Origin of the sequence: Acinetobacter sp. C13 (assembly GCF_016809775.1) — a bacterium.
Taxonomy (GTDB): domain Bacteria; phylum Pseudomonadota; class Gammaproteobacteria; order Pseudomonadales; family Moraxellaceae; genus Acinetobacter; species Acinetobacter pittii.
Genome location: NZ_JAFBJL010000003.1, coordinates 115344 through 346029 on the forward strand (window position 1 = coordinate 115344; position 230686 = coordinate 346029).

Consider the following 230686-nt stretch of genomic DNA (forward strand, 5'->3'; position numbering starts at 1 on the left):
ACAGAGATAACCCAATAATCGTGATGACACATCCCGTCACAACAGGTGGAAAAAAACGAATAATTTTTGAAAAGTAAGGTGCAAGGCATAGTCCAATTAAAGATGCGGCAATAACCGCGCCGTAGACAGCAGGTAAACCACCGCCTGTAGTGATAATAGCAACCATGGTTGCCACACCAGCAAAAGACACACCTTGCACCAGAGGTAATTTTGCCCCTAGATATTTGGTTCCGATGGTTTGTATGAGAGTTGCCAACCCGCCTACAAATAAGGCTGCTGCAATGAGCATTCCGACTTGTGCTGCGCTTAAGCCAGCTGCCGTTCCAATAATTAAGGGCGGGGCTACAATACCCCCATACATGGTGAGTACATGCTGTAAGCCGTAAGCAAAACTTTTGGAAATTCCTAAATATTCATGCTCTGGAGAAATCGCATTCTTTTGCTGATAATTCATATTTTTCTCCTATTTATATTTGAGTTAGCTGCCGCGATAAGTGGAGTAAGCAAATGGACTAATGAGTAATGGAATGTGGTAATGCTGATTGGTGTCTTCTATAAAAAATTGGATACAAACACGTGGGAAAAAAGTCTTAATTTGCTGCGATGAAAAATAAGGAGCAATTTCAAATTCAAGCTGATAAGCACCTTTTGCAAAGTCTGTTATTCCAAAATCACTCACTCGACCATCTTGATTGGTGGTGGCTGTCGCTATCAGCTCATGGGTTGCTGCATGAAACAACTTCACTTCTACGTCTGCAGCTGGTTTACCTAAATTCGTATCTAAAATATGAGTGCTGATCATGCTTGTATTTCCTGATATAGACGTAATAGAGCAATCGCTGCAAGTTGCTCATGTACAATTGTTTTTTCGATAGCTAAGTCGTTTTGTAGTCGTTTATGTAGCTTTTTTAAAATTTCATCGCTACTGAGGCCTGCCGCTTTAATTAAAAAAATAAAGCCAAACTTTTGTTCATAATCAAGATTACCTTGAAGCAGAGCTTGTTGTGTTAGTTCATCTAAAGAAATGCCAGCTTGTTCTTTAGATGAAAAATCTTGCTCTTTTGCATTGAGTTGTTTTTTAGCTTGGCGTTCACCAATTTTTGGATGGGTTGCTAATGCTGCCAGTATCTCTTGCCATGACCACATTTGACTTAACTGTTCTGCATATTCCAAAAGAGATGCTTTTGTTGAATAGGGACGATTTGAGATGATTTTTTCGGCCCATGCTTGAATGTGGACACAGTTTTTTAACAAAGTCTTGAGTTGTTCTGGTGGGGCTTGATTAAACTCGGCTAAAAACACTGTTATTCCTAAACTCGTTGTCTTGATATAGAGTTTTAGCAATAACAGTGCCAATAGCGAGTTTTAATTCGTTTAAGGATTTTGAAAATTAAAAATCAATTATTTAGTTATGTGATTTTTATACCAATGTTCAGCAATTTCCTGGCGACGACATATCCAGACCCGATCGTGCATTTGAATATAGTCGAGAAATTTCTGTAGTGCTTTAAAACGGCCCGGACGCCCTAAAATGCGGCAATGCATTCCAATCGACATCATTTTTGGTGCAGTTTCTCCCTCTGCATACAACACATCAAAACTATCTTTCAAATATTGAAAAAACTGTTCTGAACTATTAAAGCCGCCCGGTGAACAGAACTTCATGTCGTTACATTCTAAAGTATAAGGAATAATCAGATGAGGGCGTGATGCACCTGTAGCATCGGTAAGCGTTGTCCAAAAAGGTAGGTCATCACCATAATAATCTGAGTCATATTGTAATTGTGGAAACTCTGCGAGTAACTGACGTGTATTGGGGCTGTCACGTCCGGTGTACCAACCTATCACTTTATTTTCAAAAAGGTTTTCTAAGACAGTTAAAGCCTGCTCCATATGCTGTTTTTCGACTTCAATATTAGTATCTTGATAGTGAAGCCAGCGGTAACCATGAGAAACCACATCATAATCAGCTTGCTTAATTGCTTCTACAATATAAGGGTTGCGGGCCAGTGCCATTGCAACCCCAAAAATGGTCATTGGAAGTTTGCGCTTTTGGAACTCATTATGAATGCGCCAAAAACCAGCACGTGAACCATATTCGTACATAGAGTCCATCGACATATGTTTGGCTGGGTAACTTGCAGCGCCAATAATCTCTGATAAAAACTGTTCTGAGCCCTCATCGCCATGCTCTATATGTTTTTCGCCACCTTCTTCATAATTAAGAACAAATTGCACAGCAACCTTGGCATTATTAGGCCATTTAACCTGTGGTGGTTGCCCGTGATATCCGATTAAATCACGTGAATAAGGAGACTTCTGGATTTGCTCAATAAGCTCTGCTCCAGATAGATAAGATTTGGACACGATTGCTCTCCTTTTGTTCAATTTTTCATAAAAATTTAAAAAATCAGCTTGCATATTTTTATAGATGGACTGATATTGAAGGTATGAAGATCTTCAAAATAAATTAAAAGCAGTACGTTTAAGTCAGGAGATAACAAACCATTACACCATCAAAATGTACAATTGAAGTCAGTTCATGCATGCTTAAAACATGCCAACATAAAAAAGTTTTGCATAGAAAAGATCCACAGTAAGAAAGAGAGGATGGTATTTATGAATATTGAAATCCGCACAGATAAAAACATCCATAACAGCGAACGTTTAATTACTTATGTACGTGCAGAACTTACTCAAGAATTCCAACGTCATAGCGAACGTATTACGCATTTTTCGGTTCATTTTAGTGATGAAAATGGGGACAAAGGTGGTGACAAAGATATCCACTGTATGATTGAAGCGCGTCCTTCAGGTTTGAAACCAGTTGCAGTACATCATAAAGCAGGAAATATTGACGCCTCGATTCATGGCGCGATTGAAAAATTAAAACGTAGCCTTGAACATACTTTTGAGAAAAAAGAACACCCGAGAGGTGGTCAACCAGAATTCATTGATGATGAAGTTTAATTTAAAATGCTAAAAAGCCCTTCGGGGCTTTTTTTATATTTAATGAAAATAAAACTATTCACAACATTAGGTTTGCAATGCGATGCAATCAACCTCTAAAATCTTCAGAAGAGATTAGGCATAATAGTCCTAATATATTTTTGAGAGATGGTCATGTTAACCACCCAGCAGCAAGCTTTAATTAAAGCCATAGAAGAATTAGAACTCGCGCAAGTGCAAAAATTACTTGCTGAAGGACTTGATCCGAACTTTATTGATCCGGAACAAGGGCCACCTGTATCAATCATTTGTGATGGAATTTTTAAATGGTGGGAAGATGTATCAGAAGCTTATGAAGCGGGTACACCACTATCAAAAGAAGAAAAGCAACAATCATTACAAGTTTACCTCGATATTCTCGAAGCTTTGATTCAAGCCAAAGCGAATGTACACCTTTGGGATGCAGAAGAGTTTTATGGTCCTTTATGGGATGCGGCAAGCTCGGCATGTGCGCCAGCTGTCCAACGTTTATTAAATGAAAAAGTTGATCCAAACACACGCGATGAAGAGGGACTCACTATTTTATCGTCAATCAGTCAGTTGTTCTTTGATTGTGACTTTGATGAAATAGATTGGTCAGAAGCGCTTCAAGAAGAGCGTGAAACATTAGAGTTATTGCGCCAACATGGGGCAAAAATGTCAAAAGAACTAACTACTTGATTGGATAATAGAATGAGAACATTTCAAATTTTAACTTTTGCTCTGACCACTGTTGCTGCTGGAAGTACTTTCGCTGCGGAGTTTTCTTTTGACCGCCCAGGTGCAGGCTTTGGAACAGGGATTACTCCAGTTGGTAAATTGGCTTGGGAACAAGGTTTGCCAAGTGCAACTTATACAGAGTCAACGGTTGATGGCGTTAAAGAAAAGACCGTAACTGTAAATGAGGATATGTTATTCCGTACCGGTTTAGCCGAGGGCTTGGAATTACAATTAGGTTGGCAAGGTCCAGCATGGACTCAAACCAAACGGGCTGGTAAAAAACATGACACTTCAGGCTTTGGTGATGTCAGCATTGGTTTGAAAAAAGCAATTGATCTAAAAGATGAAAACTTATCAATGGCTGTGTTAGCTGAAGCGATCATTGCCACTGGAAATGATGAATTTACTGCACATGACGATATTTATAGCCTAAGTTCAGCAGTCGCTTATAAATATAATGACTTAGTAGGCACATCAATTACCATGCGCTACGAAGTACAAAATAGTAACTGGGCAGTAACTGCAATCCCGACGATTGATTATAAAATCGCAGGTAAGCTGTCAGGTTATTCTGAGTTTATTTACCGTAAAGCTGAAAGCCAAGACTACGAATATGGTTTAGGGACAGGTTTAGTCTACGCCGTAAATGATCGTACTCAGCTCGATGCAAGTATCGGGGTTGATTTAGAAGGTCAAGACAAGAGCTACAACGGTGGCTTAGGCGTGGCATTCTTGTTCTAATCGAAGCAATTTAAATTTATGTTAATGAAAAAGCTTATTCATCAGGGAATTCTTTATTTTCTAGCAGTTGCTGTTTGTGTGTTTAGCCAGTTGGTTTCTGCGCAAGATAAGCTACTCTCACCCGAACAAGCTTTTTCATTTTCGGTTGAATCTTCTGAGCCGCATACTGCGAGTTTGTCTTGGCAGATTCAGCCAAATTATTATCTTTATCAGCATAAATTTTCCGTACAACAAGGTACTCAACCTTTAACTTTAAAGTTACCTAAAGCGGTTGCCCAATATGATGAAAATTATGGGCAAAGTCAGGTTTACTATCATCAAGTTAATTTCCAAATTAAGACTAAGCCTTCAGAGCACTATAGTGTGACTTGGCAAGGCTGTGCCAAAGACCGTATTTGTTATCCACCTCAAACCATTGAGTTTCAAACCGATGCAGATGGCTTGGTGGGTGTGCAAAACCAAGCAGGAACAGCGCCAAAACGATTACTAGATTTAGCGAATACGCAATCCGACACTTCCTCGGGTTCAGAATCTTTAGAAAAAGAGCAGAGTACAGAGACGGCAGCTGATACAACTACACCTCAAATTGCGCAAGATCAGATTTGGTCAGCCAAGTTAATTGAACACTCGCTTTGGTATGGAGTTTTATTATTTTTAGGTTTAGGCATGTTGCTCGCATTTACGCCATGTTCTTTACCGATGCTTCCTATTTTAACTTCACTGATCATTCGCGAACATAAAGGTTTAAAGGCTTGGACCATTGCGCTTACTTTTGTGTGTAGCATGGCATTGGTTTATGCAGGCTTGGGTTTAATTGCTTCTTCGGCAGGCTTAAATTTCCAACGTTGGCTACAACAGCCAGCGACTTTAATTGCTTTTAGTTTGCTGTTTATTGTTTTTGCTCTGAACTTATTTGGTTTGTTTGAGCTTCGTTTACCTCAGACATGGTTAAACCGACTTGACCGTATTCAGTCGATGCAACAAGGCGGCACTTTAGTAGGTGCTGGGGTTATGGGTGTCGTTTCTGCGCTTTTGGTGGGGCCTTGTATGACCGCACCTCTCGCTGGAACTTTATTATTTATTTCTCAAACGCAAAATCAGTGGCAAGGTGCTTTGCTTTTATTCTGCCTAGGCTTTGGAATGGGAATTCCGCTATTGCTGGCAAGTATTTTAGGGGCAAAATTCTTGCCTAAAGCGGGCGACTGGATGCATCAGATTAAAGTAATTTTTGCTTTTCTGATGTTGGGATTAAGTCTTTATTTTATTCGTCCTTTGCTGCCAGATTTGGGCATGCAAGTGCTTAGCCTCGTATTAGGCCTTGCTTTTATAACCTATGCTGTTTATCAGTTTTTCTGGAAAAAAGGGCAGCTACAGTGGCTCTATGCGATTTTATTATTAATCGTTACCCCTTTTGTAGCCTATAACCAATATCAACATATTCAAAATCGAACTTTGCAAAGTTCTGCCCACATGGCCGAGTGGCATATTGCAACAACAGCAGCGGACTTTGAAAAATTTCTAGCGGCAGCGCCTACTGATCGGGCTATTGTGGTTGATGTCTATGCAGATTGGTGTGTTGCTTGCCAACCGATTGAGCACCGTATTTTAAAAGCACCTGAGGTTCAATCTGCTCTTGCACCTTATTATTTAATTAAGCTTGATTTGAGCCATTATGACCAGTCGCATGAAGCACTACTCAAGCAGTGGAATATTTTAGGACCACCGACCTATTTATTTTTAAGTCCAGAGCAAAAAGAGATTCGTGCTTTACGTTTAACGGGCGCTTTTAGTCAGCAAGAGCTTTTGCAGCAACTTGCGAGTTTGGCAAAATTCAAAGAATCATAAGGTATCGATAGCTTCTGTCTGATGAAATGTACGTACCTGATTACGTCCTGAAGCTTTTACTGCATAGAGTGCTTGGTCAGCCTGCCGAATAACCAGATAAGGATCTTGTGCAAAAGCTGAACTGCTTATTCCAAAACTCGCACTAATGTGAATAGGATTATTTTGAGCGGTAAAAACAGGTAATTCTTGCAAGGCTTGGCGACAACGCTCAGCAATTTTTTCTGCTTGAATAATATCTGTATGGGGGAGTAGTAAAATAAATTCTTCTCCACCAAATCGACCAATAATATCCTCGTTACGCAAATTCTCAGAAAGACATTGAGCAATTTCAATTAAGACCTGATCACCTTGATGGTGGCCGTATATATCATTAATTTTTTTAAAATGATCGATATCAAGAAGTACCACTGCATAATCAAATTGTTGTTGGTGTAGCGACTCTAAATGTGTGTTTAAACTACGTCTATTTAATACATTGGTTAAAGGGTCGATTTGGCTTAGACGTTGAATATAAGTTTCTCGCTGACGCCATTGGGTGAGTAATATTTCAAATAAAATAAAACAGGCCAATAAAATAGGCATAATAAAAAAAGCCATACTTCCTAACCAAAACGGATTAGTTTGGGCTCGTTGCATAGCAATAAGATTAAATAATGGCGCATAAGGCAAAACACCTTTCATGCTTAGATACGTACATATTGTTAAAATAATCGTCGCAGGTATAAGGGCGCTATAAACAATTTTTCGCTCGAATAACACCAAACCCACACCGATGGTACCTACATAACCGACCATAGTGGCTGGACTGATACTGCCAATTAAATATCCATCGTGGCATAGCATGAGTGCAAAGAACTGTACACTAATCAAAGGAATAACTTTTTGAGCCCATTCATCATTTTTGTACCGATAACAGGGGATTATCAAAGCGCCTAATAAAAATAAAGTAAATAAATTGAGCAAGATTTGTGATTCAACTAAAGGCAGATTTGCCCATTGCCAAACGCTTGGCGTAATTAAAATATAGCCTTTCCATAAAATCCAACTGAAATTCATTGCACAGGCAAGTGTGAGCATCAGTGCACTTTTTTGTAATGGAGTCCAGTTGATAATGTGATTATTGTGGATGAAATCGATTATCACCTGTTTTGTTCTATGTATTGGATGAGTGATTAAACGATTTTTCATAGTAAGTAAGGGCTCCTAAATATAGATGCCTCTTTGTTAGACCATCCTAAAATTGGATTGTATAAATAATTTATATTTTAAACATAACATGATTTTCAATTTATACATGATGTCTTTTATAAAGAAAATGATGTGAAAAGTTTTGGGACTATTCACATCATTCATCAGTAAATTAAGTTTTATCAAGCTCATGGGCAAATTCAGCAATATCTGCCAATGCTTGTTTAGCTTCATCAAACCAAGCATTAAACATCTGGAAGTTATGCCACATGCCCGTATAAAGTTTGAATTGAACGTTAACACCAGCATCTTCAGCTTTTTCTCTAAAACGCTTGGCATCGTCTAATAATATTTCTTTAGAGCCCACTTGAACCAAAGTTGGTGGAAGACCATGCAAATCGTCGAAAATAGGTGAAACACGCGGGTCATCGGCTGCGATGTGATTGCCTATATAGTACTGAGTGCCTGTTTGTAGGGCTTCAATAGATAATAAAGCATCATGTTTTTTGTTAAACCGAAGAGACTCACTCGTGAGTGTTAAATCCAAAAATGGAGACAATAAAATCAGGCCACTCGGCATGAGTTCGGGTTGTTCTTTTAAACGCAAGCAAAGTGCTAGCGCTAAATTTGCCCCGCATGAGTCACCCGATAAAATAATATCTTTTGGTTGGATGCCTTGGACCACTAAAGACTGATAGATGTCGTATAGAGCTTCGGTTGCCTCAGGGTATGGATGCTCTGGTGCAAGAGGATAATCCACATGGATAATCTGCATTTGAGTACGGGCAGCTAAATCCGTCATAAAAGCATGATGTGTTTTGACACTACCAAGGAAAAAAGCACCGCCGTGAATGTGAAAAATTAGTTGAGTCGCAGAATCTTGCGGCTTGATTTCTTCACCTTTAATACCTGCTAGTCGAATCGGGCGCACGGATACATTTTTTTGTCGTGGGAAAGCACGACACATCTGATCCAGCACAGGGCGTAAGGCAGTAGCCGGCAAATTTAGCTGGCTTGGCTTGCGAATTGTTGTTTTAAGAAAAGTTTCTGTAAAATAATATTTCCAAACATTTGATATATTCATATAGCATCCATTTTTATGCTAGTTTCTTGTTTTCTTGTAAATTTTATTTTGCAAGATTACAAGGTTACACGAAACAGTCACATTCAAAAATTGCAATATCTTTGCGACTTCTGAATACTAAAAATCTTGAAAGACCCAAGGATATTACAAAAATGAAAAAGATTGCTTTAGCTTTAGGACTCATTGGTATGGCTGCATTTGCCAATGCGGCTGATTCACTCAATGGAACGGTATGGAAAACGATTGATGATCAGACCAACAAGCCAAAAGCCGTAGTGAAATTTACGGAACAGAAGGACGGAACCTTAACAGCAACCATCCAAAACATTTTGACACCAGGTGAAGAAAACGCTTGTACAAAATGTGAAGGTCCGTACAAAAACAAACCGCTTAAAGGTGTCACCATTGTACATAATTTAAAAAATGTAGGTGGTAACAGTTATGAAAACGGTACGATTTTAGACCCAAAATCAGGTAAAACTTACAAACTGAAAGGTGAGTTAACCGATGGCGGCAAAAAGCTTAAATTACGTGGTTATATTGGCGTTTCTGCACTTGGTCGTAACCAAACGTGGATTCGCGCGAACTAAAAGTTTTAATAAAAAAACGAGCCAAAGGGCTCGTTTTTTTAGGCTTGAATATTTTGATAGGCGGTTTCATCGAAACCTACAATAAAGCCTTGTGAAGTTTTTAAAACAGGTCTTTTAATCAAACTTGGTTGAGCAATGAGTGCTTCAATGAGGTTTTCTTCACTGCTTAGAGCACGATTTTGTTCTTCTTCTGAAAGCTTGCGCCAAGTCGTTCCTTTTTTGTTGAGAACGGTATCTTTTCCAATTTCTTTTAACCAGATTTTTAAAGTATCTGCATCAATGCCTTGTTTTTTATAATCATGAAAATCGTAGTCAAGCCCTTTAGCCTGTAAGGCATCAAATGCTTTTTTCATTGAGTTACAGTTTTTAATTCCATAAATTTTTAACATTTTATCGGACCATGTCAAAAAGAGAGAGCACACAGCCTAACCCAAAATGCTTTTAATCACTACTTTATACCGATACTTTTAAAACAAATGAAAATTAATGATTAATCGAAAGAGAAATGTCATGTTATTGTCATAAGACAAGGTAATAATGAGCTTAATAAGAAGAAGTTAAAACTAAAAGAACTTAGCGCGAAATAAGAGACAGAAAAGAGAAAACCCGCATTTAATCATCCTGATCATGCGGGTCTCATTTCAACGTCCAATGTCACATCCTTGCAAATAAACTTATCATAAGTTTATTTTATCTTCCTACGGCGTCCTATCCTTTTGCGTCATCCTGACTGCTTCCCTGTGCCGTGGGGCTATAATGCCGTTAAAGCTGTGTAAGAAAAATACTCAAAAACGACATATGCTGTAAGCGAAAACGACAATGTAAGTGAACGAGTGTTCACTTATTCTTGAATTTTATAGTCGATAATAACGGGTGCATGGTCGCTAAACCATTGATCTTTATAAACCCAAGCATTAATTGTACGTGCTTTCCAGTCTGGCGAGCATGCATGGTAATCAATACGCCAACCTACATTTTTTGCACGAGCTTGACCGCGATTTGACCACCATGAATAAAGTTCTGCTTCTGTACGAACTACACGGAAAGTATCGACATAGCCAAGTTCATCATAAATATGGTCAAGCCAAGCACGTTCATGTGGCAAACAACCAGATGATTTCTGGTTACCTGACCAGTTTTTGATATCAATGCGTTTATGAACAATGTTGTAGTCACCACAAATGATGACTGACTTGTTTTCATCACGCCATTGTTTCAAGATTTTTGCGTATTCACCTAAAAATAAATCTTTACGTGCTTGCGCTTCTTCACCACTTGAGCCCGAAGGTAAGTATAATGATGCAATATGTACCGGATGTGACAAACCTAAATCGAATTCCGCGGAAATAAAGCGGCCTTGACTGTCAGCCAACTCAAACCCTAAACCATCTTTAACAGAGACGAAGGGTAGGCGGCTATATATCGCAGTCCCCGCGTAACCTGCACGTTCTGCTGGAAAGAGATGGGTATGCCATCCTTCGGGTCTGAATTTTTCAGTCCATTGTTCATGGGTAATGCGGCTTTCCTGCATGCATACGACATCGGCATCTGATTGTTCTAACCATTCAAGTAAGCCTTTCGTTACTGAAGAACGTAAGCCATTTACGTTAATGGAAACGACTCGAAGAATTTTTACATCACTTGGATACTGATCCTTTGGTATCATGCGAAAATTTAACCTCAATTGTGAATTTGGAGCACCTCATGACAACGCCTGTGTCATTTCACCCGCAAGCATTTATCGAACTCGCATTATCACGCGGTGTGCTTAAATTTGGTGAGTTTACTTTAAAATCTGGACGCGTGAGTCCTTATTTTTTTAATGCAGGCCTACTCAACGATGGTGAAGCTTTATCTCTTTTAGCGCAAGGCTATGCTGATAAATTAACACAATGTGAAAATGTTGATGTGATTTTTGGACCAGCTTATAAAGGTATTCCATTTGTAGCGGCGACTGCTGTTGCTTTGTCTCAAGTCCATAACAAAAGCGTGCCATGGGGCTTTAACCGTAAAGAAGCGAAAGATCATGGTGAAGGCGGTGTATTAGTTGGTGCTGCGGTTGAAGGTAAAAAGGTCTGGATTATTGACGACGTAATTACCGCAGGTACAGCGATTCGCGAAGTGGTAACAATTTTGAAAAATGCTGGTGCAACTATTGCGGGTGTGTTGGTTGCGCTAGATCGTCAAGAACGTGGTCAAGGTGAGCTTTCTGCAATTCAAGAAGTTCAAAAAGAATTAGAAATACCTGTGCATGCCCTCATTACCATGAAGGACTTAATGGATTATTTAGAAGCAAAAGGTGAAAAAGAAGCGCTAGCCAATATGCAAGCTTATCGTGAAAAATATGGAATTTAATAATTAGCTATTAAAAAAGGAAGCAGTGGCTTCCTTTTTCATTTATCAGAGGATTAAATGGTTGAGTAGATTTCATTAAATTTGTAAAAAATGGGTTGAATCATAGTCGTGGAACGTGAAAAATCATGAAAAAGCCCGATCGAGTGTGACTGGGTTTTAGTAAGTGAAATAAGAAATTGATTTAAAAAGAATTTCGTATGACTGCATTATGTTAACTCTAGAATTTCTTAAATTAAAAGAAATCAAGTTTTTATTTTTGAGGACTCTTAAATTTTATATATTCCATCTCAATACTAATATAACTGAATTATTTAAATATCTTTATAAACCATTCAATTTTAGCGTTAATCTTGTAAAATATAAACATGATAAAAAAAGAGCAGCTATCACATTGGCAAGGTCAGATGGCTATTGGTTTGGGTTACGGTTATTTTTGTGGACAAGCAGGAGATAACAGACCACATCGACATCTTGCGCACCAGATCACTTTTCCCCTCGATCCACTAGAATCTATGCAGATTATTGGATACGAGCAGTTATATACGGGTAGGGGTTTTTTTATTCCAGCAAATACCGTGCATCAGTTACAGAAAGGCAAGTATTGCTCGATTTATTTGGATGGAAATTATTATTTAGGGCAGGCTATACATCAATTTTTTGCCTCAACTTCTCAGATACAAATACTGCCAACAACGCTTCTGGAGCAATTGCAGCTTTATTTTTTGCATACTAATAATATTACCAAAGCCTTTGCTCAATTACAGTGCTATTTTGATTGTATGGTAGCTAGTGAACGTGCTCAATTAATGAATGGTTATATCTATCAACATCTATTATATAATTATGTTCCTTCACGTCAGGAGCTGGCAGCGTTACATCACTTATCTGAAAGTCGTCTAGCACATTGGTTCAATTCCCATTTTGGTATTTCATTACGTAGTTATCGCAAGTGGTTACGCTTGATTATTGCACTTAAAAATCTACATGAAGAAAATAATTTAACTGCAGCAGCGTATCAGAGTGGCTTTACCGATCAAGCACATTTTTCTAGAACCTGTATGCAAATGTTTGGCATACAACCTTCGGCTATCAAAAACATTCAAAACAAGATGATCTTGTTGCCTGAATCTTAAGTAAATTCACTTTTTAAATAAAATATAGCCGTTTTATTCAATTTAAACATCAAACAATCCTGCATGGTAGTGATCAATCTAAATAGAGGACATCATCATGCTAAAGTATAGTCATTTTTTAATACGTTATTTGAGTTATCCGATTTTATCTGTTACGACCTTAGCAATAGTATTATTGATGGCTTATCAAAAAATACCCTATTGGCCATCCGCACTAGTATGCATTGTATCCATTAGCGCTATGGTTGCAATGTTAGAGCGCTTTTTGCCATATCAACAAAAATGGTTACATGATCAAGAGGATACATTCACTGACATTTTTCATGCGATTTTTAATGTAATACTTATTCTAATAACCGCAACAATTTTACAATTTATCCTTAAATTCGAGTTTTTTTCTAAATTATGGCCTATTCAATGGCCAATATGGGTACAATTTTTACTGGTGGGGATAATTATCGATTTTGGTTTATGGTATATGCATAAACTGAGTCATCGTCGGCGCTGGTTGTGGAAATTACATGCCATTCATCATCAACCTAAACGCTTATATTGGTTAAATGGTGAAAAACGTCATCCATTAAGTGCGATTGCACTAGCAACACCTAGTTTATTGGTGTTAACGATATTAGGGGCACCAACCTTGCTGATAGGTTGTTGGCTAACCTTTACTGCGGTACATTTAAGTTTTCAACATGCCAACTTAGACTATCGGGCAGGGCCATTAAAACATGTATTTGCTGTTGCTGAAGTACATCGTTGGCACCATAAACAGGGCTTTGGCAGTAAAAATTTTGCCGAGGTTTTTGTGATTTGGGATCATATTTTTGGCACTTTTCACTACGAAGAAAAAGCAGTTTCCGCAGATAGTTTGGGCATTCGTACCCCTATATCGAATCGATATTTCAAGCAGTTGTTGTGGCCATTTAAAAAATAGCTGTAATCATAGTTCTTGGACTATGAAATGGTCTAATTAAATCATCAATAACTTTAGAATTATCAGGTATTGATGATTTAAATTTTCATGGGTAGAAGTTGAAGTAACTAAACGACAAACTGAAGGGTTGGTGAGAAATCACAGCAAATGCCAATTGGTATATGACTTTTAATTTTAAAAAGTACCGTGCTGAGCTATCTAGAGTTTAGCCTTATTTAATAGTTCATTTAACATAATGGCGAATCTACGAAATCTTTCTCATCACACTTTTTACACTCTAGCATCATGCCTAATTTCTCTTTGTATCCTTGTTCAGTCATCCCAAAGGTGAAAAAGAAGCGCTAGCAAACATGCAAGCTTATCGCGAAAAATACGGTATCTAAAAAGAAAAAGGCATACCTCTAAATAGGAGTATGCCTTTTTAATATTTTTTTTAGAACTGATAATTCAAACGCAATAACACATTACGTGGTGTGCCTGGCATACTGTCTGAACGCCAGTACTCTTTATTGGTTAGATTATTCACCGCAAGTGTGACATTCCACGGATCTGCACTATAGCCAATCGCCGCATCGACACGGTTGAACCCTTCCATTTTTACTTGATTATTAATATTTGGATAATAAGAGCCCACATAGGTCACACCCACTTCGGTATACCACTGTTCAGTTGGTAAATAGCGAATAAATAAATTACCCGTGTTTTTAGATGTGTTGGCTAAATAGTTGCCTTCTTGTTCAGGTTTTTGTTTATCTTCTTTTACTTTTGCATCTGTGTAGCCATAACCACCGCGCACAAAGACATTATCAAGTACGCGGCCAATAAAGCTAAATTCAAGACCACGAGATTGATGCTGACCCGCAGTTGCCCATACTTCTGGTTGCTCATTAGGATTTGGTTTATAGCGGATATTATTTTTACGAATATCAAAGATAGAAAATTGAGTATTTAAACGATTATCTAACCATTCACTTTTTACACCCACTTCATATTGCTCGTTATATTGAGGCTCTTTATCCATTTTTGTGACATCGGTGCTTCCAGTGACTTGGTTAACACCCATTTGTCCACCAAACGGTGCAAAGCTCTTAGAGTAAGACGTATAAAAGCTATGTTCAGGAAGCGGTTGCCATACCAAACCAACATTTGGGCTAAAGCTGCCATCTTTTACATTACGGTGTTCTTTTGTCAGCTTGTTGGTGGTTGAAAAGTCAAAGTAATCGTAGCGCACACCCAGCATGAGTTTAAGTTGGTCATTTAGACCAATTAAATCTTGAATAAATACGCCGTAAGTTGTGCCTTCATTATAGTTGTGCTGTTTCATCACTAATGGGCCACTGCCACGACTGTACTCGCGGTCCCCTGTGATCGGATTGACGTAGCCGTAAATAGATCCATCTTTGGTAGCGTTCGCTAGACGTGGCTCTCGTTGCTCATAAGTCCAGTCTGTACCCACCATAATTTGGTGTTCAAGCGAGCCTGTTTTGAACTTGCCCTTAATATCAAAGGTATTGGTGGTGGTCTTATTGCTGGTTTGTTGCCAGTAGTAAATTTGGTCGACGTAACCTTTTTTAGTACAAGACTCATTCTTTGAGTTTTTACCATCTAAACCACAATAAGTTCCAAAATAAAAGTGGTCAAAGTTCTGTTCTGCTTGTCGGTAACTTGCTGCCCAGTGAAAGTTCCAATCAGGCGCATATTGATAATTCACATCGGTGCGGACCACTTGCAAAATATCATCCACATAATCGCCGTCTTGGGCAAATCCCATTTTAATTGAAGTCCCTGCAGGCAGAATGTCACGTGATGGTCCGCGATCAGGTACACGACCTAATTTGTCATAGGTGTATTGTGTGGTCCAAGTGAGTGTTCCATCGTCATTTTTATAAGTAAAACTTGGTGAAAACATTTCAATTTTATTTTCAATACCAGAGCGGAAGCTGCCTGACTCACCATATTCTCCAGTTAAACGTACTGCTAAATTGTCATTAATGACTTGGTTAATGTCAGCCGTTGTTCCGTAGTTATCATATGAACCAGCGTACGCACCAACTGAACTTTTAGAGTCAAAATTGGCGAATTTACTCACCATATTCACAACCCCGCCGCCAGCACTACGGCCATATAAAACAGAGGCGGGGCCTTTTAAAATTTCAATACGTTCGATATTTGCTGTACTACGACGTACTTGTCCGCTTTCACGTATGCCATCACGGTAAATATCACCTGTATCAGCACCAAAACCACGAATCGTGATCCCATCACCGCGCATATCATAACTGGTTGATACCCCTGGGGTGCCTTGCAGCATCACGCTTAAATCATTCGATCCATAAATTTTATATTTCTGAACATCAATTGTATCAACGGTTTGAGGAATATCTTTTTTGTCTAAACCATTGCGTGTGACATTGGCTTTATCATAGTCGATATAACTTTTAATTGGGTCGAGTTCACTCATGGCCTCAATTTTTATGGTAGGCATGGTGGCTGCCACTTTTGCGGCTGAATCAGTCGGTTCCTCTGCGTAGGCACCTTGAATATTCAAGATCATTAAACTAAGTAAGCTCAGTGGGAAAAGACGCTTCATTTGGGGAGATGGTATAGAAATTCTTAACATAAAAATAAAATCAATTAACAAAAATAAAAGTATAAATGATAATTATAATCATTTAATTGTTTAGAATAAAAGAACTATTATCTTAAAAAATGACATATTTATTTTTTAATAACTGATTTTTAATAAGTTAATTAGCAAATTAAACGAATTGTATGAGTTGACGCATTAGTTTTTCTTGTTAATTGGGTTTTAAAGGGGACTTTTTATCGATTAAAAGCACCCTTCTGGAATTACGCGTTATTTTTGAGAACATCTAAAATATCCATTTCTGGATCATAATTTTCATCAATTGTTTTGCAAATTGCTTGTCCCACAATGACATGCGTGCCATTAAAGGTCATAGTGGGTGCTTCATATAACTCCCAACCATGATTCAGAGCTTTAGTTACTCGCGCACAAAAAGCAGAGTCATCAGGACCAGTTAAATAGCGATAAAGTTTCATGTTTAGCCTTTAAAAATAATATTTTATGATCATAGTTTAACTGAATTTACCTTAATTCAAGATAAAGAAATAACCGATAAGGTTTTACTGAAATTAAGAAAAACCAGTGAAAAATCTCAGTTATACTCATGCTAATTTAAATTTTAAGAAGAGCTTGAGCATGCGTGTACTTGTCGTCATGGATCCGATTGAAACCGTAAACCTTAAAAAGGATTCAACCATGGCAATGTTGTGGGCGGCGAGCCGTCGTGGACATGAATTAGGTTATGCATTACAACAAGATTTATATATCGATCAAGGCAAAGCTTACGGCCTCATTTCACCGTTAAAGGTGTTCGAAGATTACAATCACTACTATGAGTTAGGCGAAAAGAAAAAAGAATCTATCGCGGCTTACGATGTTGTGCTCATGCGTAAAGATCCGCCGTTTGACATGAATTTTGTCTACACGACTTATGTGCTTGAGCAAGCTGAGCGCGAAGGTTCATGGATTATTAACAAGCCTCAATCACTGCGTGATTGCAATGAAAAACTTTTTGCAACGCAATTTCCAGAGCTACAAGTGCCTACACTTGTAACATCGCAACAAAGTTTAATTCGTGAATTTATTAAAGAACATGGCGATGTAATTGTTAAGCCACTTGATGGTATGGGTGGTATGGGTATTTTCCGTTTATACCAAGACGGTGTAAATATTGGTTCTACCCTAGAAATGCTTACAGAGCTAGGTACTCGTCCAATTATGGCTCAACGCTACATTCCTGAAATTGTAGAAGGGGATAAGCGTATTTTAATGGTAAATGGCGAACCTATTCCTTACTGCCTAGCTCGTATTCCACAAAATGGTGAGGTGCGTGGCAACTTGGCGGCAGGTGGTCTAGGCCAAGCGCGTCCGCTTACTGAAAATGATAAGTTGATCGCAGCTAAAATTGGCCCTTTCTTGCGCGAAAAAGGTTTAGTTTTTGTAGGCTTAGATGTGATTGGTAATTATGTCACTGAAATTAATGTCACTAGTCCAACCTGCATCCGCGAAATTGATGCTCAATTTGGTACATCAATTGCCGATGATCTATTTGATGTATTAGAAGCTGGCAGTACAGCTTAATTATTTATTTCAGGTGATTTTCAGCGGTATTTATTGGAAATCACCTGAAAATATATGAATTAATAAAATAACAATACTAAATACACCACAGCTTTGTAGGCATATTTTCAAAAAAGCACATCTTTCTGTTATAAACGAGTGAAATTAGCTTTTCGTTAATGAAGCTTTAGGATTAAAATAAACGGCTACAAAAATAGATGACAATTTCCATTGTTTTTTGAGTTGAAGAATTAGACCGTGACCGATTCACAGCAAAGCAAACCCAAACATGTCATGATGATGGCTGCCGGTACAGGTGGACATGTTTTTCCAGCCCTCGCCGTAGCCAAACAACTTCAACAACAAGGTTGTCAGGTTTCATGGTTAGCCACGCCAACTGGTATGGAAAATCGGTTATTAAAAGATCAAAATATTCCAATATATCAAATTGATATCCAAGGTGTTCGTGGCAACGGATTAGTCCGTAAAGTTGCTGCACCTTTTAAAATTTTAAAAGCCACTTTTAGTGCAATGCGCTATATGAAACAACTTAAAGTTGATGCGGTTGCAGGCTTTGGTGGTTATGTCGCTGGTCCAGGTGGTTTAGCCGCACGTTTGTTAGGCATTCCTGTACTTATTCACGAGCAAAATGCAGTTGCAGGTTTTACCAATGCGCAGTTGTCTCGTGTTGCTAAAGTCGTATGTGAAGCATTTCCAAATACCTTTCCTGCTGGTGGAAAAGTCGTTACAACAGGAAATCCTGTACGTCATGAAATCACAGATATTTTAAGCCCAAAGTGGCGTTATGATGAGCGTGCGCAAGCAGGACAGCCTCTAAATATTCTAATTGTTGGTGGTTCTTTAGGTGCCAAAGCACTCAATGAACGCTTACCTCCAGCATTAAAACAATTACAAGTTCCACTCAATATTTTTCACCAGTGTGGTCAGCAACAAGTTGAGGCAACTCAAGCACTTTATGCAGATGCACCAGCTAATTTAACTGTACACGTTTTGCCGTTTATTGAAGATATGGCAAAAGCTTATAGTGAAGCGGATTTAATTATTTGCCGAGCTGGAGCACTCACAGTAACAGAAGTTGCAACAGCAGGTGTGGCCGCAGTTTTTGTACCACTCCCTATAGCAGTTGATGACCATCAAACTGCAAATGCCAAATTTCTGGCGGATGTCGGTGCTGCGAAAATTTGCCAGCAATCGACCATGACGCCAGATGTTTTAAATGAATTGTTCACTTCGCTGATGAACCGCCAATTACTTACTGAAATGGCAGTGAAAGCGCGTCAACATGCCCAACCAAATGCGACTCAGCAAGTGGTTGATCTTATCCAAAAAATGTAATCGGATTTACTATGTCTCCATCAACAGCTGCGAACCAAGCAAAAAAACTGATTAAAGTGCCTGAAATGCGCCGTATTAAACACATTCATTTTGTGGGGATCGGTGGCGCTGGGATGTGTGGCATTGCAGAGGTTTTGGGTAACCAAGGCTATAAAATTTCCGGTTCGGACATTAAGGCGTCTAAAACTACAGAACAATTAGAGAAAAATGGCATCAAAGTTTATATTGGCCATCAACCAGATAATATTAAAAATGCCAATGTGCTTGTAGTTTCTACAGCAATTGATCCGGAAAATCCGGAAATTAAAGCTGCAATTGAACAGCGTATTCCAATTGTACGTCGTGCAGAAATGCTAGGTGAGCTTATGCGTTACCGTCACGGTATTGCTGTGGCTGGTACACATGGTAAAACCACAACTACAAGTCTTTTGACGACGATGTTGGCGGAAGAAAACCTTGATCCAACTTATGTTATTGGCGGCTTACTTAACAGTACAGGCGTAAATGCAGCGTTAGGTGAAAGCCGTTTCATCGTGGCTGAAGCTGATGAATCAGATGCATCTTTCCTTTATTTGCAACCAATGGCAGCGATTGTAACCAATATCGATGCTGACCATATGGATACCTATGAAGGAAGCTTTGATAAATTAAAAGATACGTTTGTACAGTTCCTTCATAACTTACCATTTTATGGCTTGGCTGTAGTTTGTGGTGATGATGCAAATATTCGTGAAATTCTGCCGCGTGTAGGCCGTCCGGTCATTACTTATGGTTTTAATGAAGATAATGACATTCGTGCAGTTGATATTGAACAAGATGGTATGCAATCGCACTTCACTGTGTTACGTAAAGGTCGTGAACCATTGCGTTTAACAATTAATCAACCAGGCTTACATAATGTTTTAAATGCCTTGGCAGCAATTGGTGTTGCCACAGATGAAGGTGTTTCTGATGATGCAATTAGCCGTGCATTAGAGGGATTTAGTGGTGTTGGCCGCCGTTTCCAAGTGCAAGGTGAATTTGAACTTGCTGATGGCAACGTTAAATTAGTTGATGACTATGGACATCATCCAAAAGAAGTAGAAGCAACAATTAAAGCTGCTCGTCAAAGTCATCCGGACCGTCGTTTGGTTATGTTGTTCCAACCACATCGTTATTCTCGTACCCGCGATTGTTTTGATGACTTCATTGAAGTGCTCTCTCAAGTCGATCAATTATTATTGTTGGAAGTTTACCCTGCTGGTGAAAAGCCTATTGTGGGTGCAGACAGCCGTACTTTAGCGCGTAGTATTCGTTTACGCGGACAAGTAGAACCAATTTTGGTTGATCCGGTGGAAGGTAATTTGCAAAACATCATGCAAAATGTGTTACAACCAAATGACTTGTTATTAACGCAAGGTGCGGGTAACGTGGGAGCAATTTCAGTAGAACTTGCGCAACACCATTTGTATGTGAAATAAACAAAAAGTATTGAATTATCGGGTTAAGGATTTAAACGTGTCAAATGCTACAAAATTCGGCAAAGTTGCCGTGTTATTTGGTGGGAAATCGGCTGAGCGTGCTGTGTCTTTGGATAGTGGTCAGGCAGTTTTGGACGCTTTGTTACGTTCAGGTGTTCAGGCTGAAGCATTTGATCCACAAGACCGCAGTGTGACTGAACTTGTAAATTATGATCGTGCATTTATTGTATTGCATGGTCGCGGGGGTGAAGATGGCCAGATTCAAGGTGTACTTGAATGGTTAAATCTGCCTTATACAGGAACAGGTGTGCAAGGTTCTGCTATTGGCATGGATAAAGTTAAAACCAAGCAAATCTGGCAAGGTAGCGATTTACCTACAGCGCCATATCGCATTATTACTAAAGAAACAGATTTAGATGCGGTGATTGCTGAGTTAGGCTTACCTGTCATTATCAAACCTGTACATGAAGGCTCAAGTGTCGGCATGAGTAAGGTTGAGAAAGCAGAAGACTTTGCTGCAGCAATTGAAAAGGCGACTCAGCACGATGCTGTGGTTATGGCAGAAAAATGGATCACCGGTCGTGAGTTCACAATTTCATTCCTAAATGGACAACCTTTGCCTGTCATTCGTTTGCAACCACCAGCAGATGTTGCTTTCTATGACTATGAAGCGAAATATCAACGTAATGATGTAGAGTATGGTATTCCTTGTGGTCTTAGTGAGACTGAAGAGAAAAACCTACAAGCATTGTGTTTACGTGCTTTTCAGGCCGTTGGTGCAGAAGGCTGGGGTCGTATTGATGCGATGCAGGATGAGCAAGGCAATTTCTGGCTTTTAGAGGTAAATACTGTGCCAGGTATGACCAGTCACTCTTTAGTTCCAAAAGCTGCTAAAGCTGTTGGTTATAGCTTTGATGAATTGTGCGTTGCAATTCTTGAGCAAACATTGGAAGGTACGGCTTAAATATGGCACAACTTCCGGCTTCCATGCGCCGTAAACGTGCGGCTATCACCTCTATTCATGATAAACCGCCTACGCGTAAGCAGAAGCTTGCGAATGCTGGTGGATGGGTGCTGTTGGTTATTGCTTTTGTAGTGCTGGCAGTCGGAATTTATGGGCTATATAAAGTTATTACAGATGCAACAGTTGCAAAACTAGAAGTTGTAGGTTCGGCGTCTTCGGTTGAAACGCAACAAGTGATGCAACATGTTGCTCCAATTATAAAAGCAAATTATTTCACATCTGATTTAGAACAGATTCGTGACAAAACATTAGAAATTTCATGGGTAGACCGAGTTGTCGTATCTCGTGCTTGGCCCAATGGTATTCGTGTCCGTGTCATGCCTCGCCATGCTATCGCCCGTTGGGGAACAGGTCGCTTATTAAGCGATGGTGGCGATGTATTTAGTGAGGCAGAGCCGACGAATCATCCTGAACTTCCGTTGCTTCATGGGCCGGTAAGTCAGTCAAAAATGATGATGCGACGCTATAATGAAATTAATCAATTATTCCATCCTGTTAATTTACGCTTAAAAGAGTTATATCTGACTGAGCGAATGACTTGGTTTATGCAATTTGATTCTGGTTTACGCATTATTGTTGACCAAGATCAAACAATGAATAAGTTGCAACGTTTAAGTCATCTGGCACAATCTGACTTAAAACCGGTGTGGTCGAAAATCTCAGCCATTGATTTACGATATCGTAATGGATTATCTATTCAATGGAAGAACGCAACACCACCTAAAATTGTGAATGGTCAGTTTGTTGTAACGAGTGATGACACAAGCATTGCAGGTGGAACAAAAGCAAAGCCATAATACGTGGCTTTAAAATAGGCAATTTGCCTGGTATTAAACAACAAAGAAATGGTATGAGTGATGAGTGAAGCTGTTCCCTCAGTTGTTGCGATTGACATTGGGACGCATAAAGTTTCAGTTTTGATTGGAAAAATTCATGCGCCGGATAACATTCAAGTTATCGGTATGGCAACTGCTCGCAATCGAGGCATGAATAAAGGAAAAATTGTAAGCCTCGATAAAGTCATTGCTGCGATTAAAAATGCTGTTGCTGAAGCGGAAAATATGGCCGAATGTCGCATTCATAGCGCATGGGTATCTATTCCGAGTACCGAGTTGCAAAGTTTTTATGCCTCTGGTCGCACACCAGTATCTAATCCGGCACATGTGATTACAACAAATGAAGTCGTGCGCGCGTTAGAATTGGCAAAAGCAAGTCATGTGACTTCTGATTACTATTTAGCAAGTGCAGTGCCGTTAGGCTTTGAATTAGGTGATTCTGCTGAATGGGTGCAGAATCCAATTAATATGACTGCCCATAGTATGACTGGACATTATCAGTTAATGATGATGCCTATAGCGACTATGCAAAACCTTGATCGTGCCATGAAAGGTGCAAATATCGGGGTTGAAAAAATGGTGGTGTCTTGTCTGGCAACCGCTGAGGCAAGCTTACTGAAAGATGAAAAAGAGTATGGTGTTTGTCTAGTTGATATTGGTGCAGGCATTACCAATCTTGCTGTTTATCTAGATGGCCGTTTGGCTCTAGCGCGTACGTTGCAGCGTGGTGGTGAACACGTTACACGTGATATTGCTGCTGTATTGCAAACCACGACAGAAGAAGCTGAACGAATTAAAATTCTGCATGGTTGTGTCGATTTAAGTGCTGTTAAGCCAGATCACATGATTCAGGTAGAAGGAATTGATGGCCCTCAAACAATTAGCCGGATTGAGTTGTCAGAAATTATTATTGCCCGTTATGAAGAGATCTTTAGCCAGATTCGCGATGAACTCGAACAAAGCGGTGCAATTCATGGTTTATACCATGGTGTAGTATTGACAGGGGATGCTTGTCAAATAGAAGGTATGGTGAGTTTAGCTCGTCGTATGTTGGGTGTATCTGCACATTTGGGTAATCCGCCGTTACAGGTTTATGCTGATGATCAACATCAAGCAGCCTTACGTCGTTCTATGTATGCAACAGCAGCTGGTTTGCTCATGTTTAGCCAAAGTGAGTTGCAAGATGCTGTTGAAGAGCCTGAAGAGGCAAATGACCGTTCGGTATGGGAACGAATGGTAAATGGCTGGAATGCGTTTAATAGCAAATTAAAAGCCATTTTTTAGGATGTATGTATTTATTGGTAGAATTGTTAGGAAGTTGTAAGAGAAAACCGCTGTACTTGACAAGGTTGGTATTGCACAGCATTCTTAAAATTAGTTATTTTTGAAAATCAAGGCAGTATACGGGCTGAAGTGACTGCCATAATGTATTAGGAACCCTAAAGGTCATGGCCTCATTTGAATTTATAGAAGATGAACTAAACGATGGCAACGGTCAAGCCCGTTTCACTGTATTTGGTGTAGGTGGTGGTGGCGGTAATGCCGTTCAACATATGGTGCAGTCTGATATTCAAGGTGTTAAATTCGTTTGTGCCAATACAGACAAACAAGCACTGGACTGTATGAATGCACCTTTCAAAATTCAGTTAGGCGAGCAAAGTACACGTGGTCTAGGTGCTGGTGCTAACCCTGAAGTAGGGCAAGTTGCAGCAGAAGAAAGCCGTGAAATCATTCGTCACCACCTTGAAGGTACCGATATGGTTTTCGTTACCGCTGGTATGGGTGGTGGTACGGGTACTGGCGCAGCGCCTGTTGTGGCTGAAGTTGCCAAAGAAATGGGTATTTTGACTGTTGGTGTAGTTACAACACCATTTAACTTTGAAGGCCGTCGCCGTTTAAAGTCTGCTGAGCGTGGTATTGAAGCACTTGAAGCACATGTTGATTCATTGATTATTATCCCTAATCAACGCTTATTAAGCGTATATGGTGATATTTCAATGAAGGATGCTTATAAAAAAGCTGATGACGTGTTGTTAAACGCTGTACGTAGTATCTTTGACCTGGTGGTTAACCGTGGTCACATTAACCTTGACTTCGCCGATTTGAAAACTGCAATGAGTACTCGCGGTTACGCAATGATGGGTGCTGGTTTAGGTCGTGGTGAAGATCGTGCGCGTCAAGCTGCTGAACAAGCGATCCGTAGTCCATTACTTGATAACGTAAATATTATTAATGCCAAAGGCGTGTTAATTAATATTACGGGTGGTGATGACATTACGTTACGTGAGACTGAAATCATTACTGATGTTGTGAACCAGATTGTTGACCTTGATGAAGGTGAAATCTTCTACGGTACAGTATTTGATCCAGATGCACGTGATGAATTACGCGTAACAGTGATTGCAACTGGTTTAACTCGTAATGCAGCAGATGCTGAACCGAGAAAACGTAATACGGTAAGTCATGCATCGTCTCAATCAGCTCAATCTGTTGATGAAGATGACGTTCCTGCAATCAATAAGCGTCAAAACGCTGATAATGAAGTCAGTAGCACAGCAAGTTCTACTCCGCGTTCTTCTCCAATGAGTATTCAAGATTACTTGAAAAATCAGCAACGTAAGTAAATAATCGTTAGATTTAATGAAAGGCAGTGTTTAAACACTGCCTTTTTTTATTTTTGATCAATGACTAAATATGCTAACGTATAGCGGTTTTAAAAAAGAAGTTACAAAGCATGGTGAAACAACGTACTCTCAATCGTGTGGTAAAAGCGAGTGGAATAGGTCTTCATAGCGGTCAAAAAGTGATGATCAATTTCATTCCACATACCGTGGATGGAGGTATTGTATTTCGCCGTATCGATTTGGATCCACCTGTCGATATCCCTGCCAATGCTTTATTGATTCAAGAAGCTTTTATGTGTTCCAACTTGGTAACGGGAGATATAAAAGTAGGAACAATTGAGCATGTAATGAGTGCAATTGCAGGTTTAGGAATTGATAACCTGATTGTTGAGGTGTCAGCTTCTGAAGTTCCAATTATGGATGGAAGTGCTGGTCCATTTATTTACCTTTTAATGCAAGGTGGATTACGTGAACTGGATGCACCGAAAAAATTCATTAGAATATTAAAACCAGTTGAAGCACTTATCGATGATAAAAAAGCAATTTTCAGCCCTCACAATGGTTTTCAATTAAATTTCACGATTGATTTTGACCATCCGGCATTTGCTAAAGAATATCAATCTGCCACGATCGACTTTTCGACCGAAACTTTTGTTTATGAAGTCAGTGAAGCACGTACTTTTGGTTTCATGAAAGATCTGGACTACTTGAAAGCAAACAATTTAGCACTAGGCGCAAGCTTAGATAATGCAATTGGTGTAGATGATACAGGTGTGGTCAACGAAGAAGGTTTACGTTTCGCTGATGAATTCGTTAGACATAAAATTTTAGATGCAGTAGGTGATTTGTATTTGCTTGGTCATCAAATTATTGCCAAGTTCGATGGCTATAAATCAGGACATGCTTTAAATAATCAGTTGTTACGCAATGTTCAAAGTGATCCCAGTAATTATGAAATTGTAACATTTGATGACGAGAATCAATGTCCAATTCCATATGTGAGCGTGACATAAGTCATTGTCTTTACTTGGCTATGTTATAATGTAACATTAAAAAGTGTGATTATTATCACATAATAATAATGATTCTAATTAAGAAATATAAAGCTCATCATTTTTTATTGCTTGCCAAACGTAGTAAAGCTTGGCTAAGCTTAGGGTCGCTCACAAAGTCGGCTGCACTACGTAACATTTCTTGTGTTTCCGGGGGGATGGGTTTAGATGGCTCAGATGAAGGTGCGTTTGGAATATTTTTATTTCTTAATCGAACCTGAATTCTTTGTAGGTCTTTTAGCCCTTCGAGCTGAGATAATTTAGATACATATTGGTTCTGTAAATAACTGAGTTGACTAATCATCGCTTGATTTTCACCAGTAATGATTAAAGAGCCATTTTGATAACACACAACCTGCCATTGTTCCGGTTGGGGCAATAAGGGTTGGATAATTTTCGTAAGTCTTTGCCATTGCGCGACTTGCGTTGTTAGAAACGTAAGGTTTCCTGTTTTTATGTGTTTTCCGGTTTGTTGAAAAACGTTATCGGGTTTGGACATGGTCATTCTCGGATAGATTCTTGTCTTAATCTTAAGCGTTCATTTCAATTGATATCAAGGAAGAGATCATAAGGAACTTGAGTAAGAACAGTTTCAAGAGGTTTTTATGCACACGCGTCGTATTTTATTAGCGTTTTCACTTGCCGCTTCGGCAGCATCAGTTGCTTTTGCAGATTATCAAACAATTAACCAATCTACTGATTCAGATCGATTGGAACAGCTATCAAAAACATTATCTCAAGGTTCATATACTCATCCCGATGATTTAGATCTTCCGGCGAGTGCGAAAGTTTCAGTGACCTTACGCCAAAAAACAGTTGAACTCAACAATGAGTCGCTCGCAAAGAAGTACGGTAATACAACCGCAAAAAATTCTTTTAATGCCTCTTCTTCAAATTCTTACTCTTGGTTAGTTTCTCATCCTCTTCCTGATACTGTACGAGTTTCTTCAAACTTTGGTGGTCGTACCATGGGTGGCCGTGCAGAACATCATGGTGGTTTGGATATGGCTGCTCCGAGTGGCACGCCAATCTATGCTACAGGCCCAGGTATTGTAACCAAATCTGGCTGGGGCACTGGTTATGGTCAATATGTTGAAATTAACCATGGTAATGGCTATTTAACGCGTTATGCTCATGCTTCACGTTTAATGGTGCGTGTAGGCGACCAAGTATCTGCAGGCGAACATATTGCTAATGTAGGGTGTACAGGTCGCTGTACAGGTCCGCATTTGCATTATGAAGTTGTAAAAGATGGGCAACGTAAAAACCCAACTACTTACTTGGCGATGCTTCCATAAAAGCATAGTTAAAAAAGCAAGGTTATTAAATTTATGAATCTAAAACTAAGCTAAACCTTTTTTAACGCAAAGATTGTATAAAAAAACGCCATTATTGGCGTTTTTTTGTTATTTTGTTTACTGCTCGGTCAATGACTATTCATTCAGAAAATAATAGGGCCCCCTCACATTCACCCGAGGCAATAACTTGAAAGGGGTAAAACGTGGTAAAAATACAAAGTAGATTAGAGAACAAGGAACAGGTGAATTATGGCGTTTTACGGTGACTCCGACGCACAAGAAACCCAAGAATGGCAAGATGCATTCGATTCAGTTTTACAACACATGGGAACTGAACGAGCGGCATTCTTGTTGGAAAAACTTTACCAACAAGCAATTGCTAAGCATGTTCCAATTCAACGTCTCAATACACCTTACTTAAATACAATTTCTGTTGAAGAACAACCTGCAATGCCAGGCGACCAAGATATGGAACGCCGTATTCGTGCATTGATTCGTTGGAATGCCTTAGCAATGGTACTTCGTGCGAATAAAACAGGTGATGATTTAGGTGGACACTTGGCGAGTTTCGCATCAAGTGCAACATTATATGACGTAGGTTTTAACCATTTCTTCCGCGCAAACAGCAATAGCTTTGGCGGAGATATGATTTATTACCAAGGGCACTGTGCTCCTGGTATTTATGCACGTTCATTCCTTGAAGGACGTTTAACTGAAGAACAGTTAAGTAATTTCCGCCGTGAAGTTGGCGGTAACGGTTTACCAAGCTATCCGCATCCATATTTAATGCCTGACTATTGGCAATTCCCAACTGTATCAATGGGTCTTGGTCCAATCATGTCGATTTATCAAGCACATATTCAAAAATATTTGATGAACCGTGGCTTGATCAAAGAAGAAGATCGTAAAGTTTGGGCTTATCTTGGCGATGGTGAGATGGATGAGCCAGAAAGTACTGGTGCAATTTCACTTGCTGGTCGTGAAAAGCTTGATAATCTTATTTGGGTTGTTAACTGTAACTTACAGCGTCTAGATGGTCCTGTACGTGGTAACGGTAAAATCATTCAAGAGTTAGAATCTTTATTCCGTGGCGCAGGCTGGCGTGTAATTAAAGTGGTATGGGGCCGTCATTGGGACCCACTTCTTGCAAAAGACACCTCAGGCGCTTTGAAAGCGGTAATGGAAGAGACAGTTGATGGTGAATACCAACGCTATCAAGTGAAAGGTGGTGCATACACGCGTGAGAAGTTCTTTGGCAAGTACCCAGAAGCTGCGGAACTTGTAAAAGACCTAAGCGATGAAGACATTGATAATCTCAACCGTGGTGGTCATGACCCTTACAAAGTGTTTGCTGCATATGCAGAAGCAATGAAAGCTAAAGGTCAACCAACAGTTATTCTTGCGAAAACTGTTAAAGGTTACGGTTTGTCTGAAGAAATTGAAGCGGTGAACAAAACTCACCAAATCAAAAAAATGCAGATTGACTCTTTGAAATATGTACGTGACCGTTTCAATCTTCCATTTACAGACGATAAGTTAGAAGAGCTTCCATTCTACCGCCCAAGTGAAAACTCTCCAGAAATGAAGTATATGAAGGCGCGTCGTGAAGCGTTAGGTGGTTACCTACCTGCACGTCGTAAAGAGAGTGAAATCTTAGCGATTCCTGAATTATCTGTATTTGATGCTGTATTAAATGGTTCAGGTGGTAAAGAACAATCTACCACTATGGTGATGGTTCGTTTAATTGCTTCTTTACTCAAAGAAAAGGCAATTAAAGACCGCGTAGTACCAATTGTTCCAGATGAAGCACGTACTTTTGGTCTGGAAGGTATGTTCCGTCAGCTCGGTATCTATGCTGCTCACGGTCAAAAATATACCCCAGAAGACCAAGAACAATTAATGCATTACCGTGAAGCAAGTGACGGTCACATGCTACAAGAAGGGATTAACGAAGCTGGTGCGATGAGTGCATGGGCTGCGTTGGCAACAAGTTATTCAACGAATAACTTGCCAATGATTCCAATGTATATGTACTACTCAATGTTTGGTTTCCAACGTATTGGTGACATTGCGTGGGCTGCGGGCGATGCACAAGCTCAAGGTTTCTTGTTGGGTGCAACTGCTGGTCGTACAACGTTGAACGGTGAAGGTCTACAGCACCAAGATGGTCATTCACATATCTTGGCGAACACTATTCCAAACTGTGTATCTTATGATCCATGTTTTGGTTATGAGTTAGCTGTAATCGTGCATGACGGTTTAAAACGTATGTATGTGAACCAAGAGCGTGTGTTCTATTACTTAACAGTGATGAACGAAAACTACGAGCATCCTGCAATGCCTGAAGGCGCTGAGGAAGGCATTAAACGTGGTATGTACTTGTTCGAAAAAGATGAAAAAGCAACTGTCCAATTACTTGGTTCAGGTGTAATTCTTCGTGAAGTGATCAAAGCTGCGAAAATCTTACGTGATGAATACCAAATCCATTCAAACGTTTGGAGTGTAACAAGCTTCAATGAGTTGTCGCGTGATGGTATGGCATGTGAAGAATACAACCGTTTACACCCACTTTCTGAAGAAGTGAAAGAATCTTGGGTATCTAAACAGTTACGTGGTACAGAAGGTATCGTTGTTTCAGCAACAGACCATATGCGTGCTTATAGCGAACAAATCCGTGCGTATCTTCCAGATGGTCGCCCATTTGTTGCATTAGGTACAGATGGATACGGTCGTTCAGATACACGTGCTAACTTACGTAGTTTCTTTGGTGTTGATGCTGCACATATCGTTGTTGCTACTTTGAAAAAATTAGCTGACGAAGGTGAAGTGGACGCACGTTTAGTTAAAGACGCGATTTCTAACTTTGAGTTAGATACTGACCGTCCAGTGGCATGGGCTCCTCAAGCGCATCCAGAAGTTCAGGCAGTTGCTGAATATAATGAAACGCAAACAGGTGAGGGGAACTAAGCATGCAAATTAAGACCCCTGATATTGGTGTAGACAAAGCAGTTGTTGCTGAAATTTTAGTAAAAGTTGGCGACAGCATTGCAGAAAATGACAGCCTTGTTTTGCTTGAGTCAGATAAAGCCTCTGTTGAAGTGCCTAGCACTTCAGCAGGTGTTGTAAAAAGCATCTTAATCAAAGAAGGTGATAGCGTAACTGAAGGTACGGTATTGCTTGAACTTGAAGCTGAGGGTGCTGCACCAGTAGCTCAAGCAGAAGAAGCTCCAAAAGCTGCACCAGCAGCTGAACAAACAGCAGCACCGGCAGCGGCTCAACAGCCCTCAACTGCTGCTCAACCAGCAACGGCAACAACTAGCCAAGTGGTTGAAGTTCAAGTTCCCGATATTGGTGTTGAAAAAGCACTAGTTGGTGAGATTTTAGTAAAAGTTGGCGAACAAATCGATGTTGAACAAAGCATCGTTGTGGTTGAGTCTGACAAAGCAACTGTAGAAGTACCAAGCAGTGTTGCAGGTACTGTAGAAAGCATTCAAGTTAAAGAAGGCGATACAGTTAAAGAAGGTGTTGTTCTTATTCAAGTAAAAACAACATCTGCATCAAGTGCGCCAGCTGAGGCACCTGCTTCTACAACAGCAGCTCCGGCAGCAGCAGCTACACCAGCTCAACAAGAAACTGTAGCATCGACTGCTACTCAATCTGGACCGGTTGATATTAACGTTCCTGATTTGGGTGTAGATAAAGCAGTTGTTGCTGAAATCTTGGTTCAGGTTGGCGACAAAGTTGATGTAGACCAAAGCCTTGTTGTGGTTGAGTCAGATAAAGCGACTGTGGAAGTTCCAAGTACTGTTGCTGGTGTTGTGAAAGCAATTCACTTGCAAGCAGGCCAACAAGTTTCACAAGGTGTATTGCTGGCAACAATTGAAGCTGAAGGCCAAGCACCTGCTGCTGCACCAGCACCAAAAGCAGAATCAGCTCCAGCTCCACAGGCAGCAGCGCCTAAAGCGGCAACTCCTGCTCCGACTCAAGCAGTATCTGCTCCAGCCTCTTCTGGTAATGATAAATTAACTAAAGAACAAGAAGCCGAAAACGCTAAAGTTTATGCAGGCCCTGCTGTGCGTAAGCTTGCTCGTGAGCTTGGTGTAGTTTTATCTCAAGTTAAGACTTCTGGTGAGCATGGCCGTGTTGTTAAAGAAGATATCTTTGCGTATGTGAAGACTCGTTTAACTGCACCGCAAGCGGCACCAGTTGCTGCGGCTGCACCAGCGGTTTCGGGTTTGCCAAAGCTTCCTGACTTCACTGCGTTTGGTGGCGTAGAAGAAAAAGTATTGACGCGTTTGCAGCAAGTATCAATTCCGCAATTGTCGTTGAACAACTTTATTCCGCAAGTCACCCAGTTTGATTTGGCTGACATTACTGAATTAGAAGATTGGCGTAATGAGCTAAAAGGCAACTTCAAAAAAGAAGGTATCAGCCTGACGATTATGGCATTCATTATCAAAGCGGTTGCGTATTTGTTGAAAGAAGAGCGTGAATTCGCAGGTCATCTATCTGATGATGGTAAATCAGTGCTCTTGCGCAATGAAATCCATATGGGAATTGCGGTAGCAACACCTGATGGTTTAACTGTGCCAGTACTTCGTAATCCAGACCAAAAATCAATTAAGCAAATTGCAGTTGAATTGGGTGTGTTAGGTCAAAAAGCGCGTGATAAGAAATTAACACCGAAAGATTTGCAAGGTGCGAATTTCACCATTTCAAGTTTGGGCGCAATTGGTGGTACAGCATTTACACCACTAGTGAACTGGCCGCAAGTTGCAATTTTGGGTATTTCACCTGCAACGATGCAGCCTGTTTGGAATGGTAAGGACTTTGATCCACGCTTGATGTTGCCATTGTCATTATCTTATGACCACCGTGTAATTAATGGTGCAGATGCGGCTCGCTTTACTAATAAGCTTACGAAACTTCTTAAAGATATTCGTACTTTATTAATCTAATATTTTTAAATGAATCATTAAAACCTCGCTTCGGCGGGGTTTTATTTTGATATTTAATTTAATTGGTTTTAAGTTAATCTAAAGACGAAAAAAGAAGTGTCGAGAGAGGAGAAATTTCTCGTTAGTCGGTAAAGGAGAAAGAATAAATGGTAGGATTTTTAAAAATCATGGTGCCGATTCTATTAATTGTATTTTTATTAATGGGGTTGTGGGTGAGTATTTTACACTTTCCTTGGGAATGGATGACCTACGTTGCAATGGGCTTGGAAGTATTTGTAGCAATGCTTATTTTGCCATTTGAATTTCAGTCTCAGCACGTAACTGGCATTAATAATTTTGGATTTATTAACTTAAGTATTTGTTTAGCTTTATTATTGGGTCTAGGACGATTGTTAGTTTGGGCGTGGATAAAATTTTTCGCCTGAATGTTTGAAAAATAGAAGTACTCGAATATAATAAACGCATACTTCATTGGGGAGTAGCCGCTATTCATTTCTAAATGAATAGGTGATGATCAACATAATTGTTCAACAGAACATGGTCATCATAGCTTAAACGTCTCATCGTTTCCGAGTTGGCAAGACCTTTGATTTACCACTCTGCAGATATTTGGCTAGCAGGAGGGGTAGGTCATGGGCATTTATGCTAGCCAGAGAAACGACATGCAAGAATTTCTGATTTCTACTTCAATTGTTGCCCTCGCTGAAATGGGCGATAAAACCCAATTATTGGCCCTTTTACTGTCTGCACGTTTCCGTAAGCCAATCCCTATTCTTATTGCGATTCTTTTAGCTACTCTAATTAATCATGGTATTTCTGCTGTACTTGGACAGTGGATTACGACCGTCCTGAGCCCCGAAATTTTAGTCTGGGTTCTTGCAGCTGGTTTCATTGGTATGGCGTTCTGGATGCTTATTCCAGATAAGCTCGATGATGAAACGGATAATATTAATAGATGGCAAAAGTTTGGTGTTTTTGGCGCAACCTTTATTTTATTTTTCTTGGCTGAAATTGGCGATAAAACCCAAATAGCAACAGTCGCTTTAGCTGCACGTTACGACAGCATCTTTTGGGTGATGTTAGGTACAACCTTAGGAATGATGATTGCTAATGCACCTGCTGTATTTATTGGTAATAAATTGGCTGAACGTTTATCTATCTCGCTCATTCATAAAATTGGTGCTGCTATTTTCTTAATTGTAGGTATCTCTACTTTAGTACAGTATTACTTCTTCTAACACATTTAAAGCTGCCAAAAAAACGCACTCAATTCGAGTGCGTTTTTTATAGGTAATTTTAATAATTAAATTTCACAGTAAAGTTAATTTGACGTGGATTACCTAAAGTCACCAAATTTTCATTTAAGGCACCTGCATAGTAATCTTTATCAAATAAATTACGGATCGCAAGTTGAGCACCCCAATGTCCTGCATCATAGCCAGCTTCTGTATCAAATACGGTATAGCCTGGAATATGGACATCTAACTTATCCATAGTTTTATAGGTTTCACCTCGGAATCCACCGCCGACATACCAACCAAGTTTTGAGGCAGGGTCAAATTTATAACGAGCCGATAGGCTGTAAGCATGCTCAGGAATATTGTCGAGTGCTTTTCCTACATTGCTTGTGTTTGCATCTTTACTAATTTCAGCATCAATTGTGTAGGTATAGGCAGCTGTTAATTTTAAACCTTCTAAAATTTCTGCGCTGAGTTCAGTTTCAATACCACGTGTTAACTGTTCGCCACGTTGTACTTTCTCACTCGTATTGATTGAATCATTGACTACAACATTTTGACGTTTTAAATCATACCAAGCGATAGCGCCTTGAATTCTTTGATCAGGACTTTGTAATTTCATCCCCACTTCAACCTGTTTCCCCTCTTCAGGTTTGAACGGATTGTTATTTACATCTGTACCACTGTTAGGAGTAAATGAAGTGGCATAGCTGACATAAGGAGCAACAATGTCATTAAGGGTATACATGACAGAGGCGCTGCCTGTAAATGCATTGTCTGTTTGTTTACTTGTACTGCCAGTCACCAAACTTGTGGTTTGAGTTTGCGCCCAGTCTTGACGACCAGATAAGCTTAAAAGTAATTGGTCATTAAGCTGAATACGGTCACGTAAATAAAGCCCTAAATATTTTAGGCGGTTGATATCACGAACATGTTGTTTCAATTCGAGGTTTTGATCATAGATAGGGTTATAAATATTTAAACCACCATCACTATTTTTATCGTAACCATATTTATCATTAGTATAGTCACTTTTTTCTTGGAAGGCATCGAACCCAATATTGATGTCATGTTGCATGCCATATAGATCAAACTGTTTATTTAAACGGTTATCGATGGCGAAACTTAAATTATCAATAATTTGGTGGCGGCTATTATTTTTACGGTTAATGGTTGTGTAATCGATTTTACCTTGTTTGTTTTTTGCCCAAAAATTATTGCCCGTTTGAGCAAAGACAGCAGTACCATCCATTTCAGTTTTTTGTACAGCAAAATTCTGGTTCAAGTTCCAACCATTATTAAAAGCGTGTTTAAAGGTATAACCAGTGCGGTAAACATCTGCTTCATATTTACCAAAATTAGGATCGCCAATATATAAACTTCGGTCTATAGCACCGTTAGGGTTATCTTTTAAGGTGCCAATGACAGGTAAACCTTGTTGACGAATGTATTCGCGATGCTGATAGCTTGCGATGACAGAGAGATCAGTATTATCCCCCAAGTCAAAGTTATAAGAGGGGGAGATGTAGTAATTTTTAAAATATACATAATCGGTTGGGTCATCTTGATCTGAGATACGACCATTTAAACGGAAAGCACCTTTTTCACTATTATTAGGACTATAGTTTAAATCGAACGTACCTTCTTTAAGGTTGTAGCTGCCATATGTCATAGTGGCCCGCGCAAAGCTTTCAGCTTGAGGGCGTTTAGTCACTAAGTTGACCATACCTCCTGGAGCAACCAAACCAAAATTAATAGATGCAGGCCCTTTTAAAACTTGGACCTGATCCATGCCTGATAACTCAGTAGCAACATACGTATTTTGGCCTACTCTTAAACCATCTACATAAACTGAATCAGAAGAAGTTTGTCCTCGAATAATGAAATCATCCCAACCACGACGACCAAGTTTCCCAGCTCCAACACCCGCAACACCTTCAAGTGCCTCTGTAAGTGTCTTTGCTTGTTTTTGGTCAAGTTGCTCACGGGTCACCACCGAAACCGACTGAGCAGTTGTAAATAAGGGTGCATCTGATTTTAAGGCAGAGTTTGCTTTCGTTGCGACGTAAGGTGAAGTGCTTTCTTTTTGCGCTTGAACAGAAATCGTGGGGAGAACATTGGTCGAATTTTGTTGTTCTGTTATTTCTTCAGCGTGACTTGCTGTCATCGAAGTAAAAATAGCAACTGCTAACAATGTTTTTGATGTTGAAAAACGGAAGGGTTGATTCATGGGAGGCCTAAGCAGCACAAAAAGTAAATTTGATAATGAGAATTATTTTAATTTATTGTGGGTTAATTTTAAATAACATTATGATTCATTTATAAAATAAGAAAAGCAAAATCAATTTTAAAATATTATTAGAAAAATAAAGTAGTTTATTGCAAGAGTTACTGAATCCCTTTATTTTATTATGGATATAAAAATATCTAATATTTAAAGTTTTTTTGGGGAATTGTATGGGGTTTGAAAAAACAACATCGCAGATATTATTTGATAATGGCGTACATAAATGTATTAGTTTTACCAGCTTGGTTAAAGGGGAAGGCATCCAAGCCAATCAATTTTTAATTATTGATCATGAACGCGCTGCTGTAATAGACCCAGGTGGCGATTTGACCTATGTTCCATTAACGATGGAATTAAATAAATATACACGTTTGAAAAATCTAGACTATGTGATGGCCTCGCATCAAGATCCGGACATTATTACTTCAATGCCACGCTGGCTGGTTTATACCGATGCTAAAGTCGTTGCATCAAAATTATGGGCACGTTTTTTACCGCACCTAAATTCCTCATTTATGAGTGAGCGTATGAAAGGGAATTGGGAAGATCGTCTTATTGAATTACCTGACCGCGGCCAAGTGATTACTCTAGGAGAATCCAAGCTTGTGGTAGTTCCCGCTCACTTCTTACATTCGGTGGGTAATTTTCAGTTTTATGATCCAGTTGCTAAGATTCTGTTTTCTGGCGATATGGGGGCCTCGATTGTTGAAGATGCTAATCAGCCTTTAAAAGATTTCGATACGCACGTCATGAAAATGAAGGCTTTTCACCAACGCTATATGTGTTCCAATAAAGTTATCCGTTTGTGGGTCAATATGGTGCGCCAGATGGATATTGAAATGATTGTGCCTCAGCATGGTAGTCCATTTATTGGTAAAGAAATGGTCAATCAGTTTTTGGACTGGATTGAGACCTTGCCATGCGGCGTAGATTTAATGACTGAGCAAATATTTAGCTGCCCTAGCTAAATATTATGCCTAATGATCAACCCAGATAAAATTCTGGGTTGCAAAAACCTCGATTAAAAAATAACGTTAAAACTATAATAAGTGGGAATTATTTGGAGAAGCTCTATATCTATTGCTGAAAAAGGCAAAGATAATATGAAAATTGCATTGAAATTTGTTTATAATAGCTCACGGAATTTACCAGTGAGATTGTTATGCTGACCATCGTTCAAGAAGCGCTAACCTTCGATGATGTCTTATTACTTCCTGCCTACTCTACTGTTCTCCCAAAAGATGTCTCTTTAAAGACACGTTTAACTCGCGGCATTCATTTAAATATCCCATTAGTTTCAGCTGCAATGGATACAGTGACTGAGTCACGTATGGCGATTGCTATGTCACAAAATGGTGGTATCGGGATTTTGCACAAAAACATGGATATTGCTGCTCAAGCTGCAGAAGTACGCCGTGTGAAAAAATTCGAAGCGGGTATGGTGAAAGACCCTATCACTGTAACGCCTGAAACTACAGTACGTGAACTCATCGCAATCACCAGCGCTAATAACATTAGCGGTGTACCTGTTGTTAAAGACGGCAAGGTTGTTGGTATTGTGACAGGCCGTGATACGCGTTTTGAAACCAATTTAGAACAACCTGTTAGCAACATCATGACAGGCCAAGATCGTTTAGTAACTGTACGTGAAGGCGAGTCTAAAGAAAATATTCAAGCATTATTGCAAAAACACCGTATTGAAAAAGTCTTAGTCGTTGGTGAGAGCAACGAACTTAAAGGCTTAATTACAGTAACTGACTTCCGCAAAGCTGAGAGCTATCCAAACAGTTGTAAAGATGATCTTGGTCGTTTACGTGTTGGTGCTGCGGTAGGTACTGGTGCTGATACACCAAGTCGTGTGGAAGCATTGGTTGAAGCTGGTGTTGACGTAATTGTTGTTGATACAGCACATGGTCACTCTGCTGGTGTAATTGAACGTGTACGTTGGGTGAAACAAAACTTCCCTCAAGTACAAGTGATTGGTGGCAACATTGCAACTGGTGATGCTGCATTAGCATTATTAGATGCAGGTGCAGATGCTGTAAAAGTAGGTATTGGTCCTGGTTCTATCTGTACAACACGTATTGTGGCAGGTATTGGTATGCCACAAATTTCTGCGATTGACAGCGTTGCTAGCGCACTAAAAGATCAAATTCCTTTAATTGCAGATGGCGGTATCCGCTTCTCTGGCGATATGGCAAAAGCGATCGGTGCGGGTGCAAGTACGATCATGGTTGGTTCATTACTTGCAGGTACTGAAGAAGCGCCGGGCGAAGTTGAGTTTTTCCAAGGTCGTTACTACAAAGCATATCGTGGTATGGGTTCATTAGGTGCAATGGCGGGAGCAACTGGTTCTGCTGACCGTTATTTCCAAGATTCAAAAGCGGGTGCTGAGAAGTTAGTACCAGAAGGAATCGAAGGCCGTGTTCCATATAAAGGCCCAATGGGTAACATCGTTCATCAAATGATGGGTGGTTTACGTTCATCGATGGGTTATACAGGTTCAGCTGTGATTGAAGATCTTCGCCAAAATGCGAAATTTGTGAAAATTACTTCAGCAGGCATGTCTGAGTCACATGTTCATGATGTAACGATTACTAAAGAAGCTCCAAACTATCGTGTTGGTTAGATTTTCGTAACCAAAACAATGAAGAAAGCCGTCATTACACTGACGGCTTTTTGTTTTTGGTGTAAAGTAAATCTGACGAAAAGAGATATGGCGGAATTGCCATATATGAAGTAAGCCACGGCTGAAGTGGCGTAAAAATGAGATAAGCTATGAGTTATTTTGGAACGGATGGTATTCGTGGAAAATTTGGGCAAATGCCTATTACTCCAGAGTTTGCTTTAAAACTCGGTTTTGCTGCAGGGAAGGTATTAAAACGAACGAGTCCAAAAAATAAGCCACTTGTTGTATTAGGAAAAGATACTCGTTTATCTGGTTATATTTTAGAGTCTGCTTTGCAGGCGGGGTTAAACGCTGCTGGCGTATATGTTCATTTACTTGGCCCATTACCAACCCCAGCAATTGCGCACCTTACTCGTGCTTTACATGCTCATGCAGGTATCGTGATTTCTGCATCACATAACCCATATTTTGATAATGGGATTAAATTTTTCTCAAGCGAAGGTAAAAAATTACCAGATGCTCTACAAGAAGAAATTAACCTCGAATTAGAAAAAGATTTGTTTATTGAGGACACAGCAAACTTAGGTAAAAGTGTTCGTGTAAATGATGCGAATGGTCGCTATATCGAATTTTGTAAATCTACTTTCCCTTACCACTTTGACTTAAATAATTTAAAGATTGTGTTGGACTGTGCTCATGGTGCGGCGTATAGCGTTGGTCCTTCGGTTTTCCGTGAGTTAGGGGCAAAAGTAGTTGCTTTATATAATGAGCCGGATGGTTTAAATATTAATGAAGGTTGTGGTTCAACACATCCTGAAAAACTACAAAAAGCTGTAGTTGAGCACGAAGCAGATTTAGGGATTGCCTTTGATGGTGATGCTGACCGTGTCGTGATGGTGGATAAGTTTGGTAACTTAATTGATGGTGACCATATCTTATATATTTTAGCGACTCAGGCTCAAAATAAGCCAGCAGGCGTAGTGGGTACTGTCATGAGTAACATGGCACTCGAAGTCGCACTTGAAAAAGCGAATGTTGGTTTTGTTCGGGCTAAGGTTGGTGACCGTTATGTATTACAAGCCCTAGAAGAAAATGGTTGGGTTACTGGTGGGGAACCATCTGGCCATATTCTAACTTTAGACAAGAGTACGACAGGTGATGCGATTATTGCAGCACTTCAAGTTTTAACCGTGATGGTCGAGCAGAACAAAGCGCTGCATGAGTTGGTTCAAGACTTTAAACTATTCCCACAAATTCTTGTGAATGTACGTTTAGAACAAATGCTTGATCCGTATTCTATCCCGGCATTGGTTTCTGAATTTGATAAAGCAGAAGCACAGCTCAAAGGGCGTGGACGAATCTTGATTCGTAAATCAGGAACAGAGCCTGTGATCCGAGTTATGGTCGAAGGTGATGATGAGCAAGAAGTGAATGCTTTAGCTCAGCATTTAGCAGATTCAGTTCGTTCACAAGCACAAGTCGCATAAGGTGCATGACATGAGTGATGTCATTAAAGATTTAAGTGAATTACGCTTAAGCTACGAGCAAGGAGAATTGCATGAGGGGCAAGTTGAATCTAGTCCTCATCAGCAGTTTCTTGGTTGGTTTAACCATGCTCTAGCAGCCAATTTGCATGAACCCTATGCAATGTCATTAGCGACAGCAAGTGCGAATGGCAGACCTCATGTTCGAACAGTTTTGTTACGTGGGGCTACAGAAGCTGGGTATGATTTTTATACTAACTACGACAGTCAGAAAGGTATCGATTTGGCAGAAAACCCATATGCCGAATTATTATTTTACTGGCCAAGTCTAGAGCGTCAGGTGCGAGTTGGTGGTCATGTAGTCAAAATTGCTGAGCAAGAGTCTACAGATTACTATCGTAAACGACCACGTGATAGCCAGATTGCAGCGCATATCAGTACGCCGCAAAGTGGTAAGATTGAAAGCCGAGAGCTGTTACAGCAACGTTTTCAAGACTTACAACAGCAAGTTACAAGTCGTGAAGTGCTTGATAAACCAGAGTTCTGGGGAGGCTATCGTTTGCAGCCAGATTATTATGAATTCTGGCAAGGGCGACCAAATCGTTTACATGACCGCTTGAGTTATGAAAAAATCGACGGTCAATGGACGCTGCACCGACTGATGCCTTAAATGACAAAAATACAAATCAAACAAAGACCTTTATTGACACGCCCTGAACAATTTCAGGGCGTGCCTCCGTTTATTGCCGAAATTTTGGCAAGGCGTGGAGTACAATCTGAACAGGAATTAGAGTTAAAGCTTAAGAATTTATTAGCTCCGCAGCTCAAGGGATTAGAAACTGCTGTGGCATTAATAGATCAAGCTATTGATGAGCAGAAAAAAATTGTTATTGTCGGTGACTACGATGCCGATGGCGCAACCAGCACAGCTTTAATGGTATTGGTGCTTCGCGATATGGGAGCACAAGTCGACTATTTGGTTCCAGACCGATTTAAATACGGTTATGGACTTACCCCCGCAATTGCAGAGCTTGCACATCAAACTTATCAACCCGATTTATTAATTACTGTCGATAATGGGATTTCCAGCCATGCTGGTGTTGAAGCGGCACATGCACTGGGCATGCAAGTGGTTATTACAGATCATCATTTAACGACCAAAGAAACACCACTTGCAGAAGCAGTTGTAAACCCAAATCAGTTAGGTTGTGAGTTCCCAAGTAAGGCGCTTGCAGGTGTTGGCGTTGCATTTTATGTGCTGGCCAATTTGGCAAGTTTACGTAACAAGCAAGGTAAAAGTACAAGTAAAGTCACTCAATATCTAGACTTGGTTGCTTTAGGAACATATGCGGATGTTGCTGTTCTAGATTATAACAACCGTATTTTGGTCGACGCAGGCGTAAAACGTATTCAACAACATCAATGCCGAGTAGGAATATTGGCGTTGCTAGATATTGCTGGCCGTGAGGCTTCATCTTTGCGTGCACAAGATTTAGGTTTTGTTTTAGGTCCGCGTATTAACGCTGCTGGACGCATGGAGAGCATGCGTATAGGCATTGAATGTTTATTAGCTGACACAATGGAATCTGCCTATCCAATCGCGAGACAGTTAAATCAATTAAATATAGAGCGTCGTCAAATCGAAGGGGAAATGAAGCAACAAGCCTTATCTGCTTTAGATGGCTTGCAGCTCTCAAAAGAAGACGTTCCTCCGGCTCTTGTACTTTTTGAAGAAAACTGGCATCAAGGCGTGATCGGGATTGTGGCAGGGCGTTTAAAAGAACAGTTTCATCGTCCCACTATTGTGTTTGCACCTGATGAAGATGGTATTCATATAAAAGGATCTGCACGTTCAATTGATGGAGTGCATATTCGAGATACGATTGAACAGGTTGCTGAACAACATCCAGAATTGGTGAGCCATTTTGGTGGGCATGCAGCAGCAGCGGGTTTAACCATACGTAAAGAAAACTTCGAAGCTTTTAAAACAGCGTTTACCAATTGTATTGCAGCAATGGAAGAATCTTTGTTTCAAGCAACGCTATGGACGGATGGAGAACTCCCTGCTTCGGCTTTGCAACTAAATACATTAGATTGGATAGAACAGTTGGGGCCTTGGGGACAAAAATTCCCTTTTCCTCAGTTTGAGGGGCATTTTAAAGTTGTTGATTATCGCTGGCTTAAAGAAACGCATTTGAAGCTTAAATTAGCACTCGACCAATACAGTTTTGATGCAATTGCTTTTAATGCAGCAGGCCGTTTTGAATTTGACCCAATGCGAGATTATGTACATTTAGTCTATGAAATAGATCGTAATGCATTTAATGGCAATGTGAATTTACAATTACGCATCGTACATTTAAACCAATAAAAAAATCCGCTCAATTGAGCGGATTTTTTTATGACTTTAGGCTTGATTAGAAGCGGTATGCTGCACGAACACCATAAGTGTTGTCGTTATCACCAAATCCAACACGGCCTTCAACACTTACTTGCTGATTTAAGAATTTTTTAGCATTGATACCAAATTCATCTTTATCAGTTAAGTCGTTGTTGTAGTAATCAGCACCAACACTTAAAGTTTTGTCGATGTAGTAGTCACCACGAACTTTATATTCGTCTAGGTCACCGAACGCACCGAACGCTTCAAGGTTTACGTCATGTTGACCTACTTGAGTTACGTATTTAGCACGAACTGTTGGATCAGCGCCGTCTTTACCGTCTTTTTCGTCGTAGCCTTTAACACCTAGAGCAAGTAATAAACCTGGAGCTGGTAAATAACCTACTTCAGCTGCATAAGTAGTTACTTTGCTGTCAATATTGGTGTTGTCGACTTCACGCTCATTTCGACCTACATCACCGCTAAGGTAGAAATCTGAGTTAGGAACGTAATATTCAACACCTACGCCATATTGAGTATCTTTTGTACCGCTGTTATCGCCATAGTTGATAAGGGCGTTAACGTTACTTGCACGGCTTAAGAAAGCTGCTTCAGCAAGTGGAGCGTTACGAGTTTGAACAGGATTAAAGTAATAAGTCCCGTCAACACCGAATTTACTTACGCTGCTACCGTTGTCTGGATCAAGATAATTGTAAGAACCACCAACTTCAGCTTGGTAAGCGTTTGCTGCGCCACTCACTGCGAGTGCAGATAAAAGAGCTGATGCAATTGCTAGTTTTTTCATGGAATCTCTCCCCTCTAAAAAGCGATTTTATAAATGTTTTGTTACAACTTTTAGTCTAGACGAAAAAGCTTTGTCGTCAATCTTGCGCAAGTAACCGTACTGTAACCGTGTGATATTTATGTAAAGTAATTTAATTTAAGATATTGATTTTAAAATATAAAAACATAATGTTTTATTTTATTAAAATTGAGGAGATTTTGTGTAGATCATAAAAAATGCTGTAAAAGTACCCAATTTTGTATGAGGATGTTACTAATTAATCTTAAAATGAACTAAAGGAAGTTTGGTAATTAAATGTGTGAAATATGAGGAGAAATACAAAGCAGGTTCGTAGATAACTGCAGCTATGCTAAAATAATTGACTGTTTATCTGCTCTTATGGGAACACTCGCGTGGAAATTAATCCTTATCTAAACCAATTGAAAGACTTAACTGATCGTAGCCAAACACTACGGGGGTATCTTTGACTACGATCTGAAAAAAGAACGTTTAGAAGAAGTTTTACGTGAGTTAGAAGATCCTGCAATCTGGAATGATCAAAGCCGTGCTCAGGCAATGGCGAAAGAAAAAGGCGAACTAGAAAACGTTATTAATGTATTGGATGGCTTATCTACACAGCTTGAAGATGCAAAAGCGATGTTAGATTTGGCTGTAGAAGCCGACGATGAAAGCCTGCTTGAAGATGTTCAGTCTGAGCTTGGGGCTGCCGAAGATGAACTGGCTAAACTTGAATTCCGTCGTATGTTTAGTAACCCAATGGACCCGAATCCTTGCTATGTAGAGATTCAATCAGGTTCAGGTGGTACGGAAGCACAAGATTGGGCGTCTATGCTTTTACGTATGTATATGCGCTGGATTGAACGTCATGGCTTTAAAGCAGAACTTATGGAAGTATCTGATGGTGACGTAGCTGGTATTAAATCAGCAACGATTCGTGTTGAAGGTGAATATGCCTACGGTTGGTTACGCACAGAGTCAGGTGTACACCGTTTAGTTCGTAAATCACCATTTGACAGTGGCAACCGCCGTCACACTTCATTCTCTGCGGTATTTATTTCACCAGAGGTTGATGACAATATTGAAATTGATATTAACCCTTCTGATGTTCGTACTGATACTTACCGTGCATCTGGTGCTGGTGGTCAGCATATTAACAAAACCGACTCGGCTGTGCGTTTGACTCACATCCCAACAGGTATTGTAGTAGCGTGTCAGAACCAGCGTTCGCAACATGCTAACCGTGACCACGCATGGAAACAGTTACGTGCACGTTTGTACGAATTGGAAATGCAAAAACGTAATGAAGCAGCGCAAGCTCTAGAAGACTCAAAGTCTGATATTGGTTGGGGAAGCCAAATTCGTTCATATGTATTAGATGATTCGCGTATTAAAGACTTACGTACGGGTGTTGAAAACTCTAATACAGGTGCTGTTCTTGATGGTGACCTTGATCGTTTTATCGAAGCGAGTTTAAAACAAGGTTTATAAGAGTCTGCTGAACTTTTAGTTTAAATACAGTTCATCTATGAATATGTAGAACTCTTGGATTTTTAGCGATTAAAACGGCAAAGCAGTTCAGCCTTCGAATGTTAATCGAAAAAATGCGATATGAATATCGAAAAAAATAGATATGAATATCGAAAAAATGCGATATTATGTTTTCGAAATGCTGAACAAAGCTTTGTTTGTTTAAAAGACGTGTTGAGCCTATGGATATTGATGCAATTAGCAAAGCCCTTTCCAACCCTCTACGTCGGCAAATTTTGCAATGGTTAAAAGAACCTGCACATTATTTACCGGTGGAAGAATGTGGTGGTAGTTTTGAGAAGGGTGTTTGTGCAGGTCATATTGAACGTTTGGGTAAAGTAGCTCAGTCTACAATGTCTAATCATTTGTCTGTGTTACAACAGGCGGGGCTTATTCAGGTCCAAAAATATGGTCAATGGTCTTATTTTTCACGTAACGAAGCTTTGATTCAGCAATATATCGAACATTTAAAACAAACACTTTAAATTATTAAAAGTGTAAGTCGAGGCGATTATGGCTGAACTCAATACTCCTTTAACGGTTGGTGATTTTGAAATCAAAAATCGATTGGTAATGGCTCCATTAACGCGTGCGCGTAGTGGTGAAAGCCGAGTGCCTAATGATTTAATGGTTGAATACTATCAACAACGTGCAAATGCCGGTCTAATTTTGACTGAAGCAACAGTAATTGGTTCAAAAACTGTGGGTTATGCAGACACCCCAGGGTTATGGTCACAAGAGCAGGCACAAGCTTGGAATAAAATTATTGAGGCAGTTCATGCTCAAGGTTCAAAAATTGTAGCTCAACTTTGGCATGTAGGCCGTATTTCGCATCCTGAACTTTTAGACGGTGATATTCCTGTTGCACCAAGTGCAATTCAACCTGCGGGTGAAGTGAGTTTATTACGTCCTAAACGTCCTTATGTAACACCGCGTGCACTTTCAATTGAAGAGATTCAAGAAGTTATTGCTCAATACAAACATTCAGCAGAACTGGCTAAAGCAGCAGGTTTTGATGGTGTTGAATTACACGCAGCAAATGGTTATTTAATTGACCAGTTCCTTCAAAGTAATACCAACCAACGTGATGATGAATACGGTGGTCCTGTTGAGAATCGTGCACGTTTATTATTAGAAGTCGTTGATGCATTTATTGAAGTATGGGGCGCTGGCCGAGTAGGTGTTCATATTGCACCGCGTGGTGATTCACACGATATGGGTGATGAAAACCCATTAGCAACTTTTGGTTATGTAGTTGAACAACTTAACCAACGTAATGTTGCTTTCATTTTCTCTCGTGAATATGAAGCTGCTGATAGTATTAGTCCTAAACTTCGCGAAAAATTTAATGGTGTATGGATTGCCAATGAGAACCTAACACCAGAATCAGCAAAACGTATCTTGCGTGAAGGTCAGGCAGATGCTGTATCTTTTGGTAAAGCATATATTGCTAACCCAGATCTTTTACAGCGTTTAGAAAAAGACTTGCCATTAAATGAACTTCAACCAACAACTTTATATGCTAAAGGCGCTGAAGGTTATACAGACTATCCAGCACTAGAAGCTTCATAATATCTTTGAAATTATGATTTGCTGAATTTAGTAAATCGCTTTTCTTGTAATGGTAGAGTTTAGGTATCGAAACTCTGCCATTTTTTCTATCTATGTTATATTTTCCCCAGTTTTAAACTTTGACTATTTGAGGCAAACCGCTTGGCGACCCCTTTTTGGTACAACACCGCACTCCATTTATTAAAACCTTTTTACCAATGGCGGATAAAAAGACGTGCAGAAAGCCAGGAATTATATAATCAGGAATGTCTTGAAAGATTTGGGCCGTTTGAGTCTCCGAAAAATGTAAGAGCAATTTGGTTCCACGCTGTTTCGGTTGGAGAAACCAATGCTGCGCAGCCTTTAATCGAGCATTATCTTAAACTCGGTCAACCTGTATTAGTTACTAATACAACAAAGACGGGGCAGGCGCGTGCCAAATCATTATTTTTAAAAGCACCTTATTTAGATCTATTTCAAGCAGTTTATTTGCCTGTTGATCAAAAGCATCTTTTAAAACAATTTTTTGAGTTATATCAGCCAAAGCTTTTAGCATTGGTTGAGACTGAGCTTTGGCCAAATTTAATTGATCAAGCCAAGCTAGAACAGGTTCCTTGTTTATTATTAAATGCGCGATTATCAGAAAAATCAGCAAAAGGTTATAGCCGCGTTTCAGGGCTAACTGCAGGAATGCTGAAACAAATTGACTGGGTGCTGGCACAAGATAATGCGACTCGACAACGTTATGTAGAACTTGGTTTAGATCAACAAAGAAGTCAGGTGGTTGGAAATATTAAATTTGATATTCACGCACCAGAAGCATTTATAAATCAGGCAGCAAAGCTATACCAGCTATGGTATTTGGGCCAACGAAAAGTACTGACAATTGCCAGTACACATGCACCCGAAGAACTACAAATTTTGCAAGCACTTCAGCCTTATTTAAGGTCAGATCCAGAGTTAGTTTGTATTGTGGTACCTCGACATCCTGAACGTTTCGACGAAGTCTTTGAAATTTGCCAAAACCTAGATTTAATTACTCATCGTAGAAGCTTGAACCAAAGTATTCATACGAGTACACAGGTTTATCTAGCCGATAGTATGGGGGAGCTTTGGTTATGGTACGCCCTAAGTCAGGTGTGTTTTGTGGGTGGATCACTTAATGAACCGGGCGGTGGGCATAATATTTTGGAGCCTATGGTTTTAAATGTACCGACCGTAATTGGACCTCGTTACTTTAATTTCCAAACCATTGTTGATGAATTTATTGATGAAAATGGGGTGCTCATTGCTCAAGACGCTGAGCAAGTTGTAGCAATCTGGAGGGCATGTTTAGCCGAGCCTGAAGAAGCAAAGCAGGTGGTAGAGCAGGCGCATAAAGTCTTACAACGTAACCAAGGTTCATTACAAAAGCATATTGGTGTAATTAACCGGTATTTGGCCGAAAAACCATGAATATCGTTTTACTAGAACCTGACGATGTTCAGTCAGATTTATGGTTAATCCGTTCAAAACGCCAATTGCAGCATTTACGTGAACATCTTGATATTACGGTGGGCCAAAATCTAAAAGTTGGTGTTCGTAATGGTGCACGCTATATCACTGAAATTGTTTCGATGAATGAGCAAGAAGTTTGTATACGGCCTATTACTGAAGAAGTTGTACCTGCAAAACTTCCAGTACATTTAATCGTAGCGTTACCAAGGCCCAAAGTTTTACGCCGTTTAATTATGGATAGTGTGACTCTAGGTGTTGAAAGAATTAGTTTGATTCACAGTTACCGCGTAGATAAAAGCTATTGGCAAACTCCATTTTTGCAACAACTTGATAACTATGTGGCTTTAGGACTTGAGCAAGCAGGCGACACCATTGCTCCTGAAATTCAATTATATAAACGCTTTAAACCTTTTGTTGAAGATGTTCTACCAAACTTAATTTCAAAGGAAAGGCCCGCTTATGTGGCACATCCTTATGCAGAGCAGAGCATGCCAGTTAATATTCCGCATGCGTGCAGTGTAGTCGTTGGACCCGAAGGTGGTTTCATTCCCTATGAAATTGATTTGCTCACAAAAAACGGCTGCCAAGCTGTGAGCTTAGGCAACCGTATTTTAAGAACTGAAACGTCTATTTCTTATATTTTAGGTCGTCTGTTTAGTTGATGCTTCTGGATTTAAAAGTGGCTGATTTGAAGCCATTTTTAATTCCTGAATTGGGTAAGGAATATTAATTCCGTTCTCATTGAAAGCTTGTTTTACTTGAGCTTGAATTGTGCTTGTAGATGAGGACATATCAGTTTCAGTGGTATCAACCCACCAACGTACAGTCAGGTTAACCGAGAAATCTGCTAAAGCTGTAACGTTAACCGAGAAAGCTGGCTGACTGAGTACATTTCGGTCATTATTAAGAATATCTAAAATAATCTGTTTAGCTTTTTGTTCATCGTCGTCATAGCCAATGCCGACTACAAACTCACAACGTCGTTGCTGATAAGCCGTATTTACAGTTAAAGCACTCGTATAAACAGTGGCATTTGGAATAACAATACGACGGCCATCTGGTGAACGTAAGAATGTTGCACGAATTTGAATATCTTCAACAGTTCCTTCAAGTGAATTGACCACGATGGAATCGCCAATACGGAACGGTTCGCTCAATAAAATCAAAATACCTGACAGCAAGTTTTGGAAAATATCTTTAAATGCGAAACCAATTGCGACCGAACCGATCCCTAATGCGCTCATAAGTTGTCCTGGGGTAAAACCCGGGATCATGATGACAAGTGCAATTAAGAATCCAAAAAATAAAATTGTCGTACTTCCTACACGGTTTAGAACCAACACTAGGTTTTGGCGCGTATAAGAGCGATTTTCTAAGGTTTTACGAACAAAGAACTTAAATAATTTGGTAAGTAGCCAAAAAATAATAAAAACGATAATCGCAATACAAATATAAGGCACACGTTCCCAGAAGCTATCCACGATTTTATCAATGGTGGTATAGGCATCATGATACTTTTCGGTATGGGCTAAAACCGTTTGAGTGGTTTTAGTACCTGCTTCTTGCAAAAGTTCGCCTGTATTTTTTGCAACATCCGTTAAGGATTTTTGTTCATCAGCCACAACAAGTCTCTATTTTAAAAAATTATGAAAGCGATGATCGGCCTTCATTATAGTAGGAGATAAAATGTGCGCCTACTATAATGAGTTCATCTAAATAATAAAGTGTTTTTTAATTAAAAGTATTCCGTTCCTTTTTGTAAGATTTGTGACGGGGTTTGAATAGTATCGGTGCCAGAGAAGTAGTAAAAAAAGCCTGCGGTAGAAATAAGGCTAATTAAAATAGCCAATAAAATAAACCAAGCCATTAACTTTTCTATGAACGTTGATGGTCGAGCTGGACCATATTGATTTGGACCTGCTGTACCTGAGGCAAGTAGTAAATAAATCATAAAAAAGAACTGAACAACTGGAATGAATAGTAGTAATCCCATCCAACCACTTTTATTTAGATCATGCAAACGTCGCACGACGAGAACAACATTTAAATAAATCAGGAATAGCCAAAAAGCCCATACCACCAAAGCACTGAGGCCAGAAAGAGAGCTATAAAACTCAAAATTAAATAAATTACTTGAAAGCTGAAAACCTCCAAGAAAGGAGGCCAGAATAAAATAACCCACGATTGTGACTAAATAAATCAGTCCATATCCACCTAAATAACTCATACGGTTAAAACGGCCATGAATTGAAAAAGGGCTATCTTTTAAAGGCAGCTGTGGTGGGCGTGAGGAAGTTGTTTGGGCAAACATATTATTTTATTCCTAGGTTGCATATGAGAGACAAAATAATCTTTGTTGATGATCAAAACCATCAAATATTGAAAAAATTATAAAAGTAAAAGCTATAGACAAATGTTTTAAATCAACTTAATTTTATAAAAATGTTCATAATTTCGTATGCTTGAGTAAGTGGTTAATATATGACCAAAGTCGCATTGTCTAGGCTTTGAAAGAGTCATCATACTGCAAAGGCATGCAAATAAGATCCAGTAAAATAATAGCCACAGTCTCGAGATGGGATGCACAAGATCAAGGAAGTTGCGTATGAATGAGATCTATCCAGTACCAGAGGAATTTAAAAAAACAGCTCGTACTGTTGAAGCAGACTACTTTAAACGTTATCAACACTCTATCGAGAACCCAGATGAATTCTGGGCAGAGCAAGCTAAAATTGTCGATTGGATAAAGCCATTTACCCAAGTTAAAAATACCAGTTTTGACAAAGACAATTTCAAAATTGAATGGTTTGCTGATGGTGAGTTGAACGTGTCAGCAAACTGCCTAGACAGGCATCTTAAAGAACATCCACATAAACCTGCAATTATTTGGGAAGGGGACCATCCTTCTCGTCATAAAATCGTTTCTTATAAAGAATTACACGATGAAGTCTGCCGTTTTGCCAACGTTTTAAAGAAATATGGCATTGGTAAAGGTGACCGCGTTGTACTGTATATGCCAATGGTGACAGAAGCTGCAATTGCCATGTTAGCTTGTGCCCGTATTGGTGCTGTTCACTGTGTGGTATTTGGTGGGTTCTCGCCAGATTCTTTAGCAAGTCGTATTGAAGACAGCCAAGCGAAACTCGTGATTACCGCGGACTCAAGTCTACGTGCCGGAAAACTATTACCACTCAAAGAAAATGTTGATTTGGCTTTAGCGTTGCCGGGTACTGAGTGTGTTGAAAATGTGATTGTGGTTTACCGTAATGCGAACCCGATTGAAATGAAGCCGGGCCGTGATTTGTGGTATCACCTTATTATTATGGAAGTGGATGCAGACTGTCCTCCAGAACCAATGAAGGCAGAAGATCCATTATTTATTCTCTATACCTCAGGCTCAACAGGTAAACCGAAAGGTGTGTTGCATACGACAGGTGGTTACTTAGTCTATGTTACAAGTACCTTTAAAGAGGTCTTCGATTTAAAACAAGATGATGTGTATTGGTGTACAGCCGATATCGGTTGGATTACAGGACATAGTTATCTAATTTATGGACCGCTAGCAAATGGTACCACGACCTTAATGTTTGAAGGCGTGCCTCAATACCCAACATGGGCACGTCTTGGTCACGTAGTCGATAAACACAAAGTTTCTATCTTATATACAGCTCCAACCGCGATTCGCGCCATGATGCGAGAGGGTGATTCGTTTGTACGCGAAAGTAACCGTAGTAGCTTGCGTTTACTCGGTTCGGTCGGTGAACCTATTAACCCTGAGGCTTGGAACTGGTACTACAATGTTGTTGGTGAAGGTCGCTGCCCGATTGTTGATACATGGTGGCAAACCGAAACAGGCGGTATTTTGATTGCTCCATTGCCGGGGGCAACAGCCTTAAAACCGGGTTCAGCAACACGTCCGTTATTTGGCGTCCAACCTGCCATTGTAGATGGTGAGGGTAATGAGCTAGAAGGTGCGGTTGAAGGTAACCTTGTGATTAAAGATTCATGGCCAGGCCAGATGCGTACCATTTGGGGTGATCCGGACCGCTTTATTGAAGCTTATTTCTCGACCTTTAAAAATACTTATTTTACAGGTGATGGTGCTCGCCGTGATGAAGATGGCTATTACTGGATCACAGGTCGTGTTGACGACGTCTTAAACGTTTCAGGTCATCGTCTGGGTACTGCTGAAATTGAAAGTGCTCTTGTTTCGCATGAATCAGTCGCAGAAGCAGCAGTGGTGGGCATGCCTCATGATATTAAAGGGCAAGGTATTTGTACTTTCGTGACCTTACAGGCAGGTGTCCCAGAGTCGGAAGAGCTGCGAAAAGAGTTAATCAACTGGGTACGTAAAGTGCTTGGACCTGTAGCTTCACCAGATGCGCTGCATTGGGCTCCAGCATTACCGAAAACCCGTTCGGGTAAAATCATGCGCCGTATTTTAAGAAAAATTGCAGCGAATGAATTAGATAGTTTAGGTGATACCTCAACCTTAGCTGAGCCTGCAGTGGTAGATCAGTTAATTGCAACGGTTTATCCTGATAAGCAAAACTAATTTAAAAAAAAGCCCCAATGGGGCTTTTTTATTGAGCCTTATTTAAGATTTCGCTAAAAAATCGGCAGTATTTTCTACATTTGCAAATGTACTCAGCGCAGTTAAAAAAGCAGTTTGTACGTCTTCAGCTTTTACAGTTTTTCCATCATGGCTTAAATCGCGAGTTGCGGTTGCATCTGCAATTAAGATGGGTTGATAGCCAAGTTCTTTGGCTGCACGAGTCCCTGAATCAATACACATATGCGTCATCATGCCTGTAATCACGAGTTGTTCAATTTGATGTGTTTTTAAAAGCTCATTTAAATTGGTTTCTAAAAAACTGTTTGGATAATGCTTTGTTACGATTAATGAATCACTGCCAGCACTGAGTTCAGGATGAAGTAAAACCCCATCTGTATTTTCTTGGAAGAAACTCGCTTGTGGCGGGTTAATATGCTGTACATAAATAATCGGTAAATTTTTCTCGTTAAAATATTGTTCAAGCTGCTTTATTTTATCGAGCGCTTGATCTGGCCCAACCAATTCCATTTTGCCATTTTTAAAATAATCATTTTGTACATCGATAACTAATAGAGCTTGTTTCATGAGGTCACTCTTGTTGATATGAGATAAAACAAGATTATTCTCTGCTTGAAAAATCGGCTATAGTCAGATGAAAGCATTACCGCCAGTTTTCTTTCACCATGAAAAATGAATATTGAATTAGACCCGATTGATCTAAAAATTATTGCATTACTCAAACAAGATTCTCGTCTGACAAATAAAGACATTGGGCAGCGCGTCCATCGAACAGGACAGGCGGTGGGTGCTCGAATTGCTCAGTTAATGGATGCAGGTGTTATCAAAAACTACACCATTGCCGTGCAATATTCGCATAAGCAATTTATTCACTTGCATTTAAATGAACAACGCGCATTTGAAGAAATTGAAAATTTGGTTAAGCAATATGAACAAATCGATGAATGCTTTAAAGTCATGGGCAATGCTTGCTATATGATCGTAAGCCATTTTGAACCAGCAGCATTAAATGAATTTATCGAGAAACTTTCACAATGGTGCCGTTACTCAGTTGAAACTGTGATTCGAGAAGTCGAGAAATCTTAAAAAATAAAGGCTCCAAGCCGAGTCTTGGAGCCAATAAATTCTTTATTTTTAATTTATTGTTTTTATTATCTTGCGCTGTTTTAACTGGGGTTTTTTAGGCTGATTTAGCTTGGATTTCTACCTCCTTTTCCTGTTGAAGTTCTAACTGACGAACGAGCGGCAGAACTTTTTCTCCGAAATATTCCACCTCTTCAATAAAGTGTAAAAATCCGGAAAGAATCAAATCAACACCTACATTTTTGAGTGCCACAATACGCTCTGCAATTTGCTGCGGCGTACCAATTAAATTGGTTTTAAAGCCATCATTGTATTGCACTAAATCTTCAAAACTTGATTTTGCCCAGTTACCTTGTTGCTCTGGTGAAGCAGCACCTGCTTCACGTGTAGCATCTCCAAATGCATTTACCGCTTCAATATTGGCTTGATCAATAATTTCTTGAAGTACTGCTTTTGCTTCTTCTTCGGTATCTCGGGCAATAATGAAAGCATTTACCCCAATTTTGACATGATGGTTATTGGCTTTTGCTTTAGTACGAATATCTTCGACTTGTTTTTGAATTTCTTCCACAGTATTACCGTTGGTGAAATACCAATCAGATACACGTGAAGCCATGTCACGTGCGGCACGTGAACTGCCACCTTGAAAGACTTCGATATAAGGCTTTTGCAAAGGTTTTGGTTTAAGTGTGTAGTTTTGGAACTGGTAGTATTTACCATTGAAACTATAGTTGTCGGTGGTCCAGATTCCTTTTAGAGTGCGAATAAATTCTTCAGAGCGAACATAACGTTCATCATGCTCAGGCCACTCTTCACCAATGGCATCAAACTCGCCTCTGAACCAACCACTCACTACGTTAATCGCAATACGGCCTTGAGTTAAATAATCAATCGTTGCAAGTTGTTTAGCCGCAAGTGCTGGTTTCCAAGGGCCGGGCAGAATCGCCGCAATGACTTTTAATTTTTCAGTTTTTGCTAGTAATGCATGACTGAAACTTACCGATTCATGTTGGTTTTCTGCCCCGTACCCCGCCGTAAAACGAATTTGGGTGAGCGCATATTCAAAACCATTGTTTTCGGCAGCCTGTGCAAGTCGAACATTGTAGTCATAACTCCAGTCTGTACGCTGTTCGATGTTACTCACTACAAGGCCACCGCTTACGTTTGGTACCCAATAAGCAAATTTAATTGGTTGTTGTAATTGCGTCATGGTTCGCTCTCCCCATTCGTTCTTTTTATTTAGCTATATTGCGCTTAGGCAACATGCGTTAATGATTTGCCAGACTTGTGATGCAAACGAGATTCTGCCGCATCAAGGTCTGGTACAGCTGCTGAAGGTAATACTTCTTCTTGCTCAATTTGCTTGTTAATACCAAGCTCTTGATTTGCTTGCTGTGATTTAGATTTAACCACTTCAGCGCGTTTACCTTTCGCTGGCGCCCATTCTAAAATTGGTAATGCGCGTGCTACTGCTAACGTAATACGATCTGATAATTGCTCGCTTTTGACCGTATATTCCGGAGTAAAGTCACGATCGGTCGCATATACGCCAATTGGTAAAGTTTGTGCTTGGAAGAAACTGAACAATGGACGAAGTTGATGTTCAAGTACGAGTGCATGACGATCACTACCGCCCGATGCTGCTAAAAGTACAGGCACATCGACTAAAGCAGTCTGTTCAACAAAATCGAAGAAATGTTTGAAAAGACCTGTAAAAGAAGCACGGTAAACGGGTGTACCTACAATTAAAGCATCTGCTGCTTCAACTGCGGCAAGGTCATCTTGTACGCGCTGTGGAAGTTGATTGCGATAAAATGCGCCGCCTAATAGAGGCCCGATTTCGCTTAATTTAATGAAGTGAACTTTAATATCGATTGCTTCTGATAATTCATCAAGAATGGCTTGAACCAGACTTTCCGTTTTAGATGGGGTATTTAATCCACCAGAAACAGCAACGATATTTAAAGGTTTTGGTGATGTGATACCAGTCATAATTTGGTTCCTAAGCCTAAAACAAGAGATTGGACTTATTAATCAACAACGACGGTAAACTGTAAAATAACGAAATTGGTCAACCTTATCAGTTTTAAATATAAAAGATAAATAGTGGATTTTTATACTTTGTTTTTCTATTAAGTTGCTGTTTTTATTTTATATAATTATAGGTGATATATTTTTTATAATAAAAAGGAAGCTTATATAAAAAACAGATTAATTTTGATTAAAAGTTAAAAAACATCTGAAAATCTTGGCTAAGTTCTGCATTTATCAACATTTTGCATAAAAATGGATAAGATGAACGTATCTTTCATCTAAATAGTAGGGTTACAATAGGCCATACTTATGCTCAAGATTACTTTAATCGCTTATGAATATTTTAATCGTTGATGATCATCCTTTGTTTCGTCATGCTTTAATTCAAGCAGTACGTTATAGCCTGCCACAGGCACAAATTCATGAAACAGCCTCGGTTGATGAGTTTTATGAGCGTTTGGAAAATGGGGCAGAACCTGATCTAGTATTACTCGATTTAAATTTACCGGGTGCTTCAGGCTTTTCGGCTCTGGTTTATGTAAGAGCACAGTATCCATCTATTCCGATTATTGTTGTTTCTGCACATGAAGAAACTTCAATCATTCAGCGTGCAATCGCTCATGGTGCGATGGGTTATATTCCTAAGTCGGCTCATCCAAGTCATATTGGCGAAGCGATTCGTCAAGTCTTAGAAGGTGATATCTGGTTACCACCTAATTTGCCATCTAATCTTAACCTTGACCCAAGAGCAGCAGATGAGACTGCTTTAGCTGAACGTATTCAATCTCTAACACCTCAGCAATTCCGTGTGTTGATGATGGTTGCTGAAGGTTTGCTAAATAAGCAGATTGCATACGAGCTAGATGTTTCAGAAGCAACGATTAAAGCTCACGTAACGGCTATCTTTAGAAAATTAGGTGTGCAAAACCGTACACAAGCCGTATTGGCCATTAGCGCACTCAATATTGAAGATAAAAAAATCTAAAAAGAAAAAAGACCTCGATTGAGGTCTTTTTTATGTGTGCTACTTAAGCAAGGCAATCTTGCTTTGGTGTTAGGCTGTCGCAGTACAAAGGATTGAGTGCACATTGCAAATCATCAATTTGATCTTGAGTCACATAGCCTTTCATTTTTAAATATTCAGCTACGCGGTCATCGCGTAGGCTTAAGAAGGCTGCATCATAAACGCCTAAATCAACAAACAAAGCAGCTGTTTCTAGACTGTTGAAGCGATCAAGGAAAATGTCATTGCCATACATTAAGAAGATATGGTCGAGTTTTGCTTTTTCATCAACATGGAGTCGTTCAGCAAGTTGATCGGGGTGCGTTTTAATAAAGAGTAAATCCGATAATTCATCAAATTGAGTCATATCTAACTGATTCTCGCCGAGTTTGACATGACCAAGCCAAGCTTTGAAAACGAGTACAGCACCGCCACGGAGTAGCATGCTCCAGATTTGATGACGTGTGTCATGATCAAGATTTTCACTTTCAGCGCTAAGAACTTTTAAGAAATTTTCTTCTTGTTTTGCCAATTTATCAAATAAACCTAAACCTTGCGGATGATAAGCCGCAGGTGCAAATACATCAAAATTTAGATCATGAAATACATTAAGTGCCAGCGGGACTGCACACTGATAAATCGTATTTAATGCTTTGATGTGGGCCTCATTCAGTTTGCTGTGGGGGAAAATACTTTGCCAATCTAATTCAGGAAGTAAAGCATTGGCACTGTATTGACGATAAAACTGTTGAGACGAAAGTTGGCCTTGCGGGCTGTTATCAGAAATATTCATGGCAATTGTCCTTTGCATTAATTCGTGAGCAGGGGTGCTTAATATGGAAATGGGTTATAAAAATGACTGTACATTTAGGAAATAGGTTTTGAATATTTATGTGTCAGGAAGAATGCAAGTAGAATACGACTAAAGTCTTATATAGTTATTTTTTACTAATTATAATTTTAAAAAACAGTAATTTATGAAATTGTAACTAAGTGTACAAGTGTTCACTTACAAAAAAGGTGAGCTTTGCCATAGAAAAAGGGCTAATGGAAAGTTTGGCCAATGATTTAATCAACAAAAGTAGAATTTTTGAGCAGTTCTGCCTATTGGCTTAAATTAGGCCAATAATTTTTGCCAAAAATCTCTCCCAAACTTATTAAAAGGTTTGGGACAGAAAATATTTAATCTACCTCACTGGCAATTTTAAGTCCCGATAACCATGCTCTTAGAGAAGCAGGCTTAAGTGGTTTTTTGAGTAAAACAATATTCAGTTCTTTCAATTGTTGAGGTAACTCAGGATGAGAGTCAGCAGTAATTAAAGCAACAGGAACATCATATTGACGATTTTGCAAAATAAAATCGACACCGAGTTGGTTGTTATTTAAATGCTGATCGATAAGCCAGACTTGAATATTTTCTTTTTGAATAATTTCAAGTGCTTGTTCTGGTTCAGTGGCTTTAAAAACTTCGTAGCCCCATCGACCTAATAAGCTACTCATGCCCTCAAGAATTGTTTCATCATTGTCTAAACATAAAATTCGGTAAGCCTTAGTTTTTAAAGGCACTGCTTGTACGGTTGGGGTTATCACTTTTGGAGCTTCTACCACCGGCACCTCAATCATAAAGCAGGAGCCTTTATCAAGTTGCGAATAGACATGGACTGGATAATTCAGCAAACCCGTCATACGCTGCACAATAGCAAGACCCAAACCTAAACCTTGCTCACCCCACGGTGATAAATGCCCACAGCGTTCGAATTCTTGAAATAGTTTAATACGTTGCTCTTCGGCAATTCCGGGACCTGTATCCCAAACACCAATTCGAATGTGTCCAGGTTTTTGAGCTGAGCGTAATACGCCAACAATCACTCGGCCTTTGGCTGTATAACGCAGTGCATTACTCACAAAGTTTTGGATAATACGTCGTATCCACTGTGGATCTGTGTCAATCCAGAATGATACATCATGAACTTTTAATGAAATATTTCGCTGTGCAGCAATCGATTTAAACTGTAGTTCGAGGTCGCTTAATAAATCATGCAAAGGATAAGGCTGTCTTTTTGGTTGTATGGTGCCGCCTTCCAAACGCGCAATATCGAGTAGAGCAGAGAGCATGCTTTCTGCACCATACAAAGCACGGTCAAGTTGCTGTAGAGTTTGACGGTCTTCTTCGGTCGCAATGCTTTGTTCAAGAACAGTACTAAACAGACGGGCAGCGTGCATTGGTTGTAATAAGTCATGACTTGCCGCAGCAATAAATCGGCTTTTTGACATATTGGCCATATCGGCTTGTTCACGTGCAAGCTGTTGCTCGGTTAAGGCATCGGCAAGTTGTTGGGTTCGGTCTTTTACGCGGGCTTCAAGTATTGCCTCATTCGCACGGAAAGCCGTAATGTCGGCGAAGGTAGTTACAAATCCACCACCTGAAATAGGATTCCCGCGCATTTGAATAACGCGTCCGTCTTTACGGATTCGTTCAAATTCATGCGCACTTCCGACTTTCATCCAGTGCAAACGTTTACGAACATGCTCTTCGACTGAACCGGGGCCGCATTCGCCGCGTTCAGCGTTATAACGAATCAGATCGGCAATTGGACAACCCACATAAACTAAATCTTTAGGGTAGCCAAATAGTTTTAAATATTGGTTATTCCAAGCCACCAAACACATGTTTTTATCAACCACACTTACCCCTTGGGTCATGTGGTCAATCATGGTCATCAGCAAGTTTTGATTGAAACGTTGCCATTGTGAGGCTTGGTCTAAAATATTGGCGACTTGGCCTAATGCCAAACCATTATTAATCATTGCTGTAGTGAGCAAAGTACGGGCAGAGGCTGCGCCGATAATGCCAGCTAAATATTGTTCGGTGAATCGCCACCACATTCCGTTGGCGATACTATTGGGGTTGAGCGTGAGATGATTTTGCTCACAAAAGTTCTCGAATGCTTGGGTTGTGGGTTGCTCACCTGTAATTCTTTTAGCAAGAGCGAACAAATCACCTACTTTTAAACGTGCAGCATCGTGCGGTAAATAAGTTAAATCGGTAGAGGTGTGTGGTGATGGCAGAGGCTTAGTTTCATAGTAGAAAAAGCTTTCTGCCTGAATTTGTTCTGCCACACTTGGGCGATAAAGTTTAGAAATCCAGATATATAAAACAATATTTAAACCAAGCGACCAAATAACGCCGTGGGTTAAAGGTGCAAATGACTCAAAGCCAAAAAGTGATTCTGGACGTAATGCATTAATTCCAAAAGGGCCAAAAAGCAAAATACTCTGTGCTGTTTCTTGATAGGCTTCCGGCAAGCTACGTAAGATGGTTGGAAATAGTAATGTGTAGCTCCACATTAAAAATCCAACGATGAGACCTGCATAAACGCCTTGGCGACTTCCGCCTCGCCAATACAATCCCCCAATCAGTGCAGGAGCGAATTGAGCAACCGCACTAAACGCTAATAAACCAAATACTGAAAGCTGGTTAATATCATTAAAGAAATGGAAGAATAAAAAGCCAAGTAGCATCACTGCGACAATACTAATACGACGGCTAAATTTAAGAACTTTAGGTAAGTGTTTATCGTGTCGTGAAAGCAACTTGAAGCGCCACAGGGCAGGCATAATCAAGTCATTACTGAGCATGATAGACAGGGCAACAGATGAAACCAGTAACATGCCTGTTGATGCAGAGAACCCACCTAAAAAGGCCAGTAGGGCTAACCACTCTTGGTTATAACTCAGGGGTAATGAGAGTACTGCCACATCAGGCACTGTTAGGAATTTTGGCGCTGCATGTAAAGCCCAGCTTGCAATCGGAATAATAGCTAAAATTGTTAAAATGAGATAAGCCGCAAACCATTTACGTGCACCGCGAATGTGCTTTTCATCGCGTAATTCGACAACAGCCACATGGAACTGACGGGGTAAACAGATAATTGCCAGACCTGCTAATAATGTCTGAATCCAGAAGGTTTCAGGCACCCCAAATAATTGAACTTCTTGAAAGGTTTGGTTTACGTCGGCTGAGACTTGTACTAAGTTTGCGGGTGCTTCAAAAATAAAAAATAAAGCGACACAGATTAGGGCGAATAATTTTACAAAAGATTCAAATGCAACGGCTAACATGAGGCCGCCATGCTGTTCGGTATTCGCAATCTGCCTTGTGCCAAAAATCATGGCTAAGATCGCAAGGACACTGGTTAAAAGCAAAACGCTATTGGTGGTCGTATGAATATGAGCATTTTGCTCCAATATGACTGATGTACTTAAGGCAATTGCACGTAACTGTAGGGCGAGGTAGGGAATAATCGCAATAACTGCCAAGATCGTAACCAGCGATGCCAATACGCCGCTTTTGCCATAACGTGCAGCAACAAAGTCAGCAATTGAGGAAATCGCGTGGTGCTGACGTACTCGGCCTAAACGTCGCCAGATATCGTAACCAAACCAGACAAATAACAGCGGACCTAAATAAATAGGTAAGAAAATGACGCCTTCTCGGACGGCAGCTCCGGTTGCACCATAAAATGTCCAAGATGAACAGTAAACACCTAAGGTCAAACTAAACAAGAACATTCGGCCACGTGTACTCAGGCGACTAGCATGCTTCTCGCCAAAAAAAGCACAAATGAATAAGAGTGCTATATAAAGAGTGAGTACCCCAATAATCAGCCAGCTGTTCATATGACCTACATGATTAAAACCTTGCGCCTATCATACCGCAAGCAGAAACAAAGCTATAAATTGATTAAATTTTAACGACCAAAGTCTAAGTTACGAATTACACGTTATTTTGCTAATTTTAATAATGAGAAACTACTATTAAAAAAGTGACCAAGGTTGGGCACAGGCAAGGAGTTTGGTTATGGATCAAAGCCAAGTAGAACAGATTCTACGCAATCCAAAGTTTCAAAAGATGGTCAAGAAAAAAAGTGCATTAAGCTGGACGCTCACAATCATTATGTTAGTGCTTTATGTGGGCTTTATGCTACTTGTTGGCTACAACAAAGAATTTTTAATGAGTTCATTTAGTGGTGGTGTAACGACATGGGGTATTCCACTAGGCTTAGGAATTATTGTTTTATCTTTCCTACTGTGTGGCGTGTATTCCTATATCGCAAACAATACCCTTGACCAGTTGAGTGAAGAAGCGTTGAAGGAAGTTGAAGCCATCACGCATGAGAAAGGATTACACTAATATGAAATGGAATTCATTAAAAGCGAAAGCCTTATTGGCAGCAGCATCGCTATATTCAACTGTTGCTATGGCAAGCCCGGACTTAGGTGAAGCAGAGCAACAAGCCACTAACTGGCACGCTATCATCATGTTTGTCATCTTTGTTGGTTTCACTTTGTTTATTACTAAGTGGGCTGCAAAACAAACTCAATCAGCACAAGATTTCTATACCGCAGGGGGCGGAATCAGCGGTTTCCAAAACGGATTGGCAATTGCCGGTGACTATATGTCAGCAGCATCTTTCCTTGGTATTTCCGCGATGGTGTTTAGTTCGGGTTTTGATGGCTTACTTTATTCTCTTGGGTTTATGGTAGGTTGGCCAATCGTTTTATTCTTGGTTGCAGAGCGTTTACGTAACCTTGGTAAATACAACCTTTCAGATGTAGTGTCATTCCGTCTTGAAGAAAAACCAGTCCGTACCTTAGCTGCCTTAAGCTCGCTTGTGGTTGTGGCATTCTACTTGATCGCTCAAATGGTGGGCGCGGGCCAGCTCATCAAATTACTATTTGGTTTGAACTATAACATCGCTGTTGTCATCGTTGGTCTATTAATGATGGCATACGTAATTTTTGGTGGCATGTTGGCAACAACATGGGTACAGATCATTAAAGCAGTTATGTTGCTTAGTGGTGCGACTTTCATGGCATTCATGGTGATGAAAGCGGTTGGTTTTAGCTTCAGCAACATGTTCACTCAATCAATTGAAGTATTCAGTAAAGTCCACAGTGTAAGCTTTGAAGAAGCTGCAAAAATTATGGGTCCGGGTAAACTTGCCGCAAACCCGATTGATGCATTATCTCTTGGCTTGGCACTCATGTTTGGTACAGCGGGTCTTCCACATATTCTTATGCGTTTCTTCACTGTAAAAGACGCAAAAGAAGCGCGTAAATCGGTTGTGGTTGCGACAGGTTTCATTGGTTACTTCTATCTTCTAACTTTCATTATTGGTTTCGGTGCGATCCTTTTCGTATCAAACAACCCTCAATTCCTTGATGTTGCAAAAATGGCAGTATCAGGCAAGCTTGAACTTGTTGGTGGTAACAACATGGCAGCCGTGCATTTAAGTGACGCTTTAGGCGGTGACTTATTCATGGGCTTCATTTCAGCAGTAGCGTTCGCAACGATTCTTGCTGTTGTTGCTGGTTTAACACTTTCAGGTGCATCTGCAATCTCACATGACTTATACGCTAACGTATTCAAGAAAGGTCAAACGACTCCAGCTTCAGAACTTCGTATGTCAAAAATTGCGACACTTGGTTTAGCAATCTTTGCCATGATTTTGGGTATCTTGTTTGAAAAGCAAAACGTAGCATTCATGGTGGGCTTAGCGTTCTCTGTGGCATGTTGTGCAAACTTCCCAATTCTTGTTCTTTCAATGTTCTGGAAAGGTTTAACTACTCGTGGTGCAGTTATCGGTGGTGTGGTTGGTCTTGTAACAGCGGTAGTACTGATTGTTCTGTCTAAAGCGGTTTGGGTAGATACTTTAAAAATCTCTGATACACCAGTTAACCCATTCAATGGTCCTGCATTATTTGCTATGCCATTGTCATTCCTTTGCTGTTGGTTCTTCTCGGTGACTGACAACTCTGCACGTGCTAAAAAAGAGCGTGCTGCATTCGATGCCCAATACGTTCGTTCAATGACAGGTATCGGTGCTTCTGGTGCCTCAGATCACTAAAATCAAAATGGATTAAATATCTATCTCATTAAAAGCCCTGCGGGGCTTTTTTGTTGATCGTATACCTTAAGGTGAAAGAAGCTCTTTAATAAAGAACAACTTGTTTGTCCTATTTTTTGTACAGTATGATTTCTTATAATTCAAAACATAATGAAAAAGGAAAATAATTAAATGCGATCTATTATGGACTTCTGGGCGAGCTTTCGACTGCTACCTTCTGCATGGTTGCTGCTTGTGCAATTTATCCTACTCATTTTGGCCATGCTCACTTTTCATGATGTATTTTACCGGACCCTAACGTGGGCTTTAGGAGTGCTTGCCTTACTTATTATTGCCAAGGTCATTCGTCAAACCCCAATGTTTACTTTTCTGGGATTAACTTTTGTCAGTGGAGCGATTATATCCTCAGTCTTTATTTTATTAGGCTATAACAATTTAACGATCCAGATTTTTGCCCATAGCTGTGAAGCGCTAGCTTACTTTTCGGCTGCTTACGGTTTATTTCGTTATATGTTTGCTGATCGATATTTAACAAGAGATGAATTATTTGCAGCCGCCGCGGTTTTTACTTTGCTTGCTTGGGGCTTTGCATTCCTCTACAACATTTGTCAGCTATTGATTCCAGCTAGCTTCCAAAATCCAAACAATGTTCATCATTTGCAGACTTGGTTAGATCTACTGTTCCTGAGCTTTAGCTTACAGTCAGCAACAGGCTTATCTGATTTAATGCCGCTTAGTCCACCAGCACGCGTTTTAGCCATGCTACAAATGTTTTGTGGTGTGATGTATCTCGCTTTGATTGTCACACGTTTAATTGCTCTACAGTACATTGCCCATCCAACAAAAAAGGATTCTGACAAATAAAGGAGAAGGTGTTTTAATTTTTTACACCTTTGTAACTGCAATATTATTTAAGTTTATTTAAAGTATTATCGGCTTTCTCTATTGAAAGATTTAACTTTGTTCATTCTGTGAATGTCTTTATTGGCTTTATGCCTGTCATTTTTCATTAAAATAACATGGAGGAGTTATGCCTTCCAAACAACCAGGTTGGTTCGCAAACGTTAATCCTAACGTATTTTTTGGTACGGTCATTATCATTGCTTTGTTCTTGGCAGTTGTTGTGATCGCCCCGAGTTCTTTTGAACTTCTAACACAGCAATTAAAACAATGGATCACCGATTCATTTAGCTGGTTTTATGTTTTATCTGTAGCCTTCTTTCTCATTTTATTGATTTATATCGCCTGTTCATCAATAGGTCGAATTAAATTAGGACCTGACCATAGTCAGCCTGAATATAATAATGGGTCTTGGTTTGCCATGCTGTTTACAGCAGGGATGGGTATCGGTCTCATGTTCTTCGGAGTTGCCGAACCTGTCATGCATTATGTTAATCCACCGAGTGGAGATGCTCAGACAATTGAGGCAGCACAGCAAGCATTAAGGGTGACCTTCTTCCACTGGGGCTTGCATGCGTGGGCTATTTACGCAGTGGTCGGATTGGCATTGGCTTATTTTGCTTATCGACATAATTTACCGTTAAAGACCCGTTCAGCCCTTTATCCACTCATTGGTAAGAAGATTTATGGGCCTTGGGGCGACAGCATCGATATATTCGCGACCATTGGTACGGTATTTGGTGTAGCAACTTCTCTCGGGTTTGGCGTTACCCAGATTAACTCGGGTTTACATTATTTGTTCGGTGTCGAGCAAAGCACCCATATTCAAGTATTACTGATTATTTTTGTGAGCATTTTAGCTTCCTTGTCTGTGTTCTTAGGTCTAGATAAAGGGGTGAAACGCTTATCAGAGCTAAACTTAGTCTTAGCGTTAATATTATTAGCCTTTGTTTTTATTGCTGGTCCTAGTATTTATTTACTCCAGACTACTATTCAAAACACTGGGCAATATATCTCTAACCTTTTTACCATGACATTCAATTTATATGCTTATCAGCCGAATGGATGGATTGGTGGTTGGACAATTTTATATTGGGCTTGGTGGATTTCTTGGTCGCCATTTGTGGGTATGTTTATCGCAAGGGTTTCACGTGGTCGTACCATTCGAGAATTTATTGTAGGGGTTCTCCTCATCCCGACAGGCTTTACCATTATCTGGATGGGCTTTTTAGGAAACGCTGCATTATTTAGCATTATCCATGAACATCAAGCCACTCTCATTCAGGCTGTTCAGCAAGACTCATCAGTAGCTCTATTTGAGTTTTTAGGACACTTACCGTGGTCAGGTGTCATGAATATTTTGGCTACCGTTTTAGTCGTTTTATTCTTTGTGACCTCTGCTGACTCGGGAGCATTGGTAACAGACTACTTAACTGCAAAAACTGAAAATTCACCAACTTGGCAGCGTTTGTTCTGGACAGTACTGATGGCTGTACTCGCCATTATTTTATTGTTAGTCGGTGGTTTGGCTGCGCTTCAATCTTCAATCATTATGAGTGCATTGCCGTTTACTGTGGTTATGCTGTTCATGAGTTGGGGATTAATAAAAGCATTGCATCTTGATGTCACGAAAATGCAAGCAATTCAGGAAGCTCGAATTACCCCACGTGCCATTCATAATCCAAGAAGCTGGCAACAGCGGCTAGGTTTAATCATGCACTATCCTCATAGTGAAGAAGAGGTTAGAGAATATATCGAAAAACAAGTAGCTCGTGCGTTTGAAAATATCAAACATGAATTTAGACGCCGTCATTTAGAAGTTTCAATTACTCAACTTGAGGATGGGATGCAGCTTCGAGTCGATCATCACAATGAAATTAATTTTATTTATAAAGTTGTTTCACGTGAAACAGTGCCACCAAGTTTTTTAATTGGACGTACTGAAGCCGAAGATGGGCAATATTTCCAAGCCGAAGTATTTTTAAGAGAGGGTGGGCAGAACTATGATGTGATGGATTGGACCCAAGAAGATTTAATTCAAGACATTATTGATCAGTATGAACGTCATTTATATTTCTTAAATATTGTACGAAGTTAATATTTAGCTGTAAAAAAAGGACTCAAATGAGTCCTTTTTTAATTCGATTTCTAAATTAAATTAGAAACGGAATTTAGTATTTAAGCCGATAGTTTGTGTATCGTAGCTAGTAGAAGCATTTTTAACATCAGCTTTCATGTACGATGCACCAACTGCTAAAGCTGGAGTAATGAAGTAGTTTACGTTACCACCCCAAGCTTGACGGAATTCACCAAGGTCATTACCTTTGATGTCAGCTACACCATCGTTACCCACGAAAGATGCACCAACACTTAACTTAGGAGTTAAGTAAAGGTCAGTTTTCAAACCGTATTGGTTTTCTTGACCGAAAGCACCAGCAGCTTCAAAACCAATTGCCATGTTAGTTCCATCGATTGGACCTACATATTTAGCACGTGCTGTAACAGCATCTTGGTCGTTTTGAATCGCAGCAGTTTGGTTTACAGCAGAGTAGATACCGTTGCTGATGATACCGAAGTTATCTAAAGCGAATTGGTTAGCAACGCTTGTATAACCAACAGTCATCAAGAAGTTAGGTAACAACATAGCACCAACTTCTAATGCATAACGGTCGCCGTTGTCATCTTTAGAGAAGTTGTTTTTACCATCAACATCAGTGTGGTTGTAAGTTGCGCTAGCATATACAGGAAGGTAAGGAGTAGGAACATAAGCCTCACCTTTAACACCGTAAGTACCAACGTGGTAGTTTACGTTGCCTTGGTCATACTGTTGGTAGCTGTAACCTACAGATACGTTAGAAGCTTGGTTCAAGAAAGCTGCTTCAGCTAAAGGACCTTTAGTGGTATCAACATTTTTTAAATAGTATGTACCAGCAACGTCACCAGTGAAGTTTTTATCATTTGCAGTTGTGTCAACATATTCAGATTGACCTTGAACTTCAAATTGATAAGCATGAGCACCGGTCATGGCTAATAATACAGCAGTGGCTAAACCAAGTTTTTTCATAATCATTTCCAGCATTAACAAGAGATAAAGCTGAGGTCATTGTATTGTAACAATTTATGAAGTCAATAATAGATAAAAGGTAATGTTAATGAAATTTGATACTTATGTTAAAAATGATTAAAAAACAATCAATCGAAGTATATTATGTCAACCTGATAAAAAAATGAACATTAACAAACAGCTAAACCTTAAGTTTCATAAGGATTTGGCATTAAATAGTTTCAAAATAATTACATTTATAATTGGAAAAAATGATTATATTAATCGGATTTAACGTTAATTAATTTGTTGATCTGTTCGATAAATAATCATTTAAATATTATTCTTGTTCTAATTTTTATATGTTTTGAGTAATAGTTATCACTATTTTGATAAGTTTATCTAAATAATTTATCTATTTTAGATTATTATATAAGTTAATAAATCAAAAAAAAAAGGCTTTAAGTTGAAAAAACGATTAATAAATTGATTTTGATCAATTAAATCTACTTTACGAAATTAGAGATAAGTCACATAATTCAATTACAAAGTTTACTGTCTAACATATTTTTGGTTAGAAGTACTTTTCTAGATACGATGTGTTATCACATCAAACTTTATGAGCTCAACTTTCCCCAAGGTTGAGCTTTTTTTTATCTATAAGAAAACATTAACATTTATTAAAAAAAATTACATGAAAATTCATCTTTTGCTTTGTATAAAAAGAACCCATCTTAAAGCTGGATTTTGTGTGAGGGGAGAAATGTTTAAGAGGCAAGTAAATACTTTATTATCATAAGTAAAAAAAACTTTGATTTTTAAAGTAAGGTTTTTTATAAAATCATTCAATTTTTCGATTCATTTTATTATTTAAGCTTACTAAAATGTAGGAATCGTATAATTATTAAAAGAGAAATGAAGGGGCTAATGATGAAATTTTAGTTATTAAAATGCTAGGATGGATTTAAGCCTAATTTATATCGTATTAAAAATGGCAGGGCATTTACGGAGTACCAGCTAGAAATGTCAGGATTACGTTCAGAGCATATTAGTAATCGACTGTTCTTTTTTATGCTGGTTATTATTTTATCTTTATTATTCATGGCAGTACCTCTTATTGTGGGAAGCTATCAGGATTATATAAAAACTAGACAAGCTCTAGCTGAAATAAAAAGTTTAAGAGCAGTTGCCGATATTGCCTATAAAGTTTCTAAAGAACGTGCTCCTGCCAATAAAATGATGTCGAGTGGTCCTCATGATTTGGTAAAAAATCAGCAAGAATTAAAAAAATTTCGTTTAATTGTTGATGAGCAAATTGATACAAGCATTCTTATCTTAAAACAAGCAGGCTATGTCTCCTTAGCGAATGAACTACAAACGACCTTCAAAGAAAATCTTAGACAAGCACGACGTGTCGTTGATTATTATGGTGAAACTCCATATGGAGCCAGAACTTCCATTCAAATGGATAATGCCATTTTAGGGATGTTTGGAGTATGGGATAACTGTAGGGAAATACTGCAAAAGCTGATGTTGCAGTTAAAAAGTAAAGATAGCCGTATTTCTAATTACTTTACACTCATTATCGTTCTGACTGATATGCGCGATCAGGCTGGGCGTATGGCATCTAATATTATTGCCCCTCTAAGTTTTAATGAAGAAATTCCAAGTAATAATCGTGCTCGTTCGCTACAAACTCAGCATCAAGCTAGATATTTGTGGATTTTGGTCGATACCTTGCAGCCTGAACAAGCAAAAACTCCAGAATATCGTCGGTTATATTCCCGAGTGAAATCGGAATTTATAGACAAGGGTATACCGATTGTAGAAAAGCTATTAGAAGAAAGTCAAAAGGGGGAGCCATATTATTTAAATGGTACCCAATTAACGGAAGCAATCGTTGATAAATTTACTACTGTGGTTGATTTGCAAAGTTATATTCTTGATGAAAGTGTAGTCATTGCCGCTCAAGAAAATGCGATTGCTCGAAATGGTTTCTTTTTAACCTTATTTATTTCTTTAATTTCATTAGCTACTGCATTACTTACCTTGATATATGCTCAAAGAAGAGTATTTTCTCCTTTAATTAAAGCAAGGACTTTAATTTTAGATTTATCGCATAGTTCTGATCATTGTAAAGATGAGATGAATGTCACAACAAAAGGGGAATTTTTTTCTTTGTTTGAAGCGATTGATCGATTACAACGAATGTTGCAACAACGAGATGCTTTTGAATTTCAATTAAAGAATATTGCCAATACTGATCCGCTCACTGGTGTGTCTAACCGTTTAGCTTTATCTGAATATTTAAAAATTGTTGAAAGTTACCCTCAAAAATTTACGCAGACTTGTTTAATGATCATAGATATAGATCGTTTTAAACAGGTGAATGATCAATACGGCCATATTGTGGGTGATCACGTCATTGTGAGTATTGCTGAGCAATTAAAGCAAAATATCCGAAGTTCGGATTTAATTGTTCGTTATGGTGGTGATGAATTTTTAATATTGCTAGAACAGGTGCAATTTGTAGATGCTCGCCTTTTAGCAGAGAAAATTCGTATTGCAATTTCTTTAGAAGAAATTGATTTATCGGGTTCAGAAGAAAAGTTGCATGTGTCTGTCAGTATTGGTTTTGCTATTGGAGCAGCGAGTTGGATAGAACTCTTAGAGAAAGCGGACAGTTCACTCTTAAGGGCTAAAGCCCGAGGCCGGAATGTAGTTGAGGGATAAAAAAGCCGGAAATGATTTCCGGCTTTTTATTTTATTACTTCAACATCGGTTTTAAGAAGCGTCCAGTGTGGGAAATTTCAACCTCAGCCACTTGTTCAGGTGTGCCTTCGGCAATGATCATACCACCGCCCGAACCACCTTCAGGACCTAAGTCGACAACCCAGTCTGCTGTTTTAATCACATCAAGGTTATGTTCAATCACCACAATGGTATTACCCTTGTTGCGTAGCTCATGCAAAATGTCGAGTAACTTGGCAATATCATGGAAATGCAAACCTGTTGTTGGTTCATCCAAGATATATAAAGTTTTACCCGTATCTCGTTTCGCTAACTCACGTGCAAGTTTTACACGTTGCGCTTCACCACCCGAAAGTGTGGTAGCAGCTTGACCTAAGCGAATATAGCCTAAGCCTACCTGAGTTAAGGTTTCTAAACGGCGGTGGATGACCGGAATTGCGCTAAAGAACTCAGCAGCATCTTCAACAGTCATTTCTAAAACATCAGAAATGTTTTTGCCTTTATAGCCCACTTCAAGTGTTTCACGGTTATAACGTTTGCCATGACACGCATCGCAAGGCACATACATATCAGGTAAGAAGTGCATTGCGACTTTGATCATACCGTCGCCTTCACACGCTTCACAGCGTCCGCCTTTTACGTTAAACGAGAAACGGCCAGCGCTATAACCGCGGGCTTTTGCCTCTGGTGTTTGTGCAAATAACTCACGGATTGGTGTAAATAGACCTGTGTACGTTGCAGGGTTAGAACGTGGTGTACGTCCAATTGGGCTTTGGTCAATATCAACAACTTTATCCAGATGTTGAAGCCCATCAATCGAGTCAAACTTTTCAGCTGTTAAGGTCGTTGCACCATTGAGCTGTGTAGCTGCTAATGGAAGCAAAGTACGGTTAATCAGTGTTGATTTACCTGAACCTGAAACACCAGTGACGCAGGTCATAATACCAAGTGGAATTTTCAAATCGACATTTTTAAGGTTATGACCACTTGCCCCAGAAAGTTTGATGAATTCATCTGGGCGCGGTGATTGAGTCCGTTGTTTTGGCACTTCAATTTTGAGTTTGCCAGAAAGATACTGTCCTGTAAGAGAATCAGCATGTTTAGCCAATTCATCATACGTACCTTCAGCAATAATTACACCGCCGTGTACACCAGCACCAGGACCGATATCAATAATATGGTCAGCAGCACGAATTGCATCTTCATCGTGTTCAACGACTAATACGGTGTTACCTAAATCACGTAAGCGAATGAGCGTTTGCAATAAACGATCATTATCACGTTGATGTAGACCAATTGATGGTTCATCGAGCACATACATGACGCCCATTAAACCTGCACCAATTTGCGAAGCTAAACGGATACGCTGTGCCTCACCACCAGATAGGGTTTCGGCAGAGCGAGCTAGACTTAAATAATTCAGTCCCACGCTCACCAAGAAGTGTAGACGTTCACGAATCTCTTTAAAGATTTTATCTGCGATTTCACCTTTGGCACCTTCAAGATTTAGGCCTTGATAATAGCTTTCAGCGTCACCAATCGACATACGAGTAATGTCAGCAATGGTCTTGTCTTTCACACGAACATGACGTGAAATTTCATTGAGACGTGAACCATCACATGCATCACACGCAGCATTGGAAAGATATTGAGCTAAATCATCTCGTACATAGTTACTTTCAGTTTCACGGTAACGACGTTCAAGGTGCGGCAAAATTCCTTCAAACGGTTGTACGCGAGTGTGTTTACGGCCACGCTCATCGATATAGCTTAAATCGACTTTTTCTTTACCCGTACCTTGTAAGAATTTCTTCTGAGTATCTTTATCAAGCTGGTTCCAAGGCGTATCAAGTTGAAAACCAAAATGATCGGCAACTTTTTGCAGCATTGAATAATAATATGGACGCTGACGATCCCATCCACGAATAGCACCCTCACTAATTGCAAGATCAGGATTTGGAATCAGCTTTTCAGAGCTAAAATGACTGCGTGTACCTAAACCATCACAAACAGGGCAGGCACCGAACGGGTTGTTAAACGAAAACAAACGTGGCTCAAGCTCTGCAACTGCGCGATCACATTCAGGGCATGAGTGCTTTGCAGAAAAAACACGATCAGGATGTTCACCATTCATCCATGATAAAACAGCAATATCGCCACCTAAACGCAGTGCAGTTTCAAATGATTCGGCAATACGGTTACCTAAATCTTCACGCACTTTGAAACGGTCAACCACAACCTCGATGGTATGTTTTTTCTTTTTGTCGAGTTCTGGTGGCGTATCAATATCAATGATTTCACCATCCACACGGGCACGAACAAAACCTTGACCTTGTAGCTGCTCGAACAAGTTACTGTATTCACCTTTACGTTCACGAACCACTGGGGCAAGCAACATAAGTGCTGTACCTTCCTCAAGGTTTTTTACCGCATCGACCATTTCAGAAACAGTTTGCGCGACCATCGGCAAATCATGTTCAGGGCAGTAGGGCGTGCCGACACGTGCATAAAGCAAACGCAAATAGTCATAAATTTCGGTAATCGTACCGACGGTTGAACGTGGGTTATGGCTGGTAGATTTTTGCTCAATGGCAATCGCTGGTGATAAACCCTCAATCGAGTCGACTTCAGGCTTTTCCATTTGCGATAAAAACTGGCGGGCATAGGCCGAAAGTGATTCGACGTAACGGCGTTGTCCTTCGGCGTATAGGGTATCGAAGGCAAGAGAAGATTTTCCTGAACCTGATAACCCCGTAATTACCACAAATTTGTCGCGTGGAATATCGAGGGACACATTTTTTAAATTATGGGTGCGTGCGCCTCGAATACGGATATGACTTTGGCTCATAAAACATCTCAATTATGTATTGATGAAAATTTAGGTGTTGGTTGATCAGTCACGAGGGGTGGCTGGTTATAAACAACAGACCATATGATAACGATTTAAAATTGTTCAAGTGGTACAAAATGATTTAAAGCGACAAATTGTGACGGTTAAACGACAATCGACAAAATTTGTTTAATTAAGCAGGTTGTATTTTTAACATTCCTTACTTCAGATTTCTACTCTAAGCAAATTTTAACCAGCAACATAACTTTACTAGACGACTGGTCTAATAGTTGTTTATGATGTATGCATGAAACGATTAAATAAAAGTGAAACCACACGACAGCACATTTTAGATACCAGCTTTGAGTTGGTGCTACGAAAAGGGTTTGTCGGTGTTGGTTTGCAAGAAATTTTAAAGGCTTGTGACGTACCTAAAGGTTCGTTCTATCACTACTTTGCTTCGAAAGAGGCATTTGGCTGTGCATTGCTAGAGCAATATATGGCTGACTATAAAGTGCGTATGGAACAACTTTGGCAACATAGCGAGCAAAGTGCTCATGCCCGTTTAATGGCTCTATGGCAGGCATGGATTGATGATCCCGTAAACGGTAGTTGGGCTGAAAACTGTCTGATTGTGAAGTTAGCAGCAGAGGTTTCTGACTTGTCGGAAGATATGCGTCAAATTCTCAATGACGGTGTGCACAAACTAACGCAGCGTTTGGCTCTACTACTCAAAGAAGGGCAACAAGAAGGATCAATTCCAAAACACGTTGAGCCTTTAAAAACTGCGCAAGTCATGTATCAGTTATGGTTAGGTGCTGCTTTACTCACAAAATTGTCGCAAGACAAAGCACATCTACATCTAGCTTTAGAAACCACCCAAGAACTCTTAAAACCGATAGAGGAATAAAGCATGCGAAGTATTATCCATCGTAATTTTGGCGAACCTGTAGACGTTTTAGAGCAGGCGGATATGCCAAAGCCGGAACCGAAAGCAGGCGAAGTACGTATTAAAACCATCATGTCTCCGATCCATAACCATGATGTATGGACAGTACGCGGAAGCTATGGCTATAAGCCGACTTTACCTGCGATTGGTGGTAGTGAAGCAGTTGGTATTGTTGATGCGTTGGGCGAAGGCGTTACTCATGTACAAGTCGGGCAACGTATTGCAGTTGCAGCTGTGCATGGCAGTTGGGCTGAATACTTTATTGCACCAGCACAAGGGCTTATTCCGCTCAATGATGAAATTGATGATGAGACAGCAGCGCAGCTGATTGGTATGCCAATTAGTGCTCTCATGCTATTGGACTTTGTAAATGTTCAACCGGGTCAATGGCTCATTCAAAACACGGCGAATGGCGCAGTAGGTAAAACGGTTGCCATGATTGCGCAGGCACGTGGTTTACCTGTCATTAATTTAGTTCGTCGTACTGACGCAATTGCAGAGATGCAAGCATTAGGTATTCAGCATGTTGTTGCAACTGATCAACCTAACTGGAAAGAGCAAGTTAAACAAATTCACGGCGACCAACTTCTGATTGCTGGTGTGGACTCGATTGGTGGCAGCGCAAGTGGTGAAATGCTTAATCTGCTCAGTGAAAATAGCCTGCTTGTTTCGTTTGGCAGTATGACTGGTGAAACTATGCAGATTTCATCGGGTGATTTGATTTTTAAACAAGCGACAGTAAAAGGTTTCTGGGCGAGTGTGGTCAACAAAGAAATGCCGGCAGCGCGTAAAAAGGAACTGATTGTTGAACTATTAACGCTAGCGACTCAGAAAAAATTAATCCTACCTGTAGAAGGCGTATTTAGTTTTGATGAGATTAAAACAGCTGCTCAAAGAGCAACGCAAGGTGCTCGTCAAGGCAAAGTGTTGTTAAAGCCCTAACACATAAAAGATCAGTCGAGAGACTGATCTTTTTTCATATCTTTAAAATAAAAAGGAAAATTGTATGATCGGACAAATTTTAATTGCGCTTATCGCAATATTACATGTCTATATTTTAGTACTAGAGATGTTTTTGTGGGACAAGCCTTATGGCATGAAAGCCTTTGGAAATAATGCAGAAAAAGCAAAACTCACCAAAGTTATGGCACAGAACCAAGGGCTTTATAATGGCTTTTTAGCGGCGGGTTTATTTTGGTCTTTATTGGTAGATGCACCATTTGCCACATCACTTGCCAATTTCTTTTTAGGCTGTGTATTCATTGCAGGTATTTATGGTGGTCTGACTGCCAGCAAAAAGATTATTTATATTCAGGCAGTTCCAGCTTTGATTGCATTGGTCGCTGTTAATTTTCTTTAAAAAGCGCAAAATACAGCGTTTTGGGTTGGAATGACCAGATAGGATCAGCGCATGTGGGCGTTATTTTTAAAATGTATGTTGGGGGCTGGGATTGTCCTTATTATTTCGATTTTATCGAAAAGTAAGGCATTTTATATTGCAGGCTTAGTCCCGCTTTTTCCTACATTTGCTTTGATTGCTCACGTGATTGTTTTTCAGCAAAAAGGGGCAGAGGCGTTACAAAAAACAGCTCTGTTTGGTCTATGGTCACTTATTCCCTATGCCATTTATTTAATTGCTGTTTATGTGCTGGCAACGCGTATGTCGATGTGGTCTTGTCTAGGACTGGCAACTTTATGTTGGGTGGTGGCCGTGGCAGGTTTGATTTACGGTTGGCAGTTGTTTCAAAGTTAAATTTAAGGCTGACCATTTAAATAATTAAATGGTCGAAGCCTCATCTTGATTTAGATATGATCTAAACCTAACCATTGTCTTTGATGGTAGGCGCTATCCCAAAACAACCATTCAAGTTTTGCACCCATGGTGTAAGCAGCATGCATTTTTTCTAAAGTGTCTGCATCACAACGTGCAGCAACTTTATCTACTGTCGCAATCACATTACGAACGGCGGTATGGAACTCTTCACCTGCGTAGGTATCAATCCATGCTTGGTAAGGGTTATCCGGAATTGATTTATTTACAATATCTTTGCCAACTTCGGCATAAATCCAGAAGCAAGGTAAAAGCGCAGCAAGTACAACGGGGTAGCTTTCAGACCAAGCAGTTGCTGTTAAAAATGAAGTGTAGTGGTGGCCTGCCAAAGTTAATGGTGTATTTTTAAATTCTTCTTGGGTTACTCCAAAATTTTTCATGAAGTCATCATGCAAACTACGCTCCACCACAATCGCAATTTTAGCTGCATCTGAAAATTGCATAATATCGTCAGCCTCAAAGGCCTTTGCTGCTGCAACAGCAAGCACACGACCATAGGCCACTAAATATTGAGCATCTTGAATAACATAATGACAAAAAGCTTCTTTATCTAAAGTACCGTTAGCAAGTTCCTGATTAAAAGGCAGGTCGAGAATTTTTTGATATAAATTTAAATTGCGTTGCCAAAGTTCTTGAGAAAAAAGCATAAAAACATTCCATTTAAATTAAGACAGCTGAACCAGATTTTAAATCAATTTTAAAATACAAAAATAATAATGATAGATATATCCAAAGAAAATATTTAATACGATTAATGAGTTAATTAAATATTATAAATTTCTTTATTAAACATATAGATAAATGAAATTGAATAACGGCACAAAACAACATCGTTTTGTGGTTAATTATCGATATAATAGCGGCGGTTTTTAAGAAAGATTAAATTTATTCTTGGTATAGGTCTGATCCATGAAGCATTTCCGATTTTCGATATTTTTTACGGTGGTGTGTTTAGCACTATCCGCGTATTGGGGTTTTACCCATGGACCTGAAGCGGGCGTGTCTACCATGCTTAAAGCTTTAACAATTACAGCCATTTTAGCTGTAATGGAGGTCTCTTTATCTTTTGACAATGCTGTCGTAAATGCATCGGTTCTACGTAATTGGGATCCGTTCTGGAAAATGCTCTTTTTAACGGTAGGTATTTTAATCGCCGTTTTTGGTATGCGTTTAATTTTCCCGGTGGCGATTGTTGCCGTGACTGCGGATATGGGAATGATTGAAGTAGCTAAATTGGCACTCAATGATCCGAAAACCTATTCTGAACGTTTAATGGCACATCACGCTGAAATTTCGGCTTTTGGTGGAACATTCCTATTACTGGTGTTCTTAAACTTCTTCTTTGATGAAGAAAAAGAAACCCATTGGTTCAGATGGCTTGAAGCTAAACTTTCTAGTTTAGCAAGCGTACCAGCAATGTCTGTCTTTATTGCTCTAATTGCGATGTTAATTATGGCAGCAAATGTTGATGAGTCGCAGCGCCTTGTGGTGACTATGGCAGGTATTTGGGGCATTGTGGTTTATATTGGCGTTGAAGTATTAAGTCATATGTTAGGTGGTGAGCCTGAAATTGACGAAGATGGCAATGCTATTATGAAAGATGGATCGGGCGCGGCTTCTGGCGTAGTTAAAGCGGGTATAGGTGGTTTCTTATATCTTGAAGTATTAGATGCATCATTCAGTTTTGATGGCGTGATTGGTGCTTTTGCAATTACTAGCGATGTTGTCGTGATTATGCTGGGCCTTGCGATCGGCGCTATTTTTGTCCGTTCAATGACAGTTTACCTTGTTGAAAAAGGCACACTAGATGCCTATGTGTTCTTGGAACATGGCGCGCATTATGCGATCGGTGCTTTAGCATTCATTATGATTGCAAGTGGTACAGGCGTACATGTACCTGAAGTTGTTACTGGTTTAATTGGTGTAGCGTTTATTGTTTGGGCGGTTATTGCTTCAATTCAATATTCAAAGCGCGAGCAACAATCGCCTTAAGCTAATTTTCAGCAAACTTCGATAGAATAAAGAGGCTGAATGCCTCTTTATTGTTTTAAGCCCAAATCGTTATTTTAAATAAGGTGTTCCGTATTTTTAGAAACGAATCGGCTTATAATTTACCTAGTTTGATAACGTGTATTGATATGATGAATGCTTTGGAACGTCGCTCAACTTTTGCCTTAAGTAGTATTTTTGCACTACGCATGTTGGGCTTGTTCATGATTATTCCTGTCTTTTCTGTAGTTGGGCAGTCATATCAATATGCGACTCCAGCACTCATTGGTTTGGCTGTAGGTGTCTATGGCTTAAGTCAGGCGATTTTGCAAATTCCATTTAGCTTACTGGCAGATCGTTTTAGCCGTAAACCACTTGTGGTCTTTGGCCTATTACTGTTTGCGATTGGTGGTGCAATTGCGGGTTTATCTGACACCATTTATGGCGTAATTATTGGCCGTGCTATCGCTGGGGCGGGTGCAGTTTCAGCTGTTGTCATGGCGCTTTTAGCCGATGTGACACGTGAAGAGCAGCGTACTAAAGCCATGGCCGCGATGGGCATGAGTATTGGTCTGTCTTTCGTGGTCGCTTTTAGCCTTGGGCCTTGGCTCACAAGCCTTGTCGGTATTTCTGGCTTATTCTTTGTCACGACCATTATGGGCTTGATTGCGATTGCGATGTTATTGCTTGTACCTAAAGTCACTCGCCATCATCGTAATTATCAGCAAGGCTACATGGCACAGCTTAAGCAAGTCATTCAAATGGATGATTTAAACCGATTACACGTTTCGGTTTTTGCACTGCATTTATTGCTGACGGCCATGTTTATTTATGTGCCTTCACAGCTCATCGAGTTTGCACATATTCCTTTAGCAAGCCATGGTCTAGTGTATTTACCACTGTTAGTCATTAGCCTGTTTTTTGCATTTCCAAGCATTATCATTGCTGAAAAATATCGCAAAATGCGCGGGATTTTCTTAACAGCAATTACAGGCATTATTGCAGGTTTGCTGCTGCTCATATTTGGTTACCAGTCAAAATATGTTTTGCTTGCTGGCCTAGGAATTTTCTTTATTGCATTTAATGTGATGGAGGCTTTATTGCCTTCTTGGTTGTCGAAGTCTGCTCCAATTCAGTCAAAAGCAACGGCTATGGGCGTAAATGCCAGTAGTCAGTTTTTAGGCGCTTTTTTTGGTGGCACACTAGGTGGTCAATTATTGATGTTACATAATACTGCGATTGGATGGAGTGTCTTGGCAGGGATTGCTATAATATGGTTGCTAATTAGTTTTGGTTTAGCTCAGCCGCGGTATTTGTCATCGATTGTGTTGCCATTGCCGCAAGTGCAACAGGTGAATGAGTGGACCACACAGCTATTGGCAATTCGTGGTATCGAAGAAGTTGTGGTGATGCCTGACCAGCAAGTTGCTTATATTAAAGTCGATAAACAGTCTCTAGATGATGCTGCGCGACGTGATTTAACGCAGTTGTTCGGTAAAGAGGTAGCCATTTAAGCATAACTCTTATAAAGTAAAACATAGAAATTTATAGGATGAAGACAGCTAATGCGTGGTGTAAATAAGGTTATTTTGGTTGGTACTTTGGGTCGTGATCCTGAAACAAAAACTTTTCCAAATGGGGGCTCGTTGACCCAATTTTCAATCGCGACAAGTGAAGCTTGGACTGATAAAAATACCGGTGAACGTAAAGAACAAACAGAATGGCACCGTATTGTTTTGCATAACCGTTTAGGGGAAATTGCTCAGCAGTTCTTACGTAAAGGTTCTAAGGTTTATATTGAAGGTTCATTACGTACGCGTCAGTGGACAGACCAAAATGGCCAAGAGCGTTATACAACAGAAATCCGTGGCGACCAGATGCAAATGTTGGATGCTCGTCAACAAGGTGAACAAGGTTTCGCTGGTGGTAATGATTTTAATCAACCACGTTTTAACGCACCTCAACAAGGTGGTAATGGTTATCAAAATAATAACAACCAAGGTGGCGGCTATGGCCAAAACAGCGGTGGTTATGGTAACCAAGGTGGTTTCGGTAATGGTGGAAGCAACCCTCAAGCGGGTGGTTTTGCGCCTAAAGCGCCACAACAACCGGCTTCTGCACCAGCTGATTTAGACGACGATTTACCGTTCTAGTACACTTGAGAAATTATGTTTTGTTAAGTTCTAAAAATTAACTTTAGAAAACAATACTTTAAGAAAAGGTTTACAGAATTACAAGTAATTCTGTAAACCTTTTCTGTTTTTAAAGAGGTTTTGGTAATTTCAATAAAATGAATTGTAATAAGCAATGGTGAGAGATTCGTTTTTCTTCTTGATAAGAATAGTCACGCAATGTCAAACCCTAATCTTTATTCTGTTATTCATTAAATGAAACAGAAGGCAGTCAATTAATAGCATTGTTGCTATACGTGAAGACATTAAAGTTTTGTATCAAGTATTAGATAAGTTAGCTATTAATTTAGAACAAAGACTTCAAATCAAAAAATCTTAAACTTTCCAGCTAAAGCTCAAAATGAAAGATATGAGCTAATTTTATATCGCAGAAATTTAAATACCATAAATTAAAGAACTTCGCTAATTATAGGATTGGGGTTACATGAGCTTATAAGAACGTAATATTAACCCTAATTAAAAATACCTTGTGGTTTTATGTTACTGGGAATGGTCCATAAAATTTGGTAAAATAACTTTTCTAACGATTCCTTGAGCTACTGCATGTTGTCTATTTTTAGCTCCAATTTTTTTAACAACATTATTCATATGAAATAATACGGTTCTTTCAGTTATACCTAAAATTTGTGAAATTTCCCATGAAGTTTTACCTTCACTAGCCCACAATAAACAATCATGTTCTCGGCTAGTTAACTTTGATATATTTGTGTTTAGTTTATTACTTTTTATTAAATTACTTGAGTATATGCAATCGGATAGATGACAAGCTAACAACATTCCGAAAGGAATACTTTGGGTTAAAATTTTTTCACTATTTTTAATGTCTAATTTACTTACTAAACTTATCATTCCCATATCACCTTTAGCAGTTGTAAAGGGAATACTTACTCCTGAATTGAGATTAAACTGTTGAGCTACAGTAAACATTGTTTTATATCGTGGTTCTTGATATTTGGGTAGTTTAAGAAGTTCATGCCAAAAAATAGGTTTTGCATTTGAAAAACAATAATCTGTTATTGGGTCACATTTTTGGAAATTTCTTTCAAAATATATTTTACACCAAAGCTTAGGGAAATTATCAATTATGATAGTTTGAGGTTTAACTAATGAAGTAGTATCACAAATGCAGATCATAAAATAATCAATTTTTATACTATTGAAAAAATAATCACATATCTGTATAAACTCTTCTTTAGTAACAGCTTTTTCAAAATTTTCTTTAGTAATATCAATTAAATCATATATATCCATTGCTTCCCCTCTTCTAATGAGTATTAATATCTACTCAATTTTTGTAAAACTATAATTTATACTCTTAGTTGAAAATTTTGGTCATTAATTCCTATAAGTTTTTTTCATAAAGACATGAGCTATTTATGTATAAGATAATTTCTGATTTCATTGTAATAAATCTCAATATATCCAAACAATCTTTCATCCATTCTTTTCGGATATTAAAAAAGCAGTCAGTTAAAAAAAACTATTTTTAGCATATAAAATAAGCATCTATTACTGTATACCATCTAAATGACTTTTTTATGACATGCTTGAGTCCATTGATTTATCATTACTGCTCTATCCGTATAGCTAAAACGTTATTCTATTAGAATGTACTAAAGCTCATGAAGATATTGAATTCCAAATGATGATTGTATTGTGGTGTACTAATCTACTGAAAAATAATAGGTAGTAAAATAAGTCGAGAAGAACATGTAATCATATTTGGCTTTATATAGGAATAAGTCAGATACTATTAGGCTGAGATTCAGCTAGTATTAAATTTATTTAAAATTCTGTAAATTAGTCTTATAAGCATATTATACTCATAAATTAGCCTTTGTTAGTTATGTAGTGATATGTTCTATTTTACAATTATTTGTTTATACTAATTGTATTTTGTATTAATTTTGATATTAATTAAGTTCTCTACTAAGAATTGATTTTGGTTTTTGGGGATAAAATTTAATATATAGCCAATTTTTTGATTATCATAATTATATATCTAACATATTAGTTTACTGCGTAGAGAATTTTTTTAATTATTATTGATCTGTGTGAAGTTTATACTTTTCATAAATATCTTACTAAATTCAATCTGTAGAAGTGGCCTTATAAATTCTTTTTAAGAATGCTCAATAATCTAACGGTAATGAATATTTTCTGATGATTTGGATAGAGTCCAATACTTAAATTAAAAATAATTAATAAAATTAATAACTTATTGTTTTTCATTTTGTCATTTTATATTGTTTATATCAAGATTTAAATAATTTAGAAATATAATTAAATTAAAAGTTATTTATGAAATTACATAATCATGGCCATCTATAGTGTACCTGTCAGATGTTACAGGTTTTGGTTGGAAAGTTTTGATTAATTTCAAAATAAATATAATAATTTCCAAAATTTCTTATATTCATTAATAAAATTTATATCTTGCTCATCTTTACAGGAAAATTATGCAAACTATCATTGATTATTTTAATTACAATATAAAAAATGCTGGAAGTAAGCCATCATTAGTGCTTTTAAATGATAGAGGTGAGAAAAGTAAAGTATTAACTTTTAGTGAATTACATCAAGAAGTCCTGAAAGTTGCGGGTCATCTACAGAAGAGACTAAATAAAGGCGATCGCGCTTTATTGTTATATAAACAAAATGTAGATTTCATTATTGCATTTATGGCTTGTCAATATATTGGTGTTGTTGCAGTACCAATGTCTTTTTATTCATCAAAATCGGTTCACTTTCAACGAGTTCGTTATATTTTGAAAGACGCTGATGTTTCAGCTATTTTAAGTACGCAAAGTTTAAATAATGAAATTCAGGTATGGAATGAAAGTTCTAATATACTTTGTATTGCAACAGATAATTTAGAAGAAATATACCGATTAGAATCAGTAGCATTAAGCCAATCTGATCTAGCATTTTTACAATACACATCTGGTTCGACTAGTGACCCTAAGGGTGTCATGGTTAGTCATGGAAACTTGCTTCATAATAGTTTGCTTATTAAACATAAATATCAACATAGTAGTAATACTGTAATGGGTGGATGGCTACCGTATTATCATGATATGGGGTTGATTGGACTTATTTTACAGTCTTTATATTTGGGTGCGACATTAGTTCTTATGTCACCTATTGCATTTGTAAAAAATCCAATGAATTGGTTAAAAGCAATTAGTGAATATAAAATCACTACATCGGGCGGTCCTAATTTCTGTTTTGAACATTGTGTAAAACTATATAACCCTAATAAGTTATTAGATGTAGATCTATCGCATTGGAAAAATTGTTTTAATGGTGCGGAACCAATTAGAGAAAAAACAATTGATACATTTGCTAAATTATTTAGTCAATATGGTTTTAAAGGACAATCTTTTTACCCTTGTTATGGTTTAGCTGAGGCAACATTATTTGTTACCGGTGGTAATCCTGATATGAAGTATCGCACTTTGTATATTGACTCCTCAGCTCTTTCATTAAATAAAATTATTGAGAAACAGGAGGGTGATGGTGTTTTTGCAGCTGTAAGTTCTGGTTGGAGTTATGAGTTAGACGTTATTATTGTTAATCCTGAATCTAAACAACAACTAGCTGAAAATGAAGTTGGTGAGATTTGGGTGTCTGGTTTATCTGTTGCAAAAGGATATTGGGGGAAGATTTCTCTTAGTGATGAAGTATTTCATGCAAGAACTAATCCTGAGAATGGGAAAGAATATCTAAGAACTGGAGATTTAGGTTTTTTAAATCGTAATGAATTATTTGTAACTGGCCGTTTAAAAGATTTAATTATTATTAATGGTAAAAATATTTATCCTCAAGATATTGAGGAACATGTTACACAAATGGATCCTGTCCTATTTTCGGGTTACTCAGCAACTTTTAGCTTAGATCATGATCACAATGAAAAAATTGTAATTGTTCAAGAAATTTCTAATAGATCCCAACTTGATAAAGAGCAGTTCATTGAAATAAAAAAGAAAATAAATTTAGAAATTAGTGCAAATTTTCAAACACCTGTTGCTTCAATTGAATTTATGCCTAAAGGTAGTTTACCACGAACTACAAGTGGCAAGGTGCAGCGAAGAAGAGTAAAAGATTTATGGCTTAAAGGTGAGCTCACAATAATTAATTTTTAATTTTTGTATTTTATTCAGTTCCAAACAGAAAAATGGTTAAAGCATGATTAATCTAAAATGGTTGACGCACGAGTTAGAAACTGCATTAGGTGGTGCCTATAATTCAAAAAATATATATTCAAATCAAGCATTATTAGAGCTTGATCAAAGATCTGAATTTCCGAATGCAATCGTAAATAAGCTTAATGAGTGGGGGTTGCCAAATTATTATATTCCTAAAGAACATGGAGGAAGACTCGAAGGATATGATGAACTATTTCATTTGCTTAGATTAATTTCACGACGAGATTTAACAACAGCTATTGGTCATGGAAAAACCATGTTGGGTTCAATTTCAATTTGGATAGCTGGTTCTGAGTTTCAATGTAAAGAATTGGCTAGTAGTCTTCAAAGCTATGAAGCTATTTCTCTAGCATTAACAGAACAAGAAAATGGTAGTGATATTTCGTCTACTAATACTGTAGCTCATAAGTCAAATAACAAATTTATTTTAAATGGTGAAAAATATCTGATTAATAATGCTCGGCGATCCAAAACACTTTCAGTATTTGCACGTACAAATAACGAAAATAATTCGCGTGATTTTAGTATTTTTTGGGTGGATAAAAGCACTTTAAATGAGGGGCAATTTAGTTATTTACCTAAAATAAAAACACATGGTATTCGTGGTGCAGATATTAGTGGAATCCGTTTTAATAATGCAATTCTATCAAAAGATCAATTGGTTGGGCTTGAAGGGCATGGATTAGAAATTATCTTGTGTGGATTCCAGATAACAAGAACTTTATGCTGTGCTTTATCTTCTGGTGCAGGTGATCATGCACTAAGAATGGCTTGGCAATTTGCGAATCAACGTCATATTTATCATAGTACATTAGCTCAACTACCTCTTGTAAAAAGAAGGCTTGAACATGCAGCTATTGATTTAATAATTTCAGAATGTGTAAGTCTTTTTTCTAGTCGTGCAATAAATTTATTACCTCAACAAATGAGTATTATCTCTGCTGCTGCAAAAGCTTTTGTGCCCCCTGCTATTGAGTCAATGACTAATTATTTAGTAGATGTTCTTGGTGCTAGATCCTATCTTGAGAGACTTGATGATTATGGGGATTTTAGTAAATTGCAACGAGATTGTAGACTAATTAGTTTATTCGACGGTAATACAACCATTAATTTACAAATGCTTATTGTTCAACTTCCTGCTATTGCAAAAAAAAGATTTAAATGTGCTGAAGATGTACTTTTAAATAAGGAAATGGAATATTTATTTTCACTTAAAGAGGATCTTCCAACATTAGACTCTAAACTTCTAAAATTATCAAGTAAAGGAAATGATTTTATAGTTTCAGGTCTTTTAAATGCAAAGTCTAATATAAATATTTTAAAAGAGATTGATGATAAAATACGTTTCAGAATAAATAATAAAATTGAACAGTTAATAATTAAATTAGAAGAAGTGGACGATTATTTTTTAAATCATGCTTTATCTAAAGATATACCTGTATCATCGTTTAAAAAAGCTGAAGAATATACAAAAATTTTTGCTGCATCATGTTGTATTCATGCATTTATTTATTCATCTCATTACATGCATAAAGTTGTTCGTAATGGTAATATTTTGTTGAATTGTTTAGAAAGGTTACTAGGGAAAACATTATCATCGACACAAGATTTAGAGAGCTTAGTCAATTCAGCTGTTGATAATAATCTATTGATTTCTAAATTTGAATATTCACAAATTAATAATTAAGGTTGAAATGAATACTTTACAAATATTAAATAGTTTAAATCAACTGCAAGCTAAGCATCCTAGTTTCTCAATAAATAATATTTTAGCTACAGATGAAGCTTGTGTTCTAAATATTAATGCGGAGAAGCAATTAGATGCCTTGAAACTAACATCAATTTTAACCATTAATGAAGATAATCAAATTAATTATTCAATGCCAGACTTGGTAGAGATTTTACGTAAAATCAGTCAAAAAGATTTAGGTTTTGGACTCGGTTATATACTTACTACATTTATGGCAGTTACAAATATATGGGTTGCTGGTTCCGTTGAACAAAAAAAACAATGTAATAAACTCCTTTCTGAAGGAAAAAAAATTTCTATTTCTTATCATGAGCTTAATCATGGAAATGATTTTACAAGTAATGAGCTATATGCAGAAAAAGTTGAGGATGGGTATTTATTAACTGGTAAAAAAGAAGTTATTAATAATATTTCTCGTGCAGGAGGGATTGTATTGCAAGCAAGAACCTCTGACATTTTACAAAATAAAGGTGCTAAATCCCATTCATTATTTTTTATTGACCTTTCCCAGTTGGATGAAAATAATTACGAATTTATAGAAAGATATACGACACAAGGTGCAAAAACATGTCAAATTGGGGGGATTGAATTTCATCAATGTTTTATATCTGATAATACTTTATTGGGAAAATTAGGTCATGCTTTTAATTATGGTTTGACAGCATTCCAAATTACGCGTGCTGTCTTGCCTGGTGTAAGTTTAGGTGTAATTGAAACTGCATTGAAAATTACTAATAAATATTGTCATGAGCGTATTCTGTATAACAAAGAAATATTAAAAATTCCTAATATTCAGAATCTATTGAGTAAAGCTTGGTTAGAATTTTCAATTGCAGATAACTTAAATTATGCTGTTCTTGGAGCTCTACATATTTTACCTAAACAAATGTGTGTACTTGCTTCTTTAGCAAAGGCTCAAATTCCATTGCGGATGAGAGAAGTTCTTAAGCATTTAGCTTTAATCTTGGGTTCTCGATATTATATCCGTGAAGGTGAAGCAGTACTCTTTGAAAAAATACTACGCGACTATCCAATCGTAAGTTTAGGGCATTCAAGTAGTTTTACTTGCCAGTCAGCTTTAATAGCTCAAATGCCATTTATTGTAAGAAAGCTTAAACCAACTACTCATGATTTAGAAGAAATAATACCAGCAATTTTTATACAAGATCAATTACCTGTATTTGATATTCAAAAACTCCGTTTATTTACTGATGGTTCGGATACTCTTTTTCAAAGTATACCTTATTGGATTAATTTAATTTCCCGATTAGAAGTTTCAGAAAATTTTACTATTGAAAATAAGAAAATTATCCTTGGGTATTTAGAATATCTCCAAATAACTAGTGAATCTATTATTCAATCTGATTTTAATCCGCAGGATATTTCCTCGTTTGATGCTCTTGAAAAATATATGTGGGTTCAATGTGCTATAGCAACTATAGGGCGCTGGAGTTTTGATCAAAAATCAAAATTTTTTAAAGATTCTATTTATTTAATTACAAGTCTTGACTTTATATATTCTCAATTAAATCAAACTGAATATTTACCTTCTGCATCTATTGAACAATATCTTCTTCAATATTTAGATGATTTTAATACTACGAACTAAATTGCTATAGAGGCTTCTTATGAATATGACTATTGAACAGATTACAAATTTTATTATTGAAAGACTTGCTAATTTATCACAAATTCCTGTTGATCATTTTGATGTAAATCAACCGCTTGCAAACTATGGTGTTGATTCTATACATGCTTTGAGTTTATGTGCTGAATTAGAAGAATGGTTGAAAATAGAAATTGACCCTACATTCGCTTGGGATTACCCAACAATATCACTTATGGCTAGTTATATCCTTTCAGAAATTAACTAAAAATAAATTTTTTTATAAATTTTGAATGGAGACATGAAGTGGAAAATATTGTTATTAGAGGAATGGCTTGTCAATTTCCTGGTGCTAGAAATCTAGAAGAATATTGGGAGGTTATAAAAAATAATAAAATCAGTATTCAACCTTTTAGTCCAAGTCCAATAGATTCAAATAGAAATCATATGCGAGCTGGATATATTGAAAATGTTGATCAATTTGATGCAGAGTTTTTTGGAGTTTCTAAGCGTGAAGCAAAACTCATGGATCCGCAGCAAAGATTACTATTGCAAAATACTTGGCATGCTATTGAAAATGCAGGTATTGCTCCAGAAACATTACGTGGTTCCAAAACTGGTGTGTTTATTGGAGCTATGGCAAATGATTGGTTTGAGCGTTCAGTAGATACTGAAACACTTAATAGTCAAATGATTACAGGTAATGGCTTAGCATTACTAGCGAACCGGATTTCATATTTATTTGATTTTAAGGGTCCAAGTTTAACTATTGATACAGCTTGTTCTTCTTCATTGGTTGCTCTTAATCTCGCCATTCAATCTTTACAGCAAAATGAGTGTGATTATGCAATTGTTGGGGGAGTCAATGTTATTGCCTCAAGCACGTTAGCACAATTTTATCAATGTTCGGGTATTGCTTCGGCATCAGGATTATGCCGGCCATTTAGTAATCATAGTGATGGTATTATCCGTAGCGAAGGTGTAGGAGTGATTGTTTTATGTCGAAAAAATATACAGATTGCTAATTATGCTGAAATTGTGGGGGGGGTAATTAATCATAATGGGTTGAGCAATGGGATTACTTCTCCAAATCGATTCTCCCAACAAGAGCTATTAACTGAAACTTTAAGAAAAACAAAACTTTCATCTCAAGATATATCATATATTGAATGTCATGGTACAGGTACTGAACTAGGTGATCGAATAGAATTACTAGCTTTGGATAATGTCATTAAGCCCCAATCTCTATCTGAGCCATGCTCAATTGGTGCTGTTAAAGGTTTGATTGGGCATACTGAGGCAGCTTCAGGAATTGCAGGGATTATTAAATTAGCCTTGATGTTATATTATAATTATATTCCAAAAAGCTTATATTCAAATCAACCAAATCCTATTTTAGAAAAATGTAAGAATATCAATTTATCTGATAGAGAAATTTTCCTATCAAAAGAAAATATTTATATGGGTATTAGTAGTTTTGGACTTGGAGGAACTAATGCACATTTTATTTTAAAAGATACAGATAAACTGAATTTTATGGAAATGAATAATGATTTAAATCATTTGTTTGAATTTTCTGCACCAAATACAGAATTATTAATTGAGCAAGCATATGGGCTAGTGGAATTTATAAAAAGTCATCCTGAATATGATGTAAGTGCCTTATCTAGTTTATGTTGTAGTGTAAAAAACCACCAAAAAGTAAAAATAAAGCTTTTAGCATCAACATTAAAAGAATTGGAATATAAACTTAAGATGTTTATAGAAAATCCAGATTCTAATGAACTGAAGTATTTAAGTAGTCGTACGGAAATTACTCAAAATAAGGAAGTAAATAGGAGTGTTGAGTTTCCATTTTATAAGTTTAAAAATACTTGTTATTGGTTGGATGATGTTAACCATAAAGAATTAAAAAATGAAATCTTTTTTAATTCTAGTGATGAAATAGTTATAAAATCAATAGCAAATGTATTAGGTCTAGATTCTAAGCAAATTAAACTAGAATCAAAATTGATCAATGATTTAGGGTTGGATTCAATAATCGTAATTGAACTTATTGAAAAACTTAATAAAGAATTACCTGCTGAAAATAAAATTAACTTTATGGATACTTTATATTTAAATACAGTATCTGATGTAATTAAGCATTTTCAAAAATTAAACTTAAATAAAATTGAAGGATAGAAATGTCTACATATATTCAAGGGTTAGGGCTCAGTCTTCCAGGTTTACCTGTTACGAATTCCATGTTATCTCAAAAATTTGGTATAAATTCTGATTGGGTTTCATTATATTTAAAAAATAATAGTCGATACTTTGCTACAGATTTAAATAGTGGTGAAGAAATGATGAGTCTTAAAGATATTTCATATAGTGCTGCTATTGATGCTATTAATAATGCAAAAATAAATATTGAACAAATTGATTTTATTATTATGGCAACAGCAACACCAGATAAATTAATGCCTGCTACTGTTAATGAAATTGCATTTGATCTTGGTTTACTTGGAATTCCTACTTTTCAACTCCAATCAGGATGCTCAGGTGCTATTCAAGCAATATATCTTGCCCATGAATTATTAAGTCAAGAAAAATATAAATATGGTTTAATTATAGGGGCCGATACTTGTAATAAGTTTATAGATCCAATTAAAAATTATAATGAAACTAAACCATCTGAGATTATTAATTATGCACTTTTTGGGGATGGTGCTGGTGCATTAATTTTAAGTTCAGAGAGAAATAATAATGTTCTAGAAGTAGAGAGTGTTAATTATAAAATTTTAAATAAAAAATATGATTCTGGTCAAATTGTAAACTGGAATGGGATTAAAGAAAATTCAAAAGAAATGTTGATGGAAGATTATAAATCAATTGAAAATAATGTTCCTAATATTACGAAAGAAGAACTTTTATATATATTAGAAAATACTAAGAAAAATATTGATCAGATAGATTGGTTTTTATTTCCACAATTATCAGGAAAAATGACTGATAAAATCATAGCTGATATAAATGTTGACTATGAAAAAACAATAAATTGTGTAAAAGAAACTGGTAATAATGGTAATGCATTGCTTATTTTTCAATTAAGTGGATTAATTGGAAAAATAAAGCCAAATGAAAGTGCTATAGCAATCACTGTTGAATCTTCACGTTGGTTAAGTGGTAGTATGTTTATTAAGTGTAAAGAGGGTAATTAAAATGAGTAACTCTTCACTTTCTAGTTTGCATTTAATTTCAAAGCTATATAATAATGATTTTCCAGCTAGTAATTTAAATCAATTAAAATATCTGTTATCTAAATTAAATACTACAGATGATAGAGCTCAAGCTGGTATATTATGTCGTAAATTAGACCAGAAAATATATATTGATCATACATCTTCGAGAAGTTTTAATTTAGCAATAGTTAGTAATTTTACATATCATTCTATTGCTAATTTATTACGTTGTAGATTGTTGGCTGAAGGCGTTTATCCAAATTTTTATTTATCTGATTATAATCAATATTACTATGAACTTTTAAATAATGAGAGCTTACTTTATCAATCTAATCCAAATTTAACATTATGTATATTTGATGAACATATAATTTTTGATGAGCTGAATGAAAACTGGAATATTGAACAATTAGATTCCATTATTCAAAATAAATTATCACAGTTAGCTATATTTGCTGAATATTATAATCGGCATAATTCTGGACTGCTGGTTTTCACTACAATTCCACTTAGTTTAAATAATTTGAAGCAATGTATTGATTACAAGAGTAGAGCGAAAATATGTAAAATCTGGCATCAGTTCAATGCTGATATTAATGCATTATCAGAACAATATAATCATGTATTTACTATTGAAACATCTCATTTATTAAATTCTGGTATCGAATTACATGATCCTCGTTTGGCATTTTATACAAAAGCATATATGAGTACAGATTTACTTGATCAAATCTCTAATGAATTAGTCGGAATTATTCGTGCTCAGTGTGGTTTAGCAAAAAAATGTTTAGTCCTAGATTTAGATAATACAATTTGGGGAGGAATTTTAGGTGACGATGGAATTGATGGTATTCAACTTTCTGGACATCCTGTTGGTGAAGCATATCTCTATTTTCAAAAAGTAGTTAACTATCTTTCGAAACAAGGAGTTTTATTAGCTATTAGCAGCAAAAATGAATTGGCTAATGTCAAAGAAGTTTTTCGATCTCGAAAAGATATGAATTTAAGTTTAGATGATTTTTCAGTAATTTTTGCAAATTGGGATCCTAAAAGTTTAGCAATTAAAAATATTAGTGAAACATTAAATCTTGGTATTGATAGTTTTGTATTTGTAGATGATTCTAATTTTGAGCGAGAAGAAGTTAAACAAAAATTTCCTAATATAGTTGTAATTAATCCTGGATATGATCCTAGTGAATATGTATCTTCGTTATTAAATAATAATAATTTTTGTCAGTTAGAACTTAGTCAGGAAGATTTTAAACGAAGTGAGCTTTATAAAGTAGAAGCAAAAAGAAAAAATGTTGAAAGAGAAAGTAATAATATCGATGATTTTTTAAATCAGTTAAAAATAGAACTTAAACTTTTTGTGCCTATGCAACAAGATATTTCAAGAGTTTCTCAATTAACTTTGCGTACAAACCAATTTAATATGACGACAAAAAGATTAAGCGAAAGCGATGTTGAGTCATATTTGTCAGAGCGAGAAAATAATATTATCAGCTTACAGAGTCATGATCGTTTTGGTGATTATGGTCAAATTGGTTGTATATTTTATCGTATAGAGGGAAAAACACTTTGGATTAATAATTTTATTCTTAGCTGTCGTGTTTTTTCTAGACAAATTGAAGATGCTGCTTTAAGTCATTTACTTACTTGGGCTAAAGCACAACATTTTAAAGAGGTTAGAGCTAAGTTTATACCTACATTAAAGAATCAAAAAGCCTCAGATATTTATGCATTTCATGGGTTTGACTGTATATCTGATAACGATGAAGGAAAAGAATATATTCATATATTAAAATCTATTCTACCCTTGCCAAAACATATTCAAATAAATGCTACTTATGGAAATTGAAAATGAACATTACTGATTTTTTAAATTTTGTTAATTTAAATATGGGTATTCAAGTTACAGAGAAGGACTTAGATATTGCTTTAGTTGATATTGATCAATGGGATTCCATTAATGCAATTCGGTTAATGAGTTTACTTGAAAAGAAATTAAGTTCCCAAATTTCTATTGCAGATTATTTACAGGCTTATACTTTAAGACATATTTATGAACTATGTCAGAAGGTTCATATTCAATGATATTTAAAAATTTATTTCCATGGCAAAGAAAGCATACTTTACTTTTTGCAGATTATGCATGGAGTAATCGACCTGTAGTGCTTGAGACCGAAGTTGATATGTCAAGTATCTTACAACATCGTCAAATGAGCGCGAATAAAATTAGCTATATCTCCTACTTCATTAAAGCTTTTTCAGATGTTTTAGAAAAATTTCCTGATGCTAATAGCATGATTATTGGTAATTTTCTCCCGAATATCATTCAATTGAAAAACATTAATGCAAAATTTACCTTAGACAAAACTCTAGAAGGTAGAAGAATTGTTACTTCTGCTGTGATTCTTAATTCAAATCATATTTCTTTAGAACAGATCCAAGAAAGGGTCAATTATTTTAAGTCTCATGATTTTAAATCTTGCTCTGAGTTTAAGCCAATCCGTATTTTGCAAAAAATACCATTACCTTTCGGGCGATTATTATTTAACTATACTATGAAAAATGCCAATCTTAAAAGTAAGGTACAAGGCTCATTCACAATTACATCTTTAGGTGGCCGAGATGTTTCTCGGTTTATTCCGCTTTCAGGTTCCACTATTTCTTTAGGGCTTTCAGATATTATAGATAAACCTATAGTTAAAGAAGGTCAGATAAAAATCAAGCCAATAACTAATATAGTTTTAGTTTTTGACCATCGTGTATTAGATGGTGCTATTTCAGCTGAGATTTTATCTGAGTTAAAGAAATATTTAGAAAATAATTTTTTTAGAATTTGAAATCATATTATTAATAATGACGTTGGGATCATATTATGAAAACTGATATTTGTATCATTGGGGCTGGTCCAGCAGGCCTTGTTTTAGCATTACAACTTGCCAAAGCTGGTGTAAAATTATCTATATTGGAAAGCTCGACAAGTTATAATCGTTCATTCCGCGGTGAGTCGATGCAACCAGATACTGTAAGCATTTTTGATGAGCTGGAAATATTAGATGAGTTAACAGAGCATGGATATCTTGAAACACATGCACTTGAAGTAACTGAATTTGGAAAAAAATTATTAAATATAAATTATACGAATGCTCCATATAAATATAAATATGTTATGGACATTCCACAGCCTGTATTATTAAATGCTTTACTTAGCCGATTAAGAAAATTTGAAAATTGTACTATTTTACGTGGAGCAACTTGCACGGATTTGATTTGGGATAATCAGCGTGTATCTGGCGTTAAATATCGTACGAAGGATCAAGCAGAAACTAATAGTATTGAAGCTAAATTAGTAATTGGTGCAGATGGTAGGTATAGTAAAATTCGAAAATTAAGTGGGCTCGATTTTGTTAAAAAGAATACAGAGAGAGATGTTCTTTGGTTTAAAATCCCTATTCCAGATAAACAAAAAAATAACACAGCTAGAATTATTGTTGACGGTTCTAAACATTTAATTCTATTACCAACTTTTCCTCATTATTACCGTGCTGGAGTAAATATTTCAAAAGGAAGTTATAATAATTTACGCAAAAAAGATATCAGTGCATTTTATAATTTAATTGAGAGTATTGATATGCAAATTGGATTTTCTGCTAGAGAATATATTTCATCTTGGCAAGATGTTCATTTACTTGATATTTTTACTATACAAGTAAAAAAGTGGTTTAAAGATGGTATTTTATTAATCGGTGATGCTGCTCATACAGTTACTCCTCTTTTAGGCCAAGGTGTTAATTTGAGTATTCAAGATGCTATGGAACTTGCCCCAATACTAATAACAGCAAGTAAAATGCAAAATATTGAAAATATAGATTTTTCTAATTTTCAAAAAAATAGACAAAAAGAAATTGATTTTGTTCTTAATCTTCAGCTAAGACAAGAAAAGTTATTATGTGCTAATAGCCCAGTACATCAATTAATTCGCAGAACAAGTTATAGATTAATAAATAATTTTACTTTCATTCAGAAGAGAATTAGCAATCGAATTGCTTATAAAAGACAAATTCAAAATAATCTTTACTTATGAAATAAATATTATGCATTACTTAAATGAACTCAAGAACTTTGTCAATCTACATAGCTCTGCACAGCAACTTAATCCTAGAAAGATCAAAAAGATATTGAAATCAATATCAACTATAGATAATGGTCTTCCTGATAATTGGTCTCAAGTATGGTCTAATCATGCCCAGTTAATGGAAGAAAGAGGTAAATGGGCGGAAGCATGTAAACTTTATAATCTCGCGCGATTTCCATTTATTGAAACGGCAGTACAGCAAGATGCACATGAGGCATGCATCAAAAATTTTAAATTAGCCATGAAAGCAAGCTCTATTGAATTTGAAACGCTTAATCTTATGAATGGCGAATACAAAGCTTATGCAACAGGTTTGGATCGAGGTTGGCCTTTGCTCATAGTATGTGGTGGAATTATTTCAATCAAAGAGCAATGGCAGCGCTTTATGCATTTATCAGCAAAGCTTGAACTTGCGATTGCTATAACTGAGATGCCTGGTGTTGGTGAAAACAAACAGGTATATCAAGCGGGTCCATGCACATTATTTTCGACAATCATTAATGCATTATCTGGCAGAGCTAAGATTGAAGAAACACATTTAATGGCTCTTAGTTTTAGTGGTCATTTAGCAATCATAAATGCACTTAATGATCCCCGGATTATTGGAATTACAACTATTGGTGCTCCAGTAGAGGATTTCTTTTCTAATTTTGATAAATCAAAAATTCCCTTAGTAACTCAGAAAACTCTTGCTCATATCATGCAGCATTCAATTGAGCAATTAGATATACAAATGCAAGCATTTGGTTTAGTTTCACAAAAAGTTTCTTTACTCAATATTCCCATTCATTACTTACAAAGTAGCTTTGACGAAATAATTTCTAAACGAGAAATCCCGATATTACGAAGCATGGCTCCCCATTTGGAAGTTCTAGAAATTGCTGATGTACATGGTTCACCTAACAATATAGGGCTAGTTTCACTTTGGGCATTATCTTCTATTTTATCGAGTTATCCTTCAAAAAGAAAACAGAATATTATCTTAAGTAATTTATTAGGGATGAAAATGTTATGGATTAAATTGAAAAATAAAATATCTTTTAAATATGATTCCTAGTTTCCAAAATAAGAGTCTAATGATTATCTAAGATAAATTGAGTTAAAAGGAAAATTCAAATCAAATGAAAAATAAATCTCTCATTTTAATTTGCTTTACTTATGCTGGTGGTACAAGTGCCCTTTTTTCAAAATGGAAAAAGTATCTTTCTGATGATATTACTATTTATCCTATTACTTATCCTGGACGTGAGAATAGATATAATGAACCACGCGAAACTGATTTTCTAACTTTATCTAAAAAATTAAATGAATCACTTGACTCAGTATTAGAAAATAATAAATTTGCAATTTATGGGCATAGTATGGGGGCATGGTTCGCGCATCAACTTGCCTTATATGCTGAAAAAAAACAATTGCGGCCAGAGATACTACTAGTAAGTGGCCAACGAGCACCACATTTATCATACCCTTTTCCTTCGGCAAAGAATCTTGATGATAAAAAATTATTAGAATTTATACAGTCATTTGGCGCTATTGACCAATCTTTATTGAGTCATCCAGAGTGGGTTAACTATGCAATCTCTTTATTACGGGATGATTTAGCATTATGCGAGAGTCATCAGCCTGTTGATGTTCCTCTTGAGTGCCCAATTCATGTTTTTTGTAATGAACAAGATCCGCTAATTACACTAGATTTGCAGCAAGCTTGGCATATTCATACCCAAAGTCGTTTTACAACATCATTTCATATGGGTGATCATTTTTTTATTAGAAATCAATCAGAAAATTTTTTAACAACGTTGTCTAAAACAGTAGAAAATTATATTAATTAATTGCGAGGTTTATACCATGAATTCATATCATCACTATATTATACGAATTGAAAATTTTTTAGTATTTCTAGCAGCTATATTGATTTATTATTATTTTAATTTAAGCTGGAAAATATTTTTTATTACATTTTTTATTCCTGATGTCGGTATGCTAGGATATTTTTTTAATAAAAAAATTGGAGCTTTTACTTATAATTTAACGCATAATTTTATTCTCCCTATTATCTTGGGTATTTTATTTCATTCAAATTTGCTATTGTTAAGTCTTTCTGTAATTTGGATTTCCCATGTTGGTTTTGATAGAATGCTTGGGTTTGGCTTGAAAAGTGCAGAGGGTTTTTTTATTACTCATTTAACATTGTTAAAAAAAATTGATTGCTGATTTTCTTGATGTAAATAGGCTTCTTTTTATTAATATTTATATATTTTTTATCATGAAGTCTATTTGTTTAATGTAAAGTGTATGTGTTGGATATTATGTTTTCTACTTCTACTCTAATTTTTAAAAAAGAAAATTATTTTATTAAAGAGATACATCAGTTTTCAATGAAGAGATTTCCTTCTTTACATTTTATTAAGATACATTTTGATGAGCTATATTTTAATTTATCACTTTTTGATTATTATAGTATTAAATTGCCTTCCAATATGGAAGAGTCAGCTAAAAAGCGTCAAGCTGAATATCTGGCAAGTAGGTATGCTACAAGTATAGCACTTAAGAATTTTGGGTTTGAGAATTTTCATTTAAAAAACACATTAGAAAGAGCTCCAATTTGGCCTGTGAGTATAGTAGGATCATTGTCACATACCTATCAACAGACAATAGTTGTTTGCGCCAAAGATTGCTTAACTAGTTTATTAATTGGTATTGATATTGAAAGAATAATTAATGAAGATGATTGCATAAAACTTAGTAATTATATAATCAATGAAAGTGAGCTAAAAAATATGTGTAGCATTAAACTCCCATTTAATATTAAACTCACATTAGCTTTTTCATTAAAAGAAAGTTTATTTAAAGCTATTTATCCTAAATTAAAATTATTTATGGATTTTAATTTGTTTGAGATATTAGATTTAAATCTTGAATTTTCAACCGCTTATTTGTGTTTGATGACTGATTTGCCCCCATATTTTAATAAAGGTTATATTTTTAAAGGTTATTTCGAAATTAGAAAAAAAGTGGTTATAACATTAGTGGTTGATGATATTCCACCCATAAATAGTGAAATTATAAATTGAAATTTAGATGTAATTAATATAGAAGTTTTTTAAATAGTCTGGTTAATTTTAGTTAGACTGAATTAATTGTAAATATATTTTAAAAATACTATTCAGAGTAAAAATTTTATACAATTTTAACTTTTTTGGTAAAATTTTTTGAATTTAAAATTCTTGTGTAAAATATAGATGGTAATTTTATGTGGAAGTTAACTTGAAAGTATTTATTAAAGCTTTTGTGTTTTCTCTATATGTGCATTATTGTAAAACTTTAAATATATTTTATTATGCGATATAGGTATTTTTTTAATTAATTTAACTAAATTAAATTGTTATTTAACTCTATAAATTTGTATTCACTTAAGTCAATAAAATGATCACGTCATAAAATTCACTTAAATAAAAAATAATTGATAGCGTCTTGCAAGCAGTTTCGATATATGTTGGTATTTTTCAAGAGATCGGATGAGAAAATGAAAATGTTAAGTTTAAAGAAATTAATTTGACATAATATTTAACATATTTATTTAATTTGTTGTAATTTAAATATTTATTTGTTTTTTGGTATGTATATCCGTTCTAATCAAAGTTTCAAAAAAGCGAGTTTATCTCGCTTTTTTTATTACTCAATTCCAAGCAAACGTATAAGTGCCGTGCCAGCAGCTGCCAAGCAAATCACTAATAACAGCGGTACTTTCTTCCAAACCAAGAACAGTGCTAAGCCAACACCAAATATACGCGCGAATCCCGCAAAATGTTGACCTTCAAAAAATGTTGTCGTCACTGCAATCGCACAGAGCAAAACAGTCGCACCGTTTGAGAGTAAAACTTGGTATTTTTCAGAAAAAGAGAACTTGGCACCCAAGTGAAACCCAGCAAAGCGAATCCCATACGTTCCAAGTGCTAGCAAGCCTATACCTAAAATAATTAGTAATTGTTGACTCATTTCTTTCTACCAAATATCAAGCCAAAAAGTGAAATCAGAATTGGAAGTCCTGAGGCCAAAAAAGGTGTGGTGATCAGTGCTAAAGTTGATCCAGCAAATGCAGCTTTTCGAGTAGATTTATTCTTTAAAGCATTAAAAGTAAGTGCAATTAAAATCGCGGGGAAAATGGCATCTAAGCCAAATGTTTTAGGGTCTGGAATCGCACTTCCAATGAAATAACCCGCCGTTACACCAAGTGGCCAACTGAGCATGATGCCTATACCACATAGCCAGTAAGCAGCTTTTTTCGTCTCAAAATCGGGCTGTGCCATACCAAACAAAACGCTTTCATCGTTCATGATATGTGCCCCAAAATATCGAGAGAATTTGCCACGGATTAGTTCATTGACCGCAATACCAAAAGGTAGATGTCTTAAATTGACGAGTAGTCCTGCAATCGCAGCTGCAATTGGGCTACCACCTACAGCCAAGAAACCAATAAAAATAAATTCAGCAGTTCCTGCGAGCACAAACACGGATAGACAAAGCGGGATCCAGAGCGCTAAGCCATAACTTGCAGCGAGTGAACCTAAAGACATACCAACGACACTCGTCGCTAGACATACAAAGAAAATCGAGCGGGTAGTGTCTTTACTTAGTTTTTTAATCAAAGAGTATGTGGACATAGCATGATATAACGAACGATTTTCCATTATAATGAATAAGTCTGATTTTTTTGTCAAAACGAACGATCGTTTTTTTTATAGAACGGATGTGGTGAATGTCTCAGCCAATTGAAATTATTGCCAAAGGTTTAACGCGTGAACGTCAAAGAGCAGGGCTTTCGTTGGCAGAGGTTGCTCGTCGTGCAGGTGTTGCTAAATCTACATTGTCACAATTAGAGGCAGGGCAAGGTAACCCTAGCATTGAAACCTTATGGGCACTTTGTGTTGCACTAAATATTCCATTTGCAAGGTTGATGGAAGAACCGAGTAATCAGGTACAAGTGATTCGCTGTGGCGATGGGCCAACAGTGAGTTCTGAGATTGCCAATTACAAAGCGATTTTGTTGGCGGCTTGTCCGCCACATGCGCGCCGCGATGTTTATTTACTGATTGTTGAGCCAGGCGAAGACCGTCTTTCAGAGCCGCATCCAGTTGGTTCTGTGGAGCATATTATTGTGGTTGAAGGTAAAGCTTTGGTGGGCTTAATTGATGAAGCTGTTGAGCTTGGTGTTGGCGACTATATTTGTTATCCAGCTGACCAGAAACATATATTTAGAGCATTGGAAACAGGCACAAAGGCATTATTAATTTCTGAACAAAACTAAAAGCTTTAAATTCATTTAAATGAAGTCTTTTCTTGTAATGAATTTAAACCTCTATTATTCATTTGTTCCAATCAGTCTAAGTAAGTTTTCTTGGGATAATGTTTTATTGTCGACTTCTTCAACCAGAGTAATTGCTTTACGAAGCAAATCTAATCCTTCATCAGTCAACTCAACTTGTTGTTCGCGTAAATCTAAAGGGTAAGGTGAAATGGTAATTAATTTACTTTTTTTTAGGCGCTGTAAAATAAGAGAAACCTGCATTTTGGGCATACCAGACATTTCAACAATCACTTTCTGTCTAATATAGGGGGTGGAAATCGATACATTTTGTTGTAATTGCCAACCAATAAGCGCGAGTATGCTGAAGTTCTGCTGAGTTAAATCTAATGGAGCTAAAACTATATCAATCTGTCTTTGCCACTTAATAAATGTTTGCCAAAATCTGAATCCTATACTTTCCATTGGAGAGGTGTGTGTAAATATATCTGGCTTTACCATTTCAATAAGACCCGTTAAGTAAAATTATAATTTTTAAAAAAATTATAGAAAGCGCAAGTATAGCTTATTTAAAATATACGTGCTGTTTACGACGAATAAGCTAAGTACAAGTTGTATCAGTTATTTATCTTAAAGCGTGTCATAGATCAAAATTATAATAAGAAAATAAAATTGAAGTGAATAGAGTTTAGTTATATTGCTGGGCCGCTTCCTGAGGAAGCGGAGGCTAGAGCAAAAATTATTTAATTAAAATTCAAATGAAGACTTCAAGTTTTGATCATTAAATAATATTTTGAGAGTAGATCTATAATTTAAAATTATCTCCTAGGTTTTACTATCGTTAATTAAATTCGCATCATGCTGACTTATTTCAAAAAAACCTCTTCGCGCAAGTATTCCCCAGTTCGGGTTACTCGTAAGTTCTAATCCTTTAATATTTTTGATGGGTTTGGATACAAAATTTGAATCAAAGATTACATCTTTTCTGAAAGGTTTAAAATCTGGAGTTTGCTCAAACTGATAGATTTCATTATTTAAAAAAGAGCATCTAAATGCGATTAGTTTTAATTCCTTACCAGCACGCATTTCAGTTCTTGGGCAATATATAAATACCTCATCGCCAGCATGAGTCGCGATGAGGGGGCCCTTTTTGCCATGGCAGACTTGAAGAATATTTAACTTTGAAGCTATTAAAGCATGTTCATAGGAAATCACAGCGATCCATGATTTCATTGGTTCATTTCTTTTTGCGTTATTTCAACAAGATTATTAACACTTTGAACAATATTCTGCTTTAAATTTTCCCAAATATTATCTTTAAAAAAATCATAGTTATGAGCTTGAGCACAAATAGTATGCTCAATTCTGTCATCAGGACATGCTGCACTTTTTTCAATAAGTGAATGTCCAATAGACATGGAGCCTATAGGAGTATGACTAGTTGTTGTAAAATGTTGTTCATCAATAAATGATGTTACACAAATAGGAACTAAATCGGGGGTTCCGTATGGAAGAATATTAATATTCTTCCCCAGCTTTATTTTATTTCCATCGGATTGGGTTTCTAGTAAACCCTTATCCCAGTTGCTCCAGTTGGTAATATCATTCCAGTGCTTCCATATAAGTGGAAAGGACTCTTTTGGAATCTTAATACTATAGCTAAATGTTAACGTTTTAAGTTTATTGTTCATTAATTTTGCCTTTTATATAAGTTAATAATAGTTTTATTAAAGAATAATCAGTTGTTATGAATGACAGATTTAGCTCGAAATGAGTTGATATCGCTAGTCATATTTAAACAAAACTTTAATAGTAAAATAATATACTATTATTTTATTAATTACAATTTTAAAATTTTGATGCTTTATCTTTATTCGATTATCCATAAGTTATTTTTTATAAACTTAAGGTACTTTTATAAATTCTAACCAAACACATCGATATTGCATACTTGGAAATCTGATTCTATTTTTATGTAAATTATTTATAGAAATATTAAATTCATGAAACGAATCTAGACCAATTTTGCGTATAAATTTTGCAATTGGCTCTCTCTTTTATTCCAAAAATGGCTCTCGTTTCTTGACTGCCGAAACGACAAATTAAAGCCATTGGAAGTATGCATACGGAAGCGCCGAATAAGCTCAGTGAATTTTCTGTTTTAGGAATTGGGCAGAACGGCTAAATTTTTAGGGGATATTTTTTGGCTTCGGAGGTTTTCCGAGACTAGCCGATATCCTCCATATATTAAGGAAAATGATATGGCAGCTCATCAAAATGGTTCTGAAGCCAATCACTCCCAAAGTTTAAAACATGGACTCAAATCACGCCACCTGACCATGATCTCTATTGCAGGGGTTATTGGTGGTTCTCTATTCGTGGGCTCAGGCAGTATTATTTACAATACCGGACCTGTAGTTTTCTTAACTTACGCTTTAGGTGGTCTACTCGTTTGGTTCATCATGCGTATGTTAGGCGAGATGGCTGTTTTAAACCCAGATAGTGGCTCTTTTTCAACATATGCTGACCGTGCGATTGGCCGTTGGGCAGGTTTCTCAATTGGTTGGTTGTACTGGTGTACTTTGGCTATGCTCATGGGTTGGGAAGCCTATGTGGCAGGAAAAATTCTAAACAATTGGTTCCCGTTTATACCGATCTGGGTCTATATGGTCGTGGTGATTGGTGCACTGGTTGTCGTTAATTTACAAAACGTGAAAAACTATGGTGAATTCGAGTTTTGGTTCGCCCTCATCAAAGTCATCGCGATTGTTATTTTCCTTGTGATTGGTAGTTTAGCCATCATGCATTTGTGGCCTTGGGGTAATCCGGCTGCTTCTGGTATTAGTAATTTAACCTCTCAAGGCTTTATGCCTAATGGTGGTTCATCCGTTATTACCGCTTTGCTTGGAGTCATGTTTGCTTATATTGGCGCTGAAATTGTCACTGTAGCGGCAGCAGAATCGGCAAATCCATCTAAAGAAATTCGTAAAGCTTCAAATTCGGTGGTTTGGCGAATTATTTTATTCTACGTCGGCTCAATGTTTGTGGCGGTATGTTTAATTCCTCACAACAATGAACTTTTGAAAGATTCGACTTGGGGAACTTATAGCGTTACGTTGTCTGCGCTTGGTATTCCGGGTGCGCGCCATATCGTAAACTTTGTGGTTCTAACCTCGGTATGTAGCTGCTTTAACTCAGCGCTTTATACGTGTTCACGTATGTTGTTCTCATTATCTAAACGTGGTGATGCACCGAAAAGCTTTGGCTCTGTAAACAGTAAAAGTAGTCCGTGGGTGGGCGTGATTGTGTCATGCTTCTTCTCTGTAATTGCTGTGGTTTTAACTGCAACCAAGAGTATGGATGTGTATGACTTTTTCATGCTAACAACAGGTGCAGCAACACTCTATGTATACCTGACCATTGCTTATTCTCAGCTTCGTATGCGTAAAAAGTTAGAAGCTGAAGGCGTGAAAATTGACTTTAAAATGTGGATGTTCCCTTATTTAACCTATGTAGTGATCTTTGCAATTATTGGTGCAATTCTTACCATGTTGATTGAAGGCACATATTTTAAAGAAGTGATTTACACCACTGCATTGTTCGGCATTATTGTGTTCTTCGGATTGTTGTCTGAAAAATTGGGTTGGGGTAAAGAGCGTAGAGCGACCCATTTAACTCATAGCCATGAAGAAAAGTTAGTTTAAATTTTTAAATAAAAAAGAGCCTTACAAACAGGCTCTTTTTTATTTGTTTTAATAACAGAGGGAAGTTAATTTAGCGTAGGTACGCCTGCTTCACGTAAGCATTGGAGCAAGACGCCAAAAGCCATCACCATATCTTTTTCATTTACACAAGCAAAGCCCATCAGTAAACCACGCTCTGCATGTGCATGCGACTGCATGTAGTATTGAGATAAGGGACGAACTTTGACACCACGTTCAAGCGCTGTGGCTGCAATCGCGACATCATCGCAAGAGTTTGGCAGTTTTAAAACCAGATGTAATCCTGCTGCTTCGTCATATTCATGAATAAATTCGGGGCCAAGATAACGTTGAATTAAGCTCACCAAGTAGTCGCGGCGCTTGCCATAAAGTAGGCGCATACGGCGAATATGCGCTTCATAATGGCCTTCACGAATAAATTCAGCTAGGGCTTTTTGCTCAAGCAAGTGCCCACCACGATAAAGCTCGGCTGCCACAATGCGTAATGGTGAAAATAACGGCTTAGGTACGACTAAATAGCCAATTCTTAAGGATGGATAAATAGTTTTACTAAACGTGCCCATGTACAGCACAGGCGCATCATTTTCTAAACCTTGTAAAGATGGATAAGGCTGACCCGAGAAACGGAACTCACTGTCATAGTCATCCTCGACAATCCAGCTATTATGCTGACGTGCAATCTCAATCAATTTACGTCGGCGGTTTAGGCTTAAATGAGAGCCAAGCGGATATTGGTGGGAAGGTGTGACAAAAATGAGTTTTGGTGGCTTTGCTGGATTTTCCTCAGGAATAATACCTTCAGCATCGACAGGCATCGGTTGAATATCGAGACCATTAATACGTAACGTATTACGCATTCCCCAATAAGCAGGATCTTCAATCCAGATTTTATCTCCCATATCACTGAGCGCACGCGAGACTAAATCAATAGCTTGATGAATGCCTTCGGTAATAATAATCTGGTCTGCATCGCACTGGACTGAACGTGCAACACGCAAGTAATCTGCCAATGCACTTCGAAGCTCAATACATCCACCTGCATTGCTATAAATCAGGCGATTAATATCGGGTTCGCGGCTTAAGCGTGCTTGAATACGACTAAAAATATGATGTGGGAACTCAGTCACATCGGGTGCTCCCGGCACAAAAGCGCCCCATTGGTGTGGCGACGCTGCTGCATAGCCCAATAAGTTGGAACCACGCTGCGATAGCTCATAAGAGCTTTGAACTTTCGGACTTGAAACCGCTTTTTTCTTATTTTGTGTATTTAAAAAACTCTCTGGTAACTTTTCGGCAACCCATGTGCCGTGTCCCGTACGGGCTTCTAAGTAGCCTTCAGCTTGTAGCTGTTCATAGGCACTAAGCACCGTATTTCTTGAAACATGAATTTCACTGGCTAAGTCGCGTGACGCAGGTAGACGAGTCTTGGGCTGGATGACTCCATCAATAATCGCACCACGCAGGCAACGGAAAAGGCGTTGATGTAGTTTCCCTTCAGTGTCCTGTTGGAGTCGTTGCAGCAAATGATCTCCAAGTAAACTACGCAATTGGCTCTCTCCTACAGTTAAAAAGTGGCTCTCGTCAGTTGGCATCAGACGAGCGAAATTACATGCATAGGCAGTCGTTGTAAAGCACCCTGAAAATTAAGCACAGGATGCAAGAAACCAAAGCTGCAACTGATGATGAAAATATGAGGGAATCAAATGGATAATCAACATTCTGCACTTAACGCACGTAAACAGCAAGCAACTCCACGTGGTGTAGGCGTGATGTGTCAGTGGTATGCGGAAAAAGCTGAAAATGCCACGCTTTGGGACAAGGAAGGCAACCAATTTATCGACTTTGCTGGTGGTATCGCGGTTTTAAATACAGGCCATCGCCACCCTAAAGTGATTGCAGCAGTAACTGAGCAACTTACTAAATTTACTCACACTGCCTATCAAGTAACACCATATGAAAGCTATGTCGCTTTAGCTGAGCGTATTAATGAACGCGCGCCAATTGCGGGTCCTGCGAAGTCAGCTTTTTTCACAACTGGTGCAGAAGCAGTTGAAAATGCAGTGAAGATTGCTCGTTCTTATACAGGTCGTCACGGCATTATCACTTTTGGTAACGGTTTCCACGGTCGTTCATTTATGACGATGGCAATGACAGGTAAAACGGCTCCTTACAAACGTGATTTCGGCGTAATGCCAGCGGGTGTGTTCCACGCGCGTTACCCAGTGCCTGCTAAAGGTATTTCAGTAGACGCGGCAATTGAAAGCGTTGAAGATATTTTCAGTGAAGATATTGCACCACATGATGTTGCGGCAATCGTACTTGAGCCAGTACAAGGTGAAGGTGGTTTTAATGTTGTGCCAGCTGAGTTCTTAAAACGTTTACGTTCAATTTGCGACAAGCACGGTATTTTATTGGTTGCTGACGAAGTGCAATCAGGTTTTGCCCGTACTGGTAAATTGTTTGCAATGAACTATTACGAGACTAAAGCAGACTTAATTACGATGGCGAAAAGCTTGGGCGGCGGTTTCCCAATTTCAGGTGTTGTGGGCCGTGCAGAAGTGATGGATGCACCAAACCCAGGTGGACTAGGTGGTACATACGCAGGTAGCCCGATTGCAGTTGCTGCTGCACACGCAGTGATTGATGCGATTGAAGAAGAAAACTTGTGTGACCGTGCAAATGAATTAGGTGCTGAATTAGTTGTTACCCTTAAAGATATTCAACAAGCAACAGGTGACGTCGTAACTGATATTCGTGCATTGGGTTCAATGGTTGCGGTAGAGCTTGAAACAGCTGAGCAAGCAAAAGTTGTACAAAACTATGCAATGGAAAACGGGTTGTTACTTCTTACTTGTGGTAAATACGGTAATGTAATTCGTTTCTTATATCCATTAACCATTCCTGCTGAACAATTCCGTCAAGGCCTTGATATCTTGAAACAAGGTTTTGCGACACTCAAAGCAGGTAGTGCAAAAGCAATGGAGCAATCTGCATGATTCAAAATGATTTGCAGTATTTATTAAAACATCCTGATATTTCATTAGAAGCACCTGCATCAAATGACTATATCGAAGTTAATGATGCTGCTACAGGTGAAACTTTGGCATGGGTAAAAACCTATGACCGTGCAGGAGTTGAAGCCGCAATTAACCGTTCAGCAAAAGCGCAGGCTGCTTGGAAAAAGCAAACTGCCTTGGCTCGTGCTGATGTGCTATTGGCATGGTACAACCTCATGCTTGAGCACAAAGAAAATCTGGCTCAAATCTTAACAGCTGAGCAAGGTAAGCCATTGGCAGAAGCACGTGGTGAAATTGGTTATGCAGCATCTTTCATCCGTTGGTTTGCCGAGCAAGCGCGCCGTATTGATGGTGAAGTCTTAACACCTACGTTGCCAAACCAACGTTTGCTCGTAATTAAACAAGCGATTGGTGTTACTGCTGCAATTACACCGTGGAATTTCCCGGCTGCCATGATTACGCGTAAAGCAGGTCCAGCGATTGCTGCGGGTTGTTCAATGTTGGTTAAACCAGCAGAGCAAACGCCGTTAACCGCTTATGCGCTTGAAGTATTGGCTTTACAGGCAGGTTTACCAACTGATGTTTTAATTAACATTAGTGGTGATGCGGTTGAAGTAGGTAAAACCCTATGTGAAAGCGATATTGTTCGTAAGTTAAGCTTCACAGGTTCAACTCAAGTTGGTCGTATCTTGATGCAACAATGTGCGCCAACCATTAAAAAGCTTTCACTTGAACTCGGTGGTAATGCACCAGTTGTGGTATTTGATGATGCTAACCTTGAGCAAGCAGTTCAGGGCATTATGGCAAGTAAATATCGCAATAGCGGTCAAACCTGTGTATGTGCTAACCGTATTTATGTTCAAGACGGTATTTACGATGCATTGGCAGAGCGTTTGGTTGAAGCTGTGTCTAAGCTTAAAGTTGGCGATGGCCGTCAAGAAGGTTCAACTCAAGGGCCTTTAATCGATGAAGACGCGATTGCAAAAGTTCAGTCTCATATTGCAGATGCAACTCAGAAAGGCGCAACAGTTCGTATTGGTGGTCAACGCTCGGCACTGGGCGGTACATTCTTTGAGCCAACAGTTTTAACTGGCGTAACACAAGACATGAAAGTATCTAAAGAAGAAACTTTTGGTCCGCTTGCACCACTATTCCGCTTTAAAACCGAAGATGAAGCAGTGGCAATGGCGAACGATACCGAGTTCGGTTTAGCTGCTTATTTGTTTACGCAAAGCACAGCTCGTCAATGGCGCGTGGGTGAAGCACTTGAGTACGGTATGGTCGGCATTAACACGGGCGCGATTTCAAATGAAGTTGCTCCGTTTGGTGGCGTAAAACAGTCAGGTCTAGGTCGTGAAGGTTCAAAATTCGGCATCGAAGAATATGTCGAGATGAAATACCTTTGCGTAGACTTATCTGAGTAAGGAATAAAGCGAGTTCGTTTTGTTCTTAACGAAAACATACAGTTATGCTGTATGTGATGTTTCACAAAAAACCGGTCATGCCCATTCATGACCGGTTTTTTATTTTAAGTCGATAGATAGCCATCACGACTTTCAGGCAAACGCCTGAGTTCATCAATCAGCGTTTCAATGAGTTTTTCAACCACCAGACGCTGGCCTTTTCTTGAAACATATACCAATTGCAGCGTACCAATATTCGACTTCCAGTCAGGAAGAATATGAATAAGCGTACCTTTACGAATTTCAGATTCGACGGTTAAAAAAGGAAGGTCGGCAATGCCTAAACCATCCATCACGGCATAGTAAACGCCTGCCAAATCATTACTTTTTATTCGTGGTTGATAAGGCACATCAACCGATTCACCATTACGAATATTGCATAAATGCCAAATAGGATTTTGCTTTTGAGTACCTAAGCTAATACTTGGGAAATCTTGTAATTCAGAATAATGCTCAATAGTGCGGCCTTGTAATAATTCAGGCGAAGCCACCAGACAATGATCGGTTTTAATCACATCACGAACAATTAAATTTGAATCTTCATTGGGTTCAAAATTGGTACGAATCGCGAGGTCGATGTCATCATGCAAGATATCTACTCGACGGCTGGTTAGCTCGAGTGCGATTTCAACTTTGGGGTAGGTTTTTAAAAACTGATTTAAAATTTTTCTAATTTGAAAATGCATCATTAAAGGTGGGCAACTTACTTTTACCAGACCTTGAGGCTCACTTTTTTGCTTTAATAACACGTTTTCTGCACATTCAACTTGAGTAATAACTTTGCAGCATTCCTCATAAAATTCTTGGCCTAAATCGGTCACTTTAAAATGACGTGTTGTTCTTTGAATCAGGCTGACATTAAATTTATTTTCAAGGTCAATAATGCGTCGGCTGAGCTTAGATTTACTAATATTTTCAGCATCACTGGCCGCACTAAAGCCGCCGTGTTTTACGACCAAATAGAAATAATAAAAATCATCAAAAGAGCTTATCAATGTCCGATCAATCCATTTAAATTTAAGATTAGAGCGCTTAAGCACTCTAATCTTGGCAATAGAACTTATTTTTGTGAGGTATTAAAGCTATAGCTTGTCATCAGGTTGCGGTAATCAGGGATATGATTTGAGAACAACGCACCTAGACCTTCCACATCATTACGCCAGTCGCGGTGTAACTCACACGCCATACCAAACCACGTCATAAGCTGAGCACCTGCTTTTGACATACGATCCCAGGCAGCATCACGTGTTAATTCATTGAAAGTACCAGAAGCATCGGTAATCACAAACACTTCAAAGCCTTCAGCGAGTGCAGATAAAGCTGGGAATGCCACACAAACCTCAGTCACTACCCCTGCAATAATCAGTTGTTTTTTACCTGTCGCTTTGACAGCTTTTACGAAGTCTTCATTATCCCATGCATTGATTTGACCAGGACGTGGAATAAATGGTGCATCTGGGAAAAGTTCTTTTAATTCTGGAACTAAAGGACCATTTGGACCATTTTCAAAACTAGTGGTAAGAATAGTTGGTAAATTAAAATATTTAGCAGCATCTGCAAGTGCTAATACATTGTTTTTAAATTTATCTGGATCGATATCTCGAACTAAAGAAAGTAAACCTGCTTGATGGTCAACTAAAAGAACCGCAGCATTATCCTTGTCTAAACGCACGTAATCTTGAGCCATTTTTTATGTCCTCATGTTATCAAAATAAATAATCAAAAATTATTGAGTAGGTCGTTATTGCCTAAAATTATGCTAGTTGAGTTTTATGTCGTGATTAAGTCTAAAAAATAGGATTAAGAATTTTAAAAATAGGACGATCTTAAAAAGAGCACATTAAACTCTTAGATTGTCTCATAGATGAAATAATGTGTTGCTAATCCTGATCTATAAACTGCAATTATTGAGGCGTAAAATCAATACCAGTTCAAGAAAATCCTACATATATAGGAGAGATCAGATGAAGAAATTTCTTGGTGCATATCAAAATAACCACATGCATTGGGTGGGTGATGGTTTCCCTGTATATAACCTATTCTCTTATGACCGTTTAGGCCAAACCTTAAGCCCATTTTTGCTACTCGATTATGCAGCGCCTTATACGTTCTCGCCAACGACTGAACAGCAAGGTGTAGGTTCACATCCTCACCGTGGCTTTGAAACAGTGACCATCGCCTACCAAGGTGAGGTGACCCATAAAGACTCAAGTGGCGGCGGCGGAACCATTAAAACTGGTGATGTACAGTGGATGACTGCGGGTGCAGGCGTGTTGCATGAAGAGTTCCATTCTCCTGAATTTGCTGAACACGGTGGTCTTTTTGAAATGGTGCAATTGTGGGTAAATTTACCTGCTCATTCAAAAATGACGCCTGGAAAATACCAAGCGATTGAAGCTAAAGATATTCCAGACATTGCACTAGACGAGGAAGGTAGTCATTTGCGGATTATTGCAGGTGAATATGCAGATGCAAAAGGTGCAGCAACGACATTTAGTCCATTAAATGTATGGGATGGTAAATTGGTTAAAGGCCAAAAACATACCCTCTATGTACCTGAAGGTCACACCACGCTTGTTGTGATATTAGATGGCGCGGTTGTGGTTAATGATGCAAATCTTCTTGAAGGTAAAACCGTTGCGATTTTATCTCGTGAGGGCGTTGAGTTTAGTTTAAATGCTGAAGAAGATACTAAATTTTTAGTGTTAACTGGCCAACCACTCAATGAACCAATCGAAGGTTATGGTCCATTCGTCATGAATACCAAAGCCGAGATTATGGAAGCGATTAATGATTTTAATCGTGGAAAATTCGGTTCACTTATGCAAGAAGGTTAAATTGTTTAATTGTGCTTAATTGGCTATTAAAGCAAAGTAATAAAAAGCCCGCTATCAAGTGTGAATAGCGGGCTTTTTCGCTGTAAAGATTCTATTTTTATGATGGTTTTCATTATTCTCTCGGCATTGTTTTGTGTGATTTGCTTCTCATTATTATGGGCTAATGATATCTTAAAAAAAGATAGTTGTAAAACAAATGATATAAATATAGTTAAATTATCTTATTTTATTTAAAAGATTTTTTTTAAATTTTTAAAAAATATAGATTTTTATACACTCATCCTCTTTTGTAAAATTTTATGAAAAACTTTTGGGCGGATCTGTTAAATTTTTTCTATATAAATTGATGCAAAAAATAAAAATCTGGTAGTTTTTAATACGGTGTTTTTTTGGGGTATGAGTGATAATCAAAAAAATTCTCGAAAAATGGGACATCATTTTGAATATCGCAATTATTGGCAGTGGAATGGCAGGGCTTGCGGCAGCAAGAATTCTGAAAGATGCAGGGCATACGATCACGATATTTGAAGCACTTCCTGGCCGGGGAATGGATAGCCATAGCATTGAGTTCGATGGTGGAATTATTGATGCACCGCTACGTGTGATGAATCCACATCTGTGGAAGAATACACTCAGCCTTGCCGCTCATTTAGGTATTAAGACCTTCCCGGTTCGTACTTATATGTCATGTAGCTGGTTATTCGAAGATCGTACGGAAACATGGTTAACGACATCTCGTAGCCGTATTGGTAATTTCCCGATTATTAATAACCGTAAAGGCATTCAGCAATATGGCTGGCGTCTTGTGAAAGGGATGTTGCAACTAAAAACTGCGATTCACCAGTTTTTCAAATCTCAAAATCAAGATATTACCCTCGCTGAATTTATTAATCAGAACGATATTGAAGAAGTATTCTGGCACGGTGTGGTTATGCCAGTGCTCTATACAATTTGTACGTGTAATCCAAAAACAATTGGCGATTGGCCTGCAAAAAACTTACTTGAGTTTTTACGTCACTTAACTGATGGCGACATGTTATTGCGCATGAAAGGTGGCACACCTGCATTTGTAGATAGCTTGATTAAAGGCATCGATATCCATAGCGGATCAGCAATTAAAAAAGTTGAATTACAAGGCGAAAAAGTATTGGTTGAAAACAGCCAAGGCGAACAGAACTTATTTGATCGAGTAATTGTTGCAACGCCAACCTCTAAAATCGATGAGTTTTTAAATCCTGAACAATTTGCAGAAGATATGAACCTGCTTAAGCAATTCCGCTTTGAGCAAGGCGATCTTGTCATTCATACCGATGCGACCGTTATGCCACCACGCCGTAAGGACTGGTCAGTGCTGAGCTACATGATGGACCGTAAGTTTACGCGTCAGCAATTTACAGTTTGGATGAATGCGGTTGAGCCAACACTCGTGGGTAAAAATCCTGTATTCCAAACTTGGCGTCCAGTGGTTGATATTGACCCTAAAAAAGTTATTTCAAAAGTGACTTTAACGCGTGCGGTTGTAGACTCACAAACGGTTGCTTTAAACAAAGAATTGCAACAACGCCATTTAGACCCAAGCCGTAAAGTATTCTACTGTGGTTCATGGTCGTGTGATGGCTTGCCAATTTTAGAGTCAGCAGTTACTTCTGCCATGCATATTGCTGAAATTTTAGGTGCACCTTTACCATTTGTAGGTTTAAAACCTAAGGTGGAAGTTGCCCCAGAACTCGGCTACTAAAATTGTGAAAACAAAAGTTCGAGTAGCTCTCTCTCGATTCATTCCCCATAAATATGCAATTGATGCATCAAGCTTAGGGGATGATCAAGAGCTTGCTTGGACAAATTTGGGTTTTTGGAAAAATACCCAAAACTACCGTGAAGCTTGTCGCCAATTGGCTGACCATTTGGCACAAGCTGTTAATTTAAATTCAAAAGATCATCTCTTAGATTTAGGCTGCGGACAGGGTGCAAGTTTGTTGCACTGGTTAAAGCATTATCAGCCTAAAAGCCTCAGTGCAGTTGAATTGCAAACCCAATGTGTTCATAAAATTCAAAAGCTTATTCCCGAAATAAGCCAGATTTTTTGCGGTTCATTTTTAAATTTAAAACAATTTGAATTTAAACAATACTTCGATGTGGTGATGTGTATTGATGCCGCTTATCACAGTCATTTAAATTCATTTCTAGATTCCATTGCTCCAGTTTTAAATTCAAAAGGCCGATTAGGTTTTCACTACTTAATGCGTGCCGATTCATGTCAAAACATGACCGCTCTACAAGAACAAAAGCATCGTTATTTACTCAAAGCAGCAAATGTCGCTTGGGATGCTGTGCCAAATGAAAAAATGCTGAGAACTACCTTGGAACAACAAGGTTTTGTCGATATTCAAATTGAAGATTTATCTGAGCAAGTGTTACTCGGTTTTTCGCAATATATTCAAAATCAACAAGGACAAAAGCAAAGCCGAGGATTGGCAAATTTTAAAATTCAAATGACTGCAAAGTTATGCCAACAACTCTACCAAAATGGATATGTACGTTATATTCAAATCACAGCAATAAAAAAATAGGATGAGCCATGTCAGCCAAATATCAAGGATCATGTTTATGTGGAGCTGTGAGCTACCAAAGTGAAGCAGAGCCACGTTATAGCTTTAATTGCCATTGCCGAGATTGCCAAAAGGTAACAGGTTCAGCATATGCACCAATCGCTTTTTTTCATCAATCTGAATTGAAAGTAAGTGGTGAGCTGAAATATTTTGAGACTTTGGGATCTTCTGGCCGAGCTATTAAAAGAGCATTCTGCCCGACGTGTGGTTCTCAACTTTTTGGCTTACCTGAAATTGCGCCTGAAATGATTTCAATACGTGCAGGTACTTTGGATGACCCTAGTCTCTATCAGCCTAGAGCAGAGGTGTTTGTGAGCCAAGCATATGCATGGGATACGTTGAACCCAAACCTTAAACACTTTGAAAAAATGATAGAGAAGAGCAAGAAATAAAGCTTAATTAAAAAAGCCAAATATTCCTAAAATAATCACTAAAGTAAGGCTACCAATAGCTAGAAATAATATAGTTTTTCTATATTTTAGCTGCGGCATTTTACTTACAATGAAAATAAGGCATGCGAGTATGAGCGCTAAGGGCTGAAAAATATTTGATGGCAAAGTAAACATCTCGTTCCTTGTTGTTTTTAAATTTATTTTAGAAATAAAGTAATAAACTCATTATATCGTCTTCTTATTTAATTGAAGAACAGAACTTCTTTATAAATTCATATTTTTATTTCAATGATAGATCAATCAAGTTTTAAATTTAAAAGAACCATGTACGCTTTTTCGTACATACATTCGGGAAATTGGCGTCTTTTTATGACGTGATAAATTGCCTATGATGAACTCATCAGGAGCAGGAAGTTCCGAAACGTAAAACAACAATAATAAGTTTAGGCATCAGGACGTGAGGTATTACAGGAAGTGTACCTAGTAACGAAATACGAAAAAAGCCCAACAGGATGTTGGGCTTTTTTCATTTCTTATTAACGAATTTCTTTACCGCCTAAGGCTGCACAGTTAAATGGTGTATTCCATTTCACAGCAGTACCTGTGAGTACTGGGCGAACAATACGCCAAGGCCAGAAACCAAATCTTTGGCTTTGGTGATAATTAATTACCACATCTGCACCATACTTACGGGCAACGTTAGCTAATTTAGGTTTTACTTCTTCAAAGCCACCATAGGTTCCTTTTGCGGCTTTAATACGTTTAATAGATTTATAGTGCTCTGCTGAAGGAGTACCTTCAATTAAGCAAATAGGTGGATTTGCAGTAGTTTGAATTTGAGGTTGAGATGCAGTTTCTTGAGCATATGTTGTTAAAGGGAATGCTAGAAATAAAGCAGGTAAAATAAAACGAAGTTTCATACTTTTCCGTATTGGTATCTTAATGAATTAAAATTTATAAAATAGGTCTTATTTATATGACCTTATTTGGTGGCGCATTATAATCTTATCTTTTTCATATTTCTTGTTTTAAAATTATATTTTTTAATAAATTAAGAACGCATATTTTTCTATTAAAAGAATAAATTGGTTTTAGAAAAAAATTTTTGAAGCTCGAGTTTATAATAAAATTTTAGGTAAATACCTTCCGTCAAAATAGTATGAATATACTATGCCTAAAACCACAGACAACAAAAAACCCCATAAATCAAATATTCATGAGGTTTAATGATGGTGCCGGCACACGGATTCGAACTGTGGACCTACTGATTACAAGTCAGTTGCTCTACCAACTGAGCTATGCCGGCGATGTGGAGTGAATTTTACAGTTTCTTAAAAAAATTACAAGCCAAAAAATGAGCATTTAAATTTTTTCATATCATTTTTAAATGCTCATAGGGGCTAGCCTGAAAAAGTTAGGGTTTCAACGCATTAATGCGCTTTTGCGTGTTTTGTATAAATTACTAAAAATATCCCAAGTAATGACAGTACAACGGTTAAGCCAACAATCGCATTCCAACCACCGTGCAACCAGAACCAACCACCTGCCGAACCGACAATACTTGAACCCATATAGTAAAAAAGTAAGTAGAGCGAACTAGCATGTGCTTTAGCTTGTTTGCTTTCAGCTCCAACAGAACTACTGGTGAGTGAGTGGGTAATAAAGAAACCCGTAGTAATAAATGCAATACCAATAATAATGCCGAAAAGAGAAGTGAGCAGGGTCATGAGACTTCCCACAATCATTAAAGCAAAGCCACTCATCATCATGGTTTTTTTGCCAAAGCGATCGGCTAGTGTTCCTGCCAACGATGAAGACACCATGCCAAAGCTATACGACAAGAAAATAAGGCTAATTTGTGTCTGACTGAGTGAATAAGGCGCTCCACTTAAACGGAAAGTGGCATAGTTAAACAAGGTGACAAAAACACTAGTCAGCAAGAACCCAATGGCAAATAGGCGTAATAATTTTGTATTGCTTAAATGAGCACGCCACATTTGCATGTGAAAATCTAAATTTAGCCCTTTTTTCTGCACAAAATTACGCGAAGCAGGCAGTAGTTTTAAAAAGGCAATTGAGCAAATAAAACAGATTGCTCCAAGTAAGCCTAAAGCAGTGCGCCACGAAAAATATTCAACCAAAATACCCATGCCGACACGGCCCATCATGCCACCAAAAGCTGTACCTGCAATATATAAACCCATAGTTTTACCTAGGTGCTCAGGTGCAATTTCTTCGGCAATCCAAGCCATTGTCACTGCTGGCACGCCGCCGAGCAGTAAACCTTCTAAAGCGCGTACTATCAGCAAACTGTGCCAGTTCGGGGTAAACATTGAGACAATATTTAAAATTGCGGCACATAACATTGATGTAAAGATTACACCGCGACGGCCAAGGGCTTGTGAAAAGGCGCTTGATAGCACAATCGAAATCGCTAAAAAGGCAGTCGTTAATGACAGTGCTAAAGAGCTACTCGCAGGGCTAATCTGGAAGCTTTGGCTAAATGCAGGTAAGAGTGGCTGTACACAATAAATCAGAGAGAAACTAGCAAAACCTACCAGGAATAAAGCAAATCCTGCGTGTTTATAGGCTTTAGTCCCTTTGTGAATCCACTCACGGGAAAGAACAGTAGTTGCCTCAGTACTTAAAGTACTGGGTGTAGATGAAGAACTCATATCATGACCATGACAGAAAAGAAGCAGTGCCTAAAGGCATGCTGCATCGAGAAAATTCGATAAATTAAAATTAGCAATTTGAGAGGTATTTTTCTAATATATTTAACAATGGATCATGATATGTTTTATATATAGCAATGGAACTAAGACATATACGCTACTTTTTAGCGGTAGCAGAAGAAAAAAACTTTACCAAAGCTGCGCAACGTTTAAACATGAGCCAGCCGCCTTTAAGCATGCAAATACGAGACTTAGAAGAAGAACTCGGTGCAGATTTATTTATTCGTTCGCCTCATGGGGTGGAGCTGACCGAAGCGGGGCTTGCCTTTTTAAATGCAATTCAGCCTGTACAACAGCGTGTAGAAGATGCAGCAAACCTTGTTAAACAAGTGGCAAATGGCGAAGTGGGCCAATTGCGATTAGGCTTTACAGGCACTTCAATGCTGAACCCTCTCATTCCTAAATGTGTGCGCTATTTCCAGCAGCAATACCCGAAAGTAAATTTAAAACTTGAAGAAGCCAACACCTTACTTCTCATTGATTTGCTGCTTGAAGACCGCTTAGATGTTGCGATTATTCGTTCACCACGAAATATTCCAGATAGTTTAATTATTCAAGAATTATTAGCAGAACCACTCATTGCGGCTTTGCCTTCCGAGTCTTTGAGTTTAGATGACTCAACGCAAGAAATTGATTTAACTACACTGCGAGAGCTTGATTTTATTGTCTCACCACCATCCATTAGTGCAGGGCTTTTTGATGCAATTAAACAAGCCTGCCATGAGCGCGGCTTTGAACCCAAAATTGGACAAAACGCACCGCAAATTGTGTCGATTTTATCTTTGGTTTCTGCAAACTTAGGGGTATCTTTGGTGCCAGAGTCGACCAAACAATTGCAAATACAGGGCGTGGCTTATCGCTCTTTGAAAGCGCTTGTCCCTACGGTGGGTTTAGGGCTTGCCTATAAAAAACATGCCCCTTCACAAATGGCGATTAACTTTGCCAGTGTGGTGCAAGTGGCTTGCCACCACGCAGACGAAATAAATGAAATTGGCTAAATTATGATTTAGGCGCTTTATTCATTAAAAAGATGCCTGAAATAATGAAAATCGCGCCATATAAAAACGATAAAGTCGGTTGTTCATGAATGAAAACCCAAGCCATAAGCGCTGCAAAAATAGGTTCGGAAAGCTCGGTCACTTGTACTTTTGCGGCACTCATATAAGACAATGCTTTAGTGGTACAGAAAAAGCCGAGTATGGTCGGTAGAACAGCTAAACCAATCAAACCTAAAATGATGTCGGTATTAAAATGAATACTATGCAAGTTTATTAAAAACGGAACGGCAAGATAAACACTACCAAATAGCAATAAATACTTGGTAAGAAACAGCCCGCCGTTTAATTTGAACCTTTTAACTAAAACCGAAAATAGGCCATAACCCGTACCGGCAATTGAAGCGTTGATCAGCATTAATAAACTATTTTCACCTTTCCATGAAATGATACTAATACCGGCGATAGCCAATAATGTTCCTACAAGAGAGTGAATATAGATACTTTCTTTTAATATGAATCGACCGAAAAATAGGGCAGAAATAGCAGCCGAAGCCATAAGGACCACCACCACATTGGCGGCAGCACCGTGGTTGTAGGCAATGGTCTCAAAAAAGAATAAAGAGAAAATTCCTAAAAAGGCACAGATGGCAATTTGAGTAAAAACACTGAGCTTACTTGGCGTGCTGCTGATGTAGGCAATCTTTTGGCTGACAGGCACTTTAAATAAAAACATACTTAAAAAGAAAAAGGCGATAATAGTTTTTAAAAAGGCAATGTCTTGGGGGTTTAAACCACTGTGCATGAGTAATTTACTAATGACGCCAATAGAGGCATTTAAAGCCGCTGCACAAAGTGCAAATAGGGTTCCAATAACTAGATTATTCACTCTTATAATTCTTCCTAATTTTTACGCATGCAGTCTACATTATTTTTTGGTTGAATATTCAATTAAAATAACCAGTTAAGGTTGAATATTTTCAAAAATTTATTTTGTATGGATTTAACTATTTTTATAAAAACATAAACTCTTCTAATAGACTTTTGTTTCAAATAATTGTGATTTATAGCGCCAGCTCATATTATATAATTAGTTAATTATTAAAGAATTTTAAAAATGATTAAATCTATTATTTCAGGTTGCGCGGTTCTTACACTTTCAGCTTTAGCAGTGACTCATGCAGAGTTTTCTTTTGAACAAGAATTACAACAAGGCTGTAATAAAGTGAAGCAATACGCGAGTTTAGGTAAGAAAAACTACGACCAAAAACAATATAAAAAAGCGCTCGAAAACTTCAAAAGCCAAGCCTCTTGGACTGCATTTTGTAAAGCCAATGAAGATGAAACCACAGTTAAATTTACCGACCGTGATATTGAGGTTGCTAACAATAACGTGGGCTTAGCCTATGCCAAATTGGGTCAACCACTTTGGGCAAGAGCATGGTTTATGCTCGATGAAAAATCCAAATCTAGTCAATTTAACCTTAAGCAGTTACCAGCCCCTAAAGCATCAAATGATTTGTCGGGTGAGTACGTCCGTTACTCAGGTTTTGGTGAGTGGGATCACATCACGGTAAGTCGTAAACAGGGCCAATATGCCATTGGCTATTCGGGCGTTTATATGGGACTTAGAAGCTTAATTTATGGCCCGAATATGGGTGAGTTTGGCACTACAATGCCGACCAATGCCAAGCAAACCATTTATAAAGATCAAGACTGCCGTATTCAGCTCGATTTTAAATCTAACGCGAAATTAGGAAATTATATTCAGGTTAAACAAAGCGAAGGTGAGTCGGGTTGTGGCTTTGGACATAACGTTTATGCCGATGGAACGTATTTAAAAGTTGAGTCTGGAAAATAAGATTAAACATATAGGAACACAATAATGAAAAATATATTTGCACTTTTACTACTTCTTTCAACGGCTATTTTTTCTGCTCACATTTATGCAGAGCCGACTAGTACCTGTAAGGAAGTGAAATTCCAAAAAACCGATCAGGCATGGAGTGGGCACTATTATCTAAATGGTGTGATGGAAGTGGGTTCGGAGCTTTTACTTCAACCAGACGGAAAGTTTCAATGGATGCTCGCTGTTGGCGCTTTAGACCAATATGCCGAAGGCACATGGTGGAAAAATGGAGACTGTATTGGTTTAAAACCAGAGGCTAAATTTAAAAAGGATTTAAGTATATTCCCTGAAAGCCTAACGATTTCTGACAAATCATTAGACGCGATTTGGGAAGGGGGACGCCAGCAGGGAACATATAGCAAAAATTAAATTAAAAAGTCCGACACAGAGTCGGACTTTTTTATGGCTTAGATTTTAGTGATTTACCGCAGCAAGTTGCTGAGCGTTATAGCGTGCGCCCATGTTTGGATATCTCGCAATAATCGCGTCGATTTCTGCCAAATCTGCCGCTGTTAAATGAAGGTCTACAGCACCTGCATTTTCCACAAGACGCTCAATTTTACGCGTACCCGGAATTGGAATAATGTCGTCACCTTGCGCCAAAATCCAAGCCAAAGCCAGTTGAGCCGCTGTCGCGTTTTTGCTTTGGGCAAACTCGCTAAATGCTTGCGCCAAGCTTTGGTTATTTTTCCAGTTATCGCCTTGATAGCGTGGTAATTGGCGACGGAAATCGTTTTCGTCTAGGCTGCTCACATCAAGCGTATTGGTGATTAAACCACGTGATAGCGGTGAATACGGCACAAGGCTAATGCCTAACTCACGAATGGTTTGCAAATGGGTTTGCTCAAACTCACGGGTAAGTAGTGAGTATTCATGTTGAACCGCTGCAATCGGATGAATCGCATGTGCTTTACGAATGGTTTCAGCCGATGCTTCACTGAGTCCTAAATAACGAACTTTACCTTGTTTTACCAAGTCAGCCATTGCGCCAATGGTGTCTTCAACTGGAATATTTGGGTCAATGCGATGCGCATAATACAAATCAATTACGTCTGTATTTAAGCGTCTTAAACTGTTTTCGACCGCAACTTTAATCCACTCTGGAGAACCGTCGATATAAGACTCTAAAGAGTTTTGCGGGTTAAGGTTGTCTTCTTTATAACGGAAGCCAAATTTGGTCGCCAAGAACACTTTGTCGCGGTGTTTTTCTAAAACTTTTGAGAGCAAAACTTCGTTTGCACCGTTGCCGTACATGTCGGCAGTGTCCCAAAAGTTAATGCCGAGGTCTAATGCTTTTTCTAGGGTTGCAATGCTTTGTGTGTCGTCTGAGGCACCATAGGCAAAGCTCATTCCCATGCAACCTAAACCAAGTGCTGATACTTTTTCGCCTGTTTGTCCTAAAGTTCTATATTTCATTTTTCACACTCTTTTTGCAAAATCACTTGAGTAGAAAAACTATAAAATGCTTTGGCTCAAACTGACGTATAACATTCAAACCAATAATTATAAAATTCAAACAATCTGTTTTTATGCCACACAGTCTTCGCGGAACTTTTTAGGCGAAAAGCCCGTATTTTTCTTAAAGAAGTTAGTGAAATACGCTGAATATTCAAAGCCTAAGCTATAGGCAATTTCGGAAATATTCCAACTGGTGTGTTGTAGCAGCGCTTTGGCTTCTTGCGTAATGCGCGAGCTAATATGCTCAGACGTGGTTTTGCCTGTGGCTTCTTTTACAGCTCGGTTTAAATGGTTCACATGCACAGACAGGCCATAGGCATAGTCATTTGCAGTTTTGAGTTTAAGCTGAAAATGTGGCGAGTCGATGGGGAATTGACGCTCTAATAACTCAAAGAACAAATGGCAAATCCGAACCGCAGCATTACTATGTTTTTCAAACTGTTGGGTCGGTTGCATTTTCATGGCTTCATGCACAATCAGGTGCAAATAGTTTCTTAAAACGTTGTATTTATGAATATAGTCTGAATTTATTTCATTCATCATCTTTTTGAAAATAAATGAAATTTCTTCAACTTGTTGGTCGTTTAAAAAATATAGCGGGTCGCCGTCGACTTTAAACAGCGGTGAATCTTTTAAAAAGCTTTGTCGCGACTCTTGGTTTACAAACTCTTCGGTAAATAAACAAAACCAGCCTGCCTGTTCAGGCGAATTAATTTCCCATGCGTAGGGAACCATCGGGTTTGAAAACAGTAATGCAGGGCGGTCGACTCGTATCCAGCGGTTGGCGTAGTGGAGTTCGCCTGTGCCTAAAACCAGTGAAATTTTATAATAATCGCGGCGGCTATAAGGTGTCAGAAACGAGCAGGCATCGCGTTGGAACACGTTGAAATGTCCAAACGAAGTGGATGGAACCGAGTAATCGCTATCTCTGGTTAAAGAAAAGCGGCGATAAAAATCATGTATGGTTTCCATGTCTTTGCCTGCATCCGTTATTAATTTATTTAAAGTTATAAAATTCAAACTTTATTTACTGTAGCTTTTATTTATAGCGCGATCAATCTGTTCATTTAAACAGGTTTGAAAAATGAATGGTAAATTAATAATGAAAGAATGAATCAGTCGAAATAAAAATATTTTATAAATTAATAATATATGAATATTGACACTTAAAAACTTGATAACTATTCTTTGTTTGCAAACGATTTTGCGGTAGAACGAAAAGGGGACACTTTCGAGTGTGCTGGTGCTGTGCCCAGTCTGCTAACCTCTTATTGTTTTGCCACCATTTTACGGTAGAACGGTAAGAGGACACCTTCGGGTGTGCTGGTTCTGTGTGTCCAGTCTGCTAACCTCTTATCGTTCTATCACCACTCTACGGTAGAGTGTTAAGGGAACACCTTCAGGTGTGCTGGTTCTGTATGCCCAGTCTGCTAACCTCTTTTCGTTCTGCCACCATTATTTCTTATTATCATTACATCGTTAAATTTAAGTTGAAGATCTTTTTAGCTTAAATATCTAATTGAATAAACAACAATAATTATTTAACTAATTTCTATTCAACCTTACATTGACACTCAAAAACGTGCGGATTATCCTTTGCCTGCTGGCCTACATTGCCAGTGAGCTTTTGACAGAGCTGGAACAAAAGGCGCACAACAACGTATTATTTCGTTTTGTGCGTTCTCTTAAGTCACGCCTTTATGGTGAGGCTAGGAGGGGCACGCTTGCGTGCGCTGGTTTCCTTTTGTACCAGTCTGTCAACCCTTCTAGTCTTGCCACCATTATTTGACAGTAATTGGTAAGACTCTTCTAAATCAAAAGGAGTCCGCCATTATGCGTACTATTTCATCTCTCTCATTGGCAACCTTTGCCAAAATCTTTATGTCTACATCCAACTGGTCTTTAAAACGGTTTAACCGACTCTAGGTTTTAAGCCATAGGTCATTACGACTAAAAAATCATAGCAATAATAAAACCCGAGATAGGCGAGCACACCATTTTTGTGCGGCTTCTGCATGCCTGTTTTTAGCGCTCAATTTAAGAGTGACGGCATTTCTATCTCATTTATTTACAACAAAAAATTATTTTAAGCGGTATACATGAAAAATTTAGACGCTTCACGTAGGGCATTACACGTGATTGATACGGCAACAGATTTATTTAAACAATATGGCTTTAATAAAGTCGGGGTAGACCAAATTATTGCCGAATCTCAAATAAATAAAGGCACCTTTTATAGCTACTTTCACTCCAAAGAAAGATTTATTGAAAGGTGTTTGGTCACGCAAAAAGAGCAGTTACAAGAAAAAGTGAGTGTGGTGAGTGAGTTTTATCAAAATGCAGATTTGTCTGATCAACTCAGGCAAATTTATCTTTTACATGCTGACTTAAAAAGCGCGTATTACCTGTTGTTTAAGGCGATTTTTGAAATTAAAAAGCTTTATCCAAATGCCTACCAAACCGCACTCAGATATAGGCGGTGGCTTAAAAATGAAATTTTCTGCTTGCTCATGGAAACCAAAAAAACAGTTTCCTATTCAGAAGCGGAGATCTTTGTATTTATGATGGATGGTGCAATTCTGGGGCTGTTAAGTTCAGATGAAGAAAGGGAAAGAGATGCTTTGCTTGAGTATTTTTTAAAGCGGGTTTGATAGAGGGAAGGCCTAGCTTTAGGCCTTTTTAAACTTAAAAATTTGAGTGCTCAAGCATATATTTCATGGGGCTTAATCGCCTAAAGTAATTCGAAGTCTGTTTAATGCTCCCATTAAAGAAATACTCGCCGTTAAATCTACAATCTCTTTTTCACTAAAATGCTGAGCCAAACTTTCTCTAGTCGCTTCAATTTGTTTCGGGTCATTTAAATAGGTAATTGCGGATGCAAACTCTAAAACGACTTTTTGTTTTTCAGTGAAAGTTTTTGAAAGTTTATAACCCGGTATTTGGTCGATAACTTCTTGAGCTATGCCAAAGTCTCTTAACTCCTTGGAATGAAAAGCACAGCAATACGCGCAGCCATTGATTTGAGATACATACAACTCGGCTAAAGCAATCAATTTTGGGTCTAAATCTGAAGATCTAATAGATGAATGAGCTGAATATAAATGCCCGATGGTTTTCTTTGAAATTTCTTTATATTCCACAGTAAATATCCGTGACTGGTTAGATAGAAGCATTATTTATAATTAGGTATAGGTTGTAAATTAGGCATTTTTTTGTTATGTAGGTATATTTATTATACTTAGTAATCATCCATGAAAGATAACATTTCAGGCTGTACAGTCGAAGAAGCCATGACTGTGTTAGGTGGCCGTTGGCGTATGCTCATTATTTCTTTTTTATTAGAAAGAACGATGCGTTTTAATGAGTTACGCAGAGCAATTCCTAATATTTCACAAAGAATGCTGACTTTAGAGCTACGTTTTTTAGAAGAAGAAGGTTTTATTCTAAGAGAAGTCTATGCACAAGTGCCTGTTAAGGTTGAATATTCTTTAACTGAGGAAGGTCGAAAATTAGAAAAATTAGTAGACGTATTAAAAGAAATCGGTGGATGGCTTAAGTCGAGATAGTTTTGTTTGGCGTAGAGAATGGTTGTTTATTTTAAGGTGGATTTTCTTAATGATATTTTTGTACGGTAAAATTCATTGTCTTACAATAATATAGGAGATATTAAAAGATTAAAGATAACTTTATAATACATCCATTAACTGCGATGAAATTTAATCATGGATTACAAACTTGTTTTTACTTGGATATCTATTATTTGTGGTTTTCTATCTGCTTTTTCATGGTTATATGCCAGCCAAGTTAAGGTAAGCGATAAAAAAGCACTAGCTTTAATTGAAAAAAGAGCGAGAAAGAATAAAGAAAAACCTAACTATGCTCGTATGACTTTTGATGGTGCGGATATGAGAGAAACTTTGCGCGCACAAACTAAATGGAATAGTTTAGGTGCCATTTTTGCGAGTATTTCTATGTTGTTTCAGGTTATTCTCCAAATATTTTTTTAAAAGTCTTTGTGTCAAATTTAAGAAATAATATTTATTGAAAAAAGTAGTATATTGATAGTATAAAGTTACGGGCTTATTCAAGAAGTTTTAATGTCTTTAGAGAAATTTATGATCTCCTTGCTCATAATAGTGAAAGAAATCGAGGGCTGGATAATCACGTGCTTGAGCATATGCATTTAAGTATATGCTTTTTTTTAGAGTATCAGGAAGAAAATAAAAAATCTTTACATATATGTACCTCTTTTCTAAATTAGATAATTAAGTTAATAAATTATCAAATAGAAAAATTATTGTCAGAGGATAAAATTGATATTTATATTATATTAATTAAAAAATATGAAAATAAAATAATTTTTATAGATTTATATATTAAATAGTAAAAAGAAAAATAGTAAATAAACTAAAGGCCCATAAATGGGCCTTTAGTTTATTTACTTAAAAAATTCTGTTGCACACTTGGTGAAATTTTTGGAGCGAGTTCTATACCAGCTGCATAAATCCAACAAGAAATTACTAAAAATAGAATTACGGTTAAGAGTTGTTTAATACCAGACATTTGACTTCGAAATATTTGGAGTGAGATTTTTCCAAAAGAGAATGTGAATATTATTATAGTAGCAACAAATAATATAAAACTAAAAAGAGCAAATGCAACACTACTTTCAGTAATTTCAAATATCTTTCTTCCATATACTAGCATTAATGTAGTTAAAAAAGTTCCAAATACTTGATCACTTAAAAATGACATTATATGATTATATTTTAAGTCTCCACTGGGAATTTCTAGAAAGTTTTCTATTTTGTCTGGTTGTTCTCTTTTGTTTTCTGTGTATGCAAAGCTAAGTAAAGCAGCAATAAGAAACATAGTTAAATTAAGGAAAACTCCAATAAAGATAGATAAGTTACTTGGGTAGCCATAATTATAATATAGAGCTATATCAATACCAGAAATTAATAAAATAAAAAGACATAAGAAAGGTCTACTTTTAAAAAATTTAATCATATGATATACGAGTTAGGTTACTAAAGAAATGAGCGACTATTTAAATATAATTATTTATAATATATATTATATTTTTGTATATATTGTTTTATTAAAAGTAACCTGAATAAATTTAAATATTTTATATAAATATTTCATTTTTTTTAATATTAATAAAAATATGGTAATTAAAAAATCAGATAATTAAGTTTTTATAAAAGTAATGATTACTGTTTTTTATTTACAATAGAAACTCAACCAGAGCTACAATAAAAAGTTATCTTATTTTTTGAATTTTATAAAAGGAGGTTAATTTTCATCTTGAACCAGTTGTCTAATCTTAACCGCTTTCTCAAAGTGATCTAGCTTATGCTCCATAATCCACCAATGCGCTGCTTCCATCAGTAACTCAGGGTTATCATTCTTATTTTTAAAAAAAGCATAAAAAGATAGACCGACATTGTCTCCCTTTTTTTCAATTTTATCGTCGCATCCCTTAATAAAAATTTCTCTTAATTCATTTCTCATAATTAGTATCACTTCAAGTCTATAAAACTAAGACGGCTTATTCTGCTCGCCCCATTGGCACATCATATCTAACAAAGGAATTAAAGATTGCCCTTTTTCTGAAAGTCGATACTCAACCTTTGGCGGAATTTGAGGATATTCCTTGCGAGTAATCAGCCCATCTCTTTCCAATTCTTTAAGTGTATTACTGAGTGTTCTAAATGAAATGTTGCCAATACAGCGTTGCATCTCATTAAAACGCATGACATTTTTTTCATATAGCCAATACATAATAATCATTTTATATTTGCCATTAATCAAAGAAAGGGTGTAGCCAAAACCCGTATCTTCTAATGAAGTATTTGATGGTACGCATTCATCCATTTTTAAAATCTACACTATCTTTTAGTATAGTATATAACATAAATTACCGTACTTATATTTAGGAAAGCACACTTCTATAATCGATTTATCAACTTTCCGATAAGCGTGTTTCCATAATGAAAAAGACATTAGTGATTGTTACCCATCCCCACATAGACCAGTCTGTTGTAAATAAAAGATGGGTAGAGGAATTAGAAAAATACCCAGACCAATTTACAGTTCACCAAATTTATCAAGCCTACCCAGATGGCGTAATTGATGTTGCCAAAGAGCAAGCACTGGTAGAAGAACACGAAAATTTAGTATTTCAATTTCCAGTGTATTGGTTTAACTGTCCACCGCTTTTGAAACAATGGATTGATGAAGTTGTGACTTATGGTTGGGGGTATGGTTCAACAGGCGATAAGCTTAAAAATAAAAAGTTTATGTTGGCTTTGTCTGCAGGTGTGCAAGAAAAAGTTTATTCAGAGTATGGTGGATATAACCTTTCTTTAGAGCAGATTTTTATTCCATTTAAGCTAACGGCTTTATATGTGGGCGCGGACTACCAACCACTTCATGCATTTTATGGTTTAGACACAAATCCATCAGAAGATGACGATGTTCCGACACACCAAGACATAGCGGATAATGCGGTTCAGTATGTTCAGAAGTTATTAGCGTTGTCTGAGTAAGCTTAAAAAGGAGGCCTAAACTTGAGAGTTTGGGCTTCTTATATAGAAGATTTTTTAAAAAGTTACATTAAGGTTTTAAGTTAAATATACAATTTATTTATGATATAAATGTCCACTAAATATAGATTAAATTTAAAAATTTATGACTATTCTTGATATTAAAGAAAAAGAAAACTCCCTTATAACTGACGATGCTCATGAATTAATATGCTACGCAACAATCAGTGAAATAAACTCATGGAACGATGTCGTTAACTTATATTCAGAAATTAAGCAGAAGCATTTACCTAAAAAAGTATTATTACTTTTAGAAGATATTGGGCAATGTGAATACACCTCCATGCATGCTTCAATGGGGGATGGACTTTATTTTGATACTACAGAATTCGTTGAAGATGACAGTGCAGCAAGTTGGGAAAATACTCGACCTTTAGAGCTTCAATATCATATTGAACAATTATTGAAGCCAGAAAATTATATAAACTTTAATAACTTGCCTAAAAAACTTAACTATAGCGATGAAGATCAAGCAACTCTGCTACAGATCAATGCTGAACCCGACAAAATTTTAGATGCCGTTATTCAAGTAAAGTTAGTCAATAGTCCAACTGAAACTCAAAAATTTGCAGCATGCCTCAATGGATATTTTAGTTGTGATTTGAATCCTTTTGAGTCTTTTAGCTTGATTGAGCATTTAGATCAAAACTATGGCTTAGAGTATGTGGGATTAGGGGCAAGCTTATTATTCTTTATGAAAACACCAAAATTTGATGCAAATAAAACGTCTCAATTGCTTAATGAGTTGAGCAACTTTTATCAATTCAATCAAACAACGCATAACCAGCTAGAACAGCATTTATCTCATCATGAATATCTTATTTTGCCTTATGTAGAGTCATTAGAAGTGTTCGATTTGGATTAAGGCTGATTAGGGAAGTTTAATGGACTTCTTTCTGAGTTAGGCAGTGGACCTTAAGAAATAGACTTTTAAATCGTTTGCAAAAACCAATTTTGTCTATAAGTTGAAAATACAATAATGCATCTTTGGAAAAACTATGAATATCGCGCCTTTTCCATTTCAAATTACAAACTGGGAAGAAATAGAAGTTTCTGAATATAGCGGTGAAACAGGAAAAGCTTATTGGAAAACCCAATATTTTGGTGAAGAAGGGAACAAAATAAGAGTAAGGCTTGTCGAGTATTCAGCAAATTATTTGGCAGACCATTGGTGTGAAAAAGGGCACATATTATTTTGCCTAGAAGGTGAGTTAGAAAGTAGGTTGAAAGACGGGCGAACATTTACTTTAACTTCAGGTATGAGTTATCAAGTCGGAGACAATTCAGAGCCACATCAGTCTTTTAGCTTGAATGGTGCGAAGTTACTTATTGTTGATTAGATTTATACAAAGAACACAATTAAATAGAGGGATAGAGGCTTAAATATATTGCAATAGTGCACTCATTTATTCAGAAAACCCGGTAAGGTTAATGCCACCGGGTCCTATTAAGCATCTGAATTACATCAGATATTCAGGTTAAATCAGTCCCAAATTTAATCAACAATGTTCCACTTCGCTGGAGTGGCTCCGGATACGAATCGTAAGATATTACCTTCTACTGTCAGTGGGCGCCCTGACTCACGATCTTTCTGCCAGATCTCGTAGTAGTTACCCATATCGTAAAATGTAACCTTATCAGCCTTAGAAGACACCGGTAATACCCATCCGTTACTAGAGTCTATGTATTTATTATTCTGTGTGACACAACTGATCTGAAGATAACCTCCCCAGTTACCGTCTTTTTCCCATCCCTCATCTACGGTTACCCACAAAGCAGGATTTCTTTCACCGTTATCATAATATTCGCGCTTTTCGGCATCATAACTGGTACCTTCCGGTTGAACGTTGACACCCAGATATCCATCTTGTCTGAAACGGACAGTATCTCCAGTAGAGTGTCTAGGTTTATAGCTGTTATCTGGTAACTCGGCTTGCGAGTGCGCGATTTTGTGAACTTCATGGCAGAATGTGCGCCAAGGCATTTCACTCGGAGCTCGGAAGGTTCGACGAATGTATTCATGGAGCACATTTGTATTATTATCTAATTCCTTTACAGTATTCGCTACTTTTCGAAGTCGTTCCTCATTTGTTTGTCCAAGATCTTGTGCATAGGATGTGATCAGATTTTCAATCCTTTGCTTCTTATTTTCGTTATGTTTTAACTCAATCTCTTCAATTTCATTTTTGCTTAACGTTTTATTCGCTACTGGAGCGTCAGCATCAAGAAAGAACATGAAACTTTTTTTACGCAGATAACCCATAATGGCACCTTTTTTATAAAGTAGTAATTAGTTGTTGATTTTTTAATAGCACAAGATAGTTGTGTTGCTTTTTAGCAATTTGACATAGAGTAAAATACTCAAAACAGATTAAGTATTAAATCCATCTCAAAAGTAATTCAGCAGTCACATATTATAATTAACTTTAATACGGTAACATTCACATATTATTACTAACTTTTAGGCTATAACATTAATAAAACAAAGACCAATAGTCTTAGAATTGAAAGGGGAAAATGCTTCTTAGTATTTACTAATTTATAGTTTGATCGCTTGAATTTATTCGATAGTAAGCGCTGAGACTTCTTTTCAGTTGGTTTTCTACACCACTGTGAAGGCCTATCCCCAGTAGGTAGGTGATTTATTAAAGAACATAATTAAATGAGGGATAGCAATCTCTATCCCTGATCAAACACTTTAATTTGCTAAAGCTGTCATGGCATTCACCAAGCTTATAATACCTGCATAGATATCTTTTAAGTTAGCTTGATCATCCATATAGGCAGGGGTGGTAACAAATAAGTTTTGTTGATCGACCACACAGCTTGAGGTTGGACAGGCATGGTGAATTGAACCCGTTTTTTCAATTTCCTTAGCCATGTTAATGTCAGAGCCTAAAGTAATAGTTGGGTGTAACTCTCCAAATGTAAGCGCCAAGAGTGCAGGCGAAATACAAATTGCGCCAATCGGTTTTTTGCTCTGATGAAACGCTTTTAAAATTGAAGCTACCGTACCATGTACACGTGCCTCTGCGCCTTTAAATGCAAAAGTTGATAAGTTTTTTGCGACACCAAAGCCACCCGGTAAAATAAGACCATCAAATTCATTTGCATCGAGTTTATGAAGTAGTGAAATTTTACCTCGGGCAATTCTTGCCGCTTCTTGTAAAACATTTCTTCGCTCAGTCAGGTTTATTTCACCGCTTACATGGTCAATGACATGAAACAAAGGCTCATCGGGTGCAAAAATTTGATATTCAATATTGGCTGTATCTAAGGCTAATAGGGTTAAAACAGATTCTCTAATTTCAGAACCATCTAAATAACCACAACCCGATAAAATTACTGCTACTTTTTTCATTTGCTTGCTTAAGAACCTTTTTTAAATGTGCAAAAGATCTTAAGTTTTCTTCTAAAAGTTTTTTATACGCAGATTTGCCATATATTCGCCCTAAGTGAGCATTTTGGTTTTGCGTAGCTCACGTGGGGTAATCCCAAACAAGTTTTTAAATTGTTCAGTAAATCGGGATTGAGATTGATAGCCACATTCAAAAGCAATATTTCCAATGCTGTCATTGGTGGTTTGAAGTAAGTGTAATCCGTGTCCCAGCCTTACTCTATTTCGAATGTCTTGAATGCTGTTTCCTTCACTTTTCAGTTTTCTTCTTAGCGTTGATGAGCTCATAAAAAGTTGAGCAGCGATAAATTCAGCGGTGAGTTCTGTAGATAAATGATCAGAAATAAAAGCCTGAACTTTTTCGCTCAAGCTTGTATTCATGTTGAGTTTAGAGATGTCGGTATAGCCCGAATAATAAATAAGTTCTAGAAGTTCTCTTTTTCTAAATTTAAATGCAGAAGGAGGGGCAACTAAAGAGAAGTCTATAAACTGATGTAGGGCACTTTCTAAAAGAGAATTAAGCTGGCCTTGAACATAGTTCTGAGAAGTACCCGAGCTTTGAGGAAGATCGTTAAAATCTTCAAAATCAAACTCGATAAGAAGAGCGAAATATTCTTCTTGATCAGGAATATTACGCATATCAATGCTGGAGCTGTTGGCTAAAAAAATAAAAGAACCAGCATCACACTTAATATTTTCAGTTTTTCCAAGTTCTTTGTATCCACTTAATACAATTATGAGTAAGGGTTTAGAATTCGGAACGTTTGTGATTTTTTGCTCTTGGTAAGCTGAATAGACCGCAAAAGACAGGTTTAAGTTGCTATGCTCGAGCAGGCTTTTTTTAGCTAAAGAAATAAGATTCTTCATTGAATTTAAGTGCTTAATAAAATTTAGGCGTTGTGATGGATATAAAAATTATCAATATTTTTTTGGCTATTTTTAATGTTTGAGCCAATAAAAAAGCCTAAACCGATTAAGTTTAAGCTTCTTTAAATTTGAATTCTGGCGGTGAGAGAGGGATTCGAACCCTCGATACGCGCAAACGTATACACACTTTCCAGGCGTGCTCCTTCAGCCACTCGGACACCTCACCAAGGCGTGCGATAGTAACTAAAAAAACGAGTCCTGCCAAGATTTAAGACGAGCATTACAGAAAAAAAATAATAGAGGTGATAAGATTGCGCTAAAAATCATATTGGTTTAATTACACAATGCAAAATACGGCCAAAAAAGCGACCTTGCCTGCCACGGCTTTGGCAGCTCTTGGAGTGGTCTTTGGAGACATCGGAACAAGTCCGCTCTATGCCTTGAAAGAGTCCTTCCATGCAGCGCATGGGTTGGGAATTCAGCCTGAAAACGTATTAGGAATTTTATCTATTATTTTTTGGTGCTTAATGCTGATCATCAGCATCAAGTATGTCGCGATTGTCATGCGTGCAGACAACAACGGCGAAGGCGGGATCATGGCCTTACTCGCATTGAACTTACGTAAAGCCAAAATTGCCGACAACAAAAAAATCTACATGATTGCCATTGGTTTTATCGGTGCATCGCTGTTTTTTGGTGACGGTATTATTACCCCAGCCATTTCGGTATTGTCAGCCGTTGAAGGCTTGTCTATTGCCACCGATGTGTTTGACCCGTTCATCATGCCGATTGCGATTACCATTATCATTTCTTTGTTTTTGGTGCAAAAACACGGTACGGCCTTTGTCGGTAAGTTTTTTGGCCCGATCACCATGGTATGGTTCTTATCTTTAGGATTATTAGGTCTTCACAGCGTCATTCAGACTCCTATTGTGCTGGGCATGTTCAGTCCACATTGGGCCATTCAGTTTATCTATCAGCATCCAATCATGACATTCTTTGTGATGGGTGCTGTAGTGTTAACAGTAACAGGTGGTGAAGCACTTTATGCCGATATGGGCCATTTCGGACCAGTGCCAATTCGTATGGCATGGTTCTTTGTCGTGTTGCCGTGCTTGGTTTTAAACTACGCAGGACAGGGTGCATTATTACTCAGAGATCCAGCGGCAATTGAAAACCCGTTCTATTTATTGGTGCCTGAGTGGGCACTTTACCCAATGATTATTATGGCAACCATGGCAACCGTAATTGCCTCTCAAGCTGTAATTTCTGGGGTGTTTTCTCTTGCGCGCCAAGCGATTCAATTGGGTTATTTACCACGTTTAAGTATTAAACATACGTCTGAGTCTGAAGAAGGCCAGATTTATATTCCTTTCTTAAACTGGTTACTTTTGATCGCAATTATTATCCTAATCTTGATCTTCAAAAGCAGTTCGAACCTTGCGAGTGCATATGGCTTAGCTGTGACCTTGACGATGCTTTGTGACACGATTTTGGTTGCGGTATTTATTTACTCGGCTTGGAAGTGGAGCTTGCCAAAAGTGCTTCTTCTGATTATTCCGTTCTTTGTTTTAGAGTCGGTATTAGTCGGTGCCACTTCACTTAAAATCTTGTCTGGCGGTTGGGTGCCATTACTGATTGGTGCGATTGCAGTTACCATCTTAATGACATGGAAACGTGGTCGTGAGCTTACATTTGCTAAGCTTGAACATGACACTTTGGCTCTAGATTTGTTTGTGAAAAGTATTGGTAATAGCGTGCACTGGGTGCCGGGTGATGCGGTCTTTATGACAGGTACACCGAACGTTGTGCCACATGCCATGCTGCATAACATTAAGCACAACAAGGTACTGCATCAGCGTAATATCTTGGTGACGGTCGTTATTGAAGATGTACCGTTCGTTGCACCAGAAGAGCGTATTACGACAGAAACTTTAGCTGAACATTTCTTCCGTATTAAAATCTTCTACGGTTTTAAAGATGAAATGAATGTACCAAAAGCACTGATGCAAGCCTATGAGCAGCTCGGTCTTGAATATGACTTGATGCACATCAGCTTCTTTATTTCCCGTGATCGTATTGTTCATTCGGTGGGCGATGGTATGTCTCCATGGAGAGAAAAACTGTTTATCTCTATGCAGCGTAATACCAGTCCGGTGAGTGACTTCTACCAGATTCCAACCAACCGTGTGGTTGAGTTAGGTAGTCAAATCGAAATATAAAAATTGATGTAATAAAAAAACCAAGACATAAGTCTTGGTTTTTTTATGGCTCGGATTATTGAGCTTGTTGCATAGGTGCATCTGCTGGTAAAGCACCGTCTTTTGCCATCGGGTCTGCCGACTGACTTGGATCTGCCGGAGGCGGTGGAGTGTTCGGATCTTGTGGCGCTGGAGGCGCTTGGTTCGGTGCAGGTGGCACTGCATCAGTTGGTGCTGCTGGTGGTGCCATTTCACCGCCTGCTGGAGGAGCGGGTGGAACGTCTGCCGGAATAGGAGCACCTGTAGGCGCTGCATTTGTTGGTGCAGCAGAAACTTGCTGTACTTGTCCGCTATTGACTAAATCGCTAATAGAGCCTGGTTGGCCATTTACGGTTGTGGTTACTTTTACTTTAGACAAACTTTCTAAAGTATCTCCTGGCTGCACTGCTGGCTCAGCCAAAGCGGCCATACTACATAATCCCGTGATTACGCCAATACCAATAATCTTTGAATGGATCATTAAGTGGACTCCGATTATATTTTTATCCAAATTTGTGGAGCTAACGATGTCATAAGCAATCAGTGTTTTTCAACGAAAGATACGCAATTGGCGCAATTCAATAGCCAAAGGCTCTCATAATTCCAACAGATTGTTACGTAATGGGTAATGGAGTTACAAAAAAGATGACCATGTTTTAACCATTTGAAAGATAAGAGATATACTTAAAAAAGCAGGATTGTTAAGCTGCGTGTGGACAGTGGTATTGATAGAAACATGGCAAGTAAAAAACGTAGTAAAGGTACAAACTCATTCTCTATAAGTCAGCATTTTGGCAAGATTATTCTTGCTTGTATTGCGGCTGGAAGTTTTGCGATTGCTTTTGGTAGTGAAAAGATTTCGCAGTGGTTTTCGCCTTTAACGACTAACTCGACTTGTCTTAATCAGTTCTATCGTGAAGTTCCACCTGCTTTAAATAAAGACAGCCTAAAAAAGGACAGTTATCCACTGTGCTTTAATGGCTTTAACGTTTTGTATTCAGGTATTTCTAAAACGCCGTTATGGTCGGCAGAGCATTTAAATGCAGAACGTTTAAGTGTCAAAATTAAGCGTGAAGATAACTTCCATGAAGAAACCCGCGTTGATCAAAAACATCGGGCACTGTTAAGTGATTATCGTGGTTCAGGCTATGACCGTGGGCATATGGCGCCAAATGGTGATATGCCAAATAAAGAATCCCAATCTGATAGTTTCTCGCTCAGTAACATGGTGCCGCAAGCGCCTAAAAATAACCAAGAAGTCTGGCGTAAGCTCGAAGAAGCGACCCGTGCTATTGCCACTAAACAAAAACAAGATGTTTATGTGGTAACAGGTCCTGTTTTTGAAGGCAAACGTCTTAAGACGATTGGGCAGGGTGTCATTGTTCCTACCGCAGTTTATAAAGCGGTGTATATGCCAAAAACTGGCGCAATCGGCGCTTATTACGCACCTAACAATAACTCTCTACAAGTGAAGGTTGTGAGTGTTTGCTACCTTGAGGAGCGCTTAGGCGTTAACCTGTTCCCGCAGTTAACCGAGCAACAAAAACGTAATGTCTATCGTCTACCTTTAACAGCGAGCCAAGTTAAGCCAAATCAAAAGCTAGACTATTTACACTGGGATGGCGAAAGTCAGTGTGAGCAAGACTTAAACGCTGACCAGATTCAAGCGCTACAAGACCAATTTAAAAAGCAAAAAACTGGTTCTTCGGAGCCAATGGAAGCAAAAGTTCCAACAATTGATGAAGAAACGAGAAAGGCGATTGTGAAACAACTGGTAGAAGCCTTAGTGAACTATTTCTTGCAAATAATGAAATAAGCAGCTTTTTTTGATTGTTATTGCAACACCGTAATTGATTAAAATAGAATTCATAGACAGATCTGTCTATGGATCTTATTTTAATAAGGACAATAACAATGTTTGCCTCGATGTTTCTTTTTTCATTTGCAATGTCTATAACCCCAGGACCAGTAAATACTGTCATTTTATCGACCAGTTTAAATCACGGTTTAAAAAGATCGCTTCCCTATATTTCAGGCGCCACAATTGGTTTTACCTTGCTTTTAATTTTTATGGCATTTGGTCTTCAGAGTTTATTAACTCAGTTTCCTGTTGTATTAAAAATTCTTGCAGTTTGTGGAACGCTATTTGTTTGTTATATAGGCATAAAAATTATTCTTGCTGCCGCCAATATTTCCATTTCAAGTGCTCCTGTAGAGCAAATTATTATTCCTAATTTTAAAGATGGTTTCTTGTTACAGTGGCTCAACCCCAAGGCTTGGTTGGCTTGTGTGTCAGGCATTACCATGTTTACTAGCATTGAAAACCCGCAGTCGTTGCCGATCTTTATTATTATTTATTTCTTCACTTGCTACGCGTGTTTGTTCTTTTGGGGACTATGTGGTGATAAATTTTCAGTGGTGCTTAATCAGGGCAACCGTTTGAAATATTTTAATATCTTGATGGGCGCTTTTTTAATTTTATCGGCTCTTTTAATTTTGATCGATTTTTTTTAAATTGATCGTATTACACTGTGAATATATAACAACGAGACAAAACCTATGTTTAAGCCATTTGAAAAGGGTACAGAGTCTTCATCAATTGAAGATTTGACATTAGAAAATGATGTCGATTGCGTCAGTATTTATGGCAACTTGCAAATTACCAAAGACAAAGTCGGGTTAGAACAGGCAAAGGCATTGCAGAGCTTTGTAAATGATGTCGTTGCGGCTTTGGAAAAAGAAGAGTTGCCTGAGAAAATTGAACGTCCAGCTGAACAAGAAATTAATAATCCGTTTTTGTAATTTATGCATGCTATGCGTGATATTTAGTATGGTCATGCTGTCATACAGTCTTTAATACCACGTTAGACGTTATTAAATGTGTATAGACTTTTTTTACTTTTGAAAGCCCAAAAGTAAACAAAAGGCTTTGTTGATCAGAGGGTACATCCATGTACCCCTGCTCAACAGGTGACATCCATGTCACCTTCCGCGATAGTAGATTGAGTCTAGGTAAAGTTAATCTTTATCGCCAGCTACCACCTTATAAATAATTGCCCCAATCACAGCTCCTAGAATCGGTGCCACCCAGAATAACCACAATTGACTTAACGCAGCAGTTTCAGCAAAGAATGCAACACCTGTACTACGTGCTGGGTTTACCGAAGTGTTCGTCACCGGAATACTGATTAAGTGAATGAGTGTTAAGCCCAAACCAATTGCAATAGGAGCGAAGCCAGCAGGCGCACGGCGATCAGTTGCACCTAAAATAATGATTAAGAAGAAAGCAGTAAGAACGACTTCAATAATGAAAGCAGAACCTAAGCCAAACTTGTTTGGTGATAAATCTCCGAAACCATTTGAAGCAAAACCACCAACACCGCTAAAGCCTGCTTGGCCTTGAGCAATAATATAGAGAACAAATGCAGCAGCAGTCGCACCGACCACTTGAGCAACGATATAGGGAATTAAATCTTTAACATCGAAGCGGCCACCGACCCAAAGGCCAACACTTACCGCGGGATTAAAATGTCCACCTGAGATATGCCCTAGAGCATAAGCACCTGTGAGTACGGTTAAACCAAAGGCAAGGGCTACACCTGCAAAGCCAATACCAAGTTCAGGGAAAGCTGCGGCTAAAACTGCGCTACCACAACCACCAAAGACTAGCCAAAACGTACCTAGGAATTCAGCAAAATATTTATTCATTGTGATTACTCATCTATTGATGTATTTTTTAATTAGTGTGAAATATGTCACAAAAAAATAAGCATGTGACTATATGAAATTTTTGTTTTCAGTATTGTTTTAATCAAGAAAAGATTTGTAAGTTTTGGTTGGTTATTCTTTGTCTAAAAATTGATCCCTCCATTGCTGGGGTGTTTGATTGGTCCAATGTTTAAATGCTCTTTGAAACGCACTTTGTTCTGAATAACAAAGTAAAAGTGCGATCTCTTGTAAGCTTAAATGCGGATCTTTTAAATACTCGGTTGCGAGCATAAAGCGCACTTGTTGAACGCGTTCCTGAAAGGTGGTGTCTTGTTGTTGTAAATGTCGTTGGAGTTGTCGAACTGATAGGCCTAATTGAGCAGCAATATGTTCAATTTGATATTGATTCTTTTGTAACCCAGTCAAAATTGAATGCTGTAAACGCTGATCAAGTTGGGTTGAATTTGGTAATTGCTCTAACAGCGCTTGTGCTTGCTGAACTAATAGCTGCTGTAATGTATGGTCGGCACTGCTGAGGGGCTTATGAATTTCCGTAATTGGGATGAGTAATTCTGTACGCGGCTGGCTAAAACGAACGGGACATTGAAAGTATTGTTCATAGACTCTGATATTTTTAGGGGCAGCATTTAAGAAACGTACTTCATGTAAATGCACGTCTTCATAAGACATAAAAAGACGTAAGAACTGAATCACCAACGCAATCGCGATTTCATCGGTAAGCTGGGTAGGGTGTAGCTCAGTCGCTTCCCAGCGAATAGAACCATATCTCCCTTGTAGCTCAACCACTAATGGGCTCCCGTCATAAATCAGACGGTGAAAATCATGATAGCGAATTAAGGCTTCACCTAAGTTGTCGCAAGAGAGCGCGAGGTAAGCAATAATCCCTAAGTGTTTGGGTTGCACATATTTGGCAATTTCTAGCCCTAAACCTGGCTTCGGGTCTAGTTTATAAATCACTTCTAATAGATCACGCCAAACGACGTAGTCAAAGCGTTCCAGATTTTGAATTTGTTCTAGTTGTTCTGGAATAGCTAATTGATTGGTTTCACAGTAAGCCTTTAAAAGATGCCCCAGTCCTCCATACACTGAGCCTGTATAATTTTTTAATTGTGGCATCCCTAACCACCTCTTTCTTGTCGTGATTTGTCAATGAAACCATAAATTCTGGTCAATACCTAGCATAACGAATTTTATATTCTGAATAAAAATAAAAAGGAGTTAGGTGATGTTAAAAGGGTTAATTGCAGGAATTGCGGTTGCAAATGCATTTGAATGGGTGGCGCATAAATATATATTGCATGGTGTACACCGTGCCGGAAAACCGCGCTATAGCCCAGTACCAAAAAGCATGGAATCTCATTGGGCACACCATCGTGAAGTCCGCAAACAACAATTTCATGATGATTGCTATGTTGAGGGCGTTGGTAACTGGCGAACTAAAAATGAGTTAATTTCGCTTGCTGTGGTGGCAACCGTTTCAAGCGCAATTTTCTATCCATTTTCAAAAGGCATGGCACTCGCAGCTTGGTACAGTGCTGGAAATTATTATTATATTCATCGCCGTGCACATTTAGAGCCTGACTGGGCAAAGCGTAAAATTCCATGGCATTACGACCACCACATGAACTCTAATCAAGACGCCAATTGGTGCGTGACCAAACCTTGGTTTGACTATGTAATGGGAACACGTGTGGTATCTTCAGCAGATTTAAAAGAACAAAACCCTTCGGGTATTCGGTTGCCTACTTTATTTGCTAAACCGTTAACTCAAGCTGTAGAAAAAATCTTTCCAGCAAAATGGGTCGAGAAAAAAGAGAAGCCTCAACTGGTTAGTGACATAAATGCGGTAGATGGCGCTGCATAAAAATTAAAGGGGCATATTGCCCCTTTAATTATGATTAAGCTTACAAGCGCATTTCGATGCCTTGTTCAGCCAAATATTGTTTAGCTTCCGGAATCGTATATTGACCAAAGTGGAAAATACTTGCTGCCAATACTGCATCGGCACCACCTTGTAAAATACCATCTGCAAGGTGTTGTAAGTTACCTACACCGCCTGAAGCAATGGTTGGAATGGTAACGCGGTCATTAATAGCACGCATTAATGCAATATCGTAACCTGCTTTAGTACCGTCAGCATCCATACTAGTAATCAGTAACTCACCCGCACCGTAGTCAGCCATTTTTACAGCCCATTCAATGGCATCAATATCAGTTGGTTTACGGCCACCGTGAGTAAAGATTTCCCATTTGTTATCGCCAGTTTTTTTGGCATCAATCGCAACCACAATACATTGCGCGCCAAAGTGCTGAGAAGCTTCTTGAACAAATTCAGGGTTAAATACAGCAGCTGAGTTAATACTCACTTTGTCTGCACCTGCATTTAATAACGCACGAATATCTTCAACCTTACGTACACCACCACCGACAGTTAATGGCACAAATACAGTCTCGGCCATACGTTCAACAGTACGGTAAGTGGTATCGCGTCCATGATGTGTAGCGGTAATGTCTAAGAAAGTAATTTCGTCTGCACCTTGTTCGTTATAGCGACGTGCCACTTCAACAGGGTCGCCAGCATCACGAATATCGAGGAATTGAACGCCTTTAACTACGCGTCCGTTATCAACGTCTAGGCAAGGAATAATACGTTTAGCAAGCATAGCTTTTTCCAAAAATAATCGCCGTTGGTGAAAGTTCCTACACAGGCGCTACACCTTCATGGAGGGAAGAGGTATTCTATCAAACTTCACAGATGTTTTTTGCAGGTTTTCCATGTCGGTTTATACCCCGTTGAGTTTAGATGAAGTTCGCACCTTTGCTGCACCTTATGGATTAGAGGTGTTGGAGCTGAACCCAATTCAGGGAGGTATTCAAAACACCAATTATTTTCTGGTTGATGTAAACCGCAAACAATATGTACTCACCGTGTTTGAAGAGTTAGATGCACAAGGGGCGGGCGAACTTATTCCTGTACTTGAACAATTAGGAACTCATGATGTACCCGTTGCTGTGCCGTTAAAACATAGCGGACAAGCGGTTCATGTGATTGCAGACAAGCCTGCACAGATTGCACCACGTTTAATGGGTCACCATCCCATGCAAACCACAGTAGCGCAAGTTGCAGCGATTGCAGATGCACAGGCGAAACTGCATGTGGCTTTACAAGATTTTCCACTTGAACGTGAATATCGCCGTGATCACCAATACTGGACAGGTGTTGCAGAGCAGCTGAAACCAAGCATGACTCAAGATGATCAAACTTTACTTGAGCAGGTCTATCAAGCTTTTAATGCGAAAACAGCGCAGTATTTAAATCGACCAACAGGTTTTATTCACTCTGATTTGTTCCGCGACAATACTTTGTTTGAAGGTGAGCAATTACAAGGTATTCTAGATTTTTATGAGTTAAATCAAGATGAATTGCTATTTGATATTGCGATTACCATCAATGATTTTTGTACCGAATATCCGGCAGCGCATTTAAACTCAAATAAGGTAGCAGCTTACTTAGAGGCATACCAGAAAGTTCGTGCGCTGACTTCAGATGAACTTGAGTGTTTAGATGTATTCTTGGCAATGGCAGCGTGCCGTTTTTGGTCAATGCGTTTGCAAGTTGCTCAAAAAAATAAAGAAGAAGGACGTACCGGCGATGACATTTTGCAAAAAGACCCGCAAGAAATGCGAGCAATGATGCAAGACCGTTTAAGTCATGTAAAAGCATAAAAGGGAATAAAGATGCGAGATCAGGGGCGTTTAGTCGAATGGTTCGACGAAAAAGGTTATGGCTTTATTCAGCCGGATGATGCTGAAAAAGAACGAGTCTTTTTGCATATCAAGGATTTTGCACGCCCCGGACCTCGGCCAATTATTGGCTGTGCACTGGAATATCGGGTGATTCTCGACGAACGAGGTCGTTTTCGTGCTCAGCAGGTCACTTATTTAAAAGCATCTCAAACTCGAAAAGCGTCCAAACCTGCAAAAGCAGAATCTTCTTTTCAAGCTAGCCCTTGGTCTGCAATGCAAATGGGGATCGTGTTTTATTTCGTTTTAATGGGAATTATGAGTTTTATTCATATTTTACCCGCCTACACCTTGTTATTTGTTTTAATGATGAATGCCTTAAGTTATTGGCTCTATTCACAAGACAAAGAAGCCGCACAATTGGGTAATCGCCGTGTACCTGAACAAACATTGCACATTGTTAGCTTTTTAGGAGGTTGGCCAGCTGCATGGTGGGCACAACAAAAACTGAGACATAAAACACAAAAACAACCCTTTCGTAAGATTTATTTTTGTACCATATTCTTTCATTTACTTTTGATTTTGTGGCTAATTTCTCCCTTAAACGTATTGCGGGGCTCATAAAAGTAAATCGTTTTATTAAACTTGAGAGGTATAAAAATGAATAGTTCTATCGACCAAGATCCAAATCGTACTTTAACACTTATTTTATATGTACTTTATATTGTTGCCATTTTTACAGGCGGCTTACTTGCGGTTATTGCTTTAATTATTAACTACGTAAAACGTTCTGATGTACAAGGCTCGATTTTCGCGAGCCACTTTACATGGCAAATCAGAACATTCTGGTGGTATCTGGCTTGGAATATTATTGCCTTTCTGCCGTTTATTTTCCTGTTCTTTACGGGCGAAAATACTAATCTATTTGCAGGCGTTGCCGTTTCATCGACCGTATTCTGTGTGGGCGTAATTGGTGCTGCGTGGATCTGGATTGTATATCGTGCAATTCGCGGCTTGATTGCGCTAAATGATAACCGTCCGATGTATCAACCTTAATAAATAAAAAAGAGAGCGTTAAGCTCTCTTTTTTTATTCTCGAATTCTTTTAGTTTTTTTAATGGGTAACTTAATTTTTAACTCACTGACTAAAACGCCTAATACCACCAAAGCCCCACCAAAAAGGGCAATCAATGGCAAACGCTCACCTGCAATTCGGCCAATAATGCCCGCCCAAACAGGTTCGCCTGCATAAATAATTGCAGCACGTGAAGGATCAACCACACGTTGAGCCCAGTTCATAACAAATTGAATGAGCGCACTCGCTAAACCTAATGCAACAGCAATCAGTACTAGGGGCCATGAAAATGCTGGAATCGTATGTTCACCCACCACAGGCATGATAGCGAAAGAAAGTAGAGAAGCGACACCAAGTTGAATGATTGTGACGCGGCGTAAATTTACCTTTCCAGCAAAGTAGCTAATAAAAATAATTTCTAAAGCAATCGCAAAGGCACCCAAGATTGTTAAAAGCTGCCCAAAACTTAATGAAATTTGCTCAAAACCATTTCCCGTTAAGAAAACAAGGCCAGCAAACGCAAGAGCGGCTCCCACCCAAGTCATAATATGTGGAGTTTTTCTAAAGATGAGCCACATTAAAATAGGAACAAGCGGAACATATAGCGCTGTTAAAAATGCTGATTCACTACTCGGAATGGTTTGCAGGCCAATAGTCTGGGTACCATAGCCTGCCGCAATCACAAGACCAATCGCACAACCCGCACCTAAATCTTTTAACGTGACGCCTTTTATGCTTTTTAATGAGATAAGAAGCAAAGTAAGAGCTGCTACAGCAAAACGACAGCCTACAAAAAACATAGGCGATGAAAAATGCAGTGCATACTGCACAGTAAGAAATGTTCCACCCCAAATGATCGTAATCAAAATGAGGGCTAACTGTGGGGCTTTGCTTGAACTCAGAGAAATTGGCGACATACTCAAATTAACGTAAATTGTGCAATATACTGCACATATTGCGCTATTCTTGTATTTTGTGCAATATATTGCTCAAATTTTCTTGCTAATCCATTTTATGAGCCAGTCGAGTACCGTTTTACAGCACGTAGGCACAAATATTCGTTCATTAAGAGATGAGCGAGATTTGAGTCAACAAGATTTGGCAGATCAGGCAGGTGTGAGTAGACGAACCATTGCTGCTTTGGAAACAGGGCAGGTCAATATTAGTTTGGCCAAACTCGATTCGATTGCGGTAGTGTTGGGTGTGGATTTTAAAACGATTGTGAGTGCACCTGAGCATAAAGAACATGCTGTAGTAAATGCACTTGCTTGGCAGGGGGAAGATGAAGAAAGTAAAGCAACCTTGCTCGCTTCAGTTCCATCTCGTTCCCAAGTTGAGCTTTGGATATGGTCTTTGGCAGTGGGAGAGTCTTACGTGGCGGAAGCAGATGCTGACGGATGGCAGGAAATTATTTACGTATTAGAAGGTGAGTTGACCTTACAATTTACAGACAGCAAAAAAATAATATCTGCTGGTTCATCTTTTATTTTTGAAAGTTCTGTTACTTATACTTATATTAATAGTGGTAACCAAGTGCTTAAATTTACTCGTAATGTGGTGTATTGATTTGGAATATATTTTCATGACAGCAATAAAAAAGAGCCTAAAGCGGCTCTTTTTTACATCTTAAAAATTAAAGACGGTTTTCATCTAACAAAAGCTGAGCTTCACGAAGGTTTAAAGTACCTTCATAAATTGCGCGGCCTGTAATCGCACCTAAAATACCCGGTTGACCTTTTAAGTTACGAACGTCATCAAGGTTGGTTACACCACCAGAAGCAATTACTGGTAAGCCTGAGTATTGAGCCAAGTTTACAGTTTGCTCAACGTTTACACCTTGCATCATACCGTCACGAGCAATGTCTGTATAAACAATGCTAGACACGCCTGCATCAGCAAAGCGTTTCGCTAAATCAGTTGCTTTCACATCAGTAACGTTTGCCCAGCCGTCAGTTGCAACCATACCATTCATGGCATCAATACCAACAATGATGTGGCCTGCGAAACGTTTACAAGCTTCTTCTACAAATTCAGGTTCTTGAACAGCTTTAGTGCCGATAATGACAAAAGTCACGCCAGCTTCTAAATAGTGTTCAATCGTTTCTAATGAGCGAATACCACCACCAATTTGAATTGGTAATTCTGGCTGAGCTTTAGCAATTGCTTCAACTACAGGTTTATGAATTGGAGTACCTGCGAAAGCGCCATTCAAATCAACCAAATGCAAACGGCGCGCACCTTCATTTACCCAATGCTGGGCAGTTGCAACCGGATCGTCAGAGAAAACGGTATCGTCTTCCATACGCCCTTGTTTTAAACGCACACATTTACCATCTTTCAGGTCAATTGCTGGAATGATTAGCATGCTTTCGCTCCTTGCTTCATCATGTTTATGAAATTGTGCACATCTTAGCAAAGTATTGATCAATCGCTAAGCCTTAGAAAAGACTTTTATTACTTTACGCTTGAAGTGCGGTTTGAATCGTTTGTGAAATGTGAGCAGGTAATAGTTTTTGGTTTCTGAGCTCTTCAAATACGAGTAATGCAGCATAAGCATCGGCGGCGGCATAATTTATTTGCTGAGATGTAAGTGGCTTTCGTGCCCAATTTGAAGTTCCAACTTTTTTCGACTTTGCGAGATATTGTCCAAATAACAGTGCCACCGCTTTTTGTAAGCCCATTTGCTGTTTAAAACCAAAGTGACTAAACCCTTTGGCAAGGTCGACACAACTTTCTAGCTCTATGCCTTTTTTATGAAAAATGTGCTTATCATTTTTAAGGCCAAAACCGACTTTAATTTGCTTCTGGTTAGATAAAATGGGCTGTAAGAATTTTAATGTCGATGAATTGACATGAAATAAATAGGCTTTTTGTGTTGTAGCAAGTTGAATTAAGTGTGGACCAGTTGAGATTTCACCCACTTTAAATGTAGGTTTAGACTCAGAATCAAATCCCAAAATTGCAGCGTTTTTTAATTCTTCTTCAATACTTTTGCATTGCTCAATATTTTCAATCACCACAATATTATGGTGGTTAAGATTTTCAAAAGGAGGAAGCTGCTGAATGGAGGCTTTATCAAGGAGGGCAACGGCTTCGGACATATTTAACAGCGTACAAATGAATTGGGCTATTCACTTTATATATGAATAAAGCCTAGAGAACTAGGCTTTATGAATATCTTTAAAAATTACTGAGACTGAGAAGGTGTACCAATGACCACACTTTCACTTTTCTCGACATAGCCTTCATAGGTCGGAGACATGATTGTGGCAACGACAGCAAAAACCAAAGCAAGTGGAATTAGGATAATATAAATCCAGCCTAAAACGCGTTCCCAACCAGGAGTAGGGCGCTGTGGTCCGTAATCATTATTGCCTTCTGTACCTTTTGCCGCAAAGAGATAGATCATAAAAATGAGGTTTACGGCAGGGATCAGCATCAGTAACGATAGCCATCCTGTATTATTGCGGTCGTGCAAGCGGCGGATGGTAAATACAAAGCTTACATAGAGGCAAACAATATAAAGAATGGCGATAACAATCATGCCTGCCGTAGAAAGACCCGTTAGTTCCTGACTAGATGTAAACCCAAAAGTAAAAGCGATGATGACAACGGCGATACCGATGACGAGTGAAAATAAGAATGTCCAAGCAGCATAAGAGAGTCGCCCAAAACGACCACTAGCTTTAAAGGGGGAATCGTGTTGAAGTGGCTGATTTTCGAAAGGTGAATTCATTTTGTTTTCCTGATCATTTGGTTTTATTTAAAAGTATAAATATTCAATATTTTGTTGAATAAAACATCATTCTATAAATGATTAGTTGTTATTGTAAATAAAAAAAGATCAGGTCATCTAGACCTGATCTTTTTCAGTTTTAAATCAGATTAAATATTCCATTCCACAAAGTTTTTAAGTAACTGCAAACCAGCAGTATGACTTTTCTCTGGATGGAATTGAGTCGCGAACAAATTATCTTTGTGAATGGCTGTGCAGAAGTTCACACCATACTCGCAAGTCGCAGCCACAACGCTTTCATCTTTGGGTTCGACATAGTAACTATGTACAAAGTAGAAGCGAGCATCTTGTTCGATGTTGTTCCACATTGGATGGCTTGGGTCCATTTGGTGAACTTGGTTCCAGCCCATGTGTGGTACTTTCAAACCTTCCATTTGAGGGAAATGTTTTACTACGCCGTCAAAAATACCTAATGCGTCTACACCGCCATTTTCTTCAGAACTTTGTAGCAATGCTTGCATACCTACACAAATCGCAAGAACAGGTTTATTAAAAGCAGCTTTACGTACAACTTCATCAATACCTGCTTCACGCATGCCTTGCATGCAGTCACGCATTGCACCAACGCCTGGAAAAACAATTTTGTCGGCTTGTGCAATTAACTTTGGATCATTGGTCACATCGACTGTAGCGCCCACATGCTCAAGTGCTTTAGCCGCTGAGTGTAGATTGCCCATGCCATAATCAAGTAACGCGATACGTGTCATTAGAGGCTACCTTTTGTCGATGCAATCGTGTTTTCTGCACGTGGATCAACTTCACATGCCATACGTAAAGCACGAGCAAGTGCTTTGAACACACTTTCGATTTGATGGTGGCTATTTTTACCTTTTAAGTTATCGATGTGTAAGGTCATAAGCGCATGGTTTACGAAACCTTGAAAAAACTCAGAAAATAAATCGACATCAAAGGTACCGATGCGTGCACGAGTAAATGGAATATCCATAAATAATCCCGGACGACCAGATAAATCTACAACAACGCGAGATAAAGCTTCGTCTAATGGTGCATAAAAATGACCATAGCGTTTTAAACCTTTTTTATCGCCTAAAGCTTGTGCAAAAGCTTGTCCAAGCGTGATACCACAGTCTTCTACGGTGTGGTGATCATCAATCTCGAGGTCTCCGTCACAATGAATATCGATATCAAATAAGCCATGTCGCTTGATTTGATCAATCATATGGTCTAAAAATGGAACTCCAGTGTTTAGTGTGCCTTGACCAGTACCGTCGAGATTTAAACGAACTCGAATTTTGGTTTCATTGGTATTTCTAACCACTTCACTGATACGTTGCGTCATGGACACGTTCCTCAAAAAACGTCAAAAATGATTGGATGTTAACGATAATTTCGCTGTGACGAATTCGTGACAGCATCATAGTTTGCTCAGGAGGGTTAATCAATGCCTATTACCGTACATGCTTATAGTTCTCTAGATAATTCAGAGATCCGCGATCAGCTTGAGCGACTGTATGATACAAGTCCGGAGTTTGGTGACGGGCACGATGCGATTGAACAACTTGAACAAGATTTACAACAGTATACCACGCTATACACTGCCGAATTTAACACCAAAATTATAGGTGCAATTTGGTCTTCAGGACAAGGCGAAAGCAAGGTTCTTGAATATATTGTTGTGCACCCTGCTAACCGTGGTCGTGGGGTAGCTGAGCGCTTAGTTGAAGAAGCTTGCCGCATAGAAGAGTCAAAAGGTGTTAAAACTTTTGAACCAGGCTGTGGCGCGATTCATCGCTGTTTGGCTCACATTGGTAAACTACATCACTAAAAGCTTCTATTATTTTGTGGTTGTGATTTAAAAATAATCACTTGTTACAAAAAACACGGAAGTTGCTTGACGTCTTCTTATAAACATTGTTTAATACGCCCACTTCGGCGTGATAGCTCAGTAGGTAGAGCAACGGATTGAAAATCCGTGTGTCCCCAGTTCGATCCTGGGTCTCGCCACCATTATTTGTGTTTTCAATCCCTGATCCCATCAGGGATTTTTTTTAAGTATAAAAAATACTCATTTAAATCAGAAACTCAGGATAATTGTTGACTATTGTTCTGAGATACGGCTTAATACAGGCCATCGGCGTGATAGCTCAGTAGGTAGAGCAACGGATTGAAAATCCGTGTGTCCCCAGTTCGATCCTGGGTCTCGCCACCATATTCGAAAAAGCCCCATACATAATGTATGGGGCTTTTTTCATGCTTGTTTATTTAATAAAAATGTTAAGACCTTACCTGTGTATAAATCTCATTTTATCCACAAGCAAAGAGGGTTATCCTCAATATCGCCTTAACTTTCTAAAAATAGCCCAAACAAAACGTGGTTCTAATCATGAGAACTATCACGAATAAGTCGTTTTCCTAAGCACACTGCTTCTACCTCGTCATAGCCAAGCTGCTCGTAAAAATTCAATACATTCAAATTGTCTTTACGAACTAATAATTGCAGTTTTGGGCAGCCACGAGCAATGAGGCGCTTCTCAAGCTGCTGAACGAGCGCTGTAGCGATTCCTAAGCGTTGTTGGTGGGGGTGAACAGCCAAATAGTTAATCCAGCCTCTATGGCCATCGTAGCCGCCCATAAGCGTACCAATCAGTTGCTCATCTTTAATAGCAACTAAAAACAAATCATCCTGTTGTGAGACTTTCCTGAAAATATCGGTTTCAGGATTATTCCAAGGACGGGTCAGACCACAGCTTTCCCATAAAATAACGACATCATCCAGATCTGCATTTGTAAATTGACGAATAATAAACATATGGATTTCTACTTTTTGTTTTGATGTGCTGAAAAGATAAAATAAAAATTCGGGCTTGAGCAGTTTTTTATTAATAATTTAAACAAATAAAAAAGCACCCCCGAGGGAGTGCTTGAATTAAACCAGTGATTTAAGCTGATTTTGCAACTGGTGCTGCTTGAAGCATTTGACCTGTTTCTTCGAAGTTTGCATGCCAAGACAATGCTTCACGAAGTAAGTGAGGAGTATGTCCACCTTTAGCGCATGCACGGTCAAAGTAGTCATTTAATGCATCACGATAAAGTGGGTGTACACAATTATCGATAATAGCGCGAGCGCGTTCACGAGGCGCTAAACCGCGTAAGTCAGCTAAACCTTGCTCTGTCACTAAAATATCAACATCGTGTTCACTGTGGTCAACGTGGCTCACCATTGGCACGATAGAAGAAATATCGCCGCCTTTAGCAATTGATTTGGTTACAAAGATCGCCAAGTGAGCGTTACGAGCGAAGTCACCTGAACCACCAATACCGTTCATCATTTTAGTACCGCACACGTGAGTTGAGTTCACGTTACCGTAAATATCAAACTCAAGAGCAGTGTTAATGCCGATAATCCCTAAACGACGAACTAATTCAGGATGGTTAGAAATTTCTTGTGGACGAAGCACTAATTTGTCTTTGTAAGCTTCGATATTGCCAAAAACTTTTTCACCACATTTTGCAGAAAGGGTAATTGAGCTACCAGAAGCAAATTTCATTTTGCCTGCATCAATGAGTTCAAAAGTACAGTCTTGTAGTACTTCTGAGTACATGATGAGGTCTTCAAAATCAGAATCTTTTAAACCTGTTAATACAGCATTGGCAATGGAGCCAATCCCTGCTTGTAATGGACCAAGGTTTTTCGGTAAACGACCTTCTGCAACTTCTTTATTAAAGAAAGCAATTAGATGGTTTGCAATGCCTTGAGTCTCATCATCTGGAGGAGTTACTGTTGATGGTGAGTCATGTGTATCGTTAAATACAATACCTACAATTTTTGCAGGATCAATTTGGATTGCGGTTGTACCAATACGCTCATCCACTTTTGTTAATGGAATTGGAGTACGTGTTGGGCGATAAGTCGGAATATAGATGTCGTGCAAACCTTCAAAGCTTTCGCTTAAAGATGTGTTGATTTCAACAATAACTTTTTCGGCAAAAATAGCAAAGCTTGCAGAGTTACCTACAGAAGTTGTTGGAATAATGCCACCATCTTCAGTAATCGCAATTGCTTCAATCACCGCAACGTCTGGACGTTTAAGTTGCTGGTTACGCATTTGCTCAACAGTTTCTGATAAATGTTGATCAATAAACATAACTTCGCCGTTGTTAATCGCACGACGTAAAGTGTTGTCTACCTGAAATGGCATACGACGAGATAAAACACCTGCTTCCGTGAGTTGTTTGTCTAAGTCATTACCTAAGCTAGCACCCGTAATTAACGTGATTTTTAACGGATTTTTCTTTGCATGCTCTACAAGTGCTTGTGGAACAGCTTTAGCTTCACCGGCACGAGTAAAACCACTCATACCAACAGTCATTCCATTTTCGATGAATTGCGCAGCTTGTTCAGCACTGATGACCTTGTCATGAAGAGAAGCTAGGCGAATACGACTTAAAGACATTGGACATCCTCAATATTGTCAAAACATACGGGATTTTAGCTATGAAAAATTGAAAAGTGCATAGGTGTTAGGCTAAGGTCTAATTTTGTAAATAAATGGCGGTATAAATTATATTTATGGTTTTTATTTGATTGATTTTTATTACTTTTATTTGTCATTAAAACAAGGCTTTTAATTACTAATTGATCAAATTAAAAGCGCTCACTTAATGTTTGTTTTATTTTTTCCAAAGGATTCGTCGTGGTATTTTCTTCGGTACTCGGTTTTGGGATTGGTAAAGAAATAATAACTTCGAGACCACCTTGTTCACGATTATGAATTTGAATCTCACCATGATGAATATCGACAATACGTTTAACAATAGCCAGCCCAAGACCACTACCTTGAATAGTTCTTGCTGAGTCTCCGCGAACAAAAGGTTGCATTAACTCTTCAATTTGATCTGCCGGAATGCCTTCACCATGATCAGCAACAGTAATTAAAATAGATTCATTTTCAACTTTTGCACTGAGCTCTATCGGTTCAGCACCATAGCGTTTTGCATTATTAATCAAGTTGGCAATCAATCTTTTTAAAGAAAGACTACGTGCCGGAATAATAGGTACATCCTGCATCTCGAATTGAATATCGAGAGGTTTAAATTGCACAACAAGTTCTTGCAAAAGCATGTTGATATTGGTGTCTTTCAACTCCTCATCTGAGCCATCGCGCATGTACGAAATGAACTGATTAAGAATTGCATCCATATCATCTACGTCATAGACCAAACCTTCACGCAAAAACTCATCAGGCAGCATCTCTGCTGTTAAACGTATGCGTGTAAGTGGAGTGCGTAAATCATGTGAAATACCTGCCAACATAATACGTCGCTCACGCTCAGTCTGATCGAGTGTGTAGACCATACGATTAAACGCTTGGTTTACTTGACGAATTTCTAATGGACCGTGATTGGTATCAAGGTAGGGTGCTGTTCCAGATTTACTGTATTCATTGGCAGCATTCTGCAAACGACGCAGGGGGCGGTTCATCTGTCGAACCAAAATTAAAATAATGATAGCCGACAGTAATGGAACACCCACGACCCAACCCACTAAAAGTTCAGGACTGTAGTTGGCATAGGTTTTTAAAGGCTCTCGAACCCAGTTTCCATGCATTTCAGGTGTTTGAATCCAAATGCGTGGGCTCGGTTTAAACTGGAAGTAAACGGTAACGTCTTTAGTCCCGATCTCATTTGCCAGCTTATTTTCAACGTGATTGGTAAAAAACTCGGCAATGACCTTTTCTCGGACACTTGGATATTCTTTGGGGTTGGTAACGTATTCAATACCGACTCGATTACGCAACCACGCATCAATATCTACTTCATTTTCACGATGAAAAATTCGTATATCAGGATTATTGACGAGCTCAAGCTCGACCGCAAGATAACGGGCGTGCTGTTGAATTTCAGGTAAATAAAGAGTGCGCCAAAAGAACCATAACGACATAAATAAGCTAAAGAACACCACCAGCAGTACCAGAATAGTGGTACGCATGGCAGCAGAACGTGGCTTTATTTTATCGAGAAAACGTTCCCATCGAGTCCGTTTACGTTCTGAGTAGGTCACGTAATCGGTAAAGTTCTGTGGGGCGATTGGTTCTAAACTCACTCTATCTTATCTCAAGCTTATTCAGCACCATCTGGAACGAATACATAGCCTACACCCCATACAGTTTGGATGTAACGTGCACGTGCAGGGTTATCTTCAATTAAACGACGTAAACGAGAAACTTGAACGTCAATTGAACGTTCCATTGCACCCCATTCACGGCCACGCGCCAAGTTCATCAGTTTATCGCGTGTCAATGGTTCACGTGGATGTTGTACCAATGCTTTTAATACTGCAAATTCGCCAGTTGTTAAGGTAACGATTTGTCCTTCACGTGTCAGCGTGCGGGTAGACAAGTCTAAAGACCATGGACCAAAGCTTACAACTTCAACTTGTTGGCTTGGTGCACCCGGAACTTCGCGAACTTGGCGACGTAATACTGCGCGGATACGTGCTAAAAGCTCATTTGGGTTAAATGGTTTTGGTAAGTAGTCATCTGCACCAGCTTCAAGACCGGCAATACGGTCTGAATCGCTACCACGTGCTGTTAACATGATGATTGGCGTATCAATATTTGATTGGCGTAAACGACGGCAAATACTTAAACCATCTTCAACCGGTAACATAAAGTCGAGTACGATAAGTGAAAATAACTCACGTTGTAATAAACGGTCCATTTGCGAAGCATCGTGGGCAGTTTTTACAACAAAGCCTTTATCTTCCAAAAAACGTTGCAAGAGGGTACGTAAACGCACATCGTCATCGACCACTAAAATACGTTCGACACGATCCGTTTCGTTGTGTACGGTTTCAGGATGTTCAGCAGGTACAACTAAACTCATGATGTACTCCCTTTTAAAGTCATAATTTATATATTATTGGGTCGGATAGGCTTATTGCCAACAAGCCCTCAGTATAATGCCGATGTTCTTGTTTAGACTATGTATCAATTTGCTCAAAATTACAATTTTCAAGGTGGTTTGAAACCAAAAAACAACATCTTAAGCCCATAATTTAGCAAAGACCGCCCTAAAACAACAAATAGTTAAATTTTCAATAAATTTATAATAATTCAATAGTAATAACTAATTGTTTCAAATCAGTTATTTGAAATAAATATAATAAACTTTTGATTGCTGAATTAAGATAAAAAACTGAGTAGATAAGAAATTAGAAGAATAAAGTAGTGCTCAACCTTAATATTTTTGTCTTTTGGGCTATGTATCAATATGATCAATTTCTCATAAATTATATTAATTTTTTGTCATGTTCATGACATAAGTCATACGTTTATATTTTATAAAGATTAAAAGGTAGGGTTCAGTCTTAACTTTTTCATACTTAAACCACTGTTTTTACGTGCTCTAGTAGTCGTAAAAAGTATAAATATTCAGAGTCAATACAAAAAAACGTTTTGAATACGCAAACAAGTGTGGATTTTATGGGCTTGGTCTTTATAATCAGTGCTTTTAAACTTTATCCTTGTGGGATCAAACACGATGACTGACTTAGTTCAGCAGTTGGCAAGTGAGCTTGCCGTACGTCCAAACCAAGTAGAAGCTGCCATCCGCTTAATTGACGAAGGTGCCAGTGTTCCATTCATTGCCCGTTACCGTAAAGAAGTAACACAAGGTTTAGATGATACGCAGTTACGCCAATTAGATACTCGTTTAGCGTATTTACGTGATTTATATGAGCGCCGTGAAAAGGTCATTCAGTCATTGCAAGAACAGAATAAATTGAATGATGACTTGTTGGCGCGGGTGAATGCAGCCGAAACAAAAAATGCTTTAGAAGAAATTTATGCACCGTATCGTCCTAAGCGTACAAGTAAGTCTTTTAAAGCAAAAGAAGCAGGTTTAGGACCGATTGCTGAAAAAATTATTGCAGAACAAGTTGACCCGACAGAAGCATTGGCTGGTTTTAGTCATGAAGACTATCCAGATGTTGAAAGTCAGTTAGATGCGATCCAGCATATTCTGATTGATGACTGGGCACAAAATATTGCGCTTACTACAGAATTAAAAGCAACTTTTGCGAAAACTGCGGTTTTAAAAAGTACAGTTGCTTCTGAAGAAAAGAAAGAAGTCGGTAAAAAATTCCGCGATTACTTTGAATTTTCAGAAGGTTTAAACAAATTACCTTCACACCGTTTATTAGCGATGTTACGTGGTCGTCAAGAAAATGTATTAGGTTTAAAAGTTGATGGTGAAGATGATGCACCATTAGCGCGTATTGAAACTGAATACAACCTTGAGCAAATTCAACCTCAAGCACGTCAGGACTTCTTGAAACAAACTGCAAAATTATTCTGGTTGGGTAAAGTTCGTCCTCAAATCGAGCATTCATTGCTAACAGAGAAACGACTTACTGCCGAAGCAGAAGCAATGCAGGTATTTGCTGAAAATCTTCGTCATTTATTATTATCAGCGCCAGCAGGTGGTCGTACTACTTTAGGTGTTGACCCTGGTATTCGTACTGGTGTGAAACTTGCGGTAGTAAGCGATGCAGGTGATGTACTTGCTCATAGCACGATCTATCCATTTGCGCCTAAAGAAGATAAAGAAGGTTCTATTGCTGAACTTGCACGTCTATGCCGTGAATATAATGTAGAGCTTATTGCTATTGGTAATGGTACTGCTAGCCGTGAAACAGAAGCTGTAGTGGCTGAAATGATGGCTGCAAACACCGACCTCAAATTAACACGTGTGACTGTAAGTGAAGCGGGCGCATCAGTTTACTCTGCAAGTGAGCTTGCTGCGGCAGAACTTCCAGAGCTTGATGTTTCAATTCGTGGAGCAGTGTCGATTGCTCGCCGTTTACAAGATCCACTTGCTGAACTAGTTAAGATTGATCCGAAATCAATTGGTGTAGGTCAATATCAACACGATGTAAACCAAACTGGTTTAGCAAAAACTCTTGACGCTGTAGTAGAAGACTGTGTGAACGCTGTTGGTGTTGATGTAAATACCGCTTCGCCAGCAATCTTGGCTTATATTGCAGGTTTGAATAAAGCCATTGCTCAGCAAATTGTTGAATACCGCAAAGAGCATGGTCGTTTTGATAACCGTCAAGCTTTGAAAAGCGTACCACGTTTAGGCGAACGTACTTTTGAACAAGCGGCTGGTTTCTTACGTATCCAAAATGGTTCTGAACCTTTAGATGCTTCTGCTGTTCACCCTGAGAGTTATGGTCTTGTTGAGAAAATTGTTGCAGCAAAAGCGACAACTGTGAAAGACATCATTGGTAATACCGAAATCATTCGCCAAGTAAAAGCTGATGAATTTGTTGATGACAAATTTGGTTTGCCAACAGTACAAGACGTATTAGCTGAACTTGAAAAACCGGGTCGTGACCCACGTCCAGAGTTCCGTACTGCTAAATTCCGCGAAGATATTACTGAAGTGGGCCAATTAACTGAAGGTATGCAACTTGAGGGTGTGATCACTAATGTCACAAACTTTGGTGCTTTCGTTGATATTGGTGTACATCAGGATGGTTTAGTTCATATTTCTGAGTTAGCGAATGAGTTCGTTTCTGACCCGCATAAGGTTGTAAAACCGGGTCAGATCGTACAAGTGCGTGTTATGCAGGTTGATGTTGAACGTAACCGCGTGAACTTAAGTATGCGTGCTGAAGGTTCTGCACCTGTAAAAGCACAGCGTCCACCACGCCGTGAACAAAATACAGAACAGCGTTTTGAGCGTAAGCCTCAAGGTAAACGTCCTCAACCGCGTAAAGATCAAGCTGAACGCCCTCAGCGTAGCAAGCAAGAGAAACCACAAGAACAAAAGATTGGTGGTTTAGGTGCATTGTTATTACAAGCAGGAATTAAAGGTTCTAAATAAGAGTCTTTAATTGATAAAAAGGCCTCCAATTGGAGGCTTTTTTTATGGGTTAAAATATTACTTTTTTAATAATTATATAAAAGCGAAATAAGAAAAAAACAGTCGTAAAGATGAGGTGAATCTTAAGATCAACAAATCGTTGTTAAATACACAATTAAATACACAACGTTATAGCATAACTAAACTTTAATGATATTCAGTTGTTCGACATTATCAACCCAGCCTTGAAGCATTTACTCACTTTCAGGCTGTAATAGTACAACTTTGCTTATTTCTTTATATTATAAATGGTTGTTTTATGTCGGTTTTAAACCTGAAAAATAGATTTCATTTGAAAGACCTCTTGTCCGGAGTTGTCGTATTCCTCGTGGCATTACCGCTGTGTTTGGGTATTGCTTTAGCCTCAGGTGCTCCCATCATCTCTGGTATTATTGCAGGTATTGTGGGCGGCATTATTGTGGGTTTACTGAGTGGTTCTCACATTAGCGTTGCAGGCCCAGCGGCAGGGCTGACTGCTGTCATCCTTGTACAGTTAGAACAATTAGGCGGCAATTATGCCGCCTTTTTATTATGTATTATTTTTGCCGGTGTCCTACAAATTCTATTTGGATTATTTAAGTTAGGTTTTTTTGCGAACTTTATTCCAAATAATGTCATTTTAGGGTTATTAGCTGCTATTGGTGTCATCCTGATTGCCACGCAATTGCCTTATCTGTTTGGACTTTCTAATTTTTCATGGAAACAAGTTTGGACTTCAACACCAGATGCCTTCCTTCAACGTTTTGATGGAGGTGCTGCGCTTATTGGTTTACTCAGTTTATTTTTAATTTTAGCGTGGGATAGCAGTCCGCTTAAAAAACTAGCTTTACCTTCTGCTTTGATTGCGGTTGTGCTCGCAGCAGTTTTAAATTTTATTTTGGTGAGTATGGGTTCTGCATGGGCAGTGCAAATTGATAACCTCATTCAATTGCCGAATATATTACAAGCACCCGAAAAAGTATTAATTTTCCCTGATTTTAGCTATTTAGCTGAGCCTATGATTTACACAGGGGCAATTACTCTGGCTGTCGTTGCATCTTTAGAAACGTTATTGAATTTAGAGGCAGCAGATAAAATCGATCCTCAAAAACGCTCTTCTCCGCCGAATCGTGAACTCTGGGCACAAGGTACAGGGAATATCGTATCGGGCTTAATAGGTGGCATGCCCGTGACTTCAGTGATTGTGCGTAGTTCGGTGAATGCGAATACAGGTGCGCGTAGTAAATGCTCTACCATTATTCATGGGGTATTGTTGCTGTTGGCGGTTTTGTTCTTTGTGCCATTAATGAACATGATTCCTTTGTCTGCATTGGCAGCGATCCTCATCGTGACAGGCTTTAAACTTACCCATCCAAAACTATTTAAACAGCTTTATCAAAAAGGTTGGAAACAGTTTTTACCTTTTATTATTACCTTGGTTGCAATTTTACTGACCGATCTTTTAATGGGAATTTTAATTGGTCTGTTCACCAGTAGCGCTTTTATTCTCTATGGCAATTTTAATAAAGGTATTCGTGTTTATAGAGAGAAGCGTTTACATGGCGTAGTGACTCGTATTGAACTCCCATCACAAGTGACCTTTCTTAATCGTTCTGCGCTTATTTCGGCATTAGAACATGTGCATAAACATCAACAACTCATTATTGATGCAACCCAATGTGATTCGATCGATCCTGATATCTATCAAGTTATTCAAGATTATCAAAGTGAAACGGCTATTAAACGCCAAGTAAATCTTAAATTGGTCGGGTTCAAACAGCACTATCAAGACGTTGATGATGCGGTACTTGATATTGATATTAGTACACATGATTTGCAACAAAAGTTGAGTCCACAACAGGTCGTTAACCTACTTAAAGAGGGGAACGAGCGTTTTGTAAAAAATGAACGCCTTCAACGTGATATTTACCGACAAATTCGTGTGACTGCAGATGAAGGGCAACATCCGATCGCAGCAGTCCTTGGGTGTATGGACTCACGTGCTCCTACGGAAATGATTTTTGATGTGGGTATTGGTGATCTGTTCAGCTTGCGAATTGCAGGTAATATTGCTGGGCAAAAAGTATTGGGTTCACTTGAATTTGCGTGTCAGGCTAAAGGTTCTAAAGTAATCGTTGTTTTAGGACATACTGATTGCGGTGCGGTGACGAGTGCATGTCAATTGCGTTTAGAACAAAAACAAGTATCTGATGTGAAGGAAATGCCACACATCCAATATGTACTTGGACCATTAATGCATTCGGTTGATAGCGTATATGACATTATGCAACCACGTGAATTAGGTAATGCTTTTATTAGTCAAGTCACAGCAATGAATGTTCATTACAACATCCAGTACATTATTAATAATAGTAGTGTGCTTAAAGATATGGTTGATCGAGGTGAGATCGTAGTTGTGGGTGCAATTTATGATGTAAAAACAGGGCACGTTCAGTTTCTTGATTGATCAGTTCTTTAGTTAAAAAAGCGCCTTATTTAAGGCGCTTTTTATTCGTTATGTGATTAATTCAAAATTACCAATGTTCACCTGGGAAAATACGTGCATATGCTTTTTGCGCCCAGTTTAATTTCTCGGTTTTTTGTCCCTTCGCTGCATCTGAACTTGGGAATAAACGGAAACCAATCGACATGAACATATTATTAATGCCTGGCGCTACAGAATAAGTCATTGAAGCTAAGCGGCCTAAGTTGGTTGCCATACGTTTTGGACGTTTCACAATTGCATAAGCAATTAAATCAGCGGCCTGCTCAGGTGAAAGTGTTGGTACATATTTATAAATTTTAGTTGGTGCAATCATTGGGGTACGAACCAATGGCATATAAATTGAAGTAATTGCGATTTTGTGTGCATGAACTTCGGCAGATAGACAGCGGCTAAATGCATCAAGCGCTGCTTTAGACGCGACATATGCAGAGAAGCGAGTAGCGTTTGCTAAAACACCAATCGAGCTAATGTTAATGATTTGTCCATCTTTACGCTGAATCATATGCGGCAAGATATTGAGAACTAGGCGAACCGCGCCAAAATAATTTAATTGCATGGTGCGTTCAAAGTCATGAAAACGATCATAAGACTCATGTACAGCACGGCGAATAGAGCGACCTGCGTTATTAATTAAAATATCAATGTGATCAACAGTCGCTAAAATTTCTTTAGAGACTTGGTCAATCATTTCCATATCGTTAAGATCACATGGGAAAATTGATGCCTTACCGCCACGTTTTTCGATATCTGCTTTTACTTCTTCCAAAGTTTCTTGAGTACGGGCAACCAGTAAAACATGGGCACCAGCATCAGCAAGTTTGTTTGAAATCGTTAATCCGATTCCACTCGAGGCGCCTGTCACTAAAATGACTTTATCTTGTACCTTTTCCTGGAACAGAGCTTCTAATTTTTTATTCACAGCATTTTACCTAAGTAGGGGCAGGGACTATTTATTCCGGTATGTAATTTTTATTTTTTACAACCGTAGATTCATCCAGATGAACTCATAAATATTGTCTTTATCTTAATAGATGTTTAAAAATTGTCTAGTCTGTAAATATATGAAATTTAACAATTTATTTAGAGTAAAAACTCTAAAATGTAGATTGAGATATTATTTTATTTACTCTAATCTTCTGAATAATATGATAATTGTTTAATAGATTTTTACTGCTTAAATAATGAACAGCAATGTTATGGCTTAATAATGGCAAGAACGATGATTGAAATAGTACAGATGAGGATAATCAATGTTGCTTGTTTTTTTCTTACATTTATACCATTTGCGATCTGCCGTAAAAGCTTAGCTTGGAATCCATGAATACCTGCCAAAATAAGTACGAATACAATTTTTGCAGGTAGCCACTTAGAGCTGAACCATTGACCATGAATTGCTATGATTAAACCCGAGGCAAAAGTAATAAAGAGCGCTGGGGTCGTCATAATTTGATCCCATCGATACTCACGCTGAGCCCAAATAGGAATATGGATATTTTCAGTAATATCCAGATCTATTTTAAATGAAAACGAAGCAGCAAGAACGCCACTTATAAAAATGGTCATTGATACTATATGTATAGCTTTAAGCCATGGGTTTAATGTCGTAAAAAGCTCGATCATGATGATTGAGCTTCGTCTACATTAGTCATTTTATTTTTTATAAATGATAGATTAAAGTAAACACCGAACGGAATAAGTGTAACTACCACTAATCTTAATAGTTCTAATGGTGTCCATTTGCTCTCGGTTATAGTTTGTACCGCGAACCATAAATAGACAAAAAATGTAAGCCCATGGATAGGCCCCATAAAATGAACACCTGTATCCCATCCATTGAAATATTTTAAAGGTACTGCAACAACAGCCAATAACAGCAAAGAAATTGTCTCTAATAGTGAAAAAAATTTCAATTTTTGAAATTGAGTAATATTTTGTGCTTTCGGATTAGCCATATTTATTGATCCGTATCTAGCCCATTTGAAGATTTAATTTATCGATACTAAGAATGGGGGAGATAGCTATTCATTCTATATTTTGAAAATAGACAAGCTGAGCTGAGAGAATAGTGTTTCCATTCATAGTTTTGACATAAAAACTACTACGGATAATTTTGTCAGTATTAACCTATTGTTATGAGTGGCAGAAATGACAATAAACGTTCATTTACTGCCAATTTGATTTCTGCCAAGATAGGAAAAGTTTTTAATTGAGCTCTCACCAATGCATACGGTAGCCATTTTAGCTTTACATGATTTCATTCCATTTGATTTGGGTATTCCATGCGAAGTCTTTGGTTTTGTACGGTTATTAAATGGTGAAATGGGCTATTGTGTAAAAGTTTGTGGCGAAGCTGAGTATGTAAATACAGGAGCGTTTACGCTTCAGGCACATTTGGGGCTTGATCATCTTATTGATGCAGACACCATTATTATTCCTGGTATTAAAGATCCTAAACAGCCCCTTAATCCAAAAGTAAAAACTGCAATTCTTAAAGCGTGGCAAAAAGGAGCAAGAATTGCTTCAATTTGTTCGGGAGCGTTTGTTTTAGCAGAAACGGGCCTTCTTGATGGATATCGGGCCACTACCCATTGGATGCTTGCAGAGGAGCTGGCTACTCGATATCCCAAGATTAAGGTCGATCCCAAAGTATTGTTCGTTGATGAAGAGCGTCTTATAACTTCAGCTGGGGCTTCATCCGGACTGGATATGTGTTTACATCTTGTGCGTCGGGATTATGGGCAAAGCGTGGCTGCTCAGGCTGCAAAGCTTGCTGTCGCTCCATTAAATCGTGATGGGGGACAAGCGCAGTTTATCCAATATGAAATACCAGAGACACGTGATAGCTTAGCGACGCTATTGGAGTGGATGAACACTCATCTGGATGACAAGATTGATATTAAATTACTTGCTTGTAAAGCAAATATGAGCCCAAGAACATTTGCCCGACGTTTCCGTGAACAGATTGGAACTACACCATTACAGTGGTTGCTCACCATGCGCATACAACGGGCTCAGGAATTACTTGAAACTTCTTCACAGTCGATTGAAGAAATTGCCTTATGCTGTGGTTTTAATTCTCCTGTCACTTTTCGAACTCGATTTAAAAATAGTGTAGGTGTTAGTCCTAGCACCTATCGGGCTAAATTTATTTCTTATCTTTCATCTTGAATTAATTGTTTTGTATGAATAGATCAATTAGCTGTTTCAAGTGAATATAGATTTAAATTGAATTTAATATAGCCATAAAAAAGCCTCTATTTCCAGAGGCTTGATGAATAGTTTAAAGGTTATACAGCTGAAAGTGCTTGTTCTAAATCGGCAATTAAGTCATCAATATGCTCAATTCCAATGGAAAGACGAACCATATCTTCACTTACACCAGCAGATTTAAGCTCTTGTTCATTGAGCTGGCGGTGAGTCGTAGTTGCAGGGTGGCAAGCCAAACTTTTCGCATCACCAATGTTTACAAGACGAGTAAATAGCTGAAGTGAATCAATGAAGCGAGTACCTCCTTCAAGCCCATCTTGTACACCGAAAGATAAAATTGCAGAAGGTTTACCTTTTACATATTTTTGAGCAAGCTGGTGCTGCGGATGATCTTTTAAACCTGCGTAATTCACCCATTTTACTTTTGGATGGGTCTGTAAATACTCTGCAATTTTTTGCGCATTTTCAGTATGACGCTCCATGCGGAGATTTAGAGTTTCGAGGCCTTGTAAAATCAAGAAGACACTGAGCGGGCTAATTGCAGCACCTGTATTACGCAATGGTACAACGCGAGCTCGTGCTATATAGGCAGCCTCACCTAATGCCTCAACATAATTAACGCCGTGATAGCTTGGGTCTGGTGTATTCAAAACTTTAAAACGCTCTGGATATTTACCCCAAGGGAATTTACCGCTATCGATAATTGCACCACCAATACTATTGCCATGACCACCAATATATTTCGTAAGCGAATGGATAACGATATCGGCGCCATATTGAAATGGTTTTAATAAGGCAGGGGTAGCAACGGTATTATCAACGATGACAGGTACGCCATATTCATGTGCAATTTTTGAAATTGCTTCTAAATCGATAATATTTCCGAGTGGATTCCCAATTGATTCAACAAAAACAAGTTTAGTTTTATCATCAATTAAATTACGTAAGCTTTCAGGCTGTTGATAATCAAAAAAGCGAACTTCAATGCCTTGTTTTGGTAAGGTGTGGGCAAATAAATTATAAGTTCCGCCATATAAAGTTGAGACGGAGGCAATGTTGTCTCCCGCTTCTGTAATCGTTTGGACAGCATAGGTAATCGCTGCCATTCCAGAAGCCAAGGCTAAAGCACCAATTCCGCCTTCGAGTGCAGCAAGGCGTTGCTCAAGCACAGCAGTGGTCGGGTTCATAATGCGAGTATAAATATTGCCCTGAACTTTTAAATCGAAAAGGTCGGCACCGTGCTGTGTATTATCAAATGCATACGAAGTGGTTTGATAAATAGGGACTGCAACCGCTTTTGTTGTTGCTTCGGGTGAGTAGCCAGCATGAATTGCTAAGGTTTCATCTTTATAAGTCATGATTACTTCATCTTCGTGAGTTAAATATTGAGCGAGTCTAGCTTAAAAGTTAAATAGAAAATTGCACAAATTCTGGTTTGTTTTCTAATTTTAGGAATATAGATAGAAAAATATACGCTGAAACGCTGTACAAATCTTATCCATAAACATTTTGCAACTTATTGAAAAAGAAAATTGTTTGATAAATCCGTACGATGGAAATCATAACTTCAAGTCATCGAGGTTTTCAGCGTATAATACGCGCGATTATTTATCGCTTATGCGATGTATTGGTTTTTCAATTGAGGAGTCCTGCGTGGCCCAATATATTTATACGATGAACCGAGTGTCTAAGATGGTTCCGCCAAAGCGCGAAATCTTAAAAGATATCTCTTTATCATTTTTCCCGGGTGCCAAAATTGGTGTGCTCGGTTTGAACGGTGCAGGTAAATCTACCTTGCTTCGTATTATGGCTGGCGTAGATAAAGATTTCTCTGGTGAAGCTCGTGCACAACCTGGAATTAAAATCGGCTATTTAGAGCAAGAGCCACCTCTTGATCCGACTAAAGACGTTCGTGGTAACGTTGAAGATGGCGTGCGTGAAGCTTTAGATGCATTAGAGCGCCTTGATCAGGTTTTTGCAGAATATGCAGATCCGGATGCAGATTTTGATGCACTTGCAAAAGAGCAGGAAAAATTAGAATCAATTATCCATGCTTGGGATGCACATAACTTAAATAACCAGCTTGAAATCGCCGCAGATGCCTTGAACCTTCCAGCTTGGGATGCAGACGTAACTAAGCTTTCAGGTGGTGAACGCCGTCGTGTAGCACTTTGTCGTTTATTGCTTTCAAAGCCAGACATGTTGCTTCTTGACGAACCGACGAACCATTTGGATGCAGAGTCTGTATCTTGGTTAGAACGCTTCTTGAAAGATTTCCCTGGCACAATCGTTGCGATTACGCATGACCGTTATTTCTTAGATAACGTTGCCGAGTGGATCTTGGAGCTTGACCGTGGACATGGTATTCCTTACCAAGGTAACTATTCTTCTTGGTTAGAGCAAAAAAATGCTCGTTTAGAACAAGAGCAGAAACAAGAAGAGTCTTTTGCTAAAGCATTGAAGAAAGAACTTGAATGGGTTCGTTCAAATGCGAAAGGTCAGCAAAAGAAAAACAAAGCGCGTATGGAGCGTTTTGAAGAGCTTAACTCTAAAGAATTCCAGCAACGTAATGAAACGTCTGAAATCTACATTCCACCTGGCCCTCGTTTGGGTAATAAAGTTGTGGAAGTGGAAGGTATCAGTAAATCATTTGACGGCCGCGTATTGTACGAAAACTTATCGTTTACTGTACCTCCAACAGCAATTGTAGGTATCGTTGGTCCAAATGGTGCGGGTAAAACGACTTTATTCCGTATGATGACTGGCGAACAGCAACCTGATACAGGTACTGTGACTTTAGGTGAGTCAGTTAAGGTGGCTTACGTAGGTCAGATTCGCGACACTCTAGACAATAACAAAACTGTTTGGGAAGAAGTGTCTGGTGGTTTAGATATCTTGAAAGTGGGCGATTATGAAATTGCTTCACGTGCTTATATCGGCCGCTTTAACTTTAAAGGCCAAGACCAGCAAAAACGCGTAGGCGAATTGTCTGGTGGTGAGCGTAACCGTTTACAACTTGCGAAAATTTTACAGCAAGGTGCAAACGTTATCTTACTGGATGAGCCATCAAACGACTTGGATATTGAAACTTTACGTGCGCTTGAGGATGCAATTCTTGTGTTCCCAGGTACGGTAATGGTGGTATCGCATGACCGTTGGTTCCTTGACCGTATCGCGACACACATCTTGTCATTTGAAAATGAACAGCCAGAATTCTACACAGGTAACTATGCAGAATATGAAGCGTATCGTCAGTCACGTTTAGGTGAAGACGCTGTTCAAAAACGTACTAAATACAAAAAAATTAGCGGATAATCTCTGTTAATTTAAAAAACCAGCCTAAGGGCTGGTTTTTTATTTAAGGATTTGGAAATATTAATTATTAAATTCGCCTCGTAAATCAGCCCACATCAGTGACGGAACGACCGTAATCACATCGAAGGTCATGGCAAATGGATAGAGCACCATACGGGTCGCCTTTTTCAAAGGATGCTTTTTGGTAATTTTATTTTCCTGTTGCAGGATAATTGGATAAGGTTGCGCTAAGGTTTTCTGGACCTTTTTAGCTCCCTGTGATTGATAGAGCTGGCCTTTAAAAGAAATATTGATATAGGGATAAGGTGCTGTTTGCTGATTTTGAATAATATCGAAATTTTGTCTAAAGCCGAGGGATTTTAATAAGTCTTTTTGCGAGTCATTTAAATCAACCATACGCGTGTTATAGCGTATTTGTAAAACACCATGAAAATGATTGGGATCATCCATGGTCAGTACCAGTGGGGAGGGACTGGTCAGACTTCGTTGGTCTACTGGGATTGCATGAAGAAGTTTTGATAGCTCAGCGCTTCCCTCGGTCATTAAATAACTAAAATCTTGACCTACAAATACGATCCCTTGTTCTTGCTGGTTTTGAACAGCTTGTCCTAAAGCAATGATTTGATCTTTTGCTAAAATGGTTTTCTCGGTTTTTGTGGTTTCGTTAGGTAAAGCTTCTGAAAGTAATGTCGTGGCACAAGCACTCAAATTTAAACAGACGACAACGAGTAGGGTGGAAAATATTTTATACATTGCAGGAACTCAAACAGGAAATTAATTTTTCTAAAGAAAAAACTTTTTTAAAACAGCGATAAATTAACCAAAAATCATTTTGTAATTTTATTACATTGCTATCGCTTGCTATAGTGACTTTGTGCAATTTACTGTCATGGTGTACCGTTGCCACGTTCTACAGTTTTTATGTCCGTCTTGTTTAGTTTGCTTATATTCCAAAGCTTATGGAATGTGGCAGCGGCATTTTGCGTGCATAAAAATCAGGAAAAGGCATTACAACATTTTGGTCATCATGCAGATTTAAATGTATATCAATCTTCAGACCATATGCAGACTGAACATGTGGGTATTGTAGAAAATTCTGATAATGCTCCTCTAAGCTGGCAAGATCATCACGATCATTTACCTTCGTGTTTTCATGTAGTGATGACTGAAAATGCAAAACAAGCTCAAGAACCTTTTGTACGTGTACATGAGCTTTCACAAATCTATTACTGGTCTAATTCTTATCAGTCTCCCTATCTTGGCTCTTTAAATCCCCCTCCTGTCTTAACCCTGCTATAGGTGGGGTAGCCGAAAAATAACCCACCAGAAATTTATTTATTTCAAAGGGTTATTTTATGCTTAATTATATGTGCAAACAAAGCGCAGCAATCTTCTATGTAGATTACTCGCTTAAACATTCACGTCTTTATGTTAATGACAAGGCGGGATATAAGGTTCTGTCAAATTTTTCCGGAAAACAAAAATATCATTTTAATGAATCGGTTATCGCATCTCTGATGATTCACAGTGATGGAGGTTTATGGAAATGAATATTTTATTTTCCCCTCGTGTTAGGACTGTGAGTTCCCGAGTGATTGGGCTTGTTTTAGCTATTATTCTCGCCTTCAGTTTTAGTAAATGGCATTTTCAGGCGGCATTTATAGAACATATTTTATGGTTCTTTGGATGGTTTTTTGTGGGCATCGGAGTAATGGGAAGAATATGGTGCAGTCTTTACATTTCCGGATTTAAGAATGCCAAGTTGGTGACAGACGGTCCCTATTCTTTATGTAGAAATCCACTCTATCTGTTTAGTTATCTGGGTGGAGTCGGGATCATGTTGATTACAGAGACGTTTATCTTTCCAATAGTATTCACGCTTTATTTTCTCTGTTACTACCATTTTGTTATACGCCAAGAAGAAGCATTCCTGAGTGAAAAATATGGAACTGCATATTCAGATTATATAAAGACAATTCCACGCTTTTTACCAAGTTTCAAAAATTTTAAAGAGCCTGAGTTCTATCAGGTTTCACCGAAGCATTTCCGTATTTTTTTGACGCAGGTGGTGTGGTTTATCTGGGTTGCGGCCTTAGTCCAACTTTTTGATGAGTTGCGACTGCACGGTGTTCTCCCTTCATTGTTTAGTTGGTTCTAAAAATGAAATGAACGTATATCCGTATGCTTCTTAGAGACTCAGAAGATTTGTCCTGAGTTGATTAACTAAGGCATGCGAAAAATTAATTTTATTTCTGGGTTAAGTCCTTAAATAAATTATGAATATTTAGATCTGGTGATTATTATGTCTATTAAACTAAATACAAAATCGGCTTTGATGGTTTTACTTCTTTCAACAAGTTTGGCTCATGCTGATGGAGGGTTAATATTCCTCGAAAAGAATATTAAGTCTCAGCAAGAAACAAAAGCTAAAGCTGAAGAAAGTAAGAAGCCCCATTTAACTTGTAAGCGTAAATAATTTCTTTTGTAGGAAACTAATTACTTAATAATTAGTTTCCTATGAGTAAAGATAGAGATTCTTAATGATTTATTCTTATCTTTACTCAAGCGAGATTAGAATCGTTTCTATACTGCTACTTATAGATGTAATTTTATTACATGCCCACTGCCTGCTATAGTGGCTTTGTTCAACTTCTTCGTTTAATGGTGTGCTGTTGCCACGTTCTGCACTTTTCATGTCCGTCTTATTCTGTTTGCTTATATTCCAAAGTTTATGGAATGTGGCAGCGGCATTTTGCGCCCATGAAAATCAGGAAAAGGCATTACATCATTTTGGTCATCATGCAGCGTTGAGTTATGAAGCTTCACAGCATAGCCATACGGAAAAGACAGATATCGTAGGGACTCATAAACCTCCCTTAAACTTGTCCGATCATCATGACCATTTGCCTTCATGTTTTCATGTTGTGATTGTAGAAGCACAAGAAAAACTTGTTTCACCGTTAATACAGTCATCTGAGCCAAAACAACAATATTATTGGTCCAATTCTTATAAGTCCCCTCATATCTCTAAACAAGACCCGCCTCCTGTTTTAACCCTGCTATAGGTGGGGTAGCCGAAAATTAGCCCACCAGAAATATTATTTATTTCATAGGGTTATTTTATGTCTATTTTTTTATACGAAAAAAGTTTCGTTAGTCTGAGTACATCTTGGGTATTTAAATCATTAGTTGTTGCTGTTGCACTTTCAACTGGTGTCGTAACAAACGCAGCCAGTTCAAATCAGAACCTTGCTGAGAATACACAACCACAGCGTGTACAGAATGTTTTAACGTTTGAACAGGTGCTCGATCAGGTTAAGCAGTTTCAGACTCAAACAGGAATTTGGCAAACTCAACAAGATATCGCCGCGAGCAATATCAAACAGAGCCAGCTATGGGAAAATCCGACGGTTTCTGTACAGCAAACGGGTTTTAAATCTGGAAAAGATCAGGAATTAGAACTTGGGATCTCGCAAAAACTAGATATTTTTGGTGTACGTTCTGCAGCAAAAAAAATGGCAAGTGTTCAGCAAAATCAAGTTGAGTTAAATCAGGTTTTATATCAGGCTCAACTGAAGCTGGCGGTAAAATATTTATGGTCACAAGTATCTATTTTAGAGCTTGAACATGAAGTTGCTAAAGCCCAGTTAAGAACGAGTAAAAATCTTCTTGATGCTACCCGCTTACGCTTTCAGGCAGGCAGTATTGCTCAGGTTGATTTAGATCGAACTCTCATGACGCATGTTGAAAATCAGCGTTTATATCAGGAAGTTGAATTATCTCTGAGTAGTGCTAAAAGAAAACTGGCGAACTTATGGGGTGAGACGGAAGATAACTTCACGTTACGTCCAGATATAAAAAGTGTGTGGCCTTTAAAAAATGAAGGTGATATCGATCAATACTTAAAACAGAATTTGTTAGAACAGTCTATGCGACTGCAAGCAATACAACAAAATTCTGAAATTAACTATTTAAAGGCAAAAAATCGCCCTGCGCCTACCGTAAATATGGGCGTAGTTCGTAGTAAAACCGCAGAAACGAGCAGTACCGAAAATCAGATTCGAGTAGGGATTGCTGTTCCTTTAAATATTTTTAATCGCCAGCAATATGCGCTGAAAGTTGCCCAAAGCAAACTCAATTTAATTGATCAGCAGCAAAGCTTTTATAAAAAGCAAAGTCTGAATTCTATTCGTACTCTACAGTACGAGTTAGCGGGTTTGAAGCAGCAATATAACTTGATGAATGAGCAACAGATTCCTTTATCAGAGACGGTACAGGAGAAAATGTTGCTTGGCTTTAAAGTTGGTAAATTTGCAATTACCGATGTTCAGCAATCTACCCTTCAATTACAAGAACAACGCTTGAAAAAAGTTCAACTTCTTAAATCTGCTTGGCAAAAAGCAATTGAAGCAGAAAGTTTAGCTCTCGGGATCGATCCAAATATGGTGATGTCTGGAGATGCATTAAATCAAATTAATCAAAATTTATGGCAAGACACCTATAAGTTGCCGACAGTTGGAGGGGCAGAGTAATGTCAGTGAAGAAAATGAAAAACCAATGGCTTATTGCTCTTTTGTTGTTGATTGTCTGTCTTGCTTTAAGTGCTTGGTTATTTTTCTCTGGAAAAAAACAGTCCAATACCGAGAAAAGTGAAGAAGGGCATGCAGAAGGTGAAGCTGGCCATGGTGAGTCTGAAAAAGAGGAAGGAAGTTTAAACCTGACTTCTAAGCAACTGGTTGAATATGGCGTGAAGTTAGAACAAGTGGGACGTGGAGAAGTTGAGCAGAGCCTTTCTTATCCTGCCAAACTGGTCGTAAACACAGACCAGCAAGCACATGTCTCTTCAACTTTTTCTGCACGAGTAGACAGCGTAAATGTTGCACTGGGACAACAAGTTGAAAAGGGTCAGGCACTTGCGACTTTATTTGTGCCAGATTTAGTCGATCAACAAGCCAATTTAAGCATGGCGCAAGAAGCGTTGACATTAGCGCAGCAAGATTATCAGCGTGAAAAGCAATTGTGGGAACAAGGTGTTTCAGCACGTCAAGATTATCAGAAAGCTTACAATGCTTATCGTCAAGCGCAAATTCAGGTACAGGCAGCAAATAGCCGTTTAAGTGCCTTGGGAGCGACTCGCTCAAGCAAAGGCCGATATGTTTTAACTGCGCCTTTAAGCGGTGTAATCAGTAATAAAGATATTGTGATTGGTGAGCAAATTGGTCCTGATAAACAGTTATTTGTTATTGATCGCCTAGATCAGTTATGGGTTGAGTTTGTGCTACCGAGTGCAAATACCAATATTCAGCCTAATCAGGAAATTGAATTTAAGTCACTGCAAACGAATAATATTTTCAAAGCGCAGGTGCAAAGCCTAACTTCAGAAGCGGACAGTCAAACTGGTCGTTTGCAGGTTCGTGCCAAGGTGCTGACACCTTCAAAAGAATTACGTCCTAACTTAATGGTCAATGTGTTACTGAAACAAAATAATGCAGCGACTGTATTACGGGTTAACAAGGCAGCAGTACAACAGATTGATGGAAAGAATGTGGTCTTTGTTGCAAAACAGGAGAAGGACAAAATTCATTTCGCTCCAGTTACCGTGGAGTTAGGCAATTATTCTTCAGATGCACAATGGGTCGAGGTTAAATCAGGAATTACTGAAAAGCAGCAATATGTGACTCAAGGTAGTTTCTTGCTTAAGTCCGAACTTGAAAAAGGGGAGGCTGAGCATGGACATTAATAAACCTGATTTGCCAGAGGCTGAAGGTTTGTTTGATCGGATCATTCAGTTTTCAATTAATAACGCCATTTGGGTCATGATGTTTGTCATTGCTTGGATTGGTGTTGGAATTTATAGCTACCAAAAACTTTCAATTGATGCTGTGCCTGATATCACCAACGTACAGGTACAAATCAATAGTCAAGCAAATGGCTTTACGGCGCCTGAAGTTGAGCAAAGGATCACTTATCCGATTGAAAATGCCATGTCTGGTATTCCAAATCTGGAACAGACTCGTTCAATTTCCAGATATGGTCTTTCTCAGGTCACCATTATCTTTAAAGATGGTACTGACATTTACTGGGCAAGGCAGCTGATTAACCAGCGGTTACAAGAAGCTAAGAGTGCTTTACCCGATAGCATTGATCCGCAAATGTCTCCAATTTCAACTGGACTCGGTGAGATTTATCAATGGGTGGTAAAAGCAGAGCCAAATGCTAAAAAAGCAGATGGTTCAGTCTATAGCGCAATGGACCTGCGTGAAATTCAAGACTGGATAATTCGGCCCCAGTTACAACGCGTACAAGGGGTAGCCGAGGTTAATAGCATTGGTGGATATAACAAAACCTATGTGGTCTCTCCAGATCTGACACGGTTACAACAGTTGCAAATTCCACTCACTGATTTACAGGATGCTCTTCAAAATAATAATGAAAACCGTGGTGCCGGATTTATTGAAGAGAATGGCCAGCAACTCACCGTTCGTGTTCCGGGTATGCTGACATCGATACAAGATATCCAGAATGTTACGGTCGCCACTAAAAACGGTTTACCTATACGGGTTGCGGATGTAGCGTCAGTATCGATTGGTCATGATTTGCGTACAGGTGGTGCTACCTATAATGGACAGGAAACTGTTTTAGGTATCGCCATGATGATGATGGGTGAAAACAGTAAAACTATTGCTAAGGCGATTGACGACAAAGTTCAGGAAATTCAAAGATCACTCCCTCAGGGCGTGGTGATTGAAACAGTCTATGATCGTAGTAGCCTCGTAGATAAAGCGATTAAAACAGTAGCTAAAAATTTGATTGAAGGGGCGATTTTAGTCATCGTTATCCTTTTTATTTTTTTAGGAAACTTTCGCGCCGCTTTAATCACTGCTTGTATTATCCCATTGGCAATGCTTTTTACCTTAACAGGTATGGCGGAACAAAAAATCAGTGCCAACCTGATGAGTCTGGGCGCTTTGGACTTCGGGATCATTGTTGATGGGGCCGTTGTTATTGTTGAAAACTGTATTCGGCGTTTAGCTGAAGCGCAGCATTTAAAAGGTCGCTTATTAACACGTTCCGAACGTTTCACTGAGGTCTTTCTAGCGGCTAAACAGGCACGCCGACCATTAATATTTGGTCAGATCATCATTATGGTCGTGTACCTACCAATTTTTGCTTTAGCAGGCGTTGAAGCAAAGATGTTTCATCCTATGGCAATGACCGTTGTCCTAGCATTGTTGGGAGCAATTATTTTATCTGTGACCTTTGTTCCGGCAGCAGTAGCTCTGTTTGTTACGGGTGAAGTGAAGGAAAAAGAAAGCCGCTGGATGATGACGCTGAAAAAAGGTTATGCAGACTTACTCGATAAAGCATATGCCTTTCGATATGTTGTTGTCACAGCGGCTGTCAGTATCTTAATTTTGACAAGTGCTATTGCAACAAGAGTGGGGAGTGAGTTCGCACCTCAACTCAGTGAGGGTGATTTTGCATTACAACTCATGCGTGCACCGAGCACAGGCATAGAAGAGTCGCTTAAGATTCAAGAGAATGTAGAAAAGCAGTTACTCAAAGCTTTCCCTGAAATTAAAGCCATTTTTGCAAGAACAGGAACAGCCGAGGTTGCTACCGATGTCATGCCCCCTAATATTTCCGATGGTATTGTTCTATTAAAACCACATGATCAATGGCCAAACCCTAAAGAAACGATAGATGAATTGCGTACCAGAATGCTGCAATTCGTGAATCAGATTCCTGGTAATAACAGTGAATTCTCGCAACCGATTGAACTACGTTTTAATGAACTCATTTCAGGTGTCCGCAGTGATATTGGGGTGAAAATTTTTGGGGATGATATGCAAATCCTCAATCAGGAAGCGGAAAAAATAGCCCAACAGCTACGTAGCATTCCAGGTGCCAGTGAAGTCAAAGTTGAACAGACTGATGGTTTGCCATTACTCAATGTCGATGTTGATCATGCTCTGGCTGCGCAATATGGATTATCAGTCAAGTCTATTCAGGATATTGTCGCTGCAAGTATTGGAGGACAGAGTGTAGGGCAAATTTTACAGGGCGATAGACGTTTCGATTTCATGATTCGCTTACAGGAAAACATGCGTACGCCTCAGCAGCTAGCACAATTACCGATTCGCTTACCAAACGGCGGTCTGATCCAGTTACAAGACGTTGCCAAGGTTGAGAATATTCTGGGCCTTGCTCAAGTGAGCCGTGAAAATGGCAAACGCCGAGTGATTGTGACGGCAAATGTGCGTGATCGTGACCTTGGGTCTTTTGTACAAGAGATGCAAAGTAAACTGGCGCAGCAAAAGCTACCTAGCGGTTATTGGTTAGGTTATGGAGGGCAATTTGAGAATCTTGCTTCTGCCACTGCAAGAATGCAAATCGTTGTACCGATGGCGCTCATCATGATCTTTGTGTTGCTGATGGCGGTATTCAGTAATTTTAAAGATAGCTTACTGGTATTTAGCGGGGTTCCTTTCGCTTTATCAGGTGGATTAGTCGCTTTGTGGCTGAGAGATATTCCGCTTTCTATGTCTGCTGGAGTCGGGTTTATCGCTTTATCAGGTGTTGCGGTATTGAATGGTTTGGTCATGCTCACATTTATTAAAGAGCTAAGAGCAACCCTAGATGTTCATACAGCAACTTGGAAAGGTGCTGTACTGCGACTACGCCCTGTATTAATGACGGCATTTGTTGCTTCACTTGGTTTTATTCCAATGGCTTTAGCAACTGGAACTGGTGCAGAAGTACAACGACCTTTGGCAACTGTAGTAATCGGTGGCATTATTTCATCTACGATACTAACGCTGGTTTTATTGCCAGTCATTTATCGATGGATGAATGAAAGCAAGACGAATAAAGTTGAGCATTCATAATGTCATCGATTTGAGATATCTTTTTTGATGAAAAAGTTTGAGTCAGAAAAGTATTTGAAACAGGTAAAGGTAAACATGAATTCATGGTTACTTTTACCTCACCATAAAGATAAATAATAAGGAGTCCGCAAAATGGGTGGACAACATGGTCATGACCATAGTCATGCTGTAGTGACTGAAGGTAATGCCAAGAAATTAACGATTGCCTTGGCGCTTACTACGACATTTTTAATTGTTGAAGTTATTGCAGGTTTAATCACACAAAGTCTGGCGTTGCTCTCTGACGCTGCGCATATGTTTACAGATGCAGCTGCTTTGGCAATTGCTATGGTCGCAATTCAGATTTCAAAACGTCCCGCTGATAATAAGCGTACTTTTGGTTATCAACGCTTTGAAATTCTGGCCGCTTTATTTAATGCACTCATGCTGTTCGTGGTGGCAATTTATATTTTATATGAAGCCTATATCCGTTTCTCTAAGCCACCCGAAATTCAAAGTGTGGGTATGCTGGTTGTAGCGACTATTGGTTTGGTAATTAACCTCATCTCAATGAAAATCCTGATGTCGAGTGCCAATAACAGCCTAAATGTGAAAGGTGCTTATCTAGAAGTATTGAGTGATGCACTAGGTTCGGTAGGCGTTATTATTGGTGCAATTATTATTTACTTCACTAATTGGTACTGGATTGACACGCTTATTGCGGTACTGATTGGATTTTGGGTGCTGCCAAGAACATGGGTTTTACTTAAGCAAAGTATTAACATTTTGCTCGAAGGTGTACCCGAAGAGGTCGATATTGAGAAGCTACGTGCAGATTTACTTTCTTTAAATGGTGTTGAGAGTATTCACCAACTCAAAGTGTGGGCGATTACTTCTAAAAATATCCATTTAACCGTGCACTTATTTGCACCTGAAGCTGATCGTACCAAGTTGTATCAAGATGCTGTTGAAATGCTTTCTCATGAACATGGTATTGGTGAAGTGACATTGCAAATTGAGGACGATGCTGAGATTAATTGTCAGCATATTGCTCAGCATGCTTCGCATAAACATGATGAAGCAGACAATGCACATTCACATCAGCATTAAGCTGATGTGAACAGTTTTTTTAAATTTCCCATTCATTATTGCAGTCACGGCATTTCCAGTGTTTTTGTGACTGCATAAATGCTTGCATAGACAGTTTGAAATCAGGCAAATCACGCCAGAACATAAAACCTGCTCCTACCGTAACCACAAATGCAACTACTGTTGCGATTTGAAGAGAACTACCTGCACCATTGCCAAAAATCCACATAAAGATGCTAATAACTACTAACAGTAAAAGCACAAAAATTGCAGGAATCAAGATAACCAGACTTTTAGGAACGACAGGTTTTGCGCTGTTCACGCCTTGGCTCACAGGCATAATTTTAACACTTTGACATTTAGGGCAACGATATTGCATGAGAACTCCACATTTAGTTTGAATCTATTCTAACGGAAATGTGTAGAAAGAAAAAAATTTGTAAGATATCGATGAAATGCGTTGAGTTAGCAGAAAAATTACTTATGAATAAACAAAGAAATATAAAAAACAGATGATTTATCCGTACACATAAAAATTAAAATAATATTGTAGAGCATGCTAATCTACAGAAAAATGAAGTGTGATTAGCACAATAAATGAGCTTAAATACTCGAATAGGATGTGGGATAAATATAAAAAGGAGAGAGGGACTTGGGTCAACAAGATGACAATAAGTCGCAGCCTACAACGACAGCATCGGTTTTAGCTACCCCAGATACTGCTAAACCGTCATTATCTCGTCGATTACTGCATAAGACATTGCAACATGCCCAAGATGCAGTTGGGTTTGCTAGCGACACGACACGTAATATTGCAGAGGTTGCTGATGCTGCTTTGGACGCGCTCGATCAAGTAACTACTCATACACGACGTGGAGTTGTCGGAATGACAAATCTGGCAGCAGGCACGGTAAGAGATATGGTGTCTGAAACCAGTGAAACAGCACGCCAAGTCGCGTTGATTATGGCGCGAACTTTTTTGGGCAAAAGTACCTTAACGTTGTACTTACCCGAAATGTTATTAAATAATCAAATTCGTAAGCGCATTGATCGCTCAGAAATTGATGATATTAAAATCAAGTGCGGCAATGACAGTTTCCAAGTCGAGATCGATGGGCATTATCATCGCTTCATGTATCGTTTGAGTTTAGATTTTAAAGTATTGGAATGTCGTATTGGGCAGGAAAAATTCTTACGCTTGCGACAAATGGATGAAAGTCTTGATGTTCAGATTCGACATGGCGGCACCTTGTCAAATTGGGCTGTGCGCCGTATTGGTCGAGTTGGTTTCGAAGTCGTAAATATGTTGCCTATTCCATCACTAATTAATCACTTGATTGGCGATATTCCCGGAATCCAACGCGATGGGCATCGCATGTGGTTTATTGACCTAGAGCAAGCAGGATTTATTGACTTTATTAACAACCGTTCATGGATGGTTGAAAAGCTTTTAAGTTTGACTGATTTTAGTATTTTACCAGGCTTGAATATTTTGAGAGAAAGTCGCGAGCTTGTGCAGCAGCTCGTAGATCAGTTTGAAATTAGAGGACTACGAGTGCAGTCAGGTCGCCTTGAAGTACAAGTAGGAATTGCGGGTTGATAGAACATATGAAAAGCTAATCATTGATTGGCTTTTTATTTTTTTAGGCAAGAAAAAAGCCACTGACGTTATGCAGTGGCTTTTTAGAATTTGGCGTCCCTACGGGGATTCGAACCCCGGTTACCGCCGTGAAAGGGCGATGTCCTAGGCCTCTAGACGATAGGGACTTATATGAGGCATACATCTGAAAAAAATATTGGCGTCCCTACGGGGATTCGAACCCCGGTTACCGCCGTGAAAGGGCGATGTCCTAGGCCTCTAGACGATAGGGACGTTTCAGAGGTGGGCGTATATTAGGTCGATTTAATAAAAGTGTCAAATAGTTTTCTGAAGAAATATTAAAAAAAACAGTCAAGCGATTAAAAATAACTCAAATTGTAGAAAATATATACATTTAGCCTTCATTTTTCTGAAAAGGTTCAATAATTGCCTTTATAACCGACGGATGTTGTAGATACCCTAAAATCTCATGCGGCTGGTTGGCGAAAGTATAAATTTTCTGATTAATAATGGCAGGTTCAAAATTAAATGGGGCTTCGCACAATGGAAATGCAGTCAAAAAATCATCCTGAGAGTAAAAATTAAACCAATCACCGTAAATACATGGCGGTCTGGAAATTGGATTCGGGAGCTTACTTTGAATCACGCGAAAAGCTAAAGGGGAAGCTAGGGTAATAAAACGCTTAACTGAGAATTGATAAGATGGATCTGATAATAATTGGAAAGCAATAACTGAACCGAGAGAGTGTCCAACCACAATATAATCTTCGTCTTCTCGCATTTTCTTTAAAATTCTTTGATGTACTTCCTCCATAAACTCTGGGTTAGATAGATACATATAGGTTTCGATGAGGAATTGTTGAATCAAACTTTCATGCAGTTTAGGAAAGTTATTTAATAAAACAACTAGTTCTTTCAGTACACGATCTTTAACTAATTGAGAAGTCAGATAAAGCCGTTCTGAGAAGCTTTTATCAGTTTGATCGGTTGAGGGACGTAACAATGGAACAAATGGAGTGTGCTCTCTAGTAGGAGGATTACTTGGGTGTACGTTAATAGGGAAATAATTATTAAAAAATGATTTAGGTAATAACGTGTTAAGGTCTAATTGGTTGCTTAATTGGTATTTGGTCATTAAGTCGCCATAAAATGGCATGTGAATATGAAGATCGCGGACATTAACTTTGCAAGGCATTTGTTTCAGGCCGAGCTTGAATACTTTTAACCAATGCTCTTTCAAGCGATGTGCTGTGTAGTTTTGTTGATTCATCCCGTGGATAAATATAATTTTCATTCTATACAAGATTTTGTTTTTAATATAAATTTTAATCTACAACGGTATGTTGTTTAAAACCAGTATATAGGCAAAAAAAAGTGTAGCTTTTTGCTACACTTTAATTGAATAACGACTGGTTTAGTCTTTATTACGATAAAAAATAAAATAACTGACATAACATAAAGCTGTAAAAATAAGACAGCCTACAAAACCAGCGCGCATTTCAGGGTCTGCTGCCATGCTCAAGCAAGTAATGAAACAGAAAACAAAACCTAAAATTGGCACAATAGGGAATAAAGGCGCAGCATATTGTAAGTCTTTAACTGTATGACCTGATCTATACCATTGGCGGCGGAAATTGAACTGACTTAAACAAATGCTCATCCATACAATGACCATGGTAAAAGCAGCTACACCCAGCAGATTCTTAAAAATAGTCTCAGGTGCAAATTGCTCTGATAATAAACCTGGAATTGCGCCGAACATAGTTACAACTAGGGCTACGATTGGTGTTCCACTTTTTGATAAAGTCGCAAACACACTAGGTAGTAATTTTTGTTCTGATAGAGACCACATCATACGTGAAGCTGCATATAGGCCAGAATTTGCTGCTGAAAGCAGAGCTGTGATGATTACAAACCTAATAATGTCATCCGCATATGGAATGCCAATATAATTAAATACCGTCACAAAAGGACTGCTACTTACACCGTCACCGCCTAAACCTGCAAGTTGGAAAGGAAGTAAAGCGCTAATAACAATGATGGTACCCACAAAGAAAATAAGGAGGCGCCAGATCGCGGCATTAATCGCTTTTGGTACATTTTGAGCTGGATCTTTTGTTTCGCCAGCTGCTACACCAATTAATTCGGTTCCTGAGAATGCAAAGTTAACAATTAACATGGTCGTAAAAATAGGAATTAAACCATGAGGGAACCAGCCTTGAGCCGTAAGATTGCTAAATAGTGGAGCAGTTTGGGCACCATGGAATGGAATTAAACCAAAAATTGCTAATAGGCCGAGCACAATAAAGGCAATGACAGTAACGACTTTAACAAGAGCCAGCCAAAACTCAGATTCAGCAAAAATACGCGTTGAACTAATATTTAACCCAAAGATAGTAACTGCAAAAATAATTGTCCAAATCCACATGGAAATCTGTGGAAACCATTCTTGCATGAGTAGGGCTGCGGCAGTGAATTCGGTTCCAAGCGTTGCAGTCCAGGTGAGCCAGTACATCCAAGAAATCATATAGCCAGTACTTGGACTGATATATTTTTTGGCATAGGCACCAAAAGAACCTGAAACAGGCATGTGTACAGCGAGTTCTCCTAGGCAGAGCATGACCATGTAAGCGATCGCGCCACCAAGAATATAGGCAATAATTGCGCCAATAGCTCCAGTTTGTGAAATGACTTCCCCTGAACCTAAAAATAGACCAGTTCCGATCGCTCCGCCCAGTGATAGCATCACAAGATGGCGCGTACTCATGGCTCTTTTTAAAGGTGCAGTACTGTTCTGATGCTGATGAGCATCTAGTTGATTGTCAGATGGCTGCATATTACACATTGAGAGAATTAAGAAAGACGCTATTTTAGATAAAATAGACAAATGTGCAATCTAGAAAGAGATAAAGAATAAACAGTAAGGTGACGATAGAGTCTTTTTATAATTTTTAAAGCAGAATATGGCGTCCCTACGGGGATTCGAACCCCGGTTACCGCCGTGAAAGGGCGATGTCCTAGGCCTCTAGACGATAGGGACTTGATGAGGCAAACACAAAGGAGCGTGGTGGAGTCAAGCGGGATCGAACCGCTGACCTCTACAATGCCATTGTAGCGCTCTACCAACTGAGCTATGACCCCAGTTTGTGTGAGCGCAATCTTAGGGTGAATGCGCTCACACGTCAACAAAAAAATGAATTAAACTTCGCTAGTTGCGTCATTTTTCGGCAATTTTAAGCTCTCATTGAGTTTTTCCCAATTTTTAACTTCTTTCTTGCTCGGTCCGCCCACAATTTCTAAGGCATGACGTAAGCGAGCGAAAGTTAAATCAGGCCCAAGCGTAACCATTGATTGCATCACTGGTGTTGAACTCGTTGAACCGGCAATTGCAATAAAGAACGCTGGCATGAAATCACGTAATTTAATGCCCATCTGATTTGCAAGATCCATTAGGGTTTGGCTAACGGTGTCATTATTCCAAGTAAACTGACCTTCAAGACGCCAAATTGCAAATTGTAAACTTTGACGAACTTGCTCTTGAGTCAATTTTTTACTTTCAAACATTTCAGCAGTAATTTGTGGCAGATGGTTAAAATAGAAACCAGCCCAATTCACAGCTTCTGAAAGTAAATTAATACGTGGTTGAATAGCGGCAGCAATGTCTTCTAAAGTGCTACGATCACTCTTCCATGTTAATAAACGGTCTAATAATTGACCTGGAGTTAACCCTTTAATCCACTGACCGTTGAGCCAGTTGAGTTTCTCAACATCAAAAATTGGTCCACCTAGTGATACACGCTGAATATCAAAGTTATCCATCATATCTTGTAATGTGAAAACTTCTCTTTCATCTGGCATTGACCAACCCATACGACCTAAATAATTTAACAAGGCTTCTGGTAATACACCGATATCGCGGTAGTAGTTAATTGATGTTGGGTTTTTACGTTTAGATAATTTTGATTTATCTGGATTGCGCAACAATGGCATATGGCAAAGAGTTGGCATTTCCCAACCAAAATATTGGTAAAGCAACTGATGCTTCGGTGCAGATGGAAGCCATTCTTCACCACGCAATACATGAGTGATTTCCATTAAATGGTCATCAACAACGTTAGCTAAGTGGTAAGTTGGTAAACCATCTGTTTTAAGAAGGACTTGCATATCGACTTGAGCCCAAGGAATTTCAACTTCTCCACGTAGCAAGTCGTTAAATTTACAAACACCTTCTTCAGGCACTTTCATACGAATGACATGAGGTTCACCCGCTTCAAGACGTCGAGTCACTTCTTCTTGAGAAAGTTTTAAACCGCGGCCGTCATATTTTGGTGTTTCGCCACGTGCTTGTTGTTCAGCACGCATTTGGTCAAGTTCTTCTGCGGTTGCGAAACAGTAAAAAGCATGACCTTTTTCAACAAGTTCTAATGCGTATTGCTTATAAATTCCCATACGTTCAGATTGGCGATATGGTGCATGTGGGCCACCTACATCTGGACCTTCAGACCAATTCAAACCTAACCAACGTAATGAATCCAAAATCATTTTTTCAGACTCTGGTGTAGAACGAAGTTGGTCTGTATCTTCAATCCTTAAAATAAATTCTCCGCCATGTTGTTTCGCAAAACACATGTTAAATAAAGCAATGTAGGCTGTGCCGACATGAGGAAAACCAGTAGGGGAAGGTGCAATACGAGTACGAACTTTCATAGATAATGGGTCAGAATAAAAATTGAAACTATTATAACGAAAAAGCCCAGTATTCTGACGTTTTATTTAACGTCAGGCTGGGCTAAAACTGAAACGAAGAGGGGGTGTTTCAGATTTTAAGAAGCATGGGGCTGAAAGATTGCCTGAACAAAACGTGAAAAACGTTCGTGTTGTGCAGCAAGAAAATTTTGAGTTGGTGTAACGCGAATCGTATTTAGAACTTTAAGCTCATCATTTGTAGAAGGTAACACAATAGGGTTACGTTTCTGCTGATCTAAAGCTTTTTCAATAAGCGAAGTCTGTTTCTCTGAACCAGTTTTGCTTGGAGTATCTTTAAGTACTGCTGCTGCAGAAAACTGTGATGCCAAACTCAGCACCAAACTTAAGCTTAAAGCTTTTCCATAATGAATTTTCATTGTTAATCATCCCCTCTGTTCATTACATTTCATCTATTTTTTGAGTTTAACAAAATGTAAAATTACGGTAATGCTACGATTTAAACATAAATATTAATAAAAAAGTGGAACTGTGTCACACTTTTTACAAAATTTACCTATATTTTAAACTGGTCGACTCAAATGTAGACCCTATGTATCCTTTACGCTTCATTATTTAACAAATTAATGTGTAGATAAAGTGAAGGTCTAAAATAAGTTGTAAGAATAATTACAAAATTTTTCAAAAATGAAATAATTAAGACATTCTAAGCTATATATCTAAAAAAGATTAATAAAAAAGATATAAATATAAGTAATTGATTGTAAAAAATAAAATTAAAAATATAGTTAAACTAAAACGAATGATGGATTTTGTAAATGAAAAAAATATCAATAATAGCTGTCGCTTTATATGTGGGAATAACGACAACAGCGGCTCAAGCAGCGACCTCTTTTTTAAATGTTTCTTATGATCCGACTCGAGAGTTCTATCAAGAATATAACCAAGCATTTGGTAAATTTTGGAAACAGCGAACAGGGCAAGACGTTGAATTTAAACAGTCACATGGTGGATCTGGCAAACAAGCCCGCGCGGTAGCCACGGGACTTGAAGCTGATGTAGTAACGTTAGCATTAGCGAATGATATTGATGAGATTGTGAAAGCTGGGTTTATTCAGCCGAACTGGCAAAAAGAATTCCCAAATAATTCTGCCCCCTATACGTCAACTGTCGTGTTTCTAGTACGAAAAGGTAACCCGAAAAATATACGCGACTGGAATGATTTAACAAAACCAGGTGTGGAAATTATCACCCCTAACCCTAAAACAGGTGGTGCACCGCGTTGGATTTATCTCTCTGCGTGGGGATATGCTTTAAAACAGCCAGGTGGAAATGATGCTAAGGCTCGAGAGTTGGTGAAAAAGCTTTATCACAATGTGAAAGTTCTAGATTCTGGAGCCCGTGGTTCACTTACGACATTTGCCGAACGTGGCATTGGTGATGTTTTGTTGTCTTGGGAAAATGAAGCTTTGTTGGCGACGAAAGGACCTGATAAGGATAAATATCAAATTGTTTATCCATCAGTTTCAATTTTGGCCGAACCATCTGTCGCGATTGTAGATAAAACCGTAGATAAAGATGGAAACCGAACCTTGGCAAAAGGTTATCTGAACTTTTTATATTCACCTTTAGGCCAAGAATTAGCTGCTAAACATTATTTCCGACCGCGTAATGCTCAAGTGGCTGCGAAATATGCAGCGCAATTTCCAAAAATTAAATTATTTACCATTAATGATGTGTTCGGTGGCTGGGCTAAAGCTCAGAAAACTCACTTTGCAAACGGTGCTATTTTTGATCAAATTTATGATGGCAAGCAGTAAATAAAATGATCTAAAAACAATAGTCCAAAAAGAAAACTTAGAAGTTAAATATTCATAAAGAAAGCAAGCAAACTTAAAAAAGTAAGCTTGCTTTCTTTTTTTGCTTAAAAAATGCTAACAAAACGGTTTTATCTATGAAAAATTAATATTTTCCTACAAAAAGCCGTTTGGCGTTGGTCATAAACAAGGTGATAATGTGCAGTTACATTTTTACGCAATGATTTAACACCTATGTCGCATATTTCTGTCTTACTTTTTGAGACCGTTGAGAGCTTATTGGCAGATCGCACAACAGGGGTGTATATCGATGCAACCTTCGGACGAGGTGGGCATACACGTTTATTGCTCTCGAAACTTGATGAAAATGCACGAGTATATGCATTTGATAAAGACCCTCAAGCTTTGGAAGTTGCAGCTGCTTTGGCGCAAGAAGACCCGAGATTTACCATTATTCATGCCAGTTTTGCTGATATTAAAGAAAAAATGCAGGAAATTGGTGTGATGAGTGTTGATGGCATTATGGCTGACTTAGGGGTGTCATCTCCTCAACTCGACCAAGCTGAACGTGGTTTCAGTTTTATGCAGGATGGTCCTCTAGACATGCGAATGGATAATTCTAAGGGATTAACCGCAGCTGAGTGGTTACTTGAAATTGAAGAAGAACAATTAGCAAATATTATTTATCAATATGGCGAAGAACGTTATAGTCGGCGTATTGCAAAAGCGATTAAACAAGCTGGAAAACTGGATACGACAGCCCAATTGGCAGAACTTGTTAAAACGGCTCATCCAAAATGGGAAAAACATAAGCATCCAGCAACACGTACATTTCAGGCAATTCGTATTGCTATTAATAAAGAACTAGATGATATTGAAGTATTTTTACCACAAGCTGTAGACTTGCTAAAACCAAAAGGACGTTTGTCTGTGATTAGCTTTCATTCTCTTGAAGATCGTTTAATCAAACAATTTATTCAAAAAGAATCGACTTTGGCAGAAGATATTGGCTGGGGAATGCCTCAGCAACAGGTAGATACAAGAAGGTTAAAGAAAATTTCACGGGTTCGTGCGAGTGAAGAAGAAGTAAAAGCGAACCCACGTTCACGTAGTGCATGGCTTCGGGTTGCTGAACGCTTGGAACAAAAAGGCGCGTAATGAAAAGCAGTGATGAAATTGAAACCACCGAAAATAAAGTGGTGAAAAAAGTTGTGGCATACACCGTATTAGTGGCGCTTGTTTTTATCAGTGCCATGATGGTGGTATTTCAAGTATTTGAATATCGTCATGATTATAGAGAGCTTAGCTCTTATATGCGTGAACGTGATGATCTCAATGCTGAATGGGGGCGTTTGCTTATTGAGCAACAAACCTTTGGTGCAACAGCACAGATTGGTACGCGTGCTGTAACTCAACTACGCATGTTTTCGCCACCTGCTGCAGAAACGGTGGTAATTTCTTTACCGATGACCTCAGAGCAAAATAAGTAAGGCCTTGCTGTATGGTAGATAAGCGAATAAAGCAAACACGGAAAAAACAGCAGTCTATTTCGGAAAAACCAACTCTTGCCTTCGATATGTGGCGGTTTTATCTGCTCTGGGCAACAGTACTGCTCTGTTTTGTTGTATTAATTGCACGTGCATTTTATGTGCAAGTGATTAATAAAGACTTTTTACAAAACAAGGCCAATGCCAATATTTTGCGTACGGAACGTATTGAGGCAATGCGTGGGGTTATTAGCGACCGTCATGGTGTGCCTTTGGCCATTAGTACGCCTATTATGAAAATTGTCATTGATCCACGTGATTACTTTGATACCAAGCATTTATATGACGAAATTACAGCCGAATTAAAAAAAGATCCAAATAATCGTAAGTTAAAACGACAATTACCAGATAAAAACTTAAACCTTGATGAGTTGGCGGATGTGGTTGGTTTAGATCGTGCAGATCTAAAAAAACAGATGAATGCGCGCCCACGTTCTCGTTATTTGGTTTTGAAAAAAGAAGTGCCGCCACAGCAGGCAGATCTCATTACAAAGGGTAACTTCCAAGGCGTTTATGCTGAGAAAACATATAAACGTTATTATCCTCAACCGCAGCCAAATGCTCAGATTATTGGTTTAACCAATAGTGAAGGCCAAGGGATTGAAGGCTTGGAAATGCAGTTGAATAAACAACTGTCTGGGGTAGATGGCGAACAAAAAATTATTCGTGATAAACGTGGTAACCGCTTAAAAGTTTCTGAGGTTATTCGTGAAGGTGAGCCAGGCGAAAACATCACTTTAAGTATCGACTCTCGTTTGCAATATATTATGTACCGTGAGTTGACTGCTGCTGGTGTTGCAAATAACGCCCGTTCGGCGACAGCAATTGCTGTAGATGTTAAAACAGGCGAAATTCTGGCTATGACCAGTTGGCCATCTTATAACCCGAATGATAAAAACGGTTTATCTAATAAAGATGCCATGCGTAACCGCGGTGCGATTGATATGTTCGAGCCGGGTTCTACTATGAAGCCTTTTACAGTTTCTGCTGCACTCGAAACTGGACAATATACGCCAAATACGATTGTCAACACTTCGCCAGGTTCAATGCGTTTAGGCTGGCATACTATTCGTGATACGCATAACTATGGTGCTTTGACTGTTAGTGGCGTAATTATTAAGTCATCAAACGTGGGTTCGGCAAAAATTGCGTTGTCACTTCCTAAGGAAACATTGCCAAGCTTCTTTAACCGTGCTGGCTTTGGTAAGCGTTCTGCTGTGAAGTTCCCTGGTGAAAGCTCTGGTTTAGTACTTCCTGTAAGCAAGTTAAACTCTTCCCAAATTGGTACCATGGCTTACGGTTATGGTCTAAATGCAACTATTCTTCAGTTGGCGCAAGGCTATGCAATGCTTGCAAACCATGGGGTAAAAATGCCTCTAAGTTTGCATAAACTCGACCAAGCTCCTAAAGGTGAGCAAGTTCTTGCTCCAAAAATTGCTGATCAGGTTTTGCTTATGCTTGAGCAGGTGACGATGCCGGGCGGTACTGCAAAGCAAGCTAATATTCCAGGTTATCGCGTTGGTGGTAAAACAGGTACAGCTCATAAACTTCGTGCAGACCGTAAAGGTTATTCAAATAATGAATACCGTGCTTTATTTGCAGGTGTAGCTCCGATTAGTGATCCTCGTTTAGCGGTTATTGTAGTTGTTGAAAATCCACAAGGCCGTTATTACGGTGGTTTGGTTGCGGCCCCTGTTTTTGCACGCATTATGCAAGAATCATTGCGCTTAATGAATGTGCCGCTTGATAAGCCCCTTGATACTCCAGAAAATCCTATTCGCAGGTAAGCTATGTCTGTTTCTTTCCAAGAAATTAATTCAGTCGAGATCGATGCACAGTGGTCTAAACAGCCTTTTCAAGGCTTTAGTTTAGACAGCCGTAAGGTTGCGTCAGGCCAGATCTTTATCGCTTTGACCAGTTATAGCCAACCTGAAAAAACACGCGCTTTTGCTGAGTCAGCTTTAGCTAATGGTGCACTTGCCATTATTAGCGAGACTGAGTTGGGCGTAGCAAATGAGTGGGTGTGTTCTGATGTGCGTCAACGTATGGGTGAATGGCAAGAACGTTATTTACAGCATATAGATCCCGTAGTACCAGTGCGTATTATTGCAGTGACTGGTACAAATGGTAAAACCACAATTTCGCGTCTAGTGGCTGAATTAATTAGCTCTCAACAACAGCGCTGTGCTGTGATGGGCACTACAGGCAATGGTATTTTACCAGACTTAACACCATCAACTCACACTACGCTTGATGCTTTACAACTGCAAAATGCATTGCATGATTATGCAAAACAAGGTGCGACTTTTGCTTCTTTAGAGGCAAGTTCACATGGTTTGGAACAAGGTCGTTTAAATGGTTGTGCGATTGAGATTGCTGTTTATAGCAATTTGAGTCGTGACCATCTGGATTACCATGGCACTTTAGAGGCTTATGCAGAAGCGAAGGCTCTTTTATTCCGTTTTAGCTCTTTAAAAGTAGCTGTTATTAATTTAGATGATGAGCATGCTGCTCTCATGATCAATGCAGCAAAGCAAAATCCTGCTCAACCGAAAATTTTAACGTATTCACTTACTCAAAATACTGCTGATTATTATATTACTGACCTGAGTTACAGTTTAGTAGGGGCGACATTTAATTTAGTGAGCCCGCAAGGTTCTTTTGCTGTGCAGAGTCCATTGTTAGGGCATTTTAATGTCGAAAACTTGGTTGCAGCTCTTATTGCTACTGAGCAAGCAAGTTTTGATTTAAAAGCGCTAGTAGCTTTCGTTCCTGAGCTGATTGGTGCCCCAGGTCGAATGCAGGTTATTCGTGATGGTGAGCGTTTATTTGTTGTTGATTATGCGCATACACCAGATGCATTAATTCAAGTGCTTAAAACATTAAAACGTCATGTTTCGAATCAACTTTGGGCTGTATTTGGGTGTGGCGGGGACCGTGATCGCGGTAAGCGCCCATTAATGACTCAAGCAGCTTTAGACGGCGCAAATCCAGTTATTTTGACGTCGGATAACCCAAGAACAGAAGACCCTGAACAAATTTTTGCTGACATGAAGCAAGGAATCGATTTTTCAGGGCACCGTATGCATGAAATTCATGACCGCCGTGAAGCAATTAAATTTGTTGCACAGCAGGCTCAGGCTGGTGATATTGTTGTGATTGCCGGTAAAGGACATGAAAATTATCAAGAAATTAATGGCGTACGTCACTGGTTTGATGATGTTGTTGAAGTGCGTTCTGCGATTGATGCACAACATCACACTGTAGACGCTGCTTACCCTGCACAATAGGACAAATTATGCATACTTCAACCACCAGTACCGTGCCTTTGGAACCGTGGACAGCTCAACAATTACAACAGGCAACACAGGGCTACTGGCATAAAGACCAAATCCCTCAAACTGAAATTAAACGTATTTTGACGGACTCTCGTCATGCGGAAACTGGGGATGCCTTTTTAGCACTAAAAGGTGAGCGTTTCGATGCGCATGATTTCGTTGCGCAAGTTGCTGCAAATGGTTGTCAAATAGCTATTGTTGAACGTCCGCTAGATGTAGATATTGCGCAACTCGTTGTTGCCGATACCCGATTGGCTTTAGGGCAACTCGGCGCTTATCGCCGTGAGCAAAACTCACAATTAAAGGTGATTGCCTTAACTGGAAGTAGTGGTAAAACTACAACCAAAGAAATGCTGGGAAGTATATTGTCGCGCTTAGCACCGACACTAATCACCCGAGGCAATTTAAATAATGACCTTGGTGTACCAATGATGTTGCTAGAGCTTCGCAAAGAACATCAATATGCGGTGATGGAGTTGGGTGCAAGCCATCAAGGCGAGATTGATTACACATCAAAACTCGTTCAGCCTCATGTTGCCGGCATATTAAATATTGGTACAGCTCATTTAGGCGAATTTGGTGGCCGTGAAGGTATTTGCCGCGCAAAATCAGAAATTTATCGTCATATTTTACCAAATGGTGTTGCAATTGTGCCGCAACAAGATGACTTCACTGCCGAAATTCTTGATGCTGCAAAAGCTCATCGTATTTCTACATTTGGTGTAGGAGGCGATGTCTATGCAACAGATGTGGAATTATTGCCTCAATCAACGAATTTTAGCCTTCATACACCACAAGGTAGCAGTGCAGTTAAGCTTCCTTTTGCGGGTGAGCATAATGTTCAAAATGCGACCGCAGCTGTAGCTTTTGCTTTAGCAATTGGTATTGGACTAGAAGATATTGTCCAAGGACTAGAGCAAGCTCAGGGAGCGAAAGGTCGTCTTAACTTTATTCAAAAGTCACCTTACTTATTTATTGATGATACCTACAATGCCAATCCGAACTCTATGCGCGCTGCTGCACAAGTGTTGTTGCAGCAACAAGGCGTAAAAGTGATGGTTATGGGGGATATTGGTGAGTTAGGTGATAGCAGTTGGCAAGAGCACCATGATTTAGGTCGTGATCTTGCCGAACTCCCTTTAGATCATATTATTGCAGTTGGACAGTTCGCTCCAGCTGCTCTCGAGGGTGCAGACTCTCATTCTAATAAAGTGAAAGCATTTCAGACACAAGCTGAGGCGCTTCCATTTTTAATCAATCTAATCCAAACACATCAACCCCAGTCCATGAGTTTCCTGTTTAAAGGTTCTCGCTTTACTCATATGGAAACGTTGATGGCTGATTTGATGGAGAAACTTTAAATGCTGTTATGGTTGTTTGAACAACTTGCGGGCTATCACAGCTCGTTTCAGGTCGTTCGTTATTTAACATTACGTTCTTTACTCAGTGTATTAACTTCACTGACCATTGGTCTGGTCCTTGGGCCGATCATGATTCGTAAATTACAAGCGTTAAAATACGGTCAGGCAGTAAGTTCGTTTGCTCCTGAAAATCATGCTAAAAAAATGGGTACACCAACGATGGGCGGAATTTTAATTCTGCTTTCAATTGGTATTAGTACTTTACTATGGGCTGATTTATCTAACCCTTATGTCTGGATTGTGCTTGGTGTAATGGTTGTATTCGGTGCTGTAGGCTGGGCAGATGACTGGATTAAAATTCGCTATAAAGACAATGCAGGTTTACCCGCACGTAAGAAGTTTTTCTGGACTTCTGTTGCATCGCTGGGTGCTGGTATTGCGTTATATTTAATTGCAACTCAACAGTCCAATGCAGAACATACGGCAAACATGCTGGATTTATTGATTCCATTCTTTAAGAATCTTTCAATTCCACTCTCAATTGTTCCTTTAGGTTTGGCATTTATTGTATTTACCTATCTGGTGATTAATGGTGCTTCTAACGCTGTTAACTTAACAGATGGTTTAGATGGCTTGGCAATTATGCCGGTTGTCATGGTGGCTACAGGTTTGGGCGTATTTGCTTACTTGTCTGGTGACATCCGTTTCGCTAACTATTTACATATTCCATATGTGAAATATACCTCTGAACTCGTAGTAATCTGTTCTGCCATGATTGGTGCAGGTTTGGCATTCCTTTGGTATAACGCGCATCCTGCTCAAGTATTTATGGGTGATGTCGGTGCTTTAGCTTTAGGTGCGATGCTTGGAACAATTGCGGTTATGGTTCGTCAAGAAATCGTATTTGCAATTATGGGTGGTGTATTTGTAATGGAGGCAGTATCTGTATTCTTACAAATCGGCTCCTTACGTATGCGTAATAAACGTGTGTTCTTAATGGCGCCGCTGCATCATCACTATGAAAAGCAGGGCTGGAAAGAAACGCAAGTTGTGATCCGTTTTTGGATTATTACAATTATATTAGTAGTTTTAGGTCTAATGACTTTAAAATTGCGATAGATCTTATTTTAGTGTCAATATAAAGCCAGTTCTACTGGCTTTTTTTATTGGAGAGGTGAATGACAAAAGTTGCTGGTCTAGACCAATTATCTGTGATTAATCAAAAAGTAGTTGGAGAGGGCGAAGTATTACCTCAAGTTGTACTTAAAGATGGAAGTCAGGTGCAAACAGGAACTGTAGCGACAATGTTGCACAATATTGAATTATATAATGCTGGGCAAAGAGGACAAATTGAGGAAGAGCTAAAGATCGCAATTCCAACGTTAGTCAAAGTAGGTCTGTTTGATTTGTTTCAGGTAGATGAATGGATTAATGGTACAAATGCAGGTCGCACCTTTGTTGGACTACACGCAAAGACTTATTTACAACAAAAAGAACAAGAGAATAATTAAACGTGGCTAAGCAAATTTTAATGTGTCCTGTGTGTCGTCAGTCTCTGAATTTAACTGAACGAACTTGGCGATGTGAGCAAGGACATAGTTATGATGTAGCTAAACAAGGCTATGTCAATTTACATGTGGTGCAACATAAACATAGTAAAAACCCAGGGGATACACCCGAGTCAGTAGATGCACGACGAGCTTTTTTGCAAGGTGGTTATTATCAGCCTTTACAGCAAGCTGTAGTCGCTTTATTAAAGCAACTAGATGTAAAGTCAATACTCGATATTGGATGTGGTGAGGGCTACTATACAAGTGCTATGCAGCAAGTCGTTGAGCAGTGTGTTGGAGTTGATATTGCAAAAAACGCGGTACAACGTGCGGCAAAGCTCAACACTGAAGTAACTTGGGTGGTGGGAACAGGAGCAACTTTACCTGTATTGGATCGGAGTATGGATGCTTGCACCAGTTTATTTAGCCCAATTCCGCAAGCAGAAATTGCGCGTGTTTTAAAAGATGAGGGCTATTTAATTGTTGTCACGCCTGCTTCTGAACATTTGTATGCCATGCGTGAGGCTTTATTTGAGCAAGTTAATCCTCACACACCAGAAAAGTTTGTAGAGCAACTACAAAATTTGTTTGAGTTAAAGCAAGAGCAAATTATTGATGCGCCTTTTGTGCTTGATCAACAAGCCCTAAAGAATCTGATTGCTATGACACCTTATGCTTATAAAGCCTCTCCTGAGCGTCGTTTGCGGTTAGAGCAGCAATTGCAATTAGAAGTAACGGCATCATTTCAAATTTATATCTTTCAGAAGCGCAATAAAAAAGCCATATAACGATCTATTTTAAGAGCGCAAAAAAGAAGCCATCTGATGATGGCTTCTTTTTTGCTATTCAATCTGATTAATCAGATTTTCTAATTCATCTTTTTCTCGCTTAGGAGCGGACTCCTGTGAAGGTCTCATGGCAGGAGGTGCAGCTTTTGACGGAATAACAATTTCTTCACCTGGTAAATCGGAAAAGTCATTGTCATTGCTTAATTTTGGTTGTGGCGGTGCTGGTCGATAGAGCGGACGTGCTAGTGGTGGAGCCGCACGATAAGTTTTCTTATCAGCTACTTCAGTTACAGTTTCTTGTTGGTCACGTGAAATAGGACCTTTAGCATCTTTATCTAAACGGACCCAAGCTGCTGGCGTACCTTGCAATGCTTGACCCATAAAGTTAATCCAGATCGGCAATGCGGCAATACCACCATATTCACGACGGCCAAGCGTAGTCGGTTGGTCAAATCCAACCCATGCTACAGTCACTAACTTGCCGTTGAAGCCTGCAAACCATGCATCTTTTGCATCATTCGTAGTACCTGTTTTACCACCTAAATCACTACGGCCAATTTTAAGTGCAGCACGACCTGTACCATGCTCAATTACATCACGTAAGATGTTCGCCATATCATAAGCAGAGCTTGATTTTAAAATACGTTGAGCTTGGCGATATTGACTGTTATTTTTGTCAGTCTGTTTAAGATTAAGCTGCTTAGCTGCGTTTTCTTTCTGTTCTATGTTTTTATTCGTAACCTCAATGACTTCATCATCAGTCGTTTTAGGTTTTTGCTCTTCATCCGTTGTATCAGGTGCATTAATACATGGAATACACGCGTATTCTGGTTTAGCTTCATAAATGACTTTGCCGTAAGCATCTTCAATACGTTGAATGAAATGCGGTTGAACACGGTAGCCACCGTTTGCAAACGTTGCATAACCAGTTGCCATTTGAATTGGTAATACTTGAGGAGTACCTAAGGCAATGGTGTAGTTGCGTGGAATTTGATCTTCCTGTAAACCGAAATCCATAAATAATTGGCGAGTACGTTCAATCCCTACAGTTTGTAGAAGTCTTACTGATACGGTATTACGAGACAAATATAAAGCACGACGTAATGGGATCATACCTAAGTAACGCCCATCAGAGTTTCGCGGTGTCCATTTGCCAATCGTAATAGGGCTATCATTCACCATGCTATACGGGGTCATACCTCTTTCTAATGCTAAAGCATAGAGGAATGGCTTGATAGTAGAACCCGGTTGGCGCCAGCCTTGTAAGGCACGGTTAAATTTTGATTGGTAGAAGTTATAGCCACCTACAATTGCTTCAATTGAGCCATCATTTGGGTTAATTGCAATGAGTTGACCTTGAACTTTAGGAACCTGAACTAAAGACCATGCGGTTTTATTATCATTTGGGCGTAAACGAACAATATCTTTAACTTTAACAATTTGAGATGCACGTGAAGGAGCGCCACCTACGCTATTTGCATTGCGATAGGGACGTGCCCATGACATGCCTGACCATTGAACCGTAACGGTTGAGCCATCTTGCATTAATGCTTCAAAAGAGCTGCTATTTACCTTAGTAACTTGTGCAGGATAGGTGTTGGCATATGCTCTAAATTCAGTTAACGGTTTGTCATGTGCTTCTGCACCACGCCAGCCATGACGACGGTCATAAGCTTCAAGGCCATCTTGCACAGCTTTTTCTGCAATCGCTTGGCGTTTAGCATTAATTGTTGTGTAGACTTTATAACCAGAATCAATGGCTTGTTCGCCAAAATGCTTTACAAGTTCTGAACGAACCATTTCCCCAGCATAGGGATGAATATTATTTAAATCCCGATTGGGCATATTTAAATTGATCGGCTCTGCAACTGCTTTTTGATATTCTGCTTGAGAAATATAACCCAGCTGTAACATACGGCCTAAAATCCAGTTGCGTCGTTCGAGTGCGCGCTCAGGATTAACTACAGGGTTATATTTAGAAGGTGCTTTTGGCAAACCTGCAATCATTGCCATTTGAGCAATGCTGAGCTCATTAATGCTTTTGTTATAATAAATTTTAGCTGCTGCCGCGATACCATACGCATTTTTCCCTAAGAAGATTTTATTCACATAGAGACTGAGAATTTCTTCTTTAGACAAATTTTGCTCAATTTTTCGAGCCAAAAAGATTTCGGTTATTTTACGTTTTAGAGTTCTTTCTGGACTCAAATAATAGTTCTTTGCAACTTGCATGGTGATCGTTGAACCACCAGTTTGCACATCTGAACCCGTCACACTTTCGCTCAAAGCACGACCTAAACCTTTAAAACTGATCCCGCTATGTTCAAAGAAAGAAGAGTCTTCTGCTGCTAAAAATGCATGAATAAAAGCAGGGGGAATTTGTTTGTATTCAACCGGAATAGAAAGCTTACCACCGTACTCAGCAATCAGTTGATTGTCTGAGGTGTAGACCTGTAATGGTTTTAAAAGGGGAGCTTTTTTTAGTGAACTCATTTCTGGAAGCGATGGGGCGATATAGAGATACATGCCATAAAAGCCCATCGGAAGTGAGACTAAGATAATAATAATGATCAAAAAAATTGGACGCACGAAGCCCAAACTGGATAGCTTTTTCATGATAAGTAAGCTTTAATAAGATCGAATACAAACTAATTGTGGTCAGTATAGCCTTTAGACATGCGGATTGTTAGATGAGATATTGTATCCGTGTAAAAATAAAGACCTAGATTATTGGTTTGTAATTTTTTTTGGGGATAAAAAAATAATAGGACAATAGTGTGCTCAGGTTATATCGTAAACCAAATAAGGGGTTAATGGGCGTCGATATTAGTTCGACTTCTGTTAAGTTGTTAGAGCTCTCTGTTAAGAACGGTAAATATTGGGTAGAAAGCTATGCTTTAACGCCTTTACCTGAGAACAGTGTAGTTGAAAAAAATATCTTGAATCCAGAAGCAGTTGCAGAAGCTTTGGAACGGGCGATGAATTTAGCAAATCCCCATACCACTAACGCTGCAATTGCTGTTCCAACATCGACGGTTATTCATAAAACCATCGAAATGGATGCAGATATGAACGATGATGAACGTGAAGTTCAGATTCGATTAGATGCGGAGCAATATATACCGTTCCCTTTAGATGAGGTGAGCCTTGATTTTGAGGTTTTACCAGATCGACTGCCAAATCCAAATCGTGTGAATGTACTTTTAGTCGCAACACGAACAGAAAATGTTGAAACACGCGTAGAAGTACTGGAACTGGTTGATTTAATGCCTAAGCTAGCCGATGTTGAAAGTTATGCTGTTGAGCGTGCTTTTAGTGTGTTTGCTGATAGCTTGCCCATGGGTGCAAATACCATTGGTATTTTAGATATTGGCCATACCATGACCACATTGTCGGTTATGCAAAATGGCAAAATCATTTATACCCGTGAACAAGTCTTTGGCGGTAAACAGCTTACTTTGGAAATTCAAAGCCGTTATGGTTTGTCATTAGAAGAAGCGGGACGCGCTAAAAAAGAACGTTCTTTGCCAGATGATTATGACATCGAAATCTTGGAACCATTTTTAGATGCTGTGGTTCAGCAAGCTGCTAGATCTCTACAATTTTTCTTCTCTTCATCCCAATTCAATGAAATTGACCATATTTTGCTAGCGGGTGGCAATGCCAACATTCCAGGGCTTGCTAAATTGTTGCAGCAGAAACTCGGTTACCGAGTCACTATTGCCAATCCATTTTTACAAATGGGTTTCTCTCCTCAAGTCGACGTTCAAAAAATTGAAAATGATGCTTCTTCATTAATGGTGGCATGTGGCTTGGCTTTAAGGAGTTTTGATTAATGGCAACAATTAATTTACTCCCTTGGCGTGATGGGCTTAGGGAGCAGCGTAAAAAACAATTTATTATTTTATGTTTTGGGGTCGTTGTTTTTGGGATAACCACTGTATTTGCAGGGTGGTTTTATTTGAATCAAAAATTAGATGATCAAGAACAAGCAAATCAGCTCATCATCAGTACAAACCAGAATCTAGATCAACAACTTAAAACCTTAAATGGCTTGCAAGAACAGCGGGACGCAATTATTGAGCGTATGAAGCTCATTCAAGGTTTGCAAAGCCAACGTCCGGTCGTTGTGCGTTTGGTGGATGAATTAGTACGTGTGACTCCGGCAGCCATGTATTTGACTAAATTCAGCCGAACCGGAGATAAATTTACGATTGAAGGTAAAGCGGAAAGTCCAAATACAGTTGCAGAATTATTACGTAATCTCGAAGCATCACCATGGTATCGCAACGCTTTTATGAGCTCTTTCTTGGCGACCGAAGAGAAAAAAGATAAAGCTGTCAGTTCTTTGCTTCCTAGAGTTGAAGATAGCTATGGCAGTTTTGTTGTTACTGTTGATGTAGGGGAAATGGGGGTGACTACAACAGATGATACCGCCAATACTTCTGTTGGTACGGATAAGGAGGTGGTAAAATGAGTCCTGATGAACTTCATGAGCTATCTTTAGAACAAGCTCCATCTAAGAAAAAAAAGATCACCTTAGAAAAATTTCTTCAGCAATTTAACACGCTCGATATGAACAGTTATGGCAGCTGGCCATTATCTGTGAAAATTACGTGTTGGATTTTTATTTTCTTTGCTGTATTGGCTTTGGGGTATTTTGTTGCTATTCAGCCAAAGCTACAAGCAATTGATAATGCTCAAGCACAAGAAAGTAATTTATTAAATGAGTTTCGAGAAAAAGACTCAAAATTACGCAACTTGCAGCAATACCAGCTTCAACTTCAAGAGATGCAAGCCAACTTCAATCAGCAGTTAGAACAATTGCCAAAAGAAACCGAAATTCCAAGTTTAGTTGAAGATATTAACTTAACGGGGGTGAATTCTGGTCTGAAGTTTAAAAATATCCGCTTAGAAGATGAAGTGAAGCAGGAAATTTTTATTGAACAGCCTATTACGATCGAAGCAACTGGGGATTATCACGCTTTCGGTGCTTTTGTTAGCAGTATTGCGGCATTACCACGTATTGTGACGATGCATGATTTTATTGTTGAAGCTGCTCCTGTTAAGGATGGTAAATCAGATATTCCTGTGCTTAATTATTCTATCAAAGCAAAAACTTATCGCTATATGGGTGCTGTAGAAAATCCTGAACATCAGGAAAAAAATGCTTCGGCTTCCTCGGTAGCACCTGATTCTTCTACTGCTAACACACAGCCGAAATAGAGGAATTACGATGAAACTTAAACAATTTTCTCTTTCTATTTTGGCATGTTTAGCTTTAGCTGGATGCGACTCTAGAATCGACGCCGTAAATCAGCAAATGGCCGATATACGTAATCAGCCACCACAAGCCATAGAACCCGCGCCTGTTTTTACGCCTGTACCACAGTTTAATTATGCAGCCCATCAGTTAAAGAGCCCATTTTTACCAAGCTCACTTGCTGCTGAGCTCAAAATTATGGCGGGGAAACGAGTATATCCGAATTTCTCACGAGCACCACAGCCACTCGAAAGCTATGCATTAGAGTCCTTAAATATGAAAGGAAGTATGCGTAACAGCCGTGGGCAAGTCATGGCTCTGATCCAAACACCTGATCAACAAATTGAGCGAGTGCAGGTAGGGAACTATATCGGGATGAATCAAGGTCGGATTACCCATATTGGTCCTACTCAGATTGATTTGGTGGAGATTGTCCCTGATGGGCGAGAAGGTTATGTGGAGAGACCAAGAACCTTAGTGTTAATTGGACCTGCGCCCTAAAATTTAGGGAATAACAAAGAAAAAATTATTTTTAAAGATTATTTATTGGGGATGGTTAGACAATGAATCACGTATTCCGTCAGTTTTCGATGGGGGCTATAGCGATTGCAATTACGCAAGTTGCATCTGCACAGGTCAGCATGACCAATATTGTACCGACGCAAATAGCGGGCCAAGGTACAGAAATTCGAGTTATGTTTAATGGCTTGCCGCCACAACCGCAAGCATATCAACTTGAAAATCCTTCACGTTTGGTTTTAGATTTTAATAAAGCGCAGCTGAATTTAACCCAATCAAAAGTAGCGATTGGAACGGATGAAGCGAGTTCGGTCGATATAAGCTCTGATGATCAGCGTTCACGTTTAACTGTAAATTTGAAAGAGGCAGGTGCTTTTACAACTCGTATTGAAGGCAACACTTTTATTTTAAAGATTAATTCTGCGCAAGCTGTAGCTAAACCTGTAGCAATAAGTGCGGCACAACCCCAAGGCGTTTCAAATATCGGCTTCCAACGCGGTAGTCAAGGGGAAGGTCTTATCGTTATTGACCTATTGGGAAGTAACACTCCTGTTGATGTGCAGCAACAAGGTAGCAAAGTTGTAGTAAGAACTTTAGGTTCTAAAATTCCTACTCATTTAGCTAAACGCTTAAATGTAAATGATTTTGCAACGCCTGTTTCGACCATTGAATCATATAATGATAAAGGCAATGGTATTATTACGATTCAATCTACTGGTAGCTATGAATATATGGCTTATCAGGCGGAAAATAAATTAACAATTAGTCTAAAACGTCCTCAAGATAAAAGTGTAAACACTTCATCTAAACCATCTAATTATTCTGGTAATAAGCTTTCTCTTGATTTTCAGGATATTGAAGTTCGTAGGGTTCTACAGTTACTTGCAGATTTCACTGGTATTAATATGGTGGCTGCCGATAGTGTTCAGGGTAATATTACTTTGCGGTTAAAAGATGTTCCGTGGGATCAGGCACTTGATATTATTTTAAAAACTAAAAATCTGGATAAACGTAGAAATGGTAATGTTATTTGGGTTGCTCCAGTTGCAGAGTTGATTAAAGCCGAAGATGATGAAGCAAAAGCTTTAGCGCAAACGATTAAGTTAGCACCGATCCAAACCGATTATATTCATTTGAGTTATGCCAAAGCCATCGATTTACTTAAGTTAATCGAGGATTCTCGTGACGGGAAGGGGGCAGTTGCGAATCGTACTGCAAACTCGGATTCTCTTGCGTTGGAGAGCTTGCTAAGTTCACGCGGTAGTGCTGTGGCTGATACACGGACTAATACTTTAATTATTAATGATACAGCTCAAAACATTGATAAAATCCGTAAAATGATTGATTTACTTGATGTACAAGTGAAGCAGGTTATGGTTGAGGCGCGTATTGTAAGAGCCTCTACTTCTTTTACCAAAGAGCTTGGCGTCAAATGGGGAATATTATCGCAAGGGATTACCAACAATAATAATTTATTAGTTGGTGGTAGCGAAACAACCTTATGGAATTTACGCGAGCCCAAAAAAGATGATACTACCGGTGGTTATAAATATACGATTGAACGTCCAGATAATTTAAATGTCGATTTAGGGGTTTCTAATCCAGCTGGAAGTATTGCCTTTGGCTTGATTAGTATGTCTGATTTTATGCTTGATCTCGAACTTTCTGCATTGCAAGCCGATGGCTATGGTGAAGTTATTTCCACACCTAAAGTCATGACCGCAGATAAGCAATCTGCAAAAGTCGCTACTGGCCAGCAAGTTCCTTATCTGATGACGACTACTTCTGGTGCGGGTTCCACAGCAACTACTTCATTTAAAGATGCGCTCCTAAGCTTAGATGTTACTCCGAGCATTACACCTGATGGTAAAATTCAAATGAAATTGGATATTTCAAAGGATTCTGTAGCTGGTGAAGCACCTAATGGTGAATTAATTTTAAATAAGAATAATATTAATACCAATGTACTTGTTAATAATGGTGAGACAGTCATTTTAGGAGGGGTGTTTGAGCAGACGACTTCTAATTCACAAACCAAGGTTCCTTTCTTTGGAGACATTCCTGTGGTTGGGCGTTTGTTTAGAAAAGATGTGAAATCTGATGATAAGCAAGAGTTACTGATTTTCGTTACGCCACGAATTGTTAATGACACTTTGGTGAGAAATCATTAATATATTTTTTAATGAAAGCAATTGAAATAGGTGGCGCCTTGCCAAGCAAAGCGTTTGAAACCCTGCCAAATATTTATTTGGTAGGGCCCATGGGGGCAGGAAAAACAACCGTTGGACGTCATTTAGCCGAACTATTAGGGCGTGAATTTTTAGATAGTGATCATGAAATTGAACGCAAAACAGGTGCCACTATTCCCTGGATTTTTGAGAAAGAAGGGGAGTTTGGATTTCGTACTCGTGAAACCGTAGTGTTAAATGAGTTGACTTCCCGTAAAGCCTTAGTGTTGGCGACAGGCGGAGGTGCAATTACTCAAGCACCCAACCGCGAATTTCTAAAGCAACGTGGTATTGTTGTTTATCTTTACACTCCTGTAGAACTACAATTACAACGAACTTACCGCGATAAAAATAGACCTCTATTACAAGTTGAAAACCCTGAACAAAAATTACGTGATTTGTTAAAAATACGTGATCCTTTATATCGTGAAGTTGCGCATTACACGATTGAAACCAATCAGGGTGCTGCTCGTGATCTTGCTCAAAAGATTTTGCAACTTATTTTGTCCAACCCGCTAAAATAGCCAAACTTACTTGTGGTTTTATAAACTCATGCAAACTTTACATGTTGAATTAGGCGAACGCCGTTATCCTATTTTTATTGGCAGTCAACTTGATCCTAAGCAGTTGCTTGAGCCTTATATTCATGGTCAACAGGTCATGATCGTGAGTAACGAAACGGTCGCTCCTTTATATTTATCTCATTATCAAGAAGCTTTAAAAAGTTTAGGTAAAACTGTAGCGACTTGTATTTTGCCAGATGGTGAGAAATATAAGGATATTCAACATCTAAATTTAATTTTTGATGCTTTACTTGAAGCTGGTTTTAATCGTGATTGTACGGTTTTAGCTTTGGGTGGTGGTGTTATTGGGGATATGGCTGGTTTTGCGTCAGCATGTTTCCAACGTGGTGTTTACTTTGTTCAGGTTCCGACTACACTTCTTTCACAAGTAGACTCAAGTGTGGGTGGTAAAACGGGGATTAATCATCCTCTTGGTAAGAACATGTTGGGCGCATTTCAGCAACCTCAAGTTGTTTTGGCTGATATGGCTCAACTCGATACTTTACCAGATCGAGAATTATCTGCTGGATTATCAGAAGTCATTAAATATGCCTTGTTGGGTGACGCTGATTTTCTTGTTTGGTTAGAGCAGAATATGGATGGGTTAATTGGGCGAGATGCTGAACTTTTAGCAGAAGCTGTTTATCGTTCATGTGCTCATAAAGCACGAATTGTTGCCAACGATGAAAAAGAGCAAGGCGAACGAGCTTTACTCAACTTGGGTCATACTTTCGGTCATGCGATTGAATCTTACCTTGGCTATGGCACTTGGTTGCATGGTGAAGCAGTAGCGACAGGCATGGTGATGGCGGCTGATTTATCACAACGTTTAGGTTGGATTTCAAGCGATGATGTAGAGCGTACAAAAAAAATTATTCAACGCGCTAATTTGCCGATATCATGTCCAAAAATTCCATTGGATGAATTCCTTGGATATATGGCGCATGATAAAAAAGTTCTCAATGGTCAATTACGTTTAGTGCTGTTAAAGCAACTTGGGCAAGCAGTAATTACTAAAGACTTTGATGTTGAACTCATGAAACAAGCTATTTTGGCAAATCAACACGGATAATAAATTAAGGTAACACATGACTGTATCACGTACACTTTGGCAGAATGTTCAACAATATATCTGGTTGGTGGGTGGTATCGTCTGCTTGTTGCTCGCTTTTATTTTTTGGGTAATGACCGATAGTAAAAAGCTGGTTGAAGTTGAAAAATCAGCTGATTCGGATGCGCCAGTGCAAATTCAGCCAGAGAAGGTGGCAACAACGGCTAATTTAGGGGCTTTAGCTGATGAAGTTAGACCTCTTGATTTAACAACCCGTACGGTTGCCTCTGGTCAGCATGAGGCAGAGTTCCGCGGTACAAAATTTATTAATGAAAACAAGAAACAATGGACGCTTGAGCTTTTCCGTGCGTCTGATGAAGATATTATTAAAAACTTTTTAAAAAATCGTCCAGAACGGAATAAATTTATCTACTTCCGTTTAAGCGGAGATAAACAATCTGAACAATATGTTTTGACATATGGTGTATTTAAACGTTCTGAAGATGCAATTCAGCAGTTAACCCAACTTAATCTTGATTTACCTGAATCAATTAAACCCCAACCGCAACAATTTTCGACCTATGCGCCATTAGTCAATGATTTAGGTGCGGATGAAATGAAAGGTGGTATTAGCCAAACTTATGAAGTGCGGTTACGTCCAGCTGCTCTACCTAAAATTGATGAGTCCTTGCTCATAGGGGGCGGCGTGGCTACACAACCTAAAGTGACGGCTCCAGCCACAAACTCTACAACTCGTACAACCATTATTCGTCGAGATGCTGAGGGGAATGTTGTGGATGTACATCAGTCTAATTCGGCAGTTGATGTGGCTAAAAAGGCTCAACAGAATCGTACAACAGAACCTTCATTAAAAAATGCAACAAATGAGGGCACAAGAGGTAATTAATTATAAGGATGTATCGCACAAATATGGTGCAATAATAATGGTTATATATAATTTTTGATCACCTGTGGTGCATATTTAGTCATTTATTAAAATGATAACGCGAATAAAATCGATCTATTTTCAATAATTATAAATACTTAATTGCAAAAAATAACATTGGCATAGTTTTTGCTTTATTCTTGTGCTTATTAATGTGCTGTAAACTATTTTAGCGCTCTAAAGAGTAAATTCTATGCAGAGTCGAGGGGTCGAACTGCTTTAAAAGAGTGCGAAATAAGTCAAAACATTTTTATAGCAAAAACCAGTGTACGTAAAAATGGAACAGCGTATATTGGCTTATCAGCCCAAAAATTTTTTTTGTGAAACATTGAGCTAACTGTCGTCCGTAGGCACTATCGCAAAAAGAAGTTGTTTGTTTGACGCTCGAAAGAGCCTTATTGAAAGAAGGGTACGCTATGCACATGCCATCGCCTAATACTGTAGCTCCCGCTCAAGGTTTATATCAACCTGATGAGTTTAAGGATAACTGTGGTTTTGGACTGATCGCCCATATGAAGGGTGAATCAAGTCATCATCTAGTTGAAACCGCGATTCACAGTTTAAGTTGCATGACGCACCGTGGTGGTATTGCCGCAGATGGCAAGACGGGAGATGGTTGCGGCTTATTATTGGCGATGCCAAAGCAATTTTTCCGTGATGAAGCAAAAAAACTGAGTGATATTACACTGAGTGAAATTTTTGCTGTGGGTACTGTATTTTTAAATACTGATCCGGCATTAGCGCAACATTCTAAAAATATTTTAACGAAAGAAATCGAGTCAGATGGCCTACGTGTACTGGCTTGGCGTGTTGTCCCTACAAATAACGATGCATTAGGTGAAATTGCGCTTCAATCTTTACCAGCTTTTGAACAGGTCATTGTGAACTGTCCAATGGGCGTAACTGAAGTTGAATTTAACCGTAAATTATTCTTGGCACGTCGTCGTGCAGAACAACAATTACAAAATGATCCGTCATTCTATGTGACTACGCTTTGTTCGACAGTAATCAGCTATAAAGGCTTGATGATGCCGGCTGCAATTGCTGAGTTCTATACAGACTTAGCTGATGAGCGTTTAAAATCACATATCGTGGTATTCCACCAACGCTTCTCTACTAATACATTGCCGCGTTGGCCGTTGGCTCAACCATTCCGTTACCTTGCTCATAATGGTGAAATCAACACAATTACAGCAAACCGTAACTGGGCGTTGGCGCGTACTCCTAAATTTGAAAACCCATTATTACCAGGTCTTACTGAGCTTAACCCAATCGTTAACCGTACGGGTTCGGACTCTTCAAGCTTAGATAATATGCTTGAGATCTTAGTCGGTGGTGGTATGGATTTATTCCGTGCCTTACGTATGCTCGTACCACCAGCTTGGCAAAACGTAGAAACTTTAGATGCAGACTTACGCGCATTCTATGAGTTCAACTCTAAACATATGGAAGCTTGGGATGGCCCAGCAGGTCTCGTTATTCAAGATGGCCGTCATGCAATCTGTATGCTTGACCGTAACGGTTTGCGTCCTGCGCGTTGGGTAATTACCAAAAATGATTACATTACCTTGGCATCTGAAATCGGTGTTTGGGGTTATGAGCCTGAAGACGTAGTTTCTAAAGGTCGTGTAGGTCCTGGCCAAATTTTGGTAGTTGATACCTTAACAGGCAAAGTACTTGATACTAAAGATGTTAGTACACATTTGAAAAACATGCGTCCGTACCGTGAGTGGTTACGTGATCATGCGATTCGTTTAAATGCAAACCCAGAACTTGAAGAGCAATTAGTCGATAAAGGTTTAACTGGCGATGCTTTAAAAGCGGCTCAAAAAATGTTTATGGTGACATTTGAAGAGCGCGACCAGTTGTTACGTCCAATCGCTGAAAGCGGACAAGAAGCTGTTGGTTCTATGGGTGATGATACGCCAATGGCTGTATTATCTCGTCAAGTACGCCACGTAACAGATTACTTCCGTCAACAGTTCGCTCAAGTTACGAACCCGCCAATTGACCCGCTACGTGAGTCAATTGTAATGTCGCTTGAAACCTGTTTAGGTCGTGAACAAAATGTCTTTGAGCAAGGCCCTGAGCATGCTGACCGTATCATCATCTCTAGCCCTGTATTGTCAAATTCAAAAATGCAGCAAATCCGTAGCATCGAGCGTCCGGGTTATGAAGCAGTTGATATCAATTTAAACTATGCTGAAGAAGAAGGCTTGCAAGCTGCGATCACGCGTATTTGTGAAGAAGCGGCGCAAGCGGTTCGTGATGGCAAAACTTTAATTGTTTTAACTGATAAGAATATCCGTCAAGGTTTACTGCCAGCAAACGCAGCACTTGCAACAGGTGCGGTACATCATTACCTCATCAAAACTGGTCTGCGTACTGATGCAAACATCATGGTTGAAACTGGTTTTGCACGTGATCCGCATCAATTTGCAGTATTACTTGGTTTTGGTGCAACGGCTGTTTACCCATATCTTGCATATGACGTGATCAATGACTTGATCGCTAAAGGTGAGCTTTTAGGTGACCCAATCCATGCTCAAGCAAACTTCCGTAAAGGTATTGAGAAAGGCTTATTAAAAGTTCTTTCAAAAATGGGTATCTCTACAGTTGCTTCTTATCGTGGCGGTCAGCTATTTGAAGCAGTAGGTTTATCATCAGAAGTGGTAGATCAATGTTTCTTAGGTGTTCCAAGTCGTATTCAGGGTGCAACATTTGCTGATCTTGAAAAAGACCAGAAAAAATTAGCAGCGACAGCTTGGTCAAATCGTAAGCCAATTGATCAGGGTGGTTTGCTCAAATTCGTATTTGATAAAGAATACCATGCGTTTAACCCAGATGTGATTAACGCATTACACAAAGCCGTTCGCTCTGGTAAATACGAAGACTTTAAAGAATATGCTGAGCTGGTGAATAATCGTCCAGTAGCGACTATTCGTGACTTATTTAAGTTAAAAACAACGAACTCAATTCCAGTTGAACAAGTTGAATCAGTTGAAGATATCTTGCCTCGTTTTGACTCGGCAGGGATGTCTTTAGGCGCTCTTTCTCCAGAAGCACATGAAGCAATTGCAATCGCGATGAACACGATTGGTGGTCGTTCAAACTCTGGTGAAGGCGGTGAAGATCCTGTTCGTTACGGCACAATTCGTAACTCGAAAATCAAACAGATCGCATCTGGTCGTTTTGGTGTAACTCCTGCATACCTAACTTCTGCTGAAGTATTGCAAATTAAAGTTGCTCAGGGTGCGAAACCAGGTGAGGGTGGTCAGTTACCGGGTGGTAAAGTAAATGGCTTAATCGCACGTTTACGTTACTCAGTACCGGGTGTAACGCTAATTTCACCTCCGCCACACCACGACATTTACTCAATTGAAGATTTGTCTCAGTTAATTTTTGACTTGAAGCAAGTTAACCCGAAAGCAATGGTATCTGTGAAATTGGTATCTGAGCCGGGTGTAGGAACAATTGCAGCAGGTGTTGCTAAAGCATATGCGGACTTCATTACCATTTCTGGTTATGACGGTGGTACGGCGGCATCTCCACTTTCTTCAATTCACCATGCAGGTTCTCCATGGGAATTGGGTCTTAGCGAGGCGCATCAAGCACTTCGTGTAAACGACTTGCGTGGAAAAGTGCGTGTACAAACTGATGGTGGTTTAAAAACTGGTCTTGATGTAATCAAGGCAGCAATTTTAGGTGCTGAAAGTTTCGGCTTTGGTTCAACACCAATGATCGCTTTAGGTTGTAAATACCTCCGTATTTGTCACTTAAATAACTGTGCAACTGGTGTTGCAACTCAACAAGATCATTTACGTCAAGAGCACTACATTGGCGAGCCAGAAATGCTCATCAACTTCTTCCACTTTATTGCGGAAGAAACTCGTGAATGGTTGGCTGCACTAGGTGTTTCTTCATTGAAAGACTTAATTGGTCGTGTTGATTTGCTTGAAGTATTACCGGGCGAAACTGAAAAACATGCTCACCTTGATTTAAGTGCTCTGTTAACTTCTCATCCTTCTGCTGAAGGTAAAGCACAATACTGTCAAGTAGAAGGTAATGCACCATTCGATAAAGGTGTATTGGCTGAGAGAATGGTCACTGAAATGCTGCCTGCAATTGAGTCAAGCGCTGGTGGTCAGTTCAACTTCAACGTCGTGAACTGTGACCGCTCAATCGGTGCTCGTGTTTCGGGTGAAATAGCTCGTCGCTACGGCAACTTGGGTATGGAAGCACATCCAGTTGTAATGAACTTAACTGGTACAGCTGGTCAGTCTCTTGGTGTTTGGAATGCTGGTGGTTTACACATCCGTCTTGAAGGTGATGCAAACGACTATGTAGGTAAAGGTATGGCGGGTGGTCGTATTTCGATTTTCCCACCACAAGGTTCACCTTTCCAAACACAAAACACAGCAATTATTGGTAATACCTGTTTGTATGGTGCAACTGGCGGTAAGCTTTTTGCAGCAGGTACAGCGGGTGAGCGTTTTGCAGTTCGTAACTCTGGCGCATTTGCTGTAATCGAAGGTGCGGGTGATCACTGTTGTGAATATATGACAGGTGGTGTTGTGACTGTACTTGGTAAAGTAGGCCATAACTTTGGTGCGGGCATGACTGGTGGTTTTGCTTATGTACTTGACCTCGATAATGACTTCGTAGATTACTACAACCATGAATTGATTGATTTAAATCGTATCTCAACAGAATCTATGGAAGATCATAAAGAGTTCTTGTTGCGTATTATCGATGAGCATATCAAAGAAACTGGTAGTGCTTGGGCTTATAAAATCCGCAATGAGTTCGATTTCTACAGCCGTAAATTCTGGCTTGTGAAACCAAAAGCTGCTAATTTGCAAACGCTTTTGAAAACAACACAAGCTGACCCACAATAATTCCACGACTGCAAAGACATAGGCAGGTGCGGGCAACAAGGAAATCCGCGCCTACCCACGGAGAGAGACATGGCAGAACGCCTAAATAATGACTTTCAATTTCTGGATGTACCACGCCAAGATCCAGAGAAAAAAGATATTACTGTCCGCAAAGCAGAATTTGTGGAAATTTATAAACCTTTTACATCGGAAACTGTCACTAATCAGACTCATCGTTGTTTAGGTTGTGGTAACCCATATTGCGAATGGAAATGTCCTGTACATAACTACATTCCAAACTGGTTAAAACTGATCGCTGAAGGCCAAATTTTCCAAGCTGCTGAGCTTTGTCATCAAACCAACACACTACCTGAGGTATGTGGTCGCGTATGCCCACAAGACCGTTTGTGTGAAGGTGCTTGTACCTTAAATGATGGTTTTGGTGCAGTAACCATTGGTAATGCTGAGAAATATATCAATGACACAGCTTTTGCTTTAGGCTGGCGTCCAGATATGTCAGGCGTAAAATGGACTGACAAAAAAGTTGCAATTATTGGTGCGGGTCCTGCTGGTTTAGGCTGTGCGGATATTCTAGCTCGCGGTGGTGTTAAACCAGTTGTATTTGATAAGCGTCCTGAAATTGGTGGCTTACTTACATTCGGTATTCCAGAATTTAAAATGGAAAAGGACGTAATGAAACGCCGTCGTGAAATCTTCACGGGTATGGGCATCGAATTCCGTTTAAATACTGAAATTGGTAAAGACATCACGATTGATGAATTACTTGCAGAATATGATGCTGTATTCATGGGTATGGGAACTTACACCTACATGAAGGGTGGCTTCCCAGGTGAAGATCTTGATGGTGTTTATGATGCACTTGATTTCTTAATCTCTAACGTGAACCGTTGCCAAGGTTGGGAAAAAGATCCAAGTGAATACATTAGCCTAGATGGTAAAAAAGTTATTGTTCTTGGTGGTGGTGATACCGCTATGGACTGTAACCGTACTTCATTACGCCAAGGTGCTCACGATGTAACTTGTGCATACCGCCGTGATGAAAGCAACATGCCAGGCTCTGCGCGTGAAGTAAAAAATGCCTATGAAGAGGGTGTGAAATTCCTATTCAATCGCCAACCAGTCGAAATCGTTGGTGAAAATGGCAAGGTAACAGGCGTAAAAGTGGTAACGACACAAATGGGTGAACCAGATAGTCGTGGCCGTCGTAGTCCTGAGCCAATTCCTGGTTCTGAAGAAGTATTACCAGCTGATGCAGTTTTACTTGCTTTCGGTTTCCGCCCAAGCCCAGCAGACTGGTTTGGTAATGTGAATATCAATCTTGATGGTTCAGGCCGTGTTGTCGCAGCTGAAAAGCAAGAATTCAAATTCCAGACATCAAACCCGAAAATCTTTGCTGGTGGTGATATGGTACGTGGCTCAGATCTTGTCGTTACTGCGATCTGGGAAGGCCGTCAAGCTGCTGAAGGCATTTTGGATTATCTTGGTGTTTAATAAATTAATTTGTTAAATAACTGAAAAAAAGCCTACTTCAAGTAGGCTTTTTTATTGTCTACCATTAGTCACTTTGATGTTTTTGGCAAATATAATAAGCTTTTTTGCCCTTTTTAGCGTTTAAAGCTCGCGACATACTCGAAACTTCCTTCTTCAATACAGTAGGTGTTGAATATGAACATCGCAGGTATGACGGCAGAAAAATCATATTTAAATCGTCGAAAAGCGTTGGGTATTACAGTGCGTCGTCTTGAATTTAATCCAAAGGCGATCAAGCGGCACTATTTTGCAAATTCACCTCTCATGTCGCATTTTTTAACTGCACTCTCATCAACGTTTCCTGTGGGTGAGCAATTTTTTGTAAATAGCGTACGTAATGTGCGTGATAAAGTCTCAGATCCTCAGCTACAAGCACAAATTGCGGCGTTTATTGGACAAGAAGCCATGCATTCTAAAGCTCATAGTGAGTTTAATGAAGCTTGGCGACGGGATAATTATAATCTGGACAGTTTTCAAAATTGGCTAAATGAGCGTGATAAATATTTAAGAACAATTCCACCTAAGCTGCAATTGGCATTGACCTGTGCGTTTGAACATTTCACTGCTTTACTTGGGGGATATGTCTTACAGCACCCAGAGTTATTAAAGACGCTAGATGAAGATGCGCTAAAACTTTGGGTATGGCATGCGATTGAAGAAATTGAACACCGTTCGGTTGCATTTGATGTTTATCAACATGTATATGGTGATGATCGTATTCGCAGATTATTAATGCGTAGCGTCACTACAGGATTTGCGAGCCTCGCTTTTTATGGAACAACTCGTTTATTTTGGCAAGATAAATGGAATAGCTTACCTAAAATCGGGGGTAATTTATTTGGATTATATTTGCTGATGAAGATGCTTGTTCAGTTAATGCCTGAATACTTCGCATATTACAAAAAAGACTTTCATCCGAGTCAAAAAGATTATGGCAGGATGGTTAATTATTGGAAAAGCTCTTTAGCAGAAGAATATCAAATGGCAAGTTTTGAACAAGAAAAAGATTAGCGATTGAGCTAATAGATAACCGGATTTAAAAGTCCGGTTTTTTAAAATCAATAAAATAAAAGCAACACAATAATGCCTAATTCATCATACAATCAGGTAAAGAGGTTAAAAATATAAAGAAAAACTTGAGGATAATGTGACGATGAAAACGTTGAAACAATTTGCGATCGCAACAACACTTGCCAGTACCTTACTGTTTTCGGGATGTGGCTATAACACTCTACAAGTAAAAGATGAGGCTGTAACAGCAGCGTGGTCTGAAGTACAAAACCAATATCAACGTCGTTCAGATTTGGTACCAAATCTTGTGAACGTAGTTAAGGGTTATGCTAAGCACGAAGAGCAAGTATTAACTGAAGTGACACAGGCACGTTCTAATGTGGCAGGTTTAAAAGTTGATAAAGAAGTTTTAGAAGACCCAGCTTTACTTGAAAAATATCAACAGGCTCAAAGTCAATTAACAGGGGCGTTATCTCGACTCATTGCTGTTTCGGAAAATTACCCAGATTTGAAAGCCAATACTCAATTCCAAGAACTACAAGTTCAGCTTGAAGGTACTGAAAACCGTATTGCTGTTGCGCGTAATCGTTATATTACAACAGTACAAGACTATAACTCATATGTGCGTCAGTTCCCGCAGGCGGTAACAGCAAAAGTAATTGGTATGCATCCAAAAGCCAATTTCTCTGCAGAAGCATCTGCACAACAGGCTCCAAAAGTTTCTTTTGATTAATTTTATAAATCAAAGGGGTGCCGTATGAGAAATACTCTATTGCTTCAATCAAAGCAAATTAAGGTCTTTATCTCGACCTTAATTTTGCTCTGTTGTGGTGTTCTTTTTCAGAATACGGCATGGAGTGAAACTAATATTGCAACTGCTACCGATGAGGCTGATGCAATAGTTGCTGGCAAAATTATTCAAAAGCAACAAACTCAAGCTGCTGCAACTAAACTAGAGGGGCAAGCTGCTTCAAGTCCTGCTCCTCAAGTCCAAGTTGCGAATGATATGGCTGATGGTGAATCAATTCGTGGTTTGCCAACTTTAAACCAACCTGTGATTGATCAAGCCAATATCTTAAGCGAGGCTGAGAAGCAGCAACTTAATCAAAAAATTCTAAGTTTATATCAACAAGGCAAAGCGCAGATTGGTATTGTGATTGTTCCCACAACTGGTCAAGAAGATATCTTTGATTATGCGTTACGTGTTGGCGAAAAGTGGCAATTGGGATCATCTAAACGTGACAATGGATTACTCATTGCAGTCGCTGTAAATGACCGCCGTATACAAATACTAACCGGTTATGGCTTAGAAGGGGTATTGCCGGATATTGTGGCAAGTCGGATTATTCGAAACCAAATTACACCTTATTTTAAACAAGCCCAATATGCCCAAGGTTTGAGTGCAGGTCTTGATGAAATCGGAAGAATTTTAAATCTTGACCCAGAAGTAGCACAGCAAGCTGCTCAAGATTTAAAAGAACGCCAACATCAAGCTGCGGAAGAGCAACAAGCCAAGCAGACAACGCTGACAATGGCTTTATTTATTCTTGTTGCTGGAATTGTGGGTTCGTTTATTGTTGGTCGTCCGCTTAGTGCCTCTACAGCAGGGGTTGCTGCTGCAGTAGCAGGATTCGTAAATGGGGCAGGGCTAGTCACTAGCTTACTACTTGGTTTTGGTATCTTCTTTTTACTTATTACATCAATTGCCCAATTTATTTTACAGGCCATTTTAAGTGGTTCTGGTGGTGGACGTGGAGGAGGCTTCGGCGGAGGTGGCGGAGGCTATGGTGGCGGCGGAGGTCGTTTTGGCGGTGGAGGTGCTTCAGGCTCATGGTAACAACATCAGAAACAACACAAATTATTACTCAACCAAAAATTGAGGAATCTGTAGAGCCAAGTCTAAAACGTTGGTTTAAACATCTAAGCTATTTACCTGCCAGTAGTCGTTATTTTTCAAAACAAGATAAGCAAGCTATTGCCGATGCTGTACAACAAGCAGAACATGGCCATGTTGGAGAAATACAGGTTGTAATTGAAGGCCATATTCCAGTGTCACAAGCCTACAGACAAAATACTCGTTTAAGAGCACAGCAATTATTTGCAGAATTAGGTGTTTGGGATACCGCCTTAAATAGTGGCGTATTGTTATACCTAAATTTATGTGAACGAACAGTAGAAATTATATTTGACCGTGGTATTAGAAATGCAACCAATGATCAGGTCTGGCAGCAGATTTGTGAAGTAATAGTACAAAAGCTGAAGCAAAAGCAATACCAACAAGCTGTAGTAATGGGCGTACAACAAATTGGAGAGGTGATGTCACGGTTTTATGACGAAAACATGCCTGATCAATCCAATGAATTAGGGAATGCTCCGATTATTCTTAATTAAACTACCTTGTAACATTCCTATATTAGCTAATTTTCTTAATTTTATTTTCAAAGGTGACTGACAAAAAATGTCACCTTTTTTTCTATTTTTAATGAGATTTTTATCACAATAAAGAATTAAAAAATTGAAATAAGTTATGAGCTATTTTTTATTAGTGACATATTACCAATAAAGTTTGAGTGACGATTTTTGTCAATTATTTACACCGATTTAATATTTAAGAATAGTTAAATTTAATATAAGTATTTGTTTTTTAATTAAAATAAAAGTTGGCATGGATGCTGCTATATAGTTCGTAGCTGAAAAAGCTTACATAAAAACATACATACAATCTTTGGGGAAAAGGCTATGAATGCACAAAAAGGTTTTACATTAATTGAACTCATGATCGTAGTTGCCATTATTGGTATTTTGGCAGCGATCGCAATTCCTGCTTATTCAGATTATACCGTACGTACACGTATTTCTGAGGGATTAAATTTAGCGGATAGTGCAAAACAAATGATTGCATCAGATGCTGCTTCAGTAAACGATTTAAAGTCGGTAGCTGCTACTTGGAATGCGCAAGCTGCAGGCAGTGGTGCAAACTCTAAATATGTTACTTCTGTACAGATTGATGATGAAACTGGCGAAATTGAAGTCATCTATAACGGAGCAGCAGTTGGTGTTGGTGCAGCCGCAAACACACTCTTCCTTAAACCTTATGTTCGTGCTCAGGCTGCAGGTAACCCAGGCATAGAATTAGATGTTGCATTAAAAAATGGACAGACTGGAGCAATTGATTGGGGGTGTGCATCTGCTACACATAAAGCTGCTACAGATTCACAATTAGATCAAGGTTTAAGTGCTGGTACATTAGAAGCAAAATTTGCTCCAGCTGCTTGCCGTTAATTTTTAGATAAATAAAAAAAGACCGTTTTTTCGGTCTTTTTTATTAAGTACAGAATAATTAAGAGTATTAAGATGTCTAAGCGCTTTAAATTCTTTTTAAGTCACCTATCTATTTCGATGATAGTAGCTTTAATTATTCTCATTTGTTTTTTTCTTGTTTGGTATCCAGAACCTTTAGCCAAAGCTGTAGGAGCTATTCACCTCTTTATAATGATAATAGCTATAGATGTTATATTAGGCCCTACCTTAAGCTTCTTTGTATATAAAGAAGAAAAGAAAACACTTAAATTTGATTTAACAGTAATCATCCTAATTCAAATTTTAGCTTTAGGATATGGTTTATATAGCATTGTTCAAGGTCGACCTGCTTGGGTGATCTATAATGTTGATCGTTTTGAGCTTGTACGTAATAATGAAATTACTAATACCAATCTTCAAACAGTTCGGCCACAATTCCGTTATCCTTCTTGGTTTAAGCCCAGCTTTGCCGCTGTTGAAGTGCCAAAAAATAAGGAAGAGCGCAATAAAAGTATGTTTGATGAAATATTTAGTGGTATTTCTTCTGCTCAACGGCCAGAACTTTATGTAGATTTAGTACAAATTAAGCCTCTTATACAGCATAGAGTTCAAAACTTAAATGAGCTTGAAAAATTTAATTCTAAACAGCAAGTAAAAGAAATTCTAAAAAAATATCCATCAGCTGATGCATGGGTTCCTTTAAAAGCCAATGCTGTAGATATGGTTGTTTTGATGAATAAGAGCTCTGCTCAGGTTGTTAAAATTGTAGATTTAAGACCTTGGAAGTAAAAGTAAGAGATATAGGATGAGGGAATACAAATAGGGCTTAATTCTTATCATCCTCTTCCATGTATAATTCTCCCAAGTTTTGGCCTTTAACCTTTCACTATGCAAGTATTCTTCCTATTCCTCGCTGCAATCCTGTTGAGTTTTGCATGGTTGTCTCCATTTCATTATAGCCCTTGGGTGATGTTCTCAAGTGAACTCAGTACTTTTGGGGCTGGGTTATGTGTATTGGCGGCTCTAATTCAACAAAATATTAAAATTCCTAGAGCACAACTATTGTTGCTGCCATTTACTTTAATTCCTATTGTCCAGTGGGGCTTTGGTTTAGTTTTTGATTTAAGTACGGCTTTATTAAGTACATTTTACTTATTAGGTTTTTGGTTTATGGTCTTGGCTGGCTACAACTTATCTTTAGATCAAAAAAAGAGAGATCAAATTTTTTCAGGTTTTAGCTTATTAGTAATTATTACATCGCTATTAACTAGTCTTATAGCAATTTTCCAGTGGCTGAATATTGAATCACATTTAATTTATACACTTCATCTAATTGGTAATCGTCCTTACGGTAATTTTGGTCAACCTAACAACATGGCGACATTCTTAATTATCGGGTTGTTAGGATGTTTATATTTATATGAAAAAAATAAAGTAACGTTGTGGTTATTATTACCTTCAGCATTGATTATTTTATTTACCATTGCATTGAGTCAGTCTCGAACTTCATGGATCGTTTTTCCATTCCTATTCATCTACTGGGTGGTTAAGCAATTTAAAAAGCAAAAAAGATTTGGATTTACTCAAGGCTTCTTATGGTGCTTAGCTTTTTTTCTAATTGCGGGGCTAATCTTACCTTATATTACTCAATTTATTGAATTCTCTACAAATACAGAAATTACTGAAACAAGTTCGTTTGTCGCGCGTGCAGGGTCGGGGCATGAGCGTATAGGGATGTGGATACAAATATTACATGCTATAGCTCAACAGCCATGGTTAGGGTATGGATGGAGTCAAACTAGCGTTGCTGTAGTTGATAGTATTCAATATGGGACAGTGCATGTATGGTTTAATAGTGCTCATAATGTGCTACTGGATATCATCATCTGGAATGGTATCCCATTAGGCGCTGTAATCATTACTTACTTTGTTTTTTGGTTTCTTTGGCTAAATCAACAGGCTAAAAATACTATCTCAATTATAGCGATTATGATGGTATGTGCGGTACTTATTCATGCTATGTTTGAGTTTCCACAGCGCTACGCTTATTTCTTGCTTACCTGTGGATTCCTGCTTGGTATGGTACAAGCCCAGACTCCTGTGCTTAAAGGAATTGTCCTCAGTAAACATCTTCTTCGCTTATCATGGGTTGTAAGTTTATTGCTTATTATTGCAATTCTACGTGATTACAATGTCTATGTTCTGAATAGTAATTTGCTTTTTAATAATAAGCGTCCAAATGCTGAATTTATGGGAAGTGGTAAAATTTTTGTTTTAACACAGTTTGAGCAGCGTTTAAAATGGATTGAACTTAATCCTAGAACTACCTTATCTGAGAATGATTTAGTGGAATGGGGAAATTTAGTAAAGAATAAAGCAACTCCATACAACTTACGTAAATACGCAAAATTGTTGGCTTACAATGGCAAAGTGGAACAAGCACAACAGCAGATATTAATTTTACAGCATCTCTATAGACAAAAAATAACGCTATCGGAATTACTAAAAGAGAAGTAATAAAAAAATCCCCTTAAGTATAAGGGGATTTTTTTATGAGAAATTACATTTGGCTTTGGATATAATTTTCAATACCTACGCTGCCAATAAGATCAATTTGGGTATCTAACCAGTCCCAGTATTCTTCTTCTTTTTCTAAAATTTCTTGAACAAGGTCGCGGGTGACATAGTCTTGCTCTGTTTCAGCTAAAGCAACCGCTTTTTGAATTGCTTCTATATTTTCTTTTACTTTACGAATGTCACAGTGCAAAACTTCTTCTGTGTGTTGACCAATATAAAGCTTACCTAAATGTTGAAGGTTAGGTAGTCCTTCTAAAAATAAAATACGTTCAATGATTTTATCGGCATGTTTCATTTGACGAATTGATTCTTTATATTCAGCAGAGCCAAGCTGCTCAATTCCCCAGTCATTAAACATGCGTGAATGTAAAAAGTATTGATTAATTGCAGTTAAATGATGATACAGCACTTGGTTAAGCTGATTAATGACATCACGATTGCCTTTCATTGTAGCTACTCCAAAACAATTTCTGCCTCAAACTTAATTAAGGCAATCTACAAATCCATTTTAGTGAACAATCATGGAGATGGCGAGTAATTTATGGAACAGCAAATGAAAATCGCAATCAAAAACAACACAATATTAAAAAGGAGGTCTTTATGTCAAAAAAAACCGCTTGAATGAGGAACTATAAATGTTCCGCAAAAAGCGGTGGAGGAGTCAATAAATTTTGTTAAATATTAATTTTTATTATGCAGCTACAGAAATGCGAGCAGCGATTTCTGCTAATTCTTCGCTAATGATAGCGCGGGCTTCTGGTGCACAGCGTCCACAGCATGTACCAAGATCAAGCAAATCGCGAATTTCACGATAGCTTTCAGCGCCATTTTCAATAGCGTCTTTAATATCCTGATCGGTAATGCCACGACACAAGCAAACGTACATGGGAGTGATCCCCAAATATAAATGCGATAATTGATATTATTGATAATTATTATCGTTTGTCAATGAAATTCATTTAAAATCTCATTTATCATTATTGGGATTTTGAATAAAAAAAGACCACCTAAGCGGAAATCCAAGAAGAATTTAGATTTTTATGCAAAGGTGGTTCGTGTTTTTAAAAACTAAATAGTGAAATTTAGATATTTTAATTTTTATATCTTATTGATTAATAATTACAATTCCATCCATTTCCACTAATGCACCTTTTGGCAAGCTTGCTACACCAAGAGCTGCACGTGCAGGGTAGGGCTGAGCAAAATATTCACCCATAATTTGGTTTACGAGTTGGAAATTTGATAGATCAGTTAAAAAAATATTGAGCTTAGCAATATCTGCAAGTGAACCACCAGCAGCTTCACAAACTGCTTTTAAATTATCAAATACACGGCGAATTTGAGCTTCGATACCTTCTACAAGTTCCATACTGTATGGGTCTAAACCAATTTGCCCTGAAAGATATAGCGTATTGTCTACTAAAATAGCTTGAGAGTATGTGCCGATAGCAGCAGGGGCATTTTCAGTATGAATGACTTGGCGGGACATTTGGTTCTCCTTGATTAAATCTATTTCCATCATAATCGATGATAGCTTTGGACAAAAGTATCATCGATTTAATTGATTAAGTGAATTTGGAAAGTTTGATTTTGTTAAGGAAACATAAATCTAGTCAATCGTCTCTATAGAAATTTAGCTTACTTTTGAAATTTCCATTTGCGGAGCAGGAGCATCTAAACGTTCAATCCGTGGGAAACCATAGTGCATGCGTAAATCACGAATGACTTTTGCAATATGCTTACGGTTATTCACTACAATATTCACAAAAGTTCTTTGCTCATTTGAGTGAACCATCTCTACCCCAGCGTTATTTTTACGACATTGGTAGATCAGGTCTGATACTTGTTCATCATTCATTGCCATATAAATAGCGAGGTAGGCTGTAAAACGTACATCATCTACATCATCTGCTTTCCATTGAAGCGGCATAATATTTTCAGGGTGTAGATGTTGTTCATGTAGTAAGTTATGACAGCGAATGCGATGCACAATTAACCCGCGACGCGTTAAATGTCCTTGAATTGGATCGCCTAGAATAGGATTACAGCAGTGTGCATATTTAACGTCGACCCCTTCAGTACTTTGAATAAGTCGATCTGAGTTTTCTACTTGCGGATGTTTATCATGAGCAAACAGGTGGTTTGCTACAAGTTGAGGTAGTAAGTCGCCAACCGCAATTTGTTCAAACAATGTATTTTTATTATCGATGTGCCGCCATTGCAATAGATCTAACCAATCAGCTTCAGAAAGATCATTGATTGAACGGTTAAAAAGTTTCAATGCTCGAGAAAGCGCTTGTGCACCAACTAGACGTTGTTCTTCGATATCTTGATCTTTAAGCACATGCTGTAATGCACGACGCGCTTTTTGCGTATTAATAAAGCTTAGCCAGTCCGGGTTTGGTGTTGCTAAAACATCCGTAATAATCTCGATAACCTGACCGCTAACTAATGGTGTAGAGAGTGGTTTAATCTCTCCATCGACTTTTGCACCAACCGCATGGTTACCTAAAAATAAGCTTGCTGAATAAGCAAAATCAACTACGGTAGCGCCTTGCGGTAGCTCATGCAGTTGACCATGGGGCGTATATACCCAGATTTTTTCTTGGTGTAGATAATCAAGCAAATCATTAAAAGTTGTTTTAGCGCATTCGCCGTCAATCAATGTATTTAAGTTCTGCATTGAAGCCTGAATGGCAGAACGGCAAGTTTGCGGCGCATTTTCGCCTAATACTACCCCAAAACGGGCAGCTTTACGCATGAGCTCGGTTTGAATGGTAAGTGATAGTGTTGTTTTTTCGCCTTTAAGCTTTATCAGTAAAGACTGATTACCGCCGGGTAATGGGCGACGAATGTGGTCTTGGTACTGGATAACCTGAAAGTTTTCTCTTAATGCTTCTTCTAAGCGGTCACAGTCGGCAATGCTTTGTAGAACAATTTCGAAAGCATGACTATGAGTAAGCTCTTGGAGATCCATCTCGTTTTTAACGAAATGGCGTAATAATTCGATATTGTTATTTTTCTTTTTAATACGGCCTTGAATATGATAATTATGCAGAAGTTCAGCGAGGTTTTGTTCCCAAATACTTTGATATTTACAGCGTTCTGGCTTTGTCTGTAGCAGAGCATTCTGAACGTTATCAAACATATCAAGGTCAAGGTTTTGATAACAAAGATTTTCTAGATTATCGCCCATCTCATTCATGCCGACTAATCTTGCCATCGGTACAAATATATCAAAAGTTTCTTGAGCGATGCGGGCACGTTTATCTGGACGTAAAGCACCTAGAGTTGTCATATTATGATAGCGATCTGCTAATTTAATAATGATGACACGCGGATCTTGTAAGGTTGCTTGCAGAATTTTTCGGAATGAAGCTGCCTTGTTATATTCTTTATCGCTTGATTGGCTAAGTTTGGTTACACCATCGACTAGCTCTGCAACGGTTAGGCCAAACTTTTCAATAATATCTTCTTTTGTATATTGAGTATCTTCAATAACATCATGCAAAAGTGCTGCCATTAAAGTTTCAGCATCTAAACGCATGTTTGCAAGAATACAGCTTACAGCAATCGGATGCAGAATATAGGGTTCGCCACTTTTACGCGTAATGCCAGTGTGCGCTAGATCGGCAAAATCGCAGGCAGCAAGCACTTTTTCGACTTCACTTACCGATAAGTAAGGGTCGATAATTAATTTGAGCTGTTGCTTGGCTTGGCTGACCTCTTCGCCTGGCATAAATCACCCTTTTTCCTATTGCTGAAAAACTAAATCTATCTGCTTCTTAATGAAAAGCATATTGCGGAACTTGTCAATTTTTTCATTTGAAAAAGTGTATTTTTTTTTCAATGAAAATAATTGCTTTTCTCAATATGTTTGAATATGGCGCAAAGCCAAATAAAAAACCATCGCAGAAAAACGATGGTTTTTTTATGAAACAGGGTGAATTAGAAAGAAAAACCTTCTAAATTCAAGCTATTTGTAGAAAGGGCAAGATCAAGACTAGAAGTTTGGTAATCTTGCTCACGTTGTTTAAGAATTTCTTTCGTAACGTGCCCTGCCGCGATTTCGCGCAAAGAAACTACAGTCGGTTTGTCGTTATCCCATTCTACAGTTGGCTCCATGCCTTGACGTGCCAATTGACGAGCACGTTTACTTGCAACGAGCACAAGCTCAAAACGGTTGTCTACATGATCTAAACAATCTTCAACGGTGACGCGTGCCATAAAAGTTCTCGTTTTGGAATGGTGAATTTGAACAGACTAAATAGTATAAAAGGCTTTCGATCTAGACTCAAGCTATTCCTGTTTTGGTTGAGGAGTAATCAAGTCCTGAATTAAAGTTTGATGACGTTTTGCTTGCTGAGATAGCACCAAACGGTTTGCAGTAATCACAGCTTCAAGCTCATGTAAGGCTTTATTAAAATCATCATTAATAATGATGTAATCAAAGTTCGTGTAGTGCTGCATATCTTCTACTGCACAGCTTAAACGATGCTCAATGACTTCAACTGAGTCAGTGCCGCGATTAGATAAACGCTGACGTAGATCAAATTGAGTTGGAGGTAAAATAAATATTTGCTTGGATTCAGGGAAAAGCTTGCGGACTTGTTCTGCACCTTGCCAATCAATTTCAAGTAAGACATCGTGTCCTTGAGCTAACTGTTGTTTTACCGTAGCTTGAGAAGTGCCATAGTAGTTACCAAATACTTCAGCGTATTCGATAAAGCCATCATGGTTGACTTGGTCTAGAAATTCATCTTTCGTAGTGAAGTGATAGTGAACACCATCTAACTCACCGGGACGTTGACCTCGGGTTGTATGCGAGACTGAAACATGTAAATTGCTCACACGGTCAAGCAGGGCTTTTACCAAAGATGTTTTGCCCGTTCCTGATGCAGCAGAAACGACAAACAATAGACCCGACATGATATTTTTCCTGATATGATAAAATATCTTCGCTATTGTAGTGTACCGTGCGTTTAAACTGAATAGTTTTAATTGCAAATATTCAAGAGAAATTCCCCTGTTTTATTAATTTTGAGGCTGTTATGGAAATTGTGTTAGCTAATCCGCGTGGTTTTTGTGCCGGTGTTGATCGAGCCATAGCAATCGTCAATCGGGCTTTAGAATGTTTCAACCCTCCTATTTATGTACGTCATGAAGTTGTACATAATAAATTTGTGGTAGATGACCTGCGTCAAAGAGGGGCCGTTTTTGTTGATGAACTAGATCAGGTTCCAGATGACTCAATTGTAATTTTTAGTGCGCACGGTGTTTCAAAAGCAGTTCAACAAGAAGCTGAACGCCGAGGCTTAAAAGTTTTCGATGCGACTTGTCCTTTAGTGACTAAAGTTCATATTGAAGTGACTAAATATGCGCGTGAAGGTACTGAAGCTATTTTAATTGGTCATGAAGGGCACCCGGAAGTCGAAGGTACAATGGGGCAATATGACAAATTAAAAGGCGGTGATATTTATCTGGTTGAAGATGAAGCTGATGTTGCTGCACTCACCGTACGACATCCTGAAAAGCTTGCATTTGTAACTCAAACAACGCTATCTATTGATGATACAGCTAAAGTTATTGATGCTTTGCGTGCTAAATTTCCGCATATTCAAGGTCCGCGTAAAGATGACATTTGCTACGCTACTCAAAACAGACAAGATGCTGTACGTGATTTAGCTGAGAAGTGTGATGTCGTATTGGTTGTAGGTTCACCTAACTCATCAAATTCAAATCGATTACGTGAGCTTGCAGAGCGTATGGGTAAAGCCGCTTACCTTGTAGATAATGCTGATCAGTTAGAGCAGTCATGGTTCAATGAGACATGTAAAATTGGTGTTACTGCTGGCGCCTCTGCGCCAGAAATTTTGATTAAACAAGTGATTCAACGTTTACAAGATTGGGGTGCTCAAGCGCCGAAAGAATTAGATGGGCGTGAAGAGAACATAACCTTTAGTCTTCCTAAAGAATTACGCATTCATGTGACTCAAGCATAAAGTGTGATGTGTTTAACATACTGATTTTAAAAATTTAAACAGATAATTGTTGATATGACAGTTATCTGTTTTTTTATACCCTTTATCTGCTTTGTATTTGTTTTGTAAACATAAGACGTAAAATTTAATTAATAAATAAAAAATTTTAAAGTTTATTTGGGGTATGGGGATGAGGGGAATTATTCCGCAAGATGGGTTCACCTTGGTTGAGCTTATGGTGACGATTGCGGTCATGGCTATTATTGCGATGATGGCTGCACCACTATTTGGGGATATGTTGATTAACCAAAACTTGAATAAAAGTACGGAAGATCTAATTTCAAGTATAGATCAAGCTCGTATGAAAGCTGTATTAGAGCGTAGACAAATAAAAGTGCAATTAAACTCTACTTATACTGCGGATACTAACAATCAAATCAATTGGATGCCAAGTGGGAAAGCTCAATTAAGGACGGGATCTAATACCTCTTTAATATTTTTGATGTCTGGTTTAGTAAAAGATGCAACCGGAGATACTACATTTGAAATTTGTAATAAAGCAGGTGGTGATAAATCAAAAATTATTAGTGTTTCAAGAATGGGGGTAATTCAGTTAACCATGATGGGAACATGTTCATGAAGAATATTAAGTATCAACAGGGTATGGGGATGATTGAGATTCTAGTTGCTTTACTGATTTTGGCGATTGGGATTTTAGGATTTATTGCTTTGCAATATAGAGCTTTGGAAGCAAGTGCAGAGAGCACATCACGTGTACAAGCAATTACGATCGCTCGGGATATAGCCGAACGGATTAGAGTTAATCGTAATTCTTTATCTATTTATAACCAGCAACTTCAAGATCCTGCTAAGCAAAAAGACTTTATTAAAAATTGCTTTCAGGACAATTGTAATGATACAGATTTAGCAGATTTCGATGTTGCACAGGTTGTTAAAAGTGCGTCTTCTGTAGGCATGACTGTGAATATGGTTGCTTGTCCAAAAACTAATAATCGTCAATGTGTTTATATTGCATGGGGCGATACGAGTGCAACAAATGGCACTAGTCCGGGAGATTGTACTCAAGATACTTCGTATAGCGATAATTCAACTTGTGTGATTATGGAGACCTATTAAAATGATAAAAAATCAAGGTTTTACATTAATTGAACTCATGCTTTCTTTAGCCCTGGGACTTATAATTAGTGCAGCAGCCATACTATTATTTTTAACAAGCCAAAAAAGTTTATCTATGCAACTAGGTGTTTCTGATATACAGGATAATGCTAATTTTGGTCTTAATTATTTAACGCAAGATATTCGTCTTGCCAACTTAAATAATCCCAAAGCAGTTATTAATGACCAAACTGCTTATGGTGGTATTGTCTTAACCTCCGCAATTAATTCAGCTAAAGATGCGGCTAATGAACCACTTAGCAATCTTTATAAAACTATTGTTGGTGTAACTGCTAATACTAATTTACTTTCAAGAAGTAACGGGGATAGTGTTGGTAGTGGTAATGCTTGGACTGGAGCATCAAATGCCCAAAGTAATGGAAGTGATATCACTAGTGACCAACTCGTTATTCAATATATACCGCAATATATAGTTGATACCAAAGGTACAACAACTCAAAATGATGATGAATATAAAGGTGGTATAGATTGTGAAGGAAATAATCTGAGTTTTCCTCTTGCTAGTGGTCGTCAAGTTATTGTTCAGCGTTATTTTTTACGTAAAGACGCCAAAAATAATATTGATGAGCCTAATCAACCCTTGGCACTTGCTTGTGATGCTGGTTATTACTCATTAACCGGTAATCCATCTGCTATAACTCGTTATGGGGATGCAGGTGAAATCGTAATGAAACGTGTGGATTATCTTCGGGTTTTACTTAATGTTCAAGGGGGAACTGGACGACGTTATATTTCAATACATGATTATTTGAATTTGACAGCTCCCCGTCCACGTATTGTTTCTGTACAAATTGGATTATTAACCCGCTCATTGCAACCTGTAGGTGCAGAAGTAGCAATTAAAGATGACCAGCAATTTTCAGTATTAGATCAAACTATCACAGTAAAAAAGCCTGAGAATTCGACCAAGAAATATGTACGTCAAGTGATATCACAAACTATTGCCTTGCGTAATGTAATTGGGGAGCGTGGTGAATGAAACTGAAGCAGAGTGGCTCGGCATTAATTATGGTACTAATTTTTTTAGTCGCAATTATGATTATTGGCACAATAGCAATTCGTAAAGGTTTGATTAATCTAAATATAGCGACAAATAGTCAAGTACAACAATTGATATTGCAAAATTCGGATGCTTCTTTTTTTCAGATAGAGAATCCAACTAACCTAATTCAGAGCTTAAGTGCGACAGGTCTTTTTGGTTATATCAGCAATGAAAATGACAAAAATAAAGAATTAGTCTTTTGTTATCGTGGAGATCAACGCGACTTTTTTAATATTGGGCGTGCCAGTTTAATGCAGTGGGTAGATGGAAATAGTACACCTACTAATAATGCTTTAGGTACAGATGGATATTGTGATGCAGTCGATACAACCAAGAACTGGTTTACCAGTGGTCGTAAAGCAGTCATGACTCAGGTTGCGATTAAATTTTCGACTATTGGGGAGGATGATCCATTTTATGCTCAAACTCGTGGCCTTGATGAAAAAGAAGGACAAGTTCAGGAAGCCAAACGAGTCAAGATCTTTGCTGTGTCATTAATGCCAAGTTTAAGTAGTGTTAATCGGGTTGATATTAACAAGTGTTTACAACAACACATGAGTGAAGTGACACTCCCAGATGGAACGCCAGCACCAGATGTCACTAATAAATCCGACTTAGATAATCCTCTAAAGTCAGTAGCAGAGTGCTTAACCAGCTTAAATGTTCCATTCACTACGAACGTCACTGAATACACTATTGCACAAGATTTTAATTAATTGGGGAAATAATAATGGATAAGAAAGGCTTAAAACTTTTATATCATTCAAAGCTTCTAACAAGTGCAGTAGCCGCTTTATGCACTGGATTAGTAGCGAGTAGCGTAAGTCAGGCTAGCGATATTAAAATTTATCAGGCAGCGACAGCTGGTAATATTACCCTAACACTTATGATTGACACGTCAGGGAGTATGACGGACTCCAATAGTTATGATGGTACAAGTTATACTCGTTTACAGCGAGTTCAAAATGCTATGGTGGACTTATTACAAGGAAGCAATACAGTCACTAAATTATCAGATGATAAGGTAATCGGTCTATCTAGTTTTTATAATAGCTCAGCTGGTTATATTATTTTACCAGCTCAACCTTTAAATACACCCAATGTTATTTATAAGGGTATTTCCTATGCTACTCAACGTGACGCTTTATTAAAGGCTGTAGCAGATTTTAAAGGAACGGGTAGTACTCCTACAGCTAATGCTTATGCTGAGGTTGCTGCTTACATGATGGGAAAAATAACTGGAACGGTTAAATGGTATGGCTGTGGTAGCAGTGGTTCTACCAACCAATATGATTGTCAATCTCTTTTAACAACAACACCTAGTATATCTAACTATTCCACGTCTTCCCCGTCTAATGGGACGGTTTATTATTATATGCAAACAGGAAGTGGCCGTTCTAAAGTAACAACCTATTATTATAAATCGGTTAGTTCAACTGGTAGTGGTTTTGCTTATTCAGCAGATAATACTAAAATTATTGATAAAACTTTATATGAGATGCCCGGGCCTATTCGAGCACAGGTAAATAATACTGGTACTAATACAAATAAATCTTGTAGTGCGCAAGGTATTTATATGTTGACAGATGGTGAACCCAATGGTTCTAGTGTGACAACTGCAAAAGAATTAATGAAAACAGCTTTGACTAGTGGTTATAGTAGTGCTTTAACTTGTTCAGGCACACTATTTAATGCTGCGAATGCTAGTTATTCATCACAGAGTGCTTGGGAATGTATTAGTGATTTTTCACAGCTACTATTAAATAATACTACAGCAGGAAATGTTTCAAGTACGCCAATGAATCCACTGGGATTAAAGATTAGAACTGCTGTAGTGGGTTTTGGTAATGATTATAATAATATGACTTCATATGATGGAACAGATCTTTCTGTAGAAGCTAATCGCTTATTGAACTTAAATAAGATGCTTTTTGGCACTAACACAGCGAATTATAAAACTAGAATAAGTGATATTACATCTGCCTTATTCAATAGCGATGTTAAGAAAGCTGCTGCGTGGGGGATTTATGGACAGGGAGGGTGGTACTCTGGCTCTAGCTCACAAGATGTCGTTAATAGTGTAAATAACTTTATTAAAATCTTATCTAGTGATATTCCGGCAGTAACAACAGGTTCACCCACAATTCCTAAAGATAGTTTGAATCCGGCAGTATTGCAAAAAGAAGCATATTTCCCCCAATTTCAGCCTACACCAGATAAGAAATTTCAACTTTGGGCAGGTAACCTGAAAAAGTATAATGTTGTCAATGGTGTGTTAAAAGATAGGGATGGAACCAATATTATTGAAAGCACAGGTACTATTAAAGCTAATTATGATCTTTGGTCAGAGGCAATCACAAATACTAATATTAATGCTGATGATAGTACAATCGGAAGTAAAAAATTTGCCTTAAAAGGTGGAGCTTGGTCAAAGCTTTTATTAAAAATGAATAGCGATAATTCAGATTCGCAACGTAAATTAGTAACTAATCGTGTTTATAACAGTTCAACAAAGACATTTGATAATAGTAGTGGTGATTTAAAGAAAATCTCTCGAGCTAGTTTACTCGCTGGAGATTATCAAACTGATAGTTATAGGGGCTATTTAATGGCGTTGTTGGGGTATCCAGTTACTAAGGTAGATGCTGAGAATCCCGCTAATATTACCTTGACTTCATTAAGTGCGATGACTACAGAGCTTCGCCAGATTGGTGCTGTGATGCATTCTTCACCATTACTACTTACAAATAGCGGTAAAATTACTTACCTTAACGGTAAAATTGATACTACGGATAGGGAAGATTATGTGCTCTTTGGCACAACACAAGGTTTATTACATGTAGTAAAAGCTGGAAAAAATGATTTAGATAGTGACGGTGGAAAGGAGGTTTTTACCTTCGTGCCAAATGAAATGATTGAAAATCAACCTGCTGCATTTCTCAAAAATGATGTTACCGATGGTGGGATTGACAGCCTTTATTATGGTATCGATGCGCCGTGGACTAGTTATACTGAATATGTATTAGATAGTAGTCGAGAAGGGTTAACTGTTGGAGCAGGTTATCAGTCTGAGACAGGTAAACAGATGGTTTATGGGGGGGTGCGAATGGGGGGGCGTAGTTATTATGCACTCAATTTGCAAGATATGAGTAATCCAAAACTTATGTTTCAAATTTCTCCTAAAGATCAGAAAGTTTATTCGAATGGCACAACTATTAGCTATCCAGAATTACAATATATGGGGCAAAGTTGGTCAAAACCTGCTATCGCATGGGTAAATTGGAAAGAAAAGAATAGTCAAGGAATATTACAAACGAAACGGAAGCGCGTAATGTTCATAGGTGGTGGTTATGATGAAGGTTATGAAAGTGAGACATATAACCCCTCTATTAGCAAAGGCGCAGGCATATATATGTTTGATGCGGATAATGGTAAATTATTATGGTGGGCAAGTGCCAATACTAATAGTGTAACTGCATCATCAGGTGTGGAAAAAATGTATTCTCCTAACTTGCAATATAGTGTTGTAAGTGAAATCCGGACAGAAGACAGAAATGGTGATGGTTTAGTAGATCATCTTTATTTTGGCGATTTAGGTGGACAACTATTCCGTATCGATTTAGATAATGCTGCCGCAACAAATTCAAGCTTTGCCAAGCTGCCAAAATTATTATTGAATTTACATAATGGTGGGACTGGTCCTCGTTTTTATGAAATGCCGGCTTTTTCTATTTATGATTATAATGGCGTAACATTTGCTGTTATTTCAATTGGTAGTGGAGATCGTAGCACTCCTTTGGCATCTAAAACTTCAGGCGACTATGATGCTGTATACAATATCTATGATCGGGATGTGGCAGCGAGAAATTTATATCAATCAAATTATGAATATCAAGATTCAACTGTAATTAGTACTAGTCAGCTTGGTGAAATTACTAATAATAATTGGAATACATATGATGCAGGCGCAATAGCTTTACTTTCCTCTAAACGTGGATGGTTTTATCGTTATAACGGTAGCCAAACAAAAGTATTTTTTACACCAATTGTTCTAAATCATCGTTTATTTGTTTCAACGTTTGATGGAAGTAAAGATGGTTTATCTGGCGATTGTGGAGCAGGGGTAAAGGGAGAAAGCTTTTTAACGCAGTTCTGTATGCCTTTTGGACAATGTAGTCAATCTATTCTAACAGCTGAAAATAGTCATGTGGAATGTGCGCCAGGTGCGGATTGTTCACAAGGTGCTGGTATTCAGGGTACTACAGTAGTAGATGATGGCAAAGAGAATCAGAATAATAATGATGATGATCCTCCCCCTCCTGAAAATCGTAATACTACTAACAATAAAAATTATTGTGTAAATATGGGTAATCGTGGTGTCACGACTATTGGCGGTATTATTGCCTCGAATAGTAGTAAAATGTGTTTAATACCACAGCGCTGGTATGTCCGTTAAGAAGGAATGGGTGATGAAAAGTAAATTCACATATTCTTTCGGCTTTACTCTTATTGAGCTAATGGTTGTAGTAGTGATTGTTGCTATTTTTGCTGCAATTGCATTGCCCTCATATCAAGCATATGTTCTGCGTGCTGATGCTTCGCGTGCAGAACAAAAAATTCAACAAATCGCCATGCAACTCGCGCGTCAGAAATCTAGAAATTTTAATTATAGAGGTTTTTCTACTGGTGCTACCGCACCAGTAATTTTACCTGTTGGAGCGATTGGTAGCGCTATTAAATATCAAATAACGGTAAGAGATGGTGACGATACGACGAAAACTTTAATGGATACTTCGGTTTTAGGGCAAAATTGGGTTATTCGGGCAGAGGCTTCCGATCCTTATAATTTTACTTTTTTATTTAATAGTAGCGGGTTACGTTGTAAGAATAAAGCTGCTGATAATGTTACTTATACAACTTGTGGTACGGGAGGGGAGTCATGGTAATTAAAACAAAAGGCTTTACCTTAATTGAGTTAATGATTGCTATAGCAATTATTGCGATTTTAGCAGCGATAGCTTATCCCTCTTATCAAGAGCATATTCGTCGTACTAAACGTATGGAAATGCAAGCTACTTTGCAACAGATCGCTATGCAGATCCAACGCTACAAAATCGCAAATTTTAAAGTAATAGGTGCAACAAGTTCTGATTTCAATATAGCAGAATCTTATCCAGTACAGGGCAATCCTCTGTATACAGTCGATTTGGCACCTATTACCTCTGGTGCTTTAACTGCTGAAACATGGGTGTTAACTGCGACTCCAATTGTAAAGACTTCACAGTCGGGTGATGGAGATATCGTTTTAAATTATCGTGGTGAGCGTTGCTGGACAAAAGGGACTGATATTAATAGTGGTACCGCTTGTGTTCCTTCCGGAACATCAAATTGGGATGGTCGCTAATTTAAATTTAAAACTGCGGATAACTCAAAAAATAATCTTTCTTTCAGGGCGAAAATCACGTAGAATGTCGCCCTCTATGAAAGGGGTTTGAAGTGTTGCCGATGGTCGGCGCAGGGATAATCCGTAAGAATTATAAGGCTTTTATCATGGTTGTTATTCGTTTAGCACGTGGCGGCGCAAAAAAACGTCCATTCTATCAAATCGTTGTGACTGACAGCCGCAATGCACGTGATGGTCGTTTCATCGAGCGTATCGGTTTCTTTAACCCGACTGCACAAGGTCAAGCAGAAAAACTTCGTTTAGATGCAGACCGTTTTGCTCACTGGGTTTCTCAAGGTGCTCAACCTTCTGAACGTGTTGCTTCTTTAGCTGCTCAAGCTAAAAAAGCTACTGCATAATTTTTGTAGTAGGTAGCCCATGACATCAACACAGAATGTTCCCGAAGATCGTATTCAGATTGGACAGTTACGTTCAGCTTATGGATTGAATGGGTGGCTCTGGGTGTATTCAAATACAGAACCTATGAGCAACATGTTTGACTACCTGCCTTGGTACATTGAGACCAAGGCCGGTTGGCAAACAATAGATGTAAAACGTTGGAAACCACATGGCAAAGGCCTAGTTGTTGCGTTGAAAGGTGTGAGTGATCGCACTGGGGCGGAAAGCTTGGTTGGCGCTAATATCTGGATTGCTAAGTCTCAACTGCCAAAAGCAGATGTAGATGAATACTACTGGTCAGATTTAAAGGGCTTAACTGTGTTAGGTCTTGATGAAGAAGAACAGGAAGTAAACTTAGGGAAAATTCATGAGTTGTTTGAAACTGGAGCCAATGATGTGATGGTGGTGCATGCTACCCCAGACAGCATTGATTCAGAAGAGCGCATGATTCCTTGGCATAAAGATGTAGTACAACGTGTTGATCTTGAAGCTGGTCGTATTTACGTCAATTGGGGCGTAGATTATT

General features: G+C 38.5%; 214 protein-coding genes, 8 tRNA genes, 4 pseudogenes and 1 riboswitch (2 of these 227 only partly in view). Of the genes and pseudogenes, 141 read left to right on the plus strand and 85 right to left on the minus strand.

Going from position 1 to position 230686, the window contains the following annotated elements:
- The 4 genes from JGE69_RS10350 to puuE form a co-directional block, all read right to left on the minus strand.
- Window positions 1–454, minus strand: partial view of a nucleobase:cation symporter-2 family protein gene (locus tag JGE69_RS10350; RefSeq protein ID WP_199113339.1) — the start only. The gene continues 914 nt to the left of window position 1, outside the view; the window shows 454 of its 1368 coding nt (coding positions 1–454); the start codon lies at window positions 452–454; its stop codon lies beyond the left edge, outside the window.
- A 24-nt stretch (window positions 455–478) separates the two neighbouring features.
- Complete coding sequence (gene uraH, locus JGE69_RS10355; RefSeq protein WP_199113344.1) at window positions 479–802, minus strand: hydroxyisourate hydrolase; 324 nt, start codon at window positions 800–802, stop codon at window positions 479–481.
- Window positions 799–1302, minus strand: coding sequence for a 2-oxo-4-hydroxy-4-carboxy-5-ureidoimidazoline decarboxylase (gene uraD, locus JGE69_RS10360; RefSeq protein WP_199113345.1), 504 nt, complete (start codon window positions 1300–1302; stop codon window positions 799–801). The genes uraH and uraD overlap by 4 nt, the downstream gene beginning before the upstream one ends.
- A 99-nt stretch (window positions 1303–1401) precedes the next feature.
- Window positions 1402–2367 carry an allantoinase PuuE gene (gene puuE, locus JGE69_RS10365; protein WP_199113346.1) on the minus strand — a complete coding sequence of 322 codons (966 nt, stop codon included), beginning with the start codon at window positions 2365–2367 and terminating at the stop codon, window positions 1402–1404.
- Window positions 2368–2619: 252 nt separating this feature from the next.
- Between puuE and JGE69_RS10370 the strand changes: the two genes are divergently transcribed.
- The 4 genes from JGE69_RS10370 (at window position 2620) to dsbD (ending at window position 6294) form a co-directional block, all read left to right on the plus strand.
- Entirely contained in the window at window positions 2620–2970 is a 351-nt protein-coding gene (locus tag JGE69_RS10370; RefSeq protein ID WP_001019316.1) for an HPF/RaiA family ribosome-associated protein, read from the plus strand.
- A gap of 153 nt (window positions 2971–3123) precedes the next feature.
- Window positions 3124–3669: an ankyrin repeat domain-containing protein gene (locus tag JGE69_RS10375; RefSeq protein ID WP_005066773.1), complete on the plus strand. Its 546-nt coding sequence runs from the start codon at window positions 3124–3126 to the stop codon at window positions 3667–3669.
- 12 nt (window positions 3670–3681) lie between these two features.
- The gene (locus tag JGE69_RS10380) at window positions 3682–4449 is read left to right on the plus strand and encodes a transporter (protein ID WP_086266276.1); all 768 of its coding nucleotides are present in this window, start codon (window positions 3682–3684) and stop codon (window positions 4447–4449) included.
- Between the two features lie 18 nt (window positions 4450–4467).
- Window positions 4468–6294, plus strand: coding sequence for a protein-disulfide reductase DsbD (gene dsbD, locus JGE69_RS10385; RefSeq protein ID WP_199113347.1), 1827 nt, complete (start codon window positions 4468–4470; stop codon window positions 6292–6294).
- On the opposite strand, the gene JGE69_RS10390 is transcribed toward dsbD, so the two are convergent.
- On the minus strand, window positions 6289–7482 hold the full coding sequence (locus tag JGE69_RS10390) for a GGDEF domain-containing protein (RefSeq protein WP_199113349.1): 1194 nt from the start codon (window positions 7480–7482) through the stop codon (window positions 6289–6291). The two genes, dsbD and JGE69_RS10390, sit on opposite strands and share 6 nt — an antisense overlap.
- Before the next feature lie 172 nt (window positions 7483–7654).
- Complete coding sequence (locus tag JGE69_RS10395) at window positions 7655–8566, minus strand: alpha/beta hydrolase (RefSeq protein WP_086355271.1); 912 nt, start codon at window positions 8564–8566, stop codon at window positions 7655–7657.
- A 152-nt stretch (window positions 8567–8718) separates the two neighbouring features.
- Here JGE69_RS10395 and JGE69_RS10400 point away from each other — a divergent pair, with 152 nt between their 5' ends.
- Entirely contained in the window at window positions 8719–9156 is a 438-nt protein-coding gene (locus tag JGE69_RS10400) for a DUF2147 domain-containing protein (RefSeq protein WP_002121971.1), read from the plus strand.
- Window positions 9157–9194: 38 nt separating this feature from the next.
- On the opposite strand, the gene JGE69_RS10405 is transcribed toward JGE69_RS10400, so the two are convergent.
- Both JGE69_RS10405 and JGE69_RS10410 read right to left on the minus strand, forming a co-directional pair.
- On the minus strand, window positions 9195–9545 hold the full coding sequence (locus JGE69_RS10405; protein ID WP_078224905.1) for an arsenate reductase: 351 nt from the start codon (window positions 9543–9545) through the stop codon (window positions 9195–9197).
- A gap of 452 nt (window positions 9546–9997) precedes the next feature.
- Entirely contained in the window at window positions 9998–10822 is an 825-nt protein-coding gene (locus tag JGE69_RS10410; RefSeq protein ID WP_002122009.1) for an exodeoxyribonuclease III, read from the minus strand.
- A 38-nt stretch (window positions 10823–10860) separates the two neighbouring features.
- Between JGE69_RS10410 and pyrE the strand changes: the two genes are divergently transcribed.
- From pyrE to JGE69_RS10425, 3 genes are all read left to right on the plus strand, one after another.
- Window positions 10861–11511 carry an orotate phosphoribosyltransferase gene (gene pyrE, locus JGE69_RS10415; protein ID WP_000211305.1) on the plus strand — a complete coding sequence of 217 codons (651 nt, stop codon included), beginning with the start codon at window positions 10861–10863 and terminating at the stop codon, window positions 11509–11511.
- A 365-nt stretch (window positions 11512–11876) separates the two neighbouring features.
- Complete coding sequence (locus tag JGE69_RS10420) at window positions 11877–12644, plus strand: helix-turn-helix domain-containing protein (protein ID WP_199113351.1); 768 nt, start codon at window positions 11877–11879, stop codon at window positions 12642–12644.
- A gap of 250 nt (window positions 12645–12894) precedes the next feature.
- Window positions 12895–13581, plus strand: a complete 687-nt coding sequence (locus tag JGE69_RS10425; protein WP_227602423.1) for a sterol desaturase family protein — start codon at window positions 12895–12897, stop codon at window positions 13579–13581.
- A gap of 433 nt (window positions 13582–14014) precedes the next feature.
- Here JGE69_RS10425 and JGE69_RS10430 read toward each other — a convergent pair whose 3' ends face one another.
- Window positions 14015–16201, minus strand: a complete 2187-nt coding sequence (locus tag JGE69_RS10430; protein WP_199113355.1) for a TonB-dependent receptor — start codon at window positions 16199–16201, stop codon at window positions 14015–14017.
- A 230-nt stretch (window positions 16202–16431) separates the two neighbouring features.
- A complete protein-coding gene (locus JGE69_RS10435; RefSeq protein ID WP_002122004.1) occupies window positions 16432–16644 on the minus strand; it encodes a DUF1737 domain-containing protein in 213 nt (70 codons plus the stop codon).
- A gap of 160 nt (window positions 16645–16804) precedes the next feature.
- Between JGE69_RS10435 and gshB the strand changes: the two genes are divergently transcribed.
- The 8 genes from gshB to lpxC all read left to right on the plus strand — a co-directional run bounded on the left by gshB (window position 16805) and on the right by lpxC (window position 26041).
- Window positions 16805–17749, plus strand: coding sequence for a glutathione synthase (gshB, locus tag JGE69_RS10440; protein ID WP_199113357.1), 945 nt, complete (start codon window positions 16805–16807; stop codon window positions 17747–17749).
- A gap of 237 nt (window positions 17750–17986) precedes the next feature.
- Window positions 17987–19084, plus strand: a complete 1098-nt coding sequence (murG, locus tag JGE69_RS10445; RefSeq protein WP_199113359.1) for an undecaprenyldiphospho-muramoylpentapeptide beta-N-acetylglucosaminyltransferase — start codon at window positions 17987–17989, stop codon at window positions 19082–19084.
- A gap of 11 nt (window positions 19085–19095) precedes the next feature.
- A complete protein-coding gene (murC, locus tag JGE69_RS10450) occupies window positions 19096–20544 on the plus strand; it encodes a UDP-N-acetylmuramate--L-alanine ligase (RefSeq protein ID WP_199113361.1) in 1449 nt (482 codons plus the stop codon).
- A 37-nt stretch (window positions 20545–20581) separates the two neighbouring features.
- Window positions 20582–21508 carry a D-alanine--D-alanine ligase gene (locus JGE69_RS10455; RefSeq protein WP_002121862.1) on the plus strand — a complete coding sequence of 309 codons (927 nt, stop codon included), beginning with the start codon at window positions 20582–20584 and terminating at the stop codon, window positions 21506–21508.
- A 2-nt stretch (window positions 21509–21510) separates the two neighbouring features.
- Window positions 21511–22365, plus strand: a complete 855-nt coding sequence (locus tag JGE69_RS10460; protein ID WP_002122049.1) for a cell division protein FtsQ/DivIB — start codon at window positions 21511–21513, stop codon at window positions 22363–22365.
- 60 nt (window positions 22366–22425) lie between these two features.
- Window positions 22426–23688, plus strand: a complete 1263-nt coding sequence (gene ftsA, locus JGE69_RS10465; protein WP_002122057.1) for a cell division protein FtsA — start codon at window positions 22426–22428, stop codon at window positions 23686–23688.
- A 164-nt stretch (window positions 23689–23852) separates the two neighbouring features.
- Window positions 23853–25028: a cell division protein FtsZ gene (gene ftsZ, locus JGE69_RS10470; protein WP_002121912.1), complete on the plus strand. Its 1176-nt coding sequence runs from the start codon at window positions 23853–23855 to the stop codon at window positions 25026–25028.
- A 110-nt stretch (window positions 25029–25138) separates the two neighbouring features.
- Window positions 25139–26041, plus strand: coding sequence for a UDP-3-O-acyl-N-acetylglucosamine deacetylase (gene lpxC, locus JGE69_RS10475; RefSeq protein ID WP_017399846.1), 903 nt, complete (start codon window positions 25139–25141; stop codon window positions 26039–26041).
- Window positions 26042–26138: 97 nt separating this feature from the next.
- Here lpxC and JGE69_RS10480 read toward each other — a convergent pair whose 3' ends face one another.
- Window positions 26139–26585 (minus strand): DciA family protein, encoded by a 447-nt coding sequence (locus JGE69_RS10480; RefSeq protein ID WP_005804431.1) that lies wholly within the window; start codon window positions 26583–26585, stop codon window positions 26139–26141.
- Between the two features lie 100 nt (window positions 26586–26685).
- Between JGE69_RS10480 and JGE69_RS10485 the strand changes: the two genes are divergently transcribed.
- The 5 genes from JGE69_RS10485 (at window position 26686) to JGE69_RS10505 (ending at window position 33574) form a co-directional block, all read left to right on the plus strand.
- Window positions 26686–27378, plus strand: a complete 693-nt coding sequence (locus JGE69_RS10485) for a M23 family metallopeptidase (RefSeq protein ID WP_002121983.1) — start codon at window positions 26686–26688, stop codon at window positions 27376–27378.
- Window positions 27379–27627: 249 nt separating this feature from the next.
- Complete coding sequence (aceE, locus tag JGE69_RS10490) at window positions 27628–30345, plus strand: pyruvate dehydrogenase (acetyl-transferring), homodimeric type (protein ID WP_014207931.1); 2718 nt, start codon at window positions 27628–27630, stop codon at window positions 30343–30345.
- A gap of 2 nt (window positions 30346–30347) precedes the next feature.
- A complete protein-coding gene (locus JGE69_RS10495) occupies window positions 30348–32336 on the plus strand; it encodes a 2-oxo acid dehydrogenase subunit E2 (protein WP_068564551.1) in 1989 nt (662 codons plus the stop codon).
- 146 nt (window positions 32337–32482) lie between these two features.
- Window positions 32483–32761 carry a hypothetical protein gene (locus JGE69_RS10500; protein WP_068564549.1) on the plus strand — a complete coding sequence of 93 codons (279 nt, stop codon included), beginning with the start codon at window positions 32483–32485 and terminating at the stop codon, window positions 32759–32761.
- Window positions 32762–32797: 36 nt separating this feature from the next.
- A riboswitch (yybP-ykoY riboswitch) is annotated at window positions 32798–32983 on the plus strand.
- Window positions 32984–32998: 15 nt separating this feature from the next.
- Window positions 32999–33574 (plus strand): TMEM165/GDT1 family protein, encoded by a 576-nt coding sequence (locus tag JGE69_RS10505; RefSeq protein WP_068564710.1) that lies wholly within the window; start codon window positions 32999–33001, stop codon window positions 33572–33574.
- Window positions 33575–33632: 58 nt separating this feature from the next.
- On the opposite strand, the gene JGE69_RS10510 is transcribed toward JGE69_RS10505, so the two are convergent.
- The gene (locus JGE69_RS10510; RefSeq protein ID WP_199113363.1) at window positions 33633–35804 is read right to left on the minus strand and encodes a TonB-dependent siderophore receptor; all 2172 of its coding nucleotides are present in this window, start codon (window positions 35802–35804) and stop codon (window positions 33633–33635) included.
- A 227-nt stretch (window positions 35805–36031) separates the two neighbouring features.
- Between JGE69_RS10510 and JGE69_RS10515 the strand changes: the two genes are divergently transcribed.
- The 5 genes from JGE69_RS10515 to recJ all read left to right on the plus strand — a co-directional run bounded on the left by JGE69_RS10515 (window position 36032) and on the right by recJ (window position 42345).
- Window positions 36032–36829, plus strand: a complete 798-nt coding sequence (locus JGE69_RS10515; RefSeq protein WP_017399839.1) for an MBL fold metallo-hydrolase — start codon at window positions 36032–36034, stop codon at window positions 36827–36829.
- Window positions 36830–37023: 194 nt separating this feature from the next.
- Window positions 37024–38490: an IMP dehydrogenase gene (guaB, locus tag JGE69_RS10520; protein WP_002121951.1), complete on the plus strand. Its 1467-nt coding sequence runs from the start codon at window positions 37024–37026 to the stop codon at window positions 38488–38490.
- Window positions 38491–38639: 149 nt separating this feature from the next.
- Window positions 38640–39977: a phosphoglucosamine mutase gene (gene glmM / locus JGE69_RS10525; protein ID WP_064784700.1), complete on the plus strand. Its 1338-nt coding sequence runs from the start codon at window positions 38640–38642 to the stop codon at window positions 39975–39977.
- 10 nt (window positions 39978–39987) lie between these two features.
- Window positions 39988–40644 carry a pyridoxamine 5'-phosphate oxidase gene (pdxH, locus tag JGE69_RS10530; protein ID WP_032004988.1) on the plus strand — a complete coding sequence of 219 codons (657 nt, stop codon included), beginning with the start codon at window positions 39988–39990 and terminating at the stop codon, window positions 40642–40644.
- The gene (gene recJ / locus JGE69_RS10535) at window positions 40645–42345 is read left to right on the plus strand and encodes a single-stranded-DNA-specific exonuclease RecJ (RefSeq protein WP_199113365.1); all 1701 of its coding nucleotides are present in this window, start codon (window positions 40645–40647) and stop codon (window positions 42343–42345) included.
- 46 nt (window positions 42346–42391) lie between these two features.
- Here recJ and JGE69_RS10540 read toward each other — a convergent pair whose 3' ends face one another.
- Window positions 42392–43159, minus strand: a complete 768-nt coding sequence (locus tag JGE69_RS10540) for a putative porin (protein ID WP_005078653.1) — start codon at window positions 43157–43159, stop codon at window positions 42392–42394.
- A gap of 392 nt (window positions 43160–43551) precedes the next feature.
- On the opposite strand from JGE69_RS10540, the gene prfB reads away from it, so the two are divergent.
- From prfB to JGE69_RS10565, 5 genes are all read left to right on the plus strand, one after another.
- Window positions 43552–44647 (plus strand): peptide chain release factor 2 gene (prfB, locus tag JGE69_RS10545; protein ID WP_099475557.1). Its coding sequence is split into 2 segments (ribosomal slippage): window positions 43552–43623 and window positions 43625–44647, totalling 1095 coding nucleotides; the frame shifts between segments, so codons are not numbered across the junction.
- A gap of 221 nt (window positions 44648–44868) precedes the next feature.
- Window positions 44869–45171, plus strand: coding sequence for an ArsR/SmtB family transcription factor (locus tag JGE69_RS10550; RefSeq protein ID WP_002121891.1), 303 nt, complete (start codon window positions 44869–44871; stop codon window positions 45169–45171).
- Window positions 45172–45199: 28 nt separating this feature from the next.
- Window positions 45200–46258, plus strand: a complete 1059-nt coding sequence (locus JGE69_RS10555) for an alkene reductase (protein ID WP_078219848.1) — start codon at window positions 45200–45202, stop codon at window positions 46256–46258.
- 141 nt (window positions 46259–46399) lie between these two features.
- Entirely contained in the window at window positions 46400–47692 is a 1293-nt protein-coding gene (locus tag JGE69_RS10560) for a 3-deoxy-D-manno-octulosonic acid transferase (protein WP_199113367.1), read from the plus strand.
- Window positions 47689–48396 (plus strand): 16S rRNA (uracil(1498)-N(3))-methyltransferase, encoded by a 708-nt coding sequence (locus tag JGE69_RS10565; RefSeq protein WP_199113369.1) that lies wholly within the window; start codon window positions 47689–47691, stop codon window positions 48394–48396. The genes JGE69_RS10560 and JGE69_RS10565 overlap by 4 nt, the downstream gene beginning before the upstream one ends.
- On the opposite strand, the gene JGE69_RS10570 is transcribed toward JGE69_RS10565, so the two are convergent.
- Both JGE69_RS10570 and JGE69_RS10575 read right to left on the minus strand, forming a co-directional pair.
- Window positions 48376–49356, minus strand: coding sequence for a mechanosensitive ion channel family protein (locus JGE69_RS10570; protein ID WP_017402841.1), 981 nt, complete (start codon window positions 49354–49356; stop codon window positions 48376–48378). The genes JGE69_RS10565 and JGE69_RS10570 overlap by 21 nt on opposite strands.
- Window positions 49357–49469: 113 nt before the next feature.
- Window positions 49470–50045, minus strand: coding sequence for a DUF805 domain-containing protein (locus JGE69_RS10575; protein ID WP_199113371.1), 576 nt, complete (start codon window positions 50043–50045; stop codon window positions 49470–49472).
- Between the two features lie 294 nt (window positions 50046–50339).
- Between JGE69_RS10575 and acs the strand changes: the two genes are divergently transcribed.
- Complete coding sequence (gene acs / locus JGE69_RS10580; RefSeq protein ID WP_199113373.1) at window positions 50340–52289, plus strand: acetate--CoA ligase; 1950 nt, start codon at window positions 50340–50342, stop codon at window positions 52287–52289.
- A 42-nt stretch (window positions 52290–52331) separates the two neighbouring features.
- Here the strand turns inward: acs and JGE69_RS10585 are convergent, their stop codons facing one another.
- Complete coding sequence (locus JGE69_RS10585; protein WP_002121836.1) at window positions 52332–52874, minus strand: cysteine hydrolase family protein; 543 nt, start codon at window positions 52872–52874, stop codon at window positions 52332–52334.
- Window positions 52875–52979: 105 nt separating this feature from the next.
- On the opposite strand from JGE69_RS10585, the gene JGE69_RS10590 reads away from it, so the two are divergent.
- Window positions 52980–53393 carry an Lrp/AsnC family transcriptional regulator gene (locus tag JGE69_RS10590; RefSeq protein WP_002121872.1) on the plus strand — a complete coding sequence of 138 codons (414 nt, stop codon included), beginning with the start codon at window positions 52980–52982 and terminating at the stop codon, window positions 53391–53393.
- 94 nt (window positions 53394–53487) lie between these two features.
- On the opposite strand, the gene sfnG is transcribed toward JGE69_RS10590, so the two are convergent.
- Window positions 53488–54600, minus strand: coding sequence for a dimethylsulfone monooxygenase SfnG (gene sfnG / locus JGE69_RS10595; protein WP_002122024.1), 1113 nt, complete (start codon window positions 54598–54600; stop codon window positions 53488–53490).
- A gap of 44 nt (window positions 54601–54644) precedes the next feature.
- Window positions 54645–55382 carry an FMN reductase gene (gene msuE / locus JGE69_RS10600; RefSeq protein ID WP_005066848.1) on the minus strand — a complete coding sequence of 246 codons (738 nt, stop codon included), beginning with the start codon at window positions 55380–55382 and terminating at the stop codon, window positions 54645–54647.
- Between the two features lie 376 nt (window positions 55383–55758).
- Here msuE and JGE69_RS10605 point away from each other — a divergent pair, with 376 nt between their 5' ends.
- Window positions 55759–56409 (plus strand): response regulator, encoded by a 651-nt coding sequence (locus JGE69_RS10605; RefSeq protein WP_002122041.1) that lies wholly within the window; start codon window positions 55759–55761, stop codon window positions 56407–56409.
- A 43-nt stretch (window positions 56410–56452) separates the two neighbouring features.
- Here the strand turns inward: JGE69_RS10605 and JGE69_RS10610 are convergent, their stop codons facing one another.
- Window positions 56453–57220: a hypothetical protein gene (locus JGE69_RS10610; RefSeq protein ID WP_199113375.1), complete on the minus strand. Its 768-nt coding sequence runs from the start codon at window positions 57218–57220 to the stop codon at window positions 56453–56455.
- Window positions 57221–57609: 389 nt separating this feature from the next.
- A complete protein-coding gene (locus tag JGE69_RS10615; RefSeq protein WP_133481221.1) occupies window positions 57610–61107 on the minus strand; it encodes a PAS domain-containing hybrid sensor histidine kinase/response regulator in 3498 nt (1165 codons plus the stop codon).
- A 181-nt stretch (window positions 61108–61288) separates the two neighbouring features.
- On the opposite strand from JGE69_RS10615, the gene JGE69_RS10620 reads away from it, so the two are divergent.
- From JGE69_RS10620 to JGE69_RS10635, 4 genes are all read left to right on the plus strand, one after another.
- Window positions 61289–61621, plus strand: coding sequence for a DUF485 domain-containing protein (locus JGE69_RS10620; RefSeq protein WP_000372818.1), 333 nt, complete (start codon window positions 61289–61291; stop codon window positions 61619–61621).
- A gap of 1 nt (window position 61622) precedes the next feature.
- Window positions 61623–63338: a cation acetate symporter gene (locus JGE69_RS10625; protein ID WP_005078627.1), complete on the plus strand. Its 1716-nt coding sequence runs from the start codon at window positions 61623–61625 to the stop codon at window positions 63336–63338.
- Window positions 63339–63509: 171 nt separating this feature from the next.
- A complete protein-coding gene (locus JGE69_RS10630; RefSeq protein WP_032004975.1) occupies window positions 63510–64202 on the plus strand; it encodes an ion channel in 693 nt (230 codons plus the stop codon).
- Window positions 64203–64368: 166 nt separating this feature from the next.
- Window positions 64369–66336, plus strand: a complete 1968-nt coding sequence (locus JGE69_RS10635) for a BCCT family transporter (protein ID WP_075383225.1) — start codon at window positions 64369–64371, stop codon at window positions 66334–66336.
- A 60-nt stretch (window positions 66337–66396) separates the two neighbouring features.
- Here the strand turns inward: JGE69_RS10635 and omp33-36 are convergent, their stop codons facing one another.
- Window positions 66397–67302 (minus strand): porin Omp33-36, encoded by a 906-nt coding sequence (omp33-36, locus tag JGE69_RS10640; protein WP_151282549.1) that lies wholly within the window; start codon window positions 67300–67302, stop codon window positions 66397–66399.
- Window positions 67303–68304: 1002 nt separating this feature from the next.
- Between omp33-36 and JGE69_RS10645 the strand changes: the two genes are divergently transcribed.
- Window positions 68305–70014: a GGDEF domain-containing protein gene (locus JGE69_RS10645; RefSeq protein WP_199113377.1), complete on the plus strand. Its 1710-nt coding sequence runs from the start codon at window positions 68305–68307 to the stop codon at window positions 70012–70014.
- Window positions 70015–70048: 34 nt separating this feature from the next.
- Here the strand turns inward: JGE69_RS10645 and uvrA are convergent, their stop codons facing one another.
- Entirely contained in the window at window positions 70049–72880 is a 2832-nt protein-coding gene (gene uvrA / locus JGE69_RS10650; protein ID WP_199113378.1) for an excinuclease ABC subunit UvrA, read from the minus strand.
- 289 nt (window positions 72881–73169) lie between these two features.
- On the opposite strand from uvrA, the gene JGE69_RS10655 reads away from it, so the two are divergent.
- From JGE69_RS10655 to JGE69_RS10670, 4 genes are all read left to right on the plus strand, one after another.
- Window positions 73170–73772: a TetR/AcrR family transcriptional regulator gene (locus tag JGE69_RS10655; protein ID WP_199113379.1), complete on the plus strand. Its 603-nt coding sequence runs from the start codon at window positions 73170–73172 to the stop codon at window positions 73770–73772.
- Between the two features lie 3 nt (window positions 73773–73775).
- On the plus strand, window positions 73776–74753 hold the full coding sequence (locus JGE69_RS10660) for a zinc-binding dehydrogenase (protein ID WP_199113380.1): 978 nt from the start codon (window positions 73776–73778) through the stop codon (window positions 74751–74753).
- A gap of 64 nt (window positions 74754–74817) precedes the next feature.
- Window positions 74818–75171, plus strand: coding sequence for a DUF1304 domain-containing protein (locus JGE69_RS10665; RefSeq protein ID WP_086264742.1), 354 nt, complete (start codon window positions 74818–74820; stop codon window positions 75169–75171).
- A gap of 51 nt (window positions 75172–75222) precedes the next feature.
- On the plus strand, window positions 75223–75564 hold the full coding sequence (locus tag JGE69_RS10670; protein WP_199113381.1) for a GlpM family protein: 342 nt from the start codon (window positions 75223–75225) through the stop codon (window positions 75562–75564).
- Between the two features lie 50 nt (window positions 75565–75614).
- Here the strand turns inward: JGE69_RS10670 and tenA are convergent, their stop codons facing one another.
- Window positions 75615–76289 (minus strand): thiaminase II, encoded by a 675-nt coding sequence (gene tenA, locus JGE69_RS10675; RefSeq protein ID WP_199113382.1) that lies wholly within the window; start codon window positions 76287–76289, stop codon window positions 75615–75617.
- A gap of 262 nt (window positions 76290–76551) precedes the next feature.
- Here tenA and JGE69_RS10680 point away from each other — a divergent pair, with 262 nt between their 5' ends.
- From JGE69_RS10680 to ssb, 3 genes are all read left to right on the plus strand, one after another.
- Window positions 76552–77634, plus strand: a complete 1083-nt coding sequence (locus tag JGE69_RS10680; RefSeq protein WP_005066886.1) for a DUF475 domain-containing protein — start codon at window positions 76552–76554, stop codon at window positions 77632–77634.
- 146 nt (window positions 77635–77780) lie between these two features.
- On the plus strand, window positions 77781–79145 hold the full coding sequence (locus JGE69_RS10685; RefSeq protein ID WP_014207901.1) for an MFS transporter: 1365 nt from the start codon (window positions 77781–77783) through the stop codon (window positions 79143–79145).
- Window positions 79146–79196: 51 nt separating this feature from the next.
- Window positions 79197–79784, plus strand: coding sequence for a single-stranded DNA-binding protein (ssb, locus tag JGE69_RS10690; RefSeq protein ID WP_005066890.1), 588 nt, complete (start codon window positions 79197–79199; stop codon window positions 79782–79784).
- 519 nt (window positions 79785–80303) lie between these two features.
- Here ssb and JGE69_RS10695 read toward each other — a convergent pair.
- A complete protein-coding gene (locus tag JGE69_RS10695) occupies window positions 80304–81074 on the minus strand; it encodes a LuxR family transcriptional regulator (RefSeq protein WP_199113383.1) in 771 nt (256 codons plus the stop codon).
- Between the two features lie 1208 nt (window positions 81075–82282).
- On the opposite strand from JGE69_RS10695, the gene JGE69_RS10700 reads away from it, so the two are divergent.
- From JGE69_RS10700 to JGE69_RS10765, 14 genes are all read left to right on the plus strand, one after another.
- The gene (locus tag JGE69_RS10700) at window positions 82283–83968 is read left to right on the plus strand and encodes a fatty acyl-AMP ligase (RefSeq protein ID WP_199113384.1); all 1686 of its coding nucleotides are present in this window, start codon (window positions 82283–82285) and stop codon (window positions 83966–83968) included.
- Window positions 83969–84011: 43 nt separating this feature from the next.
- Window positions 84012–85718 (plus strand): acyl-CoA dehydrogenase family protein, encoded by a 1707-nt coding sequence (locus JGE69_RS10705; protein WP_199113385.1) that lies wholly within the window; start codon window positions 84012–84014, stop codon window positions 85716–85718.
- 7 nt (window positions 85719–85725) lie between these two features.
- The gene (locus tag JGE69_RS10710; RefSeq protein ID WP_199113387.1) at window positions 85726–87390 is read left to right on the plus strand and encodes an acyl-CoA dehydrogenase; all 1665 of its coding nucleotides are present in this window, start codon (window positions 85726–85728) and stop codon (window positions 87388–87390) included.
- Window positions 87391–87409: 19 nt separating this feature from the next.
- Window positions 87410–87655: an acyl carrier protein gene (locus JGE69_RS10715; RefSeq protein WP_199113389.1), complete on the plus strand. Its 246-nt coding sequence runs from the start codon at window positions 87410–87412 to the stop codon at window positions 87653–87655.
- A gap of 38 nt (window positions 87656–87693) precedes the next feature.
- Window positions 87694–89571, plus strand: a complete 1878-nt coding sequence (locus JGE69_RS18160) for a beta-ketoacyl synthase N-terminal-like domain-containing protein (RefSeq protein WP_199113391.1) — start codon at window positions 87694–87696, stop codon at window positions 89569–89571.
- 2 nt (window positions 89572–89573) lie between these two features.
- Complete coding sequence (locus JGE69_RS10725) at window positions 89574–90590, plus strand: 3-oxoacyl-ACP synthase III family protein (protein WP_199113393.1); 1017 nt, start codon at window positions 89574–89576, stop codon at window positions 90588–90590.
- 1 nt (window position 90591) lies between these two features.
- Window positions 90592–92469, plus strand: coding sequence for an HAD-IIIC family phosphatase (locus JGE69_RS10730; protein WP_199113395.1), 1878 nt, complete (start codon window positions 90592–90594; stop codon window positions 92467–92469).
- Between the two features lie 2 nt (window positions 92470–92471).
- On the plus strand, window positions 92472–92705 hold the full coding sequence (locus tag JGE69_RS10735; RefSeq protein ID WP_199113397.1) for a phosphopantetheine-binding protein: 234 nt from the start codon (window positions 92472–92474) through the stop codon (window positions 92703–92705).
- Window positions 92702–93457 (plus strand): 2-oxo acid dehydrogenase subunit E2, encoded by a 756-nt coding sequence (locus tag JGE69_RS10740; protein ID WP_199113399.1) that lies wholly within the window; start codon window positions 92702–92704, stop codon window positions 93455–93457. Before JGE69_RS10735 ends, JGE69_RS10740 begins: the two co-directional genes overlap by 4 nt.
- A 35-nt stretch (window positions 93458–93492) precedes the next feature.
- Window positions 93493–94701 carry an FAD-dependent monooxygenase gene (locus tag JGE69_RS10745; RefSeq protein ID WP_199113401.1) on the plus strand — a complete coding sequence of 403 codons (1209 nt, stop codon included), beginning with the start codon at window positions 93493–93495 and terminating at the stop codon, window positions 94699–94701.
- Between the two features lie 10 nt (window positions 94702–94711).
- Entirely contained in the window at window positions 94712–95809 is a 1098-nt protein-coding gene (locus tag JGE69_RS10750; RefSeq protein WP_199113403.1) for an alpha/beta hydrolase, read from the plus strand.
- 64 nt (window positions 95810–95873) lie between these two features.
- On the plus strand, window positions 95874–96584 hold the full coding sequence (locus JGE69_RS10755; protein WP_199113405.1) for a thioesterase II family protein: 711 nt from the start codon (window positions 95874–95876) through the stop codon (window positions 96582–96584).
- Window positions 96585–96600: 16 nt separating this feature from the next.
- Window positions 96601–96966, plus strand: a complete 366-nt coding sequence (locus tag JGE69_RS10760) for a DUF4260 domain-containing protein (RefSeq protein ID WP_199113407.1) — start codon at window positions 96601–96603, stop codon at window positions 96964–96966.
- 95 nt (window positions 96967–97061) lie between these two features.
- Window positions 97062–97826, plus strand: coding sequence for a 4'-phosphopantetheinyl transferase family protein (locus tag JGE69_RS10765; protein ID WP_199113409.1), 765 nt, complete (start codon window positions 97062–97064; stop codon window positions 97824–97826).
- Between the two features lie 601 nt (window positions 97827–98427).
- Here JGE69_RS10765 and JGE69_RS10770 read toward each other — a convergent pair.
- Together JGE69_RS10770 and JGE69_RS10775 are read right to left on the minus strand one after the other, a co-directional pair.
- Entirely contained in the window at window positions 98428–98751 is a 324-nt protein-coding gene (locus JGE69_RS10770) for an AzlD domain-containing protein (protein ID WP_002117414.1), read from the minus strand.
- Window positions 98748–99443 carry an AzlC family ABC transporter permease gene (locus JGE69_RS10775; RefSeq protein ID WP_029768967.1) on the minus strand — a complete coding sequence of 232 codons (696 nt, stop codon included), beginning with the start codon at window positions 99441–99443 and terminating at the stop codon, window positions 98748–98750. Before JGE69_RS10775 ends, JGE69_RS10770 begins: the two co-directional genes overlap by 4 nt.
- A gap of 68 nt (window positions 99444–99511) precedes the next feature.
- Between JGE69_RS10775 and JGE69_RS10780 the strand changes: the two genes are divergently transcribed.
- Window positions 99512–100060 (plus strand): helix-turn-helix domain-containing protein, encoded by a 549-nt coding sequence (locus JGE69_RS10780; RefSeq protein WP_063097715.1) that lies wholly within the window; start codon window positions 99512–99514, stop codon window positions 100058–100060.
- Window positions 100061–100114: 54 nt separating this feature from the next.
- Here JGE69_RS10780 and JGE69_RS10785 read toward each other — a convergent pair whose 3' ends face one another.
- From JGE69_RS10785 to JGE69_RS10795, 3 genes are all read right to left on the minus strand, one after another.
- Window positions 100115–100558 (minus strand): MarR family winged helix-turn-helix transcriptional regulator, encoded by a 444-nt coding sequence (locus JGE69_RS10785; RefSeq protein ID WP_139120927.1) that lies wholly within the window; start codon window positions 100556–100558, stop codon window positions 100115–100117.
- A 324-nt stretch (window positions 100559–100882) separates the two neighbouring features.
- Window positions 100883–101290, minus strand: a complete 408-nt coding sequence (locus JGE69_RS10790) for an EVE domain-containing protein (RefSeq protein ID WP_199113411.1) — start codon at window positions 101288–101290, stop codon at window positions 100883–100885.
- A complete protein-coding gene (locus JGE69_RS10795; protein ID WP_060465064.1) occupies window positions 101287–101748 on the minus strand; it encodes a hypothetical protein in 462 nt (153 codons plus the stop codon). Before JGE69_RS10795 ends, JGE69_RS10790 begins: the two co-directional genes overlap by 4 nt.
- A 570-nt stretch (window positions 101749–102318) precedes the next feature.
- Between JGE69_RS10795 and JGE69_RS10800 the strand changes: the two genes are divergently transcribed.
- Window positions 102319–103761 carry an amino acid permease gene (locus JGE69_RS10800; protein ID WP_199113413.1) on the plus strand — a complete coding sequence of 481 codons (1443 nt, stop codon included), beginning with the start codon at window positions 102319–102321 and terminating at the stop codon, window positions 103759–103761.
- A 65-nt stretch (window positions 103762–103826) separates the two neighbouring features.
- Here the strand turns inward: JGE69_RS10800 and JGE69_RS10805 are convergent, their stop codons facing one another.
- Window positions 103827–105326: a PLP-dependent aminotransferase family protein gene (locus tag JGE69_RS10805; protein WP_032062499.1), complete on the minus strand. Its 1500-nt coding sequence runs from the start codon at window positions 105324–105326 to the stop codon at window positions 103827–103829.
- A gap of 156 nt (window positions 105327–105482) precedes the next feature.
- Here JGE69_RS10805 and gabT point away from each other — a divergent pair, with 156 nt between their 5' ends.
- Complete coding sequence (gene gabT, locus JGE69_RS10810) at window positions 105483–106775, plus strand: 4-aminobutyrate--2-oxoglutarate transaminase (RefSeq protein WP_032057184.1); 1293 nt, start codon at window positions 105483–105485, stop codon at window positions 106773–106775.
- Window positions 106772–108220 (plus strand): NAD-dependent succinate-semialdehyde dehydrogenase, encoded by a 1449-nt coding sequence (locus JGE69_RS10815; protein ID WP_199113415.1) that lies wholly within the window; start codon window positions 106772–106774, stop codon window positions 108218–108220. Before gabT ends, JGE69_RS10815 begins: the two co-directional genes overlap by 4 nt.
- Window positions 108221–108324: 104 nt before the next feature.
- On the opposite strand, the gene JGE69_RS10820 is transcribed toward JGE69_RS10815, so the two are convergent.
- Both JGE69_RS10820 and ycaC read right to left on the minus strand, forming a co-directional pair.
- On the minus strand, window positions 108325–109299 hold the full coding sequence (locus JGE69_RS10820) for a LysR substrate-binding domain-containing protein (protein WP_032004961.1): 975 nt from the start codon (window positions 109297–109299) through the stop codon (window positions 108325–108327).
- Between the two features lie 20 nt (window positions 109300–109319).
- Window positions 109320–109946, minus strand: coding sequence for an isochorismate family cysteine hydrolase YcaC (ycaC, locus tag JGE69_RS10825; protein WP_002052204.1), 627 nt, complete (start codon window positions 109944–109946; stop codon window positions 109320–109322).
- A gap of 277 nt (window positions 109947–110223) precedes the next feature.
- Here ycaC and JGE69_RS10830 point away from each other — a divergent pair, with 277 nt between their 5' ends.
- From JGE69_RS10830 to JGE69_RS10845, 4 genes are all read left to right on the plus strand, one after another.
- On the plus strand, window positions 110224–111096 hold the full coding sequence (locus JGE69_RS10830; RefSeq protein WP_199113417.1) for a pirin family protein: 873 nt from the start codon (window positions 110224–110226) through the stop codon (window positions 111094–111096).
- Window positions 111097–111535: 439 nt separating this feature from the next.
- Window positions 111536–112834, plus strand: a complete 1299-nt coding sequence (locus JGE69_RS10835; protein WP_199113591.1) for an FAD-dependent oxidoreductase — start codon at window positions 111536–111538, stop codon at window positions 112832–112834.
- Between the two features lie 4 nt (window positions 112835–112838).
- Window positions 112839–113666 (plus strand): SAM-dependent methyltransferase, encoded by an 828-nt coding sequence (locus JGE69_RS10840; RefSeq protein WP_199113419.1) that lies wholly within the window; start codon window positions 112839–112841, stop codon window positions 113664–113666.
- Window positions 113667–113674: 8 nt separating this feature from the next.
- Window positions 113675–114097 carry a GFA family protein gene (locus tag JGE69_RS10845; RefSeq protein WP_199113421.1) on the plus strand — a complete coding sequence of 141 codons (423 nt, stop codon included), beginning with the start codon at window positions 113675–113677 and terminating at the stop codon, window positions 114095–114097.
- Window positions 114098–114633: 536 nt separating this feature from the next.
- Here the strand turns inward: JGE69_RS10845 and JGE69_RS10850 are convergent.
- A complete protein-coding gene (locus JGE69_RS10850; protein WP_068614199.1) occupies window positions 114634–115017 on the minus strand; it encodes a hypothetical protein in 384 nt (127 codons plus the stop codon).
- Window positions 115018–115182: 165 nt separating this feature from the next.
- On the opposite strand from JGE69_RS10850, the pseudogene JGE69_RS10855 reads away from it, so the two are divergent.
- A pseudogene (locus JGE69_RS10855) lies at window positions 115183–115324 on the plus strand (hypothetical protein).
- A 3-nt stretch (window positions 115325–115327) separates the two neighbouring features.
- Here the strand turns inward: JGE69_RS10855 and JGE69_RS10860 are convergent.
- Together JGE69_RS10860 and sxtP are read right to left on the minus strand one after the other, a co-directional pair.
- A tRNA-Thr gene (locus tag JGE69_RS10860) sits at window positions 115328–115403 on the minus strand.
- Between the two features lie 124 nt (window positions 115404–115527).
- The gene (gene sxtP / locus JGE69_RS10865) at window positions 115528–116772 is read right to left on the minus strand and encodes a multidrug efflux MFS transporter SxtP (RefSeq protein ID WP_057068931.1); all 1245 of its coding nucleotides are present in this window, start codon (window positions 116770–116772) and stop codon (window positions 115528–115530) included.
- Window positions 116773–116909: 137 nt separating this feature from the next.
- On the opposite strand from sxtP, the gene sxtR reads away from it, so the two are divergent.
- Window positions 116910–117830: a multidrug efflux pump transcriptional activator SxtR gene (gene sxtR / locus JGE69_RS10870; RefSeq protein ID WP_199113423.1), complete on the plus strand. Its 921-nt coding sequence runs from the start codon at window positions 116910–116912 to the stop codon at window positions 117828–117830.
- A gap of 1 nt (window position 117831) precedes the next feature.
- Here sxtR and JGE69_RS10875 read toward each other — a convergent pair whose 3' ends face one another.
- Window positions 117832–118716 carry a DMT family transporter gene (locus JGE69_RS10875; protein WP_199113425.1) on the minus strand — a complete coding sequence of 295 codons (885 nt, stop codon included), beginning with the start codon at window positions 118714–118716 and terminating at the stop codon, window positions 117832–117834.
- Window positions 118717–118944: 228 nt separating this feature from the next.
- Between JGE69_RS10875 and JGE69_RS10880 the strand changes: the two genes are divergently transcribed.
- Window positions 118945–119688 carry a hypothetical protein gene (locus JGE69_RS10880; protein ID WP_199113427.1) on the plus strand — a complete coding sequence of 248 codons (744 nt, stop codon included), beginning with the start codon at window positions 118945–118947 and terminating at the stop codon, window positions 119686–119688.
- A 24-nt stretch (window positions 119689–119712) separates the two neighbouring features.
- On the plus strand, window positions 119713–120105 hold the full coding sequence (locus JGE69_RS10885) for a hypothetical protein (protein WP_199113429.1): 393 nt from the start codon (window positions 119713–119715) through the stop codon (window positions 120103–120105).
- Window positions 120106–120150: 45 nt separating this feature from the next.
- Here JGE69_RS10885 and JGE69_RS10890 read toward each other — a convergent pair whose 3' ends face one another.
- Both JGE69_RS10890 and JGE69_RS10895 read right to left on the minus strand, forming a co-directional pair.
- Complete coding sequence (locus JGE69_RS10890) at window positions 120151–121152, minus strand: aldo/keto reductase (RefSeq protein WP_199113431.1); 1002 nt, start codon at window positions 121150–121152, stop codon at window positions 120151–120153.
- 111 nt (window positions 121153–121263) lie between these two features.
- Window positions 121264–122166, minus strand: a complete 903-nt coding sequence (locus JGE69_RS10895; RefSeq protein ID WP_000447715.1) for a helix-turn-helix domain-containing protein — start codon at window positions 122164–122166, stop codon at window positions 121264–121266.
- Between the two features lie 1127 nt (window positions 122167–123293).
- On the opposite strand from JGE69_RS10895, the gene JGE69_RS10900 reads away from it, so the two are divergent.
- Window positions 123294–123845, plus strand: a complete 552-nt coding sequence (locus JGE69_RS10900; RefSeq protein WP_199113433.1) for a TetR/AcrR family transcriptional regulator — start codon at window positions 123294–123296, stop codon at window positions 123843–123845.
- Window positions 123846–123917: 72 nt separating this feature from the next.
- On the opposite strand, the gene JGE69_RS10905 is transcribed toward JGE69_RS10900, so the two are convergent.
- Complete coding sequence (locus JGE69_RS10905) at window positions 123918–124334, minus strand: carboxymuconolactone decarboxylase family protein (protein WP_199113435.1); 417 nt, start codon at window positions 124332–124334, stop codon at window positions 123918–123920.
- Window positions 124335–124445: 111 nt separating this feature from the next.
- On the opposite strand from JGE69_RS10905, the gene JGE69_RS10910 reads away from it, so the two are divergent.
- Both JGE69_RS10910 and JGE69_RS10915 read left to right on the plus strand, forming a co-directional pair.
- Complete coding sequence (locus tag JGE69_RS10910; protein WP_000654309.1) at window positions 124446–124760, plus strand: winged helix-turn-helix transcriptional regulator; 315 nt, start codon at window positions 124446–124448, stop codon at window positions 124758–124760.
- Between the two features lie 156 nt (window positions 124761–124916).
- Entirely contained in the window at window positions 124917–125201 is a 285-nt protein-coding gene (locus tag JGE69_RS10915) for a hypothetical protein (RefSeq protein WP_174736640.1), read from the plus strand.
- A gap of 427 nt (window positions 125202–125628) precedes the next feature.
- Here JGE69_RS10915 and JGE69_RS10920 read toward each other — a convergent pair whose 3' ends face one another.
- The 3 genes from JGE69_RS10920 to JGE69_RS10930 all read right to left on the minus strand — a co-directional run bounded on the left by JGE69_RS10920 (window position 125629) and on the right by JGE69_RS10930 (window position 127074).
- Window positions 125629–126204, minus strand: a complete 576-nt coding sequence (locus JGE69_RS10920) for a hypothetical protein (RefSeq protein WP_199113437.1) — start codon at window positions 126202–126204, stop codon at window positions 125629–125631.
- A gap of 288 nt (window positions 126205–126492) precedes the next feature.
- Complete coding sequence (locus tag JGE69_RS10925) at window positions 126493–126711, minus strand: DUF6500 family protein (protein ID WP_199113439.1); 219 nt, start codon at window positions 126709–126711, stop codon at window positions 126493–126495.
- Window positions 126712–126738: 27 nt separating this feature from the next.
- A complete protein-coding gene (locus tag JGE69_RS10930; RefSeq protein ID WP_104919217.1) occupies window positions 126739–127074 on the minus strand; it encodes a winged helix-turn-helix transcriptional regulator in 336 nt (111 codons plus the stop codon).
- Window positions 127075–127190: 116 nt separating this feature from the next.
- On the opposite strand from JGE69_RS10930, the gene JGE69_RS10935 reads away from it, so the two are divergent.
- The 3 genes from JGE69_RS10935 to JGE69_RS10945 all read left to right on the plus strand — a co-directional run bounded on the left by JGE69_RS10935 (window position 127191) and on the right by JGE69_RS10945 (window position 129145).
- Window positions 127191–127748, plus strand: coding sequence for an NAD(P)H-dependent oxidoreductase (locus tag JGE69_RS10935; RefSeq protein WP_199113441.1), 558 nt, complete (start codon window positions 127191–127193; stop codon window positions 127746–127748).
- Window positions 127749–127890: 142 nt separating this feature from the next.
- Window positions 127891–128670 carry a hypothetical protein gene (locus JGE69_RS10940; RefSeq protein WP_199113442.1) on the plus strand — a complete coding sequence of 260 codons (780 nt, stop codon included), beginning with the start codon at window positions 127891–127893 and terminating at the stop codon, window positions 128668–128670.
- A gap of 133 nt (window positions 128671–128803) precedes the next feature.
- Window positions 128804–129145 (plus strand): DHCW motif cupin fold protein, encoded by a 342-nt coding sequence (locus JGE69_RS10945; protein ID WP_199113444.1) that lies wholly within the window; start codon window positions 128804–128806, stop codon window positions 129143–129145.
- Window positions 129146–129300: 155 nt separating this feature from the next.
- On the opposite strand, the gene JGE69_RS10950 is transcribed toward JGE69_RS10945, so the two are convergent.
- The 4 genes from JGE69_RS10950 to JGE69_RS10965 form a co-directional block, all read right to left on the minus strand.
- Window positions 129301–130068, minus strand: coding sequence for a hypothetical protein (locus JGE69_RS10950; RefSeq protein ID WP_199113446.1), 768 nt, complete (start codon window positions 130066–130068; stop codon window positions 129301–129303).
- 435 nt (window positions 130069–130503) lie between these two features.
- Window positions 130504–131166, minus strand: a complete 663-nt coding sequence (gene elbB / locus JGE69_RS10955; protein ID WP_199113448.1) for an isoprenoid biosynthesis glyoxalase ElbB — start codon at window positions 131164–131166, stop codon at window positions 130504–130506.
- 90 nt (window positions 131167–131256) lie between these two features.
- Window positions 131257–132069: a helix-turn-helix transcriptional regulator gene (locus JGE69_RS10960; RefSeq protein WP_199113450.1), complete on the minus strand. Its 813-nt coding sequence runs from the start codon at window positions 132067–132069 to the stop codon at window positions 131257–131259.
- A 136-nt stretch (window positions 132070–132205) separates the two neighbouring features.
- Window positions 132206–132295, minus strand: a tRNA-Ser gene (locus tag JGE69_RS10965).
- Window positions 132296–132413: 118 nt separating this feature from the next.
- Here JGE69_RS10965 and JGE69_RS10970 point away from each other — a divergent pair.
- Entirely contained in the window at window positions 132414–134291 is a 1878-nt protein-coding gene (locus tag JGE69_RS10970; protein ID WP_199113452.1) for a potassium transporter Kup, read from the plus strand.
- Between the two features lie 55 nt (window positions 134292–134346).
- Here JGE69_RS10970 and JGE69_RS10975 read toward each other — a convergent pair whose 3' ends face one another.
- Window positions 134347–134790 carry a hypothetical protein gene (locus JGE69_RS10975; RefSeq protein WP_005066985.1) on the minus strand — a complete coding sequence of 148 codons (444 nt, stop codon included), beginning with the start codon at window positions 134788–134790 and terminating at the stop codon, window positions 134347–134349.
- Between the two features lie 255 nt (window positions 134791–135045).
- Here JGE69_RS10975 and JGE69_RS10980 point away from each other — a divergent pair, with 255 nt between their 5' ends.
- From JGE69_RS10980 to JGE69_RS10990, 3 genes are all read left to right on the plus strand, one after another.
- Entirely contained in the window at window positions 135046–136125 is a 1080-nt protein-coding gene (locus tag JGE69_RS10980) for a DNA/RNA non-specific endonuclease (protein ID WP_032004931.1), read from the plus strand.
- Between the two features lie 98 nt (window positions 136126–136223).
- Window positions 136224–136823, plus strand: a complete 600-nt coding sequence (locus JGE69_RS10985) for a LysE family translocator (RefSeq protein ID WP_033848974.1) — start codon at window positions 136224–136226, stop codon at window positions 136821–136823.
- Window positions 136824–136868: 45 nt separating this feature from the next.
- On the plus strand, window positions 136869–137111 hold the full coding sequence (locus JGE69_RS10990) for a hypothetical protein (protein WP_005804495.1): 243 nt from the start codon (window positions 136869–136871) through the stop codon (window positions 137109–137111).
- A 40-nt stretch (window positions 137112–137151) separates the two neighbouring features.
- Here the strand turns inward: JGE69_RS10990 and JGE69_RS10995 are convergent, their stop codons facing one another.
- From JGE69_RS10995 to JGE69_RS11005, 3 genes are all read right to left on the minus strand, one after another.
- The gene (locus tag JGE69_RS10995) at window positions 137152–137286 is read right to left on the minus strand and encodes a hypothetical protein (protein WP_199113454.1); all 135 of its coding nucleotides are present in this window, start codon (window positions 137284–137286) and stop codon (window positions 137152–137154) included.
- 41 nt (window positions 137287–137327) lie between these two features.
- Window positions 137328–138017 (minus strand): aquaporin Z, encoded by a 690-nt coding sequence (aqpZ, locus tag JGE69_RS11000; RefSeq protein WP_016803075.1) that lies wholly within the window; start codon window positions 138015–138017, stop codon window positions 137328–137330.
- A gap of 132 nt (window positions 138018–138149) precedes the next feature.
- Window positions 138150–139154 (minus strand): AraC family transcriptional regulator, encoded by a 1005-nt coding sequence (locus tag JGE69_RS11005; protein WP_199113456.1) that lies wholly within the window; start codon window positions 139152–139154, stop codon window positions 138150–138152.
- A 109-nt stretch (window positions 139155–139263) separates the two neighbouring features.
- Here JGE69_RS11005 and JGE69_RS11010 point away from each other — a divergent pair, with 109 nt between their 5' ends.
- Window positions 139264–139902, plus strand: a complete 639-nt coding sequence (locus JGE69_RS11010; RefSeq protein WP_199113458.1) for a hypothetical protein — start codon at window positions 139264–139266, stop codon at window positions 139900–139902.
- A 40-nt stretch (window positions 139903–139942) separates the two neighbouring features.
- On the opposite strand, the gene hisF is transcribed toward JGE69_RS11010, so the two are convergent.
- A complete protein-coding gene (hisF, locus tag JGE69_RS11015) occupies window positions 139943–140701 on the minus strand; it encodes an imidazole glycerol phosphate synthase subunit HisF (protein ID WP_068529537.1) in 759 nt (252 codons plus the stop codon).
- Window positions 140702–140813: 112 nt separating this feature from the next.
- Here hisF and JGE69_RS11020 point away from each other — a divergent pair, with 112 nt between their 5' ends.
- The 3 genes from JGE69_RS11020 to JGE69_RS11030 are packed head-to-tail and all read left to right on the plus strand — an operon-like array spanning window position 140814 to window position 142838.
- The gene (locus JGE69_RS11020) at window positions 140814–141764 is read left to right on the plus strand and encodes a homoserine kinase (protein WP_057068879.1); all 951 of its coding nucleotides are present in this window, start codon (window positions 140814–140816) and stop codon (window positions 141762–141764) included.
- 12 nt (window positions 141765–141776) lie between these two features.
- Window positions 141777–142406 carry a DUF1294 domain-containing protein gene (locus tag JGE69_RS11025; RefSeq protein WP_046812843.1) on the plus strand — a complete coding sequence of 210 codons (630 nt, stop codon included), beginning with the start codon at window positions 141777–141779 and terminating at the stop codon, window positions 142404–142406.
- Window positions 142407–142442: 36 nt separating this feature from the next.
- On the plus strand, window positions 142443–142838 hold the full coding sequence (locus JGE69_RS11030) for a DUF4870 family protein (RefSeq protein ID WP_009391942.1): 396 nt from the start codon (window positions 142443–142445) through the stop codon (window positions 142836–142838).
- Between the two features lie 33 nt (window positions 142839–142871).
- On the opposite strand, the gene JGE69_RS11035 is transcribed toward JGE69_RS11030, so the two are convergent.
- Window positions 142872–143774: a DMT family transporter gene (locus JGE69_RS11035; RefSeq protein WP_199113460.1), complete on the minus strand. Its 903-nt coding sequence runs from the start codon at window positions 143772–143774 to the stop codon at window positions 142872–142874.
- Between the two features lie 97 nt (window positions 143775–143871).
- Here JGE69_RS11035 and JGE69_RS11040 point away from each other — a divergent pair, with 97 nt between their 5' ends.
- A complete protein-coding gene (locus tag JGE69_RS11040) occupies window positions 143872–144423 on the plus strand; it encodes a helix-turn-helix domain-containing protein (RefSeq protein ID WP_199113593.1) in 552 nt (183 codons plus the stop codon).
- 67 nt (window positions 144424–144490) lie between these two features.
- Here JGE69_RS11040 and hisA read toward each other — a convergent pair whose 3' ends face one another.
- The 5 genes from hisA to hisB form a co-directional block, all read right to left on the minus strand.
- A complete protein-coding gene (gene hisA / locus JGE69_RS11045) occupies window positions 144491–145222 on the minus strand; it encodes a 1-(5-phosphoribosyl)-5-[(5-phosphoribosylamino)methylideneamino]imidazole-4-carboxamide isomerase (protein WP_000905538.1) in 732 nt (243 codons plus the stop codon).
- A 94-nt stretch (window positions 145223–145316) separates the two neighbouring features.
- Entirely contained in the window at window positions 145317–145958 is a 642-nt protein-coding gene (locus JGE69_RS11050) for a 3'-5' exonuclease (RefSeq protein WP_032006393.1), read from the minus strand.
- 86 nt (window positions 145959–146044) lie between these two features.
- Window positions 146045–146593, minus strand: coding sequence for a DUF805 domain-containing protein (locus JGE69_RS11055; RefSeq protein ID WP_017400521.1), 549 nt, complete (start codon window positions 146591–146593; stop codon window positions 146045–146047).
- A gap of 149 nt (window positions 146594–146742) precedes the next feature.
- A complete protein-coding gene (gene hisH, locus JGE69_RS11060; RefSeq protein WP_002116911.1) occupies window positions 146743–147360 on the minus strand; it encodes an imidazole glycerol phosphate synthase subunit HisH in 618 nt (205 codons plus the stop codon).
- Window positions 147360–147953: an imidazoleglycerol-phosphate dehydratase HisB gene (hisB, locus tag JGE69_RS11065; protein ID WP_002116767.1), complete on the minus strand. Its 594-nt coding sequence runs from the start codon at window positions 147951–147953 to the stop codon at window positions 147360–147362. Before hisB ends, hisH begins: the two co-directional genes overlap by 1 nt.
- 102 nt (window positions 147954–148055) lie before the next feature.
- On the opposite strand from hisB, the gene JGE69_RS11070 reads away from it, so the two are divergent.
- From JGE69_RS11070 to JGE69_RS11080, 3 genes are all read left to right on the plus strand, one after another.
- Window positions 148056–148439 (plus strand): GNAT family N-acetyltransferase, encoded by a 384-nt coding sequence (locus JGE69_RS11070; protein WP_002116928.1) that lies wholly within the window; start codon window positions 148056–148058, stop codon window positions 148437–148439.
- Between the two features lie 106 nt (window positions 148440–148545).
- Window positions 148546–148621: transfer RNA gene (locus JGE69_RS11075), tRNA-Phe, on the plus strand.
- A gap of 126 nt (window positions 148622–148747) precedes the next feature.
- Window positions 148748–148823, plus strand: a tRNA-Phe gene (locus JGE69_RS11080).
- A gap of 168 nt (window positions 148824–148991) precedes the next feature.
- Here JGE69_RS11080 and JGE69_RS11085 read toward each other — a convergent pair.
- From JGE69_RS11085 to ompR, 5 genes are all read right to left on the minus strand, one after another.
- Window positions 148992–149423 carry a GNAT family acetyltransferase gene (locus JGE69_RS11085; protein ID WP_002116887.1) on the minus strand — a complete coding sequence of 144 codons (432 nt, stop codon included), beginning with the start codon at window positions 149421–149423 and terminating at the stop codon, window positions 148992–148994.
- A 130-nt stretch (window positions 149424–149553) separates the two neighbouring features.
- Window positions 149554–151068 (minus strand): acetyl-CoA hydrolase/transferase family protein, encoded by a 1515-nt coding sequence (locus JGE69_RS11090; protein ID WP_002116671.1) that lies wholly within the window; start codon window positions 151066–151068, stop codon window positions 149554–149556.
- Between the two features lie 35 nt (window positions 151069–151103).
- Window positions 151104–151226 (minus strand): hypothetical protein, encoded by a 123-nt coding sequence (locus JGE69_RS11095; RefSeq protein WP_081035407.1) that lies wholly within the window; start codon window positions 151224–151226, stop codon window positions 151104–151106.
- A 33-nt stretch (window positions 151227–151259) separates the two neighbouring features.
- Window positions 151260–152717, minus strand: coding sequence for an ATP-binding protein (locus JGE69_RS11100; RefSeq protein ID WP_199113462.1), 1458 nt, complete (start codon window positions 152715–152717; stop codon window positions 151260–151262).
- A gap of 17 nt (window positions 152718–152734) precedes the next feature.
- Window positions 152735–153499 (minus strand): two-component system response regulator OmpR, encoded by a 765-nt coding sequence (ompR, locus tag JGE69_RS11105; RefSeq protein WP_000060753.1) that lies wholly within the window; start codon window positions 153497–153499, stop codon window positions 152735–152737.
- A 657-nt stretch (window positions 153500–154156) separates the two neighbouring features.
- On the opposite strand from ompR, the gene JGE69_RS11110 reads away from it, so the two are divergent.
- Window positions 154157–156505, plus strand: a complete 2349-nt coding sequence (locus JGE69_RS11110; protein ID WP_002116875.1) for a Tex family protein — start codon at window positions 154157–154159, stop codon at window positions 156503–156505.
- 298 nt (window positions 156506–156803) lie between these two features.
- Complete coding sequence (locus JGE69_RS11115; protein ID WP_126645684.1) at window positions 156804–158990, plus strand: SulP family inorganic anion transporter; 2187 nt, start codon at window positions 156804–156806, stop codon at window positions 158988–158990.
- Window positions 158991–159057: 67 nt separating this feature from the next.
- Here JGE69_RS11115 and JGE69_RS11120 read toward each other — a convergent pair whose 3' ends face one another.
- The 3 genes from JGE69_RS11120 to JGE69_RS11130 all read right to left on the minus strand — a co-directional run bounded on the left by JGE69_RS11120 (window position 159058) and on the right by JGE69_RS11130 (window position 160981).
- Entirely contained in the window at window positions 159058–159948 is an 891-nt protein-coding gene (locus JGE69_RS11120) for an SDR family NAD(P)-dependent oxidoreductase (protein ID WP_002116932.1), read from the minus strand.
- Window positions 159949–160223: 275 nt separating this feature from the next.
- Entirely contained in the window at window positions 160224–160649 is a 426-nt protein-coding gene (locus JGE69_RS11125; protein ID WP_199113464.1) for a CopD family protein, read from the minus strand.
- Window positions 160646–160981 carry a DUF3817 domain-containing protein gene (locus JGE69_RS11130; protein ID WP_199113466.1) on the minus strand — a complete coding sequence of 112 codons (336 nt, stop codon included), beginning with the start codon at window positions 160979–160981 and terminating at the stop codon, window positions 160646–160648. The genes JGE69_RS11125 and JGE69_RS11130 overlap by 4 nt, the downstream gene beginning before the upstream one ends.
- A gap of 268 nt (window positions 160982–161249) precedes the next feature.
- Here JGE69_RS11130 and JGE69_RS11135 point away from each other — a divergent pair, with 268 nt between their 5' ends.
- The gene (locus JGE69_RS11135) at window positions 161250–162197 is read left to right on the plus strand and encodes a GlxA family transcriptional regulator (protein ID WP_199113468.1); all 948 of its coding nucleotides are present in this window, start codon (window positions 161250–161252) and stop codon (window positions 162195–162197) included.
- A 119-nt stretch (window positions 162198–162316) separates the two neighbouring features.
- Here JGE69_RS11135 and JGE69_RS11140 read toward each other — a convergent pair whose 3' ends face one another.
- Window positions 162317–163594 (minus strand): O-acetylhomoserine aminocarboxypropyltransferase/cysteine synthase family protein, encoded by a 1278-nt coding sequence (locus JGE69_RS11140; RefSeq protein WP_199113470.1) that lies wholly within the window; start codon window positions 163592–163594, stop codon window positions 162317–162319.
- A 295-nt stretch (window positions 163595–163889) separates the two neighbouring features.
- On the opposite strand from JGE69_RS11140, the gene ettA reads away from it, so the two are divergent.
- A complete protein-coding gene (ettA, locus tag JGE69_RS11145; RefSeq protein WP_005067029.1) occupies window positions 163890–165551 on the plus strand; it encodes an energy-dependent translational throttle protein EttA in 1662 nt (553 codons plus the stop codon).
- A gap of 60 nt (window positions 165552–165611) precedes the next feature.
- On the opposite strand, the gene JGE69_RS11150 is transcribed toward ettA, so the two are convergent.
- Entirely contained in the window at window positions 165612–166304 is a 693-nt protein-coding gene (locus JGE69_RS11150; protein ID WP_199113472.1) for a hypothetical protein, read from the minus strand.
- A gap of 147 nt (window positions 166305–166451) precedes the next feature.
- On the opposite strand from JGE69_RS11150, the gene JGE69_RS11155 reads away from it, so the two are divergent.
- The 9 genes from JGE69_RS11155 to JGE69_RS11190 all read left to right on the plus strand — a co-directional run bounded on the left by JGE69_RS11155 (window position 166452) and on the right by JGE69_RS11190 (window position 175528).
- Entirely contained in the window at window positions 166452–166850 is a 399-nt protein-coding gene (locus tag JGE69_RS11155; protein WP_199113474.1) for a cation efflux protein, CzcI-like, read from the plus strand.
- Window positions 166851–166906: 56 nt separating this feature from the next.
- On the plus strand, window positions 166907–167101 hold the full coding sequence (locus JGE69_RS18070; protein ID WP_227602420.1) for a hypothetical protein: 195 nt from the start codon (window positions 166907–166909) through the stop codon (window positions 167099–167101).
- Entirely contained in the window at window positions 167092–167709 is a 618-nt protein-coding gene (locus JGE69_RS11160) for a methyltransferase family protein (protein ID WP_199113476.1), read from the plus strand. Before JGE69_RS18070 ends, JGE69_RS11160 begins: the two co-directional genes overlap by 10 nt.
- Window positions 167710–167853: 144 nt before the next feature.
- The gene (locus JGE69_RS11165; protein WP_199113478.1) at window positions 167854–168027 is read left to right on the plus strand and encodes a hypothetical protein; all 174 of its coding nucleotides are present in this window, start codon (window positions 167854–167856) and stop codon (window positions 168025–168027) included.
- A 196-nt stretch (window positions 168028–168223) separates the two neighbouring features.
- The gene (locus JGE69_RS11170) at window positions 168224–168616 is read left to right on the plus strand and encodes a cation efflux protein, CzcI-like (protein ID WP_413784471.1); all 393 of its coding nucleotides are present in this window, start codon (window positions 168224–168226) and stop codon (window positions 168614–168616) included.
- A 57-nt stretch (window positions 168617–168673) separates the two neighbouring features.
- The gene (locus JGE69_RS11175) at window positions 168674–170083 is read left to right on the plus strand and encodes a TolC family protein (protein WP_199113480.1); all 1410 of its coding nucleotides are present in this window, start codon (window positions 168674–168676) and stop codon (window positions 170081–170083) included.
- Window positions 170083–171291, plus strand: a complete 1209-nt coding sequence (locus JGE69_RS11180) for an efflux RND transporter periplasmic adaptor subunit (protein ID WP_199113482.1) — start codon at window positions 170083–170085, stop codon at window positions 171289–171291. The genes JGE69_RS11175 and JGE69_RS11180 overlap by 1 nt, the downstream gene beginning before the upstream one ends.
- The gene (locus JGE69_RS11185; protein ID WP_199113484.1) at window positions 171281–174439 is read left to right on the plus strand and encodes an efflux RND transporter permease subunit; all 3159 of its coding nucleotides are present in this window, start codon (window positions 171281–171283) and stop codon (window positions 174437–174439) included. Before JGE69_RS11180 ends, JGE69_RS11185 begins: the two co-directional genes overlap by 11 nt.
- A 132-nt stretch (window positions 174440–174571) precedes the next feature.
- The gene (locus JGE69_RS11190) at window positions 174572–175528 is read left to right on the plus strand and encodes a cation diffusion facilitator family transporter (protein ID WP_199113486.1); all 957 of its coding nucleotides are present in this window, start codon (window positions 174572–174574) and stop codon (window positions 175526–175528) included.
- A gap of 19 nt (window positions 175529–175547) precedes the next feature.
- Here JGE69_RS11190 and JGE69_RS11195 read toward each other — a convergent pair whose 3' ends face one another.
- Complete coding sequence (locus JGE69_RS11195) at window positions 175548–175886, minus strand: hypothetical protein (RefSeq protein ID WP_002117013.1); 339 nt, start codon at window positions 175884–175886, stop codon at window positions 175548–175550.
- A 273-nt stretch (window positions 175887–176159) separates the two neighbouring features.
- Here JGE69_RS11195 and JGE69_RS11200 point away from each other — a divergent pair, with 273 nt between their 5' ends.
- Complete coding sequence (locus JGE69_RS11200) at window positions 176160–177107, plus strand: hypothetical protein (RefSeq protein WP_002116860.1); 948 nt, start codon at window positions 176160–176162, stop codon at window positions 177105–177107.
- 91 nt (window positions 177108–177198) lie between these two features.
- Here the strand turns inward: JGE69_RS11200 and JGE69_RS11205 are convergent.
- From JGE69_RS11205 to JGE69_RS11240, 8 genes are all read right to left on the minus strand, one after another.
- Window positions 177199–177274, minus strand: a tRNA-Glu gene (locus tag JGE69_RS11205).
- A 30-nt stretch (window positions 177275–177304) separates the two neighbouring features.
- A tRNA-Glu gene (locus JGE69_RS11210) sits at window positions 177305–177380 on the minus strand.
- A gap of 121 nt (window positions 177381–177501) precedes the next feature.
- Window positions 177502–178401 (minus strand): hypothetical protein, encoded by a 900-nt coding sequence (locus JGE69_RS11215; protein WP_199113488.1) that lies wholly within the window; start codon window positions 178399–178401, stop codon window positions 177502–177504.
- 120 nt (window positions 178402–178521) lie between these two features.
- Window positions 178522–179943, minus strand: coding sequence for an amino acid permease (locus JGE69_RS11220; RefSeq protein WP_005067053.1), 1422 nt, complete (start codon window positions 179941–179943; stop codon window positions 178522–178524).
- Window positions 179944–180071: 128 nt separating this feature from the next.
- A tRNA-Glu gene (locus JGE69_RS11225) sits at window positions 180072–180147 on the minus strand.
- Window positions 180148–180172: 25 nt separating this feature from the next.
- Window positions 180173–180248, minus strand: a tRNA-Ala gene (locus JGE69_RS11230).
- 57 nt (window positions 180249–180305) lie between these two features.
- Window positions 180306–181814 (minus strand): glutamate--tRNA ligase, encoded by a 1509-nt coding sequence (gltX, locus tag JGE69_RS11235; RefSeq protein WP_199113490.1) that lies wholly within the window; start codon window positions 181812–181814, stop codon window positions 180306–180308.
- Window positions 181815–181930: 116 nt separating this feature from the next.
- A complete protein-coding gene (locus JGE69_RS11240) occupies window positions 181931–182230 on the minus strand; it encodes a hypothetical protein (RefSeq protein WP_002116889.1) in 300 nt (99 codons plus the stop codon).
- Window positions 182231–182629: 399 nt separating this feature from the next.
- Between JGE69_RS11240 and JGE69_RS11245 the strand changes: the two genes are divergently transcribed.
- The 9 genes from JGE69_RS11245 (at window position 182630) to JGE69_RS11285 (ending at window position 192212) form a co-directional block, all read left to right on the plus strand.
- On the plus strand, window positions 182630–183631 hold the full coding sequence (locus JGE69_RS11245) for a sulfate ABC transporter substrate-binding protein (RefSeq protein WP_199113492.1): 1002 nt from the start codon (window positions 182630–182632) through the stop codon (window positions 183629–183631).
- 231 nt (window positions 183632–183862) lie between these two features.
- On the plus strand, window positions 183863–184786 hold the full coding sequence (rsmH, locus tag JGE69_RS11250; RefSeq protein ID WP_002116998.1) for a 16S rRNA (cytosine(1402)-N(4))-methyltransferase RsmH: 924 nt from the start codon (window positions 183863–183865) through the stop codon (window positions 184784–184786).
- Window positions 184786–185118, plus strand: a complete 333-nt coding sequence (gene ftsL, locus JGE69_RS11255) for a cell division protein FtsL (RefSeq protein ID WP_002116847.1) — start codon at window positions 184786–184788, stop codon at window positions 185116–185118. The genes rsmH and ftsL overlap by 1 nt, the downstream gene beginning before the upstream one ends.
- A gap of 11 nt (window positions 185119–185129) precedes the next feature.
- Window positions 185130–186962: a penicillin-binding protein PBP3 gene (ftsI, locus tag JGE69_RS11260; RefSeq protein WP_017400506.1), complete on the plus strand. Its 1833-nt coding sequence runs from the start codon at window positions 185130–185132 to the stop codon at window positions 186960–186962.
- A 3-nt stretch (window positions 186963–186965) separates the two neighbouring features.
- Window positions 186966–188465: a UDP-N-acetylmuramoyl-L-alanyl-D-glutamate--2,6-diaminopimelate ligase gene (locus JGE69_RS11265; RefSeq protein WP_199113494.1), complete on the plus strand. Its 1500-nt coding sequence runs from the start codon at window positions 186966–186968 to the stop codon at window positions 188463–188465.
- Window positions 188466–188473: 8 nt separating this feature from the next.
- Window positions 188474–189874 (plus strand): UDP-N-acetylmuramoyl-tripeptide--D-alanyl-D-alanine ligase, encoded by a 1401-nt coding sequence (locus JGE69_RS11270; protein ID WP_199113496.1) that lies wholly within the window; start codon window positions 188474–188476, stop codon window positions 189872–189874.
- On the plus strand, window positions 189875–190993 hold the full coding sequence (mraY, locus tag JGE69_RS11275) for a phospho-N-acetylmuramoyl-pentapeptide-transferase (RefSeq protein WP_002116751.1): 1119 nt from the start codon (window positions 189875–189877) through the stop codon (window positions 190991–190993).
- Between the two features lie 59 nt (window positions 190994–191052).
- Entirely contained in the window at window positions 191053–191385 is a 333-nt protein-coding gene (locus JGE69_RS11280) for a hypothetical protein (RefSeq protein WP_002116981.1), read from the plus strand.
- Between the two features lie 2 nt (window positions 191386–191387).
- Window positions 191388–192212, plus strand: a complete 825-nt coding sequence (locus JGE69_RS11285; protein ID WP_199113498.1) for a putative RNA methyltransferase — start codon at window positions 191388–191390, stop codon at window positions 192210–192212.
- Between the two features lie 54 nt (window positions 192213–192266).
- Here the strand turns inward: JGE69_RS11285 and ponA are convergent, their stop codons facing one another.
- Complete coding sequence (ponA, locus tag JGE69_RS11290) at window positions 192267–194828, minus strand: penicillin-binding protein PBP1a (RefSeq protein ID WP_174722935.1); 2562 nt, start codon at window positions 194826–194828, stop codon at window positions 192267–192269.
- A 161-nt stretch (window positions 194829–194989) separates the two neighbouring features.
- Here ponA and JGE69_RS11295 point away from each other — a divergent pair, with 161 nt between their 5' ends.
- The 17 genes from JGE69_RS11295 to JGE69_RS11375 all read left to right on the plus strand — a co-directional run bounded on the left by JGE69_RS11295 (window position 194990) and on the right by JGE69_RS11375 (window position 216038).
- Window positions 194990–196048 carry a pilus assembly protein PilM gene (locus JGE69_RS11295; protein ID WP_199113500.1) on the plus strand — a complete coding sequence of 353 codons (1059 nt, stop codon included), beginning with the start codon at window positions 194990–194992 and terminating at the stop codon, window positions 196046–196048.
- Window positions 196048–196689, plus strand: a complete 642-nt coding sequence (locus JGE69_RS11300) for a PilN domain-containing protein (protein WP_199113502.1) — start codon at window positions 196048–196050, stop codon at window positions 196687–196689. The genes JGE69_RS11295 and JGE69_RS11300 overlap by 1 nt, the downstream gene beginning before the upstream one ends.
- A complete protein-coding gene (locus tag JGE69_RS11305; protein WP_060464993.1) occupies window positions 196686–197438 on the plus strand; it encodes a type 4a pilus biogenesis protein PilO in 753 nt (250 codons plus the stop codon). Before JGE69_RS11300 ends, JGE69_RS11305 begins: the two co-directional genes overlap by 4 nt.
- A gap of 10 nt (window positions 197439–197448) precedes the next feature.
- On the plus strand, window positions 197449–197976 hold the full coding sequence (locus tag JGE69_RS11310; protein WP_002116864.1) for a pilus assembly protein PilP: 528 nt from the start codon (window positions 197449–197451) through the stop codon (window positions 197974–197976).
- 62 nt (window positions 197977–198038) lie between these two features.
- Entirely contained in the window at window positions 198039–200165 is a 2127-nt protein-coding gene (gene pilQ, locus JGE69_RS11315; protein WP_199113504.1) for a type IV pilus secretin PilQ, read from the plus strand.
- A gap of 11 nt (window positions 200166–200176) precedes the next feature.
- Window positions 200177–200746 (plus strand): shikimate kinase AroK, encoded by a 570-nt coding sequence (gene aroK / locus JGE69_RS11320; RefSeq protein WP_002116987.1) that lies wholly within the window; start codon window positions 200177–200179, stop codon window positions 200744–200746.
- 28 nt (window positions 200747–200774) lie between these two features.
- Window positions 200775–201857, plus strand: coding sequence for a 3-dehydroquinate synthase (gene aroB / locus JGE69_RS11325; RefSeq protein WP_044103315.1), 1083 nt, complete (start codon window positions 200775–200777; stop codon window positions 201855–201857).
- A 16-nt stretch (window positions 201858–201873) separates the two neighbouring features.
- Complete coding sequence (locus JGE69_RS11330; RefSeq protein ID WP_069124518.1) at window positions 201874–202743, plus strand: hypothetical protein; 870 nt, start codon at window positions 201874–201876, stop codon at window positions 202741–202743.
- 461 nt (window positions 202744–203204) lie between these two features.
- Window positions 203205–207680 (plus strand): glutamate synthase large subunit, encoded by a 4476-nt coding sequence (gene gltB, locus JGE69_RS11335; protein ID WP_171259326.1) that lies wholly within the window; start codon window positions 203205–203207, stop codon window positions 207678–207680.
- 69 nt (window positions 207681–207749) lie between these two features.
- On the plus strand, window positions 207750–209171 hold the full coding sequence (locus JGE69_RS11340) for a glutamate synthase subunit beta (RefSeq protein WP_002117101.1): 1422 nt from the start codon (window positions 207750–207752) through the stop codon (window positions 209169–209171).
- A 174-nt stretch (window positions 209172–209345) separates the two neighbouring features.
- Window positions 209346–210221 carry a metal-dependent hydrolase gene (locus JGE69_RS11345; RefSeq protein WP_104075351.1) on the plus strand — a complete coding sequence of 292 codons (876 nt, stop codon included), beginning with the start codon at window positions 209346–209348 and terminating at the stop codon, window positions 210219–210221.
- 142 nt (window positions 210222–210363) lie between these two features.
- Complete coding sequence (locus JGE69_RS11350) at window positions 210364–210954, plus strand: LemA family protein (RefSeq protein ID WP_002117090.1); 591 nt, start codon at window positions 210364–210366, stop codon at window positions 210952–210954.
- Window positions 210955–210978: 24 nt separating this feature from the next.
- On the plus strand, window positions 210979–212058 hold the full coding sequence (locus JGE69_RS11355) for a TPM domain-containing protein (RefSeq protein ID WP_199113505.1): 1080 nt from the start codon (window positions 210979–210981) through the stop codon (window positions 212056–212058).
- On the plus strand, window positions 212052–212612 hold the full coding sequence (locus tag JGE69_RS11360; RefSeq protein ID WP_199113506.1) for a TPM domain-containing protein: 561 nt from the start codon (window positions 212052–212054) through the stop codon (window positions 212610–212612). Before JGE69_RS11355 ends, JGE69_RS11360 begins: the two co-directional genes overlap by 7 nt.
- Window positions 212613–212960: 348 nt before the next feature.
- Complete coding sequence (locus JGE69_RS11365; protein WP_060464985.1) at window positions 212961–213503, plus strand: pilin; 543 nt, start codon at window positions 212961–212963, stop codon at window positions 213501–213503.
- A 72-nt stretch (window positions 213504–213575) separates the two neighbouring features.
- Entirely contained in the window at window positions 213576–214310 is a 735-nt protein-coding gene (tfpZ, locus tag JGE69_RS11370; protein ID WP_069124529.1) for a TfpX/TfpZ family type IV pilin accessory protein, read from the plus strand.
- Between the two features lie 99 nt (window positions 214311–214409).
- Complete coding sequence (locus JGE69_RS11375; RefSeq protein WP_199113507.1) at window positions 214410–216038, plus strand: PglL family O-oligosaccharyltransferase; 1629 nt, start codon at window positions 214410–214412, stop codon at window positions 216036–216038.
- Between the two features lie 43 nt (window positions 216039–216081).
- Here JGE69_RS11375 and bfr read toward each other — a convergent pair whose 3' ends face one another.
- Together bfr and JGE69_RS11385 are read right to left on the minus strand one after the other, a co-directional pair.
- Entirely contained in the window at window positions 216082–216546 is a 465-nt protein-coding gene (gene bfr / locus JGE69_RS11380) for a heteropolymeric bacterioferritin subunit Bfr (RefSeq protein WP_016143648.1), read from the minus strand.
- Window positions 216547–216789: 243 nt separating this feature from the next.
- Window positions 216790–216984 carry a bacterioferritin-associated ferredoxin gene (locus JGE69_RS11385; protein ID WP_000289091.1) on the minus strand — a complete coding sequence of 65 codons (195 nt, stop codon included), beginning with the start codon at window positions 216982–216984 and terminating at the stop codon, window positions 216790–216792.
- 102 nt (window positions 216985–217086) lie between these two features.
- Between JGE69_RS11385 and JGE69_RS18075 the strand changes: the two are divergent.
- Window positions 217087–217164, plus strand: a pseudogene (locus JGE69_RS18075) (hypothetical protein); the annotation flags it as partial.
- A gap of 39 nt (window positions 217165–217203) precedes the next feature.
- Here the strand turns inward: JGE69_RS18075 and JGE69_RS11390 are convergent.
- From JGE69_RS11390 to gmk, 5 genes and pseudogenes are all read right to left on the minus strand, one after another.
- A complete protein-coding gene (locus JGE69_RS11390) occupies window positions 217204–217587 on the minus strand; it encodes a RidA family protein (RefSeq protein WP_002116996.1) in 384 nt (127 codons plus the stop codon).
- Window positions 217588–217731: 144 nt separating this feature from the next.
- Window positions 217732–219837, minus strand: coding sequence for a RelA/SpoT family protein (locus JGE69_RS11395; protein WP_002116807.1), 2106 nt, complete (start codon window positions 219835–219837; stop codon window positions 217732–217734).
- Between the two features lie 15 nt (window positions 219838–219852).
- Window positions 219853–220008 (minus strand): annotated as a pseudogene (locus JGE69_RS11400) (hypothetical protein).
- Between the two features lie 38 nt (window positions 220009–220046).
- Window positions 220047–220325: a DNA-directed RNA polymerase subunit omega gene (gene rpoZ / locus JGE69_RS11405; protein ID WP_002116990.1), complete on the minus strand. Its 279-nt coding sequence runs from the start codon at window positions 220323–220325 to the stop codon at window positions 220047–220049.
- Between the two features lie 72 nt (window positions 220326–220397).
- A complete protein-coding gene (gene gmk / locus JGE69_RS11410) occupies window positions 220398–221027 on the minus strand; it encodes a guanylate kinase (RefSeq protein WP_002116973.1) in 630 nt (209 codons plus the stop codon).
- Between the two features lie 122 nt (window positions 221028–221149).
- Between gmk and ispH the strand changes: the two genes are divergently transcribed.
- Window positions 221150–222100: a 4-hydroxy-3-methylbut-2-enyl diphosphate reductase gene (gene ispH, locus JGE69_RS11415; protein WP_032036628.1), complete on the plus strand. Its 951-nt coding sequence runs from the start codon at window positions 221150–221152 to the stop codon at window positions 222098–222100.
- Between the two features lie 12 nt (window positions 222101–222112).
- Here the strand turns inward: ispH and JGE69_RS18195 are convergent.
- Window positions 222113–222361 (minus strand): annotated as a pseudogene (locus tag JGE69_RS18195) (hypothetical protein); the annotation flags it as partial.
- On the opposite strand from JGE69_RS18195, the gene JGE69_RS11420 reads away from it, so the two are divergent.
- The 9 genes from JGE69_RS11420 to rimM form a co-directional block, all read left to right on the plus strand.
- Complete coding sequence (locus JGE69_RS11420; RefSeq protein ID WP_060464981.1) at window positions 222270–222719, plus strand: Tfp pilus assembly protein FimT/FimU; 450 nt, start codon at window positions 222270–222272, stop codon at window positions 222717–222719. The pseudogene JGE69_RS18195 and the gene JGE69_RS11420 overlap by 92 nt on opposite strands.
- The gene (gene pilV / locus JGE69_RS11425; protein ID WP_199113508.1) at window positions 222716–223216 is read left to right on the plus strand and encodes a type IV pilus modification protein PilV; all 501 of its coding nucleotides are present in this window, start codon (window positions 222716–222718) and stop codon (window positions 223214–223216) included. Before JGE69_RS11420 ends, pilV begins: the two co-directional genes overlap by 4 nt.
- A 1-nt stretch (window position 223217) precedes the next feature.
- Window positions 223218–224255: a PilW family protein gene (locus JGE69_RS11430; protein WP_199113509.1), complete on the plus strand. Its 1038-nt coding sequence runs from the start codon at window positions 223218–223220 to the stop codon at window positions 224253–224255.
- Window positions 224252–225034: a pilus assembly PilX N-terminal domain-containing protein gene (locus JGE69_RS11435; protein WP_069124535.1), complete on the plus strand. Its 783-nt coding sequence runs from the start codon at window positions 224252–224254 to the stop codon at window positions 225032–225034. Before JGE69_RS11430 ends, JGE69_RS11435 begins: the two co-directional genes overlap by 4 nt.
- 14 nt (window positions 225035–225048) lie before the next feature.
- Complete coding sequence (locus JGE69_RS11440; protein WP_199113510.1) at window positions 225049–228774, plus strand: PilC/PilY family type IV pilus protein; 3726 nt, start codon at window positions 225049–225051, stop codon at window positions 228772–228774.
- 13 nt (window positions 228775–228787) lie between these two features.
- On the plus strand, window positions 228788–229264 hold the full coding sequence (locus tag JGE69_RS11445; protein ID WP_060464976.1) for a type IV pilin protein: 477 nt from the start codon (window positions 228788–228790) through the stop codon (window positions 229262–229264).
- Window positions 229258–229722 (plus strand): type IV pilin protein, encoded by a 465-nt coding sequence (locus JGE69_RS11450; RefSeq protein ID WP_199113511.1) that lies wholly within the window; start codon window positions 229258–229260, stop codon window positions 229720–229722. The genes JGE69_RS11445 and JGE69_RS11450 overlap by 7 nt, the downstream gene beginning before the upstream one ends.
- A 146-nt stretch (window positions 229723–229868) precedes the next feature.
- Window positions 229869–230120 carry a 30S ribosomal protein S16 gene (gene rpsP / locus JGE69_RS11455; protein WP_000260334.1) on the plus strand — a complete coding sequence of 84 codons (252 nt, stop codon included), beginning with the start codon at window positions 229869–229871 and terminating at the stop codon, window positions 230118–230120.
- 19 nt (window positions 230121–230139) lie between these two features.
- Window positions 230140–230686, plus strand: partial view of a ribosome maturation factor RimM gene (rimM, locus tag JGE69_RS11460; RefSeq protein WP_002116736.1) — the 5' portion only. 2 nt of this gene lie beyond the right edge of the window; 547 of the gene's 549 nt are visible here — the first part of the coding sequence; it begins with the start codon at window positions 230140–230142; its stop codon straddles the right edge of the window (only 1 of its three bases is visible, at window position 230686).

Excerpts from the sequence above, each read along its gene's own strand:
- uraH (WP_199113344.1), bottom strand. The coding sequence starts at position 802 with ATGATCAGCACTCATATTTTAGATACGAATTTAGGTAAACCAGCTGCA.
- JGE69_RS10370 (WP_001019316.1), top strand. The coding sequence starts at position 2,620 with ATGAATATTGAAATCCGCACAGATAAAAACATCCATAACAGCGAACGT.
- JGE69_RS10375 (WP_005066773.1), top strand. The coding sequence starts at position 3,124 with ATGTTAACCACCCAGCAGCAAGCTTTAATTAAAGCCATAGAAGAATTA.
- JGE69_RS10380 (WP_086266276.1), top strand. The coding sequence starts at position 3,682 with ATGAGAACATTTCAAATTTTAACTTTTGCTCTGACCACTGTTGCTGCT.
- dsbD (WP_199113347.1), top strand. The coding sequence starts at position 4,468 with ATGTTAATGAAAAAGCTTATTCATCAGGGAATTCTTTATTTTCTAGCA.
- JGE69_RS10390 (WP_199113349.1), bottom strand. The coding sequence starts at position 7,482 with ATGAAAAATCGTTTAATCACTCATCCAATACATAGAACAAAACAGGTG.
- JGE69_RS10395 (WP_086355271.1), bottom strand. The coding sequence starts at position 8,566 with ATGAATATATCAAATGTTTGGAAATATTATTTTACAGAAACTTTTCTT.
- JGE69_RS10400 (WP_002121971.1), top strand. The coding sequence starts at position 8,719 with ATGAAAAAGATTGCTTTAGCTTTAGGACTCATTGGTATGGCTGCATTT.
- JGE69_RS10405 (WP_078224905.1), bottom strand. The coding sequence starts at position 9,545 with ATGTTAAAAATTTATGGAATTAAAAACTGTAACTCAATGAAAAAAGCA.
- JGE69_RS10410 (WP_002122009.1), bottom strand. The coding sequence starts at position 10,822 with ATGATACCAAAGGATCAGTATCCAAGTGATGTAAAAATTCTTCGAGTC.
- pyrE (WP_000211305.1), top strand. The coding sequence starts at position 10,861 with ATGACAACGCCTGTGTCATTTCACCCGCAAGCATTTATCGAACTCGCA.
- JGE69_RS10420 (WP_199113351.1), top strand. The coding sequence starts at position 11,877 with ATGATAAAAAAAGAGCAGCTATCACATTGGCAAGGTCAGATGGCTATT.
- JGE69_RS10425 (WP_227602423.1), top strand. The coding sequence starts at position 12,895 with ATGTTAGAGCGCTTTTTGCCATATCAACAAAAATGGTTACATGATCAA.
- JGE69_RS10430 (WP_199113355.1), bottom strand. The coding sequence starts at position 16,201 with ATGTTAAGAATTTCTATACCATCTCCCCAAATGAAGCGTCTTTTCCCA.
- JGE69_RS10435 (WP_002122004.1), bottom strand. The coding sequence starts at position 16,644 with ATGAAACTTTATCGCTATTTAACTGGTCCTGATGACTCTGCTTTTTGT.
- gshB (WP_199113357.1), top strand. The coding sequence starts at position 16,805 with ATGCGTGTACTTGTCGTCATGGATCCGATTGAAACCGTAAACCTTAAA.
- murC (WP_199113361.1), top strand. The coding sequence starts at position 19,096 with ATGTCTCCATCAACAGCTGCGAACCAAGCAAAAAAACTGATTAAAGTG.
- JGE69_RS10460 (WP_002122049.1), top strand. The coding sequence starts at position 21,511 with ATGGCACAACTTCCGGCTTCCATGCGCCGTAAACGTGCGGCTATCACC.
- ftsA (WP_002122057.1), top strand. The coding sequence starts at position 22,426 with ATGAGTGAAGCTGTTCCCTCAGTTGTTGCGATTGACATTGGGACGCAT.
- ftsZ (WP_002121912.1), top strand. The coding sequence starts at position 23,853 with ATGGCCTCATTTGAATTTATAGAAGATGAACTAAACGATGGCAACGGT.
- lpxC (WP_017399846.1), top strand. The coding sequence starts at position 25,139 with ATGGTGAAACAACGTACTCTCAATCGTGTGGTAAAAGCGAGTGGAATA.
- JGE69_RS10480 (WP_005804431.1), bottom strand. The coding sequence starts at position 26,585 with ATGACCATGTCCAAACCCGATAACGTTTTTCAACAAACCGGAAAACAC.
- JGE69_RS10485 (WP_002121983.1), top strand. The coding sequence starts at position 26,686 with ATGCACACGCGTCGTATTTTATTAGCGTTTTCACTTGCCGCTTCGGCA.
- aceE (WP_014207931.1), top strand. The coding sequence starts at position 27,628 with ATGGCGTTTTACGGTGACTCCGACGCACAAGAAACCCAAGAATGGCAA.
- JGE69_RS10495 (WP_068564551.1), top strand. The coding sequence starts at position 30,348 with ATGCAAATTAAGACCCCTGATATTGGTGTAGACAAAGCAGTTGTTGCT.
- JGE69_RS10500 (WP_068564549.1), top strand. The coding sequence starts at position 32,483 with ATGGTAGGATTTTTAAAAATCATGGTGCCGATTCTATTAATTGTATTT.
- JGE69_RS10505 (WP_068564710.1), top strand. The coding sequence starts at position 32,999 with ATGCAAGAATTTCTGATTTCTACTTCAATTGTTGCCCTCGCTGAAATG.
- JGE69_RS10510 (WP_199113363.1), bottom strand. The coding sequence starts at position 35,804 with ATGAATCAACCCTTCCGTTTTTCAACATCAAAAACATTGTTAGCAGTT.
- JGE69_RS10515 (WP_017399839.1), top strand. The coding sequence starts at position 36,032 with ATGGGGTTTGAAAAAACAACATCGCAGATATTATTTGATAATGGCGTA.
- guaB (WP_002121951.1), top strand. The coding sequence starts at position 37,024 with ATGCTGACCATCGTTCAAGAAGCGCTAACCTTCGATGATGTCTTATTA.
- glmM (WP_064784700.1), top strand. The coding sequence starts at position 38,640 with ATGAGTTATTTTGGAACGGATGGTATTCGTGGAAAATTTGGGCAAATG.
- pdxH (WP_032004988.1), top strand. The coding sequence starts at position 39,988 with ATGAGTGATGTCATTAAAGATTTAAGTGAATTACGCTTAAGCTACGAG.
- recJ (WP_199113365.1), top strand. The coding sequence starts at position 40,645 with ATGACAAAAATACAAATCAAACAAAGACCTTTATTGACACGCCCTGAA.
- JGE69_RS10540 (WP_005078653.1), bottom strand. The coding sequence starts at position 43,159 with ATGAAAAAACTAGCAATTGCATCAGCTCTTTTATCTGCACTCGCAGTG.
- JGE69_RS10550 (WP_002121891.1), top strand. The coding sequence starts at position 44,869 with ATGGATATTGATGCAATTAGCAAAGCCCTTTCCAACCCTCTACGTCGG.
- JGE69_RS10555 (WP_078219848.1), top strand. The coding sequence starts at position 45,200 with ATGGCTGAACTCAATACTCCTTTAACGGTTGGTGATTTTGAAATCAAA.
- JGE69_RS10565 (WP_199113369.1), top strand. The coding sequence starts at position 47,689 with ATGAATATCGTTTTACTAGAACCTGACGATGTTCAGTCAGATTTATGG.
- JGE69_RS10575 (WP_199113371.1), bottom strand. The coding sequence starts at position 50,045 with ATGTTTGCCCAAACAACTTCCTCACGCCCACCACAGCTGCCTTTAAAA.
- acs (WP_199113373.1), top strand. The coding sequence starts at position 50,340 with ATGAATGAGATCTATCCAGTACCAGAGGAATTTAAAAAAACAGCTCGT.
- JGE69_RS10585 (WP_002121836.1), bottom strand. The coding sequence starts at position 52,874 with ATGAAACAAGCTCTATTAGTTATCGATGTACAAAATGATTATTTTAAA.
- JGE69_RS10590 (WP_002121872.1), top strand. The coding sequence starts at position 52,980 with ATGAATATTGAATTAGACCCGATTGATCTAAAAATTATTGCATTACTC.
- sfnG (WP_002122024.1), bottom strand. The coding sequence starts at position 54,600 with ATGACGCAATTACAACAACCAATTAAATTTGCTTATTGGGTACCAAAC.
- msuE (WP_005066848.1), bottom strand. The coding sequence starts at position 55,382 with ATGACTGGTATCACATCACCAAAACCTTTAAATATCGTTGCTGTTTCT.
- JGE69_RS10605 (WP_002122041.1), top strand. The coding sequence starts at position 55,759 with ATGAATATTTTAATCGTTGATGATCATCCTTTGTTTCGTCATGCTTTA.
- JGE69_RS10610 (WP_199113375.1), bottom strand. The coding sequence starts at position 57,220 with ATGAATATTTCTGATAACAGCCCGCAAGGCCAACTTTCGTCTCAACAG.
- JGE69_RS10615 (WP_133481221.1), bottom strand. The coding sequence starts at position 61,107 with ATGAACAGCTGGCTGATTATTGGGGTACTCACTCTTTATATAGCACTC.
- JGE69_RS10620 (WP_000372818.1), top strand. The coding sequence starts at position 61,289 with ATGGATCAAAGCCAAGTAGAACAGATTCTACGCAATCCAAAGTTTCAA.
- JGE69_RS10625 (WP_005078627.1), top strand. The coding sequence starts at position 61,623 with ATGAAATGGAATTCATTAAAAGCGAAAGCCTTATTGGCAGCAGCATCG.
- JGE69_RS10630 (WP_032004975.1), top strand. The coding sequence starts at position 63,510 with ATGCGATCTATTATGGACTTCTGGGCGAGCTTTCGACTGCTACCTTCT.
- JGE69_RS10635 (WP_075383225.1), top strand. The coding sequence starts at position 64,369 with ATGCCTTCCAAACAACCAGGTTGGTTCGCAAACGTTAATCCTAACGTA.
- omp33-36 (WP_151282549.1), bottom strand. The coding sequence starts at position 67,302 with ATGAAAAAACTTGGTTTAGCCACTGCTGTATTATTAGCCATGACCGGT.
- JGE69_RS10645 (WP_199113377.1), top strand. The coding sequence starts at position 68,305 with ATGTCAGGATTACGTTCAGAGCATATTAGTAATCGACTGTTCTTTTTT.
- uvrA (WP_199113378.1), bottom strand. The coding sequence starts at position 72,880 with ATGAGCCAAAGTCATATCCGTATTCGAGGCGCACGCACCCATAATTTA.
- JGE69_RS10655 (WP_199113379.1), top strand. The coding sequence starts at position 73,170 with ATGAAACGATTAAATAAAAGTGAAACCACACGACAGCACATTTTAGAT.
- JGE69_RS10660 (WP_199113380.1), top strand. The coding sequence starts at position 73,776 with ATGCGAAGTATTATCCATCGTAATTTTGGCGAACCTGTAGACGTTTTA.
- JGE69_RS10665 (WP_086264742.1), top strand. The coding sequence starts at position 74,818 with ATGATCGGACAAATTTTAATTGCGCTTATCGCAATATTACATGTCTAT.
- JGE69_RS10670 (WP_199113381.1), top strand. The coding sequence starts at position 75,223 with ATGTGGGCGTTATTTTTAAAATGTATGTTGGGGGCTGGGATTGTCCTT.
- tenA (WP_199113382.1), bottom strand. The coding sequence starts at position 76,289 with ATGCTTTTTTCTCAAGAACTTTGGCAACGCAATTTAAATTTATATCAA.
- JGE69_RS10680 (WP_005066886.1), top strand. The coding sequence starts at position 76,552 with ATGAAGCATTTCCGATTTTCGATATTTTTTACGGTGGTGTGTTTAGCA.
- JGE69_RS10685 (WP_014207901.1), top strand. The coding sequence starts at position 77,781 with ATGATGAATGCTTTGGAACGTCGCTCAACTTTTGCCTTAAGTAGTATT.
- ssb (WP_005066890.1), top strand. The coding sequence starts at position 79,197 with ATGCGTGGTGTAAATAAGGTTATTTTGGTTGGTACTTTGGGTCGTGAT.
- JGE69_RS10695 (WP_199113383.1), bottom strand. The coding sequence starts at position 81,074 with ATGGATATATATGATTTAATTGATATTACTAAAGAAAATTTTGAAAAA.
- JGE69_RS10700 (WP_199113384.1), top strand. The coding sequence starts at position 82,283 with ATGCAAACTATCATTGATTATTTTAATTACAATATAAAAAATGCTGGA.
- JGE69_RS10705 (WP_199113385.1), top strand. The coding sequence starts at position 84,012 with ATGATTAATCTAAAATGGTTGACGCACGAGTTAGAAACTGCATTAGGT.
- JGE69_RS10710 (WP_199113387.1), top strand. The coding sequence starts at position 85,726 with ATGAATACTTTACAAATATTAAATAGTTTAAATCAACTGCAAGCTAAG.
- JGE69_RS10715 (WP_199113389.1), top strand. The coding sequence starts at position 87,410 with ATGAATATGACTATTGAACAGATTACAAATTTTATTATTGAAAGACTT.
- JGE69_RS10725 (WP_199113393.1), top strand. The coding sequence starts at position 89,574 with ATGTCTACATATATTCAAGGGTTAGGGCTCAGTCTTCCAGGTTTACCT.
- JGE69_RS10730 (WP_199113395.1), top strand. The coding sequence starts at position 90,592 with ATGAGTAACTCTTCACTTTCTAGTTTGCATTTAATTTCAAAGCTATAT.
- JGE69_RS10735 (WP_199113397.1), top strand. The coding sequence starts at position 92,472 with ATGAACATTACTGATTTTTTAAATTTTGTTAATTTAAATATGGGTATT.
- JGE69_RS10740 (WP_199113399.1), top strand. The coding sequence starts at position 92,702 with ATGATATTTAAAAATTTATTTCCATGGCAAAGAAAGCATACTTTACTT.
- JGE69_RS10745 (WP_199113401.1), top strand. The coding sequence starts at position 93,493 with ATGAAAACTGATATTTGTATCATTGGGGCTGGTCCAGCAGGCCTTGTT.
- JGE69_RS10750 (WP_199113403.1), top strand. The coding sequence starts at position 94,712 with ATGCATTACTTAAATGAACTCAAGAACTTTGTCAATCTACATAGCTCT.
- JGE69_RS10755 (WP_199113405.1), top strand. The coding sequence starts at position 95,874 with ATGAAAAATAAATCTCTCATTTTAATTTGCTTTACTTATGCTGGTGGT.
- JGE69_RS10760 (WP_199113407.1), top strand. The coding sequence starts at position 96,601 with ATGAATTCATATCATCACTATATTATACGAATTGAAAATTTTTTAGTA.
- JGE69_RS10765 (WP_199113409.1), top strand. The coding sequence starts at position 97,062 with ATGTTTTCTACTTCTACTCTAATTTTTAAAAAAGAAAATTATTTTATT.
- JGE69_RS10770 (WP_002117414.1), bottom strand. The coding sequence starts at position 98,751 with ATGAGTCAACAATTACTAATTATTTTAGGTATAGGCTTGCTAGCACTT.
- JGE69_RS10775 (WP_029768967.1), bottom strand. The coding sequence starts at position 99,443 with ATGGAAAATCGTTCGTTATATCATGCTATGTCCACATACTCTTTGATT.
- JGE69_RS10780 (WP_063097715.1), top strand. The coding sequence starts at position 99,512 with ATGTCTCAGCCAATTGAAATTATTGCCAAAGGTTTAACGCGTGAACGT.
- JGE69_RS10785 (WP_139120927.1), bottom strand. The coding sequence starts at position 100,558 with ATGGTAAAGCCAGATATATTTACACACACCTCTCCAATGGAAAGTATA.
- JGE69_RS10790 (WP_199113411.1), bottom strand. The coding sequence starts at position 101,290 with ATGAAATCATGGATCGCTGTGATTTCCTATGAACATGCTTTAATAGCT.
- JGE69_RS10795 (WP_060465064.1), bottom strand. The coding sequence starts at position 101,748 with ATGAACAATAAACTTAAAACGTTAACATTTAGCTATAGTATTAAGATT.
- JGE69_RS10800 (WP_199113413.1), top strand. The coding sequence starts at position 102,319 with ATGGCAGCTCATCAAAATGGTTCTGAAGCCAATCACTCCCAAAGTTTA.
- gabT (WP_032057184.1), top strand. The coding sequence starts at position 105,483 with ATGGATAATCAACATTCTGCACTTAACGCACGTAAACAGCAAGCAACT.
- JGE69_RS10815 (WP_199113415.1), top strand. The coding sequence starts at position 106,772 with ATGATTCAAAATGATTTGCAGTATTTATTAAAACATCCTGATATTTCA.
- ycaC (WP_002052204.1), bottom strand. The coding sequence starts at position 109,946 with ATGGCTCAAGATTACGTGCGTTTAGACAAGGATAATGCTGCGGTTCTT.
- JGE69_RS10830 (WP_199113417.1), top strand. The coding sequence starts at position 110,224 with ATGAAGAAATTTCTTGGTGCATATCAAAATAACCACATGCATTGGGTG.
- JGE69_RS10845 (WP_199113421.1), top strand. The coding sequence starts at position 113,675 with ATGTCAGCCAAATATCAAGGATCATGTTTATGTGGAGCTGTGAGCTAC.
- JGE69_RS10850 (WP_068614199.1), bottom strand. The coding sequence starts at position 115,017 with ATGAAACTTCGTTTTATTTTACCTGCTTTATTTCTAGCATTCCCTTTA.
- sxtP (WP_057068931.1), bottom strand. The coding sequence starts at position 116,772 with ATGAGTTCTTCATCTACACCCAGTACTTTAAGTACTGAGGCAACTACT.
- sxtR (WP_199113423.1), top strand. The coding sequence starts at position 116,910 with ATGGAACTAAGACATATACGCTACTTTTTAGCGGTAGCAGAAGAAAAA.
- JGE69_RS10880 (WP_199113427.1), top strand. The coding sequence starts at position 118,945 with ATGATTAAATCTATTATTTCAGGTTGCGCGGTTCTTACACTTTCAGCT.
- JGE69_RS10885 (WP_199113429.1), top strand. The coding sequence starts at position 119,713 with ATGAAAAATATATTTGCACTTTTACTACTTCTTTCAACGGCTATTTTT.
- JGE69_RS10890 (WP_199113431.1), bottom strand. The coding sequence starts at position 121,152 with ATGAAATATAGAACTTTAGGACAAACAGGCGAAAAAGTATCAGCACTT.
- JGE69_RS10895 (WP_000447715.1), bottom strand. The coding sequence starts at position 122,166 with ATGGAAACCATACATGATTTTTATCGCCGCTTTTCTTTAACCAGAGAT.
- JGE69_RS10900 (WP_199113433.1), top strand. The coding sequence starts at position 123,294 with ATGAAAAATTTAGACGCTTCACGTAGGGCATTACACGTGATTGATACG.
- JGE69_RS10910 (WP_000654309.1), top strand. The coding sequence starts at position 124,446 with ATGAAAGATAACATTTCAGGCTGTACAGTCGAAGAAGCCATGACTGTG.
- JGE69_RS10915 (WP_174736640.1), top strand. The coding sequence starts at position 124,917 with ATGGATTACAAACTTGTTTTTACTTGGATATCTATTATTTGTGGTTTT.
- JGE69_RS10920 (WP_199113437.1), bottom strand. The coding sequence starts at position 126,204 with ATGATTAAATTTTTTAAAAGTAGACCTTTCTTATGTCTTTTTATTTTA.
- JGE69_RS10925 (WP_199113439.1), bottom strand. The coding sequence starts at position 126,711 with ATGAGAAATGAATTAAGAGAAATTTTTATTAAGGGATGCGACGATAAA.
- JGE69_RS10930 (WP_104919217.1), bottom strand. The coding sequence starts at position 127,074 with ATGGATGAATGCGTACCATCAAATACTTCATTAGAAGATACGGGTTTT.
- JGE69_RS10935 (WP_199113441.1), top strand. The coding sequence starts at position 127,191 with ATGAAAAAGACATTAGTGATTGTTACCCATCCCCACATAGACCAGTCT.
- JGE69_RS10940 (WP_199113442.1), top strand. The coding sequence starts at position 127,891 with ATGACTATTCTTGATATTAAAGAAAAAGAAAACTCCCTTATAACTGAC.
- JGE69_RS10945 (WP_199113444.1), top strand. The coding sequence starts at position 128,804 with ATGAATATCGCGCCTTTTCCATTTCAAATTACAAACTGGGAAGAAATA.
- JGE69_RS10950 (WP_199113446.1), bottom strand. The coding sequence starts at position 130,068 with ATGGGTTATCTGCGTAAAAAAAGTTTCATGTTCTTTCTTGATGCTGAC.
- elbB (WP_199113448.1), bottom strand. The coding sequence starts at position 131,166 with ATGAAAAAAGTAGCAGTAATTTTATCGGGTTGTGGTTATTTAGATGGT.
- JGE69_RS10960 (WP_199113450.1), bottom strand. The coding sequence starts at position 132,069 with ATGAAGAATCTTATTTCTTTAGCTAAAAAAAGCCTGCTCGAGCATAGC.
- JGE69_RS10970 (WP_199113452.1), top strand. The coding sequence starts at position 132,414 with ATGCAAAATACGGCCAAAAAAGCGACCTTGCCTGCCACGGCTTTGGCA.
- JGE69_RS10975 (WP_005066985.1), bottom strand. The coding sequence starts at position 134,790 with ATGATCCATTCAAAGATTATTGGTATTGGCGTAATCACGGGATTATGT.
- JGE69_RS10980 (WP_032004931.1), top strand. The coding sequence starts at position 135,046 with ATGGCAAGTAAAAAACGTAGTAAAGGTACAAACTCATTCTCTATAAGT.
- JGE69_RS10985 (WP_033848974.1), top strand. The coding sequence starts at position 136,224 with ATGTTTGCCTCGATGTTTCTTTTTTCATTTGCAATGTCTATAACCCCA.
- JGE69_RS10990 (WP_005804495.1), top strand. The coding sequence starts at position 136,869 with ATGTTTAAGCCATTTGAAAAGGGTACAGAGTCTTCATCAATTGAAGAT.
- JGE69_RS10995 (WP_199113454.1), bottom strand. The coding sequence starts at position 137,286 with ATGTCACCTGTTGAGCAGGGGTACATGGATGTACCCTCTGATCAACAA.
- aqpZ (WP_016803075.1), bottom strand. The coding sequence starts at position 138,017 with ATGAATAAATATTTTGCTGAATTCCTAGGTACGTTTTGGCTAGTCTTT.
- JGE69_RS11005 (WP_199113456.1), bottom strand. The coding sequence starts at position 139,154 with ATGCCACAATTAAAAAATTATACAGGCTCAGTGTATGGAGGACTGGGG.
- JGE69_RS11010 (WP_199113458.1), top strand. The coding sequence starts at position 139,264 with ATGTTAAAAGGGTTAATTGCAGGAATTGCGGTTGCAAATGCATTTGAA.
- hisF (WP_068529537.1), bottom strand. The coding sequence starts at position 140,701 with ATGCTTGCTAAACGTATTATTCCTTGCCTAGACGTTGATAACGGACGC.
- JGE69_RS11020 (WP_057068879.1), top strand. The coding sequence starts at position 140,814 with ATGTCGGTTTATACCCCGTTGAGTTTAGATGAAGTTCGCACCTTTGCT.
- JGE69_RS11025 (WP_046812843.1), top strand. The coding sequence starts at position 141,777 with ATGCGAGATCAGGGGCGTTTAGTCGAATGGTTCGACGAAAAAGGTTAT.
- JGE69_RS11030 (WP_009391942.1), top strand. The coding sequence starts at position 142,443 with ATGAATAGTTCTATCGACCAAGATCCAAATCGTACTTTAACACTTATT.
- JGE69_RS11035 (WP_199113460.1), bottom strand. The coding sequence starts at position 143,774 with ATGTCGCCAATTTCTCTGAGTTCAAGCAAAGCCCCACAGTTAGCCCTC.
- JGE69_RS11040 (WP_199113593.1), top strand. The coding sequence starts at position 143,872 with ATGAGCCAGTCGAGTACCGTTTTACAGCACGTAGGCACAAATATTCGT.
- hisA (WP_000905538.1), bottom strand. The coding sequence starts at position 145,222 with ATGCTAATCATTCCAGCAATTGACCTGAAAGATGGTAAATGTGTGCGT.
- JGE69_RS11050 (WP_032006393.1), bottom strand. The coding sequence starts at position 145,958 with ATGTCCGAAGCCGTTGCCCTCCTTGATAAAGCCTCCATTCAGCAGCTT.
- JGE69_RS11055 (WP_017400521.1), bottom strand. The coding sequence starts at position 146,593 with ATGAATTCACCTTTCGAAAATCAGCCACTTCAACACGATTCCCCCTTT.
- hisH (WP_002116911.1), bottom strand. The coding sequence starts at position 147,360 with ATGACACGTATCGCGTTACTTGATTATGGCATGGGCAATCTACACTCA.
- hisB (WP_002116767.1), bottom strand. The coding sequence starts at position 147,953 with ATGACGCAACGTATCAGTGAAGTGGTTAGAAATACCAATGAAACCAAA.
- JGE69_RS11070 (WP_002116928.1), top strand. The coding sequence starts at position 148,056 with ATGCCTATTACCGTACATGCTTATAGTTCTCTAGATAATTCAGAGATC.
- JGE69_RS11085 (WP_002116887.1), bottom strand. The coding sequence starts at position 149,423 with ATGTTTATTATTCGTCAATTTACAAATGCAGATCTGGATGATGTCGTT.
- JGE69_RS11090 (WP_002116671.1), bottom strand. The coding sequence starts at position 151,068 with ATGTCTTTAAGTCGTATTCGCCTAGCTTCTCTTCATGACAAGGTCATC.
- JGE69_RS11095 (WP_081035407.1), bottom strand. The coding sequence starts at position 151,226 with ATGACAAATAAAAGTAATAAAAATCAATCAAATAAAAACCATAAATAT.
- ompR (WP_000060753.1), bottom strand. The coding sequence starts at position 153,499 with ATGAGTTTAGTTGTACCTGCTGAACATCCTGAAACCGTACACAACGAA.
- JGE69_RS11110 (WP_002116875.1), top strand. The coding sequence starts at position 154,157 with ATGACTGACTTAGTTCAGCAGTTGGCAAGTGAGCTTGCCGTACGTCCA.
- JGE69_RS11115 (WP_126645684.1), top strand. The coding sequence starts at position 156,804 with ATGTCGGTTTTAAACCTGAAAAATAGATTTCATTTGAAAGACCTCTTG.
- JGE69_RS11125 (WP_199113464.1), bottom strand. The coding sequence starts at position 160,649 with ATGATCGAGCTTTTTACGACATTAAACCCATGGCTTAAAGCTATACAT.
- JGE69_RS11130 (WP_199113466.1), bottom strand. The coding sequence starts at position 160,981 with ATGGCTAATCCGAAAGCACAAAATATTACTCAATTTCAAAAATTGAAA.
- JGE69_RS11135 (WP_199113468.1), top strand. The coding sequence starts at position 161,250 with ATGCATACGGTAGCCATTTTAGCTTTACATGATTTCATTCCATTTGAT.
- JGE69_RS11140 (WP_199113470.1), bottom strand. The coding sequence starts at position 163,594 with ATGACTTATAAAGATGAAACCTTAGCAATTCATGCTGGCTACTCACCC.
- JGE69_RS11150 (WP_199113472.1), bottom strand. The coding sequence starts at position 166,304 with ATGTATAAAATATTTTCCACCCTACTCGTTGTCGTCTGTTTAAATTTG.
- JGE69_RS18070 (WP_227602420.1), top strand. The coding sequence starts at position 166,907 with ATGCTTAATTATATGTGCAAACAAAGCGCAGCAATCTTCTATGTAGAT.
- JGE69_RS11160 (WP_199113476.1), top strand. The coding sequence starts at position 167,092 with ATGGAAATGAATATTTTATTTTCCCCTCGTGTTAGGACTGTGAGTTCC.
- JGE69_RS11165 (WP_199113478.1), top strand. The coding sequence starts at position 167,854 with ATGTCTATTAAACTAAATACAAAATCGGCTTTGATGGTTTTACTTCTT.
- JGE69_RS11175 (WP_199113480.1), top strand. The coding sequence starts at position 168,674 with ATGTCTATTTTTTTATACGAAAAAAGTTTCGTTAGTCTGAGTACATCT.
- JGE69_RS11180 (WP_199113482.1), top strand. The coding sequence starts at position 170,083 with ATGTCAGTGAAGAAAATGAAAAACCAATGGCTTATTGCTCTTTTGTTG.
- JGE69_RS11185 (WP_199113484.1), top strand. The coding sequence starts at position 171,281 with ATGGACATTAATAAACCTGATTTGCCAGAGGCTGAAGGTTTGTTTGAT.
- JGE69_RS11190 (WP_199113486.1), top strand. The coding sequence starts at position 174,572 with ATGGGTGGACAACATGGTCATGACCATAGTCATGCTGTAGTGACTGAA.
- JGE69_RS11195 (WP_002117013.1), bottom strand. The coding sequence starts at position 175,886 with ATGCAATATCGTTGCCCTAAATGTCAAAGTGTTAAAATTATGCCTGTG.
- JGE69_RS11215 (WP_199113488.1), bottom strand. The coding sequence starts at position 178,401 with ATGAAAATTATATTTATCCACGGGATGAATCAACAAAACTACACAGCA.
- JGE69_RS11220 (WP_005067053.1), bottom strand. The coding sequence starts at position 179,943 with ATGCAGCCATCTGACAATCAACTAGATGCTCATCAGCATCAGAACAGT.
- gltX (WP_199113490.1), bottom strand. The coding sequence starts at position 181,814 with ATGAAAGTTCGTACTCGTATTGCACCTTCCCCTACTGGTTTTCCTCAT.
- JGE69_RS11240 (WP_002116889.1), bottom strand. The coding sequence starts at position 182,230 with ATGAAAATTCATTATGGAAAAGCTTTAAGCTTAAGTTTGGTGCTGAGT.
- JGE69_RS11245 (WP_199113492.1), top strand. The coding sequence starts at position 182,630 with ATGAAAAAAATATCAATAATAGCTGTCGCTTTATATGTGGGAATAACG.
- rsmH (WP_002116998.1), top strand. The coding sequence starts at position 183,863 with ATGTCGCATATTTCTGTCTTACTTTTTGAGACCGTTGAGAGCTTATTG.
- ftsL (WP_002116847.1), top strand. The coding sequence starts at position 184,786 with ATGAAAAGCAGTGATGAAATTGAAACCACCGAAAATAAAGTGGTGAAA.
- ftsI (WP_017400506.1), top strand. The coding sequence starts at position 185,130 with ATGGTAGATAAGCGAATAAAGCAAACACGGAAAAAACAGCAGTCTATT.
- JGE69_RS11265 (WP_199113494.1), top strand. The coding sequence starts at position 186,966 with ATGTCTGTTTCTTTCCAAGAAATTAATTCAGTCGAGATCGATGCACAG.
- JGE69_RS11270 (WP_199113496.1), top strand. The coding sequence starts at position 188,474 with ATGCATACTTCAACCACCAGTACCGTGCCTTTGGAACCGTGGACAGCT.
- mraY (WP_002116751.1), top strand. The coding sequence starts at position 189,875 with ATGCTGTTATGGTTGTTTGAACAACTTGCGGGCTATCACAGCTCGTTT.
- JGE69_RS11280 (WP_002116981.1), top strand. The coding sequence starts at position 191,053 with ATGACAAAAGTTGCTGGTCTAGACCAATTATCTGTGATTAATCAAAAA.
- ponA (WP_174722935.1), bottom strand. The coding sequence starts at position 194,828 with ATGAAAAAGCTATCCAGTTTGGGCTTCGTGCGTCCAATTTTTTTGATC.
- JGE69_RS11300 (WP_199113502.1), top strand. The coding sequence starts at position 196,048 with ATGGCAACAATTAATTTACTCCCTTGGCGTGATGGGCTTAGGGAGCAG.
- JGE69_RS11305 (WP_060464993.1), top strand. The coding sequence starts at position 196,686 with ATGAGTCCTGATGAACTTCATGAGCTATCTTTAGAACAAGCTCCATCT.
- JGE69_RS11310 (WP_002116864.1), top strand. The coding sequence starts at position 197,449 with ATGAAACTTAAACAATTTTCTCTTTCTATTTTGGCATGTTTAGCTTTA.
- pilQ (WP_199113504.1), top strand. The coding sequence starts at position 198,039 with ATGAATCACGTATTCCGTCAGTTTTCGATGGGGGCTATAGCGATTGCA.
- aroK (WP_002116987.1), top strand. The coding sequence starts at position 200,177 with ATGAAAGCAATTGAAATAGGTGGCGCCTTGCCAAGCAAAGCGTTTGAA.
- aroB (WP_044103315.1), top strand. The coding sequence starts at position 200,775 with ATGCAAACTTTACATGTTGAATTAGGCGAACGCCGTTATCCTATTTTT.
- JGE69_RS11330 (WP_069124518.1), top strand. The coding sequence starts at position 201,874 with ATGACTGTATCACGTACACTTTGGCAGAATGTTCAACAATATATCTGG.
- gltB (WP_171259326.1), top strand. The coding sequence starts at position 203,205 with ATGCCATCGCCTAATACTGTAGCTCCCGCTCAAGGTTTATATCAACCT.
- JGE69_RS11340 (WP_002117101.1), top strand. The coding sequence starts at position 207,750 with ATGGCAGAACGCCTAAATAATGACTTTCAATTTCTGGATGTACCACGC.
- JGE69_RS11345 (WP_104075351.1), top strand. The coding sequence starts at position 209,346 with ATGAACATCGCAGGTATGACGGCAGAAAAATCATATTTAAATCGTCGA.
- JGE69_RS11350 (WP_002117090.1), top strand. The coding sequence starts at position 210,364 with ATGAAAACGTTGAAACAATTTGCGATCGCAACAACACTTGCCAGTACC.
- JGE69_RS11355 (WP_199113505.1), top strand. The coding sequence starts at position 210,979 with ATGAGAAATACTCTATTGCTTCAATCAAAGCAAATTAAGGTCTTTATC.
- JGE69_RS11360 (WP_199113506.1), top strand. The coding sequence starts at position 212,052 with ATGGTAACAACATCAGAAACAACACAAATTATTACTCAACCAAAAATT.
- JGE69_RS11365 (WP_060464985.1), top strand. The coding sequence starts at position 212,961 with ATGAATGCACAAAAAGGTTTTACATTAATTGAACTCATGATCGTAGTT.
- tfpZ (WP_069124529.1), top strand. The coding sequence starts at position 213,576 with ATGTCTAAGCGCTTTAAATTCTTTTTAAGTCACCTATCTATTTCGATG.
- JGE69_RS11375 (WP_199113507.1), top strand. The coding sequence starts at position 214,410 with ATGCAAGTATTCTTCCTATTCCTCGCTGCAATCCTGTTGAGTTTTGCA.
- bfr (WP_016143648.1), bottom strand. The coding sequence starts at position 216,546 with ATGAAAGGCAATCGTGATGTCATTAATCAGCTTAACCAAGTGCTGTAT.
- JGE69_RS11385 (WP_000289091.1), bottom strand. The coding sequence starts at position 216,984 with ATGTACGTTTGCTTGTGTCGTGGCATTACCGATCAGGATATTAAAGAC.
- JGE69_RS11390 (WP_002116996.1), bottom strand. The coding sequence starts at position 217,587 with ATGTCCCGCCAAGTCATTCATACTGAAAATGCCCCTGCTGCTATCGGC.
- JGE69_RS11395 (WP_002116807.1), bottom strand. The coding sequence starts at position 219,837 with ATGCCAGGCGAAGAGGTCAGCCAAGCCAAGCAACAGCTCAAATTAATT.
- rpoZ (WP_002116990.1), bottom strand. The coding sequence starts at position 220,325 with ATGGCACGCGTCACCGTTGAAGATTGTTTAGATCATGTAGACAACCGT.
- gmk (WP_002116973.1), bottom strand. The coding sequence starts at position 221,027 with ATGTCGGGTCTATTGTTTGTCGTTTCTGCTGCATCAGGAACGGGCAAA.
- ispH (WP_032036628.1), top strand. The coding sequence starts at position 221,150 with ATGGAAATTGTGTTAGCTAATCCGCGTGGTTTTTGTGCCGGTGTTGAT.
- JGE69_RS11420 (WP_060464981.1), top strand. The coding sequence starts at position 222,270 with ATGAGGGGAATTATTCCGCAAGATGGGTTCACCTTGGTTGAGCTTATG.
- pilV (WP_199113508.1), top strand. The coding sequence starts at position 222,716 with ATGAAGAATATTAAGTATCAACAGGGTATGGGGATGATTGAGATTCTA.
- JGE69_RS11430 (WP_199113509.1), top strand. The coding sequence starts at position 223,218 with ATGATAAAAAATCAAGGTTTTACATTAATTGAACTCATGCTTTCTTTA.
- JGE69_RS11435 (WP_069124535.1), top strand. The coding sequence starts at position 224,252 with ATGAAACTGAAGCAGAGTGGCTCGGCATTAATTATGGTACTAATTTTT.
- JGE69_RS11440 (WP_199113510.1), top strand. The coding sequence starts at position 225,049 with ATGGATAAGAAAGGCTTAAAACTTTTATATCATTCAAAGCTTCTAACA.
- JGE69_RS11445 (WP_060464976.1), top strand. The coding sequence starts at position 228,788 with ATGAAAAGTAAATTCACATATTCTTTCGGCTTTACTCTTATTGAGCTA.
- JGE69_RS11450 (WP_199113511.1), top strand. The coding sequence starts at position 229,258 with ATGGTAATTAAAACAAAAGGCTTTACCTTAATTGAGTTAATGATTGCT.
- rpsP (WP_000260334.1), top strand. The coding sequence starts at position 229,869 with ATGGTTGTTATTCGTTTAGCACGTGGCGGCGCAAAAAAACGTCCATTC.